At 68.8% G+C, this 228,293-nt stretch carries 220 protein-coding genes, 4 tRNA genes, 1 other RNA gene and 1 pseudogene (2 of these 226 running past the window's edge); 134 read left to right on the top strand and 92 right to left on the bottom strand.

Features of this window, described 5'->3' with window-relative positions:
- The 7 genes from yidD to FHR32_RS13885 all read left to right on the top strand — a co-directional run.
- A protein-coding gene (gene yidD / locus FHR32_RS13855) for a membrane protein insertion efficiency factor YidD (protein WP_246466147.1) crosses the window boundary here: on the top strand, positions 1-156 show its 3' portion. Its footprint begins 126 nt before the window's first position; only the last 156 of its 282 coding nucleotides appear in the window; its start codon lies beyond the left edge, outside the window; it ends in the stop codon at positions 154-156.
- Between the two features lie 4 nt (positions 157-160).
- The gene (yidC, locus tag FHR32_RS13860) at positions 161-1,111 is read left to right on the top strand and encodes a membrane protein insertase YidC (protein ID WP_184754673.1); all 951 of its coding nucleotides are present in this window, start codon (positions 161-163) and stop codon (positions 1,109-1,111) included.
- Between the two features lie 34 nt (positions 1,112-1,145).
- Complete coding sequence (locus FHR32_RS13865; RefSeq protein ID WP_184754674.1) at positions 1,146-1,649, top strand: Jag family protein; 504 nt, start codon at positions 1,146-1,148, stop codon at positions 1,647-1,649.
- Positions 1,650-1,797: 148 nt separating this feature from the next.
- Positions 1,798-2,508, top strand: a complete 711-nt coding sequence (gene rsmG / locus FHR32_RS13870; protein WP_184754675.1) for a 16S rRNA (guanine(527)-N(7))-methyltransferase RsmG — start codon at positions 1,798-1,800, stop codon at positions 2,506-2,508.
- Positions 2,509-2,638: 130 nt separating this feature from the next.
- Positions 2,639-2,995 (top strand): hypothetical protein, encoded by a 357-nt coding sequence (locus FHR32_RS13875; protein ID WP_184754676.1) that lies wholly within the window; start codon positions 2,639-2,641, stop codon positions 2,993-2,995.
- A 240-nt stretch (positions 2,996-3,235) separates the two neighbouring features.
- On the top strand, positions 3,236-4,162 hold the full coding sequence (locus tag FHR32_RS13880; protein ID WP_376773313.1) for a ParA family protein: 927 nt from the start codon (positions 3,236-3,238) through the stop codon (positions 4,160-4,162).
- Positions 4,163-4,235: 73 nt separating this feature from the next.
- Positions 4,236-5,216: a ParB/RepB/Spo0J family partition protein gene (locus FHR32_RS13885; protein ID WP_184754678.1), complete on the top strand. Its 981-nt coding sequence runs from the start codon at positions 4,236-4,238 to the stop codon at positions 5,214-5,216.
- A 501-nt stretch (positions 5,217-5,717) separates the two neighbouring features.
- On the opposite strand, the gene FHR32_RS13890 is transcribed toward FHR32_RS13885, so the two are convergent.
- From FHR32_RS13890 to FHR32_RS13900, 3 genes are all read right to left on the bottom strand, one after another.
- Complete coding sequence (locus tag FHR32_RS13890) at positions 5,718-6,776, bottom strand: threonine aldolase family protein (protein WP_184754679.1); 1,059 nt, start codon at positions 6,774-6,776, stop codon at positions 5,718-5,720.
- Positions 6,777-6,876: 100 nt separating this feature from the next.
- On the bottom strand, positions 6,877-7,833 hold the full coding sequence (locus FHR32_RS13895; RefSeq protein WP_184754680.1) for a D-alanine--D-alanine ligase family protein: 957 nt from the start codon (positions 7,831-7,833) through the stop codon (positions 6,877-6,879).
- A 204-nt stretch (positions 7,834-8,037) separates the two neighbouring features.
- Positions 8,038-9,270 carry an aminotransferase-like domain-containing protein gene (locus tag FHR32_RS13900; RefSeq protein ID WP_446696838.1) on the bottom strand — a complete coding sequence of 411 codons (1,233 nt, stop codon included), beginning with the start codon at positions 9,268-9,270 and terminating at the stop codon, positions 8,038-8,040.
- Between the two features lie 295 nt (positions 9,271-9,565).
- Between FHR32_RS13900 and FHR32_RS13905 the strand changes: the two genes are divergently transcribed.
- Positions 9,566-10,186 carry a GNAT family N-acetyltransferase gene (locus FHR32_RS13905; RefSeq protein ID WP_184754682.1) on the top strand — a complete coding sequence of 207 codons (621 nt, stop codon included), beginning with the start codon at positions 9,566-9,568 and terminating at the stop codon, positions 10,184-10,186.
- 250 nt (positions 10,187-10,436) lie between these two features.
- On the opposite strand, the gene trxA is transcribed toward FHR32_RS13905, so the two are convergent.
- The 8 genes from trxA to FHR32_RS13945 form a co-directional block, all read right to left on the bottom strand.
- Positions 10,437-10,760 carry a thioredoxin gene (gene trxA, locus FHR32_RS13910; RefSeq protein WP_184754683.1) on the bottom strand — a complete coding sequence of 108 codons (324 nt, stop codon included), beginning with the start codon at positions 10,758-10,760 and terminating at the stop codon, positions 10,437-10,439.
- Positions 10,761-10,796: 36 nt separating this feature from the next.
- The gene (gene trxB / locus FHR32_RS13915) at positions 10,797-11,732 is read right to left on the bottom strand and encodes a thioredoxin-disulfide reductase (RefSeq protein WP_184754684.1); all 936 of its coding nucleotides are present in this window, start codon (positions 11,730-11,732) and stop codon (positions 10,797-10,799) included.
- A gap of 134 nt (positions 11,733-11,866) precedes the next feature.
- Positions 11,867-12,742, bottom strand: coding sequence for an anti-sigma factor family protein (locus tag FHR32_RS13920; RefSeq protein ID WP_184754685.1), 876 nt, complete (start codon positions 12,740-12,742; stop codon positions 11,867-11,869).
- Complete coding sequence (gene sigM / locus FHR32_RS13925; RefSeq protein WP_184754686.1) at positions 12,732-13,337, bottom strand: RNA polymerase sigma factor SigM; 606 nt, start codon at positions 13,335-13,337, stop codon at positions 12,732-12,734. Before sigM ends, FHR32_RS13920 begins: the two co-directional genes overlap by 11 nt.
- 154 nt (positions 13,338-13,491) lie before the next feature.
- Positions 13,492-15,000, bottom strand: a complete 1,509-nt coding sequence (locus FHR32_RS13930; RefSeq protein WP_184754687.1) for a protein kinase family protein — start codon at positions 14,998-15,000, stop codon at positions 13,492-13,494.
- 195 nt (positions 15,001-15,195) lie between these two features.
- Positions 15,196-16,800 (bottom strand): murein biosynthesis integral membrane protein MurJ, encoded by a 1,605-nt coding sequence (gene murJ, locus FHR32_RS13935; RefSeq protein ID WP_184754688.1) that lies wholly within the window; start codon positions 16,798-16,800, stop codon positions 15,196-15,198.
- A 28-nt stretch (positions 16,801-16,828) separates the two neighbouring features.
- A complete protein-coding gene (locus FHR32_RS13940) occupies positions 16,829-18,979 on the bottom strand; it encodes a DUF6049 family protein (protein ID WP_184754689.1) in 2,151 nt (716 codons plus the stop codon).
- Positions 18,980-19,025: 46 nt separating this feature from the next.
- Entirely contained in the window at positions 19,026-19,547 is a 522-nt protein-coding gene (locus tag FHR32_RS13945; RefSeq protein WP_184754690.1) for an aminoacyl-tRNA deacylase, read from the bottom strand.
- A 160-nt stretch (positions 19,548-19,707) separates the two neighbouring features.
- On the opposite strand from FHR32_RS13945, the gene FHR32_RS13950 reads away from it, so the two are divergent.
- Complete coding sequence (locus tag FHR32_RS13950; RefSeq protein ID WP_184754691.1) at positions 19,708-21,108, top strand: CCA tRNA nucleotidyltransferase; 1,401 nt, start codon at positions 19,708-19,710, stop codon at positions 21,106-21,108.
- The gene (locus FHR32_RS13955; protein ID WP_184756516.1) at positions 21,101-22,330 is read left to right on the top strand and encodes an adenosylmethionine--8-amino-7-oxononanoate transaminase; all 1,230 of its coding nucleotides are present in this window, start codon (positions 21,101-21,103) and stop codon (positions 22,328-22,330) included. The genes FHR32_RS13950 and FHR32_RS13955 overlap by 8 nt, the downstream gene beginning before the upstream one ends.
- Here the strand turns inward: FHR32_RS13955 and FHR32_RS13960 are convergent.
- Positions 22,284-23,582 (bottom strand): MFS transporter, encoded by a 1,299-nt coding sequence (locus FHR32_RS13960; RefSeq protein WP_184754692.1) that lies wholly within the window; start codon positions 23,580-23,582, stop codon positions 22,284-22,286. The two genes, FHR32_RS13955 and FHR32_RS13960, sit on opposite strands and share 47 nt — an antisense overlap.
- A gap of 137 nt (positions 23,583-23,719) precedes the next feature.
- Here FHR32_RS13960 and idi point away from each other — a divergent pair, with 137 nt between their 5' ends.
- On the top strand, positions 23,720-24,301 hold the full coding sequence (gene idi, locus FHR32_RS13965) for an isopentenyl-diphosphate Delta-isomerase (RefSeq protein ID WP_184754693.1): 582 nt from the start codon (positions 23,720-23,722) through the stop codon (positions 24,299-24,301).
- Positions 24,302-24,382: 81 nt separating this feature from the next.
- On the opposite strand, the gene FHR32_RS13970 is transcribed toward idi, so the two are convergent.
- Both FHR32_RS13970 and FHR32_RS13975 read right to left on the bottom strand, forming a co-directional pair.
- Positions 24,383-25,462 carry an inositol-3-phosphate synthase gene (locus tag FHR32_RS13970; protein WP_184754694.1) on the bottom strand — a complete coding sequence of 360 codons (1,080 nt, stop codon included), beginning with the start codon at positions 25,460-25,462 and terminating at the stop codon, positions 24,383-24,385.
- Positions 25,463-25,487: 25 nt separating this feature from the next.
- Complete coding sequence (locus FHR32_RS13975) at positions 25,488-26,177, bottom strand: PadR family transcriptional regulator (RefSeq protein ID WP_184754695.1); 690 nt, start codon at positions 26,175-26,177, stop codon at positions 25,488-25,490.
- Positions 26,178-26,722: 545 nt separating this feature from the next.
- On the opposite strand from FHR32_RS13975, the gene FHR32_RS13980 reads away from it, so the two are divergent.
- The 3 genes from FHR32_RS13980 to FHR32_RS13990 all read left to right on the top strand — a co-directional run bounded on the left by FHR32_RS13980 (position 26,723) and on the right by FHR32_RS13990 (position 32,041).
- Positions 26,723-29,464: a transglycosylase domain-containing protein gene (locus FHR32_RS13980; RefSeq protein WP_184754696.1), complete on the top strand. Its 2,742-nt coding sequence runs from the start codon at positions 26,723-26,725 to the stop codon at positions 29,462-29,464.
- Positions 29,464-30,861 (top strand): glycosyltransferase family 87 protein, encoded by a 1,398-nt coding sequence (locus tag FHR32_RS13985; RefSeq protein ID WP_184754697.1) that lies wholly within the window; start codon positions 29,464-29,466, stop codon positions 30,859-30,861. Before FHR32_RS13980 ends, FHR32_RS13985 begins: the two co-directional genes overlap by 1 nt.
- Positions 30,862-30,922: 61 nt before the next feature.
- On the top strand, positions 30,923-32,041 hold the full coding sequence (locus FHR32_RS13990; protein WP_184754698.1) for a mannosyltransferase family protein: 1,119 nt from the start codon (positions 30,923-30,925) through the stop codon (positions 32,039-32,041).
- A 6-nt stretch (positions 32,042-32,047) separates the two neighbouring features.
- On the opposite strand, the gene FHR32_RS13995 is transcribed toward FHR32_RS13990, so the two are convergent.
- A complete protein-coding gene (locus FHR32_RS13995) occupies positions 32,048-32,857 on the bottom strand; it encodes a deoxyribonuclease IV (protein ID WP_246466148.1) in 810 nt (269 codons plus the stop codon).
- Between the two features lie 96 nt (positions 32,858-32,953).
- Here FHR32_RS13995 and FHR32_RS14000 point away from each other — a divergent pair, with 96 nt between their 5' ends.
- Positions 32,954-33,130, top strand: coding sequence for a hypothetical protein (locus tag FHR32_RS14000; protein WP_184754699.1), 177 nt, complete (start codon positions 32,954-32,956; stop codon positions 33,128-33,130).
- Between the two features lie 56 nt (positions 33,131-33,186).
- On the opposite strand, the gene FHR32_RS14005 is transcribed toward FHR32_RS14000, so the two are convergent.
- Positions 33,187-33,423: a hypothetical protein gene (locus FHR32_RS14005; RefSeq protein ID WP_312882327.1), complete on the bottom strand. Its 237-nt coding sequence runs from the start codon at positions 33,421-33,423 to the stop codon at positions 33,187-33,189.
- A 295-nt stretch (positions 33,424-33,718) separates the two neighbouring features.
- Between FHR32_RS14005 and rpsF the strand changes: the two genes are divergently transcribed.
- The 7 genes from rpsF (at position 33,719) to FHR32_RS14040 (ending at position 38,211) form a co-directional block, all read left to right on the top strand.
- Positions 33,719-34,009, top strand: a complete 291-nt coding sequence (gene rpsF, locus FHR32_RS14010) for a 30S ribosomal protein S6 (RefSeq protein ID WP_184754701.1) — start codon at positions 33,719-33,721, stop codon at positions 34,007-34,009.
- A 76-nt stretch (positions 34,010-34,085) separates the two neighbouring features.
- Positions 34,086-34,640, top strand: coding sequence for a single-stranded DNA-binding protein (locus tag FHR32_RS14015; RefSeq protein WP_184754702.1), 555 nt, complete (start codon positions 34,086-34,088; stop codon positions 34,638-34,640).
- A 133-nt stretch (positions 34,641-34,773) separates the two neighbouring features.
- Entirely contained in the window at positions 34,774-35,010 is a 237-nt protein-coding gene (gene rpsR / locus FHR32_RS14020) for a 30S ribosomal protein S18 (protein ID WP_012895699.1), read from the top strand.
- A gap of 13 nt (positions 35,011-35,023) precedes the next feature.
- Positions 35,024-35,470 carry a 50S ribosomal protein L9 gene (rplI, locus tag FHR32_RS14025; protein ID WP_184754703.1) on the top strand — a complete coding sequence of 149 codons (447 nt, stop codon included), beginning with the start codon at positions 35,024-35,026 and terminating at the stop codon, positions 35,468-35,470.
- A 133-nt stretch (positions 35,471-35,603) separates the two neighbouring features.
- Positions 35,604-36,464 carry an ABC transporter substrate-binding protein gene (locus tag FHR32_RS14030; RefSeq protein WP_184754704.1) on the top strand — a complete coding sequence of 287 codons (861 nt, stop codon included), beginning with the start codon at positions 35,604-35,606 and terminating at the stop codon, positions 36,462-36,464.
- 78 nt (positions 36,465-36,542) lie between these two features.
- The gene (locus tag FHR32_RS14035) at positions 36,543-37,391 is read left to right on the top strand and encodes an amino acid ABC transporter permease (RefSeq protein WP_184754705.1); all 849 of its coding nucleotides are present in this window, start codon (positions 36,543-36,545) and stop codon (positions 37,389-37,391) included.
- 76 nt (positions 37,392-37,467) lie between these two features.
- The gene (locus FHR32_RS14040) at positions 37,468-38,211 is read left to right on the top strand and encodes an amino acid ABC transporter ATP-binding protein (protein ID WP_184754706.1); all 744 of its coding nucleotides are present in this window, start codon (positions 37,468-37,470) and stop codon (positions 38,209-38,211) included.
- Positions 38,212-38,539: 328 nt separating this feature from the next.
- Here FHR32_RS14040 and FHR32_RS14045 read toward each other — a convergent pair whose 3' ends face one another.
- Positions 38,540-39,850, bottom strand: a complete 1,311-nt coding sequence (locus FHR32_RS14045) for an MATE family efflux transporter (RefSeq protein WP_184754707.1) — start codon at positions 39,848-39,850, stop codon at positions 38,540-38,542.
- Between the two features lie 338 nt (positions 39,851-40,188).
- Between FHR32_RS14045 and FHR32_RS44365 the strand changes: the two genes are divergently transcribed.
- From FHR32_RS44365 to FHR32_RS14065, 4 genes are all read left to right on the top strand, one after another.
- A complete protein-coding gene (locus tag FHR32_RS44365; RefSeq protein WP_184754708.1) occupies positions 40,189-42,822 on the top strand; it encodes a replicative DNA helicase in 2,634 nt (877 codons plus the stop codon).
- 360 nt (positions 42,823-43,182) lie between these two features.
- Entirely contained in the window at positions 43,183-43,761 is a 579-nt protein-coding gene (locus tag FHR32_RS14055) for a TetR/AcrR family transcriptional regulator (protein ID WP_184754709.1), read from the top strand.
- Between the two features lie 118 nt (positions 43,762-43,879).
- Entirely contained in the window at positions 43,880-45,223 is a 1,344-nt protein-coding gene (locus tag FHR32_RS14060; RefSeq protein WP_184754710.1) for an MFS transporter, read from the top strand.
- A 35-nt stretch (positions 45,224-45,258) separates the two neighbouring features.
- Positions 45,259-46,020, top strand: a complete 762-nt coding sequence (locus FHR32_RS14065) for an SDR family NAD(P)-dependent oxidoreductase (RefSeq protein WP_184754711.1) — start codon at positions 45,259-45,261, stop codon at positions 46,018-46,020.
- A 725-nt stretch (positions 46,021-46,745) separates the two neighbouring features.
- On the opposite strand, the gene FHR32_RS14070 is transcribed toward FHR32_RS14065, so the two are convergent.
- Entirely contained in the window at positions 46,746-47,924 is a 1,179-nt protein-coding gene (locus tag FHR32_RS14070; RefSeq protein WP_184754712.1) for an ROK family transcriptional regulator, read from the bottom strand.
- A 146-nt stretch (positions 47,925-48,070) separates the two neighbouring features.
- Between FHR32_RS14070 and FHR32_RS14075 the strand changes: the two genes are divergently transcribed.
- From FHR32_RS14075 to FHR32_RS14090, 4 genes are all read left to right on the top strand, one after another.
- On the top strand, positions 48,071-51,370 hold the full coding sequence (locus FHR32_RS14075; protein ID WP_184754713.1) for a glycoside hydrolase family 97 N-terminal domain-containing protein: 3,300 nt from the start codon (positions 48,071-48,073) through the stop codon (positions 51,368-51,370).
- Positions 51,371-51,645: 275 nt separating this feature from the next.
- Entirely contained in the window at positions 51,646-52,287 is a 642-nt protein-coding gene (locus FHR32_RS14080; protein WP_221465399.1) for an OB-fold nucleic acid binding domain-containing protein, read from the top strand.
- Positions 52,288-52,703: 416 nt separating this feature from the next.
- A complete protein-coding gene (locus tag FHR32_RS14085) occupies positions 52,704-53,090 on the top strand; it encodes a hypothetical protein (protein WP_184754714.1) in 387 nt (128 codons plus the stop codon).
- The gene (locus FHR32_RS14090) at positions 53,087-54,556 is read left to right on the top strand and encodes a multicopper oxidase family protein (RefSeq protein ID WP_184754715.1); all 1,470 of its coding nucleotides are present in this window, start codon (positions 53,087-53,089) and stop codon (positions 54,554-54,556) included. Before FHR32_RS14085 ends, FHR32_RS14090 begins: the two co-directional genes overlap by 4 nt.
- A 217-nt stretch (positions 54,557-54,773) precedes the next feature.
- Here FHR32_RS14090 and FHR32_RS14095 read toward each other — a convergent pair whose 3' ends face one another.
- A complete protein-coding gene (locus tag FHR32_RS14095; RefSeq protein ID WP_184754716.1) occupies positions 54,774-55,274 on the bottom strand; it encodes an anthrone oxygenase family protein in 501 nt (166 codons plus the stop codon).
- A gap of 75 nt (positions 55,275-55,349) precedes the next feature.
- Positions 55,350-56,186: an NmrA family NAD(P)-binding protein gene (locus FHR32_RS14100; RefSeq protein ID WP_221465400.1), complete on the bottom strand. Its 837-nt coding sequence runs from the start codon at positions 56,184-56,186 to the stop codon at positions 55,350-55,352.
- 81 nt (positions 56,187-56,267) lie between these two features.
- On the opposite strand from FHR32_RS14100, the gene FHR32_RS14105 reads away from it, so the two are divergent.
- Complete coding sequence (locus tag FHR32_RS14105) at positions 56,268-57,197, top strand: AraC family transcriptional regulator (protein ID WP_184754717.1); 930 nt, start codon at positions 56,268-56,270, stop codon at positions 57,195-57,197.
- A 33-nt stretch (positions 57,198-57,230) separates the two neighbouring features.
- Here the strand turns inward: FHR32_RS14105 and FHR32_RS14110 are convergent, their stop codons facing one another.
- A complete protein-coding gene (locus FHR32_RS14110; protein WP_184754718.1) occupies positions 57,231-57,968 on the bottom strand; it encodes a phosphodiesterase in 738 nt (245 codons plus the stop codon).
- On the opposite strand from FHR32_RS14110, the pseudogene FHR32_RS44370 reads away from it, so the two are divergent.
- Positions 57,967-58,137: pseudogene (locus FHR32_RS44370) on the top strand (winged helix-turn-helix transcriptional regulator); the annotation flags it as partial. The gene FHR32_RS14110 and the pseudogene FHR32_RS44370 overlap by 2 nt on opposite strands.
- 80 nt (positions 58,138-58,217) lie before the next feature.
- Here the strand turns inward: FHR32_RS44370 and FHR32_RS46675 are convergent.
- On the bottom strand, positions 58,218-58,694 hold the full coding sequence (locus FHR32_RS46675; protein ID WP_312882328.1) for an Lrp/AsnC family transcriptional regulator: 477 nt from the start codon (positions 58,692-58,694) through the stop codon (positions 58,218-58,220).
- A gap of 106 nt (positions 58,695-58,800) precedes the next feature.
- Here FHR32_RS46675 and FHR32_RS14125 point away from each other — a divergent pair, with 106 nt between their 5' ends.
- A complete protein-coding gene (locus FHR32_RS14125) occupies positions 58,801-59,700 on the top strand; it encodes an SMP-30/gluconolactonase/LRE family protein (protein ID WP_184754719.1) in 900 nt (299 codons plus the stop codon).
- Positions 59,701-59,795: 95 nt separating this feature from the next.
- On the opposite strand, the gene FHR32_RS14130 is transcribed toward FHR32_RS14125, so the two are convergent.
- The gene (locus tag FHR32_RS14130; protein ID WP_184754720.1) at positions 59,796-60,530 is read right to left on the bottom strand and encodes an ABC transporter permease; all 735 of its coding nucleotides are present in this window, start codon (positions 60,528-60,530) and stop codon (positions 59,796-59,798) included.
- 49 nt (positions 60,531-60,579) lie between these two features.
- Positions 60,580-61,479 carry an ABC transporter ATP-binding protein gene (locus FHR32_RS14135; RefSeq protein WP_184754721.1) on the bottom strand — a complete coding sequence of 300 codons (900 nt, stop codon included), beginning with the start codon at positions 61,477-61,479 and terminating at the stop codon, positions 60,580-60,582.
- 134 nt (positions 61,480-61,613) lie between these two features.
- Here FHR32_RS14135 and FHR32_RS14140 point away from each other — a divergent pair, with 134 nt between their 5' ends.
- Together FHR32_RS14140 and FHR32_RS14145 are read left to right on the top strand one after the other, a co-directional pair.
- Positions 61,614-63,143, top strand: coding sequence for a sensor histidine kinase (locus tag FHR32_RS14140; RefSeq protein ID WP_184754722.1), 1,530 nt, complete (start codon positions 61,614-61,616; stop codon positions 63,141-63,143).
- Positions 63,140-63,805: a response regulator gene (locus FHR32_RS14145; protein ID WP_184754723.1), complete on the top strand. Its 666-nt coding sequence runs from the start codon at positions 63,140-63,142 to the stop codon at positions 63,803-63,805. The genes FHR32_RS14140 and FHR32_RS14145 overlap by 4 nt, the downstream gene beginning before the upstream one ends.
- 102 nt (positions 63,806-63,907) lie before the next feature.
- Here FHR32_RS14145 and FHR32_RS14150 read toward each other — a convergent pair whose 3' ends face one another.
- Positions 63,908-64,390: a MarR family winged helix-turn-helix transcriptional regulator gene (locus FHR32_RS14150; protein ID WP_221465401.1), complete on the bottom strand. Its 483-nt coding sequence runs from the start codon at positions 64,388-64,390 to the stop codon at positions 63,908-63,910.
- Positions 64,391-64,488: 98 nt separating this feature from the next.
- Here FHR32_RS14150 and FHR32_RS14155 point away from each other — a divergent pair, with 98 nt between their 5' ends.
- From FHR32_RS14155 to dnaN, 3 genes are all read left to right on the top strand, one after another.
- Entirely contained in the window at positions 64,489-65,934 is a 1,446-nt protein-coding gene (locus tag FHR32_RS14155) for an MFS transporter (RefSeq protein WP_184754724.1), read from the top strand.
- A 98-nt stretch (positions 65,935-66,032) separates the two neighbouring features.
- Entirely contained in the window at positions 66,033-66,818 is a 786-nt protein-coding gene (locus FHR32_RS14160; protein WP_184754725.1) for an alpha/beta fold hydrolase, read from the top strand.
- Between the two features lie 254 nt (positions 66,819-67,072).
- The gene (gene dnaN / locus FHR32_RS14165) at positions 67,073-68,170 is read left to right on the top strand and encodes a DNA polymerase III subunit beta (protein ID WP_184754726.1); all 1,098 of its coding nucleotides are present in this window, start codon (positions 67,073-67,075) and stop codon (positions 68,168-68,170) included.
- 73 nt (positions 68,171-68,243) lie between these two features.
- On the opposite strand, the gene FHR32_RS14170 is transcribed toward dnaN, so the two are convergent.
- The 5 genes from FHR32_RS14170 to upp all read right to left on the bottom strand — a co-directional run bounded on the left by FHR32_RS14170 (position 68,244) and on the right by upp (position 72,356).
- Complete coding sequence (locus FHR32_RS14170) at positions 68,244-68,933, bottom strand: FadR/GntR family transcriptional regulator (RefSeq protein WP_184754727.1); 690 nt, start codon at positions 68,931-68,933, stop codon at positions 68,244-68,246.
- A gap of 108 nt (positions 68,934-69,041) precedes the next feature.
- A complete protein-coding gene (locus FHR32_RS14175; RefSeq protein ID WP_184754728.1) occupies positions 69,042-70,400 on the bottom strand; it encodes a helix-turn-helix domain-containing protein in 1,359 nt (452 codons plus the stop codon).
- Between the two features lie 131 nt (positions 70,401-70,531).
- Complete coding sequence (locus FHR32_RS14180; RefSeq protein WP_184754729.1) at positions 70,532-71,062, bottom strand: PH domain-containing protein; 531 nt, start codon at positions 71,060-71,062, stop codon at positions 70,532-70,534.
- 286 nt (positions 71,063-71,348) lie between these two features.
- Positions 71,349-71,579, bottom strand: a complete 231-nt coding sequence (locus tag FHR32_RS14185; protein ID WP_184754730.1) for a hypothetical protein — start codon at positions 71,577-71,579, stop codon at positions 71,349-71,351.
- Positions 71,580-71,717: 138 nt separating this feature from the next.
- Entirely contained in the window at positions 71,718-72,356 is a 639-nt protein-coding gene (gene upp, locus FHR32_RS14190) for a uracil phosphoribosyltransferase (RefSeq protein WP_184754731.1), read from the bottom strand.
- Positions 72,357-72,683: 327 nt separating this feature from the next.
- On the opposite strand from upp, the gene FHR32_RS14195 reads away from it, so the two are divergent.
- From FHR32_RS14195 to FHR32_RS14210, 4 genes are all read left to right on the top strand, one after another.
- Positions 72,684-73,193, top strand: coding sequence for a tRNA adenosine deaminase-associated protein (locus FHR32_RS14195; protein WP_376773315.1), 510 nt, complete (start codon positions 72,684-72,686; stop codon positions 73,191-73,193).
- A 16-nt stretch (positions 73,194-73,209) separates the two neighbouring features.
- Entirely contained in the window at positions 73,210-73,701 is a 492-nt protein-coding gene (locus FHR32_RS14200; RefSeq protein WP_184754733.1) for a tRNA adenosine deaminase-associated protein, read from the top strand.
- 17 nt (positions 73,702-73,718) lie between these two features.
- Positions 73,719-74,162 (top strand): tRNA adenosine(34) deaminase TadA, encoded by a 444-nt coding sequence (gene tadA / locus FHR32_RS14205; protein WP_184756520.1) that lies wholly within the window; start codon positions 73,719-73,721, stop codon positions 74,160-74,162.
- A gap of 24 nt (positions 74,163-74,186) precedes the next feature.
- A tRNA-Ser gene (locus FHR32_RS14210) sits at positions 74,187-74,276 on the top strand.
- A 402-nt stretch (positions 74,277-74,678) separates the two neighbouring features.
- On the opposite strand, the gene FHR32_RS14215 is transcribed toward FHR32_RS14210, so the two are convergent.
- Both FHR32_RS14215 and FHR32_RS14220 read right to left on the bottom strand, forming a co-directional pair.
- Positions 74,679-74,981 carry a type II toxin-antitoxin system VapB family antitoxin gene (locus FHR32_RS14215; protein WP_184754734.1) on the bottom strand — a complete coding sequence of 101 codons (303 nt, stop codon included), beginning with the start codon at positions 74,979-74,981 and terminating at the stop codon, positions 74,679-74,681.
- A gap of 70 nt (positions 74,982-75,051) precedes the next feature.
- Positions 75,052-75,222 (bottom strand): neutral zinc metallopeptidase, encoded by a 171-nt coding sequence (locus FHR32_RS14220; RefSeq protein ID WP_246466150.1) that lies wholly within the window; start codon positions 75,220-75,222, stop codon positions 75,052-75,054.
- Between the two features lie 688 nt (positions 75,223-75,910).
- On the opposite strand from FHR32_RS14220, the gene FHR32_RS14225 reads away from it, so the two are divergent.
- The gene (locus FHR32_RS14225) at positions 75,911-76,693 is read left to right on the top strand and encodes a hypothetical protein (RefSeq protein ID WP_184754735.1); all 783 of its coding nucleotides are present in this window, start codon (positions 75,911-75,913) and stop codon (positions 76,691-76,693) included.
- A gap of 44 nt (positions 76,694-76,737) precedes the next feature.
- On the opposite strand, the gene FHR32_RS14230 is transcribed toward FHR32_RS14225, so the two are convergent.
- Positions 76,738-77,796: an alanine racemase gene (locus FHR32_RS14230; protein WP_246466151.1), complete on the bottom strand. Its 1,059-nt coding sequence runs from the start codon at positions 77,794-77,796 to the stop codon at positions 76,738-76,740.
- 68 nt (positions 77,797-77,864) lie between these two features.
- Positions 77,865-78,725 carry a GntR family transcriptional regulator gene (locus tag FHR32_RS14235; RefSeq protein ID WP_312882335.1) on the bottom strand — a complete coding sequence of 287 codons (861 nt, stop codon included), beginning with the start codon at positions 78,723-78,725 and terminating at the stop codon, positions 77,865-77,867.
- A 271-nt stretch (positions 78,726-78,996) separates the two neighbouring features.
- Here FHR32_RS14235 and FHR32_RS14240 point away from each other — a divergent pair, with 271 nt between their 5' ends.
- From FHR32_RS14240 to FHR32_RS14295, 12 genes are all read left to right on the top strand, one after another.
- Positions 78,997-79,320, top strand: coding sequence for a WhiB family transcriptional regulator (locus FHR32_RS14240; RefSeq protein WP_184754737.1), 324 nt, complete (start codon positions 78,997-78,999; stop codon positions 79,318-79,320).
- Positions 79,320-79,490, top strand: coding sequence for a hypothetical protein (locus FHR32_RS14245; RefSeq protein WP_184754738.1), 171 nt, complete (start codon positions 79,320-79,322; stop codon positions 79,488-79,490). The genes FHR32_RS14240 and FHR32_RS14245 overlap by 1 nt, the downstream gene beginning before the upstream one ends.
- Before the next feature lie 14 nt (positions 79,491-79,504).
- Positions 79,505-80,245 (top strand): M48 family metalloprotease, encoded by a 741-nt coding sequence (locus FHR32_RS14250; protein ID WP_184754739.1) that lies wholly within the window; start codon positions 79,505-79,507, stop codon positions 80,243-80,245.
- Positions 80,242-80,628 (top strand): RRQRL motif-containing zinc-binding protein, encoded by a 387-nt coding sequence (locus FHR32_RS14255; RefSeq protein ID WP_184754740.1) that lies wholly within the window; start codon positions 80,242-80,244, stop codon positions 80,626-80,628. The genes FHR32_RS14250 and FHR32_RS14255 overlap by 4 nt, the downstream gene beginning before the upstream one ends.
- Positions 80,625-81,539 (top strand): hypothetical protein, encoded by a 915-nt coding sequence (locus tag FHR32_RS14260; protein ID WP_184754741.1) that lies wholly within the window; start codon positions 80,625-80,627, stop codon positions 81,537-81,539. The genes FHR32_RS14255 and FHR32_RS14260 overlap by 4 nt, the downstream gene beginning before the upstream one ends.
- On the top strand, positions 81,532-81,984 hold the full coding sequence (gene traA / locus FHR32_RS14265; protein WP_184754742.1) for a plasmid transfer protein TraA: 453 nt from the start codon (positions 81,532-81,534) through the stop codon (positions 81,982-81,984). The genes FHR32_RS14260 and traA overlap by 8 nt, the downstream gene beginning before the upstream one ends.
- Positions 81,985-82,002: 18 nt before the next feature.
- Positions 82,003-84,048 (top strand): plasmid transfer protein TraB, encoded by a 2,046-nt coding sequence (gene traB, locus FHR32_RS14270; protein WP_184754743.1) that lies wholly within the window; start codon positions 82,003-82,005, stop codon positions 84,046-84,048.
- 168 nt (positions 84,049-84,216) lie between these two features.
- Complete coding sequence (locus tag FHR32_RS14275) at positions 84,217-85,125, top strand: bifunctional DNA primase/polymerase (protein WP_312882336.1); 909 nt, start codon at positions 84,217-84,219, stop codon at positions 85,123-85,125.
- A gap of 32 nt (positions 85,126-85,157) precedes the next feature.
- On the top strand, positions 85,158-86,339 hold the full coding sequence (locus FHR32_RS14280) for a DUF3631 domain-containing protein (protein WP_221465403.1): 1,182 nt from the start codon (positions 85,158-85,160) through the stop codon (positions 86,337-86,339).
- A 151-nt stretch (positions 86,340-86,490) separates the two neighbouring features.
- Positions 86,491-86,772: a helix-turn-helix domain-containing protein gene (locus FHR32_RS14285; protein WP_312882337.1), complete on the top strand. Its 282-nt coding sequence runs from the start codon at positions 86,491-86,493 to the stop codon at positions 86,770-86,772.
- Positions 86,773-86,782: 10 nt separating this feature from the next.
- Positions 86,783-87,991, top strand: coding sequence for a tyrosine-type recombinase/integrase (locus FHR32_RS14290; RefSeq protein ID WP_184754746.1), 1,209 nt, complete (start codon positions 86,783-86,785; stop codon positions 87,989-87,991).
- 71 nt (positions 87,992-88,062) lie between these two features.
- Positions 88,063-88,449, top strand: coding sequence for a ricin-type beta-trefoil lectin domain protein (locus tag FHR32_RS14295; RefSeq protein ID WP_184754747.1), 387 nt, complete (start codon positions 88,063-88,065; stop codon positions 88,447-88,449).
- A gap of 173 nt (positions 88,450-88,622) precedes the next feature.
- On the opposite strand, the gene FHR32_RS14300 is transcribed toward FHR32_RS14295, so the two are convergent.
- A tRNA-Ser gene (locus FHR32_RS14300) sits at positions 88,623-88,711 on the bottom strand.
- 83 nt (positions 88,712-88,794) lie between these two features.
- On the opposite strand from FHR32_RS14300, the gene ffs reads away from it, so the two are divergent.
- The 7 genes from ffs to FHR32_RS14335 all read left to right on the top strand — a co-directional run bounded on the left by ffs (position 88,795) and on the right by FHR32_RS14335 (position 95,416).
- Positions 88,795-88,890, top strand: an RNA gene (gene ffs, locus FHR32_RS14305) — signal recognition particle sRNA small type.
- A 30-nt stretch (positions 88,891-88,920) separates the two neighbouring features.
- Positions 88,921-91,077 carry a DNA polymerase III subunit gamma and tau gene (locus FHR32_RS14310; RefSeq protein ID WP_184754748.1) on the top strand — a complete coding sequence of 719 codons (2,157 nt, stop codon included), beginning with the start codon at positions 88,921-88,923 and terminating at the stop codon, positions 91,075-91,077.
- A 430-nt stretch (positions 91,078-91,507) separates the two neighbouring features.
- A complete protein-coding gene (locus FHR32_RS14315) occupies positions 91,508-91,861 on the top strand; it encodes a YbaB/EbfC family nucleoid-associated protein (RefSeq protein WP_184754749.1) in 354 nt (117 codons plus the stop codon).
- A 3-nt stretch (positions 91,862-91,864) separates the two neighbouring features.
- Complete coding sequence (recR, locus tag FHR32_RS14320; RefSeq protein ID WP_184754750.1) at positions 91,865-92,464, top strand: recombination mediator RecR; 600 nt, start codon at positions 91,865-91,867, stop codon at positions 92,462-92,464.
- Positions 92,457-92,987, top strand: a complete 531-nt coding sequence (locus FHR32_RS14325; protein WP_184754751.1) for a DUF5063 domain-containing protein — start codon at positions 92,457-92,459, stop codon at positions 92,985-92,987. Before recR ends, FHR32_RS14325 begins: the two co-directional genes overlap by 8 nt.
- A gap of 90 nt (positions 92,988-93,077) precedes the next feature.
- Positions 93,078-94,352: an aspartate kinase gene (locus tag FHR32_RS14330; RefSeq protein WP_184754752.1), complete on the top strand. Its 1,275-nt coding sequence runs from the start codon at positions 93,078-93,080 to the stop codon at positions 94,350-94,352.
- On the top strand, positions 94,349-95,416 hold the full coding sequence (locus tag FHR32_RS14335; protein ID WP_184754753.1) for an aspartate-semialdehyde dehydrogenase: 1,068 nt from the start codon (positions 94,349-94,351) through the stop codon (positions 95,414-95,416). Before FHR32_RS14330 ends, FHR32_RS14335 begins: the two co-directional genes overlap by 4 nt.
- Before the next feature lie 141 nt (positions 95,417-95,557).
- Here the strand turns inward: FHR32_RS14335 and FHR32_RS42955 are convergent, their stop codons facing one another.
- A complete protein-coding gene (locus tag FHR32_RS42955; RefSeq protein ID WP_221465406.1) occupies positions 95,558-96,235 on the bottom strand; it encodes a hypothetical protein in 678 nt (225 codons plus the stop codon).
- A gap of 155 nt (positions 96,236-96,390) precedes the next feature.
- On the opposite strand from FHR32_RS42955, the gene FHR32_RS14345 reads away from it, so the two are divergent.
- Both FHR32_RS14345 and FHR32_RS14350 read left to right on the top strand, forming a co-directional pair.
- Complete coding sequence (locus FHR32_RS14345) at positions 96,391-97,068, top strand: TetR/AcrR family transcriptional regulator (protein ID WP_184754754.1); 678 nt, start codon at positions 96,391-96,393, stop codon at positions 97,066-97,068.
- Between the two features lie 81 nt (positions 97,069-97,149).
- Complete coding sequence (locus tag FHR32_RS14350) at positions 97,150-97,926, top strand: bestrophin-like domain (protein WP_184754755.1); 777 nt, start codon at positions 97,150-97,152, stop codon at positions 97,924-97,926.
- Between the two features lie 56 nt (positions 97,927-97,982).
- On the opposite strand, the gene FHR32_RS14355 is transcribed toward FHR32_RS14350, so the two are convergent.
- Positions 97,983-98,702 (bottom strand): hypothetical protein, encoded by a 720-nt coding sequence (locus FHR32_RS14355; RefSeq protein WP_184754756.1) that lies wholly within the window; start codon positions 98,700-98,702, stop codon positions 97,983-97,985.
- A 182-nt stretch (positions 98,703-98,884) separates the two neighbouring features.
- On the opposite strand from FHR32_RS14355, the gene FHR32_RS14360 reads away from it, so the two are divergent.
- Both FHR32_RS14360 and FHR32_RS14365 read left to right on the top strand, forming a co-directional pair.
- Positions 98,885-99,853 (top strand): LLM class F420-dependent oxidoreductase, encoded by a 969-nt coding sequence (locus FHR32_RS14360; RefSeq protein ID WP_184754757.1) that lies wholly within the window; start codon positions 98,885-98,887, stop codon positions 99,851-99,853.
- Positions 99,854-99,962: 109 nt separating this feature from the next.
- Positions 99,963-100,301: a YkvA family protein gene (locus tag FHR32_RS14365; RefSeq protein ID WP_184754758.1), complete on the top strand. Its 339-nt coding sequence runs from the start codon at positions 99,963-99,965 to the stop codon at positions 100,299-100,301.
- On the opposite strand, the gene FHR32_RS14370 is transcribed toward FHR32_RS14365, so the two are convergent.
- Positions 100,282-101,478 carry an amidohydrolase family protein gene (locus FHR32_RS14370; protein ID WP_184754759.1) on the bottom strand — a complete coding sequence of 399 codons (1,197 nt, stop codon included), beginning with the start codon at positions 101,476-101,478 and terminating at the stop codon, positions 100,282-100,284. The two genes, FHR32_RS14365 and FHR32_RS14370, sit on opposite strands and share 20 nt — an antisense overlap.
- A gap of 298 nt (positions 101,479-101,776) precedes the next feature.
- Between FHR32_RS14370 and FHR32_RS14375 the strand changes: the two genes are divergently transcribed.
- From FHR32_RS14375 to FHR32_RS14385, 3 genes are all read left to right on the top strand, one after another.
- Positions 101,777-102,466, top strand: a complete 690-nt coding sequence (locus tag FHR32_RS14375) for a hypothetical protein (RefSeq protein ID WP_184754760.1) — start codon at positions 101,777-101,779, stop codon at positions 102,464-102,466.
- A 27-nt stretch (positions 102,467-102,493) separates the two neighbouring features.
- Positions 102,494-103,195, top strand: a complete 702-nt coding sequence (locus FHR32_RS14380; RefSeq protein WP_184754761.1) for a hypothetical protein — start codon at positions 102,494-102,496, stop codon at positions 103,193-103,195.
- A 195-nt stretch (positions 103,196-103,390) separates the two neighbouring features.
- Positions 103,391-104,230, top strand: a complete 840-nt coding sequence (locus tag FHR32_RS14385; protein WP_184754762.1) for a putative protein N(5)-glutamine methyltransferase — start codon at positions 103,391-103,393, stop codon at positions 104,228-104,230.
- Positions 104,231-104,250: 20 nt separating this feature from the next.
- On the opposite strand, the gene FHR32_RS14390 is transcribed toward FHR32_RS14385, so the two are convergent.
- The gene (locus FHR32_RS14390; RefSeq protein ID WP_312882339.1) at positions 104,251-105,039 is read right to left on the bottom strand and encodes an SURF1 family cytochrome oxidase biogenesis protein; all 789 of its coding nucleotides are present in this window, start codon (positions 105,037-105,039) and stop codon (positions 104,251-104,253) included.
- A gap of 75 nt (positions 105,040-105,114) precedes the next feature.
- Entirely contained in the window at positions 105,115-105,624 is a 510-nt protein-coding gene (locus FHR32_RS14395; RefSeq protein WP_184754764.1) for a winged helix-turn-helix transcriptional regulator, read from the bottom strand.
- Positions 105,625-105,711: 87 nt separating this feature from the next.
- Here FHR32_RS14395 and FHR32_RS14400 point away from each other — a divergent pair, with 87 nt between their 5' ends.
- Both FHR32_RS14400 and FHR32_RS14405 read left to right on the top strand, forming a co-directional pair.
- On the top strand, positions 105,712-106,230 hold the full coding sequence (locus FHR32_RS14400) for a GNAT family N-acetyltransferase (RefSeq protein ID WP_184754765.1): 519 nt from the start codon (positions 105,712-105,714) through the stop codon (positions 106,228-106,230).
- 103 nt (positions 106,231-106,333) lie between these two features.
- Entirely contained in the window at positions 106,334-106,930 is a 597-nt protein-coding gene (locus FHR32_RS14405; RefSeq protein ID WP_184754766.1) for a TetR/AcrR family transcriptional regulator, read from the top strand.
- Positions 106,931-107,029: 99 nt separating this feature from the next.
- Here FHR32_RS14405 and FHR32_RS14410 read toward each other — a convergent pair whose 3' ends face one another.
- On the bottom strand, positions 107,030-107,341 hold the full coding sequence (locus FHR32_RS14410; RefSeq protein ID WP_184754767.1) for a hypothetical protein: 312 nt from the start codon (positions 107,339-107,341) through the stop codon (positions 107,030-107,032).
- Positions 107,342-107,490: 149 nt separating this feature from the next.
- Here FHR32_RS14410 and FHR32_RS14415 point away from each other — a divergent pair, with 149 nt between their 5' ends.
- Positions 107,491-108,933, top strand: a complete 1,443-nt coding sequence (locus tag FHR32_RS14415; RefSeq protein ID WP_184754768.1) for a DUF7059 domain-containing protein — start codon at positions 107,491-107,493, stop codon at positions 108,931-108,933.
- A 309-nt stretch (positions 108,934-109,242) separates the two neighbouring features.
- Here the strand turns inward: FHR32_RS14415 and FHR32_RS14420 are convergent, their stop codons facing one another.
- Positions 109,243-112,284, bottom strand: coding sequence for an AfsR/SARP family transcriptional regulator (locus FHR32_RS14420; protein WP_184754769.1), 3,042 nt, complete (start codon positions 112,282-112,284; stop codon positions 109,243-109,245).
- A gap of 305 nt (positions 112,285-112,589) precedes the next feature.
- On the opposite strand from FHR32_RS14420, the gene FHR32_RS14425 reads away from it, so the two are divergent.
- Entirely contained in the window at positions 112,590-113,078 is a 489-nt protein-coding gene (locus FHR32_RS14425; protein ID WP_184754770.1) for a hypothetical protein, read from the top strand.
- Between the two features lie 95 nt (positions 113,079-113,173).
- On the opposite strand, the gene FHR32_RS14430 is transcribed toward FHR32_RS14425, so the two are convergent.
- On the bottom strand, positions 113,174-113,818 hold the full coding sequence (locus FHR32_RS14430) for a GNAT family N-acetyltransferase (RefSeq protein ID WP_184754771.1): 645 nt from the start codon (positions 113,816-113,818) through the stop codon (positions 113,174-113,176).
- A gap of 186 nt (positions 113,819-114,004) precedes the next feature.
- Positions 114,005-115,285: a pyridoxal phosphate-dependent aminotransferase gene (locus FHR32_RS14435; RefSeq protein ID WP_184754772.1), complete on the bottom strand. Its 1,281-nt coding sequence runs from the start codon at positions 115,283-115,285 to the stop codon at positions 114,005-114,007.
- A gap of 99 nt (positions 115,286-115,384) precedes the next feature.
- Here FHR32_RS14435 and FHR32_RS14440 point away from each other — a divergent pair, with 99 nt between their 5' ends.
- The 3 genes from FHR32_RS14440 (at position 115,385) to FHR32_RS14450 (ending at position 118,162) form a co-directional block, all read left to right on the top strand.
- Complete coding sequence (locus FHR32_RS14440; protein ID WP_184754773.1) at positions 115,385-116,320, top strand: LysR family transcriptional regulator; 936 nt, start codon at positions 115,385-115,387, stop codon at positions 116,318-116,320.
- 93 nt (positions 116,321-116,413) lie between these two features.
- A complete protein-coding gene (gene rnhB / locus FHR32_RS14445; protein ID WP_184754774.1) occupies positions 116,414-117,082 on the top strand; it encodes a ribonuclease HII in 669 nt (222 codons plus the stop codon).
- Between the two features lie 93 nt (positions 117,083-117,175).
- Entirely contained in the window at positions 117,176-118,162 is a 987-nt protein-coding gene (locus tag FHR32_RS14450) for an LLM class flavin-dependent oxidoreductase (RefSeq protein WP_184754775.1), read from the top strand.
- Here the strand turns inward: FHR32_RS14450 and FHR32_RS14455 are convergent.
- Positions 118,159-118,545 (bottom strand): SCO5389 family protein, encoded by a 387-nt coding sequence (locus FHR32_RS14455; RefSeq protein WP_184754776.1) that lies wholly within the window; start codon positions 118,543-118,545, stop codon positions 118,159-118,161. The two genes, FHR32_RS14450 and FHR32_RS14455, sit on opposite strands and share 4 nt — an antisense overlap.
- A gap of 63 nt (positions 118,546-118,608) precedes the next feature.
- Positions 118,609-119,571 (bottom strand): ATP-binding protein, encoded by a 963-nt coding sequence (locus FHR32_RS14460; protein WP_184754777.1) that lies wholly within the window; start codon positions 119,569-119,571, stop codon positions 118,609-118,611.
- A 347-nt stretch (positions 119,572-119,918) separates the two neighbouring features.
- On the opposite strand from FHR32_RS14460, the gene FHR32_RS14465 reads away from it, so the two are divergent.
- Positions 119,919-120,932: a hypothetical protein gene (locus FHR32_RS14465; protein WP_184754778.1), complete on the top strand. Its 1,014-nt coding sequence runs from the start codon at positions 119,919-119,921 to the stop codon at positions 120,930-120,932.
- Positions 120,933-120,980: 48 nt separating this feature from the next.
- Here the strand turns inward: FHR32_RS14465 and FHR32_RS14470 are convergent, their stop codons facing one another.
- The 6 genes from FHR32_RS14470 to FHR32_RS47245 form a co-directional block, all read right to left on the bottom strand.
- On the bottom strand, positions 120,981-121,403 hold the full coding sequence (locus FHR32_RS14470; protein ID WP_184754779.1) for an RrF2 family transcriptional regulator: 423 nt from the start codon (positions 121,401-121,403) through the stop codon (positions 120,981-120,983).
- A 4-nt stretch (positions 121,404-121,407) separates the two neighbouring features.
- Positions 121,408-122,283, bottom strand: coding sequence for an ABC transporter permease (locus tag FHR32_RS14475; protein WP_184754780.1), 876 nt, complete (start codon positions 122,281-122,283; stop codon positions 121,408-121,410).
- Positions 122,273-123,064 (bottom strand): ABC transporter ATP-binding protein, encoded by a 792-nt coding sequence (locus FHR32_RS14480; RefSeq protein ID WP_184754781.1) that lies wholly within the window; start codon positions 123,062-123,064, stop codon positions 122,273-122,275. Before FHR32_RS14480 ends, FHR32_RS14475 begins: the two co-directional genes overlap by 11 nt.
- A gap of 30 nt (positions 123,065-123,094) precedes the next feature.
- Complete coding sequence (locus tag FHR32_RS14485) at positions 123,095-124,162, bottom strand: ABC transporter substrate-binding protein (RefSeq protein ID WP_184754782.1); 1,068 nt, start codon at positions 124,160-124,162, stop codon at positions 123,095-123,097.
- A gap of 409 nt (positions 124,163-124,571) precedes the next feature.
- On the bottom strand, positions 124,572-125,951 hold the full coding sequence (locus FHR32_RS14490; protein WP_184754783.1) for an LCP family protein: 1,380 nt from the start codon (positions 125,949-125,951) through the stop codon (positions 124,572-124,574).
- Positions 125,952-126,902: 951 nt separating this feature from the next.
- Entirely contained in the window at positions 126,903-127,142 is a 240-nt protein-coding gene (locus FHR32_RS47245) for a beta-ketoacyl-[acyl-carrier-protein] synthase family protein (protein WP_345003536.1), read from the bottom strand.
- 276 nt (positions 127,143-127,418) lie between these two features.
- On the opposite strand from FHR32_RS47245, the gene FHR32_RS14500 reads away from it, so the two are divergent.
- Together FHR32_RS14500 and FHR32_RS14505 are read left to right on the top strand one after the other, a co-directional pair.
- Entirely contained in the window at positions 127,419-128,858 is a 1,440-nt protein-coding gene (locus FHR32_RS14500) for an MFS transporter (protein ID WP_184754784.1), read from the top strand.
- Positions 128,859-129,006: 148 nt separating this feature from the next.
- Positions 129,007-129,375, top strand: a complete 369-nt coding sequence (locus tag FHR32_RS14505) for an ArsR/SmtB family transcription factor (RefSeq protein ID WP_184754785.1) — start codon at positions 129,007-129,009, stop codon at positions 129,373-129,375.
- 14 nt (positions 129,376-129,389) lie between these two features.
- On the opposite strand, the gene FHR32_RS14510 is transcribed toward FHR32_RS14505, so the two are convergent.
- A complete protein-coding gene (locus tag FHR32_RS14510) occupies positions 129,390-130,376 on the bottom strand; it encodes a GlxA family transcriptional regulator (RefSeq protein ID WP_184754786.1) in 987 nt (328 codons plus the stop codon).
- An 80-nt stretch (positions 130,377-130,456) separates the two neighbouring features.
- Between FHR32_RS14510 and FHR32_RS14515 the strand changes: the two genes are divergently transcribed.
- Positions 130,457-131,242: a L,D-transpeptidase family protein gene (locus tag FHR32_RS14515; RefSeq protein ID WP_184754787.1), complete on the top strand. Its 786-nt coding sequence runs from the start codon at positions 130,457-130,459 to the stop codon at positions 131,240-131,242.
- 29 nt (positions 131,243-131,271) lie between these two features.
- Here the strand turns inward: FHR32_RS14515 and FHR32_RS14520 are convergent, their stop codons facing one another.
- From FHR32_RS14520 to FHR32_RS14535, 4 genes are all read right to left on the bottom strand, one after another.
- Entirely contained in the window at positions 131,272-132,186 is a 915-nt protein-coding gene (locus tag FHR32_RS14520) for an IS982 family transposase (RefSeq protein WP_184752293.1), read from the bottom strand.
- A gap of 58 nt (positions 132,187-132,244) precedes the next feature.
- Positions 132,245-133,615, bottom strand: coding sequence for a sensor histidine kinase (locus tag FHR32_RS46680; RefSeq protein WP_184754788.1), 1,371 nt, complete (start codon positions 133,613-133,615; stop codon positions 132,245-132,247).
- Positions 133,616-133,702: 87 nt separating this feature from the next.
- Positions 133,703-136,348 carry a helix-turn-helix transcriptional regulator gene (locus tag FHR32_RS14530; RefSeq protein ID WP_184754789.1) on the bottom strand — a complete coding sequence of 882 codons (2,646 nt, stop codon included), beginning with the start codon at positions 136,346-136,348 and terminating at the stop codon, positions 133,703-133,705.
- Positions 136,349-136,373: 25 nt separating this feature from the next.
- Positions 136,374-137,786 (bottom strand): LCP family protein, encoded by a 1,413-nt coding sequence (locus tag FHR32_RS14535; protein WP_312882343.1) that lies wholly within the window; start codon positions 137,784-137,786, stop codon positions 136,374-136,376.
- Between the two features lie 214 nt (positions 137,787-138,000).
- Here FHR32_RS14535 and FHR32_RS14540 point away from each other — a divergent pair, with 214 nt between their 5' ends.
- Positions 138,001-138,513 carry a GNAT family N-acetyltransferase gene (locus FHR32_RS14540; RefSeq protein WP_184754791.1) on the top strand — a complete coding sequence of 171 codons (513 nt, stop codon included), beginning with the start codon at positions 138,001-138,003 and terminating at the stop codon, positions 138,511-138,513.
- A gap of 93 nt (positions 138,514-138,606) precedes the next feature.
- Here FHR32_RS14540 and FHR32_RS14545 read toward each other — a convergent pair whose 3' ends face one another.
- Genes FHR32_RS14545 through FHR32_RS14575 form a run of 7 tightly spaced genes read right to left on the bottom strand, consistent with a single transcriptional unit; the run spans position 138,607 to position 147,209 of the window.
- Entirely contained in the window at positions 138,607-139,461 is an 855-nt protein-coding gene (locus tag FHR32_RS14545) for a glycoside hydrolase family 16 protein (RefSeq protein ID WP_184754792.1), read from the bottom strand.
- Complete coding sequence (locus FHR32_RS14550) at positions 139,458-140,573, bottom strand: hypothetical protein (RefSeq protein ID WP_184754793.1); 1,116 nt, start codon at positions 140,571-140,573, stop codon at positions 139,458-139,460. The genes FHR32_RS14545 and FHR32_RS14550 overlap by 4 nt, the downstream gene beginning before the upstream one ends.
- Before the next feature lie 17 nt (positions 140,574-140,590).
- A complete protein-coding gene (locus tag FHR32_RS14555; protein ID WP_184754794.1) occupies positions 140,591-141,334 on the bottom strand; it encodes a hypothetical protein in 744 nt (247 codons plus the stop codon).
- Positions 141,335-141,342: 8 nt separating this feature from the next.
- Positions 141,343-142,335 carry a MinD/ParA family ATP-binding protein gene (locus FHR32_RS14560; protein WP_184754795.1) on the bottom strand — a complete coding sequence of 331 codons (993 nt, stop codon included), beginning with the start codon at positions 142,333-142,335 and terminating at the stop codon, positions 141,343-141,345.
- 51 nt (positions 142,336-142,386) lie between these two features.
- Positions 142,387-144,276: a hypothetical protein gene (locus FHR32_RS14565; protein ID WP_184754796.1), complete on the bottom strand. Its 1,890-nt coding sequence runs from the start codon at positions 144,274-144,276 to the stop codon at positions 142,387-142,389.
- Positions 144,273-146,021, bottom strand: coding sequence for a hypothetical protein (locus FHR32_RS14570; protein WP_184754797.1), 1,749 nt, complete (start codon positions 146,019-146,021; stop codon positions 144,273-144,275). The genes FHR32_RS14565 and FHR32_RS14570 overlap by 4 nt, the downstream gene beginning before the upstream one ends.
- A gap of 30 nt (positions 146,022-146,051) precedes the next feature.
- Positions 146,052-147,209, bottom strand: a complete 1,158-nt coding sequence (locus FHR32_RS14575) for a DUF8094 domain-containing protein (RefSeq protein WP_184754798.1) — start codon at positions 147,207-147,209, stop codon at positions 146,052-146,054.
- Positions 147,210-148,001: 792 nt separating this feature from the next.
- Between FHR32_RS14575 and FHR32_RS14580 the strand changes: the two genes are divergently transcribed.
- From FHR32_RS14580 to FHR32_RS14650, 15 genes are all read left to right on the top strand, one after another.
- Complete coding sequence (locus FHR32_RS14580; protein WP_184754799.1) at positions 148,002-148,256, top strand: hypothetical protein; 255 nt, start codon at positions 148,002-148,004, stop codon at positions 148,254-148,256.
- Between the two features lie 271 nt (positions 148,257-148,527).
- Positions 148,528-148,758, top strand: coding sequence for a hypothetical protein (locus FHR32_RS14585; protein ID WP_184754800.1), 231 nt, complete (start codon positions 148,528-148,530; stop codon positions 148,756-148,758).
- Between the two features lie 217 nt (positions 148,759-148,975).
- Complete coding sequence (locus FHR32_RS14590) at positions 148,976-149,467, top strand: hypothetical protein (protein WP_184754801.1); 492 nt, start codon at positions 148,976-148,978, stop codon at positions 149,465-149,467.
- 26 nt (positions 149,468-149,493) lie between these two features.
- Positions 149,494-149,715, top strand: coding sequence for a WHG domain-containing protein (locus FHR32_RS14595; protein WP_184754802.1), 222 nt, complete (start codon positions 149,494-149,496; stop codon positions 149,713-149,715).
- A gap of 409 nt (positions 149,716-150,124) precedes the next feature.
- A complete protein-coding gene (locus FHR32_RS14600; RefSeq protein ID WP_221465407.1) occupies positions 150,125-151,087 on the top strand; it encodes a DUF6772 family protein in 963 nt (320 codons plus the stop codon).
- Between the two features lie 8 nt (positions 151,088-151,095).
- Positions 151,096-151,431, top strand: coding sequence for a hypothetical protein (locus tag FHR32_RS14605; protein WP_184754803.1), 336 nt, complete (start codon positions 151,096-151,098; stop codon positions 151,429-151,431).
- A gap of 11 nt (positions 151,432-151,442) precedes the next feature.
- A complete protein-coding gene (locus FHR32_RS14610) occupies positions 151,443-152,990 on the top strand; it encodes an ABC transporter substrate-binding protein (protein WP_221465408.1) in 1,548 nt (515 codons plus the stop codon).
- Positions 152,991-153,023: 33 nt separating this feature from the next.
- Entirely contained in the window at positions 153,024-154,079 is a 1,056-nt protein-coding gene (locus FHR32_RS14615) for a LacI family DNA-binding transcriptional regulator (RefSeq protein ID WP_184754804.1), read from the top strand.
- A complete protein-coding gene (locus FHR32_RS14620) occupies positions 154,076-155,002 on the top strand; it encodes an ABC transporter permease (protein WP_184754805.1) in 927 nt (308 codons plus the stop codon). The genes FHR32_RS14615 and FHR32_RS14620 overlap by 4 nt, the downstream gene beginning before the upstream one ends.
- Positions 154,999-155,913: an ABC transporter permease gene (locus FHR32_RS14625; protein WP_184754806.1), complete on the top strand. Its 915-nt coding sequence runs from the start codon at positions 154,999-155,001 to the stop codon at positions 155,911-155,913. Before FHR32_RS14620 ends, FHR32_RS14625 begins: the two co-directional genes overlap by 4 nt.
- Positions 155,914-155,936: 23 nt before the next feature.
- Entirely contained in the window at positions 155,937-156,932 is a 996-nt protein-coding gene (locus FHR32_RS14630; protein ID WP_184754807.1) for an ABC transporter ATP-binding protein, read from the top strand.
- A complete protein-coding gene (locus FHR32_RS14635) occupies positions 156,910-157,986 on the top strand; it encodes an ABC transporter ATP-binding protein (protein WP_312882345.1) in 1,077 nt (358 codons plus the stop codon). Before FHR32_RS14630 ends, FHR32_RS14635 begins: the two co-directional genes overlap by 23 nt.
- A 3-nt stretch (positions 157,987-157,989) precedes the next feature.
- A complete protein-coding gene (locus FHR32_RS14640; RefSeq protein WP_184754808.1) occupies positions 157,990-159,177 on the top strand; it encodes a phospholipase D-like domain-containing protein in 1,188 nt (395 codons plus the stop codon).
- Positions 159,178-159,222: 45 nt separating this feature from the next.
- Positions 159,223-161,523: a polysaccharide lyase 8 family protein gene (locus FHR32_RS14645; RefSeq protein ID WP_184754809.1), complete on the top strand. Its 2,301-nt coding sequence runs from the start codon at positions 159,223-159,225 to the stop codon at positions 161,521-161,523.
- 101 nt (positions 161,524-161,624) lie between these two features.
- A complete protein-coding gene (locus FHR32_RS14650; RefSeq protein WP_184754810.1) occupies positions 161,625-162,485 on the top strand; it encodes a 3-methyladenine DNA glycosylase in 861 nt (286 codons plus the stop codon).
- A 115-nt stretch (positions 162,486-162,600) separates the two neighbouring features.
- On the opposite strand, the gene FHR32_RS14655 is transcribed toward FHR32_RS14650, so the two are convergent.
- Positions 162,601-162,686 (bottom strand) — tRNA-Leu (locus FHR32_RS14655).
- 164 nt (positions 162,687-162,850) lie between these two features.
- On the opposite strand from FHR32_RS14655, the gene FHR32_RS14660 reads away from it, so the two are divergent.
- The 3 genes from FHR32_RS14660 (at position 162,851) to FHR32_RS14670 (ending at position 166,777) form a co-directional block, all read left to right on the top strand.
- A complete protein-coding gene (locus tag FHR32_RS14660) occupies positions 162,851-164,158 on the top strand; it encodes a M20/M25/M40 family metallo-hydrolase (protein ID WP_184754811.1) in 1,308 nt (435 codons plus the stop codon).
- 112 nt (positions 164,159-164,270) lie between these two features.
- The gene (locus FHR32_RS14665) at positions 164,271-164,891 is read left to right on the top strand and encodes a hypothetical protein (RefSeq protein WP_184754812.1); all 621 of its coding nucleotides are present in this window, start codon (positions 164,271-164,273) and stop codon (positions 164,889-164,891) included.
- Positions 164,892-165,121: 230 nt separating this feature from the next.
- Positions 165,122-166,777 (top strand): chaplin family protein, encoded by a 1,656-nt coding sequence (locus FHR32_RS14670; protein WP_184754813.1) that lies wholly within the window; start codon positions 165,122-165,124, stop codon positions 166,775-166,777.
- 199 nt (positions 166,778-166,976) lie between these two features.
- Here the strand turns inward: FHR32_RS14670 and FHR32_RS47670 are convergent, their stop codons facing one another.
- A complete protein-coding gene (locus FHR32_RS47670) occupies positions 166,977-167,393 on the bottom strand; it encodes a DUF5703 family protein (RefSeq protein WP_425584229.1) in 417 nt (138 codons plus the stop codon).
- Between FHR32_RS47670 and topA the strand changes: the two genes are divergently transcribed.
- The 9 genes from topA (at position 167,320) to FHR32_RS14715 (ending at position 179,108) form a co-directional block, all read left to right on the top strand.
- Complete coding sequence (gene topA / locus FHR32_RS14675; protein ID WP_184754814.1) at positions 167,320-169,968, top strand: type I DNA topoisomerase; 2,649 nt, start codon at positions 167,320-167,322, stop codon at positions 169,966-169,968. The two genes, FHR32_RS47670 and topA, sit on opposite strands and share 74 nt — an antisense overlap.
- 347 nt (positions 169,969-170,315) lie before the next feature.
- Positions 170,316-172,382, top strand: coding sequence for a dTMP kinase (gene tmk, locus FHR32_RS14680; RefSeq protein WP_184754815.1), 2,067 nt, complete (start codon positions 170,316-170,318; stop codon positions 172,380-172,382).
- 21 nt (positions 172,383-172,403) lie between these two features.
- A complete protein-coding gene (locus tag FHR32_RS14685; RefSeq protein WP_184754816.1) occupies positions 172,404-173,585 on the top strand; it encodes a DNA polymerase III subunit delta' in 1,182 nt (393 codons plus the stop codon).
- Positions 173,586-173,966: 381 nt separating this feature from the next.
- The gene (locus FHR32_RS14690; RefSeq protein ID WP_184754817.1) at positions 173,967-174,677 is read left to right on the top strand and encodes a hypothetical protein; all 711 of its coding nucleotides are present in this window, start codon (positions 173,967-173,969) and stop codon (positions 174,675-174,677) included.
- On the top strand, positions 174,674-175,828 hold the full coding sequence (locus FHR32_RS14695) for a glycosyltransferase family 4 protein (protein ID WP_184754818.1): 1,155 nt from the start codon (positions 174,674-174,676) through the stop codon (positions 175,826-175,828). The genes FHR32_RS14690 and FHR32_RS14695 overlap by 4 nt, the downstream gene beginning before the upstream one ends.
- Before the next feature lie 129 nt (positions 175,829-175,957).
- The gene (locus FHR32_RS14700; RefSeq protein WP_246466153.1) at positions 175,958-176,473 is read left to right on the top strand and encodes a SigE family RNA polymerase sigma factor; all 516 of its coding nucleotides are present in this window, start codon (positions 175,958-175,960) and stop codon (positions 176,471-176,473) included.
- On the top strand, positions 176,470-177,153 hold the full coding sequence (locus FHR32_RS14705; RefSeq protein ID WP_184754820.1) for a permease-like cell division protein FtsX: 684 nt from the start codon (positions 176,470-176,472) through the stop codon (positions 177,151-177,153). Before FHR32_RS14700 ends, FHR32_RS14705 begins: the two co-directional genes overlap by 4 nt.
- Positions 177,154-177,274: 121 nt before the next feature.
- Positions 177,275-178,120 carry a PSP1 domain-containing protein gene (locus FHR32_RS14710; protein WP_376773367.1) on the top strand — a complete coding sequence of 282 codons (846 nt, stop codon included), beginning with the start codon at positions 177,275-177,277 and terminating at the stop codon, positions 178,118-178,120.
- A 136-nt stretch (positions 178,121-178,256) separates the two neighbouring features.
- On the top strand, positions 178,257-179,108 hold the full coding sequence (locus tag FHR32_RS14715; RefSeq protein ID WP_184754821.1) for an alpha/beta fold hydrolase: 852 nt from the start codon (positions 178,257-178,259) through the stop codon (positions 179,106-179,108).
- On the opposite strand, the gene FHR32_RS14720 is transcribed toward FHR32_RS14715, so the two are convergent.
- Entirely contained in the window at positions 179,071-180,423 is a 1,353-nt protein-coding gene (locus FHR32_RS14720; protein ID WP_184754822.1) for a DUF4407 domain-containing protein, read from the bottom strand. The genes FHR32_RS14715 and FHR32_RS14720 overlap by 38 nt on opposite strands.
- 473 nt (positions 180,424-180,896) lie before the next feature.
- Between FHR32_RS14720 and FHR32_RS14725 the strand changes: the two genes are divergently transcribed.
- The 3 genes from FHR32_RS14725 to FHR32_RS14735 all read left to right on the top strand — a co-directional run bounded on the left by FHR32_RS14725 (position 180,897) and on the right by FHR32_RS14735 (position 183,135).
- Positions 180,897-182,390: an alpha/beta hydrolase gene (locus tag FHR32_RS14725; protein ID WP_221465412.1), complete on the top strand. Its 1,494-nt coding sequence runs from the start codon at positions 180,897-180,899 to the stop codon at positions 182,388-182,390.
- 67 nt (positions 182,391-182,457) lie between these two features.
- Positions 182,458-182,534 (top strand) — tRNA-Thr (locus FHR32_RS14730).
- Positions 182,535-182,721: 187 nt separating this feature from the next.
- Entirely contained in the window at positions 182,722-183,135 is a 414-nt protein-coding gene (locus tag FHR32_RS14735; RefSeq protein ID WP_184754824.1) for a hypothetical protein, read from the top strand.
- A 63-nt stretch (positions 183,136-183,198) separates the two neighbouring features.
- Here FHR32_RS14735 and FHR32_RS14740 read toward each other — a convergent pair whose 3' ends face one another.
- From FHR32_RS14740 to FHR32_RS14770, 8 genes are all read right to left on the bottom strand, one after another.
- Complete coding sequence (locus FHR32_RS14740; RefSeq protein ID WP_221465413.1) at positions 183,199-184,428, bottom strand: tyrosine-type recombinase/integrase; 1,230 nt, start codon at positions 184,426-184,428, stop codon at positions 183,199-183,201.
- Positions 184,428-184,610 carry a helix-turn-helix transcriptional regulator gene (locus FHR32_RS14745; protein WP_184754825.1) on the bottom strand — a complete coding sequence of 61 codons (183 nt, stop codon included), beginning with the start codon at positions 184,608-184,610 and terminating at the stop codon, positions 184,428-184,430. Before FHR32_RS14745 ends, FHR32_RS14740 begins: the two co-directional genes overlap by 1 nt.
- Positions 184,600-185,973: a replication initiator gene (locus FHR32_RS14750; RefSeq protein ID WP_184754826.1), complete on the bottom strand. Its 1,374-nt coding sequence runs from the start codon at positions 185,971-185,973 to the stop codon at positions 184,600-184,602. Before FHR32_RS14750 ends, FHR32_RS14745 begins: the two co-directional genes overlap by 11 nt.
- Before the next feature lie 101 nt (positions 185,974-186,074).
- A complete protein-coding gene (locus tag FHR32_RS45955; RefSeq protein ID WP_281390872.1) occupies positions 186,075-186,206 on the bottom strand; it encodes a hypothetical protein in 132 nt (43 codons plus the stop codon).
- The gene (locus FHR32_RS14755; protein ID WP_184754827.1) at positions 186,203-186,379 is read right to left on the bottom strand and encodes a hypothetical protein; all 177 of its coding nucleotides are present in this window, start codon (positions 186,377-186,379) and stop codon (positions 186,203-186,205) included. Before FHR32_RS14755 ends, FHR32_RS45955 begins: the two co-directional genes overlap by 4 nt.
- Before the next feature lie 15 nt (positions 186,380-186,394).
- Positions 186,395-187,096, bottom strand: a complete 702-nt coding sequence (locus tag FHR32_RS14760) for a DUF2637 domain-containing protein (protein WP_184754828.1) — start codon at positions 187,094-187,096, stop codon at positions 186,395-186,397.
- A gap of 21 nt (positions 187,097-187,117) precedes the next feature.
- Positions 187,118-188,491 carry an FtsK/SpoIIIE domain-containing protein gene (locus FHR32_RS14765; protein ID WP_184754829.1) on the bottom strand — a complete coding sequence of 458 codons (1,374 nt, stop codon included), beginning with the start codon at positions 188,489-188,491 and terminating at the stop codon, positions 187,118-187,120.
- Positions 188,488-188,826, bottom strand: a complete 339-nt coding sequence (locus FHR32_RS14770) for an SCO3933 family regulatory protein (RefSeq protein WP_184754830.1) — start codon at positions 188,824-188,826, stop codon at positions 188,488-188,490. Before FHR32_RS14770 ends, FHR32_RS14765 begins: the two co-directional genes overlap by 4 nt.
- Before the next feature lie 185 nt (positions 188,827-189,011).
- Here FHR32_RS14770 and FHR32_RS14775 point away from each other — a divergent pair, with 185 nt between their 5' ends.
- The 3 genes from FHR32_RS14775 (at position 189,012) to FHR32_RS14785 (ending at position 191,288) form a co-directional block, all read left to right on the top strand.
- Complete coding sequence (locus FHR32_RS14775; protein WP_184754831.1) at positions 189,012-189,377, top strand: GntR family transcriptional regulator; 366 nt, start codon at positions 189,012-189,014, stop codon at positions 189,375-189,377.
- 274 nt (positions 189,378-189,651) lie between these two features.
- Complete coding sequence (locus tag FHR32_RS14780; RefSeq protein ID WP_184754832.1) at positions 189,652-190,695, top strand: P-loop nucleotide/nucleoside kinase family protein; 1,044 nt, start codon at positions 189,652-189,654, stop codon at positions 190,693-190,695.
- Positions 190,692-191,288 (top strand): guanylate kinase, encoded by a 597-nt coding sequence (locus tag FHR32_RS14785; protein ID WP_184754833.1) that lies wholly within the window; start codon positions 190,692-190,694, stop codon positions 191,286-191,288. Before FHR32_RS14780 ends, FHR32_RS14785 begins: the two co-directional genes overlap by 4 nt.
- Before the next feature lie 494 nt (positions 191,289-191,782).
- Here the strand turns inward: FHR32_RS14785 and FHR32_RS14790 are convergent, their stop codons facing one another.
- Together FHR32_RS14790 and FHR32_RS14795 are read right to left on the bottom strand one after the other, a co-directional pair.
- Positions 191,783-192,070 (bottom strand): hypothetical protein, encoded by a 288-nt coding sequence (locus FHR32_RS14790; protein WP_184754834.1) that lies wholly within the window; start codon positions 192,068-192,070, stop codon positions 191,783-191,785.
- Positions 192,067-192,381 (bottom strand): hypothetical protein, encoded by a 315-nt coding sequence (locus FHR32_RS14795; protein ID WP_184754835.1) that lies wholly within the window; start codon positions 192,379-192,381, stop codon positions 192,067-192,069. The genes FHR32_RS14790 and FHR32_RS14795 overlap by 4 nt, the downstream gene beginning before the upstream one ends.
- 227 nt (positions 192,382-192,608) lie before the next feature.
- Here FHR32_RS14795 and FHR32_RS14800 point away from each other — a divergent pair, with 227 nt between their 5' ends.
- The 6 genes from FHR32_RS14800 (at position 192,609) to FHR32_RS14825 (ending at position 198,558) form a co-directional block, all read left to right on the top strand.
- Positions 192,609-192,875, top strand: a complete 267-nt coding sequence (locus FHR32_RS14800; protein ID WP_221465414.1) for a GntR family transcriptional regulator — start codon at positions 192,609-192,611, stop codon at positions 192,873-192,875.
- A gap of 739 nt (positions 192,876-193,614) precedes the next feature.
- Complete coding sequence (locus FHR32_RS14805; protein WP_221465380.1) at positions 193,615-194,460, top strand: reverse transcriptase domain-containing protein; 846 nt, start codon at positions 193,615-193,617, stop codon at positions 194,458-194,460.
- Positions 194,461-195,024: 564 nt separating this feature from the next.
- The gene (gene ltrA, locus FHR32_RS14810) at positions 195,025-196,308 is read left to right on the top strand and encodes a group II intron reverse transcriptase/maturase (RefSeq protein WP_184753221.1); all 1,284 of its coding nucleotides are present in this window, start codon (positions 195,025-195,027) and stop codon (positions 196,306-196,308) included.
- Between the two features lie 267 nt (positions 196,309-196,575).
- Positions 196,576-197,046 carry a hypothetical protein gene (locus FHR32_RS14815; RefSeq protein ID WP_184754836.1) on the top strand — a complete coding sequence of 157 codons (471 nt, stop codon included), beginning with the start codon at positions 196,576-196,578 and terminating at the stop codon, positions 197,044-197,046.
- Complete coding sequence (locus tag FHR32_RS14820) at positions 197,043-198,083, top strand: IS3 family transposase (protein ID WP_281390987.1); 1,041 nt, start codon at positions 197,043-197,045, stop codon at positions 198,081-198,083. The genes FHR32_RS14815 and FHR32_RS14820 overlap by 4 nt, the downstream gene beginning before the upstream one ends.
- A gap of 31 nt (positions 198,084-198,114) precedes the next feature.
- Entirely contained in the window at positions 198,115-198,558 is a 444-nt protein-coding gene (locus tag FHR32_RS14825; protein WP_221465415.1) for a group II intron maturase-specific domain-containing protein, read from the top strand.
- Between the two features lie 222 nt (positions 198,559-198,780).
- Here FHR32_RS14825 and FHR32_RS14830 read toward each other — a convergent pair whose 3' ends face one another.
- A complete protein-coding gene (locus FHR32_RS14830; protein WP_184754839.1) occupies positions 198,781-199,176 on the bottom strand; it encodes a hypothetical protein in 396 nt (131 codons plus the stop codon).
- Between the two features lie 184 nt (positions 199,177-199,360).
- Complete coding sequence (locus FHR32_RS14835) at positions 199,361-199,783, bottom strand: MerR family transcriptional regulator (protein ID WP_184754840.1); 423 nt, start codon at positions 199,781-199,783, stop codon at positions 199,361-199,363.
- A gap of 618 nt (positions 199,784-200,401) precedes the next feature.
- On the opposite strand from FHR32_RS14835, the gene FHR32_RS14840 reads away from it, so the two are divergent.
- The gene (locus FHR32_RS14840; protein WP_184754841.1) at positions 200,402-201,394 is read left to right on the top strand and encodes an aldo/keto reductase; all 993 of its coding nucleotides are present in this window, start codon (positions 200,402-200,404) and stop codon (positions 201,392-201,394) included.
- Positions 201,395-202,348: 954 nt separating this feature from the next.
- Here the strand turns inward: FHR32_RS14840 and FHR32_RS14845 are convergent.
- On the bottom strand, positions 202,349-203,038 hold the full coding sequence (locus FHR32_RS14845) for a hypothetical protein (RefSeq protein ID WP_184754842.1): 690 nt from the start codon (positions 203,036-203,038) through the stop codon (positions 202,349-202,351).
- A 492-nt stretch (positions 203,039-203,530) separates the two neighbouring features.
- Between FHR32_RS14845 and FHR32_RS14850 the strand changes: the two genes are divergently transcribed.
- Positions 203,531-204,928 carry an IS1380 family transposase gene (locus tag FHR32_RS14850; protein ID WP_184751892.1) on the top strand — a complete coding sequence of 466 codons (1,398 nt, stop codon included), beginning with the start codon at positions 203,531-203,533 and terminating at the stop codon, positions 204,926-204,928.
- Positions 204,929-205,136: 208 nt separating this feature from the next.
- Here FHR32_RS14850 and FHR32_RS14855 read toward each other — a convergent pair whose 3' ends face one another.
- Entirely contained in the window at positions 205,137-206,153 is a 1,017-nt protein-coding gene (locus FHR32_RS14855; RefSeq protein ID WP_221465416.1) for a site-specific integrase, read from the bottom strand.
- On the opposite strand from FHR32_RS14855, the gene FHR32_RS14860 reads away from it, so the two are divergent.
- Positions 206,143-206,628 carry a guanylate kinase gene (locus FHR32_RS14860; RefSeq protein WP_184754844.1) on the top strand — a complete coding sequence of 162 codons (486 nt, stop codon included), beginning with the start codon at positions 206,143-206,145 and terminating at the stop codon, positions 206,626-206,628. The two genes, FHR32_RS14855 and FHR32_RS14860, sit on opposite strands and share 11 nt — an antisense overlap.
- A 442-nt stretch (positions 206,629-207,070) precedes the next feature.
- Here the strand turns inward: FHR32_RS14860 and FHR32_RS14865 are convergent, their stop codons facing one another.
- Complete coding sequence (locus tag FHR32_RS14865) at positions 207,071-207,319, bottom strand: hypothetical protein (protein ID WP_184754845.1); 249 nt, start codon at positions 207,317-207,319, stop codon at positions 207,071-207,073.
- Positions 207,320-207,345: 26 nt separating this feature from the next.
- On the bottom strand, positions 207,346-207,669 hold the full coding sequence (locus FHR32_RS14870; RefSeq protein ID WP_184754846.1) for a hypothetical protein: 324 nt from the start codon (positions 207,667-207,669) through the stop codon (positions 207,346-207,348).
- A 148-nt stretch (positions 207,670-207,817) separates the two neighbouring features.
- Between FHR32_RS14870 and FHR32_RS14875 the strand changes: the two genes are divergently transcribed.
- Positions 207,818-208,111: a winged helix-turn-helix domain-containing protein gene (locus FHR32_RS14875; protein ID WP_184754847.1), complete on the top strand. Its 294-nt coding sequence runs from the start codon at positions 207,818-207,820 to the stop codon at positions 208,109-208,111.
- Positions 208,112-208,196: 85 nt separating this feature from the next.
- Complete coding sequence (locus FHR32_RS44385) at positions 208,197-209,327, top strand: IS1634 family transposase (protein ID WP_312882352.1); 1,131 nt, start codon at positions 208,197-208,199, stop codon at positions 209,325-209,327.
- On the opposite strand, the gene FHR32_RS14885 is transcribed toward FHR32_RS44385, so the two are convergent.
- Positions 209,301-210,116, bottom strand: a complete 816-nt coding sequence (locus tag FHR32_RS14885; protein ID WP_184756530.1) for an HARBI1 family protein — start codon at positions 210,114-210,116, stop codon at positions 209,301-209,303. The genes FHR32_RS44385 and FHR32_RS14885 overlap by 27 nt on opposite strands.
- A 782-nt stretch (positions 210,117-210,898) precedes the next feature.
- Here FHR32_RS14885 and FHR32_RS14890 point away from each other — a divergent pair.
- Positions 210,899-211,726 (top strand): transposase family protein, encoded by an 828-nt coding sequence (locus tag FHR32_RS14890; protein WP_184754848.1) that lies wholly within the window; start codon positions 210,899-210,901, stop codon positions 211,724-211,726.
- A 594-nt stretch (positions 211,727-212,320) separates the two neighbouring features.
- On the opposite strand, the gene FHR32_RS14895 is transcribed toward FHR32_RS14890, so the two are convergent.
- From FHR32_RS14895 to FHR32_RS14905, 3 genes are all read right to left on the bottom strand, one after another.
- Entirely contained in the window at positions 212,321-214,213 is a 1,893-nt protein-coding gene (locus tag FHR32_RS14895) for an ATP-dependent nuclease (RefSeq protein ID WP_184754849.1), read from the bottom strand.
- A 416-nt stretch (positions 214,214-214,629) separates the two neighbouring features.
- Complete coding sequence (locus tag FHR32_RS14900) at positions 214,630-215,085, bottom strand: hypothetical protein (RefSeq protein WP_184754850.1); 456 nt, start codon at positions 215,083-215,085, stop codon at positions 214,630-214,632.
- Between the two features lie 441 nt (positions 215,086-215,526).
- Positions 215,527-216,516, bottom strand: a complete 990-nt coding sequence (locus tag FHR32_RS14905; protein WP_184754851.1) for a helix-turn-helix transcriptional regulator — start codon at positions 216,514-216,516, stop codon at positions 215,527-215,529.
- Between the two features lie 119 nt (positions 216,517-216,635).
- Between FHR32_RS14905 and FHR32_RS14910 the strand changes: the two genes are divergently transcribed.
- Positions 216,636-217,766, top strand: a complete 1,131-nt coding sequence (locus FHR32_RS14910; protein ID WP_184754852.1) for a dispase autolysis-inducing protein — start codon at positions 216,636-216,638, stop codon at positions 217,764-217,766.
- A gap of 308 nt (positions 217,767-218,074) precedes the next feature.
- Here FHR32_RS14910 and FHR32_RS14915 read toward each other — a convergent pair whose 3' ends face one another.
- Positions 218,075-219,229 carry a methyltransferase gene (locus tag FHR32_RS14915; protein ID WP_184754853.1) on the bottom strand — a complete coding sequence of 385 codons (1,155 nt, stop codon included), beginning with the start codon at positions 219,227-219,229 and terminating at the stop codon, positions 218,075-218,077.
- Between the two features lie 279 nt (positions 219,230-219,508).
- On the opposite strand from FHR32_RS14915, the gene FHR32_RS14920 reads away from it, so the two are divergent.
- Entirely contained in the window at positions 219,509-220,591 is a 1,083-nt protein-coding gene (locus FHR32_RS14920; RefSeq protein ID WP_184754854.1) for a DUF6745 domain-containing protein, read from the top strand.
- Positions 220,592-220,601: 10 nt separating this feature from the next.
- Positions 220,602-221,039 (top strand): DUF8820 family protein, encoded by a 438-nt coding sequence (locus FHR32_RS14925; protein ID WP_184754855.1) that lies wholly within the window; start codon positions 220,602-220,604, stop codon positions 221,037-221,039.
- A gap of 72 nt (positions 221,040-221,111) precedes the next feature.
- Here the strand turns inward: FHR32_RS14925 and FHR32_RS14930 are convergent, their stop codons facing one another.
- The 4 genes from FHR32_RS14930 to FHR32_RS14945 all read right to left on the bottom strand — a co-directional run bounded on the left by FHR32_RS14930 (position 221,112) and on the right by FHR32_RS14945 (position 224,093).
- Entirely contained in the window at positions 221,112-221,810 is a 699-nt protein-coding gene (locus FHR32_RS14930; protein WP_184754856.1) for a YceI family protein, read from the bottom strand.
- Positions 221,750-221,977: a hypothetical protein gene (locus tag FHR32_RS14935; RefSeq protein ID WP_184754857.1), complete on the bottom strand. Its 228-nt coding sequence runs from the start codon at positions 221,975-221,977 to the stop codon at positions 221,750-221,752. The genes FHR32_RS14930 and FHR32_RS14935 overlap by 61 nt, the downstream gene beginning before the upstream one ends.
- A 170-nt stretch (positions 221,978-222,147) precedes the next feature.
- Positions 222,148-223,440, bottom strand: a complete 1,293-nt coding sequence (locus FHR32_RS14940) for a sensor histidine kinase (protein ID WP_312882354.1) — start codon at positions 223,438-223,440, stop codon at positions 222,148-222,150.
- A complete protein-coding gene (locus FHR32_RS14945) occupies positions 223,437-224,093 on the bottom strand; it encodes a response regulator transcription factor (RefSeq protein WP_184754858.1) in 657 nt (218 codons plus the stop codon). The genes FHR32_RS14940 and FHR32_RS14945 overlap by 4 nt, the downstream gene beginning before the upstream one ends.
- Positions 224,094-224,307: 214 nt before the next feature.
- On the opposite strand from FHR32_RS14945, the gene FHR32_RS14950 reads away from it, so the two are divergent.
- The 5 genes from FHR32_RS14950 to FHR32_RS14970 form a co-directional block, all read left to right on the top strand.
- Positions 224,308-224,850: a hypothetical protein gene (locus FHR32_RS14950; protein ID WP_184754859.1), complete on the top strand. Its 543-nt coding sequence runs from the start codon at positions 224,308-224,310 to the stop codon at positions 224,848-224,850.
- A complete protein-coding gene (locus tag FHR32_RS14955) occupies positions 224,847-225,980 on the top strand; it encodes an efflux RND transporter periplasmic adaptor subunit (RefSeq protein ID WP_184754860.1) in 1,134 nt (377 codons plus the stop codon). Before FHR32_RS14950 ends, FHR32_RS14955 begins: the two co-directional genes overlap by 4 nt.
- Entirely contained in the window at positions 225,977-226,669 is a 693-nt protein-coding gene (locus FHR32_RS14960; RefSeq protein ID WP_184754861.1) for an ABC transporter ATP-binding protein, read from the top strand. The genes FHR32_RS14955 and FHR32_RS14960 overlap by 4 nt, the downstream gene beginning before the upstream one ends.
- Entirely contained in the window at positions 226,669-227,874 is a 1,206-nt protein-coding gene (locus FHR32_RS14965; RefSeq protein ID WP_184754862.1) for an ABC transporter permease, read from the top strand. The genes FHR32_RS14960 and FHR32_RS14965 overlap by 1 nt, the downstream gene beginning before the upstream one ends.
- Before the next feature lie 171 nt (positions 227,875-228,045).
- Positions 228,046-228,293 carry the 5' portion of a COG4315 family predicted lipoprotein gene (locus FHR32_RS14970; protein WP_221465417.1) on the top strand. The gene runs 286 nt beyond the window's last position, so 248 of the gene's 534 nt are visible here — the first part of the coding sequence; the start codon lies at positions 228,046-228,048; its stop codon lies beyond the right edge, outside the window.

Genomic DNA, 228,293 nt, shown 5'->3' on the forward strand with positions numbered 1-228,293 from the left:
AGTGCCTACGGCCTTGAGGCGATGACCGTCCACGGCGCGTTGCGCGGCACATGGTTGACGATCCGGAGAATCGGGCGTTGCCACCCATTCCATCCCGGAGGTTTTGACCCGGTGCCCCCGCGCCCGGGCCGGTCCGACGAAACGCAAGGGAGCTAGCTCGGTGGAGCTGTCCTGGCTGAATTGGCTCTATACGGCCGTCGCCCACGTCATCACCTGGATTCACCAGGGTTATAGCAGCTTCCTCGACCCCGACAGCGGGCTCACCTGGGCGCTGACCATCATCACCCTGACCGTGCTGATGCGGCTGCTCATCTTCCCCCTCTTCCTCAAGCAGATGCGCTCGTCGAAGAAGATGCAGGAGCTGGCCCCCAAGGTCCAGGAAATACGTAAGCGTTACGCAAAAGACAAGCAGCGCATGAACCAGGAGGTCATGGCGCTGTACCAGGGGCAGGGGGCCAACCCGCTCGGTGGCTGTCTGCCGGTCGTGGCCCAGTTCCCGATCTTCATCTCGATGTTCACCGTGCTGAACGCGATGGCCCACGGCCAGCTCAAGTTCGGCATGACGCAGCAGTTCGTCGACAGTGCCCGGGCCGCGCACATCTTCGGTGCCCCGCTGCCCGCGACCTTCTGGACCGACTCCGCGCAGATCGAGGCGTTCGGCGCCAACGCGATCCAGACGAAGATCGTCCTCGCGGTCTTCGTGGCGATCAGCTCGCTGACCACGTTCCTCACCGTCCGGCAGAGCGTGGGCCGCTCGATGGCCCAGATGCCGGACAACCCGATGGCGCAGCAGCAGAAGATCCTGATGTACATCTCGCCGTTGTTCGCGGTCTTCTCTCTGAACTTCCCCCTCGGCCTGATCCTCTACTGGGTCACCACCAACCTGTGGACGCTGAGCCAGCAGCACTGGTTCTACAGCCGCAACCCCTCTCCGGTGGCCGACGCCAAGGGCAACATGGTGACCCCCGAGCCCAAGCCGAGCCTGCTGAGCAAGGTCAGGAAGCCCGCTCCCGAGCCCGAGGCACCTCCTCAGACACCGGAGCCCAAGCCGGTCCGCCAGCAGCCGACCCGTCAGCCCCGCAGCAAGCGGACGGGTAGCAAGAAGTCCTGACGACATCCCCGACAGCACGAAGGAGTGGCTGGACGTGACCGAGGCCGAGGCCGAAAAGGAGACCGTGAAAGCGGCTCCGGATCTCGCTGCGCTGGAGCAGGAAGGCGAGATCGCGGCGGACTACGTCGAGGGCCTGCTCGACATCGCCGACATCGACGGTGACATCGACATGGACGTCGAGGGTGATCGCGCCGTGGTGTCGGTCGTGGACATCAAGGGCGGTGACCTCGTCGGCGCCAACGGTGAGGTGCTGGAGGCGATCCAGGAGCTGACCCGGCTCGCGGTCCACCGCCAGACGGGAGAGCGTTCACGGCTCATGCTCGACATCGGCGGATACCGCGAGCGTCGCCGTACGGAGCTGCGCGAACTCGGCACGAAGATCGCTGAGGACGTCAAGCGCAACGGCGAGCCCACCTCGTTGCAGCCGATGACCCCGTTCGAGCGCAAGATCGTGCACGACGCGGTCGCGGCGGTGGGGCTGCGGAGCGAGTCCGAGGGCGAGGAGCCCCGGCGTTTTGTGGTGGTCCTGCCCGCGTAACGGCACGACGGACGGACACTGGCCGCCGTCCCCGGTCTTCCGGGGGCGGCGGCCTTTTTCACGGCCTGCTCTTGCGCACCGTACGGAGGCGGGCCGTTAGCCTTAGAAAATCCTGATCCAGACAGTTCCGAGGAAGAGTGAGCGTCGAGTGAGCGAACAGATTCCCGAGCCGCCCGAGGTCGCGCGCGAGGTGTTCACCGGGGACACCTGGTTCCAGGCCGAGGCATTCGCGGAACTGCTGGCCGGTCCCGGCGTGGTACGCGGGCTGCTCGGCCCTCGGGAGGTGCCCCGCCTCTGGGACCGTCACCTGCTCAACTGCGCGGTGGTGGCCGAGGCCGTCCCCCCCGACGTGCGGTTGGTGGACATCGGCTCGGGAGCCGGCCTTCCGGGCCTGGTCCTGGCGATCGTACGGCCGGACATCACGGTCACGCTCCTGGAACCGCTCCTCCGCCGGACGGTGTTCCTCCAGGAGTGCGTGGAGGCGTTGAAGCTCGACAACGTCGAGGTGCTGCGGGGCCGTGCTGAGGAGTTCGTGGGCAAGCGCGAGTTCGATGTGGCTTCCGCACGCGCGGTGGCGCCGCTCGACCGGTTGCTGACGTGGTCGCTGCCGCTGCTACGCGAGGGAGGAGAGCTTCTCGCGATGAAGGGCGAGCGGGCAGCGGAGGAGCTGGCGGGCGCCGAGAAGCAACTACGCTCCAGCGGGGTACAGGTCGCCGAGCTTGTATCGGTCGGGCACGGTAAGGTCGAGCCGCCTGCAACTCTCATCCGGGTGGTCGCCGGTCGGGCCCCCGAAGGAGCACGGCAGGTCTCTCGCCGGAGGGATCGTGAACCGCGGCCAAAGCGGCCACGACGCCAATGACAGACCGAGCAAAGCGAGTACGAGGCCAGTCGACGACCCCCGACCCGGAGGTCGGGGCGTGGTGCCGTACCGCGCACCGTTACCCCCATGTTGACCAGCCCTAGCCATCATGATGTGGAGGTGCGACCAGATGGCTACGTTGAACACCGTTGCCGCCTGGCCGCGCACTGTGCTGGTCGTCAGAGCGACCGGGCGCGGGACGTACGCCCGCACCACCCCGGACCGGTACGGCTCCGCCCGTCTGGCCCGGCCACGGATCAAGCTCCATCGAGGTTTCCAGACGGGCGATCCGGTCTGCGCGAATGTCGCCAAGGGCAAACGTGCCGGGGTTCATGTCGGGCGGGTCATGGTCCGTTCCTCCGGTCCGTCCGACATCACCACCCGGCACGGCCGCATCGCCGGAATCAACCACAAGAGTGTCCGTCTGCTGCAGCGAGCCGACGGCTACGGCTACACGATCACGAAAGAGACTGATCGAAATGACTGACCGGTCAGGGCACCTTCCGGCCGTGCTCGCTCTCACGCCCCCCAGTTCTCCACGGCCCGAAGGCCAAGACATCCTCGGAAGGTCGTGGTGAATGACCATGGAAGCGCGATGGTCAGCGCAGCGGGCGGTCTCGGCTGGCCGGCGGACCCTGTCGCCTCACCCCATGGGCGGCCTTCCGGCCTAGGATGGCCGCCATCGGCTCCCGCCACCGTAGTCTGGCCGGTTGAAAGGACGACGATCGTGACCCAGACCCCCCTTAATCCCGGCGACTCGCCGCTGGTACGAGAGGCACTCAGCTCAGTGGTTTCACGTGAAACACCGGCCCAGACGACTACAGCCGCTCCCGGAGGTTCCGTGGGAACCCGGGAAGGGGGCTGGCCCCGCCCTCCGAAGACCCGTATTTTCACCGTCGCCAACCAGAAAGGCGGCGTGGGTAAGACCACGACATCGGTGAACCTGGCGGCCGCGCTGTCCATGCACGGCCAGCGGGTGCTCGTGGTCGACCTCGACCCCCAGGGCAACGCCTCGACGGCGCTCTCCATCGAGCACCGTGGTGACGTGCCGGACATGTACAAGGTTCTGGTGGAGGATCTCTCCCTTGACGAGGTCGTGAAGGATGTTCCGGAGATGCCCGGACTCTACTGCGCCCCCGCCACGATCGACCTCGCCGGCGCCGAGATCGAACTGGTCTCCATGGTCGCGCGTGAGGCCCGTCTGCAGCGCGCGCTGGCCGCGTACAAGGCGATCGAGTTCGACTACGTCTTCATCGACTGTCCTCCCTCGCTCGGACTGCTGACGGTCAACGCGCTGATGGCCGCGAACGAGCTGCTGGTCCCCATCCAGTGTGAGTACTACGCTCTGGAAGGTCTCGGCCAGCTGCTCCGGAACGTGGATCTCGTCCGTGCCCACCTGAATCCGTCACTTGATATGTCCACGATCCTGCTGACGATGTATGACGGACGGACCCGGCTGGCCTCACAGGTCGCCGAGGAGGTCCGGTCCCACTTCGGTGACACGGTGCTGACCACCCTGATCCCCCGTAGCGTCCGCGTCTCCGAGGCTCCGAGCTACGGCCAGTCGGTCATGACCTACGACCCCGGCTCCAGTGGTGCGATGGCCTACATGGACGCTGCCCGTGAGATGGCTTACCGTGGCGCGGCCGTGTGAACATCGAAGGATCCGTGGCCGTCATCGTCGTGAGCCATCACCGTGGGTGGAAACTTGAGCCACAGGAGGGGCAGTGAGTAAGCAGCCGAGAGGGATGGGCGGCAGGGGGCTGGCAGCGCTCATTCCGACAGGCCCGCCCCTGGTGCAGAGCGCAGCACCGTCGGCGACCGCGACAATGGCCGTGCCAGAGGTCGTGACGGAGCGGCACCAGCCTGCTCTGAAGCCGGTGGCGGGCGCGTATTTCCTTGAGATCCCGATCGAGAAGATCGAGCCCAATCCGCGTCAGCCCAGAGACATCTTCGACGATGACGCCCTGAAGGAACTCGCTACCTCGATCACCGAGGTCGGCCTGCTCCAGCCCATCGTCGTCCGTGCCGTGGGCAAGGACAGCTACGAGCTCATCATGGGGGAGCGCCGCTGGCGCGCCTCCAAGCTCGCCGGACTCTCGGAGATCCCCGCGATCGTCCGGAGCACCCAGGAGGACAAGCTCCTCCTGGACGCCCTCATCGAGAATCTCCAGCGCGAGCAGCTCAACGCCCTGGAGGAGGCCGCGGCCTATCGTCAGCTTCTCGACGACTTCGGCGCGACCCACGAGCAGCTCGCCGCCCGTGTCGGCCGCTCCCGCTCCCACGTGACGAACACCTTGCGCCTCCTCAACCTGCCGCCCAGAGTGCAGAGTCGCGTCTCGGCGGGAACGATCACTGCCGGCCACGCTCGGGCCCTGCTGACGCTGGACGATCCGGCGGCACAGGAACGTCTCGCCGCCCGGATCGTGGCCGAGCTGCTGTCGGTCCGTGCGGTTGAGGAGATCGTGGCGGTGGGGGATGTCAAGGCCGCTCCGGCGCCCACTCCGAAGGCTCCGAAAGCGAAGGCCGCGGAGGAGCCCACTCTGCGGCATCTGGCCGACCGTCTCTCCGACCGGTTCGAGACCCGGGTGAAGGTGGACTTCGGCCGGCGCAAGGGCCGCATCGTGGTGGAGTTCGCGACCATTGACGATCTGGAGCGGATCATCGGAACGATGGCCCCAGGGTCCATGCAGACGGCGGAGGAGTAGCCGCCCGTCCGAGTGAACCTTCCCCGCGGTCTCCCTGTTTCACGTGAAACAGGGAGACCGCTCTGGTTACACCCCTTGGCGGAGGCTCGAGGTCCGGCGCCGGATCGGCCACGCCGGGCCGGAACGCCTGAACGCTCGGGCACACTCAGGGCGTCGGAGAAGCTGTTTCACGTGAAACGTCATCTGCCCCAGACGGCCGGACTGATCCGTTTCACGTGAAACATGACTACCGCCAAGCCGGGCTCCTCCGTTTCGCGTGAGCCAGTCGGCCGGCGGAGAGGAGGGCCGTGCGCGTCCATCTGGCTCCGATGTCGTCTCATCTGTTTCACGTGAAACAGGTAGCCGGCAGCGCGAAGGGATCACGTGCGTCCGCCCGTTCCGACGGCTCGGCGTTCACCGTTCATCCGATCCGACAGCTCCGCCGCCCCGTATCCACCCCAGGCAGATCGGATCGATCGCGGCGGCCGGCCCGGATCTCCCTCCTGCTCTCGCCGTGCCGCCCTAGGAGTCGGATCTTCCGTGGACGGCAAGGCGGATATCGGCGATGAACGTGTCGACGTGCTCAGCGGTGGTGTCGAACGATGTCACCCATCGCACCACGTTCTCGTCCGCCTCCCAGACGTGGAAGAGGTAGCGCTGCTGGAGCTCCATGATCGCCTTCTCGGGAAGAGCGGGGAAGACGGCGTTGGACTGGACGGGATAGCGGAGCGAGACGCCAGGGAGGTCGGTGACACCATCCGCCAGCCGATGCGCCATCGCATTGGCGTGGGCGGCGTTCTCGCGCCAGAGATCTCCGGAGAGCAGGGCGGTCAACTGGGCGGAGACGAACCGCATCTTGGAGGCGAGCTGCATTCCCTGCTTGCGCAGGAACAGGGCTGGAGCGTCAAGCTCGGGATTGAGGATGACGAGCGCCTCCGCGCCCATGGCGCCGTTCTTGGTGCCGCCGAAACTGAACAGGTCCACCCCGGCGTCCGTGGTGAGGGCGCGCATCGAGCAGCCGAGCTCGGCTGCCGCGTTGGCCAGACGGGCACCGTCCATGTGGAGGAGGAGGCCGCGCGCGTGGGCGAAGTCCGCAAGTTCGGCGATCTCGTCAGCGGTGTAGCAGGTGCCGCACTCGGTCACCTGGGAGATGGAGATGACACGGGGCTGAGAGTGCTGCACGTTGCCCAGCGCGGAGAGCTCACCGCGGAGGTCGTCAATCCTGAGCTTGCCGTCGTCCGTGGGGAGCGGGATCAGCTTGGTGCCCAGCACGCGTTCTGCGGCACCGCATTCGCTGACGTTGATGTGGGCGGTGGCCGGGCAGAGTACGGCATCGTAGGGCCGCAGGGTGAGGCCCAGCCCCACGACATTGGCGCCGGTCCCGTTGAACATCGGATAGACGGTCGTCTGGGCGCCGAACTCGGCGCGGAAGGCGTCCTCCATTGCGAGGGTCCAGGCGTCTCCGCCGTAGGCGGGGGCGTCTCCGGCGTTGGCTTCGGCGATGGCTGCCAGCACCGCGGGGTGGACGCCCGCGTGGTTGTCGCTGGCGAAGCTCTTGGGGAAGGGAGTGGAAGTCAGCACAGGGCCAGCCTAGGCGAGCGGTCTCCGCAGCCGCCCGCATGCCAGGAGAGGGGCGCGCGGGGCCGTGCTCCCCCAGGAGCGCGCCGGAGCGGCCTGGAGGTCAGACAGTGCCACGGGCGGCGGCCTGCTCCAGGAGGACCCGGCAGAGGGTGCCGAGATCGTCGCCGGCCGCCTCGACGGCCATGGGGAAGAGCGAGGTCTCGGTCATGCCGGGGGCGACGTTCACTTCGAGGAAATGCGGGAGGCCGTCGGTGTCGACGATGAGGTCGGTGCGGGAGATGTCACGGAGGCCGAGAGCGGTGTGGGCGGTCACGGCCATCTCCGCGCAGGCGGCGGCCGTCTCGGGGGACAGGCGGGCCGGAGCGAAGAACTCGGTGTGGCCGGCGGTGTAACGGGCCGCGTAGTCGTAGACGCCCCTGTCGGGAACGATCTCCACGGGAGGCAGGGCCGTCGGCCCCCCGCCGACATCGATCACTGAGACGGCGATCTCGACGCCTTCGACGCAGCGCTCGATCAGTGCGGTGTCGCCGTAGGCGAAGCAACCGACCATGGCGGCGGAGAGGTCCTCGGCGGTACGGACGACCGATGCGCCGAGCGCGGAGCCCCCACGAGAGGGCTTCACGAAGAGGGGGAGGCCGAGCCGTTCCACGATACGGCTCAACACGGTCGCGGCGCCGAGATCATGGAAGGTCTCCTTCGGGAGCGTCACCGATTCGGGGGTGCGCAGGCCGACGGAGCGGACGACGGTCTTGGCGGTGGGCTTGTCGAAAGCCACCCGGCAGGCGTCGGGGCCGGCGCCGACGTAGGGGACCGACAGGAGTTCGAGGACCGAGCGGATGGCGCCGTCCTCGCCGGCCCCGCCGTGGAGGGTGACGAAGACCGCGTCCGGCGGGTCGGCGAGCACGGAGGGCACCAGCGAGGCGTCGGTGTCGCGGGTCTCCACCGAGATGCCGGCCGCGCGCAGCACCTCGCTCACCCGGCGGCCCGAGCGGAGAGACACCTCCCGCTCGTAGGACAGACCGCCTGCCAGGACGAGCACATAGCCCAGATCACTCACCCGAAATACCTCTCTTCGCGGCCCGCGCAGAGCCAGTGGAGCCGGCTCACACCATGACCGGGGTGATCGCCGTACAGCGGCGCCGGAAAACACCGTGGCGCCGGAAATCACCGTACGGCAACTCGCCGCGTCGGCGTGCACCCGAGGGGCCTCATGTCTGTGGGCGCCTCCCGGAATGCCGGGAGACGCCCACAGAGATCAAGGTCAGGCGAGATCGGGCCCGGGGGTGTCCACCCCGATGTGGTCGGGAGACGCGCCGGTGCCGAACGTGTCACGCAGCCGGAGCTCCTGCTCGATCACCCCGGCCAGGCGGCGGACGCCCTCACGGATGCGGTCGGGCTCCGGGTAGCAGTAGGACAGCCGCATGTGGCGCGCCCCGCCCCCGTCGGCGTAGAAGCCGGTGCCCGGGACGAAGGCCACCCGCTCGGAGACGGCGCGGGGCAGGAGAGCCTTGGAGTCGAGCCCTTCGGGGAGGGTGGCCCAGACGAAGAAGCCTCCGCTGGGACGGGTCCAGGTGAAGTCGGCGGGCATCAGTGCCTCAAGTGAACTGATCATGGCGTCCCGGCGCTCGCGGTAGAGCACCTGGAAGGACTTGATCTGCTCGCGCCACGGCTGGGTGGCGAGGTACTGCCCGACGGCGAGCTGGGTGAAGGAGGAGTGGGACAGGACCGCCGACTCCATCGCCAGCACCAGTTTGTCGCGGATGGCGTGCGGGGCGAGTGCCCAGCCGACCCGGAAGCCGGGGGCCAGGGTCTTGGAGAACGAGCCGAGATAGACGACACCATCGGGGTTGTCGGCGCGCAGCGCCCTCATGGGCTCGCCGTCGAAACCGAGCAGGCCGTACGGATTGTCCTCGACGATCAGCACGTCCGCGCGCTGGCAGATGTCCAGCACCTGCTGTCTGCGTGCCTCGTTGAGCGTCACCCCGGCGGGGTTCTGGAAGGTGGGAATGGTGTACAGGAACTTGATCGGGGCGCCTGCGGTCTTCAGGGCGTAGATGGTCTGCGCGAGCGACTCGGGGATGATCCCCTCGTCGTCCATGGCGATGTGGACCACCTTGGCCTGGTAGGCGGCGAAGGTGCCCAGCGCGCCCACATAGGAGGGCCCCTCGGCGAGGATGACGTCGCCGGGGTCGATGAAGATGCGGGTGATCAGATCGAGGGCCTGCTGTGAGCCGACGGTGACGACGACGTCGTTGGAGTTGGCCTCGATCCCCTCCATCCGCATGACATCGCAGATCTGCTCGCGCAGGTGCGGGTCACCCTGGCCGGAGCCGTACTGGAGGGCGACCGGGCCGCGCCGGGCCACCAGGTCGGCGACGAGCTCCCCCACGGTGTCGAGCGGGAGGGCGGTGACGTACGGCATGCCACCGGCCAGCGAGACCACCTCGGGCCTCGAGGCGACGGCGAAAAGAGCGCGAACCTCGGAGGCGACCATCCCGGTAGCTCGTGCGGCGTAGCGGTCGATGTAGGCGTCGATCCGCGAGCCCTGGGCCGCGACGGTCTGACCGTGATCTGACTCTTGGGGCACGGTCCACCTCCTAGTCATGTGGAGCACAGCGTGTGCTCATGCCAGAGAAACCAGATTACGTCAGTGGCCATTGTCGTCTGCGTGGGGGGACGGGACACCTGAAACCAGGACCCGCACTGAGCTACGATGCCAGCTGGAGACGCCGTTTTCGCGCGTTTTTCGCCATGGCTTGCACTCGTCTCGCCAGGATTGGGGCCAACAGGTGTCGCGTCGGCTGGCAAACGTCACACTCGACAATCTCGACGACCTGCCGCGCCGCTGCCGCCGGTGCGTCTTCTGGGAGCTCGATCCCATGAACGGGAACCGGGCGGTCGAGGCGGGAGACCCGGGGCTGGAGAAGGAGGCCTGGGTCTCCTCCACCCTGCTGGAGTGGGGGAGCTGCGGCAAGATCGTCTATGTGGACGGCGTGGCCGCGGGCTTCGTGCTCTACGCGCCGCCGCACTACGTGCCGCGTTCGGTGGCCTTCCCCACCTCGCCGGTCAGCGCCGACGCCGTGCTGCTGATGACCGCGCACATCATCCCCGAGTTCTCCGGTGGCGGCCTGGGACGGATGCTGGTCCAGGGGGTGGCCAAGGACCTGACGCGGCGCGGGGTGCGGGCGATCGAGGCGTTCGGCGACCTGAAGTGGGAACAGCCGGGGGCGTGTCTGATGCCCGCCGACTACCTGCTCTCGGTGGGGTTCAAGACAGTCCGGCCGCACCTGCGCTTCCCCCGGCTCCGCCTTGAGCTCAAGACCGCCGTGTCGTGGCGTGAGGACGTCGAGGTGGCGCTGGAGAGGCTGCTGGGCTCGATGAGTCCGGAGCGGGCACTACGGCCCGTCTGAGGGCGCTGTGACCCCGGCGGGGCCGTACGGTCCCCGTGCGTGAGGACCCGCGGCCGGCCGAGGAGCTCTGAGACCCGGTGAGCTTCCCCGGGCGGAGACATGCGAAAGCCCCCTGCCGTCGGGCGAGGGGGGCTTTCGCCGGTGGGTGTGCCGCTCGGAAGCGGGTGGTACGGCATGCGCCGTGGGGTGCGCCGGCCGCAGGGGGCCTGGGCCCTGTCCCGCAGACCTTGCCTACACCGCGGGATAGGACCTAGATGATGCCCTCGAGCTCGCGGAGCAGCATGGCCTTCGGCTTGGCGCCGATGATCTGCTTCACGACCTCTCCGTTCTTATAGACGTTCAGGGTCGGGATCTGGAGTACGCCGTAGTTGCCGGCGGTCGAGGGATTCTCGTCGACGTTCAGCTTGACGACGGTCAGCTTCTCGGCCTGCTCGTTGGCGATCTCCTCCAGGATCGGGGCAACCTGGCGGCAGGGTCCGCACCACTCGGCCCAGAAATCGACGATGACGGGCTTGTCGCTCTTGAGGACGTCCGCGTCGAAGCTGGCGTCGGTCACGTTCTTGATGGCGCCCAAGGTTTTGCTCTCCCTATCCGATGTTGTCCGGTTGTATCAGTTCTCGTCGCGGTCGCTCAGCCAGCGCTCGGCGTCCAGCGCGGCGGCGGTGCCGGTGCCGGCCGCGGTGATCGCCTGGCGGTAGGTGTGGTCGACGACGTCGCCGGCGGCGAATACACCGTCCAGGTTGGTGTGGGTGGAGGGGGAGGCGACCTTGATGTAGCCCTCGTCGTCGAGCTCCACCTGGCCCTTGACGAGCTCGGTGCGGGGGTCGTGGCCGATCGCGATGAACAGGCCGGTGGCCGGGAGCTCGCTCTCCTCACCGGTCTTGAGGTTGCGCAGGCGCACCCCGGAGACCTTCGCCTCCCCGAGGACGTCGACGACCTCGCTGTCCCACACGAAACGGATCTTCTCGTTCGCGAATGCGCGATCCCGCATGATCTTGCTGGCGCGCAGCTCGTCGCGGCGGTGCACCACGGTCACCGTGCTGGCGAACCGGGTGAGGAAGGTGGCCTCCTCCATGGCGGTGTCACCGCCGCCGACGACCACGATGTCCTGGCCGCGGAAGAAGAAGCCGTCACATGTGGCGCACCAGGAGACGCCGTGGCCGGACAGGCGCTTCTCGTTGGGCACGCCCAGCTCGCGGTAACCGGAGCCCATGGCCAGGACGACGGCCTTGGCGTGGTAGGTGTCGGTGGCGGTCTTGACGACCTTGGGGTCGGAGCTGAGGTCGACCTCGATCACGTCGTCGGCGATCAGCTCGGCGCCGAACCGCTCAGCCTGCTTGCGCAGGTTGTCCATGAGGTCGGGGCCCATGATGCCGTCGGGGAAGCCGGGGAAGTTCTCCACCTCTGTGGTGTTCATCAGCGCGCCGCCGGCGGTGACCGATCCTTCGAAGACCAGGGGCTTCAGGTCGGCACGCGCAGAGTACACAGCCGATGTGTAACCGGCGGGACCCGATCCGATGATGATCACATTCCGGACGTCCATCACTGCTGCGCCTCTCCTTTGTCATTGCCAGTGGCGTCAACAGATCCTAGGCGTCACTGATTCCCCGCCGAGACGAGAAGGCCCGGCACGGACGGATCCGTGCCGGGCCTTCTCCTGGATGGGGTGAATCCGACGAGTTATTTCCAGCTTGCGAGAGCAGGCTTGCGCAGGTCCTCACACCGCAGGCCCACCACGTGGACGCGCACCGAGTTCTTGGCCTTGTTCTGCCAGAAGACCATGATGTTGGCCTCCTGACCGTTGTACTGGCCCTGGTCCACGGTGAACGGAGACTTCCCGACCTTGCTGGAGACCTGCTGGACGCACTGCTGGAGCTTGGCGCCGCCGCTCATGTCCTTGGCGTCCACGATCTGCGCCGGGCCGATGTAGTCCAGCAGCGAGCCCTTGAGCTCCTGGTCGTTGTAGTTCCAGTTGCTGTCGGTCAGCTGGTAGCCCCCTCCCACGGAGGGCAGGGGCTGGGCGATCGGGGTGCCCGTGCCCGTGCTGGGCGCGGAGAGCACGTCGCTCGTCACCACGGCCCCGCCGATCACCGCCGCCACCATTCCCGCCGCCGCGACGGGCATGGCCCATCGGCGCTGCCGGGTGGTCTTGCGCCGCCTGACCGGGGTGACCGGGGTGATGGTGCCGTCGTCGCCGACGACTCCCAGCCGTGTCACCGGCTCCGGCTCCGGCTCGGGGAGAGGCGTCGTCTCCCACGGCGCGTCGCGCATTATGTCGTCCCAGGCCGGTGCTTCCACCAGGCCCACTCCACCTCCACGGAAGCTTTCGGCCTCTGCGGCCAGCGCGCGGTCAATCCTGAGTGCGACCCCCATCGGCATGGCCGGGGTGGGCGTCGCGGACAGCACCTCACGGACCGCTGCAAGGTCGGCGAGGCTCTCACCACAGGGGTCGCAGACCGCGAGATGTTCGCGTACCTGCAGGGCCGTGGCGGCGTCGAGAAGACCCTCGGCCAGTTCGGCCAGGATCTCCAGGTCGTAGTGCGTATCACCCGTCACGAAGTTCTGCTCCCTTCGCGGATGAGACGCGAGACAGATCGGATCGGTTCCGTAGATGGGAAAGAATGGGGGCGAGTTTCGCGCGCCCACGGGCGCATCTGCTCTTCACCGTGCCGCTCGGCACCTCCAGGACCTGGGCGGCGTCCTCGACGGAGTAGCCCATCATGTCCACGAGCACCAATGCGGCCCGCTGGTCCGCGGGCAGCAGCTTGAGCGCGGCCGAGACCTCCATGGAGACCTCGCGCTCGGCTGTCTGGTCCAGCACGGGGGCGTCGCGTTCGGCGGCCTCGACGAGCTCGTCGTCGGCGACCGGGCGGATGGACTTCCTGCGCATGCGGTCCAGGCAGGCGTTGACCACGATGCGGTGCAGCCACGTGGTGACGGCCGCCTCGCCGCGGAAACTGTCGGCCTTGCGATAGGCCGAGACGAAGGCGTCCTGTACGGCGTCGGCCGCCTCGTCGGGGTCGCCCAGCGTGCGCAGGGCGACCGCCCACATGCGGTCTCGATGTCGCTTGACTATTTCACTGAAAGCGTGCGGATCCCCGGCGATATGCCGGGTCAGCAGCTCGGCGTCGGGCACTGTGGCCCGCGCCATCTGCTGTTCCGCCGCTGGCGGGGTCTCGGGTGGGGAATTCACAAGGAGAGTCCTGCTGCCGGTCCGGGGAGAACACCACTACGTGATAGATGGTGCCATGAAATCTCCGATGATCGTCAACAAGACGGGTAAAACCGATCAAATCGCTCTGGCGTCACTTCGTGGCGAGGATCTTGACGTCGATCACGGTTCCACGATATTTGCCCTGGTAGGTGGGCATTTTGGTGAACCAGACCACGACGTATCTGCCCTTCTCCGGGGCCTCGGCGGTGAAGATCTTCTTGCCGGAGGCCTCGGCGGACTTGCCGATCACGGTCATGTCCTTCAGGTCCTGGGAGTCGCCGACCCTGACCTCCGCGGCGCCGCCGGAGCCGCTGCCGAAGTCGACCGACACCTGCTTCACCGGCATGCTCTGGTCCAGGGTGAGTATCAGTCCGACGCCGTCCTTCAACCGGCCGAAGTCCTCGGAATTGTAGGACTCGGAGTGCCAGTCGGTGGAGGGCTTGCCGTCCACCGCGTAGAGGGCGAGCTCGGGCCGCTCGGCACCGTCGGTGCCCAGCGGGTCGAAGCCGGAGGCGGAGACGGGCTTCACCTCACGGGTGGCGGTGGCGACGGTCGCGGTGGGTTTGGCGGTCTGCTCCGCGACCGGGGTCCCGGCGTTGCCGATGCTGCGGCCGAGCGTCCAGGCGCCCAGGCCGACGGCCACCATCACCAGGAGCACGACCATGGTCATGGCCACCTTGTTGACCATCCCGCCACCCGCCGGGCGCGGGTGGTGCTGCTGAGGGGGGAGGGGCGGGCTGGGGCGCTGGGGCGCCATGGTGTCCAGGCCCTCCGAGCGCGAGACCCCCACCGGGGACAGCGGCGCCGCCACGGGCATCGGCATCGGCATCGGGGTGGGCCGGGGCACCGAGGCCAGGGCCTCGGCGACCTCGTCCGGTGTCGTCAGCGGTTCGAGCCCGCGCCTGCTCTCCGGCAGAATCGCCCGGCAGGTGATGGTGTCGAGGTAACCGGGGACGCCCGCGGTGACCTGACGCGGCGTGCAGAAGTGACCGTCGTCCATGGGAGCGGCGGGCAGGCCGCCCTCCTGCTCGTCGCCCGGCCAGTGGCCGGTCAGCCCGGCGTACAGCAGCCGGCCGAGGCCCTCCGCGTCGGTCCGGGCCGGGTCGTCACTCGTCACGTCGGCCAGGACGGCGTCGACCCCCACGCCGAGCAGTTTGACCGTGCTGCCCGCCGTCCACACCAGGTGGTCGGGGGTCAGGCACAGATGGGCCTGGTCCGCCTCGTGCGCGTGGGCCAGCGCCTCGGCCGCCTCCGCGACCAGCGCGGCGGCCCGTTCGGGATCCAGCGGCCCAGAGGTGATCATGTCGGTGAGGGTCTCGCCGCTGACCCATTCGCTGACGACGTAGGAGCGGCCGTCGTCCTCGGTGGCGTCGAAGACCTGGGTCAGCCGCGGGTCGGTCAGCCTGCTGGCCGCACGGGCGGCCGTGACGACCTCGTTGAGGCGGGGGAAGTCGGGGTCGAAGGTGTGCACGGCGACGGGCCGGGCGAGCACCTCGTCGATGGCCTTCCAGAGTGTGGCCCCGCCGGACTCGTGGACGCGGTCCTCAAGCCGGAAACGCTCGGCCAGCTTCGTGCCGGGCTCGATGGCGGAGGAACTCATGAGCTCTCCGTAACTGAGAACACGGCATCGCCATTCCGGGTTGACACATCAGGACACATCACGCGATGCCGGGTGGATCCGCCCACGCCCTCCTGCTTCCATTAGCCGCATGTCGTCACACGCGTCGCACCATGGTAGTCCCGCGCCGGTTCCGCCCGTGTTCTGCTTGTCAGACGCTTGGGACAAGTCTTGGGGTTACCGGCCTACCCGGCCGGCGACCATTCCAACGATCGAACTCACTTCCGGGATGCGCATCCGGTGTGCGATGACCAGATAGAGAACCATACCGAGACCGCCGCCCGCGGCGAGCATGATGGCCGCGCTGAGCGCGTTCAGATCGGCCGTCTCCTGCGTGATCCACAACACACCGAGCGCGGCCAGCGCGGCGGGGAGGGCGGCCATGTACATCCGTGACAACCCGGTCACCACGACACGCCCCTGGAGGCCGCGCACGCGGCGGCTGGCGAGGGACCAGGCGACCGCCGTGCCTATCACGTAGGTGACCGTGAAGGCGAGGGCCAGGCCCATGACCACGTACTTCGCGGGAAGGGCGACGTAGGCGACGACGCTGAGCGCGATGCTCACCACGGTGTTGCCCGCACCGATGAAGACGGGCGTGCGGGTGTCGCCGAAGGAGTAGAAGACGCGCAGCAGGAGCTGGAAGATCGAGAACGGCACCAGCGCCAGGCCGAAGACCTGGAGCACGTTGCCGATGTAGACCGCCGAGTCGACGGTCATGTTGCCCCACGAGAAGATCAGCACGGTCACCGCGGGGCCGAGCACCATCAGCAGCAGTCCCGCCGGCACCATCAGGGCCGACACCAGCCGCACGCCCGAGGAGAACTCCCCCCGGACCGAGTCGAACTGCCCCTCGTGCACCGCCCGGCTCATCCGGGGCAGCATCGCGGTGATCACCGAGACCGCGATGATGCCGTAGGGGAGCTGGAAGAACTGGAACGCGAAGTTGTAGGCGGAGTTGCCCGCTCCGGGCGTCGTCTCGCCCGCACCGGAGGAGAGCTTGGTGGTGACCAGGAACCCGATCTGGTTGATGCCGACGTAGGCGAAGGTCCAGGCGGCGGTCCGGCCCATCTCGCCGAGCCCGGCGTTGCGCAGGTCGAACCTGGGCCTGAACCGGAAACCCACCCGGTGCAGCGAGACGACCAGCACCAGGCACTGGGCCACGATCCCGGCGGTGGTGCCCAGGCCGAGCACGGCGAGGTCGGTGTCGGTCACCTTGTCGAGGTCCGCGCCCGCGTCGCCGAGCATCAGGTAGTAGGCCACCAGAACACAGATCATCACGATGTTGTTCAGCACCGGCGCCCACATGGGGGCTCCGAACCTGTCGCGGGTGTTGAGGATCGCCCCGGCGATGGCCCCGACGCCGAAGAAGGCGATCTGGGGGAGGATGTACTGCGCCAGGGTGACCGCGACCTCGATCTTCCTGGCGTTCCAGCCGGCGCTGTAGAGGCCGATCAGCGGCCGGGCGAGCAGCACCGCCAGGATCGCCACCACCGTCAGCGAGACGGCTGCGAGCGTCATCAGCCGCTGCTCGTTGGCCCGGCCGCCGTCGGGGTCGCTCTTCTGCCGCTTGATGATCGCCGGGACGACGACGCTGCTCAGGATCCCGGTGATGAGGAAGTCGAGCAGGATGAACGGGATGGCGTAGGCGACGTTGTAGGCGTCACCCAGATAGGCGGTGCCGATCGCCGCGGCGAGCATCGCCGTACGGACGAAACCCGTGACGCGCGAGACCATCGTGCCCGCCGCCATGATCGCGCTCGCACGCAGGACCTTGCTCATCGCTCTCCTCCGCCGGGTCTTCCGGTGCTCAGGACTCGGTGCCGGCCGGCGCGCTCGCGCGCCTCGGCGGAACAGTGGCCGCCGAGGTGCGGCGGTTTCCCCTGCGGCGCAGGACGCGCATGACGACGGCCGCGAGCATCACCAGGAGGGCGGCCCCGACGATCACCAGTGCGATCCCGGTGTAGCCGGTGGTCCGCACGGTCAGCTCGACGGGCCTGCCGTACTTCCGGCCGTCCTCGGTGGTGAGCTGGACCGCCACGGTGGTCTGGCCACCCGACGTCGTCATCGCGGTCATCGGGACCCGGATGGTCCGGTTCTGGCCGCCCCTGATCGTGATCGACTCGTTCTGGGCCTCGTAGTTCTCGATCCTCAGCACGCCGGGCTGGTCGGAGGTCACCTTGAGCCGGACCGTGACCTCGTTGGCGTCGACGTCCTGGCCCAGCCCGTTGTGGACGGTGATCGGCACCTCGCCGTTCTTGCCGGCCAGCGTGCGGATCTGGGACTGCTCGGTGCCGGTGATGGAGATCTTCCCGGTCCGTTCGTCGACCGCGCTCGCGATCCGCTTGATGTACGGTCTCGCGGCGTCGTCCCTGTCCCGCCAGGCGGAGGAGGCGAGCCGGAGCAGCGCCAGGTCGAACACGTCGATGTCCTGGTCCGTGGTCACCGCGGCGGTCAGGTCGGCACGGGTGCCGACCCGCTTCACGCTCGTCATGTACGGCTTGCCGAGCTCCTTACGCCGGTCCTGGTCGGTGTAGGTGATGTCGGCCCGCGGGGCGGGGGCGCCCTTGCCCGGCTTGATGGCGCCGAGCGTGGCCGGGGCGAGCCACGGCAGGGACGCGGCGGTCTTCGCCAGGCCGGTCACGTAGGCGGGGTCCGGATCCCAGCGCCGGGGCGGGACGGCGATCACGGTCCGTGCGGTGGTGACGGGCTCGGAGCTGATCATCGCGGTCTCGGCGATGAACCGCTGGCGGCTGAGCAGGGCCACGCCGGGGAGCGAGGTCTCGGCGCCGACTATCTCGCTCAGCGCCGTGTCGGCGACCAGCGCGGTGACCGGGCCGTCCACGCTCTGCAGGGTCGCCGAGGCGTCCGGGGTGGTGATCGGCGAGGTCGCCGGCGGCAGGTTCGGCTCGCTCAGCAGCACGGAGCGGACGCCGCCGGTGGCCAGCAGGTCCAGCCCGTCGTAGTCGAGCAGCCCGTTCACCGGCCAGTTCACGTCGGTGAGGACGTCGCGGCCGAGGGTCTCCTTCGCGACGATCCTGGCCGCCGCGATGCCGGTGCCCACGATGCTGTCGACGCCGTTGTGGGCGAGGGCGGTCACGTCGGGGTCCCCGTAGGGGGTGGCCACGACCGGAGGCTTGGCGAGAGCCGTACGGAGGCCGTCGAGCCAGGCGTTGGCCGCGGCGTTGGCCGGGCGGTTCTCGCTCTTGCCCTTCGTCTCGATCGTGTGCGCCTGGCCCAGCGCCCGGACGTCGTCGAGCAGGGCCGGGTCGACCACCCAGGTGAGGCCCTTGGACGAGGTGGTGCTCTGGGCGATCTTCAGCAGGTTGCCGAGGCGTTTGCCGCCGGTCAGGGACGCGGACAGGCCGTCACTGAGGAAGGTGCGGTCGTCGGCGCGGCGGGGCTGGTCGACGATCGGCAGGACCATGGCGAGCCTGGTGCGCGGCACTGCGGCGTCCTTCGGCATGTAGGACACGAAGGTGCGCTGGATCGCGAGCTGCTGGCCCAGGGGGTCGAGCACCTCGATCGCGACCGGGTAGACGCCGAACCGGGAGATCCCGAGCTGCTGCGGGGTGAAGACGAACTTCCACGGCGCCTTCGCCGAGGGCGCGAGGCTCGGTGGCTGGAGGTAGCTCTGGTCACGCCATGCCGTCGGCTGGGGCACCTCGCCGTTCTGGTAGGCCTGCATGTCGGCACGGCGGGCGAACGGCTGGGACGAGTAACGCAACCGGATCCGCAGGTTGGTGAGGGCCTCGGTGCCGGTGTTGGTGAAGGAGCCGGAGACGTTGATCTCGGTGGTCGGCTCGCGGGGCACGTCCGGGCTGATCGCCTCCACCATGAGCTGGGGGGCCTGGCGGCTCACCGCGGCCGTCCGGGCGTCCGCCGTCGCCGGAAGGACCACGGCCGCGAGAAGGAGCAGCGTGGTGGTGAGCACGGCGAGCGGAGTGGCCTTGTTGATCACGTGCCGGCCATGGGTGGAGTACGGCGCACGCCCGTAATGCTATGGCCTATCCGGCGAGGGGAAAGGTCGCAGGCTCTCTCCGTGACCGGGAATGGACTAGGTCAATGGGCTTCCCTGAGACAAGTGTGAGCAGGTGATCGGCCCGTATCCGCAGTGCCGTGTGCCGTTCCCCGGTGGGGGTGTGAACAAGTTCGGAGGTTCCGGTGAGCCGCTCGTCGACCAGCACGGTCAGCCCGTCGGGCAGCAGCAGCGGGCAGATCAGCCCGGCGGCGTAGTCGGTGACGGAGTTCACCGTGAAGGCCGAGGCGAGGCGGACCCGGCGGGCGCCCAGGACGCCGCCGACCAGGCCGGGCTTGGGAGGAGAGCCGACGGAGCCGACGACGGCGACCGATTCCCGGCCGATCCGGGTCGTGACCTCGAAGACCGTCACCTCCACGCAGGCCGCCGGTCTCGCGCACAGCAACTCCGGCAAGTCGTCGACGCATGTCATCGCGCGCGGAAGGCGTACGATCTCATGGTGGACCTGGTGTGCGAGGAGCCAGCGGTGGATCGCGAGGGCGTCCTTCATGTATGTGCTCCTTGCCTCGACGCACGGCCCCCGACGGTCTTTTGACTGACCGTAACCTGGTGATCGCTTCAGGTGTATCCCCCCAGGGGAACATGTTCCGTAACCGAAGGACCTACCCGGCTTGTCCCTTTCAAATCTGTCTGAGAGTCAGCGGAACGGCATGAGCGAGCTGTTCCGGAAGATCGCGCCCGTGGCCGACGAGCTCGGCGAGCTGTTCGCCGCACGGGGCTACCAGATCGCCCTCGTGGGCGGTTCCGTCCGCGACGTCTTCCTCGGCAGGATCGGCAACGACCTCGACCTGACGACGGACGCCCGCCCGGAGACGGTCCTGGAGCTCATCCGTGACTGGGCCGACTCCATCTGGACGATCGGCATCGACTTCGGCACGGTCGGCGTGCGCAAGGACAACTGGCTGCTGGAGATCACCACCTACCGGAGCGAGTCCTACGACGCCTCCTCGCGCAAGCCCGACGTGGTCTACGGCGACACGCTGGAGGGCGACCTCGCCCGGCGTGACTTCGCGGTCAACGCGATGGCGCTGCGCCTGCCGTCCCGCGAGTTCGTCGACCCGCACGGTGGCCTGGACGACCTGCATGCCAAGGTGCTGCGCACTCCCGGTCCCGCCGAGCGGTCCTTTGACGACGACCCGTTGCGGATGCTCCGCGCCGCCAGGTTCGCCAGCCAGCTCGGTTTCACCGTGGACCCGGCGGCGCTCGCCGCGATGAGCGCGATGGCCGGGCGGATCGAGATCGTCTCCGCCGAGCGGATCCGCGAGGAGCTGAACAAGCTGATCTGCGGCGAGCACCCCCGCGAGGGGCTCAGGATCCTCGTCGAATCCGGTCTCGCCGCGCATGTCCTCCCCGAGCTGCCCAAGCTCCGTCTGGAGATCGACGAGCACCACCGGCACAAGGACGTCTACGAGCACACGCTGATCGTGCTGGAGCAGGCGATCGACCTGGAGGAGAACGGACCCGACCGCATCCTGCGCTGGGCCGCGCTCCTGCACGACGTGGGCAAGCCCAAGACCCGCCGCCACGAGCCCGGCGGACGCGTCTCCTTCCATCACCACGAGGTGGTCGGCGCCCAGCTCGCCAGAAAGCGCATGACGGAGCTGAAGTTCCCCAAGGACGTCGTGGCCGACGTGTCCCGCCTGGTGGAGCTGCACCTGCGCTTCCACGGGTACGGCACCGGGGAGTGGACCGACTCGGCCGTCCGCCGCTACGTCCGCGACGGCGGGCACCTGCTCGAACGCCTGCACAAGCTGACCCGCGCCGACTGCACCACCCGCAACAGGCGCAAGGCCCAGGTCCTGTCCCGGACCTACGACCAGCTTGAGGAGCGCATCGCGCGGCTGGCCGACGAGGAGGAGCTCGGCAAGATCCGCCCCGAGCTCGACGGCAACGAGATCCAGGAGCTTCTCGGCGTGCCCCCGGGCCCCGTCGTCGGCCGCGCCTACAAGTTCCTCCTGGACATGCGCCTCGACAAGGGCGTCCTCGGCAAGGAGACCGCCGCCGCCGCCCTGCGCGCGTGGGCCCGCGAGAACGGGCTGCTCCCTGAGTAGCGTCACGGACCTGGACCGCGAGCACGTCTGGCATCCGTACGCCCCGGTGCCGGCGCGGGGGCCGGCGCACGTGGTCTCCCGGGCGGAGGGCGTACGGCTGACACTCGCGGACGGGCGGGAGCTGGTCGACGGCATGTCGTCCTGGTGGGCGGCGATCCACGGTTACAACCACCCCCGGCTCAACCAGGCGCTCAGGGACCAGGTGGAGGACATGGCGCACGTCATGTTCGGGGGGCTCACCCACGAGCCCGCCGTACGGCTGGCGCACACGCTGGCCACCATGACCGGGCTGCCGAAGGTGTTCTTCGCCGACTCGGGTTCGGTGGCCGTCGAGGTCGCGATCAAGATGGCGTTCCAGTTCACCGGGAGGAGCCGCCTGCTGACGGTCAGGGGCGGCTACCACGGTGACACCTTCGGGGCGATGGCCGTCTGCGACCCGGTCAACGGCATGCACCACCTGTTCTCCGGCGCGCTGCCCGAGCACGTGTTCGCCGACCGGCCGCCGGCCGGGTTCGACGAGGACTACGCGGCCCGGCTGGAGGCGCTGGTCGCCGCGCACGCCCACGAGCTGGCCGCGATCATCGTGGAACCGGTCGTCCAGGGGGCGGGCGGCATGCACTTCTACCACCCGGCCTACCTGCGCAGGCTCCGCGAGCTGGCCGACGAGCACAACGTGCTGCTGATCGCCGACGAGATCGCCACCGGGTTCGGCCGGACCGGTGAGCTGTTCGGGTGCGACCACGCCGGAGTGCGGCCGGACATCATGTGCCTGGGCAAGGCGCTGACCGGCGGCTACCTGTCGCTGGCCGCGACGCTGTGCACCGAGCGGGTGGCCGCGGGCATCGGGGTGCTGATGCATGGGCCGACCTTCATGGCCAATCCGCTGGCCACCGCCGTCGCGGGCGCCTCCCTGGAGCTTCTGCGGGAGCGCCCGTGGCGCGAGGAGGTCGGGCGGATCGAGGCCGGGCTGGTGGCGGGGCTGGCCGAGGCCGCGGAGGCTCCCGGGGTGAGAGATGTGCGGGTGCTGGGCGCCATCGGGGTCATCGAGACCCATGACCCCGTTGATGTCCTGAAAATTCAGGACATCGTGATGGAACACGGGGTCTGGCTCCGCCCGTTCAACCGGCTCATCTACACGATGCCGCCCTACTCGATCGGTGACGACCTTCAGAGGGTCACGACGGCGATGACGGCAGCGGCTCGGGCGCTCGGGCCGGCGTGACCACCCGGTAGAGCACCGCGCCGCCCAGGTATCCGGCGGTGATGAGCCCCAGGACCACCATCGACTTGCCGTCCGCCGGGAGCAGCGCCGCGGCCAGGGCCGCGGCGAGCACGTAGGTGCCGTTGAAGAGCATGTCGTAGATCGAGAAGGCCCGGCCGAGGTAGGCGTCCCCGATGTCGCGCTGGACGCTCGTGTCCGCGCAGATCTTGATGCTCTGCCCGGTGATGCCGAGCACGAAGCCGGCGACCGCGAAGCCCCACTGCTGGAACGGCGCGCAGAGCGCGAACGTCAGCACTCCGGCGGTGGCGAGCATGGCGGGCACCCACCGCTCGATGCCGAAGCGCTCGGTGGCCCACGGCGTGACCAGGATGGCCAGGAAGTAACCGACCCCGGAGGTGGCGACCACGATGGTGGCCGCGTTCAGCGCGTCCTCGGCGCTGTCGGCGAAGTAGTAGCGCGAGAGCAGCACCAGCATCGCCGTGCACATGCCGTACATGAACCGGTGGGCGGCCATCGCCCCCATCGCTGCGGCGGCGCTCCGGTGCTGGACGAGGTGCCGGGCACCGCCGGCCAGGTCACCCAGCACCCGGCGCACGGCCTCGCGGGTCTGCGGCCGGTCGGGGTCGTGGGCCGGGCCGAGCAGCTGCCTGCCCATGGTCCTGGCGATGAGCGCGCTGAGCCCGAAGACGAGGCCGGAGGTGACCAGCAGCACCGCCGTACCCAGGTGGTCCGCCCCGAAGACCAGCCGGAGCAGGTAGCCGGCGCCCACGCCCAGGAAGGTGGCCACGGTTCCCGAGGTGGGGGTGACCGCGTTGGCCACCATCAGCCGGTCGGCGGGGACGACGTGCGGGAGCGAGGCCCCCAGCGCGGCCAGGAAGAAGCGGTTCACCCCGAGGACGGCGAGCGCGGTGGCGTAGAAGACCGCGTCGGGGGCGTCGGCGACGAGCGCGGCGGCCACCAGCAGCAGCAGGGCCCCGCGGACCAGCGGTGCGATCACCAGGATCTGCCGCCGGGACCAGCGGTCGATGAAGACGCCCACGAAGGGCCCCAGGATCGAGTACGGCAGGAGCAGCACGGCCAGCCCGGCCGCGATCTCGACGGCGCTGGTGCTCTCCTCCGGACTGAAGAAGGCGAATCCGGCTACGGCGAACTGGAAGATCCCGTCGGAGAACTGTGAGACCAGGCGGGTGCCGAACAGCCGCCGGAAATCCCGCCCCTCAAGGACCACGCGTAGATCGGATACGAAAGACACGGGCTCAGCCTATGTCGATGACCCCGGAGAGGACATCGGGAACAACCCTGGGATAGGCGGATGGACATTTGCCTACCTTTCATGATCTAACGCTGATCAGGCATGACAGGCCGACATGATCACGTACCCTCGGTCTGGTGACGTCTCATGAACACGTTGTGCTCGTCGATCCCGAGGGAAACCCGATCGGCACGGCTTCCAAAGCCGTCGTGCACGGTCCGGACACCCCCCTGCACCTCGCCTTCTCCAGCTACGTGTTCGACGACCAGGGACGGGTGCTCCTCACCCGCAGGGCGTCACACAAGATCACCTGGCCCGGCGTGTGGACCAACAGCTGCTGCGGCCACCCCCTGCCCGGCGAGCCCATGCCGGAGGCGGTGGCCCGGCGCCTCGCCCACGAGCTGGGGCTGAGGGTCGGCGCGGTCGACCTGCTGCTGCCGCGCTTCTCCTACCGGGCGGTCATGGACAGCGGGATCGTCGAGCACGAGCTCTGCCCGGTCTACCGGGTGGTCGCCGAATCCGGCGCCGTGCCCAACCCCGACGAGGTCGAGGACGTGCGCTGGATGCCGTGGAAGGAGTTCACCGAAGGGGTGCTCAGCGGCGGTCTGGCGATCTCCCCTTGGTGCCGCGAACAGGTCCCCCAGCTGGTCGAGCTCGGGGCCGACCCCCTCGGCTGGCCGGTCGCCGACCCCGCCGGACTCCCTGTCGCCGCCCGCTGAACGGACCGCCGGACGGGACCCGCCGGACGAGAGAAGAAGCCCCCGCCCATCCGGACGGGGGCTTCTCTCACGGGCGGCCGGTCAGCGCTCGACCTCGCCGCGGATGAACTTCTCCACATACTCGCGGGCCTCGTCGTCGGAGTACTGCTCCGGGGGGGACTTCATGAAGTAGGAGGAGGCCGACAGGATCGGTCCGGAGATGCCCCGGTCCAGAGCGATCTTCGCGGCGCGGACCGCGTCGATGATGATGCCGGCGGAGTTGGGGGAGTCCCAGACCTCCAGCTTGTACTCCAGGTTCAGCGGGGTGTCGCCGAAGGACCTGCCCTCCAGGCGGACGTAGGCCCACTTGCGGTCGTCGAGCCACGGCACGTGGTCCGACGGGCCGATGTGCACGTCGGCCTTGCCCATCTCGTGGGGGATCTGGGAGGTGACCGACTGGGTCTTGGAGATCTTCTTGGACTGCAGGCGCTTGCGCTCCAGCATGTTCATGAAGTCCATGTTGCCGCCGAAGTTGAGCTGGTAGGTGCGGAGCAGCTCGACGCCGCGGTCCTCGAACAGCTTGGCCATCACGCGGTGCGTGATGGTCGCGCCGACCTGGGACTTGATGTCGTCGCCGACGATCGGGACACCGGCGTCGGTGAACTTCTGGGCCCAATCCGGGTCGGAGGCGATGAACACCGGGAGCGCGTTGACGAAGGCGACCTTGGCGTCGATGGCGCACTGGGCGTAGAAGCGGTCGGCCTCCTCCGACCCGACGGGCAGGTAGGAGACGAGCACGTCGACCTGGGCGTCCTTGAGGATCTGGACGACGTCGACCGGGGCCTCGTCGGACTCCTCGATCATCTCGCTGTAGAACTCGCCGAGGCCGTCGAAGGTGTGGCCCCGCTGCACGGTCACGCCCAGCGGCGGCACGTCGCAGATCTTGATGGTGTTGTTCTCCGAGGCCACGATCGCCTCGGACAGGTCACGCCCGACCTTCTTGGCGTCGACGTCGAACGCCGCGACGAACTCGACGTCGCCGACGTGGTAGTCGCCGAACTTGACGTGCATCAGGCCCGGCACCCGGGTGCCGGGGTCGGCGTCCCTGTAGTAATGCACGCCCTGCACGAGCGACGAGGCACAGTTGCCTACACCGACAATGGCTACGCGCACCGAACCCATGGCACTCGCTCCCCTTGTTCTGAGATCAGTTGTTGTCTTCCGGAGCGGTATGCCGCTCCGTGTCATCTGCTCCGGGCGCGGATGCCCGGGTTATTCCTTCTTGCGTGGGACCTTCTGTGGAATGCCGCTCTTCGCCGGCTGAGGAGCCTCGCCGCTCGGTGGCGATCAGCTCATTCAACCAGCGCACTTCGCGTTCGACCGACTCCAGGCCGTGACGCTGCAGCTCGAGGGTGTAGCTGTCCAGCCGCTCCCTCGTGCGGGCGAGCGCCGTACGCACGCCGTCGAGACGCTCTTCCAGCCGGCTGCGGCGTCCTTCGAGGATGCGCAGGCGCACCTCGGCCTCGGTGTGTCTGAAGAAGGCGAAGTGGACCCCGAAGCTCTCGTCCTCCCAGGCGGACGGACCCGCCTGGGTGAGCAGCTCCTGGAGCCGCTCCTTGCCCTCCGCGGTCAGCTTGTAGACGATCTTTGACCGACGGCCGGTGAGCGTTATGGGGCTCTCGGCGAGGGCGGGAGCCGTGGTGGACGCGCTGTCCTCCACGATGAGCCCGTCGGTCAGCAGCTGGCGCAGGCACGGATAGAGGGAACCGTAGGAGAAGGCCCGGAACATGCCGAGGAGAGCGTTGAGCCGTTTGCGCAGCTCATAGCCGTGTAGCGGGGTCTCGTGCAGCGACCCGAGCACGGCGAGCTCCAGCACTCCGCCACGTCCACCGGCCACCGGAAACCACCACCTCTCGCGTCGATGTATCGAGCCGATACATCTTGAGGATACGTCGAACCAACATATCTCTGCAATTAACGACTTTCCCAAGTGGTTGGGAGCAAACGGTAAAAAGGCCGTAGTGTGACGCCTATGTGGTCACAGCGAACGGTGGTGGGTCATCGCCCCCGCACGGTCGGGACCGCCTTCCAATACGGGGAATCCCACGCTCGGGTGGGAGAGGTCTGCCAAGGTTGTTCTCGGAACCACCCGCCGGTCTCGTCCGTCCTCGGAAATGGAGATCCACCCGAAGAAGTCGGCTACCAGTCAGCCAAGGTGAAGAGATCTTCCACACCGTGGAGGTAATCTCACCCGCCAGCACGCCGTCGTAGACCCCGATGACCGAACGAGGACGCGTGAGTTACAGCCACAGCCATGACCCGGAGCCGGACGGACGCCGCCAGGCCCCTGACGCGTCGGCCCGCCAGGGGCGGCGCCGTCGCTCGGATTCAGGCGCTGCTTCCCGTGCAGTGCCCCCGTCCCAACCCTCCCAAACCGGTGACATGAGCGGCAGATCGCCCCAGGCGCAGCCGCAGGGGCGTTCGCAGGGAGTGGGGCCCGATCCCCGCGACTTCGGACGCGCGCCCCAGGGCGCCGGGCGTCCCCCGCAGGGCGGCGGGCGCGACCCCCGGGAGGCCGTACAGCCGCCGCAGGCTGGAGGACCCCCCCGTGACGGCGGGCGTTCCCCGCAGGGGGGCGGGCGTGATCCCAGGGAGAGCGGGATGCGCCGGCAGGACACCGACCCGGCCGGAGGCAGGCGCCCCGAGGCCGCCTTCGAGGACACCCAGGCCATGCTCGCCGCCCAGGCGAAGGCCGAGCGCTCCTCGGGTTCCGGTCCCGGGGGACGCAGGCGCGCCCGGCGCGGCGCGGACGGTCCCGGTCCCGAAGGGCGCGCGGGCGCGAGCGGGCCGGGAGGCCCCGGCGGGAGCGGGCCCGGCGACGGGGAGGACGACGAGCCGGACGACCGGGGGTGGAAGCGGTTCCTGCCCAGCTGGAAGATCGTGGTGGCGAGCTTCACGGTCCTCACGGCGGGTGTCTTCGGCATGATCGCGGTCGCCTACGCCAACACGCCCGTCCCCGAGAAGGTGCAAGACACCGCGAACGACCGGGGCAGTGTCATCTACTACGCCGACGGCAAGACGCCGATCGCGCGCCTGGGCACCAGGCGCACCCCGGTGACGATCCAGCAGATCCCCGACCACGTCGAGGACGCGGTGATCGCGCTGGAGAACAAGACCTTCCGCACCGACAGCGGCATCGACTTCGGGGGCATCGCGCGGTCGGTCTGGAGCACCGCGACCGGCGCGCAGCTCCAGGGCGCCTCGACCATCACCCAGCAGATGGCCCGTAACTACTACGACGGCCTCAGCAAGGATGTGTCGATCAAGCGGAAGGTCATGGAGATCTTCGTCTCCATCAAGATCAGCAAGACGCTGGAGAAGGACGAGATCCTCTCGCGCTACCTGAACACCATCTACTTCGGACGGGGCGCGTACGGCATCCAGGCGGCCGCGAAGGCGTTCTTCGGTAAAGACGTCTGGAAGCTCACCCCGCCCGAGGGCGCCTACCTCGCGGGCCGGATCCAGAACCCGAGCAACTTCGACACCCTTGAGCAGAAGGGCAACTTCGCCGCCACCAAGGAGCGCTACACCACTGCGCTGCGCAACATGGCGGAGATGAACCCCGGCAAGTACGCCAAGTACGCCAACGTCCCCTTCGAGAAGCTCAAGTTCGAGAAGGTCAAGATCACCGAGCTCAACAAGGGCCTCCGGGGCTACATGCTCAACATCGTGCGCAAGGAGCTCGCCAGGAACGGCTTCGACGAGGCCGCGCTGAACAGCGAGGGTCTGAAGGTCTACACGACCTTCGACAAGAAGAAGATGGAGGACGCCCAGAAGGTGGTGCAGGCCCGCACCGCCAGCCTGGACCCCACCATCCACGCCAGCATCGCCTCGGTGAACCCCAAGAACGGCCGGGTGGTCGCCTTCTACAGCGGCGACGACTTCCTGCACGGTTACAACAACCGCGCGTTCGAGGCGCCCAAGCAGGCCGCGTCCGCGTTCAAGCCCTACGTGCTCGCCGCCTGGCTGGAGGCGGGCTACTCGCTGAACAGCTATGTCGACGGCGTCTCGAAGATCAAGATGCCGGGCACCACCGAGATCGGGAACTCCCACGTCGCGCCGTACGGGCCGATCGACATGGTGAAGGCCATGGCCGACTCGGTGAACACCGTCTTCGCCCAGATGGGGGAGAAGGTCGGCCTGGAGAACGTGGCCAAGATCGCCAAGGACGCCGGTGTCGGCGAGGAGGCCAAGAAGAACCCCGCCTACCGCGGCCTGAACGCGGTGGACTACGCGGTCGGTGAACAGAAGTACCAGACCACCATCGGTGTCGCCTCGGTCACCCCGGTCGAGCAGGCCGCCGGTTACTCGATCTTCGCCAACGAGGGCAAGCACACCGACTGGCACACCGTCATCAAGGTGGTCCGCCCCGACGGAGTGGTCGCCTACCGGGAGCAGGCGGTCGAGCGGCAGGTCATCAGCCCCGAGTCGGCGGCCGACGCGATCGTCGCGCTCCAGGCCGTGGTCAAGTCCGGCACCGGCACCGCCGCCAACCTCGGCGTGCGCCCGGTGGCGGGCAAGACCGGCACCAACAACTCCTACAAGGACGCCTGGTTCGTCGGCTTCACCCCGCAGCTCGTCACCGCAGTCGGCATGTCGAAGGACGTGCCCTACAACAAGCCGCTCGGCGCGCCCGGAAGGCGCCCGCTCAAGGTCGACAAGTACGGCCAGCCGAGCGCGAAGGCCAAGTCGGTGGCCTGGGCCGAGGAGCCGATGCCCTCCTTCATCGGCGGTGGCGGCACCCCGACCCAGATCTGGCACGACTACATGGCCCTGGCGACAGCCAAGGACCCGGTCGAGCAGTTCCCGCCGAGGGCGAACGCCGGTCAGCAGGAGAACCTGGCCACGCCCAAACCCACTCCCAGCCCGACGCCGACGCCCGACCCGTTCGCCACCGACGACCCCGGTGACAACGGCTGGCCCAACGACAACAACGACCAGCCGACCACGCCCGACGACCAGAGCTGCCTGCCGGGGGACATCACCTGCGACACCTCGGGAGACGGCACCGGCCTGCCCCAGGACCTCGGCGGCGGAGGCGGCGACATCGGCAACACCGGCGGCGCTCCCGGCTCGGCGTTCGCGCCGGAACCCAGGCCCCGGCCGTCCGGGCGGCGCCCCTGATGAAGAGCCTCCAGCCGGCCCCGAACGCGTGGTCGGACCTCGGCGCCCGGGCGGTCCCGTACGTCCCCCTGGCCCTGTTCGCGGGGCTGGGGGCGGTGCTCGCCTACCTGTGGAAGTGGCCCTGCCGCTTCGGCGGGGCGTGGGGCAACGGGACCCTGCAGTTCACGAACTTCTGCTACACCGACATCTATCCGCTGTGGTGGGGCGAGAAGCTGAGTGACGGCAAGGTCCCCTACCTCGACTATCCGGTGGAGTATCCCGTCGGCATCGGCGGGATCATGGAGTTCTTCCGCCGCATCGTCACCCCCATGCAGGACCCCGCGACGGCGTTCTACGACCTGACGGTGATCCTCATGGCCGTCTGCCTGGTCGTCGGCGTCCTGCTGATGGCAGCTCTGGCCGGGCCCGCCCGGCGCTGGGACGCGCTCTGGTACGCCCTGGCCCCCGCACTGGTCCTCACCGCCTACATCAACTGGGACCTGGCGGCCAACGCCCTGGCGCTGGGCGCGCTGCTCGCCTGGTCCAAGCGGCGGCAGTGGCTGGCGGGCGTCCTGCTGGGCCTGGCGATCGCCACCAAGTTCTACCCGCTGATGTTCCTGGGCCCGCTGTTCCTGCTGACGCTGCGGACCGGCAGATGGAGGCCGTTCCTCAAGCTGGTCGGGGGCACGGCCGGGATCTGGCTCCTCGTCAACGTGCCGATCATGCTGGTCGCCTTCGACGGCTGGAAGCGGTTCTACGTCTTCAGCCAGGAGCGCCCCGCCGACTGGGGCTCGATCTGGTACTTCTTCGGTCAGAAGCAGTGGCCGATCCTCGGTGACGCCGACCGGCTCGACGTGCTGGGAATCGTGTCGCTGGTTGCGTTCTGCCTGGCGGTCGCCGTTCTCACGCTGACCGCGCCGACCCGGCCCCGGCTGGCGCAGCTCTGCTTCCTCACCTTGGCCGCGTTCATGCTGACCAACAAGGTGTGGTCGCCGCAGTACGTGCTCTGGCTGGTCCCCTTCGCGGTGCTGGCCCGGCCCAACTGGAAGGCGATCGCGCTCTGGCAGGTCGCCGAGTGCTGGTACTTCTTCGCGATCTGGCTCTACCTGGTCGGTCTCCAGCCCGGCAACGAGGCTCTGGGCATCACCGGTGACACCTACTTCACCGCCGTGTGGGGCCGCGCGATCACCATTCTGATCATGATGGGCCTCGTCGTGCGCGACATCCTCAGGCCGGACAGGGACGTGATCCGGCGGGACGGGAGCGACGACCGGGCCGGCGGCGTCTTCGACGGGGCTCCCGACCGGTTCCTCCTCACGCCCTCCGGGCTCCGGCTCTCGCTCGGCCGGTTCCGGTCCGGGAGCCCGGCCGACGACGGGCCGGCCACTGGTCTCGCGGAGACGGTGACCCACCGATAGCGGTCAATTCCGGTAGTCCCGACTGGCCAGAACCCGGGATAATCCGCCACAATCCCACCGTATGGCCACTCCCCTCACACCTCCACGCGCCACCGCGATGGAGGCACTGATGCTCTGGCTGAGCTCCCGGCTGGGAATCGTCGTCCTCGCCGTCGTGGGAGCGGGAGCCGCGTCCGGGGGAGCGGCCGCCGTACCGTTCCTGGAGCGCTGGAAGCACTGGGACGCCCAGCTTCTCATCACCATCGCCCAGCACGGCTACGGCGGGGACCCCGCCGCCGAGCCCGACAGGGGCCTGCCCGCGTTCTTCCCCGGGATGCCGCTGGCGCTGCGCGCCGTGCACCTCCTGGTGGAGGACTGGACGCTCGCCGGGCTGCTCATCTCCTTCATGGCGGGTGCCGTGGCGATGGCGGCGCTGGCCGGGCTCGCCGAGTTCGAGGGGCCGCCGGGAGCCGGTTGGCGCGCGGTGCTGGCGCTGCTGCTCTGGCCGATGTCGGTGTTCCTGTTCGCCGGGTACAGCGAGGCCCTGTTCCTGGCCTTCGCGATCCCCGCCTGGCTGGCGGCGCGCCAGGGGCGGTGGCCGCTGGCCGCCTGCCTCGCCGCGGGCGCCTCCTGCATGCGGATCACCGGCCTGTTCCTGGCCTTCGCGCTGATCGTGGAGTTCTTCACCAGGCGGCAGTCTGTACGGCAGGCCGGCTGGCTGGTGCTGCCGTTCGTGCCGCTGGTGCTCTACTCGGCCTACCACTACGGCATCAGCGGTGACTGGCTGGCGTGGAAGCACGCGCAGGAGGCCGGGTGGGGCCGGCACCTGGTGTGGCCGTGGGAGTCGCTGATCACGACATGGAACTCGGCCATGGCGGAGGGGCAGTTCGCCTGGGCGTTCCGGCTGGAGATCGCCGGGGCGATCGTCGGGGTCGGGCTCGTGCTGGTCCTGCTCTACCTGCGGCGGTGGAGTGAGTTCGTGTACGTGGGGCTCCAGGTAGGCGCCCTGATCTGCTCCGCCTACTACCTGTCCATCCCGCGTTCGGCGCTGCTGTGGTGGCCGCTCTTCCTGCTCATCGCACGGGCGAGCACCCCCGGCGCGCGCTGGAGACGGTGGGTGATCCTCGCCTACGCGCTGGTGGTCGGCCCGCTGATGGCACTCAACACGCTGACTTTCATGAACGGTGCCTGGGTGGGGTGACACTCCTTACCCACCCATGGCGTGGAGTAATCCAGAAAAGTTATCCACAGGCTGTGGATCAAAGACTCTTCCTGAGGAGGGCGATGTCCTGGGCCTGACCGTCGGACGGGGTCTCCACCACGATCGGCGCGTCCGCGCTCCGGCACACCGCGAGGATGAGCTCGGTGTCGATCCGTCCCGCGCCGAGGTTGGCGTGCCGGTCCGCCCCGAGCCCGCGGCGTCCCGTGAGTCGTTGCAGTGGACCAGGTCGATCCGGCCGGTGATGGCCATGATCCGCTCGACCAGGTCGGTCAGCTCCTCGCCGGCCGCGTGCGCGTGGCAGGTGTCCAGGCAGAAGCCCACGTCGAACCCGTCGAGGGCATCCCACAGCCGGGCGATCCGCTCCAGCCTGCGGGCCATGGCGTTGTCGCCGCCCGCGGTGTTCTCGATGAGCACGGGGACCGGGTGCTCCTCCAGGCGCTCGAACACCTTGCGCCAGTTGTCGAAGCCCTGCTGCGGGTCGTCACCGGCGTTCACGTGCCCGCCGTGGACGATGAGGCCCTTGGCGCCCAGCTCGGCCGCGGCCGCGAGATTCGAGCTCAGCAGCTTGCGGCTGGGGATGCGGATCCGGTTGTTGGCCGTGGCCACGTTGATCACGTAGGGCGCGTGGATGTAGACGTCCACGTCGGAATCTCTGATCTCCCGTGCCTTCTCCCCGATGACGGGGCCCTTCCAGCCCTGGGGATCACCGAGGAAGAACTGCGCGACCTCGGCGTCACGCGTCCTGGCGTGGGCCAGCGGGTCGTCCTGGTCGACATGGGCTCCGATACGCGGCATGTGTTCGAGCCTAGCCGTTTCAGACCGCTTTCCCCGGGCAGTCGGACGGCGCGCCCCCCATCCCGCCCCCCAAGCGGGCTGACGCAAGGAGTCGACATGTACCGAAGAGGGATCGGCCTGATCGGCCTGATCTACATCCTGGTCGGCCTCTACGTGGCCTGGGTATACGACTACATCACCCCCAAGCTCCTGAAGGACGTCGCCGAGGCACTGCCGGCGGTCTTCCTGTGGTTCCTCGTCCTGCTCGGCGTGGACCTGCGGCTGGGCGGTTAGCCGCCAGGGCGCGGCCTTCCGGGTCCATGACCCGCCGGTCCTGCGAGCCTGTGGGCTCAGGGGTAGAAACCGCCGTGGTAGATGCCGAGGGCCACGCCCACGAACGAGGCCACGATGCCCACGATGTTCAGTGAGCGCTCCGCCGTCGTGGCCGAGACGTACTGCGAGAAGAGACCTCCGACGAACCCCACCACCCCGAACCAGGCGGCGATCGCGTGCGCGCTCGGGATGAACGCGGTCACGAGGGCCACCAGCCCGCAGGCGAGCGTGACGACGCTCAGGATGTTCTGCACGGGATGCCTTCGCCCGTCGCTGTTCAGCCTCAAGCGGGACAGCCGGCCCCCGGTGGGACGAGACGCGCGCGACATGCCCCACCACCCCCCTTTTCCTTGCTATGAAGGTGCCCGGCGAGGTGACCGCCCAACCCTTGACAGCCTGGTAGGCTGGCACGGCTACGTTGCCTGGGCGTGTTAATGCCCGCCCTCCATCACGGTCGCCGAAATGGGCGTCCGCGGTGAAGACGTCAGCGTCCTCCTGTCACGGCACGGTGTCGTGACCGCAAGAGTCCAGAGGAGGTTGGAAGCCAGCATGCGTCGTTACGAAATGATGGTCATTCTCGACCCTTCGCTCGATGAGCGCACGGTGGCCCCTTCCCTCGACCAGTTCCTCACGGTGGTCCGCAATGACGGCGGCAGCGTGGAGAAGGTCGACGTGTGGGGCCGTCGCCGGCTGTCCTACGACATCGCCAAGAAGCCCGAGGGCATCTACGCCGTCATCGACCTGACCGCCGAGCCCGCCACGGTCAAGGAGCTCGACCGCCAGATGAACCTCAACGAGGGCATCCTGCGTACCAAGGTCCTCCGCCCGGACGTGCACTAACTCCCGGCTTTTGTCGGACGTCAGCCGTACTCTGAGCCGATAACCAGCTAAGGCCGCAGGAAGGGCAGCGCTAGCCATGGCAGCAGGCGACACCACGATCACCATCGTCGGCAACCTTGTCGACGACCCGGAGCTGCGGTTCACCCCCACGGGGCAAGCTGTGGCCCGGTTCCGCATCGCGTCCACTCCGAGGTTTCTCGACAAGACGACCAACGAGTGGAAGGACGGCGAAGGCCTGTTCCTGACCTGCAACGTATGGCGGCAGGCGGCGGAGAACGTCGCCGAGAGCCTCCAGCGCGGCATGCGGGTCATCGTCCAGGGACGGCTGCGTCAGCGGTCTTACGAGACCAAGGAAGGCGAGAAGCGCACGGTCTACGAGGTCGAGGTCGACGAGGTCGGCCCCTCCCTGAAGAGCGCGACCGCCAAGGTCAACAAGACCACCCGTCAGGGTGGCGGCGGTGGCGGCGGCTTCGGTGGCGGTCCCGCCAACGACCCGTGGGCCTCCGCGGCGCCCTCCGCCCCTCAGGGTGGCGGATACGGCGGCGGCGGCAACAACTTCGGGGGCGGCCAGCCGCAGGGTGGCGGCAACAACTTCGGTGGCGGCGACTTCAGCGACGAACCGCCCTTCTAGGCCTTCCGGGTCCTGTCAAGGCCCGGGTCCAGACGGCCGTCCTCCGGGACGGCCGGGGATCGCATCCCCACACCAGTCCATATCCGCAGCGACCATTCCCGCCTCGCGGCGGGGCTCTGAAAGGAGCACCACGATGGCCAAGCCGGCACTGCGCAAGCCTAAGAAGAAGGTTTGCCTGTTCTGCCACGACAAGATCTCCTACGTCGACTACAAGGACACGGCGCTGCTCCGGAAGTTCATTTCCGACCGCGGCAAGATCCGTGCTCGCCGGGTGACGGGCAACTGCACCCAGCACCAGCGTGACGTGGCGACCGCTATCAAGAACGCTCGTGAGATGGCGCTCCTGCCGTACATGAGCACCGCGCGCTAAGGAGGTCGGACAGATGAAGCTCATTCTCACCAGTGAGGTCACCGGCCTCGGCGCCCCCGGCGACATCGTCGAGGTCAAGAGCGGTTACGGCCGCAACTACCTGCTCCCCCGTGGCTTCGCGATCCTGTGGACGCGCGGCGGCGAGAAGCAGATCGCCTCGATCAAGAAGGCCCGTGACGCCCGCGAGATCCGCGACCTCGGCACCGCCAAGGAAGTCGCCGGCCAGCTCAAGTCCCTGAAGGTGATCCTGAAGACGAAGGCCGGCGAGTCCGGCCGTCTCTTCGGCTCCATCACCACGGGTGACGTCGCCGACGCCGTCAAGGCCGCCGGTGGCCCCCTGCTCGACCGCCGTCGCATCGAGATCGCTCCCGCGATCAAGAGCCTCGGTTCCCACCAGGTCAGCGTCAAGCTGCACCCGGAGGTCTCCGCCGCCCTCGATGTCGAGGTCGTCGCGGTCTGACCGCCCATGCGTGACACAGGGGCCCCTTCCCGCCTGCGGGAAGGGGCCCCTGTCCATATGGCGAGACCATGTCATTCCAGTTCGTTGCGGATGCGTAGAATTCATGAGTCTTTGCTCACTTAGGAGGTTTGTCATGGTTCGTCCTTCGATGCTGCTCGCGCTCGGCGCCATCGCGGTGGCCGCCGTAGCCTGTGCGCCGGCATCGGACACGACGGTCCAGGCCGGCCCCTCCGCACCGGCCACCTGTGCCAAGGACCAGCTCACGCTGAAGACCGCGGGCAAGCTGACCATCGGCACCGACAAGCCCGCGTACGAGCCGTGGTTCAAGGACGACGCGCCGGCCAACGGCAAGGGCTTCGAGAGCGCGGTGGCCTACGCCGTCGCCAAGCAGCTCGGCTTCGGAGACAGCGAGGTGGCCTGGGCCACCGTGAAGTTCGACTCCGCGTTCGCCCCGGGCGCCAAGCAGTTCGACTTCGACCTCAACCAGGTCTCCGTGACCCCGGACCGGGCCAAGGTCGTCGACTTCAGCCGGGGCTACTACACGGTCAAGCAGGCGGTGGTCGCGCTGGACGGCTCCAAGGTCGCCGCGGCGACGGACCTGGCCGCCCTCAAGGACGCCAAGATCGGCGTGCAGGTCGGCACCACTTCCCTGCAGGCGGTCAAGGACGTCATCAAGCCGGCAGCCGAGCCGAACGTCTACAACGAGCAGATCGACGCGGTGAACGCGCTGAAGAACAAGCAGGTCGACGCCGTCGTGGTGGACCTGCCCACCGCGTTCTACGTGACCGCCGCACAGGTCGAGAACTCCAAGATCGTCGGTCAGTTCGGCGCCGTCTCCGGCACGCCTGAGGTCTTCGGCGCGGTTTTCGAGAAGGGGAGCCCGCTGGTGGGCTGCGTGAACGAGGCAATCGACAAGCTGACCTCCTCCGGTGAGCTCGCCGCGATCGAGACCGAGTGGCTCGGCTCGGCGGCGGGTGCTCCGGAGCTGAAGTGACTCAGGCGCAGGCATCCCGCCGATACGGGGTCCGCTCCACGCGCCGGACACCGTCACCCGGCGGGGAACGGTGATCGTGTGACGGCCCCCGCCGGTTGGGTGAAGAGCGAACAGCAGGCGGAGCGGGAGCGACTCCGCAGGAACCACTCGATGCGGTCGAGTTCGGTCGCGACCGTCTCGACGATCCTGGTGATCGTCCTGCTCGTCTGGGGTTTCACCAACTCGCCCGGCTGGCCCCGGGTCCAGGAGACGTTCTTCAACTCCGAGCAGTTCGTCCGGGCGCTGCCGGACGTGTTGAGCGGGTTCCTGCTCAACATCAAGATCTTCCTGATCGCCGAGCCGCTGATCCTGATCGTGGGCCTGTTGGTCGCGCTGGCCCGCAACCTCAAGGCCCCCGTGTTCTTCCCGCTGCGCGCCCTCGCGGTGGCCTACACCGACATCTTCCGCGGCGTGCCCACGATTCTGGTCATCTACCTCGTCGGCTTCGGCCTGCCCGCGCTCGGACTGCAGGGCATGCCGACGGATCTGGCGACACTGGGCATCATCGCGCTCACCCTGTCCTACGGAGCGTACGTGGCGGAGGTGTTCCGGTCGGGCATCGATTCGGTGCACCCGAGCCAGTGGGCCGCGGCCCGATCCCTCGGGCTGAGCCACGGCAGGACCATGCGTCACGTAGTGGTGCCACAGGCCGTGCGCCGTGTCGTGCCGCCGCTGCTCAACGACTTCGTCTCGCTGCAGAAGGACACCGCGCTGGTCGCCACGATCGGCCCGCTGGAGGCCCTGCGCCAGGCGCAGATCCATGCCGCCAGCACCTTCAACTACACGCCCTACCTGGCGGCGGCGCTGCTGTTCATCCTGCTCACCATCCCCATGGCCCGCTTCACCGACTATCTGGCGGCCCGCTCGCAGCGGCGGCGAGGCCATTGAGTTCCCGCTGCGGGTGGGCCTGCGGGAGCGGAAGTGCCGGTCCATGGCCCGCCGGGCCGCCAGGTGAGGAGAACCCATGAGCCTGCTGACCGTTGAGGGCGTCTGGAAGAACTACCACGGCAACAGCGTGCTGCGTGGAGTCGATCTGTCGGTCGAGGCGCACGAGGTGGTATGTCTCATCGGGGCCTCCGGATCGGGCAAGTCCACGTTGCTGCGCTGCGTGAACCTGCTGGAGACCGTCGACGACGGTGCGATCTACCTGGACGGCGAGGAGATCACCGATGTCCGGGCCGACGCCGACGGGGTACGCAAGCGCATGGGCATCGTCTTCCAGGCGTTCAACCTCTTCCCGCACATGACCGTGCTGGACAACATCACGCTGGCACCGCGCAAGGTGCACGGGATCGGCCGGAGGCAGGCCGAGGAGCAGGCCCGTGAGCTGCTGGCCAGATTCGGCCTGGCGGACAAGGCGGACGCCTATCCCGACCGGCTCTCCGGCGGCCAGCAGCAGCGCGCCGCCATCATCCGGGCACTGGCCACCCGGCCCCGCCTGATGCTGCTGGACGAGGTCACCTCGGCACTGGACCCGGCGCTGGTCAAGGAGGTGCTCGGGATCATCCGGGAGCTCAAGGAGGGCGGGATGACCATGATCCTGACCACTCACGAGATGGGCTTCTGCCGGGAGATCGCGGACACCGTCTGCTTCCTGGACGGCGGCGTGCTTCTGGAGCGGGGCACTCCCGAGCAGATCTTCACCGATCCCCGGCAGCCCCGGACCCAGGAGTTCCTGCAGAGCGTGATCGACGCCCGGCGGTTGTAGAGGAGGCCGGTCAGCGGCGGTGCCGTCCACGGGTCTCGCTGATGGGCGCGGCGGGTGACCGGATCCCGGCGAGCACGCTGTTGCGCCTGCCGTACGCCAGGTAGACCAGCACGCCGAAGGCCATCCAGTCCCCGAAGTACAGCCGAACGCGCTCGTCTGGCCGAAAACGATGCCGAGCAGCGGTGAGTGCAGGGTGGCCGCGGCCGTACGAGCAGGCCGGTGATCCCAGCGATCATGAAGGAGAGGACCACGCCGGGGCCGGCCATGGTGGCCGCCCGGCGTCCGCGATGCTGAAGAGGTAGCCGGTCACGTGGTGGACACCGCCTGGTCACGCACCGATCACCAGCCACGTCCCGCCGTACGCGCGCAGTCCCAGAGTGATCAGCCGCGCCGCCATCCACACCCCGAGCGCCAGCCAGAGCGCCACCAGGCCGCTCCCGGTGACGGTCACCAGCAGCACGGCCGGTAGGTAGGCGACCGTGGTCCACAGCCCCGCCCAGGCGAGGTAACGCTGGTCGCCGGCGCCGATGAGCACCCCGTCCAGCACGAACACCACCCCCGCGATCGGCTGCAGGACCGCTATCACCCAGAGCAGGTCGAGCAGCCGCCCGGCCACCGCCGGTCCCGCGTCGAACAGGGCGGGAACGAACGGCCTGGCAGCGATCACCACGAGCCCGAACACCACCCCCGAGCCGATCCCCCACATGACCATCCGGAGGGTCGCCGCCCGGGTCCCCGCGACGTCACCGGCGCCCAGGGTGCGGCCGGTGATGGCCTGCCCGGCGATGGCGATCGCGTCCAGCGCGAAGGCCAGCAGGGTCCAGATCCGCAGGGCGACCGTGTGAGCCTCGATCTGGTCCTCTCCCATGCGCGTGGCCACGGTCGCGGCGATGGTCAGCACCACCTGCATGCACGCCGTACGGATGATCAGAGCGATCCCGGCCGAGCCCGCTGCCCGGATGCCCGCCAGATCGGGCCGGAGCCGCGCCCCGTGCCGTCCGAAGATCAGGACGAGGTAGACCGCGGCGCCGAGTGACTGGGCCAGCACCGTGCCCCAGGCCGAGCCCGCGATGCCCCAGCCCAGGCCCAGGACGAACGCGAGGTTGAGCAACGCGTTGAGCGCGAACGACCCGACGGACACCAGCAGCGGAGTCGCGGTGTCCTGCATGCCGCGCAGCACGCCGGTGCCGGCCAGGACGAGCAGCATGGCCGGGACGCCCAGCAGACTGATCCTCAGATAGGTCACCGCCTGCCGGGCGAGCTCACCTTCGGCGCCGATCAGATGGACGAGGAAGGGCGCGAGCGGCCATACCACCGCGATGATCGCGAGCCCGGCCCCGACCGCCAGCCAGAGGCCGTCCACCCCCTGCTGGACCGCCCGCCGGGTGTTCCCCGCACCGATCTGCCGGGCCACCGCCGCCGTCGTTCCGTACGCCAGGAACACGCACAGCCCCACCAGGACACTCAGCACGGTGCTCGCCACCCCCAGCGCGCCGAGCGCGGGTGCCGGCAGGTGGCTGACGATGACGGTGTCGGTCAGCAGGAACAGCGGCTCGGCGACCAGCGCTCCGAAGGCCGGTACGGCCAGCCGGAGGATCTGCCTGTCATGGGCGCGGCCCGCGCTGGGGGTAAGAGGCACGGATCTATTGTGCCTCTTACCCCCAGCACTGCCCCCAAAAGGATCAAAGGGACGTCACGTGCCATGTGAGGAGAGTCTCGGCGTGTCGCCCCAACTTTCTTTTCTCCACAGGCAGTGGATGAGGTTTCTGCTGCTCAGAGGGGCTTTCCGGTCTGTGGAAAAGAGTTGTCCACAGGGCTGTCCACAGGGTGTCCCCTCATCTGGGGAAGAACTCCCCACCTTATCCACACCCCTGTCTACAGGCCGCGTTGCCACATGGTCCGGAGAGCGGCGAAACTGTCAGACTGGTCGGCTACAAATGGGGATAGCGTAACTGTGTTCGAAAGAGGGGGTGGGCGGTGAGCATCGCGGAGCCACCGGTGTTTGAGCCGGGATTCGAGCGCACCCCACCGAACAACATCGAGGCCGAGCAGTCCGTCCTCGGCGGCATGCTGCTGTCCAAGGACGCCATCGCCGACGTCGTCGAGATCGTGCGGTCCGACGACTTCTACCGCCCGGCCCACCAGATCATCTACGACATCATCACCGACCTCTACGGACGCGGCGACCCCGCCGACGCCGTCACCATCTTCGACGAGCTGCAGAAGCGCGGTGAGGTCGCCCGGGTCGGTGGCGGCGCCTACCTCCACACGCTGACGGCCGTCGTGCCCACCGCGGCGAACGCCGGCTACTACGCCAGGATCGTCCGCGAGCAGGCCATCCTCCGGCGGCTGATCGAGGCCGGCACCCGCATCGTCTCCTTCGGGTACGGCGGGCAGGACGAGGAGGTCGACGAGCTCGTCGACCGCGCCCAGGCCGAGATCTACAAGGTCACCGAGCGCCGCACCTCCGAGGACTACATCCCCCTGGCCGACATCATGCCGGGAGCCCTCGACGAGCTGGAGGCCATCGGCGGCCGAGGCGGCCAGATGGTCGGCGTCCCCACCGGTTTCCAGGACCTAGACGCCCTCACCAACGGTCTCCATCCCGGCCAGATGATCGTCGTGGCCGCCCGCCCTGCCATCGGCAAATCGACTTTGGGGCTAGATTTCGCCAGATCTGCCGCTATCAAGCACGGTATGACGACTGTCGTGTTCTCGCTGGAAATGTCGCGTAACGAGATCACGATGCGCCTGCTGTCCGCCGAGGCGCGGGTGTCGCTGCAGAACATGCGGTCGGGCACGATGAGCGACGACGACTGGGCCAAGCTGGCCCGGAGGATGGGTGAGGTGGCCGAGGCGCCGCTGTTCATCGACGACTCGCCCAACATGTCGATGATGGAGATCCGGGCCAAGTGCCGCCGTCTCAAGCAGCGCAACGACCTGCGCTTCGTCATCATCGACTACCTGCAGCTGATGTCCTCGCCGAAGAAGACCGAGAGCCGCCAGAACGAGGTCTCCGAGATCTCCCGTGCCATCAAGCTGCTCGCCAAGGAGCTGGAGGTCCCGGTCATCGCGATCTCCCAGCTCAACCGTGGCCCCGAGCAGCGGACCGACAAGCGCCCCATGGTGAGCGACCTCCGTGAATCGGGGTGTCTCACGGCGGATACCCGTGTTCTCCGGGCTGACACCGGTGCGGAGGTGTCCCTGGGAGAATTGCTGGAGAGCGGGGAGCGTGACGTTCCCGTGTGGTCGCTTGACGAGCGGTTGCGTCTCATCCCGCGAACCATGACCCATGTGTTCCCAAGTGGGATCAAGGAAGTCTTCAGGCTCCGGTTGAGGTCTGGCAGGGAGATCAAGGCAACGGCGAATCATCCCTTCATGACCTACGACGGATGGCGTCCCCTGGGTGAACTCCGTCCGGGGGCACGGCTGGCGGTGCCTCGTCACGTGCCGCCCCCCGGGCAGCTCCAAGAATGGCCGGAAGACGAAGTCGTCCTGCTGGCGCACATGATCGGTGACGGGTCGTTCGTGAAGTCCCAGCCGATGCGCTACGCCAGCAAGGACGAGGCCTGCCTCGAAGCGATGACCGACGCGGCGAAACACTTCGGCATCACCGCTGTCCGGGATGAGTTCGAGGCTGCCGGGGTAACTACTCTGCGTCTTCCTGCGCCTTACCGCCTGACCCATGGCAAGAGAAACCCGATTGCCTCCGGGCTTGATTCACTTGGGCTCTTCGGGCTTGGAAGCCATGAGAAATATGTCCCTGAGGGGGTCTTCTCTCTGGCCAAGCCTCAGGTTGCTCTCTTCCTGCGCCACCTCTGGGCAACCGATGGCTGTGTCTGGTGGGACGAGAAGATCGGCCAGGCGCGGATTTACTACGCATCCACCAGTCGTCGCCTGGTCGACGACGTTGCCCGGCTTCTTCTGCGCTTCAATGTGATGACCAGGGTGAAGGAGGTCAAAAAAGGCGATTACCGGCCGGGATATCAGTTGCTCATTTATGGCGCAGAGAACCAACTTCGCTTCATCGATGACATCGGCGTTCACGGCGAACGGTCGGCGCAGGCAGAGCGGTGCGCTACCGCACTACGTGGAATAACGGCGAACACCAACCCGGACACCGTTCCTCGCGAGGTCTGGGACAAGGTGCGGAGCGTACTGACGGAGAAGGGCATGACCCACCGCGAGTTCTCGGCGCAGCCTGGCACCCAGTTCTGCGGGAGCGCCTTGCGGAAGGGTGCTCCAAGCCGTGAACGCCTGGGAAGGGTGGCGACCATTCTCGATGACGCCCAACTGGAGATGATCGCCACCAATGATGTCTTCTGGGATGAAGTCGTCTCCATCGAGAGTCAGGGAGAGGAGGCCGTCTTCGATGCCACCGTTCTGGGCACCCACAATTTCGTGGCTAATGGCATCGGTGTTCACAACTCGATTGAGCAGGACGCTGACATGGTCATCCTTCTCCACCGGGAAGACGCGTATGAGCGCGAATCACCCCGAGCGGGCGAGGCCGACCTGATCGTGGCCAAGCACCGTAACGGTCCCACGGCCACGGTCACCGTGGCCTTCCAGGGCCATTACAGCCGCTTCGTCGACATGGCCCCTCACTAGGAGGACTTTGTAGGTTCTCAAGCCGCGTGTCACTTTCTCACCGACGATGACACCTGGATCGCACAAATGACACGAGGTTGAGATTTCCTCGCCCACGAGCCACGCAGCCCGTCTGATCAAGTGAGTGAGAAGCCACCTGGACTGGCGCTGCCTGCCTGCTGCGCCACTTCGCCAACGACGACCAACAGCGTGACGCTCCACCGGCACCCGCCGACGATTCCTGATCAGTGTCGGCGCGTTCACTCACCGGATGCGACCTCCTGTCGCGCAACTCTGAGGCTGTTTCTCCCACTGCGGACAGGCGCATCCCCGCCACCTCTTATTTGACAGTTCATTCTAGAAAGCCATAGGTTCTGCCGTATGGCAAGGACCAAGGAGTTCGATCCTGACGCGGCACTGCAGGCGGCCCTGGAACTGTTCTGGCAACGGGGGTACGAGGCGACGTCGATGGCCGACCTCGTCGAGCACCTGGGAATCGGCAGAGCCAGCATCTACGCCACTTTCGGCAACAAGCGCGACTTCTACCTGAAGGCCTACGAGCGCTACCTGCAAAACGGGATCGACTACATCGGCCTGCTGTCACAACCGGGGCCGGCGCTGCCCGCCGTACGCGCGCTGGTCGAGCGTTTCGCCGAGGAGTCCGCGCACGACGAGAAGCGCCGCGGCTGCCTGGTGGTCAACACCGCCGTGGAGGTGGCACCGCACGACCCCGCGCTAGCCCGGCGTGTGGAGTCCAACTGGGATTTCATCGAGACCACGCTGACCTCGGCGCTGACCAGGGCCCGCGCCCAGGGCGAGCTCACCGAGGAGAAGGATCCTCGGGCGCTCGCCCGGTTCCTGCTGACCGTGATGCAGGGCATGCGGGTCATCGGCAAGGGCTCCAGCGACCCCGAGCGCCTCTACGACACCGCCGCACAGGCGCTGCGCGCTCTCGAATAGCCCCGTCCTCCTCTGGCGCGGAGCTTCCGCACCCTTGAAGCGGGGCTTCGACGCCCTCAAATGAAGCGAGACTTTCACGCCTTCAAACTAGAACGATCAGTCTAGAAAAGAGGAGTCTGTGACTATCCCACTGGCCGTCTCGCCCGCACCCACGCGGCCGACCGCCCCCGCCCCCGCCTTCGCTCTGCTCGGCACCGTCCAGATCGTGCTGATCTCAGGCATCACCGTCATCTCCGTCGCTCTGCCGGCGATCCAGGACGAGTTGCGGCTCAGCGGCGGCGACCTGGCACTGGTCAGCACGGCGTACGGGCTGGCGTTCAGCGGGTTACTGCTGCTCGGCGGCAGGCTGGCGGACCTGTACGGCAGGCGCCGGGTGTTCATGCTGGGCCTCGGTCTGTTCGGGGTTTCCTCGGCTGCGGCCGCCCTGGCCCCCGGGCTCGCCCTGCTGCTCACCGCGCGGTTCGCTCAGGGCATCGGCGCCGCCCTGGCGGCTCCCTCGGCCATGGCCCTGCTCGGCGTGCTTTTCCCCGACCCCCACAGGCGGGCCCGGGCCACCGCCGTCTGGGGTGGTCTGGCGGGCATCGGTGCGACCGGGGGCATGCTGCTGTCCGGCGTGTTCGCCGAGTGGGCGTCATGGCGGTGGGCATTCGGCGTGCCGGCGACCGCCGCGGCCCTCGCCATCGTGGCGGCACCCCGGCTGCTCCCCGCCGATCGGCCGGTACGGCGTGCTCGCATCGACATCCTCGGCGCCGCACTGGTGACGGCAGGGCTCTCGACACTGAGCTACGGGCTGGTGGAGAGCTCGTACGGCCCGCTCATCGGCGGAGTCGTTCTGCTACTCACCTTCATGGTCGTGGAATCCCGTACGGCCGCCCCTCTGGTGCCGCCGGCGTTCTTCGCCGCACCGCGAAGAGCCGTCGCGCTGGCGGCGATCGTACTTGGCTCAGCGGGCATGGCCACCAGTTTCTTCTTCCTCTCGCTCCATCTCCAGCAGGTTCGTGGCCTATCTCCGCTGCTGACCTCTGCCGCGTTCCTGCCGTACGGCGCGGTCCTGATCGGTACGGGCGCGGTCGCCGGGCGGCTACTGGGGCGCTTCGGCGTCCGGATCGTTCTCACGACCGGCCTGATCATGGCCGCCGCCGGACTGGCCCTGGTCAGCAGGTTCGACGGCGCCCTCGTCGCCGGGCTGCTGGTCCTGCCGTTCGGCATCGGCCTGACGTTCGCCGGCGCGACCGTGGCCGCGGTCGCCGATGTGCCCGACGAGCAGGCCGGGCTCGCCGGTGGCGTGGTCAACACCGCGATGGAGATCGGACCGACCCTCGGTCTCGCCGTACTGGTGTCACTGGCCGCGGTACATGCCGGTGACACAACCTCCGGCTACGGCTTCGCGCTCGGCATCGCCGCTGTCGCCTTCATCCTCATCGCCCCGATCGCAGCCCTACTACTGCGCACCCCTCAATAAGAACCCGACAAGAACTCGATAAGAAGGAGAACATCATGACCGCTCGATTCATCGGCAAGGTCGCCCTCGTCACCGGCGGCGGCTCCGGCATCGGCCGTGCGACCGCGCGGGCCTTCGCCCGTGAGGGCGCCACCGTCGTCGTCTCCGGGCGTGACGCGGAGAATCTCGACCAGACGGTCAAGCTGATCGAGGCCGAGAGCGGGCGCGCGAGCTTCGTCACCGCCGACGTCACCCGGCAGGAGGACGTCGCCCGGATGGTCGCGACGACCGTGGAGCATCACGGCGGCCTGCACATCGCGCACAACAATGCCGGTGTCTTCGGCCAGGCCGCTCCGCTCGCCGACCTCGACGTCGACGGCTGGCGTAACGTGCTGGACGTCAACCTGACCGGAGTGTTCCTGTCGATGAAATACGAGATCCAGCACATGCGCTCGAATGGCGGAGGCACGATCGTCAACACCGCCTCCAACATCGGTGCCCATCGCAGGCTTCCCGGGGCGAGCGCGTATGCCACTTCCAAGGCGGGCGTGAGCTTCCTGACCCGCGCCGCGGCACTCGACCACATCGATGACGGCATCCGCATCAACGCGGTCAGCCCCGGAGCCAGCGACGGCCCGATGTCATCGCTGCCCGGCGAGAGCCGCGAGGAACGCGACGCCCGTCTCGCCCCGTCGATTCCGCTCGGCAGGGTCGGCAAGCTCGAGGAGGTCGCCGCCACCGTGCTGTGGCTCGCCTCCCCCGAGTCCGGATTCGCCGTCGGCCACGACCTCGTCATCGACGGCGGCGCCACCGCCTGATCACAAAGCGACCCGGGGTATCCCCTGATCACAGGGAGAGGGTGCGCTGGCGCCATATCCGCTCCTGAACCGAATCGACCGAGTACGCGAGCAGCACGGGCTGACCCAAGAACGTTTGGGGAACTGGCTGATGTTGATCGTAAGACGATCAACCGGATCGAGAACGGCATGCACAGTCCATTACTGGACCAGGCACTTCAAGATCTCTGACGTTCTTGAAGTGCCTGCGCGGGAGCTGTTTCCCAATATGGACGGGCGCCACGGGAGAGATTCCGCACCGGGCTCGTAGCTGAATCTTCTGTTGAGGAGGGCGTGAGGAGCGGCACCTTCATGTCTGTGCTCGACCTGACTGAGGAAAACGACAAGATCGTGAGACAGGTCAGATGACAAGACCGTGAGATGGGATTAATTGACGCAGGTCACGAGCTCCCTAGATGACAAGTGAGACGAGAACCTACAGACTTCTGCAGGATCCGCGAATCCGTGAGCAATTCCGCGCGATCATGAGCACTCGCCGAGCAAATCCGTGATTCGGTGAGCAATCGCGGTGCCCTGCCTGTTTCGGAGGAGGTGGGCAGGGTCACGGTACCTGGATGGCGATTACGGCGATGCCGGCGCCAGCGGAAGAACATCGGAGGTCGGCACGGTGGTGTCGTTCCGGTGGGTCCGGAGGGCATCAAACCCGCAGAAGGGCGGGCCGTCACCGCCTGGGCATCACGCCGCCGTCAGTGCCGACGGGCCCGTCTTTCATGGGTGGGTGCCGTAGCGGCGAGGGTCAGGGCTCCTACAAGGGCGGCGCGAGGGCCCAGGGTGGAGGAGCGGATCTGGACGCGGTCGCTGATCGCGGGTTGGGCGAAGCGGCGCAGGGATTCGCGGATTCCTTCCAGGAGGGGGTCCCCTGCGGTCGCGAGTTCGCCGCCGATGATGAGCATCGCGGGGTCCAGAGCGTTGCACAGGTCGGACAGGACCCGTCCGAGCCGGCGTCCCGCGTCGGCGACGATCCGGGCCACCACCGGGTTGTCGACCAGGGCGTCCAGGAACAGGTCGTCGGGCCGTTCGGAGAGCGGCAGACCCGCCGCGATGAGCTGCCTCCACACCTCGCCGATCGACACCACCGATTCGAGGCAGCCGCGCTGCCCGCAACGGCACTGTGTCCCGCCCTCCTGGACCAGCGTGTGCCCGATCTCCCCTGATGCCCCGTACGCCCCGGTATACCGCCTGCCTGCGAGGATCAGCCCGGCTCCGATGCCGTGGGACGCCTTGACGTAGACCAGGTCGGACACGTTCTGCCCGGCCCCGTGCGTGTGCTCGGCCAGCGCGGCGAGCTCCGCGTCGTTCGCGATCACCACCTCCCCGCCGAGCCGGGCGACCAGCTCCTGCCGAGGCCGGACCCCGGCCCAGCCGGCGAGGATCGTGGCCGACTGGATCTTGCCGGTCACCTGGTTGATCGGCCCCGGGATCCCCGCCGCGGTCCGCCGCACCGAACCGGCCGGGACTCCCGCCCGGTCCAGCAGGTCGGCGACCAGGATCGCCGCCTGGTCGAGCGCGTTGCTCGCCGAGGCGTCCACGTCGAGGGACACCGTGCCCTCGGCGACGATCTCCTGCGCGGTCGAGGCGAGCGCCGCCGAGATGTGCTTGTGCCCGAAGTCGATCCCGACGAGATGCCCCGGAGGGCGGCGCGGCGACAGCCGTGACGACGGCCTGCCGAGTCCCGTGTGGTCGGTGGCCTCGTGCTCCTGCACCAGCCCTTTGGCCAGCAGGCCCCGGACGATCCCCGCCACCGTGCTCGGTGCGAGGCCGGTCCGGTGGCTCAGCTCCTGCCGGGTCGCGGGGAAGGACTGGTTCAGCGCGTCGAGGATCGCGCGCCTGCTGCGTTCGATCCGCTGGTTCGGTGTGGTGGACACCAGCCAAGCGTACCTAATTTGGATGCTTAATGCACTAATTAAATCACATTAAGGGTGTTGACCAGAGTATTTTCTGCCATCTACCGTCACGGGACATGTCGCGGAGTCTTCTCCGTCGCATCACCACCCCGTTAGAAGAGGCATGCATGGAACGTAAGAAGGCCGAGCGGAGAAGTAGACGGGCGGGACTGCTCTCGATGACGGCGGCCGTCGTGGTCTCCGGAGGGATCGCGGCGGCGCCGGCGCCGGCGCTGGCCCAGGAACCCACACCCGCCTCCACTGCCCTCACCGAGGTCACCGGGGAGAGCGCTCAGGTCGTTAAGTCGCCGGACGGTGATCTGCGGGTCGCGGTCACCACCGTCGGCGGGCGTCTCACCTACAGCGTGACGAAGCATGACAAGACACTCGTTGGTGCGTCCGGGCTCGGTATGGATCTCGCGGGACGACCCAGCCTCACGCAGGGCATGGCCATCGAGTCCGTCGAACGGCGCACGATCGACGAGACGTGGAAGCCGGTCTGGGGGACGTCGAGCAAGGTCAGGAACCACGCGAGGGAGCTCACCGTCCACGCGGTCCAGGCCGGCACAGGGTTCAAGCTCGACCTGGTGTTCCGGGTCTTCGACGACGGGGTCGGCTTCCGCTACCACTTCCCCGACCAGCCTGGCCTGGACGCCTACACCGTCACCGCCGAGCAGACCGAGTTCGCCCTCGACCCCGGCGCGCGGAGCTGGTCGATCGCCGCGGGCAAGACCTGGTCCGCCGACGAGCAGCACTACCGCGACCTGCCCCTGTCCGGCGTCTCCACCGCCCAGACCCCCATCACCGCCTCCTCCGCCGCTGACTCCTACGTGGTGGTGCACGAGGCCGACCTGACCGACTACCCCAGCATGACGCTGAAGTCGGTGCCAGGACGGCCCGGCCGGTTCTCCAGCGACCTGATCGCCCTCCCCGACGGCACCAAGGCCAAGCTGAACGGCGCGTTCTCCACGCCCTGGCGCACCCTGACCGTGGGCGAACGCCCCGGCGACCTGGGCGAATCCCATCTGATCGAGAACCTCAACGACCCGTGCGCGATCTGCGACGACACGTCCTGGATCAAGCCCGCGACGTATGTGGGCGTCTGGTGGGAGCTCCAGCGCAGGCAGACCACCTGGAATGCCGGGCCCAAGCACGGCGCGACCACCGCACGGGTCAAGCAGTACATCGACCTGGCCAAGGAGGCGGGCGCGAAGTTCGTGCTGGCCGAGGGCTGGAACACCAACTCCGGCGGCACCTGGGCGGGCCAGGACTTCCTGACCCCGCAGGCCGACTTCGACCTCCCCGAAATCCTCCGTTACGCCGCCGACAACGGCATCGGGTACATCGCGCACAACGAGACCCGGGGCGACATCGACTACTACGACCAGAACCTGGAGAAGATCTTCTCCAGGTACGAAGAACTCGGCATCCACGCGATCAAGACCGGCTACGCCACGAAGTTCCTGCTCGGCGGCGTCAACCGCAGCCACTACGACCAGGAGGCCGTCCGCCACTACCAGCGGGTGATCGACGCGGCGGCCCGGCACCGCCTCACGGTCAACGCCCATGAGGCGATCAAGCCTACCGGCCTGGCGCGCACCTACCCGAACATGATGACGGGCGAGGGCGTCGCGGGCATGGAGCAGCAGAACTACATGGGCGTCAACGGCAACCCGCCCGCGCAGGCCACGATCCTCCCCTTCACCCGGTTCATGGGAGGACCCGCCGACTACACGCCCGGCGTTCTGAACGTCACATGGGACCCGGCCCGGCTCGGCACCCGCGTCCAGACCACCTCGGCCGCACAACTCGCGCTGTACCCGACGTTCTTCAGCCCGCTGCAGATGCTCGCGGACACCCCCGAGAACTACACCGCCCACCCCGGATTCGCCTTCCTCAAGAACATGCCCGCCACCTGGGACGAGACCCGCGTCCTGGACAGCGTCATCGGCGACTACACCACGACCGCCCGGCGCAACGGCGACACCTGGTACCTCGGCGCGATCACCGACGAGAACGACCGGACCCTCCAGGTGCCGCTGTCGTTCCTCCCCAAAGGCACCTTCGTGGCGGAGACCTACGCCGACGCCCAGGAGACCACCTGGAAGAGCGGCCCGCTGCCCGTCGAGATCCGCAAGACCCTGGTCAGATCGTCCACCCGGCTGTCGATGTCGCTGGTCGCCGCCGGCGGCCAGGCGGTCAGGATCAGGCCCGCGACCGCCGAAGACCTCGGCGACCTCCCCTGGTACACCACGCCCCGCGCCGGTTACGGCACCCCCGAAGCCGTGCTGGACCCGGCCACCCAGCAGCTCACCGTGAAGGCCCAGCTCACCAACACCGGCAGCACCGTGGCAGAGTTCCAGACCCAGGTGTTCCTCGACGGCCGCGCCGCCGGCGATGCCCAGCGCGTCCGCGTCGCGGGCGGCGGAGCCCGGACCGTCGAATGGACACTGCCTGCCTCCGAGGTGCCCGACCAGGACTTCCGGGTCGAGGTCGGCGCACCCACCGGCGAGCGCGGTAAATCGGTCCGCACAGCACAGACGCGTTCGCTGCTCGGCCTCGTCCGGGAACTGCGGAAGTCCGGCGAGGTGACCTCGTCCGCGATGGCGCTCCTCCAGCCCACGATCACCAGGGCCGAGAGCCTGCTCCGCAAGGGCGACCCGACCGGCCGCCTCCTGGCCCTCCAGGAAGTACGCCTCGCCCTCTACGGTCTCCCCCTCACCGAGGTGACCGCGCAGGCCCGCACCGCCATCGACGACCAGCTCACCACCCGACTCGACACACCGGAAGCGCTCTTCTCCCTCGCCCTGAAGGTGCGGCTGGCAACAGACACAGGCACCCTCAGCCCGGCCCTGTCCGGCAGACTCGCCCTCGAGGTCAAAGCCGCGATCATCGCAGCAGTCGCCAACGACCCGGTGGGGATGCGGGAAGCCCTCAACCGGTTCACCGCCGTGGTCAACGCCGAGCCGATCGCCCCGGACGTCGCGGCGGACCTGCTGTCCGTCAGCGGACTTCTCGCCGCCGGCCCCCGCAAGATCGAAGCAGAGTCCGCACAGCTCATCAGCGGCGCGTGCCTGCGCACCGACCACACCGGCTACACCGGCACCGGCTTCGTGGCCTGTCTGAAGACCAAGGACAGCGGCGTCCGCTTCAACGCCTCGGCCACCGCCGACGGCCTGTACACCATCCACCTCCGCTACGCCAACGGCATGGGCGCCACCCAGACCATGACCCTCTCCAGCGGAACGCAGTCCCTCCAGCTCCCGCTACCCGCCCTGCAGAACTGGGACACCTGGTCCGAGCACCAGGTCAACCTCCGCCTCACCAAGACCACCCCGCTGACCTTCGTGTACGGCCCCAACGACAACGGCAACGTCAACCTCGACTCCATCAGCCTCGAACCCACCCCAGGTGTCATCCACCGATAACCCGCAACACCAAGATCTCCGGATTCTGCGTGGCCCCGCCAGCGGACACCGGGACCGGGACCGGCGAGTCCGTTGACGGTGCGGAGCGGCAAGCTCGGTCCCTTCAGGGTTGAGAAGCCGACGGGTTCTGTTGCGTATGCCGGGGAAGCCACACCCGATCGACGTCGGGCGGAAGAAAGCTCTGCTGTAGATGCGAGACAAGCCTCCGCAACCCGGGGTGCCGGCTCCCGGAGGTAGACGAACCCGGCGTCGATCTCTCCGCCGAGGGGAACGCCATGCGCTCGCTCATGCGGCTGATGAAGCCCGGCACCTTCGAGGACATCACCGCGGTTACCGCCCTGTACCGGCCGGGCCCGATGGGCATGAACTCGCACACGAACCACGCGCTCCGCAAGAACGGTCTGCAGGAGATCACCCCGGTCCATCCGGAGCTGGAGGAGCCGCTGAGGGAGGTCCTGGACCTCACCTACGGCCTGGTCGTCTACCAGGAGCAGGTGCAGAAGGCCGCCCAGGAGCGCGAGATGCTCGGCCTGTACGTCTCCGACCACCCCCTCTTCGGCATCGAGCACATCCTGTCCGACAAGGCCGACGCGGCGATCGCCCAGCTCACCGCCGGGGAGCACGCCGACGGTGCGATCGTCACCATCGGCGGCATCATCTCCGGCCTGCAACGCAAAATGACCGAACAGGGCAACGCCTGGGCCATCGCCACCGTGGAGGACCTGGCCGGCTCCATCGACTGCATGTTCTTCCCCGCCACCTACCAGCTCATCTCGACCCAGCTCGTCGAGGACACCGTGGTCTTCGTCAGGGGCCGGCTCGACAAGCGCGAGGACATGCCGCGCCTGGTCGCCACGGTCTGTCCCGAGTTCTGGGCGGATCTCAAGGCGGCGGTGGCCGTGACCCAGACCACGTGACACACCCGCACGCCGTTGAGACGGCGTGTCCGCCAGCGGTGTTTGCGCCGCCGGGGAGCGGCTGCGCGTCTCGCGTGAGGTGCGCGACATCGCCGCCCGCACTCTGGCCGTCGTCGGCGCCCACTTCGGCCACCGCGTCGGCGAGGGCAGTCGCCGAACGCGCCACCGACGCCCGGATTGTCCTTCTTCGCACCAGTTCGGCAATGCGCACTACTCCCCGTGCAGTAGCGGTCCCGCCGTGTCTGCGCTCCCTGACGTAGCCGGAGAAGTCTTCCCAGGTACGACGACCGCGGTGCCCGGAAAAGCGAGGATCTCAGTACGAGACCGCTCACGGAGGGAACCGAGATGACGCATCGCGCGCAGCCAGACGCCCCGCGGCCCGTAACGAGCCGATGAACCGCCAAGGAGACAGACCCATGCCCACTCCTCGCTTCTTCCCGATGCTGCGTGTCGCACTCGCCCTGCAGACGGCCGCGCTCCTGATCCAGGCGATCACCGCCGGGCTGCTGCTGTCCACGCCCGGAGGCCGGGCGATGCACAGCATCTCGTCGGCTGCGGTGGTCGCGACCGCGCTGCTGTATCTCGTCGCCGCGATCCTGGTGCGGCGGCCCGGAGGCGGCTTGCCGCGCATGATCGTTCCCGCGGTCGCCATGGTGGTCTTCGTCCTGGTCCAGGCGATGCTCGGCGTGGCGCACATGAAGGCCCTCCACGTGCCGCTGGGCGTGCTGATGTTCGGCGGGAGCGTCATGCAGCTGGTCCGGGTCTGGTCGCGTCCCCAGCCCGTCGTGGCCGTCACGACATGACGCTGACGAGACGACAGGCACTGCGCCTGTTCGGCGTGGGAGCCGCGGCCGCGATGGCCGGAACCTCCGGGTGCTCACTGCTCGGCAGGACCCCGCAGGCCCGGCTGCTGGCCAGCACCGCACCGCTGCCCAAGCCGTTCACGGTGCCGCTCCCGACGCCGATGGTGGCCAAGCCATCGCGGACCGACGGCCACAGCGACTACTACGACCTGACTCAGCGCGCGGCCGACCTGGAGATCCTGCCGGGCCTGCGCACCAGGATCTGGGGGTACGACGGGCAGTTTCCCGGGCCCACGATCGAGGCGCGCAGTGGCCGCCGGGCCGTCGTGCAGGTCTCCAACGGTCTCGACGCTCCGACGGTGACGCACCTGCACGGTGGCCGCACCCCGCCGGAGTCGGACGGTTACCCCACCGATCTGGTGCAGCCGAACACCCGGCGCGGCTACGAGTTCCCGCTCGACCAGCGGGCGGCCACGCTCTGGTATCACGACCACCGTATGGACTACACCGGCCCGCAGGTCTGGCGTGGTCTGGCCGGTTTCTTCCTGGTGAGAGACGCGGAGGAGGAGGCGCTCCCGCTGCCCACGGGCGAACGGGACATCCCGCTGATGATCTGCGATCGGTCGTTCGCCGAGGACGGCTCCATGCCGTATCCCGGATCTTCCGACCGGCCCGGTGCCCGTGAGGCTTTCATGGGCGGGGTGCTGGGTGACGTCATCCTGGTCAACGGGGCTCCCTGGCCGGAACTGCGGGTCGAGCGGGCACGCTACCGCTTCCGGCTGCTCAACGGCTCCAACGCCCGCGTCTACGAGCTTTCGCTGTCGCCGGGCGGGACGATCGTGCGGATCGGCAGCGACGGCGGGCTGCTCGAGGCACCCCGGGCAGCGCAGCGGATACGGCTCGCGCCGGCGGAACGGGCGGACGTGATCATCGACTTCTCGGCCTACCGGATCGGGGACCGAGTCGAGCTGGGCAACCTCGCAGACGAGGGGCCGCAGGGCAAGGTGATGCGGTTCGCCGTCGACCGCGACGCACGCGATGACTCGTCGATCCCGAAGGTGCTGTCGCAGATCGAGCGGCTGGACCCGGCCAAGGCGAAGGTGACGCGGGACTTCGAGTTCGCCGGGGGGAGCATGCACGGCGGCACGGGATGGCTGATCAACGGCAAGCCGTTCGACCCTCGGCGGATGGACGCCAGGCCGCGGCTGGGCGACACCGAGATCTGGCGCTTCACGAGTGATGTCACCCATCCCGTGCATCTGCACCTGGCCCACTTCCAGGTGCTGTCGGTCAACGGTGAGCGCCCGGCCGGGCCGCCGGAATGGAAGGACACGGTCGAGCTGCGCGACGCGCAGCTCGTCGAGGTCATCACCCGGTTCACCGGCTATCGCGGCCGCTACGTCATGCACTGTCACAACCTCGAACATGAGGACATGGCCATGATGGCCAACTTCGAAGTCGTGTGACGGTCTCCTGCGCCTCTGCCGGAGCGGGTGCTCACGCGGGCCCTGCCGGGCTCCGGCATCTCCCATCGTTCTCGTACCGAGGAGCGACATGCCCGCCCGTCCGCCCGTCCGGGCGGACTGAGCGAGAACCCGCGCCACGCCCGTACGGCCGCGCCTGCGGTCACCGTCCGTAGCGCGCAGCCGTACGACCACCCGCCGCGCCGGGCCGCCGGTGCCGTCAGCCGGTTCCCCCATGCAGCACCAGGGCCCAGACAAGGCAGCCGAACGCGGCCGTGGACGTCACCGCACGGGCGAGGTTCCAGCGGTTCCACGTCGCCTCGAAAGCCTCGCGCACCGCCGCGAGGTCGGTGATGCCGTCGGGCGCTCCGGCCGCGGCGAGCTGGTTGTTGAGCGGCACGTTGACGGCGAAGGTGATGGCCAGCGTCATGCCGTACAGCACGAGGGCGGCCACGATCCACGGCAGCGCGGACCGCCCGTCCCCGCGCAGATGAAGTGCGCCGGCCAGGGCGATCAGGACCAGCGCGCCCATGAAGGGGACGAGGAACCAGCCGTTGAGGATCTTCACGTTGATCCACTGCATCGCGCCGACGAAGGTCCGGTCGTCCGTACGGCCCAGGCCGAGCATGACCGAGCAGGCGAACGCGTAGAACAGGCCCGCCATCAGCCCGGTGGTCAGGGTGGACGCGACCAGTGCGGCGCTTCTGAACATTTCGAACATTCCATTCTCCAAGATAGAGGGACGGACCCGGGCACGCTCCCGAAAGTGTGCCCGGTGTCCGTGCCATCTGGCTTTTCAGTCGCTCCAGACGCCGGTTGCCGCGGCGTCGCGCGCGTAGTCGGTGAAGTCCCGGGGTTCCCTGCCCAGAGCGCGCCGGACGCCGTCGGTCAGGTGGGCGTTGCGGCCGTCCAGGACCTTGGTGAACAGTGCGGTCAGCAGCGTCGCCTCCTCAGCCGGAACGCCGTACTCCACGAGGGTGTTCTCGTAGTCCTCGGCGGAGACCGGTACGTACCGCACCTCCCTGCCGGACGCCTTGGCGATCTCCTCGGCCGCGTCGGCGAAGGTCAGCAGCCGGGGGCCGGACAGCTCGTACAGCCGGCCCGCGTGGCCGTCCTCCGTCAGCGCCGCGACCGCGACGTCCGCGATGTCGTCGGCGTCGACGAACGGCTCCGCCATGTTCCCGGCCGGCAGCGCGATCACGCCGCTGAGCACCGGCTCCAGCAGGTAGTACTCGCTGAAGTTCTGGGAGAACCAGCTCGCCCGCAGGATCGTCCATTCGGCCCCGGACTTCCGCACCGCCTCCTCGCTGACCTGGGCCTCTTCCTCGCCCCGGCCGGACAGCAGGACCAGCCGTCGGACCCCGTTCGCCACCGCGAGCTCGGCGAAGGCGCCGACCGCGTCGGCGGCGCCGGGAAAGGCCAGGTCGGGGTAGTACGTCACGTACACCGATTCCACGTCCCGCAGCACGGGCGCCCACATGGTCTGGTCCTCCCAGTCGAACGGGGGCTCGCCGGATCGGGACCCGGCCCGCACCGGCAGGCCGCGCGCGGTGAGCCGCTCCACCACCCGGCGGCCGGTCTTGCCCGTGCCACCCAGGATCAAGGTCGTTCGCTGATGCGTGTTCTCTGTCATGCCACCAGTGAAGCCGCTTACGGCGAGACGGAACATGGTCGAGAAGCGCAAATCCATGTTTATGCGTCTAAGATCGAGCGTATGGATGCACTCGCCGGACTTCTGGACGGGCCCAGGGCCCGAGGAGCCTTCCTGCTGCGGTCGATTCTGAACCCGCCCTGGTCCCTGAGGATCCAGGATCAGGCACCGCTCACCCTGGTGGCCATGATGCGGGGCCGGGCATGGGTGGTCCCCGACAGCGGTGAGGCGGTGCGGCTCCACCCCGGGGACGTCGCGATCATGCGCGGTCCCGATCCTTACACGGTGGCCGACGATCCGGCCACCCCACCCCAGGTGGTGATCCAGCCCGGACAGCACTGCACCACCCCGCAGGGCGAGTCCCTGGCCCAGGCGATGGATCTGGGTGTCCGCACCTGGGGCAACAGCCCGGACGGCTCGACGATGATGATCACCGGCACCTACCAGATGCACGGCGAGATCAGCCGGCGGCTGCTCGCGGCACTCCCCGCCCTGCTGGTCCTGCCCGAAGACGCCTGGGACTGTCCTCTCATCCCGCTGCTCGGCGACGAGATCGTCAAGGACGAGCCGGGGCAGGAGGCCGTTCTCGACCGGCTGCTCGACCTGCTGCTCATCGCCGTGCTGCGGACCTGGTTCTCCCGCCCGGAGGCGGAGGCGCCGGCCTGGTACCGCGCTCAGAGTGATCCCGTGGTGGGCCGGGCGCTGCGGATGCTCCACAACAACCCGGCCCATCCCTGGACCGTGGCCGGGCTGGCAGCCGGGAGCGGCGTCTCCCGGGCCTCGCTGGCACGTCGCTTCACAGAGCTGGTCGGCGAACCGCCCATGACGTTCCTCACCGAGTGGCGGCTGGCCATGGCCGCCGATCTGCTGCGCGAGACCGACGTCACCATCGGCGCGGTGGCCCGGCAGGTCGGCTACGGCAGCGCCTTCGCACTGAGCGCTGCCTTCAAGCGCGTGTTCGGCGTCAGCCCGCAGGAGCACCGCGCCGCCTGAGCCGCCGGCCCGAGGCCGCTTGGCCGTACGGATTCAGAGCACCGGGCGCATGTGGGTGGTGAGGCGGCCGTCCTCGAAGTGGTGCACGGCGATCTGGGGCGGGAGCTCGAAGTCACGCGGATCCGGCGAGGCGAACTCCTGGGGGAGCAACGCGGTGGAGATGACTCCCGGGGCGACGACGAGAGGCAGGCCGGCGAAGGTGGTGCTCGCCGGGGTGTGGGCGTGGCCGGCGAGCACGGCCACCACCTGGGGATGCCGCCGCAGCACCTCCTCCAGCCGTTCGGGGGAGCGCAGTCCGATCGTGTCCACGTAGGGGATGCCCAGGGCCACCGCGGGGTGGTGCATGCCCACGATGACCGGGGTGCCGGCGGACTCGGCGAGCACGGTCTCCAGCCAGGCGATCGTCTCGTCCTCCAGGATGCCCTCCGGCCGCCCGGGGATGCTGGAGTCGCACAGGGCCACGGTCAGGCCGTCGAGCCGTAGGACCTGGTTGACGGGGCCGTCGCCGTCCTGGTCGAGAAGGACCTTGCGGAAGGCCGGGCGGGCGTCGTGGTTGCCCGGGCACACCACCGTCGGATAACGGGAGGCCAGCAGCTCGCGCGCGGTCTCGTACTCCTCGACCGAACCGTGGTCGGCGATGTCCCCGGTCACGATGACGGCGTCCAGCGGGCCGGGCAGGCTCTCCAGGTGCCGCATGACGGCCCGTGTCCGCTCGATGCTGCGGGGGGAGCCGTCGATGTGGATGTCACTTACATGCGCCAGTGTCAGCATGCTCCAAGGGTGGCACGCGCCGTTCCTCCCTCCGCAAGGGTTCATCGCCGGCGTCAGCCAGAAGACGCTCACGCAGACCCTGCGCGGCCTGGAACGCGACGGCCTGGTCGCCCGTACGGTCACCCCCTCGGTGCCGGTCCGTGTCGGCTACGCCCTCACCGAGCTCGGCCGTGATCTTCAGCCGGTCATGCTGACCATCAAGGCATGGGCTGAGAGCCATATCGAGCAGGTCCGCGACGCCCGCGAGGCCTATGACGGCCGTTCCTGGTCGCGAGGGCTGTCTCCCCGGGGGTCGAGGGGGCGTTCGAAGAACGTCTCCAGCACGACCACGGTCTGGGTGCTGGTGACCCCGGGGACCTCGTGCAGGCGTCTGAGCACCGCCTGCAGGTCCTCGGGGCTGGAGGTGCGCACCTTGACCATCAGGGAGGCCGCCCCGGCGACGATGTGGGCCTCCTCGATCCAGGGCAGCGCGGCGAGCGCGGCGGCGGTCTCCTCGCCGCCCATCCACGCGCTGGCATCGAGCATCACGAAAGCCGCCACGCCCTTGCCGACCGCGGCCGGGTCGACGTCCACCGACGTCCGCCTGATCACGCCGCGCCGGCGGAGCTTGCGCACGCGCTCGTGGGTCGCTCCGCTGGACAGGCCCACGGCCTCGCCGAGCGCGGCGTAGGACTGGGTGGCGTCGGCTTGGAGCAGGGCGAGGAGCTCACGGTCGATGTTGTCCACGATGGTTCATCGTAATGCTGAATTCTAGTCGGTCAATTTCCGGCTTGACCGAATACCATCCTGTGCTCTTAAGTAATGGCAGAACGAAATTCCAAGGATGGGGACGATGGAGACGATCGAGGCGCGCTTCGAGACGCTGGACGACCGGTTCAAGGCCTGCCGGGGGGACGACCGCCTCGAGCGGCTTCACACGGGCTGCCGCTGGGCCGAGGGCCCGGTCTACTTCCCTGCGGGCCGGTTCCTGGCCTGGAGTGACATCCCCAACGACCGGATGCTCCGCTGGGACGAGATGACCGGCACCGTCGGCCCGTTCCGGCAGCCCGCCGGCTACACCAACGGCCACACCGTCGACCGCGAGGGCCGGCTGGTCTCCTGCGAACAGGGCAACCGCCGGGTCACCCGGACCGAGCACGACGGCTCCATCACGGTGATCGCCGACCGATGGGAGGGCAGGCGGCTCAACAGCCCCAACGACGTGGCGGTGAGGTCGGACGGGTCCATCTGGTTCACCGACCCGTCCTACGGCATCGACACCGACTACGAGGGCCACCGCGCGCAGAGCGAGATCGGGGCCTGCCACGTCTACCGCGTGGACCCGGTGACCGGAGAGGTGCGGATCGTGGCCGACGGCTTCGTCCGGCCCAACGGCCTGGCCTTCTCTCCCGACGAGTCCACGCTCTACATCGTCGACACCAGGGTCAACCACATCAGGGCGTTCGGAGTGAACGAGGACGGCACGCTGTCGGGTGGCGAGGTGCTCGCCACGTGCACGTCCGGCGCCTTCGACGGCATCCGGCTGGACACCGACGGACGGATCTGGGCCGCGGCCGGGGACGGCGTGCACTGTTTCGACCCCGACGGCACGCTGATCGGCAAAATCCATGTTCCCGAGACCGTGTCCAACATCTGCTTCGGCGGTCTCAAGCGCAACCAGCTGTTCATCACGGCCACGACCTCGGTCTACACCATCATGCTCACCGTGAACGGCGCCACCCGGCCCGCGTAGACCGGCGGGGCCGCCTCCGCGACCGGCGGGGGAGCCACCGTCCACCACGGAGGTACGGCCCGCACCCTCGGGCGCGGGCCGTACCGGACCGAGGCCTACTCCCACCGGAACAGCCGTGCGGCCAGCGCCCCGGCGACGAGCACGGTCACCGCCATGACCACCAGGTGCAGCGGCTGGGGCGCGTGGCCCGCCCACGTGTCGCGGAGCGCCTGGGCGAAGGGCGCCATCGGCAGGAAGTCGCCGATCTGCCGTGCCAGGTCCGGCAGGAGCTCCCGGGGGATCCACATGCCCGCCAGGAAGAGCAGCGGGAACATCAGGAGCGAGCCGATGCCGGGCGCGGCCTTGGCGTTGGGCGCCACGGCGGCGATCAGCAGGCCGAGGCCGAACATCGAGGCGCTGCCGAGCACGAACACGCCCGCGAACGCCAGGGGGTTCCCGGGCAGCGCGATGCCGAGGACGAGGTTGCCCAGGCCGACCAGCAGGGCGGTCGCGACGACCGCCACCGCGACGTTGTTCACGACCTGGGCGACCAGCAGCCGGACCGGGCCGACCGGAGTGGTGGACATCCGGCGCAGCACGCCGCTCTCCCGGTAGCCCACCAGGACGGCCGGTAGCCCGGTCAGCGCCATGGTGACCACGGACAGGATCACCATCATGCCGGGGAGCTGGGTGTCGATCACCCGCTGCCCGCCCAGCCCGGGATCCGCCTCCTGGAAGCCGGGGATGCTGCCCAGCCCCAGCAGGAGTGCCAGGGGGAGCAGGATCGCGAAGATCGGGCCGCCCGGCTCCCGCAGGAAGAGCTTCGCCTCGGTCAGGATCATCTTGTTCATCTCAGTCCTTCCATCGTGGAGGCCCCGGGCTTTGGCGCTGGGGAGGAGGTCAAGCGGAGATCTTCTTTCCGGTGAGGGCGAGGAAGGCGTCGTCGAGGGTGGCCTGCTCCACCCGGAGGTCGCCGGGGACAACCCCGGCCTCGGCCAGCGCGGTGGTGACCGCGAGCAGCAGGTTCCCGGTGCCGGTGACCTCGATCCGGCCGCCGTCGCGGCTCACCCCTTCCACCTCGGGTAGGGCGCTGAGCACGGCGTCGTCGAACGCGGCCGACGGCCGGAACCTGACGCGCTGCCGGCGGTCCACCTGGGAGATCAGACCGGACGGGCTGTCGACGGCCACCACCCGGCCGGAGTCGATCACCGCGAGCCGGTCGCAGAGCCGCTCGGCCTCCTCCATGAAGTGGGTGACCAGCACGACCGTGACCCCGTCCGCGCGGACCTGTTCGATGAGCTCCCAGGTGTCGCGACGGGCCTGCGGGTCCAGGCCGGTGGTCAGCTCGTCCAGGATCGCCACCCGGGGGTTGCCGATCAGCGCCAGCGCGATGGACAGCCGCTGCTGCTGGCCGCCGGAGAGCTTGCCGTAGGGGGCGTCCCGCTTGCCGGCGAGTCCGACCCGTTCCAGCAGCGCTCCCCAGTCGGCGGGTGCCCGGTAGAAGGAGGCGTACAGGTCCAGCGCCTCCCAGACCTTGATCTTCGCGGGCATCGCGGAGCTCTGCAGCTGGACGCCGAGCTGCTCCTTGAGCTGGATGCCGCTCAGGCCGCCGAGCACCTTCACGGTGCCGGAGTCGGGAGTGCGCAGGCCGGCGACGCACTCGACGGTGGTCGTCTTGCCCGCGCCGTTGGGGCCGAGAACGCCGAAGATCTCGCCCTCCTCGACGGTGAACGACACGTCGTCCACCACGAGCTGGTCGCGGTACCGCTTGCGGAGGTTGCTGACCTCGATCACCTTCATACCGACGACGCTAGAAATCTCGCGGGCCGTCCGTAATCCGCCTGGGCGCCCGGCAGGGGTGTGGCTACCTCCACCCCCGGACGGCGTCCAGCGCCACTGGGCGGAACGGAGGCCTATCGCCGACACTGGTGGACATGAGGCGACACGTGGTGACGATCGGCCGGGCCCTGGCCCTCGGGGGGCTGGCCCTGACGGATGTCTTCCTGATCGGGCTGATCCTGGTCACCGCCGTCCTGACCGGACTGGGGATGGTCTTCTTCTTCACCCCCGTGGTCAGACTGGTCAGGCTCCGCACGACGGTCGTCAGGAGGGTGAACGGCCGATGGCTGGGTGTCGAGACGGCGCCGTCCTATCTGCCGCCGCCGCCCCCGCCCCACCGTCAGCCGGACGGCTGGTACCGCCATGACCGCCAGCTCTACAAGACGCCGTGGTGGCCCGCCTGGAACAACCGCTGGAAGTGGATGTTCACCGACCCGGCCACCTGGCGGGACGTCCTCTGGTTGTCGCTGAACCCGATCGTCGGCGGAAGCCTCCTGCTGCTGCCCCTGGCCGGAGTCGGGTACGGCCTGGCCATGCCGTGGTACTGGGCTCCGCAGACCGCTCCCCTGGGTGTGGCCGTCGCCGTGGCGGGGGTCGCCGCGACGCCGTGGCTGCTGCGGTTCTACGGCTGGTGGAACCACCTGTGGCTCTCCCCCACCGCCAAATCCATACTGGCCGGCCGGATTCAGCGGCTCGATCAGGTCAGGCTGGAGGCGGTCGACTCCCAGGCGTCCGAGCTGCGGCGGATCGAGCGCGACCTGCACGACGGCGCCCAGGCCAGGCTCGTCGCCATGGGCATGACGCTCGGCGCGGTCGAGGAGTTGATGGACTCCGACCCGGCCGCTGCCAAGGCCCTGCTGGCCAAGGTACGCGAGGCCTCGTCCATGGCGCTCACCGAGCTGCGCGACCTGGTCAGGGGTATCCATCCGCCGGTCCTGGCCGAACGTGGCCTGGGCGACGCCGTACGCGCCCTGGCGCTGGACAGCCCGCTGAAGGTCACGGTCACCGTCGACCTGAAGGACCGCCCGGAGTCGCCCGTCGAGTCGGCGGCTTACTTCTCGATCAGTGAGCTGCTCACCAACGCGGTCCGCCACGGAGGCGCGGACCGCGTGTGGATCGACATCAGCACCCAGGGCAGGGCGCTGCGCGTCACCGTCACCGACGACGGCTCGGGCGGCGCCGATCCCGCACGGGGCAGCGGCCTGCGCGGCATCGAGCGGCGGCTGGCGGCCTTCGACGGGGTGCTCGCGCTCAGCAGCCCGCCGGCCGGTCCCACCACCGCCACGATCGACCTGCCGCACATGTCGGGCTGGGGCGCCGCCCTCCCGGAGCAGCCCCCGCTGTCCGGATGGCGGCTCGTCGTCGTCGGGCTCGGCTGGGGGCTGGGCTGGCTCCCCCTGTTCCCGCAGGGACTGGTCGCGATGGTCCTCAAGATCGTCGGATTCGAAGACAAGAGCTGGTTCCTCGCCCTCCACCTGCCCGAGCCGTGGCAGTGGCCGGTGATCATCTTCAACATCGTCCTGGGCCTCGCCATGTATGGCACGGCCCTGGCGATCCCCGCCGCACGTTCACGCAGGCAGCTGATGGCGGGAGCCGGGCCGTCCTGTCTAGGATTGGGCCGATGAGTCAACGAGTCGTCATCGCCGAGGACCTCTACCTCCTGCGGGACGGCCTGGTCCATCTGCTCCAGGCGCACGGTTTCGAGGTCGCCGCCGCCGTCGAGTCCGGGCCCGAGCTGCTGAGGGCGCTGATGGACGAGCGACCCGACGTCGCCGTGGTGGACGTACGGCTCCCGCCCACGTTCACCGACGAGGGGCTCCAGGCGGCGCTGGCCGCCCGCAGAGCCGTCCCCGGCCTGCCGGTGCTCGTGCTCTCCCAGCATGTCGAGCAGCTCTACGCCCGCGAGCTGCTGGCAGACGGCTCCGGGGCGATCGGATATCTCCTCAAGGACCGGGTGTTCAACGCCGAGCAGTTCATCGACGCGGTCCGTCGTGTCGCCGCCGGGGGCACCGCGATGGATCCCGAGGTGATCGCCAAGCTCCTGGCCAGCACCGCCCGGCACGAGCCGCTCGGCGCGCTGACCCCGCGCGAGCGCGAGGTGCTGGAGCTGATGGCCGAGGGCCGTTCCAATGCTGCGATCTCCCAGCGCCTGTTCCTCAGCGAGAGCGCGGTCGGCAAGCACACGGCCAGCATCTTCGGCAAGCTTGACCTCGCCCCGTCCGACGACGACAACCGTCGCGTTCTGGCCGTCCTGACCTACCTCAACGCCGCCCGCTCCCAGCCGTAACCGCCCACTCCGCCGGTCGGCCACGCCTCGAACGGCGGTGCCCGGGTGAGCCGCGGCCCGGCCGCGCCCCGGTGAGCCGCGGCCCGGTCGGCGGCGCCTCGGTCACTCGCGTCCGAACGGCGCCATGGCCTTGCAGCCGCCGGGGAAGTCGCGTGCCTGGGCGTGCAGATTGTCGGAGAACCGGCCGAGCAACGAGACCAGTTGGGCGCGCTCCTCGGTGGTGAACGTCTCGGAGAGCATGCGCTCGACCGCCGACGCGGAGGCGTCGGCCTCCTCCAGCACGATCCGTCCTTTCTCCGTCAGCCGGGTCTCCAGCACGTTGCGGTGCCATGGGTGCGCGGTCCGCTCGACGAGCCCCTTGTTCTCCAAATTGCCCAGGATCGTGGCCATCGTCTGCGGGGTCACCAGGCACGCACGGGCCAGCGCGGCGGCCGACATGCCCGGACTTCCGCCCAGGAAGTAGAGGGCCTGGTACTGCGGCACGGTCAGGCCGGATGGTTTGAGCACCACGTGCTTGAGCGCCATCAGCTCCTGCTCCGCCCGTTTGACGTGGCTTCCCAGTCGCTCCTCCGGAGGCATTCCCATGCACAGGATCCTACTCAATAACAGGGTTTGACTAGTTAACAGAGTTCTGTCTATTGTCAGCTCTCGTCTTTAAAGCTGAGTTCTGAGATGAGATGGCCATGACGCTCTCCCAACAGGTCGGGCACCGGCCGGGCATCACCCTGGCCGCCGTGGCGGTCGCGGGCACGATGCTGCCGATCTCCGTGATGGCCCCGGCGCTCGCCCTGTCCGCGCTCGGACGGGAGCTTTCGGCCGGGCTGGTCGGCCAGCAGTGGGTCCTGCACGGCTACAACGTCGCGTTCGCCGCGTGCATGCTTCCCGCAGGGGCGCTGGCCGACCGGTTCGGCCGCAGGCGGGTCTTCACGCTCGGCACCCTGCTGTTCGCCCTCGCCTCGCTGGTCTGCGCCGCGGCGCAGACGATCCTGGTGATGGATCTGGCCAGGGTCGTGCAGGGCGCCGCCGCGACCGGCGTGCTGACCGCGGGCAGCGCGGTCCTGGCGGCCACCTTCGAGGGGAAGTCCCGCGCCCGGGCGTTCGGTGTCCTCGGCACCGCCTTCGGCGCGGGTATCGCGTTCGGGCCGATCGTCGGCGGAGGACTGCTCGCGCTGGGCGGATGGCGTGCGGTGTTCCTGTCCAACGTCGTGGTCGGAGTGGCCGTGGTGGCCCTCGGCGTGCCGCATCTGAGGGAGTCCCGCGATCCCGGCGCCACGCGCTTCGACCGGGCCGGAGCGCTCACCTTCACCGGTGCGCTCGCCCTGTTCACCCTCGCCACCGTCGAAGGGCCGCAGCTCGGCTGGATGGACGGTGGCGTCCTCGCGATGTTCGCGGGCGCGGCCGGACTCCTGCTGATCTTCGTCAGGATCGAACTGCGGAACATCCGCCCGATGCTCGACCTGAACCTGCTGCGCGACCGCCGTTTCCTCGCGGTCATCTGGATGGTCTTCGCGATGGGCTTCGGGTTCGTCGCCCCCGGCACCTACCTGCCGCTCTATCTCCGCTCGGTCGGCGGAGCCGGCCCTCTGGAGGCCGGTCTCAGCATCGCCCCGCTGGGCCTGCCGGTGCTGCTGGCGCCGGCGGCGGCGGGAATCCTCATCCGGAGGTTCTCGCTGCGCGCGCTGCTGACCGTCAGCCTGATCCTGATCGCCACCGGGGATCTGTGGCTGGTGACGCTGACCCCGGCGGGAGGCTGGGTCCAACTCGCGGGCCCGCTGTCCGTGCTGGGCCTCGGCGTCGGACTGGCCTTCGGCCTGATCGACAACGCGGCGGTCAGCGCCGCGCCGCCCGAGCAGGCCGGGATGGCCTCCGGGGTGTTCAACACCATGCGCCTGGCCGGTGAGGCGGTGGCGGTCAGCGTCACCGGAGCCCTGCTGATCAGCCTGACCCAGTCAGGCCTGGACGGCGACCGCGACCTCGCCAACCACCTGGCCGCCGGAGACCTGGCCGGAGCCCCATCGCAGGCCGTCGGCGTCTACACCGACTCCCTGCATCTGACCCTCCTCGTGATCTCCCTGTTCACGGCCGTCTCCGCGGCCGTCTTCCTCCTTCTCCACCGCCGGTCCCGCTGACCCCGTCCGCAGGGCCGTATCGGCCCCCGGCCCCGGCCGCCTGACCGCCGGAACCTCTCGACCCCCGCAGTTTCCGATCCCCGTAAAAGGAGAAACCCATGCCTTCCGTAACAGTGGGCACCACGTCCGTCGACTACCGGGTCAGCGGCTCGGGACCCGGCCTGGTGCTCGTCCACGGCACCGGCGCCGACGCCGACGGCAACTGGGCGCCGCTCGTCGAGGCGGTCGGGCACCGCTTCACCGTGGTGGCCGTCAACCTGCCCGGTGCCGGTGAGACCGCCGACCGGGGAGAGCCGCTGACCGTCGAGAACCTCGCCGACCAGGTGGCCGCGGCGGCGGCGGACGCCGGGCTGGCGGAGTACCACGTCGTCGGCCACTCCCTCGGCGCGGTCGTCGCCACGGCCGTGGCCGCACGCCATACCCCCGCGGTCCTGTCGCTGTTCGCCCACGCGGGATGGGTCACCAGCGGCCCTCGCGAGGTCTTCCAGTTCGACTACTGGGCGCGGCTGCTCCGTACCGACTCCGAGCTGCTCGCGCGGCTGCTCCAGCTCACCGCGATGGGCCCGGCCACCGCCGCGGCGCGCGGCGTCGACGACTTCGAGGACGCCACCGCCGGGTTCGCGGCGCTGCTCGACGAGCGGATCCTGCGGCAGATCGAGCTGGACGCCCGGGTGGACATCTCCCGGATGCTCCAGGAGATCACGGCCCCGACCATGGTCCTCGCCGGCACCCACGACCTGATCGTGCCCCCGCACCACCAGCGGGAGCTGGCCGACCGCGTTGCCGGCGCGGTCTACCGCGAGGTCGACGCCGGCCACGCCCTGCCCTTCGAGAACCCGGACCTGTTCGTGGCGGCCATCACGGAATGGCTGGGCACGTTCTGACGCGGAACGCGGGCATCAGGTCGGCGCGGCGACGCCTCCGGCGGCCAGGCCGGTGCCCGCGGACGGCGACGGCCATATCGGTCAACACATTCCTAACAACCTGATAGGCCGTTACCGCATTGAAGGCGGCTCTGTCCGGATGAAGTCAATACGAGGGGCACGCTGTCACTGTTCTGTCGGTCATACCGGCTACCGTTCTGATGACGTACGGCTCCCGCACATGGTGATGCCGTTCAGGACGGAGGGATGATCAGGTGAAGTTCCAGGTTAACCGTGATGTCCTGGCCGACGCGGTGGCCTGGGTCGCCCGGGTGCTGCCGAACCGTCCGGCCATTCCCGTGCTCTCCGGCCTGCTTCTGGAGGCCGGAGACGACCTCGTGCTGTCGGCCTTCGACTACGACGTCTCCGCTCGGGCCTCGGTCGAGGCGGAGGTGGCGGAGCCTGGCCGGGTGCTGATTCCGGGCCGGATCCTCGCGGAGATCACCCGGAGCCTGCCCACCCAGCCGGTGGAGATCGCTATCAGCGGCTCGGAGGCGGTGCTGACCTGTGGCAGCGCGGAGTTCGGCCTGTTCACCATGCCCGTGGAAGACTTTCCGACCCTGCCGGTAATGCCCCCGAAGATCGGCGCGGTCGGCGGCGGGATCTTCGCGAGCGCGGTCGGCCAGGTGGCGGCCGCGGCCAGCCGCGACGAGACGCTCCCCATGCTGACCGGCGTCCGGGTCGACGTCTCCGGCGAGTCCGTGACCATGGCCGCCACCGACCGTTACCGGATCGCGGCCAGGGAGTTCGACTGGCGTCCCGAGCAGCCCGAGGTCACGGCCGCGGCCATGGTGCCCGCCCGCGTGCTCGTGGAGGTGGCCAAGTCGTTGCGCGGCGGCGAGGTGTCGATGGCGCTGGGCGACGGTGTCGCGGGCTTCGAGAGCGTCGGCCGGAGCACCACGGTCCGCCTGCTCGACGAGCAGTTCATCGACTACCGCTCACGGCTGACCGACGACTGGCCGATCCGGGCAGACCTGCGGGTGGCCCCGTTCATCGAAGCGATCAACCGCGTCAAGCTGGTCGCCGAGCGCAACACCGCGATCCGGCTGTCGTTCAGCCAGGGCCAGGTGCTCATCCAGGCGGGCGGCGGCGACATCGGGCGCGGTGCCGAATCCCTGGAAGCCGAGCTGTCCGGTGACAGCATCCAGATCGCCTTCCAGTCCCAGTTCCTGCTGGACGGCCTGACCGGGATCGACACCGAATACGTCCGGCTCAACATGCAGTCTCCGAGCCGTCCGGCTCTCATCACCGAGGTTCCCGGCGACGCCGACCCCGCCTTCCGTTATCTGGTGATGTCTTTGCGCCTCAGTTGAGAGATCGCATGAGAGAAGGGCTCCACCCCGCCGGCAGGGGTGGAGCCCTTCTCTCATGCGGAAGAGAGCGGAGTCAGGAGGAGAGTTCCTGGACCTCGGTCAGGGCGATCAGGATGTGCTCCATGCACGCGTGGCCGGCGCGTTCGGCGGCGGACACGTCGCCGGCGGCGATGGCGCGAGCGATGGCTTCGTGGGGGATGTAGGTGCTGTTGAGCGAGGTGCCCGCAGCGGTGATGCTGGCCCGCAGGGCGGCCGAGAAGTCCTCGTAGAGGTCGATCAGCACCAGATTGTGGGTGGCCTGGACAACCGCGACGTGGAAGGCGAGGTCGGCCTCGACGAACGCATTGGGTTCGCCGATCTCCCAGGCCCGCTCCCGTTCGGCCAGGGCGGCCTCGATCCGGGCGATGTCGGCATCACTCCGCCTCGTCGCGGCCAGGCGGGCAGCCTCCACCTCCAGCGCGCGCCGTACTTCCAGGATCTCCAACTGCTCGGCGGCGCGCAGCCGCCGCAGCATGGCTCCCGACAGCTCGCTCGTGGCGCGGACGTAGGTGCCATCGCCCTGGCGGCATTCCAGCAGGCCGGCGTGGGTGAGGGCCCTCACCGCCTCACGTACGGTGTTGCGTCCGACTCCGAGCTGTTCGGCCAGCACGGTCTCAGTGGGAATCTTCGCGTGCATCTGCCAGGAGTTCGAAGTGATCTGCTCTTTGAGCTGATCGATCACCTGGTCGACGAGGGATGCTCGCTGCGCCGTACGCAGACTCACAGTCCGCCTCCTCCGGGGAAACCAATCATCCTATGAGTCAATGACTGGTCGACCCTAATTATTCCGGAGGCAGAAAAACAAATCAGAAGCCCCGGAAGAGCGGAAACTTTACCGAACCAACGCCGAATCGACCGTCATGCCTACCATCGCACTCCGCACTCCAGCCGCTTCAAGCGCCTTACGGTATGCGCTCACCTGATCTTCGCTCACGCCGGCCTGGCCGTAGAGATCGCCGAGCCGGCGCCAGACCCGCGCGGCCTCCCGGTCGGGGCCGGAGACCCCGGGCCTCGTGCTGTCGAGCAGCTCGCGGGCGCTGTGCAGGATCGTCACGACGTCGCCCCCGCCCGTGCTGAGAGCGACCTGGGCAAGGACCAGCCGCGCGGTGGCAGCTGTGATGCCGAGCCGGTCGTCCAGCGTCGTAAGGGCGGAATCGGCCAGCTCGGCCGCGCCCTTCGGATCGCCGTCTCTGAGCTGGATGGAGGCGAGCACAACCAGGCTCCTGGCGTGGTCGTCCACTCTGTCAGGGAACGTGCCAAAGACCTCGCGCGCGGCGGTCGCGAACTCGCGGGCCTCGTCGAGCGGCTCCGTGCCGGAAGAGGCGGTGAGCCGGGACCAGTTCATCGCTATACGGGCGAGTTGGAAGGCGAGCCGGGCCGGCCGGCCTGCCGCGATCGCATCATCGGCCAAGCGGACGGCCAGCGCCGAATCCTCGCCTTCGGCGGCGGTGACGCTCGCCTCCCAGAGGGAACGGATCTCGTCGACGCGGTTGACCACCGCCGGGACGCCGTGGGCCGACAGGACATGCCGGACGTAGGTCAGGCCGGGAGAGCGCGGACCCCGGGTGGGCTCGGTCTCCATCAGGGAGGCGGCCAGATCCACGGCGATCTCGCCGTCGTTCAGAGCCAGCCGGTTCACCTGACTGAGGGCGGCATTCGCCAGGTCACGGGCACGCAGGGTGTCTCCGGCGTGCTGGTAACAGCGGCTCAGGGCCACGGCCAGGGGCAGATCGGCAAGCCGCTCGGGATGGCTGGCCGCCTCACGGCGGAGCCGCTCGAACGCCTCCACCGCCGGGCCGATCTTGCCCTGGGCCTCCAGCGCGCGAGCCCGGCCGAACCGCGCGTGCGCGGCGAGCATGGCGTTTTCCTCGCCGGCGACTTTGACGATCTCACCGAACCGCTCGGCGGCGGCACACGGGTCGCCGTGCTGCAGCTCAAGCTCCGCGTGGCGCAGACCCAGCTCGGTGTCGATGCGCTGGCGGGGCTCGATCCCGTGCAGCAGGAACTCGGTGGTGCACCCCAGCCGTTCGGCGAGAAGGCGCGCGACCACGGGAGTCGGCGTGCGTTTACCCGACTCGATGAGGGAGACGTAACTGTCGGAAAGGTCAGGCCCAGCCAGCTGGGCCTGAGACATGCGCCTACTCAGCCGCAGTCCACGGACGCGGTCACCGATGGTTCCCTGACTCGGCATCTGATCTCTCAGGGCGGGGGATGGTCAATGTTCCCGCCATGATTGCATGAAGCAGTCGAATCGGGTAACCCCACGTGAAAAATCCGTAGCGGACTCTTCCCTACCGCTCCGAAATAAAGGACGCGAGGGAACTAATCATCCGAGTCGTTTCCTCCGGGGAACAGCATCTGGCAGACCTCGAGGTAAAGGGTCTCCGGATAGGGGATGTAGTTGACCCTTGACAGGGCCTGGTCCTGACCAGCTGATTCCAGGACGAATTCGCCATATCCCAGCATGCGACCGAGCAATGAGCGCTGGAAGCTCATGTCGGTCACCTTGCCGAGGGGCATCATGTCGACCTTGCGGGTGACCAGCCCCGTGGTGAGCAACATCCGCTTCGAGGTGACGACGAAGTAGTCGACCGACCACTCCGCCACCTTCCACACGAAGCGGATCAGCAGGAGAAGCCATGCCCACCAGACGACGACGAGCGCACCGCCGCCGCCTTGGTCACCGAACCACTTGCTCAGCAGCCCGGCGAGGATCAGGCCGCCCAGCACTTCGGCGACCGGACGGAGCAGCACGGCTGGGTGACGCCGCACCATGATGACCTGGTGTTCGTGGGGGAGTAGGTAGCGGTTGACCGACGAGGGAGCTGAGTCCCCGTGGGTCACCAGCCTCATGACAGATGGGAAACGAATGAGGCCAGGGAATTGGCCGCTGTGTACACCGTGTCCATGGCGCCCTTCACTGCGTTCGCGGCGTCACCTGGTCGTGTGAACAGGAAAAACGCTACGAAGGCGGCACCGCCATACGTGAGAACTTTCTTGACTTGCACTGCGGCCTCCTACTACCACTGACCCACTGCACCCGCCGTATACATTACCCACGCCATGGGCGAGGTAAAGCGCATCAGCCGATTACAGTCTCGAGCGTCCCGAGGGCCTGCTCCGGCCGATGTGACTTCCATCACCCGCGCTCACCCGCGACCAGCGCGAGGACCTCAAGGTGTTTGCGGGCGATCCGCTCGACCAGCCCGGGATGGGCGTGGCCGGTGACCTCCAGCGCGCCGTAGTGCGCCGCCTCTATGCAGCGGGTCACCGTGGTCGCCGGATGGACGTCGGAGAACTCATCTCGCAACGCGGCGCTGACGTCCTTGTAGCGGTCGGGCTCCGTGGCCGGGATGATTCGCTCGCTCATGTTTCTCCCTGGTGTGCGCCCGCGGTCTCCGTGGGCCGGGGACACAGAAGAGATGTCTTCGTTACTATCAGTACCCAGACAAGCACAGTCTGTAACAAAGAAACAGCGAAACGCCTCTACCTTTGGGAGGAAGATTCCTCAGACGACGCCGTAAAGGCGGTCTCCGGCGTCGCCGAGCCCTGGAACGATGTAACCCTGCTCGTTCAGCCGCTCATCCAGAGCCGCCGTCACCAGGCGGATCGGCTTCGAGGTGCCGGCGAAGACCTCGTCCATGTGGGCGATGCCCTCGGGGGCGGCCAGCAGGCACAGCGCGGTCACGTCGTCGGCGCCCCGATCGAAGAGGAACTCGATCGCCGCGGCAAGGGTGCCGCCGGTGGCCAGCATCGGGTCGACCACATAGACCTGCCGGCCCGACAGGTCGTCCGGAAGCCTGGTGGCGTAGGTCTCCGCCTTCAGCGTGGACTCGTTGCGGATCATTCCCAGGAAACCGACCTCGGCCGTCGGCAGCAGCCGGGTCATGCCGTCCAGCATGCCCAGGCCCGCGCGGAGGATGGGCACCACCAACGGGTACGGCTGAGCCAGCCGTACGCCTTGTGCGGCGGCGACGGGAGTCTGCACCGTCACCTCGGTCGTGCGGACCTGACGGGTCGCCTCGTAGGCGAGCAGCGTCACCAACTCGTCGGCGAGGCGGCGAAAGGTGGGTGAATCGGTGTTCACATCCCGCAGCACGGTCAGTTTATGGGCCACCAGGGGGTGGTCGACGACCAGGGTTTCCATGGACGCCAACGCTATCTTGGATGACTGCTCAGGCGATAACAGACCGTACGCACGTGACATGGCCCGCTCACGCGATTTGATCACAATCATACGTACGTCCTGCGGGAAGCCGTGGCAGTATAGGCGTCGTTGATAAGTGTCAAGGCGGCAGGGCTTGTCGTCTCAGGGCGTGGAGGCCTCCAGCCGTTGGCGGGTCGGTGAAGCGTCAACCACCTCGTACAGCTGTGCGCGGCCCGTGAGGGTGACGCGACGGCGGCACGGGGAATCCCGGTCCCCAAGGAGCGGGAGGAGGTCAAATCCGTAGAGAACACATCGGTGGGGATGACCATGGCAGACCAAGACCCGCTGGACTTCGCCATCGTGGTCTACCGTGAGGACGACGCCTGGGAAGCGGAGACGCTTCCGGTGGCGCTCACCTCGGATCTCGACGGCCTGATTCACGCTCTGCGCCAGCAGCCGAGCATGAGCGGCACGATTGGCCTGGTCGCCGTGGGGGATGAGTTCTTCGTGGCGTTACGGGTGTTCGGTGAGCGGGTGGAGGTCTTCCTCTCCGACATCGCCGCGTCCTGGGACTTCCCGCTCGCGCAGCAGGCGCTGGAATACCTCGACGTGCCGGTCCCCGATGAGGACGAACTGGAGGCGATCCTCCAGGACGAGGACACGGTGCTCCCGGCCGGGGATCTGTCGATCTTCGCTGATCTGGGACTCGACGAGATGGAGCTGGGCATCCTCTCCGGCGACATCGATCTGCTCCCCGAGGACGTGCTGTCCAGCATCGCCGCGCGGCTGGGATTCTCCGAGCCGTTCGAACGCGCCATCGACTCGGTGTTCGGCTGACCTTGGGAGATCGGCCATGTCCTCCAGACCATCCGGCAACAGCGTGTTCTCGGCAGCCTTCGTCCGCGTCGCGGGCGGTTGGAACGGCGCGGAGGTCGATCTCGGCGCCGCCGAGATAGCCGACGACCTCGGAGACGCCGTCCAGGAGCGTCTCGCGCTCAACGGCGATGAGCTGGCTCTGCTCTGCGTGGAGGTGGAGGACGAATGGTTCGCGATCGTCCGCTACCAGGGCGACCAAGAGCCCCGCACGTTCCTGTCCGACGCCCAGGCCGGGATCTCCGACGAGCTCGGAAAGCTCTTCGGAGAGCTGGCGGGGGTCGCGCCGGACAGGGAGACACCCGATCTGGGCGTACGGCCCGCGGGTGATTTCGAGCTTCTGAGCGACCTCGGGGTGAGTTCCGACGAACTCATCGAGCTCAGCATGGAGGAGGGCGTGCTTCCGGCGGACACTCTCTCGGTGATCGCCGAGCGGCTGGCCTTCGCGGACGAGCTCGATCGGCTGCGGTGACGGGCTACGCCCCGGCGATGCGGCTCGCCCTGACGGAGGCCGTGCGTGCCGGCGCCCGCGGAGAGGTGCCGGTCGGCGCGGTCGTCCTCGACGCGGACGGCTCGGTGCTGGCGCAGGCCGGGAACGACCGGGAGTCCCTGGCCGATCCCACCGCGCACGCCGAAATCCTCGCCCTGCGGGAAGCGGCCCGTGTCCGTGGGGAATGGCGGCTGACCGGCTGCACCCTGGTGGTCACGCTGGAGCCCTGCACGATGTGCGCGGGGGCCTCGGTGCTGGCTCGGGTCGACCGCATCGTCTACGGTGCCGCGGACGCCAAGGGCGGAGCCGCCGGCTCGCTGTGGGACGTGGTGCGCGACCGCCGTCTCAACCACCGCCCCGAGGTCCTCAGGGACGTGCTGGCCGACGAGTGCGCCGCCGTTCTCACCGAGTTCTTCGCCGTTCGGCGGATGCGCGAGCAATAGTGGTTATCCGGTAAGCTGCTCCGCGGTGGAGTCGCCTAGTGGCCGAGGGCGCACGCCTCGAAAGCGTGTGATGGGGCAACCTATCCGTGGGTTCAAATCCCACCTCCACCGCCACCATAAGAGCCTCTGACCTGCTAGAGCGGGTTGGAGGCTCTTCGCATGTCACGACCATGGGGAAACGGCCCCAAATCCGGTCTTGAGCTGCGGTCCCCGGCGGCGGCTCACCTTCCGCGCGGAAGGCAGCACCCGGCATCGATCGAGAAGAGAGCCGGTGCGAACGGACGCGTGACCTGCCGCGTCTGCCGGGTCGTCGGCTCCCTCGGCAAGTACGCCCGCCGGCATGGGATATACCGGTGGCGAAGAGTTGTCGATCCCGCGCACTGTGACGGATCAGGCCGACCGGATCCCGGCCGTGGTCAGGCGGACCTCGGCCGGTCAGCGCGCCGAAAAGCCGGCGGGCCCGGAACCCGCTCCGGAGCGACTGCGAACCTTAGGCATCGGGTGTGCGGGCGTTCCTCAGTCGCCCGAGGGGATCTCCAGGACGCGCGCGTGCAGGACCGAACGCTGGTGCAGGGCCGACCGCAGCGCCCGGTGCAGGCCGTCCTCGAGGTAGAGGTCACCGCGCCACTGCACCACGTGGGGGAACAGATCGCCGTAGAACGTGGAGTCCTTCGCAAGCAGGGAGTGCAGGTCGAGCATCGCTTTCGTGGTGATCAGCGTGTCGAGCCGGACCTGTCGCGGAGGTATCTGCGCCCACTCGCGATGCGAGAGACCGTGCTCGGGGTAGGGCCGTTCATCACCGACCAGCTTGAAGATCACACTATGTAGTTTAGGAGAGATTCAGGCTCTTTGCCTGCAGTGCTGCTCTCGCCGCATGTCAGCGGCGCTTTCAGATGCTGCCGGCGAAGGTGTCGCACATGTTGGGGTCGCCGCTCCGATAGCCGGTGGTGAACCACTTGACGCGCTGCGCCGACGTCCCGTGGGTGAAGCCGTCGGGGTCGACCCGGCCGCCGCTTTCGACCTGTGAGCTGTCCAGCTGGGCATCGTCCTTGAAGTCCATCGCCGACGTCCCTTCGATCCGTTTGAGACCCTTCGACTGCCCTCAGGAGGGCGGGACACGCCGGTGGGATCGGATGCAACACCCCGGGGAGACGTCGTGGCACCTGGTGGAAACGGCGAGCTTGACGAGGTTGCCGGAGACCGCCTTCACGCCTCTGCGGTCGATCTCGTAGCCGTCACCGTGTTCGTTTCCGAGGCCCGGCCAGCATGTGGGTGGCTTGGGATCGGTGTCCCACTGGGACCACTGATCAGCGGAAGTGGGGTTCGGATCACGCATGTCGGCCTCCGATGATCACGCTACGGATATGCCTGATGTGCGGCAATCGTCGGGTAAAGCTGGAACGCCAGAAGGGTCGTGCCGCAGATCACGGCACGACCCTCTGAGTTGGCGGAGGATAGGAGATTCGAACTCCTGAGGGGTTGCCCCCAACACGCTTTCCAAGACTGTGGATCTCTGTTCAGCTCTGATCAGAGCGGTCCCGACCAGGCGAGGAGGGGGCGGACGGGACCCTGATGAACGACCCCGGACGGGCATGAACTGAGACCCAAACTGAGCCCTTTCGGCTGGCGCCCGAGAGCGAGTCTGGGAGATCCGCGGCGTATCCCCAGGGCAACTGATGATCTCGACACTAGCCATGCTCGACTGGATCGATACTCCGGCGACTTCCCGGATAGAGGATCATGGCCCTATGACCGCGAAGTACCAGCATGAGGACACTGCGCTTCAGGCGTTCCGCGATGAGTTGGTTGCCCGAGGCAGGCGAGCCGAGATCACCGCGTATCCTGACCGCGATCCCGCACATCCGCTTACCGTCGATGCCTTGATCAGCATCGACGGCGTGGAATGGGCGGTGGATCACTGCCTGGTGTCTCGTCCCCAACTACTTCCGGCTGCATTGAAGGCAGCTGAAGCGGTGTTACGCCCCCGCATCGAAGCTATCGCCCAGACGTACGGTTGTGTCATCCAGGTCAGCTACTTGCCTCAGACCGGCGCCAAGGGGGTCAGCTGGGGTGCTGACTACTACGACCGGATCGTTCAACTGGCCGAAAAAGCCGTGACCGTACAGGGATTGATCGATGGCGAAGACTCTTTCGCCACCGCCCAAGCCTTCCCAAGCAAGACCCCCGACGTACACCTGATCCCATTCACTGATACGACAGGAAACCCCTCTGTCAGCACTCAGGTCGACGCTGGCTTGCGCGATCCGCTTCTTAAGAAGCTGGCCGGTCAGCTCAAACGAGCCAAAGAGGCAGGTCTGCCTACGGCTTTGCTGCTCGACCAGATCCCGCGATCGGACGTCAACAGCCACGCCGTCTGGCTCGCCGCGCCGGTCACCATTGCCGCCACCGTGGCCGCCATCTTGCATGATCATGATGCGGTGAACCCAAAGGTTCTGGATCAAGTTTGGTTGAGGCCGACGGTACACGCCGCCATCCAGCCAGGTTTTCCCTCTATCCATCAGCTGATTTGACGAGAGACCCGGAGGTCCTCCTCTGGGTCTCTCGGGCAATCAGCTCAGCTTCCTAGATAGTGGAAGGCCGGTTTCGGGTGCATTAGGAAGTCGTGGTGGGAGATGTTCCATGCATAGGCGCCGGCCATCAGGAACTCAACCACGTCCCCCGGCTTCAAGCTCACCGGGACGTGCCGTGCCATGGTGTCCTTGGGAGTGCAGAGCTGGCCGACGATGGTGGTGGGTTCGCCTGACTCTTCGATGACCATGGGCTGGCTGTGCCCCTTGGTCGCGGGCGTCCGGATGTGGTGGGTGCCGCCCGCCACCACCGCGAACAGCTCACCGTGAACGCGCTTGACGTCGATGACTCGGGTGACATACCGCCCGCAGTAGACCGACAGCGAACGGCCCGGCTCGATCCGTAGAACCTCGCCAGGGCGTCGAAGCGAGGCCAGGCCCTTGCCGTACGTCTTCCAGTCGAATCGGGAGTCTGGATCGGCATAGGACACGGCCATGCCCCCACCGATATTGATCTCAGTGACGCCGAGGCCGCGCGCGTAGTCGAGAATCGCGGTGGCCAGCTCCAACATGCGAGGCGCGTCAAGACCGCTGGCGAGGTGGGCATGGATGCCGCGGAACCGTACCGCATCCTGACCGGCCAGCATCTCGATGCATTCGGAGATGCCCGCAGGGTCCATGCCGAACGGAGTCGCGCCGCCGCCCATGGCCAGGGACGCGCCGCTGATTGGGATGTCGAGATTGACCCTGAGCAGGACGTCAGCGGACCGGCCCGCCGTGAACAGGCGCCGGATCTCGCTGGGGCTTTCGATGTGCAGTCGGTACACGTCGGCGAAGAGTTCGGCATCGGTCTTGCCGGGGCCGCCCAACGCGATCGGCGACTCGGGGAAGAACTTGCGCACGTGGGCAAGTTCTCCCCCTGAAGCCACCTCGAAGCCATCGACGTAAGGCGCGATCACCCGCAGCAGCTGCGGATCGGGATTGGCCTTGACGGCGTAGTGCACCTCGATGTCTCCGAGGGCGGCCCGTACGGTGGCCATGTGGGCGTCAAGGTCGGCAAGGTCGTACACGTACGCGGGCAGCTCGCCAGCGTCGGCCAGTTCCAAGGCCCGTGCGTGCATTGGCAGTGTGGCTGTCATCGCATCGTCTCCGATCGGGTCGTGTCCAGGCCGTGTCAGCTAAGCGGGAAGGTGTTCTCGATCACCAGGTAGTGAGCGGGCGTGACCGTGGTGGTCACCTCTACAGCCTGCCCGCCTTCGGTCCTGCCGACATGGAAGATGTCGAGAACGGTCCGCTCGGGGCTGATCTCCAGCGCGTCGGCTTCGGCATCCGTGGGAGGCCGGACGATGATGCGCTCGGTCGCTTCGGTCTGCGTGTAGCCCAGTTCTGCCAGCGCCGACTTGACGCCGCCGTGGATAACGGGTCCTTCCTCTTCCAGGACGGTCCCCTCAGCGATGGACAGCGGGAACCACGATGCGTTCAGACGGACCGGGATACCCGACGCGAGGAGCCGCCTACGGCGAACGAGGGCGTTCTCCTCACCCCGCGCCAACCCGAGGGCGTCGGCGACATCGTCCGGCGGGACAGCCCGCTCGGTCGTGATCTCGTGCTGCGGTTCGAGCCCGGCCGCGCGTACCTCCGCGTCGAACGCGCCGCGTGCCTGTCCGCCCTCGCGCGCCTCGCGTGAGTAGCGCGCCGGCGAGTGCAGCATCGGCGGAATGTAGGTGACCATGGTTCCCCTCCCTTGACGAGGGCGAATCATGCCCTCGGCCGCGAGTACCTGCATTGCCCTGTTGACCAGGCTCCGTGATGCGCCGTACCGCTCGGCAAGCACCGGCTCAGCTGGGAAGACCGTGGCAGGCGGGTAGACGCCGTTCACGATCTCCTCTCGGATTCGGGCCGCGATCTGACGGAAGCCCAACTTGCTTGAGTAGGTCATTTCTCCCTCTTTGACCGAGTCGCTCTTTCGGCCTAAACAACAAACGTTTGATGTTTGTTGACAGCGAGGTCCCGGCGGGTCCATTATCAGAGCCATCGACAAACGTTTGGCGTTTCAATTCGGCAGCATACCTGCCACGTCGGATCGAGTCGAATAGCCAGCTGATCAGCCGGGATGCGGCCAGTCGCCAAAACAGATCCGCACCCCGGCACCCCAAGAGAGGCGCTACCAGCATGCCCATTCCATCCAGCGTGGCCAAGTCCAACGGATGCACGTCGGACTGCCGCAACGGTCAGATCTGGAACCCCGGTTCCGGCCCCTACCCCTGCCCCTTCTGCCGCCCGACCGCCGCGAGCAAGGCGGCCCGATGAACAGCCTCCGCCGCGCCTACCTCAAGCGGCGTGAGCAGCTGCGTAAGGCGATGTTCGCCGCCGGACCGGCCTGCACTGGCGCCGACGCCGATCTGTTCACCGCCCCCGACGTCTTCGAGCCCGAGCCGGACTCGGTCCGCCAGGACCGTGAGGCCGCGGCCAAGCGGATCTGCTCCACCTGCCCGGCCCGCTCGCAGTGCCTGGCCTACGCCCTGGACATCCGCCCCAGCGAGGGCGTGTGGGCGGGTCTGTCGGTCGGGGAAATCCGCGCCCTGTCCCTGTGGCCGGTGGCCGACCACGTGGAACAGGAGGTGGCGTGATGAGCCGCTTTCAGTGCCTGGACTGCGAGCACGAGCACGGCATGGCCGTGTCCTGCCCGCGCTGCCGCACGCCGCGCGCCCAGGTGGAGGTCTGCCGCTCCCACGGCGCCCGCCCCGTCCACAGGTGCGGCACCTGTCGTACCCTCACCCGCTCCCAGTCCGGCCTTTAACAAGGAGGTGAACCATGACCATCGCCCCCACCCCCATCCCCACCGCCCCCAACGACACGCCTGACAACCTGCCGGGCTTGGCTGAGCTGGTGTGCGCGCTGCGCCACTGTGCCCAGTTGCCCGGCCTGTTGATCCGCATCACCCTCGACCTCGACGGCAACGCCGAAGCCTCCGCCAGTCGCTGCGACCGCACCCCGCGCGTCGGGCTGGGCGCCGACCTGATGCAGGACCCGGACTCGTTGCCGCTGTACGGGGTGCTGGCCCACGAGATCGCCCACCACGCCCTCGACCACGACCGCCCCCGGGCGTTCTGGTGTAACCCGGTGTGGCTGGCCAAGGTCGCGCTGCTGGGCGGCTTGGTCTTGCGCCTGCCCCTGTCGGCCCTGGCCGTCCTGGTCTGTGTCGTGCTGGCCGCGGCGCTGGCCGACGCGCGGCGGGAGCGGCTACAGGAGTACGACGCCGACACTCACGCCGTGCGGCTGCTGGACGGCGCCGGGCTGCCCGGCCGTCGCTTGGTCGCCGCGGCGCTGGCCGATCTGATCGACGCACCCCCCGGCTACCGGCTGATCGGCTGGGCCTTCGACGGCCACCCCAGTGCACGCGCCCGGCGTCGCACCCTGGCCACCGGCCGCCCTGCCCGCCGCCTGCGCTGGGCACTGATGTGGCAGCGCACCCCCACCCTGACCACCGCGCCCGGCTTCTCCTGCACCGCGTGCGGGCTGGGCAGCACGGACGGTACGGAGGTAAGCGCGTGAGCCGCATCCGTGCCCGCTTCTGGGACCCCACCGGCGCCAAGTACGCCATCCCCACCTACCCGTGGCGCATGTCCCCGCCGCACCTGCTCACGCTGCGCCAGCTGACCGCCGCTGGGCTTCGGCCCGGCGGGCAGGGCGTACAGGCACAGATCCTGTGGGCCTCGCGTCGCCACGGCGCCCCCGGGGTGCGCGTGGCCTACCTGTACGACGTGCGGTTCGCGCTGCCTAAGCGGACCGCTACCCCCCGGCAGCTGGAGGCGTTGGCCAAGGCCAACGCCGCCCGCCGCACCTGCCCCGTCTGTCGGCGCGATGCCGGGTATGTGCTGCCGCGCCATCTGGGCACCTGCCTGGACTGCGCCGACGCGGGCGAGGTGGCCGCATGAGTGCCGCTGTGATGACCCGCGCCGAAGTCCTCGCCGAGCTGGAGGGGTTGCAGCGCACGAGCCGCAACGTCAACCGCGCGGTGTGGGGGGTTGCGGTCGGGGTGATGGTCTACGGCGCGGGCAACGTGACCGGCCTGCTGATCGCCCACGGCGTGCACCCGGCTATCGCGTGGATGCTGTCGCCGATGGTGGACCTGGGCCTGATTGTCGCTCTGATGGGCGGTCGGGCGCTGGACCGCTACGGAGTGCGCGCCGGATGGCTGACCATGCTGCGCTGGACCGCCGGTCTGATGACCTGGTCGCTGAACATCGCCGGTCCGGCCCTGGCGCCCGGCGGGGTGGACACGGTCGGGGTGCTGATCCACTCCTGCGGTCCGGTGCTTCTGCTGGTCGTGGCCGAGGCCGCCGCGTCCGTGCAGCGCGGCATCGCCGCCACCACCGACCGGTTGACCCGGCAGCTGACCGATGCCGCACAACCGGCCCCGGCCCCAATCCCGACCGCTTCCGGACCGTCCGCGCTTCCGCCGACCCCGGCGCCGGACCGCACCCCCAAAGCGGTCGGTTCGGCCAAGCCCCGTACGAGCAAGAGCAGCCCGGCCTCGCGGACCCGGCGGACGGCTGCCCCGGCGGATGTGGACGAGTTGATGCCGCTGGGATGGCGCATCGCCGCCGACCACGAATCGCGCGGTATCACGCTGACCCGTGACCGGCTCAAGGACGCGGTCCGCCAGAGCGGACAGTCGATCTCCACCGACCGTGCCGGACGACTCCTTACCCGGCTGCGGACCGACCCCCCGGCCGACCCCGCCCCGACCACCGCCGACCCGGCGGACCAGCAAAGCGGCTCGACCGCCACCACCTCGACCGCCCCGACCGTCCTGACCGCTGACCTTGGAGACATCCATGCCTGACCGCAAAGACCCCTTCGCCGGGGCCGACCGTCCCGGCACCGGCCAGCACACCGCAGGCGGCAAGGCCGGTAGCCACCCCTACGCCGGCACCTCCTACTCCCCGCTGGCCGACCCGGAGTTCTTCACCAACGCCGACATCCGCAACTACTGCGAGCGCGCCCGCGGTGAGTTCCTGCGACTGTCGTTCGAGGTGGCCATGGCCTCCGAAGTCCTGCGGGCCGTCCTCAAGGAAGTGCCTGACCCCGAGGCGCGGCTGTTCGGCTCCGCGGCGCGCGCTCGCCGGGTGGCCCGCCACCTGAAGAAGACCGCCGACGACGCCCGCGACGCGGCCAAGAACGCCGCCCGCACCTACGCCGCCTTCCAGCGCGAGTACGACCCCGAACTGTCCTCAACTCGCCGTACCCGCCCGGCCCCCGCGCGGCGCCGCTTCGACTTCGGCCTTTGAGCCCGGAAAGGAGTCTTCGTGTCTGCTTCCAAGCGTGACCTGCCGATGCTGCCCTACGAGTACGGCCGCCACCGCAGCGGCAGTGGTGTGGTGGGTGGCTACCTTTTGCAGCGCGCCACCCCCTACCTGCCGCCCTGGCTGCTGACCGTCGGAACCGGCATCCTGTCGCTGCCCGCCCACCACCTGTGGGCTGATTCGGCCGCCGCCTCTGCTGGGCTGACCCTCGCTTCGGCCGCGCTGACCGCCACCACGTGGTGGGCGGGCAAGGCCACCACCGCACAACGGCGCCTGCACTCCACCGTCACCGTTGGGCTTGCCACCTCGTGGTTGACCGCCGCGGCGCTGGCCGGACCGGCCACCGGCCCGTTGCAGGGCTTGTACCTGATCGGTGGCCCGACGCTGGCCGCGTCCTGGAACATCCGCCACCTGCTGCGCACCAACACCGACCCTCAAAACGACGGCCAGGGCTCTGGTGGGCTGCTGGAAAAGGTCGGCCTGGCCAAGACCATGGTCATCGGCTCGACCGTGGCGCCGAACAAGGCCACCTTCCAGCTGCAACTCCCGCCGGGGGAGTTGACCGCCGATGACGTGTCCAAGGCCGCCCCCCGCCTGGCCTCAGCCCTGGACGTCTCACCCACCGCGGTACGGGTGCACCCCGACCCCGACTCCCACGCCCGTGCACAAGTCACCATCGTTCCCCGCGACCTGCTCAAGAACACCACGCCCTGGCCCGGCCCGTCGGCCCCCGGCGGATCGATCGCTGAACCGGTGGTGGTCGGGGTGTATGAGGACGGCACGGAGGCCGTGCTGTACTTCCCCGGCGACCCCGCCAAGGCGCGTAACGCCATGCACCTGCTGATCATGGGCATGACCGGCTCCGGCAAGTCCGAGGGCGCGCTGGCCGCGCTGGGCGAAATCGCCTCCCGGCGCGATGTGGTGGTGTGGGCCTCCGACCCGGCCAAGGCCGACCAGACGTTGGGGCCGCTGCTGCCCGCCCTGGACTGGGCCGCCCTCGACATGCCCTCGACCACCGCGATGATCGAGGCCATCACCGCAGCGATCCCAGCGCGCACCAAGTGGCTGGCCAAGTACGGCTACAAGCAGTGGGAACCGGCCTGCGCCGAAACCCAGGCCGACGGCTCACCCGGCATGCCCTACCTCGTGTGCTGGTTTGAGGAAGCGGCCAAGACCATCCGCGAGATCGACGAAGACGTCTTCACCGGCATCGGCCAAGAGGCGCGTTCGGCGGGGATCTCCCTGGTGGTCTCCCTACAGCGCGCCTCCGGTACGCAGATCAGCACCGACACCCGCGCCTCGCTGGGATCTTCATGGTGCTTCGGGGTGCGCGGTGAGGTCGATGCCGGGTTCGCCCTGCCCGATGAGGCGCTGGACGCCGGGGCCGCTCCGCATGCCTGGCGCGATAAGAAGCCCGGCTATAACTACCTGGCCGCCAACGGTGTGCCTGAGCAGCTGTGGGCCACCCCGGCCCGCTCCTACCTCACCAGCCGCGACCAGCTCACCCAGGTCGCCACCGCGTTCGCCAGCGTGCGCGCCGGCGTGGACGCGGTCACCGGGCAGGCCGCCCGCCAGGCCGCCGGGGCCGCGTTCACCGACCGCACCCGCTCCCCCCTCACCCCCAGCTCACCCCGTACCGCTACGGCCCGGCTCACTGAGGAGAGCCACCCCGTGCACGACATCGACGACGACCACGACGACGTCGAGGCTGAGGAGTTCGACGGCATCGACCCTGAACAGCCCCTGGCACCGGTGCGGACCGTGCTGCACTTCGCCACCCCTGCCCCCGGCCGGCCCCCGCGCCGCGAGATCACCACCGATGAAGCCCGCCAGGCGATGACCGACCTGCTGGACGAGTTCGAGGCCGCCGGGATGGTCGAGGTCGGGCCGAAGGACTTCATGGACCACTGCGACCGCCACGGCCGGACCCGCGGATGGGTCTCCGGACAGGTCTCCGCCATGGTCCTCACCGGCCGACTCCGCGAGACCGACAAGGCCGGCCGCTACCGCATCATCCCGCAGAATCAGCCGGTCCTCGCCGGTGTCTGACGTCAGACACCGTCTGACGCCACCGCCCCCTTTTCCCAGGTAACGCGCACCCGCGAGGGGTGTCAGACACCGCCTGACACCCCCACTGACACCCCTCCTGACGCCCGCGCTGACACCCCCGCTCCACCACCCGCCCGCACCGCGAAAGCGAGCTTTGCCATGCCCGCCGTGCCCGCGAACCACCCGCCTACGACACTGCGCTACGCCCTGGCCGCCGCCGCCCGCGGCTGGCACGTCTTCCCCGTCTCCATCGGCGACAAGCCCCCGCTGAAGGGCTTCACCGACTGGGAGGCCAACGCCACCACCGACCCCGAGACCATCCGGCGCTGCTGGTCGAGCAAGCCGTACAACATCGGCATTGCCACCGGCCCCTCGCATCTCGTGGTGGTGGACCTGGACACCCGAAAGGACGGGCTTCGCCCGCCGCCTTCCTGGGACCTGCCGGGGGTCAACGAGGGCGCCGACGTGCTGGCCGTACTGTGCGAGCGCGCCGGGCAACCCCTGCCGTTCGAAACCTTCACCGTCCGCACCCGCCGCGGTGGACTGCACCTGTATTTCGCCGCGCCGGACGGTTCGGCCCTGCGTAACACCGAAGGTGCTTGGGGCGGGCTGGGATGGCTGATCGACACCCGCGCCAACGGTGGCTACGTGCTGGGTCCCGGCAGCTACGTGGATCTCCCGGACGGCACCGGAACCTACGAGGTAGTTCACAACACGACCCCGGCCCCGCTGCCCCCCTGGTTGTTTCAGCAGCTCTCACCCCCGCCCCGGCCCGTGCCGCAACCGGTGCACCTGGCCCTGCCCGACACCCGGCACGGCGCCTACCTTCACGCCGCCATCACCCGCGAGCTGGACCGTGTCGCCACCGCCCCGCACGGCCAGCGCAACGGCTCCCTCTACCTCGCCGCCATCGCCCTGGGCCAACTCGTCGCCGGTGGCGCGCTCGCCGAGAGCGAGGTGACAACCCTGCTGGAACAACAGGGGGTCGATGCCGGGCTGAGCCGCGCCGAAACCATCCACACCATCGCATCCGGCCTAAAAGCCGGTGCCAAGCGCCCCCGAACGGTCGCCGCATGACCACCTCAACCACTCAGACCGGAGCCGAACCCATGTCCGAACCCATCAGCCACGGCGCGACGTTGCTTGACGCCCTGCTGGCCGCTCTCACTCGCTACGTGATCCTGCCGACCCCGCAGGCCGCCGACGCGGTGGTGTTGTGGATCGCTGCCAGTCACGCCCAACCCGCGTGGGCACACGCCCCCCGGCTGGTGATCCGCGCCCCCGAAAAGCGATGCGGCAAGTCCCGGCTGCTGGACGTGGTCGAGGCGTGCTGTCATGACCCGTTCATCACCGTCAACTCCAGCAGTGCCGCGGTCTACCGCTCGATCAGCGAGGACCCGCCCACGATGCTCGTGGACGAAGCCGACACCATCTTTGGCCCGAAGGCTGATGGGAACGAGGACTTGCGCGGGCTGCTGAATGCCGGACATCAGCGCAACCGCCCGGCCAAGCGCTACGACGCCAACACCGGCCGCGTGGAATCCATCCCGACCTTCGCCATGGCCGCCCTCGCCGGAATCGGCGCGATGCCCGACACGATCGAAGACCGCGCCGTCGTGGTCCGGATGCGTCGGCGCGGCCCCGGTGAGAGCGTCGCCCCCTACCGGCACCGCCGAGACCGGCCCCTGCTGCGCCAGCTGGCCGAAGACTTGTCCGCGTGGCTGCGCGCCGACCTGGCCACCCTGGAGCAGGCCGAACCCGCGATGCCCGTGGAAGACCGCGCCGCCGACACCTGGGAGCCTCTGGTTGCGGTGGCCGACCACGCCGGGGGCCGCTGGCCCGACCGCGCTCGCGCCGCTGTGCTCGCGCTCACCGCCGAGGCCGACGACAACGGCGAGACCTCGACCCGGGTTCGGCTGCTGGCCGACTGCCGCACCGCGTTCGGCACCGACCCCGCCTTGCCCACCGCGACCCTGCTGGAGCGGCTCAAGGCCGACCCCGAAGCCCCGTGGGCTGATTACGGGCAGGGAGCCGCCGGGCTGACCGCGATGAAGCTTGGCGTGATCCTGCGGGAGTACGACATCCGGTCCACCACGATCCGTTTCCCCAGCGGGCAGGCCAAGGGCTACCAGCGCGCCGACTTCACCGACGCCTGGAACCGCTACTGCCCCACCTCGCAGAGCTCCGAAAACGGTGAGGTGGTGCCGTTCGGCAGGGGAAGCCGTACCAGCCGTACCAGCCTCAACATCGCAGGTCAGGCCGATGAGGCTTGCATCCCCGGTACGGCTTGAGCCGTACCACTCCCCGATCTTGGTACGGCTCAAGCCGTACCAGCAGAGAAGCCGTACCAGCTCTGACCAGCCAAAACGAGGCTGGTACGGCTGGTACGGCTTCCCCCCTCAAACGCGACCCAATCCCGCAGTGGAATCGCAAGGAGACCCCGTGCCCAGGGCCGAAAAGCTCACCATGACCACGCCGCCGGACAGTGTCCGGCCTGACCTGACCTCCGTCACGGACCCGGCGGACATGCCCCTGTTGCTCACGGTCGAAGAGGCCGCCGAGCGGCTCCGGATCGGCCGAACCCGGATGTGGCACCTCGTGACGACCGGCACCGTGCGGTCTATCTTCATCGGCCGACTTCGCCGCGTGCCGATCGAGTGCCTGCACGAGTACGTGACCAACCTGCTGGCCAACGGTGGCCAGCGACAGAAGACCGCGGCCTGAGGGGGACTGAATGGGACGTAAGCCGAACGGTGCCTCATCGATCTACCTGGGCAAAGACGGCAAGTGGCACGGGCGGGTGACCATGGGCGTCAAGGACGACGGCACCCCGGACCGTCGGCACGTGAAGCGCAAGAACGAATCCGAGGTCATCAAGGCGGTTCGCGAGCTGGAGCGAGAGCGCGACAGCGGAGCTGTCCGCAAGACCGGCCGGTGGACCGTTGCGAAGTGGCTCACCCACTGGATAGAGACCATCGCCGTTCCGCCGGCCATTCGCGAGACGTCGCATTCGGGCTACCGGGTGGACGTGCACACTCACCTGATCCCCGGCATCGGAGCACACCGGCTCGACAAGCTGACCCCTGAGCACCTCGAAAAGCTCTACGCCAATATGCAGCGCGCGGGGAAGTCCGCAGGGACTGCCCATCACGTCCACAGAACGGTCCGTACGGCTCTCAACGTGGCCGTACGGCGCGGGTACCTCATCCGGAACCCCGCCACGCTCGCCAAGGCTCCGACGCTCAGTGAGGAAGAGGTGGAGCCGTACGACATCGCCGAGATTCAGCGGCTGCTCAAGGCCGCCAGCACGCTGCCCCGCAACAGCGCGCGGTGGGCCGTCGCGCTCGCGCTCGGACTGAGGCAGGGCGAGGTTCTGGGCATGAGGTGGGTGGATGTGGACCTTGACCGGGGGACCCTGCGTGTCCGGCGGGGGCGCCAGCGTCCGAAGTACGCCCACGGGTGCGGGGAGATCTGTGGAAGGAAGGCGGGGTACTGCCCGGAGCGTAAGCAGACCAACCCCGACACGGCCGACACCAAGTCACGGGCTGGCCGACGCACGATCGGGCTTCCCGGCCAGCTCGTCACGCTGCTTCGCAAGCACCGGGAGGAACAGGCCAGGGACCGCGCGGACGCCCGGCAGCTCTGGGAAGACGGGGGATGGGTGTTCGCCACCCCGACCGGCCAGGCGCTCAACCCGAACACGGACTACCACCAGTGGAAAGATCTCCTCAAGGCCGCGGGACTCCGAGACGCCCGGCTGCACGACGCCCGGCACACCGCCGCGACGGTCCTCCTGATCCTGGGAGTGCCCATGCCCACAGTCATGTCGATCATGGGGTGGGCGAGCGCCGACATGGCCAAGCGCTACCAGCACGTCACTGACCCCATCCGGCAGGTCGTGGCAAAGCAGGTCGACGGGTTGCTCTGGCATGTCGATGACTGAATGTAATTGATCACTCACTCTTCGCTGTGGGATTGTGTTCGGGTTCTGATCGATCTTCCCCGGGAGACACCATGCTGCTTGCTCGCCCTCTACTGGCCAGTGCCGTCGCCGTCGTCGCAGTGAGCGCGGTCACCGCCCTGCCCGCCGCGGCCTCCATGCCCGCTACCAACACCGCCCTTGCCGCGACCCCCATGTGCATCGACGCCACCAACGCCCGCACCAACGGAACCCAGATCCACCTGTGGCAATGCGCGGACCACACCAACCAGAGGTTCGTGATCGACAACGGCCAGATCAAGGTCAAGGACACCATCGGCACCAGCCGGGAGGTATGCCTGGACGCCACCAACGACCGCGTCAACGGCACTCGGGTGCACCTGTGGCAATGCGCGGACCACACCAACCAGAGGTTCGTGATCGACGAGGGCCACATCAAGGTCAAGGACACCCTGGCCTGACCACGCGGGGCATTGCACGCCACGCTGAAGCTGCCCCGGCCGCACCCCACGAAGAGACATCGGAGGGGGTGAAAAGCCCTCCGAACAGGTCGACTGAGACCCAAACTGAGACCTTGACGCACGAAAGCCCGCTCCGAGATGGAGCGGGCTTTCGTGTTACGGCTGGTGAACCATGGCGGAGGATAGGAGATTCGAACTCCTGAGGGGTTGCCCCCAACACGCTTTCCAAGCGTGCGCCCTAGGCCAACTAGGCGAATCCTCCGTGGAGAAGCTTACCGAACTTTCAGCAGTGCGTGGACCGTGTATTCGGCACCCCGAGCACTCCGTTCAGAGGCTAGACTGTCGAAGGACCCCTCGCGCGGCGTCATCCTGTGAACCTCCCCAGGGCCGGAAGGCAGCAAGGATAAGCAGGCTCTGGCGGGTGTGCGAGGGGTCTCTTCGTTTCAGGCCCCTCGCAGGTGGGAGCGTCGCATGAGTCTTGCGCTCTACCGCAAGTACCGGCCCGGGACCTTTGCCGAGGTCAAGGGGCAGGAGCACGTCACCGAGCCGCTGCGACAGGCGTTGCGGAGCGGCCGCATCAACCACGCCTACCTGTTCAGCGGGCCACGCGGATGCGGCAAGACCTCCAGCGCCCGGATCCTGGCCCGCTCACTGAACTGCGAGAAAGGCCCGACCCCCGACCCGTGCGGGGAGTGCGAGTCCTGCGTGGCCCTGGCCCCCACCGGTCCCGGCCACCTCGACGTCATCGAGATCGACGCCGCCTCGCACGGTGGCGTGGACGACGCCCGTGACCTGCGTGAGCGGGCCTTCTTCGCGCCGGTGTCGTCGCGCTTCAAGATCTACATCATCGACGAGGCGCACATGGTGACCCGCGAGGGTTTCAACGCGCTGCTCAAGCTCGTCGAGGAGCCCCCTCCGCACCTGAAGTTCGTCTTCGCGACCACCGAGCCCGAGAAGGTCATCGGGACGATCAAGTCCCGGACCCACCACTATCCGTTCCGGCTGATCCCGCCCGCGGCCCTGCGCACGCTGATGGAGGAGATCCTCACCTCCGAGAAGGTCCCGTTCGAGCCCGCCGCGCTTCCGCTGGTGGTCCGGGCGGGTGCCGGGTCGGCACGTGACTCGCTGTCGATCCTCGACCAGCTGTTCGCCGGATCCGACGAGGCGGGCATCACCTACGCCCGCGCGGTCTCCCTGCTGGGCTACACCGACGGCGACCTGCTCGACGACGTGGTCGCCGCCTTCGCCGCCCGCGATGGCGCACGGGTGTTCCAGGCTGTGAACCGGGTGATCGAAGGAGGGCACGACCCCCGCCGGTTCGCCATGGACCTGCTGGAGCGCTTCCGTGACCTGGTGATCCTGGCCAACGTCCCGGAGGCGGCCACCAGCGGGCTGCTCGACAGGCCCGCCGACGAGCTGGAACGGCTCCAGGCGCAGGCCGTCTCGATGGGCCCGGCCGAGCTGACCCGGGCCGCCGAGATCTTCAACGCGGGCCTGACCGAGATGCGCGGCGCGGCCTCGCCCCGGTTGCTGCTTGAGCTGATGTGCGCCAGGACGCTGCTTCCCGGGGTCGCGCAGGGCGAGGCCGCGCTGCTGGCCAGGCTGGAGCGGCTGGAGAAGGGCGGTGTCGCGGCGGCCCCCGCCGCACCCGCTCCGGTGATCTACGCGGCGCCGGTCCCCCAGTCGCCACCCCCCGTGCCGGCGGTCGCCACCGCCGCTCCCGCCGCTCCCGCCGCTCCCGCCGCTCCCGCGGCTCCCGCCGATCAGTCCCGTGCCCAGGGCAACGGGGACTGGCCTGCCGCAGCCAGGCCCGGCGCCTCCATTCCGCAGCCGCAGCCGCAGCAGCCGCAGGCACAAGCCCAGCCCCAACAGGCCGCCGGAGCGGTCTCCGGGGCGGGGGCCGGGGCCGTCCAGCAGGCGTGGCCGCAGGTGCTCGGCGCTCTCAAGCAGCGCAGCATCGTCGTCTGGGCGAACGTGAACACCAACGCCCAGGTCGTCGGGGTCGAGGGCAAGGTCCTCACCCTCGGGTTCACCCAGGTCGGCGCGGCGAGAAACTTCACCGGCGGCGGCAAGGACGTGGTGGTCGCGGCGGCGCTGCAGGACGTGCTGGGAGGCGCCTGGAAGGTCGAGGCCGTCGTGGTCGGCGGCGGTGGCCCCGCCCCGTCCGGTGGCGCCCGTCCTCCTGCGCGGCCACCGCAGAGCCCGCCCCCACCGCGTCAGGACGCTCCCTCCCGTCCGGACCCCACGCCGGCTCCGGCGGCTCCGGCGGCTCCGGCCGTTCAGGAGACCCCGGCCGCTCCGGCCCGGCAGGCTCCGCCCGCCACCGACGAGTCCTGGCCGGACGCGCCGCTCCCCGACGACCCCGGTTCGCCGCCCACTCCTGCTCCCGGTCCGGGCCTGGCCGCCGCACGCTCGGCGGCCAGGGCCGCCGCCCAGTCGGGCCCCAGAGCGGCCGGTGGCACCAAGGCAGCCTGGCCGGACGCGGTGCCGTCCCGTAAGCCCGCTGTCGAGACCGATGACGTCGACCCGCTGAACGACGCGGACGCCGACGTCGACGCGCTCACCGGCATGGCCCTCATCCAGCGCGAGCTGGGCGGTCAGATCATCGGCGAGATCGACCACACCTGACACTCGGCCGGTCAGGTCCGCGGCCCTCCGGCGGCCCCGCCTGGCAGCCGGTACGGCATGTGTGCCCTCCTGGCGTTCCGCGCCCTGGCTCTCCGTGCCCCTTGCGCGCCGAGGAGACGGCCGACGGCGCGGCGGCCGTGTCGGGCGCTTCCACCCCGACCGCCGGCTCTCAGAGGGGGAGTGCGTAGGGTGATTGAACAAACACGCCATGTGTGCGGCCTGCGTTCGGCTAAGTTCAGGAACGCACGCCGCCGTGTGCGGCCGCTTCGGTGCGTGTCAGGTCGGGTCCCGGACGTCTGGAGGGGGGCCGGGACCCGATCGGTGGTTTAACACCCCTCCCTGGGGAACACGTGCGACGCCCAGTACAACACCTGGCCCGAACCCCGTAGGCTCGTGGCGACCGATGTCACGGACGAGGAGCACAACGACGGTGAACCCAGGGGATGTCAACCTGCAGCAACTGCTGGAGCAGGCACAGCTCATGCAGCAGCAGCTTGTGAGCGCCCAGCAGGAGCTGAACGACGCGGAGGTCGAAGGCTCGGCGGGCGGCGGACTCGTCGTGGCCACGGTCAACGGCGGCGGCGAACTGCTGGAGCTGAAGATCAGCCCGGAGGCCGTTGATCCGGGTGATCCTCAGGAGACGGCCGACACCATCGCCGACCTGGTCATCGCGGCGATCCGGGATGCCGTGCGCGAGGCCGCCGACCTCCAGCAGGAGAAGCTCGGACCACTCGCACAGGGGCTGGGCGGCGGGAGCGGGCTCGGCCAGCTGCCCGGATTCTGAGTCATGTACGAAGGGGTTGTCCAGAGCCTGATCGACGAGTTGGGCATGCTGCCCGGCGTCGGTCCCAAGAGCGCGCAGCGGATCGCGTTCCACCTGCTGGCCGCGGAGCCGGCCGATGTCAAGCGGCTCGCCCACGCCCTGCTTGAGGTCAAGGAGAAGGTCCGTTTCTGCCGGGTCTGCGGAAACGTCGCAGCCGAGGAGGAGTGCCGGATCTGCCGTGACGTCCGGCGCGATCCCCAGGTGATCTGTGTCGTCGAGGAGTCCAAGGACGTCGTGGCGATCGAGAAGACCCGCGAATTCCGTGGCCGCTACCACGTGCTCGGCGGGGCGATCAGCCCGATCGACGGGATCGGCCCCGAAGACCTCCGCATCCGCGACCTGATGACACGCCTGGCCGACGGCCAGGTGACCGAGCTGATCCTCGCCACCGATCCCAACCTCGAGGGTGAGGCAACGGCGACCTATCTCGCCCGTCTGGTCAAGCCGATGGGTCTGAAAGTCACACGACTGGCCAGTGGCCTGCCGGTAGGCGGTGACCTCGAGTATGCCGACGAAGTCACCCTGGGCCGCGCGTTCGAAGGAAGGAGGTTGCTGGATGTCTGACGCATGGAGTGCTCTCGCCGAACGGATCGCCGAGCACGCGGAGAACTACATCGACGGCCTGACCAGGCTGGCCGGCGGCGAGGGCGGAGACGCCATCCTGCCGTTGCTGCTGGTGGAGGTGGCCCAGGTCAGTTCGGCGGGCGCGCAGCTCGGTGCCAGCCAGGACGTGATCCTGTCCGGCAACTGGGAACCGCACCTGAGCGAGGACCCGGACGTCGACGCCGTCCGTACGGCCCTCGCCGAGCGGTTGGGTCCGGTGGACGACTACGCCGAGGTCTTCGACCCCTACAAGGACACCGTGGTCACGCCGTACCGGCTGTCGGACGACCTGACCGCCGTGGCCGCCGATCTCCTCCACGGCCTCCGGCACTACCAGGCCGGTCGCCCGCTGGAGGCCCTGTGGTGGTGGCAGTACTCCTACTTCAACACCTGGGGAAACCACGCCGGAGCGGCGATGCGCGCACTCCAGGCGCTTGTCGCGCACACCCGGCTCGACGTGGCGGAGGAGCGCACAACGGTGTGATCGTCCACATACTGGCCGGACCCGGGGTGATCTACCGGAGCGCCAGTAGAATGTGAGCTCCACAGCCCTAGATTGCTTCGGAGACATCTCGTGGCGCTCGTTGTTCAGAAGTACGGTGGTTCGTCCGTCGCCGACGCGTCCTGCATCAAGCGGGTCGCCCAGCGGATCGTCGCGACGAAAAAAGCCGGCAACGACGTCGTGGTGGCCGTCTCGGCGATGGGCGACACCACCGACGACCTGCTGGACCTCGCCCAGCAGGTCTCGCCGCTGCCACCGGGCCGCGAGCTCGACATGCTGCTCACCTCCGGCGAGCGCATCTCGATGGCGCTGCTGGCGATGGCGATCGCCAACCTGGGTTACGAAGCCCGGTCGTTCACCGGCTCCCAGGCCGGGGTGATCACCACGTCCTCCCATGGCCGCGCCCGCATCATCGACGTGACGCCCGGCCGGATCCAGGGCGCGCTCGACAACGGCCAGATCGCGATCGTGGCCGGGTTCCAGGGCGTCTCCCAGGACACCAAGGACATCACCACGCTTGGCCGGGGCGGTACGGACACGACCGCCGTCGCGCTGGCCGCCGCCCTGAACGCCGACGTGTGTGAGATCTACACCGACGTGGACGGCGTCTTCACGGCCGATCCCCGCATCGTCCCCGTCGCCCGTAAGATCCCCAAGATCTCCTATGAGGAGATGATGGAGATGGCGGCCTGCGGTGCGAAGATCCTGCATCTGCGCTGCGTGGAGTACGCTCGCCGTTTCAACGTGCCGATCCACGTCAGAAGCTCGTTCAGCAACAAGGAAGGCACGTGGGTCGTCTCCGACCCCGACAGTGAAGGAACAGAGATGGAGCAGCCCATCATCTCCGGCGTCGCGCACGACCGGAGCGAGGCCAAGATCACCGTTGTCGGGGTGCCCGACAAGGTCGGCGAGGCTGCCACGATCTTCAAAACGCTCGCGGACGCCGAGGTCAACATCGACATGATCGTGCAGAACGTGTCGGCGGCGGCGACCGGCCGGACGGACATCTCCTTCACGCTGCCCACGACCGACGGTTCCACGGCGCTCACCGCACTGAAGAAGATCCAGGAGCGCATCGGCTTCGAGTCGCTGCTCTTCGACGACCAGATCGGGAAGGTGTCGCTGATCGGGGCGGGCATGCGCTCGCATCCCGGCGTGACCGCGACGTTCTTCGCCGCCATCGCCGACGCGGGCGTGAACATCGAGATGATCTCCACCTCGGAGATCCGCATCTCGGTGATCGTCGGGCAGGACGAGGTGGACTCGGCGGTCACCGCCGCCCATCACGCGTTCAATCTCGACGCCGACCAGGTCGAAGCTGTGATCTACGGAGGTACCGGCCGATGAGCCGCAAGCCCACCCTCGCCCTGATCGGTGCGACCGGTGCCGTCGGCACCGTCATGCGCGACATCATCTCCAACCGGCCGGACGTCTACGGCGAGATCAGGCTCGTCGCGTCCGCCCGGTCGGCCGGCAAGGTCCTCCAGGTCCGCGGGGAGGACGTGGTCGTCCAGGAGATGACCCCCGAGGTCTTCGACGGCGTCGACATCGCCATCTTCGACGTCCCGGACGAGGTCTCCGAGACCTGGGTGCCGATCGCCGCCGAGCGCGGCGCGGTCGTCGTCGACAAGTCGGGCACCTTCCGGATGAACCCCGAGGTCCCGCTGGTCGTGCCGGAGGTCAACCCGGAGGCCGCGCGCAACCGGCCGCTGGGCATCATCTCCACCCCCAACTGCACCACGCTGTCGATGATGGCCGCGATGAGCGCGCTCCACGAGCAGTACGGCCTGCGCGCGCTGGTGGTCGCCTCCTACCAGGCGGTCTCCGGCGCGGGCGTGGCCGGTTCGGCCCGTCTCTACGACGAGGTCGAGGCCCTCGCGGGCGACCGGACGATCGGGCAGACCGCAGGCGACGTGCGCAAGGTGCTGCAGAACAAGCTGGGCGAGGCCGAGTCGCCGTTCCCCGCGCCGGTGGCGTTCAACGTCGTGCCATGGGCGGGGTCGTTGAAGGACGGCGGCTGGGCCTCCGAGGAGATCAAGCTCCGCAACGAGTCCCGGAAGATCCTGGGGATCGACGACCTGAAGGTCTCGGCGACCTGTGTCCGCGTCCCGGTGATCACGACCCACTCGCTGGCCGTGCACGCGACCTTCGAGCGCGAGATCACCGTCGCCGACGCGCACCGGATCCTGGAGGCCGCCCCGACCGTGGTCGTCATGGACGACCCGGCCAACGGGGTCTTCCCGACCCCGGCCGACGTCGTCGGCACCGACCCCACCTATGTGGGCCGTATCCGCCAGGCGCTCGACTTCCCGAACACCCTGGACCTGTTCGTCTGCGGGGACAACCTCCGCAAGGGGGCGGCCCTGAACGCCGCGGAGATCGCCGAGCTGGTCGCGGCCGAGTTCGCGTAGCCGCGTCCCTTCCCGCCGTGAGGCGGGAGCGTCTCTCTCGCCGTACGGCGGCGCCGAACCGAACGTCGCCGTACGGCTCCGCACGACATACCGGAGCCCGTACGGCTCCGCGGGAGCCGTACCGTGCGGAAGCCGCTGACATCAGCGGAAGAGGATGTCCCAGTGGTCGGGCTCGCGGGCGTAGACGGTTCCCCCGTCGCGGTAGAGGGGAGCCCCGTCGCCGCGGACGGCGTCGGGGCGCTGTCCGTCCGTGATGTAGTCGCTGATGCAGCGGTTGGGTCGGATGTCCAGCTTGTAGCCCCGGTGATGGCTGTAGCGGCCGGGAGAGTGGCCGACCTCGGTGCCGCCGGTGACGACGACCGGGCACTTGCTGTCGCGCTTCAGGTCGATCACGTCGGCCACGGTGGCGGCCCGTACCGCCTGCAACGAGGTACAGTGTCCCAGCCTGCGGTCGGTGCATCCTCCGGACGACTTCCAGCGCAGGCCGGCGGCCTTGAGGCGATGGAAGGCCTGGGCCTGGCCGAGCCGTATCGGCTGGTCGGGTTTCGTCTCCGTCGTCTTCCGGACCGTTGCCACCTGCTGGTGGGGGCTCTTGGAGGAGCGCTGGGCGTCGGCGGTGGGGGTCTGGGCGACCGCGCCCCGGGCGTCGGCGGGATGGTTCACGGTGGAGGGGGACACGGCCACGACGGCGGTCGACGGGGGCGAGGTGTCCGCCGAGGCGGTGCCGTACGAGGCCACCGTTATGAGCGATGTCTGCAGGGCCAGGAGCACGATGATCGCCGACCGCGCAGCCTTCTGTTTACAGGGAGGTGTCCCCATCGTTTTATCCCTTGTGACAGGAGCCCTCCCACCAGAAGAATCAATCCCACATTGCAACCGGTATGACCCCTCTGTGCGGGGGGATTTTGTCCTGTGATGGTGATCATCGTGCGGCGCGATGACCTAACGAGGCCCCGGGTCGTACAGTGACGAATGTGGCCGAGCCGACCCAGCAGAGAAGCCGTGGATCAGACAAGACCCGCGAAGTCATCGTGGAGACGGCCCTGAGGCTGTTCCGCGAGCGCGGATACGAAGCCACCACGATGCGGGCCATCGCCGCCGAGGCGGGAGTCTCGGTGGGCAACGCCTACTACTACTTCGCCTCCAAGGAAGCCCTGGTCCAGGCGTACTACGACAGAGCGCAGACCGAGCACGAGGCCGCGTGCGAGGAGTTGCTGGCCACCGAGCGGTCCTTCGCCCTGCGGCTGGACGGTGTGCTCCGGGAGTGGGTGCGTGTCTCCGAGCCGTATCACGAGTTCGCGGTGAAGTTCTTCAAGCACGCGGCCGAGCCGAGCAACCCCCTCAGCCCGTTCAGTGCGGAGTCGTCGCCCGCCAGGAATTCGGCGATCGAGATCTACCGCAGGGTGGTGGAGGGATCGGCGGACCGGATGGACACCGAGCTCCGTGCCGAGCTGCCCGAGCTGCTCTGGCTGCTGTCGATGGGGGTCGTGATGTTCTGGGTGCACGACACCTCGGAGGGGTGCCGGCGGACCTATCGGTTCATCGAGCTCAGCGTGCCGATGGTGGACAGGCTGGTCGGGCTCTCCCATCTGCCGGGTCTGCGCGGCGTCGCCCGTGACTTCATCGCGGGGGTTCACGAACTTCGGGCGTGACGTCTGGGCGAACCACAAGAATTCCAGTAACGGAGACATTACCCTCGGTGGTTACTTTGGTGACGAGTTCGAGGGAGTCTCATGGGCTGGGTAACCGTACTGGTCGTGGCGGCTGTTGCGATCCTGCTGATCGCGCTTCTCGTGCTCAGGCGGAGGGGGAAGACGGACGACGGCAGCGGCGCCGCGTCGGTGGACTTCGCCGCCAACCTCGCGCTCGCCGTCTACCTGCTGGTGCTGGCCTACGCCGCGGTGCTCTGCCGCGACGCGCTCGCGACCTCGCAGACCGACGTCCAGGCCGAGGCGGAGACGCTGACCGAGATGTACTGGTCGGTGGCGCCGATCCCCGAGGCGGCCCCCATCCGGACGCAGATCCGGCAATACTCCGCCCAGAGCGCCGAGCTCGACTGGCCGCTGATGGCCAAGGGGGAGATGTCGCCGATCCCCACCAAGATGCTCAAGGACCTGCGTGCCGCGACGATCCAGCTCCGGCCGGTCGGCGAGCAGGGCAAGAGTCTCCAGCAGGACGCGCTCACCCATGTCTCCGAGGTCGCCCACGCGCGTTCTCTCCGCGCGGACGACGCCGGGTCGGGGCTGGAGGCCATCTTCGTGATCTCCATGCTCATCTCCGGCCTGCTGGTGATCGCGCTGCCCTGGACACTCGGGGCGAGGCCGACACTGCCGTCGATCATCGGTGACGTCGTCAGGGTCGCCGTGGTCGTCATCGGTATCGGCTTCATCATGCTGATCAGCCATCCGTTCAGCGGGCTGAGCGCGGTCGGGCCGGATGCCTTCACTACGGCGCAGCAGCAGTACGACCAGATCGACTACCGCTTCCCGGTGCCGCCCACGGCGGAGTAGCGGCACACGGAAGAGCCCGCCGGCGGATGTTCACCGGCGGGCTCTTCCGTGTGTCGCTACCGGCGTGCCCTGCCGTTGAGTGCGGCGACCGCGGTGACCGAGATGACGCCGGTGAAGACCACCAGGATGACCAGTCTGCGATCGGTGCCCTGGCGCCGGTCGGCGAAGCGGTTCAGCACCATCTGCCGCTCCAGGAGGCGGGGTGAGACGGACGGCCTGATCGGCCGGGGGGTGGGGGGTGGGGTCGGAGTCGGTGGGGGGAGGAGCGGTGGGAGGGCGGCCCGGCGCGGCGGCGAGGGCGGCTCCGCGGGTGGGGTGACGGACGGCCGGGGCGTGGGAGGGGCCGGGAGCACGGGCGGCGGCGGAGGCGGGGAGGGCGGGGACGGCGGAGGAGGCGTGGGCGGCGGGGGCGCGCTCGGAGGCGTGGGCGGCGGGGGCGCGCTCGGCGGCGGAGGCTCGGGTGCGGGTTGTTCCGGGATGGGATTCGCCGGCTCCGCCGGTGCGGGCTCCTCCGGATGCCCGGGCTCGGGACGCTCCGGTTCCGCCGGTCTCGACCCGTTGCCGAGGGTCACCCGCAGCAGGAAGGGGGGCCCGCATGCCGGAACGGAGATGCGGAGCAGCCATTCGCCGCGCTCCGTCTCCTGGCACGGGGCCGGGGGATCGTCTCGGTCATGGGCGAACGCCGCGGTTCCGGCGGATCCGGCCAGCGCGGGTGCGGCCACACAGGTCGTCAGGACCGCCGCGCCCAGCAGACCCCGCCATCGTCTCATCGTCACCCAAAGGTTCTAACATCTTACGCAAAGTTATGGAGGGATAAGCGGATGTACGGTAAAGATCGTTCCCTCTCTACGTACCGTCCGGTTGGTATGGTCGATCTCTTGACGACTCCTCATGGGAGTTGGGCAAGCTACATCAGAATGTCGTTCTAGAGATGTTCCAGGAGCATGGAGGCGACACGATGGCTACGGGCGCACGCTGGGGGATGACGATCCCCTTCTCTGACCGCACGCTCGCCGAGTCCAGGGAGCTGGTCGCCGAGCTGCCCGGACTCGGCTATACCGACGTCTGGTCCGCCGAGGTCAACGGCGTCGACGGCTTCGTGCCGCTGGCGCTGGCCGCCGAATGGGCCCCCGGCGTACGGCTCGGCACCGCGATCGTCCCGGTCTACACCCGGGGGCCGGGCCTGCTGGCCATGTCGGCCGCCACGCTCGCCGACCTCGCCCCGGAACGGTCCGTCCTCGGCATCGGGGCCTCCTCTCCGGTCATCGTCGAGCGGTGGAACGCCGGCGAGTTCGTCAAGCCGTTCGCCAGGACCCGAGACACCCTGCGCTTCCTCAAGAAGGCTCTCGCGGGGGAGAAGGTCACCGAGAAGTACGAGACGTTCGAGGTCAAGGGCTTCAGGCTGGAGCGCGCCCCCAAGGTCCCGCCGAAGATCGTGCTCGCCGCCCTGCGGCCCCGCATGCTCCGTCTGGCCGCCGCCGAGGCCGACGGCGCGATCACCAACTGGCTCTCGCCGCAGGACGTGCGGAAGGTCAGGGCCGAGATCGGGCCGGAGACCGAGTTGATCGCCCGGCTGTTCGTATGCGTCAGCGAGGATGCCGGCAAGGTGCGTGAGCTCGGCCGGCGGATGCTCGCCGGCTACCTGACCGTCCCGGCCTATGCGGCCTTCCACGACTGGCTGGGGCGCGGTGAGGTGCTGCGGCCCATGCGCGAGGCGTGGGCCGCCGGCGACCGGCAGGCGGCGCTACGGGCCATCCCGGACGAGGTCGTGGACGCGCTCGTCGTGCACGGTGACGCGGCGACGTGCCGGGCCAGGGTTCAGCAGTACGTGGACAGCGGGCTGGACACCCCGGTGCTCGCCCCGATCCCCGGCGGGGAGATCCCGATCGCGCAGGCCGTACGGGATCTGGCGCCCGGACGGAGGTGACAGTGATGTGGCCCACTGCGGGGAACGCCGTCCGGAGATCACGCGTTATATCGTGAGGCGGCCGGGTAGGAGGCCGCCAGACGAACGTGCTTCCAAGGAGGTTCCCCCCATGGCTAAGGCGGCGCGTGCGGCACAGGCCTGGCGGACGTACAAGACCGTGACGGAGCCGGGGTCCCCCGGCCTCGGCACCCGGCTGAGAGCCATCCCGAAGATGGTCGGCGCGGTGATGCGCGGGCAGTATCCCGGCATGGGCAAGAGCAAGCTGGCCATGATGGGCCTGGGCGTGCTCTACATCCTCTCGCCGATCGACATCGTCCCGGACTTCCTGGTGCTCATCGGGGTGGCCGACGACTTCGGCGTCTTCCTGTGGCTGATGGGCTCGCTGCTCGGCGAGAGCGGCCGTTACGTCGACTGGGAGCGCAAGCAGGTCAGAGCTTTTCCATCCTGAGCCAGGCGCGGGAGGGGAGCGGGTGGCCGAACAGGCGGGCGGCGTTGCCGTAGGCCACCCGGGCGATGTCGGCGGCCGGCAGGCTGCCCAGGTTCGTCGTCACCGCCTGCTGCGTGTCGGGCCAGGTGGAGTCGGAGTGCGGGTAGCCACTCTCCAGCAGGACGTGCTCCAGCCCCACGGCCAGGCGCACCCCTGACAGAGCGTGGTCGTTGAGCGTGCCGAAGAAGAAGTTGCGGCGCAGGACCTCGCTGGGCTTCAACCCGCCGTCCCAGGCCGCCTCGCCCGCGACCGGGTGGTCGAGGGCGTAGTCGGCCCGTTCGGCCAGCATCGGCAGCCAGCCCACGCCGCCCTCCAGGATCAGGATCCGCAGCGCGGGAAAGCGCAGCGGCACGCCCGACCAGAGCCAGTCGGCGCAGGCGAACATGGCGCTCGTCGGCATCAGCGTCGTGATCGCCTCGATGGGGGTGTCCGGAGAGGGCACCGGAGCCCAGGAGCCCGCTCCGGTGTGCAGGCAGACAACGGTGCCCGTCTCCTCGCAGGCCTGGAAGAACGGGTCCCAGTGGTCGCTGTGGATGGACGGCAGGCGCAACCGGGTGGGGAACTCGGGGAACAGGACGGCCTTGAAACCGCGGGCCGCGTTGTCCCGGATCTCCTTGGCCGCCGTCTCGGGATCGGTCAGCCAGGGAAGCTGCAGGGCGATGATCCGCTCCGGGTAGGTGCCCGCCCAGACGTCGACGTGCCAGTCGTTCCACGCCCGCAGGACCGACAGGCCCAGTTCCTGGTCGCGGGTCTTGGCGAAGACCATCCCGGCCTGCCCGGCCAGCATGCCGGGGAAGCACAGCGCCGCCCAGACGCCGGCGCGGTCCATGTCCTCGATCCGGGCCTCGATGTCGTGGCAGCCGGGCCGCATCTGCTCGAACCGCACCGGGTCGAGCGTCCACTGCTCGCGTGGCAGACCGGCGCCCACGTCGAGCCCGGCGCACGGGTAGCTGGCCCCGCCGTACCGCCAGACCTGGTGACCCGCGTCGGTCTCCACCACCTTGGGTGCGAGGTCCGCGTATTTTTCGGGGAGTCGTCCCTCGAACATGTCGGGCGGCTCGATCAAATGATCATCGGCTGAAATGATCACATAGTCCCGCCGCCTTGGCTCGGGGTCGGGCAGCAGCGGCGTAGTCACGCGGTAAACCGTACGTTGCTGGCATAACACTCATCAAGCCGGAGGGTCACGGTTTGGGCCGTGACGTCCGATACCGCATGCCGCGGTGTCGACCTTGCGGTTTTACTCGTCAAGCCGCGGGGCCTCCGCTTGGTATCTCTGTCGTCCGTCATCTACCCAGAGATCGTCCAAATATCGGGATTTTTCAGAAGATGATGCCGATGAACGCCGGCGACCTCCCCACCGCGCCTCGCGCAGTCCCTAACCTGTCCAGCGGCGGATGCCTGACGACGGGGGGAACATGCGGAGGACGGTCCCGGTGCGGGGGGACATCCCGTACGGCGTGCGTATGGTGCTGCTGGCCGTCCTGGCGCTGTCCAGCGTCGTCGTCCTGGTGAACCAGGATCCACCCCACCGCGACGCGGAGGAGCTCATCTCCGACCTGCGCGCGGGAAACGTGACCAAGGTCGTCTACGACCGCGACTGGCCCGCCTACGGCACCCTGACCTGGTCCGGCGGTCCGCTCTCCTGGAGCCAGGCCCGCTTCGACGAGCCCGGCGACGTCTGGGACCACCGGACCGCCGAGCTGGTCCCCGCGGCCCTGGAGCGCCGTCAGGGCGCCTTCCTGGCCCGGGTCCGGGCCGTCGCGGCGCCTTCGGTGGAGATCGTGCTCTCGGAGGGTTCCGGCTGGTCCGGTCCCGGAGGGCTCGTGGGCTCACCCGCCTACGCGCGCTGGTGGGGGCCGTTCGCACCGGTCGCGACGGCGGCCGAGGTCCTGGCGTGGCTGCTGATGCTCACCCGCCGGGATCACCGCTACGCCGGCCGCTGGGCGTGGTTCTGGATGTTCCTGGCCGGGGGGTCGCTGGCCTACGTCCTGCTGGAGCCCCGCCCGCTGTGGCGGGGGCCGTACGGGACGCCGGCCGAGCGGACCAGGCTGGACGGGACACGGGGGTTCGTGCTCGCGCTGACCGTGATGTTCGGCATGGGCATGGTGAACGCCCTCTCATGAAGGAAGGTAAAGAGGTAGTAAAGAAGGGTGGTCTCCAACCCGGTTGAGGTGCGTGACGGCTGGCGGATCCTCGGCCTTGTCGTCCGTGTCGTGCTGCTGCTGGCCCTGCTCTGGGGTGCCCTGGTCGCCGTGCTCAGCTCCAGCCCCTCCCCGCGGACGCCGGGCGAGTTCCGTGCCGCCGTGGCCGCCGGCCGGATCTCCAGCATCGGCTACCGGACGGTGGGCGAGGAGCTCTATCGACTGCGATGGGCAGAGGGCCCGCTGATCTGGCATGAGACCAGCACGGTGCCGATCGGTGACGGTCCGCAGATCTACTCCATGGCGGAGTTCCAGAAGGACGTCGCCGGGATCCCGGAGAGGGTGAGCCGGCTGGACGGCACGGACGACAGCAGGGGGATCCTTCCCGGCTGGCCGTTCAGGGCGCCCACGCTCGGCGGCATCCAGTGGATCGGCGCGGCCTGGTTTCTCAGCTTTCTCATCATGCTCGGCTCGGTGCCCAGGCTGGGCAACCGGTGGGCGTGGTTCTGGCTGTTCACCGTCGGGCAGATCGGCGCGATCGTGTTCCTGCTGCTCGAACCCCGCCCACTCTGGTACGGGGCCGGGAGGCGGCCCGCGCCCCGGGGAAGGTTGACCGGCGGCCAGGGCTGCCTGGCCTCGATCGGTCTGGGGTTTCTCTCCGCGGCGGCCGCGGCGGGCGTCGGCTGGCTCGCGGGACTGGTCCTGGGCTGACCCGTCCTCCGCCGTAACGCGTTTGCGCGTCGCGATCCAGCTCAGATAGTGTCACCGTCTCCAGAAGTGGACGCATGAAGAGGGAGGTGAGACCCATTACCGCTGTAGCAGGCCGGGTGCTCTCCTCTCACGGCCGTACGGTCCACCCGGCATAGGTGACCGAGAGAGCGCCCTTCGGCATTCCGAAAGGCTCTCATGTCGCTTTCCCCGTCGCCTCTCCCCGAATCCGTCATCGCCACCAGGCTCCGGACCGCCGGCTGTGTCTTCGCCGAGGACGAGGCGCGGTTGCTCGTCTCCACGGCACGGACGCCCGACGACCTCGCCGCCATGGTGGAACAGCGGGTCGCCGGCCTGCCCCTTGAACACGTCCTGGGCTGGGCGGAGTTCTGCGGCCTGCGGATAGCCGTGGCCCCCGGAGTCTTCGTCCCCCGCCCCCGCACCGAGTTCCTCATCCGGCAGGCCGTCGCCCTCGCCCGACAGGCCGCCGGTCAGGTGCCCGCCGGGCCACGACCTGTCGTCGTCGATCTGTGCTGCGGCTCGGGTGCGATGGGCGCCGCGCTGGCCGCGGCCCTGGGGGAGGTCGAGTTGCACGCCGCCGACATCGACCCCGCAGCGGTGGACTGCGCCCGCCGCAACCTCGCCGCCGCCGGTGGCCGGGTGTACGGGGGGGACCTCTACCAGCCGCTGCCCGCGACGCTGCGGGGCCGTGTCGACATCCTGATCACCAGCCCGCCCTACGTCCCCACCGAGGCGATAGGGCTGCTGCCCCCGGAGGCCCGCGTGCACGAGCCGCAGGTGGCGCTCGACGGCGGTGCGGACGGGCTTGACGTCGTGCGGCGGGTGATCGCCGAGGTGCCACCGTGGCTGGCGCCGGGCGGCCACCTGCTGGTCGAGACGGGCGAGCGCCAGGCGGCGCAGACCGTCGAAGCCGTCGCCCGTGCCGGGCTGGTCGCGCGGATGGTCAATTCCGAGGAGCTGGACGCCACGGTCGTCATCGGAACCAGGCCCGCCCTCCGGAGGGGGGACGGGGCCTGAGCCGTCCGGTTCCCGCCGGATCAGACGTCGGCCGGCTGGGCTTCCTTCCTCCGGCCCTCCTCGGTTCTGAGGTCGGCGACTTCCCTGCGGATCAGCAGGGCCCAGCCGCCGACAGCGATCCCGATGAACAACCACCACTGCACGCCGTACGCCAGGTTGAGCCCGCCGCCCTCGCCGACGTCCGGTTCGGGGATCGGCGCGGGTGCGGCGGCGGCCTTGGGCGCCTGAGCGGTCAGCTCCACGTAGCCGCCGAGAAGTCTGTACGGCAGGCCCCGCCCGATCGCCTCGGTGTTGATCAGCAGGACCTGGCCCGGGGGGAGGCCGGGGCGGTTCTGGATGCCCGAGGACTCCTCGGTCTCGCTGGGACGTATCCGGCCGGTGACGGTCACCTCACCCGTGCTCGGCGCGGGGACCTCGGGAAGGGTGTCGGCCGTGGCTCCGGCCTTGACCCAGCCCCGGTTCACCAACACCCCCTGGCCGTCGCCGGTGTTCAGCGGGGTGAGCACGTAGAAGCCGAGCACGCCGTCCTGGGGGCGGCGGCGGACCAGGAGCTGGTGGGCCGGGTCGAACGTCCCCGTCGCTGTCACGGAGCGGTATTTGTCCTGTGCGCGGACGCTGCCGCCGGGTGTGGTGAGCCTCCCCACGGGCACCGCCGCGGCTGCCAGGTTGGCGGTCGTCTGATGGCTGCTGGCGGACCGCTCGTCATAACGCCCGAACTGCCATCGGCCAAGGAACACGAAGGCGGGGATGACCAGCAGCACCACCACGTGGAGCGCCATCCATCGGGGAGTCAGAAGAAACCGGTACACGCCCCCAAGGGTAGGCACCGTGAACACCGCCCTCTCCCCCGACCATGCCTTTCGCCGGAGCCGGGGGCTCCGCGCTCAGCCCCCGGCACCATCCGCACGCACCGCGACGCCGGGGCGGACGCCCGGCCCGGGGCGCGGGGTGACCTCGCGGGGACCGGCGACCTCGTGGCCTTCGGCGCAACGGAAGTGCTGTTCGACGGGGGCTCCGCAGCCGCGGTGGGTGAGGAGCACCGGGGGGCCCTCCTGGTCGGCGAGATACCGGTCACCCCAGTGCATCAGCGCGATCAGGGCCGGATAGAGGTCCAGCCCCATCGGCGTCAGCCGGTATTCGTCCCGTTGTCGCTGGCCGGGCTCGCGGTAGGGGACCTTGCGGAGCAGCCCCTCCTCCACCAGCCGGGTCAGCCGGGCGCTGAGCACCTGCCTCGGGGCCCCCGTGGTGGCCTGCATGTCGGCGAAGCGCCGCACCCCCATGAACGCCTCCCTGAGCACGAGGAACGTCCACTTCTCGCCGACGATGGCCAGGGCGCGCTCGATGGAGCAGTTTTCCACCCGGGAGGGCACGGTGCCGAGGGCCGCCTCACTCATGTCCGCATCGTAAGTCGTCACGGCGTCACCTCCAACGGCCTCTAAGTCTAGTTGACATACTCAGCTATCCGGCGAGAGTCTAGGTCCATGTTGCGAACTCAGCTGGCGCGGGTGCTCCGCGATCCGGAGCGGAAGCCGCCCGGCGACGGCGTCGAGATCCGGCCCGCGAGGATGAACGACGAGGAGCGGCTCCGCCGTTTTCTCGCGGGACTGTCGCTGCGGACCCAGACGCTACGGTTCTTCACCGGGGTGAGCCGTCCGAGCGCGAGCATGGTCAGGGCGATGATCGCGGTGGACGGACGGCGGGACGTGCTGCTGGCCGTCCACGAGGACGTCGTCGTCGGTCATGCGATGAGCTTCGCGGGGAGCGGGTCCGACGTCGAGATCGCCCTGGTGGTGGCCGACGAGTGGCAGGGACGCGGGATCGGCTCCCGGCTCGCCCGCAGGCTGCTCCGGCGGGCCGGGGCCTCCGGGGCGCGGACGCTGGGGATGGACGTGCTCTGCGAGAACCGCACGGTGCTGTCGATGGTCCGCCGGGCATGGCCGGAGGCGACCATGAAGGCGACCTCCGGCACCGTCGAGGTGACCGTGGCGATGGACCCGTGACCTGACCCGCGGCCGGGTGGGAGCGGGAGTGCTATGGTCAACCTGCCGTGGAGTGCCGCCACGCTATTTGCGGAACAAGGTTCTGTTGCTTCACCATTGGCCTGTGAAGAGTGCCAAGAACGGACGTGACGGCCGCACCCGGATCATCGAGGGTGCCCTGCGCCGATTCAGTCAGGACGGTGTCTCGGCCACCACGCTCGCCAGCCTCCGCGAGGAGAGCGGTGTCAGCGTCGGGAGCTTCTACCACCACTTCGCCAGCAAGGAGCACGTCTTCGGCGTGCTCTATGCCGACACCCTCCAGATGTACCAGGAGGCCTTCCTCGCCGAACTCCGGCGCCACGAGGGGGCGAGGGAGGGCATCGAGGCCATCGTCGCGATGCACATGGCCTGGAGCGGCGAGAACCGTGAGCGGGCGCACCTGCTGATCAGTGAGCGTCCCCCCAAGCGCGACGAACCGGGCGGCACCGAGGTGTCGGACTCGCGCAGGGCGTTCTTCAAGCAGGTCTCCGAGTGGTGGCGGCCCCACATGAAGAACGGCCTGCTCCAGCCCGTCCACCCGACCATGTGTTACGTGCTCTGGCTGGGCCCGGCCACCGAGATGTGTCGACTGTGGTTCGCCGGGGCCCATCAGCCCACCGATGAGGAGGTGGCGGGCCTCTGTGAGGCCGCCTGGCAGAGCCTGCGCCAGCAGCCGGCCTGACCTCCGGCCCCTGTGGAGTCATGGCGCCGGGAGATCCGGAGACTCATCCCCTGAGTGCTCCGGCCCGGATCACGGGGGCTCTTCCGGGCCGGAGCGGTCTCAGTGCGCACCCGCCAGCTGGCGCAGCCGGCTGGAGACCCGCCAGGCCTCCTCGTCCAGAGAGATGTCCAGCCGCAGGTCCTGGCGGCGGCGCCGCAGGCCGGGTATCCGCACCCGGTCGCAGATGTCCAGCCTGCCCTCACGGGAGTAGCCAAACCCCAGCTCTCCGGGGAAGACCCGTAGCTCGTCCTGGTTGCCGCACCGAGGACAGGTCCAGGCGACCAGATCCGTTCCCCGGTTGTAGTCATGACAGGCGCGAAAATACTCATCGGGGCGGAAACGGGACTCACAGCCGAAGCAGGGGATCAACATCGCAGATCCTTTGGAGCGGATGGGTCAGCTCTATATGATTACCGCTCCCCGCTTGAGGTCCGCTTGCAGAACGCTTGCGCCGTTCGGTGATGGGTCTGTCACGTTGTGTACCGGAGGGGTCGCGGGTGCTCTGGTGCGAGGATGGCCGGGTGAACGATCTGCCTGACCGGCTCGGAGAGTTGTTGCTCGACGCCGGCTACACCATCGACGGTGTCCGCGAGCGCCTCGGCGAGGTCGCCGCCACCGCGCTCTCGCGCGAGGAGACGGTGCCCGCCCTGCGCGCCACCCGTGACGGAGACCTCCTCGGCGCGCTCATCCGGCTCTGGTGGCTCGGGGTCCCGGTGGAGGCGCCCGCCGGACTCCCGGTGGCCGATCTGGCCGCCGCGGGCCTGGTGGCCGCGGAGGGCGGCCAGATCATCTCCACGGTCCACCTGCAGCCCTGGGAGACCGGCGGCTACGTCGTCTCCGACCGCAAGGTCAGGCCCGGCGACCCGGCTCTCCGTGAGGATCACGTCGTCGGGGCCGGAGGGGCCTCGGCGAACCTGGCCCAATTGGTCTCCCGCCGCCCGGTGGAGCGAGCCCTCGATCTCGGCACCGGGTGCGGGGTCCAGGTGCTCCATCTGGCCGATCGGGCCCGCGAGATCGTCGCCACCGACGTCAACCCCCGGGCGCTGGAGCTGGCCCGGCTGAGCTGGGCGCTGTCCGGCGTCCAGGGGGTGGACGCCCGGCAGGGCTCCCTGTTCGACCCTGTCGACGGCGACCGTTTCGACCTGATCGTCTCCAATCCGCCGTTCGTGATCTCTCCCGGCGGCCGGTTCACCTATCGGGAGTCGGGGTTCGAGGCCGACGGCTTCTGCCGCGACCTCGTACGGCTGGCCCCCCGTTTCCTCGCTCCTGGCGGCACCTGCCAGCTCCTGGCCAACTGGCTGCATGTCGGCGGCGAGGACTGGCAGGACAGGGTGGGCGGATGGCTGACCGGGACCGGCTGCGACGGCTGGGTGGTCCAGCGGGACGTGCAGGACCCGGCCGAGTACGTGGAGCTGTGGCTGAGGGACGCCGCGGAACAGGGCACCCCCCGGTATCGCGAGCTCTATGACGACTGGCTCGGCTGGTTCGCGTCCATGAACATCACCGGGGTGGGCTTCGGCTGGATCACCATGCACGACTCGGGCAGTCTCGACCCCGTCGTCCGGGTGGAGGAGTTCGGCCAGCGGGTGGAGCTCCCGGTCGGCGGATATGTGGACGAGGTGCTCGGCTCCATCGCCGAGGCGCACCGGCTGACCGACGCGGAGCTGCTGGGCGCCCGGCTGGCGCTCGCGGGCGGCGTGCTGGAGGAGCGTGTCGGGCCGCCCGGGGCCGAGGACCCGTCGAGGATCACGCTCAGGCAGACCGGGGGACTGCGCCGCAGCGCGCGGGTGGGGACCGTGGAAGCGGCTCTCGCCGGGGTCTGCGACGGCGACTATCCACTGGACCCGCTGCTCGCCGCGATCGCGGAGCTCACCGGAGAGGACCCCGATGACCTGCGGGCGAAGGCACCCGAAGGGCTCCGTCCGTTGATCGCCGAAGGGTTTTTCCACATATCCACAGGGTGATTCTCCACAGGCTGTGGATATCTTCGCCGATCGGATGTTGATCGGATGTTGAGCGCTGCGGGGCAGGCTCTGGCTGTGGGCACGGGACCCGGGGGGAGGGGACCGTGTCGAGTCCGGCCGGTCGTCAAAGTGAGGCGGCCGGCCGTCGGGTGACGCACCGGATAACCGGGCCCCCTACGCGTCACCCGACGGTCCGACGGCCGGCCGGGCACCCCACGTCCGACGTCCAGATGCAGAGCGAGAGGAATTCCGGTGATCAACCACTTCTGGATGACGCGCCTCGACGACGACCTGTACGAGGGGCTCGGGTCAGTTGCCGACGGAGTCACGGTCGAGCAGGGCGCGCAGGTCCGCGGCCTCGGGGGCGCCGAGCCTGACGAAGATGTCATGGGCGCGCTCGAAACAGTCGTGCCCGCGGTCCGTGCTGCCGAGGCCGGCGAGCGCTCTGCCTAGCACCCACAGGGACAGTGCCTCGCCGTACGGATGGCCGATCTCCCGGCTGACCGCCAGGGCCTGCTCCGCATGGCGCGTCGCGTCGGAGAACCGGCCGGCGGTGATGAACGTCTCGGCCAACCGGGAACAGACCCGCTGCTCCCAGACCCGCTGCTTGCTGGCCCGGAAGAAGGCCAGGCACTCCGCGTGGTGGTGGACCGCCTCGTTGAGCCGCCCGACCCGCGACAGGATCATGCCCAGGTGATAGCGGGCACGGGCGGTGCCCGCGCTGGAGCCCATCTCGATGAAGAGGGCCAGCCCCTGCTCGGCGGCGGAGATCGCCTCCTCCTGCTGCCCCAGGAACAGGTGGTCACGGGCGGAGTAGCTGAGCGTCAGCGCCTCGCCGCCCCGCGCACCGACCTCCCTGAACGCCTTGCGCGCCGAGTCGAACCAGGCCAGCGCCTCAACGTGGCGGCGCCGGCGCCCGGCCACGACGGCCAGCGCGTTCATCGCCTCCCCGGTGACGATCCGGTCGCCCCCGGCGGCCAGCTCCAGCGACGCCCGGAACTCCTCTTCCGCCTCGGCCAGCAGGTTGGCGCCGAACAGCACCCGGCCGAGCACGTAGCGGCTGCGCAGTTCGCTGGAGGGGTCGCCGACCCGGCGGGCCGCGGCCAGCACCTCCCGGCTCCGCTGGTCGAACTCGCGGGCGTGGCTCCCCGATTCCAGCAGCGGCTCCATGGCGAGCAGCAGGTTGGCTCCGGGCAGCAGGCTCTCGGCGTCCTCGGCGCCGCCCGCCTGGACGATCGACGCGAACATCGACTCGGCCTCGACCGACAGCCAGGTCACGGCCTCGTCGGCGGAGGTGAACGCGTGGCCGGGCACGGTCACCGTGAGCTGGTCGGCGACCGTGCTGCCTTCGTAGGCGAGCCGGTGCGCCGACCTCGCGGAGGCCAGATAGAAGTCGAGCAGCCGGCGCAGCGCGGATGCGCCCTCCCCGCCCGCACCTGCGGACCCGGCCTGCCGCGCGTCCTGTTCGGACCGTTCCGCGGTACGGCGGGCGAAGAGCTTGAGCAGGTCGTGGAAGCGGTAGCGGCCGGGGGCGGGGGCCTCCAGCAGGCTGGCGTCCACGAGGGACTCCAGAACGTCCTCGGTGTCCATCGGGTCCAGCGCGAGCAGCGCGGCGGCGGCCCCGATCGAGATGTTCGGGCCGCCGGGCAGGGAGAGCAGCCGGAACGCCCGGGCCTGTGCGGGGCCGAGCTGGCCGTAGCCGAGGGCGAAGGTCGCCTCCACCGCGAGGTTGCCCACGCGCATCTCGTCCAGGCGGCGGCGCTCGTCGGCCAGCCGGGTCACCAGCGAGGCGACAGTCCAGGAAGGCCGGGCGGCCAGCCGGGCGGCCACGATCCGCACCGCGAGCGGCAGGAAACCGCAGGCGGCCACGGCGTCCATGGCGGCGGCACGCTCCGCCGTCACCCGGTCGGCGCCGGCGACCGTGCCGAACAGGGTCAGCGCCTCGTCCGGCTCCATGACGTCCAGGTCGACCAGCCGGGCCGCGGCCAGGTCGGAGAGCTTGCCGCGGCTGGTCACGATCGCCGCGCAGCCGGTCGAGCCGGGCAGCAGGTGGCCGACCTGCTCGGCGTCCCGGGCGTTGTCGAGCAGCACGAGCATCCGCCGGTCGGCCAGGAGCGAGCGGAACAGCGCCGACCGCTCGGCCAGACCGTCCGGGATGACGTCCGCGGGCAGGCCGAGAGCGCGGAGGAACGCGCCCAGCACCGACTCGGGCGCGGTCGGATCCTCGCCGTATCCACGCAGGTCGGCATAGAGCTGGCCGTCGGGGAACAGGTCGTCCAGGGTGTGGGCGACGTGCACCGCGAGCGTCGTCTTGCCGACTCCGCCGATGCCGGAGATGGCGGCCACCGGCACGCCGTCGCCGCCGCCCTCGGCGGCCAGCAGGGTGCACAGCCGGGCGACGATCTGGCGGCGCCCGGTGAAGTCGTTCACGGCGGCGGGGAGCTGCGCCGGGCGCGGCAGTTCGGGAATCGCGGGCTCGGTGATCTCCGCTTCACGGGCCGGTCCGGGGGCCTCGGCGGGTGCGAGCCGTACCGGATCGGCGCGGGGAACGGGAACGGGGGCGGGCGTGAGGCTCGGGTCGCCGGTGAGGATGCGCTGGTGCAGGGCGGCCAGATCAGGGCCCGGCTCGATGCCGAGCTCGTCGATCAGCGCGGCGCGGGTGTCGGCGAAGGCCGCCAGCGCGTCCGCCTGCCGTCCGCACCGGTAGTAGGCCAGCATCAGCTGGGCGCGGAGCCGCTCGCGGAGCGGGTGGTCGGCGGTCAGCACGATCAGCTCGGAGACGACGTCGGCGTGCCGGCCGATCTCCAGGTCCAGGTCCATCAGGGTTTCGAGCACGCTCAACCGGCGCTCGACGAGCCGGTCACGCTGGTGCTCGGCATAGGGGCCGACGGCGCCGGCCAGCGGCTCGCCCGTGCACAGCGCCAGGCTCGCGCGCAGGCTCTCGGCGGCCCCGGCGAGGTCCCCGGCACGGCGGGCGGTCTCGGCTTCCTGGACGCCCCGGTCGAAGAAGGCCAGGTCGAGGGCTGCGCCGTTCAGGTGCAGCGCGTAACCGCGGCCCACCGAGGTGAGCAGCTCGGGACGGGTGCGAGGCGACCTGCCGGGCTCCAGTACGGCCCGCAGCCGGGAGACGTAGGTGCGCAGCGCACCGAGCGCACGGGGCGGGGCATCCTCTCCCCAGACGGCGTCGATCATCTCGTCTGGAGTCACCGCCCGGCTCTCGCGCAGGAGCAGCATCGCCAGGACGGAGCGTTGTAACGGGGTGCCCAGATCGAGCTCGGTACCGTCACGCCAGGCCTGGACAGGGCCGAGCACGGCGAAGCGCAATCCGTCTTCGCTGCCCTGAACAGCCATTTCCCTGATCTCCGTCTTAATGGAAAGTTTTATGACCAAATAATAGATCCTTCATTGCTCGCTCCATAGGTGGCCGCCGACTCGTTGGTTGAAGTGTTGATCGGTCGTCAATCAGGTGTTGAGTCGGAGACGGGATGCTTGTGGGTGTCGGGCATGGCGCCATACGGGGGCTGCCATGCCCGACATGTCAGCAGATTGCAGGAACTAATAAAGGCGCTGTAAGTGCGGTGCAGGTGGCTCGCCCTATCAATGAGCCATGGCTCCCCGGCAGGAAGCGGGAGCCGCCCCCCTCAAGGAGAACCCGCATGCGCCGCACGACCAGCACCCTCCTGGGCCTCGCCGCCGCCACCGCCGTCATCGCGGCGGGCGCCCCGGTCCTGGCCACCTCCGCCTCGGCCGCCACGGTCACCGCGAGCACGACCGCGAGTGACTACGACGACTACTGGGGCTACGACTACTCCAAGTACTACGACGACTCCCGCGCCAAGGCCAAGGGGCGCGTCTGGAGCGACGACTCCGACAGGATCCACGTCCAGGGCACGCTCTACGACAAGTACTCCCCGAGCTGGCTCTGCGGCTACGCCCAGGTCAAGTTCGAGAACGCCGACGGCGACGAGTCCTACTACTGGGCCAAGCAGTGCGGCTCCAATGGCTACCGGTCCTTCCACTTCCTCCAGGACGACGTCGACAACGTCCAGGTCCGGGTCTGCTACTGGGACAACCACCAGGCGAAGAGGAAGCTGTGCGGCAAGTGGGACTACATCTACGAGGCCGACAGCGGTGACGACGAGTAGTTCCGGTGAGACGGTCGCCGGATGAACGTCAGGCCCGCCCGGAGTCCCGGGCGGGCCTGTTGTTCCATGAAGTCATCGAAGTGACGGGGACGCCTCTACGCAGCCTCGACCAGACCGAGCCGCGCGTGGATCCGTTCTCGGACCAGCGGCCATTCGGAACTCAGGATCGAGTAGTAGGCGGTATCTCGGACCGTGTCGTCGGCGCCTCGGGTCTCGGCCCGGCGCACACCGTCGAGGTGTGCGCCGAGGGACTCGATGGCGGCCCGGGAGCGTACGTTCCGTACGTCAGCCTTGAGCGTGATGCGGTGGACCTGCCAGGTCTCGAAGGCGTGGGAGAGCATCAGATACTTGCTCTCCCGGTTGACACCTGTGCCCTGGGCCGAAGCGGCCAGCCAGGTGTAACCGATGTCCGCCACGGACGGGACCTCGCCCACCGCACTGCGTGCACCCGGCGGCCAGGGCATGGGGCCCTGCCAGTACTCCAGGTTCATGAGACGGGTGGCACCGACGACGCGGTCGGTGTGCAGCCACCGGATGGCGAAGGGCATCGTGCGGCCCTCCGCCTGCTCAGCCAGAGTGGCCTCCACGTAGGAGACCATCTCGCCCCGGCCTTGGGGAACGCGAGTGAAGGCGTAAGTAGAACGGTCTTCACTCGCCGCGGCGACGAGGTCGTCGACGGCCGCGAGGCTGAGCGGTTCCAGGCGCACGGAGCGCCCGGACAGGGTGACAAAAGCGGGCATGAGCACATGATGAGGGCTCACCGAGATGCCCGGTGCCAAATGACACGGGACATCTTGGTGAGCATCCGGCAAAATGCCTGTCTTCCCGATCTGTAACGCGTAAAAGCCCAGGTCAGAAAGGTGGGAGCCGTCTCCGGTGCGGTCACTCCGCAGGTAAATTTTCCACCAAGTGGTACCCGTCCGAGATCACCTTCCGGCCGGGGCCGGGACCAGGGGGGCGCGCCTGAGCCGGGCGGGCACCCGCCGTGCCGCTTCGAGGCCGGTCAGAGCCTCGCTCAGGTGATCCAGAGAGGCCGCGATCCAGGGCAGCCCGAGGGGGTCGGAAGCGCTCAGCGCGGCCAGTCGCCGCTCGGCCGTCTCGCCGTACAGAAGGCTGGTCGCCACCCGTACCCGGAGGGCCCGGGGATCGTCGCCGAAGGCATGGCCGGGGAGCACGCCGACACCGTGCCCGTCGAGCAGGTCCGCGGTCAGCTCGGCGGAGGTCGCGAAGGCCAGCCCGGTGAAGTCGGGGTAGAGGTAGAAGCCGCCCTGCGGCGCGTCCACCCGCACCCCCGCCTGGACGAACCTCTCGTGCACGGCCCGCGCCACCGTGCCGTGCAGCCGCCGGCTCTCGTCGATCCGCTCGACGAGTTCGGCGGGCTCGGTGTAGGCGTAGGCCGCCGCCTGCTGGACGGGCGCCGCCGGACTGGACCAGATCTCGCTGGCCACGGCGAGCAGCCGGTCGCGCAGCTCCACCGAAGGGAGCCGGGCGACGCCGATCCGCCAGCCGCCGAGCGCGAGGCTCTTGCTGAGCCCGCTGGTGATCACGGTGCGCTCCGGGGCCAGGTCGGCCGGGCTGAGGAAGTCCGCGGTGGTGTCGTGGACGAGATCGCGGTAGATCTCGTCGGAGATGATCGTGAGATCCAGCTCGCGGGCGACCTCGACGATCCGCCTGATCGTGTCCGCCGCGGCCAGCGTGCCCGTGGGGTTGTCGGGCAGCGTGACCAGCAGGGAGCGCACCTCGCGGCCCTGGGATCGCGCGTACAGGACCGCGGAGACGACCCGCTCGGGATCCGGCACCCCTCCCTCGCCGGGGGGTGCTGGGACGAGCAGGGGGCGCGCTCCGACCAGGTCGGCCTGGGCGGCGTAGCTGACCCAGCTCGGCATCGGCAGCACGATGTCGCCGCCGATCGCGAGCAGCAGGCCGTAGAGCAGGGGCTTGCTTCCGGGACCGCAGACCACCAGCTCGGGGTCGGTGGGCAGGCCCCGGCGGTGCCAGTATCCGGCCGCCGCCTCACGCAGCGCCGCCGCTCCGGCGACCGGACCGTATCCGTTGTGCCCGGACGCGGCGACCAGTCGTTCGCGTAGCGCCGGATGAACGGGCAGACCGGCTTCCCCGAAGGCCAGGTGCAGCACGCGCTCACCGGCGCGCCGTCTTCGCTCGATCTCCTCGTTGGCCGCCAGTGTGGCGGAGAGCATCACGTTCATGAGGAAGTCCTCTCGCTCGTTGCGGAACGTTCCCAAGCGTGGTGTGCTGCAGGCATCAGGACAAGCTTCGGTTGTTGTGGGTAGGCATAAGGAAGTCTGATGCTCGATTTAAGGCGTTTGGTGTTGATCTGCGAGTTTGCTCGCCGGGGGAGCATCGCGGCGACCGCCCTCTCCCTCGGCTACAGTCCCTCGGCGGTCTCCCAGCAGCTGGCGGCACTGGAACGGGAGGCCGGAGCCGTGCTGCTCGACCGGACCGCCCGCAGCGCCGAGCTGACCGACGCCGGTCGTCGTCTGGTCGAGCACGCCGAGCGGATCCTGTCCATGGTCGAGACCGCCGAGTCCGATCTCTCCGCCCAGGCGGCGACCCCCTCCGGCCGGGTCACCGTCACCGCCTTCCCGACCGCCGCGGTGGCCTTCGCGCCCGCGCTGGCCCGGACGCTGCGCCGCCACACCGGGCTGACTCTGCGGATGGGGCAGGGGCGCTCCGGGCGGGGGATGCGCGAGGTCCAGTCGGGCGAGGTGGACATCGCCCTGGTGGACGACTGGTACGGCCGGGTGCGCCCGTCCGACACGATGCGGGTCTTCCCGCTGTTGCACGACCCGCTGGTGCTCGTGGTGCCGCGCAAGCACCGGCTCGCCTCCCCGGACGAGCCCGTGGACCTGCGGGAGCTCCGCGACGAGCCGTGGATGGCCACCCCGGACGGCGAGCCCTCCCGGCTGGCCGTGGACCGCCTGCTGGCCGACGTCGGCGGCGCCCAGCCGGTGCCGTGGGAGTTCGAGGGCCTGGGCACCATCCTCGGCCTGGTCGCCAAGGGCATCGGCATCGCGGCCGTCCCCGCCCTGGCCCTGGCCTCCGGGGTCCGCGGCATCGTCGTCCGCGAGTTTCCCGGTGTCCCGGTCGGCCGCGACGTTCACGCGGTCGCCCGTGCCTCCAGCGTCCACCGCCCCGCCGTGTCCGTCACCCTGCGCGCCGTGCACGTCGCCGCCCGCCTCCTCGCCGCCGACCTGGCGGCGATCCAGCTCGCCGCCCGGTGACGTGCACGACCCGTCAGGCATCCGTACTCGCCGGTCGGCGATGTCCGCGGCCGCCTGGCACCCGCCGGGTCCGCCGCCCGGTAACGTCGGGGCGTGCCTCCCTCCTACGCGCTTGAGCGACTGCTGTCGGCCGGCGGGACGAAACTGGTGGCCGGTGTCGACGAGGTCGGCCGGGGCGCCTGGGCCGGGCCGGTGGCGGTCTGCGCGGTCGTCACGGACCTGTCGGAGCCGCCCGCCGGGCTGACCGACTCCAAGATGCTCAGCCCCGCCCGCCGTACCGGCATGGTGGCCCAGATCACCGGCTGGGCGGCCGGGATCGGATACGGCGAGGCGTCGCACGAGGAGATCGACGCGCTCGGCATGACCGAGGCCCTGCGCCGGGCGGCCCGCCGGGCACTCGCGGAGCTCCCGGCGGAGCCCGACGCGGTCATCCTCGACGGCAAGCACGACTACCTGGGCGCCCCGTGGCCGGTCCGGTGCGAGATCAAGGGCGATCTGTCCTGTGTCTCCGTGGCCGCCGCCTCAGTGATCGCCAAGGTCCGCCGGGACGCCTACATGGCCTCCCTCGGCTTCGAGGAGTACGGCTTCGCCGACAACGCGGGCTACCCCTCCCCGGTCCACCAGGCGGCACTGGCTTCCCTCGGACCGACCGAGCACCACCGCCTGTCCTGGTCCTACCTGGACGACCTGCCCCGCTGGCGCCACCTCAAGAGACACCGCAACCCGCTCGCGGGCGAAGGCCAGCTCGGACTGTTCGGGTGAGGGCCGTCGCCCGGAGCCCGTCTCTCCGCGGGATCCGGACGGAACGGCGATCCGGCCTAGCCGTCTCACGCGTGCCGTTCCAAAGTACTCACTATGCGTATCGGCGTCTTTCTGGTTGCGGCGAAGTTCCCGGAACGGAGCGCGGGGGAGGTGCTGCGGGACACGGTGGAGGCGGTCGTGGCCGCCGAGGAGGCGGGGTTCGACGACGTCTGGATCGCCGAGCACCACTTCATGTCGTACGGCGTGTGCCCGTCGGCGGCCACGTTGGCCGGGGTGGCGCTGGGCCGTACCTCCAGGATCGGGGTGGGCACCGCGGTGAGCGTGCTGTCCACCCGGCATCCGGTCGACCTGGCGGAGCAGGCGGCGGTCCTCGACCAGGTCTCCGGGGGGCGGTTCACGCTCGGGGTGGGCAGGGGCGGGCCGTGGGTGGACCTGGAGGTGTTCGGGACGGGGCTGGCGAGGTTCGAGCGCGGCTTCCCTGAGTCACTCGATCTGCTGTGCGCCGCGCTCGCCGGGGACACGGTCGCAGCCGACGGGGAGTTCTTCCGGTTCAGGGAGGTGCCGATGGTCCCGGCCACCAGGCTCCGCCCGGTCGTGGCGTGCACCTCACCGCAGACCGTCGCCCTCGCCGCCGAGCGGGGGCTGCCGATGCTGCTGGGCATGCACATCGGGGACGAGGAGAAGGCCGCCATGCTGCGGGACTACCGGAGGGCGGCGGCCGGGGAGGAGCCCGGCGGGCATGTGGCGGCGGTCGTGGGGCACGTGGCCGACTCGACGGCTCAGGCCGTGCGGGAGCTCCGGGAGACCCTGCCGAGGTGGCTGGCGCCGGGGCTCGCGGGCTATGTGCCGGTGGACGGCCGGGCACGACCACGGCGCGATATTTCCGAATATGTGGACTTTCTCTGTGCCACGCACCCGGTCGGCTCACCCGGCCACTGCGTCGAGAGGATCAGACGGACCGTCGAGGTCACCGGCCTGAGGCACCTGATCCTCATGGTCGAGGGTGCGGGCGACCAGGCCCGCACCCTCGGCAACATCAGGCGGTTCGGGGCGGAGGTGCTGCCCCGGGTCCGCGGTTAGCAGTCGACGAGCTCGGGTGTCTGGTTGAGGATCTGGGACCGGGCGGTGACGAACTCGGCGTGAGCCTTGGTGGCGGAGGGGTCGAAGACCGCGACCCGGTGGCAGTTCTGGAAGGCGAGCCTCATTCCGAAGTGACGCTCCAGGGCGCCGCGCATGGAGTCGCTGGCGAGACAGCGCAGGAGTTGGCCCCGGGCGGCCTCATCCGGCGGGGGGACGGTGTTGTCGGCGAACTCCGCGCCGGTGTCGTCGCGCTGCCGGACCAACTCGGTGATCACCGACCAGGCGTACGGCAGGGAGTCGCGGACGCAGGCGACGAATGCCGCGTCGTCCACCTCGCCGGCTTTCGCCTGGTCGAGCAGATCCTTCGAAACGGTCAGCGACATGCTGCGTTCTCCTCTCAGAAGGGGATCATTGAGAAACTAGGTCGGATGCGGTGGCCGCTTCATCTAGCCGGGGAGCGACACTCGGGTGGGCCCGAAGACGAACTCGGGGTCGATCTGGGCGGAGAGATCCTCGCCGGTGGCCCTGTTCGCCCAGGCCCCGGCGTTCTTGAGGTGGAACTGCACGGCCTGTCGGCCGAACCGCGGCCAGTCCTTCTCCTGGGCGTCCAGGTGCTTCAGGAGCACGCCCAGAGCCGCGGCGTTGTCCGGCTCCAGCTCCTCCAGGCCGGACCGGCGCCCCTGCTCCATCGCCCGGATCGCCGCCGAGTGCCGCAGGCACACCAGCAGGTCGTCGCCGACGTGCTCGCGCAGGAACTCCACATCCTCCGGACCGTGCACCTTGTTGCCGACGACCGCCACCGGCACGTCGTAGTCGGCGGCGTAGTCGCGATATTGCCGGTAGACCCCGACCCCCTGCCGGGTCGGCTCGGCCACCAGGAAGGTCAGGTCGAACCGGGTGAACAGCCCCGAGGCGAAGGAGTCGGCTCCGGCGGTCATGTCGACCACCACGTACTCCCCCGCATGGTCGACCAGATGATTGAGGTAGAGCTCCACCGCGCCGACCTTGGAGTGGTAACAGGCCACCCCCAGGTCGTCCTCGCTGAAGGGGCCGGTGACCATCAGCTTCGGCCCGTCCGGTGTGGCCGCGGCGAACCCGGCGTGGATGGCGTCGGGCTCCTCCAGACGCAGCAGGCGAGAGCCGCGGCCCGGCGGGGTGGTCTTGACCATCGCCGCAGCCGAGGAGATGCGCGGGTTGTCGCCCCGCAGATATTCCTTGATCTCGGTCAGGTGCGCGCCCATCGGCCGGGGCAGCGCGTCCTCCTCCACTCCCAGGGCCATGCCCAGGTGCTGGTTGATGTCGGCGTCGATCGCGACGACCGGCCCGCCCTGCCGGGCGGTGTATCTCGCGAACAGTGCCGACAGGGTCGTCTTGCCGCTGCCGCCCTTACCGACGAATGCCACCCTCACGACGACGATCCAATCTGATTATGAAAACCATTGCAACATCTGAGAGTCATTATCTTGCCACGATCCGTGACTCCGTGTGACGGGTATGCCGGGGAAGGGCGGGGAGGCAGACGATGGCATGGCTGATATTGGTGGTATCGGGGGCGATGGAGACGGTTTGGGCCGTCGGGATGATCCGGCTCGGCGAGTCCTCGTCATCGGCCCGGATCGCGTGCCGGCGATTGATGGCTCCATGTCTGGATCATGATGACGTCATGCCGGACAGGTGATCATGTCTCTGGTCGGTGACGTCGCAGGCCAGCAGGGTGGAGAGGCAACCGAGCGCGTGACAGAGGGAGCCTTCCACCGTGGCCGTCCAGACCAGCCTTCCCGCCAGCCGTACCCATGGAGAGAACAAGCCGCCGGTGGATACCTTCCACCTGGGCGCGATCGTGCGCGCGCACCGGCCGCTGGCGTTCTGCGCGGCCGCCATGGTCGTGCTCGCCGTGCTCAGCGGGGTGGGGCTGGTGGTCGACCAACGGCTCGTGCAAGGGGAGCCTGTCTGGCTCAAGCCGTTCAAGTTCGCGATGTCCTTCGCGCTGTACGCGATCACCCTGGCCTGGATGGTGAGCAGGGTCCAGCGATGGAGACGCACGCTCTGGTGGCTGGGGACGGTGACCGTCGCAGGGTTCGTGCTTCCCGAGATATCCGCCATCACCTTCCAGGCCGTACGCGGGGTGCGCAGTCACTTCAACTTCTCCACCCAACTGGACTCGACCATCTTCGCCGTCATGGGCGGCGCGGCCTACCTGGGCTGGCTGATGACGTTCGCGCTCGGGGTGTTCCTGGTCCTCCAGCGCAGGGTCGACCGGTCCATGGCCTGGGCCGTCCCGCTGGGGATCGCGGTGTCGCTCGCCGGCATGTCCATCGGCTACCTGATGACCGCCCCCACCCCCGATCAGGCGCAGGCCATGCACACCGCGATCAAGCTCGCCACCATCGGAGCGCACAGTGTCGGCGGGATCGACGGCGGCGCGGGCATGCCGGTCACCGGGTGGGCCACCGAGACGGGCGATCTGCGCGTCGCGCACTTCTTCGGGCTGCACGCGCTCCAGGCGCTGCCTCTGTTCGCCGTCGTCCTGCAGTCGCTCGCCCGGCGCTTCGAGACCCTGCGCGACGTCACCACGCGGGCCGGCCTGGTGATCGTGGCCGCGCTCGGCTACGCCGGGCTGACCGGGCTGCTGCTGTGGCAGGCTCAGCGCGGCCAGTCGCCGGCGCACCCGGACGCGCTGACGCTCACCGTCGGCGCCGCTCTAGCGGCCGCCGTGGCGATTCTCGCGGCCGGCGTGGTGGTCGCGACCTCGCGAGCGATCCGTCGCTGACCGACGTGGACCGGTGTCGCGACCGTGAGCAGCGACTCGGTCACAGCACTAGCCGTCCTGGGCGGGGCCGATCCGGGTGTCGGGGAGCGCGTCCTTGGTGATGTGGGCGAGGGTGATCTCGGTGAGTAGCGTCTCCTCGTGCTCGCGCAGCAGGCTCCACACGTCGGCCAGGGGGCCCGCGACCCCCGGGTAGCCGCCGTGCCGGGAGTGCTCGGGACTGCCCTCGACCACCATGATCACGTCGGCCAGGGTGATCTCCTCGGCGGGCCGGGCCAGCCAGTATCCCCCGTCGGGGCCCCGCTGGCTGTGGATGAGCCCGGCCCGCCGCAACTGCAGCAGGATGTTGTCCAGGAACCTCCGGGGGATGTTCTGCGCCACCGCGATCTTCTCGGCGGGCACGGGGCCGGGCGGCGCGGCGGCCAGTTCGGTGGCGGCACGCAGCGCGTACTGGGTTCTGGCGGAGATCCGCATGTCGTCAGTTGCGCACCTGCGCAAGGCCCCAGCGCCGGCGCAGCGAGGTGTCCGCCGTCTCGAACAGCAGGTCCACCCCGATGCCGATGACGAGAATCACGATCATGGTGGAGAGCAGGCCGGCCGAGTCCGCGAGCTCCCGGTCGAAGAACAGCCGCTCGCCCAGTGAGGACTGGTGGGCGATGATGACCACCAGCTCACCCGCCATCAGCGAGCGCCAGGCGAAGGCCCACCCCTGCTTGAGTCCGGCGAGAAAAGACGGCAGGGACGCCGGCAGGATCACGTGGCGGTAGAGCTGGAGGCGGCGGAAGCCGAGCACATGCCCGGCGCGCAGCAGGATCGGCGGCGTGTAGTCCACCCCGGCGATCAGGCCGTTGGCGATGGACGGCGCGGCACCGAGGATGACCACGAAGGTGATCGCGCTCTCGGTCAGCCCGAACAGCAGGATGGCCAGCGGGAACCAGGCGATCGACGGCATGGTCTGCAGGCCCGTGATCAGCGAGCCGAAGGCCGCCCGCAGCACCCGGATCCGCGACACCACGGCACCGAGGACCAGCCCGATCAGCACCGAGACGGCGAAACCGGTGATCGCGCGGCGCATCGTCACGCCGATGGCCTCCCAGTACTCGCCGCTGGTCAGTCGTTCGGCGAGGACCGGCAGGACGTCGGCGGGCCCGGCGAAGACGTAGTCCGGCCAGAAGCCGGCCCAGACCACGCCCTGCCAGATCGCCAGCACCATGCCGATCGCCAGGGCCATCGGCCAGACGCGGCCCCAGATCCGGGGGACGATCCCGCTATGGGTAGTGCCGCCCAGCTCCAGCGCGTCGAGCCCGGCGAGCTGCCGGGCGTGGCTGTCGGTGGGCGCCTGGTCAACTGCCATGGCGCATGACCTCCTCACGCAGGCGGGCGGTTATGGTGCCGGCGAGCTCGGCGACCTCCGCCGAGTCGGTACGGCGGGGCCGGTCGAGGGTGACCGTGAAGTCCTCCACCACCCGGCCGGGACGGCTGCTGAGCAGGACCACCCGGTCGCCCAGCCGTACGGCCTCGCGGACGTTGTGGGTGACGAACAGCACGCTGAGCCCGCGCTCGCGCCAGATCCGTTCCAGCTCGTCGTGGAGCAGGTCGCGGGTCATCGCGTCCAGCGCGCCGAACGGCTCGTCCATCAGCAGCACGTCGGCGTCCTGGGCGAGCGCACGGGCCAGGGAGACCCGCTGGCGCATGCCGCCGGACAGCTCGTGCGGGCGCTTGTCGCCGAAACCGCCCAGGTGGACGATGTCCAGGAACTCCTTGGCCCGGGTCTGACGCTCGCGCTTGGCCACGCCCTGGACCCGCAGCGCCATCTCGACGTTGGCCGAGACGGTGAGCCAGGGGAACAGCGCGGGCTCCTGGAACATCATGGCTATCTTGCGACCCTCGGTGCCGATCCGGCCGGCCGTGGGGGTGTCGAGCCCGGCGACCAGGGAGAGCAGCGTGCTCTTGCCGCAGCCGGAGGCGCCGAGCAGGCAGACGAACTCACCCTGCCCGACGGAGAGGGAGACGCTGTCGAGGGCCAGGAGGCCGTTTCTGCCCTGGCCGTAGATCTTGGAGACGCCGTCCAGCCGGACCGCGGGCTCGCCACCCTCGGTCCGGCTGTCCGTCCGCTCCCGGAGCGGAGCTGTCACTTGCCCTCCTACTGAATACGGATCAGGCGGTTACTTGTCGGCGACCGCGCTCTCGCCCTTGGCCTTGAGGATCTCGTTGAGGGGGGCGAGGTCGTAGATGCCGTTCAGATCGACGGGCTGCAGCAGGCCGATCTTGATCGCGTGGTCCGCGCTGCCGACCAGCGAGGAGGCGATCGGGTCGTTGGTGAAGGTGATGTTCTTGAAGACGCTGTCCAGGACCTCCTGCTTGAGAGGCTTGCCGGTCAGCTTCTCCAGCGCGCTGTTGACGGTCTTGGCGGCGTCGGCGGGGTCGCTGTTGATCGCCGCGTTGGCCTCGACATGTCCTTCGAGGAGCTGCTTGACCGTCTCGGGGTGCTGGGCGGCGAACTCCTGGCGGACGATCAGGTGAGTGATCACGAACTGCTTGTTCGACCAGAGGTCGCGCTCGTCGACGAGGATCTTTCCCTTGCTCTCCTGGACCAGGCGGCTGGCGAACGGCTCGGGCACCCAGGCGCCGTCGATGTCGCCGGTGGCGAAGGTCTGCAGGGTCTGGGAGTTCTCCTGCGGGACGATGTTGACGTCGCCGCCCCCCTTGGTGTCGGTCTTCAGGCCCTTCTCCTGCAGCCAGTAGCGCAGGGCCACGTCCTGGGTGTTGCCGAGCTGAGGCGTGGCGATCTTCTTGCCCTTGAGGTCCTCGGGGCCGTTGATCCCGGGCTTGACGACCAGGTAGACGCCCCCGGAGGCCGAGCCTGCGATGATCTTGATCGCCTTGCCCTTGGACTTGGCCCAGGCGTTGATGGCCGGGTTGGGGCCGATGTAGGTGGCGTCGATCGCGCCGGAGAAGACCGCCTCGATCGCGGCGGGGCCGGCGTTGAAGGAGCTGGTCGTGAGCTTGGTGCTGCCGAGGTGCTTGGCGAAGAAGCCCTTCTCGATGCCGACCAGCGCCGTGGAGTGCGTGATGTTGGGGAAGTATCCGAGCCGGACCTCCGCGAGCTTGTCCCCGCCGCCGCCGGACGCCGCGCTCCCTGTCGTCTCCGTGCCCCCGCAGGCGGTCGCCAAGGTCGTGAGCGCCAGTGCGGCCAGTACGGCCACCACCCCGCGAACCCTGCGAGCGTTCATAACCACTCCCCTATTCCTACTTAATGAGTCGGTTATGTGTATATAAGAGCCTGCTATGCCTATCGGTCAAGTAGGAATTCTGGGGAAGGGCTCATCGTTACCGCCCCGTGCCCTTGCCCCGGTGCCCGTCCGGCGGCGTCGTCCCGGCGGGGACCGTGCCGAGCCTGCCCCGCGGTTTCGCCGGGCGTCAACCGGTCACGCCGGTGGTGGAGACGCTACGCGCGCTGCTTCTCGGTCAACCCATGGGCAACGCCGGCTGGCCCGCCCCACCTGGCTCGCCGCCGGCGTGGCGATCGGCATCCCGATCGCAGCGGTGCCGCTCCGGCGCCGGACCGCGGGATGGCGTCACCGAGCGGCCACGCAGCGGCCGTGCCCCGAAGAGGGCGTTGCCGGCCATGCTTTTCCGGTGTCAGTTGCAGGTGCTGTCGAGGGTGGCGACACCCTGCCTCAGGTGCGTATGGGCATCCTTGGCGAGGCTGAGACCGGTCGGTGCGGCGGCCTCGGAATTCTCCGCCGCCAGGATGGCGCTGATCTTGTGCTTGATCAGCGGGTAGTCGGGGTAGGCGGTGTTGATCAGCGGAGGGACGAACTGGAAGCTCTTGATCTTGGCCTGCTTCACCTTCTCGGACAGGTCGATCAGGTTGGGCAGCAGCGCCTGCGGGATGTCGGTGGAGACGGCGTGCATCGTGGCGTCGGCCAGCTTCTCGAAGCTCCTGAGCACCGTCACCGGGTCGGCCTGCTTGGCGACGGCGTTCATCAGGCACTTCTGCCGGCCCATGCGGACGTAGTCGTCGCTGTAGGTGCGGGCCCTGCCGAACCAGAGCGCCTCCTCGCCGGACAGCTTGCGGGTGCCCGGCCGGATCAGCCCCTCGTTCTGCCTGCCGTACACGATGGGCTGCTTGACGGTGACCTTCACCCCGCCCATCGCGTTGATGATGTCGGCGAAGCCGCTCATGTCGACCATCGCGTAGTTGGTGATGTCGAGTCCGGTGATATCGCTGATCGTCTTCTTGAGAAGGATCGGGCCGCGGTGGCCCCGGGGGACGCCCGGGACCATGCCGGGGTAGTCCTCCGCGTACTGGAAGACCTCGTTGAGAAGGCCCGGCGTGTACGGCGGCTCGCCTCCGAAGCCGTAGGGGAAGTGGTCGCGGGCCGGGCCGGCGGGCATCGGGACGCGCTCCAGGTTCCTGGGCAGGCCGAACAGGACGGTGTCGCCCGTCCTGGTGTCGACGCTGGCGACGGTCATGCTGTCGGTGCGCACGCCGGGCCTGCGGGGCGCCGCGTCGGCGCCGATCAGCAGGAGGTTCACCCGGTCGCGACCCCGCCACGGGTCCACCGGGATCGGAGCGGTGTCCGCGGCGAACACCGAGGTGACCACATGCTGGGAGACGAGGGCCAGGCGGGCCACGTAGGCCATCGGGGCGATCACCATCGCGCACAGCAGGCCGACTGAGAGGGCGGAGAGGTAGCGGACGGGGCCGGTCATGGAGTCGGGGCGGACCAGCTGGTAGGAGCGGATGACCACGGTGACGGTGGCGGCGGCGAACAGCAGCGCGCACAGCGCGAAGGTCCACAGCCAGCTTGGCTGGACGGCAAGGGAGAGCAGTTCCGGCTGGGCCTTGAACAGGGCGGTGACGATGGTGGCGATGAGGGCCGTGTAGATGCCCATCAGGAGGGCGCCCGTCAGGCGGCGGCCTACCCACAGGTGTGCCAGGCCCCACAGCGCGGCCGAACCCAGCGTCAGCACCAGGCTCGCTGTGACGCTCTGACCAGCCCGTTTACCTGCCATCTTCCTAACATCTCCTGTCTATCGCCCTCGCGTGTCACAGGTTAGTAACGGTTGTCGGATGAATGGGCTATGTGGTCGCGCGACGCGCTGAGAAGTCCGGGTCAAGCTTCGGTGTGCGAAGCCCGTCGTTTCGGGTGATCATCACTCTTCAAATCGTGGACAAAAAGAACATCAAGTGGATTTCCGCAGGTGAGGCGGGGGATTGTGAGGTAAGAGGGGGGAGGTGGCCCATGCGGGTAGTGATATCTGTGATCTTGATCGTGCTCGGCTGTGCCTTCGCCCCGCTCGCTCTCGCCGGGTCCTGGGTGGCCGACGAGATCTCCGACACCGACAGCTACGTCGAGAACATGGCTCCCCTCGCCGCCGACCCGGATATCCGGGACGCCGTCGTCGACTGCATCACCGCAAAGATCACGAAGCCGTTGCGGAGACAGGCGCTCTCGCCCACCGAGAACCTCATCAACACGCTGGTGAGAAGGGTCGTCGCGTCCGACGACTTCCCCGCCATCTGGAACGACGTCAACCGGACGGTGCACCGGCGGCTCCTGCCGATCCTGTCCGGCGAGGGCGATCTTGACCGGTCCGCGCAGGCGGCGGATCTCGGCCTTGACCTCACGCCGGTGTACGACCGGACCAGGGATTCGGTGGACGACCTGGTCAGGCAGGAGCTGGGCGGAAACCTTCCCGTCCTGCGGCCGACGATCGACCTGTTCTCCTCGGCCGATCTGGTCAGGGCGCGGACCGTCTACACCTGGATGGTCAGGACGCAGTGGGTGCCGCCCATCCTGTCCCTGACCTTCCTCGGGACCGGGGTGTACCTGGCGCGTGACCGTAAGAAGGCGCTGACCGGCGCGGGTCTCGGCCTGGCCGCGAGCATGCTGGCGCTGGCCGTTGCCCTGGCCGTGGTCCGCAACGTCTACCTGCCCGACTACGTGGGGGGCGCGATGGCGGTCAAGGCCGCGACCACCGTCTTCGACGCGCTGACCGGGTCTCTGCGGGCCGGGCTACGGCTCCTCTTCGTGACCGGCCTGCTCGTGGCCGGTGTGGCCTACCTGACGTCGGACTGGGAACGGGTCCTCTCCGGTCACCAACCGGCGGCGCCCGCGAAGGGACCTCGCCGGAGCAGACCAGCACCTTGCGATGCGCACCCGACAGGATCGGCGCCTCGGCGACCTGGATGCCGTTGAGCATGCTGTTGCAGGCGTTCTTGACGTCGAACACCGGGCACGACAGGCCGAGCTCGGCGGCGTCTGTTCCGGCAGGTATGTCGCGACGCCCGCGATCCGGGCTCTCATCGCTCCCCCTCTATGGCGTAAAGCCTCCCCTCGCCCGCGCAATGTATCGAAAAGAATGGCAATTGTTCTGGTCATCACGGTCACATCGGGGTCTCCGGCGCGACGGGAACTCCGCACCGTCGCGCCGGGCGGTGTGGCATGAGTCGCTCGGTGGTGGGTAGCCGCTGCCATCATGAGCGATGTTCAGACGGGGACGGTGACCACGAAGGTCCCCGCGCGGTTGGACCGGCTGCCATGGTCACGGTGGCACTGGATGATCATCATTGGGCTTGGGACCGTCTGGATCCTCGACGGTCTCGAAGTGACCATCGTCGGCAACCTCTCCGCCCAGCTGGCCAAGGAAGGCAGTGGTCTGGCGATCACCCAGGCCCAGGTGGCCGGTACGGCGGCGGCCCTCTACGTGGCCGGGGCGTGCTTCGGGGCGTTGTTCTTCGGCTGGCTCACCGACAGGTTCGGCCGCAAGAAGCTCTTCATCATCACGATGGTCGTCTACCTGATCGCCACCGCGGCCACCGCACTGTCGTTCTCCGCGTGGTGGTTCTTCCTGTTCCGGTTCCTGACCGGTTTCGGCATCGGCGGGGAGTACGCCGCGATCAACTCCGCCATCGACGAGCTGATCCCGAGTCGCCACCGCGGCCGCATCGACATCGTCATCAACGGCAGCTACTGGCTCGGCGCCGCCGGTGGCGCGCTGCTGACCGTCCCGCTGCTGAACAACTTCGCGGTGAACGTGGGCTGGCGTATCGCCTTCGGCCTGGGCGTGGTCCTCGGCCTGAGCATCCTGATCGTCCGGCGGCACGTGCCGGAGAGCCCGCGCTGGCTGTTCATCCACGGCCGGGACCGGGAGGCGGAGGGGCTGGTCGACGACATCGAGGAGCGCATCGAGTATGAGAAGGGCGTCCGGCTGGAGAAGCCCGCACAGTCCATGACCATCCACCAGCGCAGGTCCATCGGCTTCGGCCGGATCGCGCACACCCTGGTCGCCCGCTATCCCAAGCGCACCGTTCTCGGCTTCTCGCTCTTCATCGGGCAGGCGTTCCTCTACAACGCCATCACCTTCGGATACGCCCAGATCCTGTCGACCTTCTTCAAGATTGACACCAACACGGGCTACTTCTTCGCCGTCATCGCCGTCGGCAACTTCTTCGGCCCGCTGCTGCTCGGCCCGCTGTTCGACAGCGTCGGCCGGATACCCATGATCTCCGGCACCTACATCCTGTCCGGTCTGCTGCTGCTCGGCACGGCCTGGCTGTTCAATCAGGGCGTGCTGACCGCGGTCACGCTGACCGCCTGCTGGTGCGTCGTGCTCTTCTTCGCCTCGGCCGGGGCGAGCGCGGCCTACCTGACCGTCAGCGAGATCTTCCCGATGGAGACCCGGGCCATGGCCATCGCGTTCTTCTACGCGATCGGCACCTTCGTCGGCGGCATCGCCGGTCCGCTGATCTTCGCCAACCTGGTCGAGAGCGGCAGGCCGGGCGACACCGCGCTGGCCTTCTCCATCGGCGCCATCCTCATGATCGCTGCCGGGCTGGTCGAGGTGTTCCTCGGGGTCAAGGCCGAACGCAGGAGCCTGGAGGACATCGCCGAGCCGCTGAGCGTCGCGGCGACCTGACGGAGCATGGAATGTCGCCCGGGGGCGCACCGCGGACCGTGGTGCGTCCCCGGGCGGTCGTGGCGTACGGCCTGCGGGTCTGCGATCCCGGCGGGGGGCTTGATACGATAGTCATTATCATTTGAGCATCTGTTCAGGAGTTTGCCCCATGAATGTCCTCACCGGTCTGGACGCCTGCACCAGCGTGGAGCCGGATGAGGACAGAGTGGCGGCGACGCGGGACCGGCTCGTCACCGCGGAGGAGGCGACCCGGCTCGCCGACCTGTTCCGGCTGCTGGGCGATCCGACCCGGGCCCGGCTGCTGTACGCGTTGCTCGAAGCCGGCGAGCTCTGCGTCTGCGATCTCACCGAGACGGTGGAGGTCAGTGACACCGCCGTGTCGCACGCGCTCAGGCTGCTACGGACCGCGGGCATCGTGACCAGCCGACGGGCCGGACGGATGATCTACTACCGTCTCGCCGACGTCCATGTCCGGCTGCTCCTCGATCTCAGCCGTGAGCACCTCCGGCACGGCTGACCCGTGCCGCCGGTTCAGACCCCGGCCGGCTCCAGCTCGGGTCCCATCGGCCGGAACGTGCGGCGGTAGGCCATCGGCGAGACGCCGATGGCCGCATGCAGGTGCTGCCTGAGTGAGGCGGCGGTGCCGAACCCCGCCCGCAGGGCGACGCCGTCCACCGGTAGGTCGCTGGCCTCCAGCAGGCGGCGGGCCAGCTCCAGCCGTTGCAGGATGAGCCACTGGCCCGGGCTGACCCCCATCTCGTCGCGGAAGCGCCGTGTGAAGGTGCGCCGGCTCATCCGGGAGTGGGCGGCCAGCTCGGCAAGGGGGAGCGGCAGGTGCAGGCGCTCCAGCGCCCAGGCCCTGGTGGCGGCGGTGGTGGCCGTGGACTCCTCGGGGATCGGGCGCTCGATGAACTGGGCCTGGCCGCCGTCGCGCCACGGCGGGACGACGCACCGGCGGGCCACGCTGTTGGCCGTCTCGCTGCCGTGGTCACGGCGGACGATGTGCAGGCAGAGATCGACCCCGGCGGCCACCCCGGCCGAGGTCAGCACATCGCCGTCGTCCACGAACAGGACGTTGGGGTTGACCTTGACCTGGGGGAACAACATCTGGAAGGGCTCGGCGTGGCTCCAGTGCGTGGTCGCCGGGCGGCTGTCGAGCAGCCCTGCCGCCGCGAGCACGTAGGCGGCGGTGCAGATCGAGACCAGCCGGGTGCCCGGCCGGATACGGGCGATCGCCTCGGCCAGCGGCTCTGGAAGCCGGCCCTCCCGGGAGATCGGGCCGAGGCGGTGGGTGGCCGGGATGACCACGGTGTCCGCGCCTGCCAGCGCCTCGGCTCCGTGCTCCACCGCGATCGAGAAATCGGCGTCGGTGCGGATCGGGCCGCCGTCGACGGTGCAGGTGATCACCTCGTAGAGCGACTCGCCGTCCGGTCCCTTGGCCGCACCGAAGATCCGGGCCGGGATGCCCAGCTCGAAGGGGATGACACCGTCCAGAGCGAACACCACGATTCTGTGCATGGCCTGATTCTTACACATGGTGAATTCAGGCCAATTTTGCCCGAGGGTGATGTCGGGATTGATTCTTTGCGATGGCGACCATGGCTTCCGTGATCCACCGGGGTATTCATCGCCATGTGATCAAATATCTGGCGGGAACGGTGGTGGTGACTCTCGGCGTGCTGGGATTCCCCGCGCCGGTGTCGGCCAGGCCGCGGTCCCTGCATCCCGGCGACTACGCGAAGCTCGTGGAGCGGCTGCAGGAACGGTTGCGGGAGCTGAAGTTCTCCCCGGGCCTGGTGAACGGCTACTACGGCGCGGAGACCCAGGCCGCGGTCTGGGCCTTCCAGAAGTCGCAGGGACTGGTGGCGCAGGACAAGGTCGGGGCGGAGACCTGGCGGGCGCTGGCCGACCCACGGCAGGTGACGCCGCTCGTCCCCGAGGGCCGGCCCCAGCGGGTCGAGATCGACCTGAGCCGCCAGCTCCTCACCGTCTACCGCCGTGACCGCCCGCTGCTCATCTCCCACGTCTCCACGGGCAGCGGGCCCTATTTCTGTCAGTACGGCTACAGCTCCAGCACGCTCACCCCGGCGGGGGACTTCCGCGTCGCCAAGCGTGCCCGGCACTCGACGGTCGACCCGATGGTGACGATGGACGAGGCGCTCTCCTTCGAAAGGGACCCCGCCATCGACTTCACGAGCGGCCTCAGGGGCGGGCTCATGGGCGTCGGAACGGACCTGGCGGGAAGGCGGCCGGGGGAGCCGCTGATTCCGGCCCCGTCGCAGCGCCCGACCTCGGGATGCGTCCGGATCCCGGCACACGTCGCCGAGTGGCTCTTCCGCATGGTCGTCGTGGGCGAACCGGTCTACGTCCGTTCCGGGCCCTAGATGATTGAGTCCAAGGGCTTCGGTCACAGTTAGTGGTCGTAGGCGATCAGGGATCGCTTGATCGGTTGTCCAGTCTTGTCGTTGTGCCAGATTGCGGCGGTCAGTGCCAGGATCCGTGTCAGTACGCGGATGATGACGCCAGCAGGAGTACGGGCACCGTGTCGTTCCAGGTCGAGCTGGCCCTTGAAGGTCTGGTTGATCGACTCGATGGTCTGCCGCAACGGCTTGAACAAGCGTGCTCCGGCCCGCTCGGGCTCACCCTTGCGGGCTGGGCGCAGCAGCCTCAGGTCACGCTCGGTGAGGGCCTGCTCGAAGGCGCGGCCGTAGTAGTTCTTGTCCGCGATGATCGTCTGACCGGGACGGGCGGCCACCATCTCGGGTGCCGAATCCAGCATCCCGAGCAGGGTCTCGCGCTCGTCGGCCTTGGCGCCGGTGAGCGCGAACGCCATCGGCAGCCCGCCCAGGGTGCACAACAGGTGCAGCCGCAATCCCCAGAAGTACCGCGAGTGGGACGCGCAGTAGCCGTACTGCGCCCACCCGGCCAGATCGCTGCGCTTGGCCGTCTCCCGGGATCGGCCGCACTCCACCGGCGTGGAGTCGACCAGCCACACGTCGTCGCTCCACAGCGAGGTGTCGGCGGCCAGCATCCTGATCATGTGCAGGACCAGGCCGGACGCTTTGCGTAGCCGCTTTCCGTACCCGGACTGCCCGGGCAGGTAAGGAAACATGTCCCTCAGTTCGGTGTGGGCATAGCGCACCCAGCGCCGCTCGGAGGTGAAGCCCAGCAGAGCCGACATCACCGCCAGTGTCACGAGTTCGGCGTCGCTGAGGGCGGGTGCGATCCCCGTTTTCGGCCGCCATGGCAGCAGGTCCGGCGATGCCTTCACCGCGTCGTCGATCTTGACATAGAGTGCGGTTGCGAGGGTGTTCAGTTCTGTCGTCACAAACGGATCTTGAACGCCCTCGCCCTATTTTCGCAGGCGATCCCTTGGACTCAATCGTCTAGACGGGCGCGTCGGACAGCGGCAGGCGCAGGATCAACCGGGCGCCGCGGCCGTCCGTGCTGTCGGCGGCGTAGAGCCTGCCCTGGTGCGACACGGCGATGTCCCTGGCGATGGGCAGACCCAGCCCCGTCCCTCCGGCGTCGCGGCTGCGCGCGGTGTCCAGGCGGGTGAACCTCTGGAAGATCCGGTCTCGCTGGTCGGCCGGGATGCCGGCGCCGTCGTCGGTGACCTCCAGCACGGCCTCGCCGTCTTCGCTGCCGAGGTGGACCGCGACCGCGTCGGCCGCGTGCCGGTCGGCGTTGGCGAGCAGGTTGGCCAGTAACCGCGACAGCTGGAGCCTGTTGCCCTGGACCACCACGTCGGGCTTGAGACGGAGCTGGATCTTGTGCCGGTACGGCTGCCGCTTCACCTCGTCGGTGACGAACCGGGCGAGGTCGATCCGCTCGGGCGAGTCACGCGCCCCGGCGTCGAGGCGGGCGAGCAGGAGCAGGTCCTCCACGATGGTCTGGAGCCGCTCGGCGTCGGCCAGTGCGGACCGCATCGTCTGCGCCGGGTCTTCGGCCTCGGGGTCGGCGAGCGCCAGTTCGAGCTTGGTGCGCAGCCCGGTCAGCGGGGTGCGCAGCTCGTGCGAGGCGTCGGAGGCGAACCGGCGCTGGATCTCCACGGCCCGCTCCAGCCGGTCGATGGTCGTGTTGATGGTCTGGGTGAGTCCCCGCATCTCGTCCTCCCGTTTGCCCACGGTCATCCGCCGCCGCAGATCGGAGGTATCGGTTATCTCGGCCATCTCACTACGGATCCGTTGCACCGGCGCCAGGGCCCGGCCGACCGTCCGCCAGACGCCCCAGGTGAGCAGGGTGAGCAGCGCGAGGGAGAGGCCGGCCATCGCGACCTCCAGGATGGGGCGGGTGATCAGGGGCGGCTGAGGCCTCGCCGCGTAGATCATGACGTCGCCGTAAGGGGAGTGGAGGTACCGGTAGCCCACGGTGACGAAGCACGCCCGCGGGCCTCCGGGAGTGCTCGTGCAGGATGCCTCGTCCACCCGGCTCTCACCGTCGACGGGCCATGTCCTGCTGATCGCGGGCTGACCTTTCATCATCGGGCTGGACGCGAGGACCCGGCCGTCGCGGGCGACGACCTGGAGACGGCCGACCTGGTCCGTAGGGAGCGTATCGACCGGCGGCCCCTTGCTGACGGCCTTGTACGCCGTCTGTGCCGCCGCCGCCACGCTGTCGGTGGTCTCCTGCAGCTCCCTGGCACGCACGGCCAGCGACGTCGTGAGCGACCCGATCCCCAGCATCACCGCGAAGACCAGGAAGGCGGTCAGCGTCGCTCGGCCCTGGATCGAGCGCGGCCATCGCGGTGAAACCACATTTCCCTCCGGAAATCTACTCTTCACCTACTTATAGGTGGAGAGTGTTCATCCAGGAGTAAAGGCGTTCTATGGTCTTATGCCCGTTTAGTCGGAAAGATCGGTGGTGGTGAGCTCACCGCGGGAGGCGACGCCGAGCTTCGGATAGGCCTTGTAGAGGTGGTAGCCGACCGTACGGGGGCTCAGGAAGAGCTGAGCTGCGATGTCCCGGTTGGACAGGCCCTGCGCCGCCAGCCGGACGATCTGCAGCTCCTGCGGTGTCAGCCGGGCCAGCAGGCCGGGCGCGGGCGCGGCGGGCGCGACGGACCCGGTGGCGCTCAGCTCCGCACGCGCCCGGCCGGCCCACGGCCTGGCCGTCAGGCGTTCGAAGGTCTCCAGCGCGCTGCGCAGATGGGCGCGGGCCTCGGCCTTTCTCCGGGTACGGCGGAGCCACTCGCCGTAGAGCAGTTCGGTCCTGGCCCGCTCGAAGGGCCGGCCGTCGAGCTTCAACGCCGCGGTGAAGTGCTCCTCGGCGTCTTCGAGGAGAGCCCGGCAGCGCAGTACCAGGGCCTCGGCCCACGGCTGGCGCGTGCGGCCGGCCCACTCCCGGTAGCGCGCGAAGGCGTCGGCCGCGCGTTCCGGGGTGCCGAGCCGTACGGCGGCCTCCACCAGGTCGGGCACGCACCGCGTCGCGGACACGTGGTGCCCGCCGGCCATGGGGCCGAGCCGGGAGAGCGCGGCCTCCACCCGGCCGTGGCCGAGGTCGAGCATGCCCAGCGCCCAGACCGTCCACTGGGTCCCCGCGGAGCCGTCCGCCAGGGCCTCGCCCACCAGCAGGTGGCAGCGCTCGTCGTCGCCCTCGATCGCGGCGAGGTAGGCCAGGAGGCTGTTCATCTGGCTGGCCCACTGCCGCTGCCCGGTGTCACGCGCGATGCGCAGGCTCTCGGTGGCGGTGGTCAGCGCGTCCCGGTGCCGTCCCTGGAAGAGCTCGGTCTCGGCGAGGAAGAAGAGCAGCGTCGGCAGCACCCCGATGGTGCCCATGGTCCGGGCCTCGGCGACCAGCGACGCGGCGGTCTCGTGGACCTCTCCGTCCTGCCCGGCGGCGAGCCCGACCCCGCAGGCCTGAACCAGGTCGTTCGGTCCGTGCGCGCCCGCCCGCCGGGTCTCGGCGACCACCTCGGTCAGCGACGGCGGGGCGTCCCGCCGGGACAGGACCGCCGTGACGAACCCGACGACCGGCGTGATCGGGTCGTCGTCCGGGAGGTTCAGGGCGTCGAGCCTGGCCACGGTGCGGTCGAGCTCCGGCCCGCCGAGGTACCACGCGGCGTGCACCGCCTGCGTCAGCATCCGCGCCGCCCGGGCGCCGTCGGCCGTCGCGGCACCCTCCAGCAGCGCCTCGTGCGCGGTGCGCGGCGACCCGCGCAGGAAGTCGGCGGTCGCCCGGACGTGCGTGAGCCGTGCCCACAGCGCCGGATCGCCGGACTCCTCGGCGGTCAACGTGCCGAGCTGCTGGGCGCCCTGCTCGGCGAGCGTGCCGGCCCGGTCCAGCTCGCCGGCCCAGACCGCCCGCTCCGCGGCCAGCGCCAGCCGCCGCGTCCGGGTGCCGGGATGCGCGCTCAGCCGTGCCGCCCGCTCGTAGGCGGTGGCCGCGGCGGCGTAACCGCTCCGGCCGCTCGCCCGCGCGGCGGTCCGTTCCAGCTCGGCGGCCACCTCCTCGTCCGGGCCGGTCGCGGCCATGGCCAGGTGCCAGGCACGCCGGTCGGCGTCGTCCGGCCCGCTGAGCGAGGCGGCCAGCGCCTTGTGCACGGCCAGCCGCAGGCTGGGCGGTATCCCCTGGTAGACGGCGGCCCGGACCAGGGGGTGCCGGAAGGTCATGGTGCCCTCGCTGACCCTGACCAGCCCGGCGCTCTCCGCCGGATGGAGGTCCTCGAGGAAGTCGCCGAACCCGGCCGCCGCCCGCAGCACGACGTCCAGATCACCGGTGTCCTCGGCCGCGGCCACCGCCAGCAGTCCCTGCGTCGCCTCCGGAAGCCGCCGGACCTGGCCGAGAAAGGCGTCCTGGACCCGGCTGGTGAGCGGCAGCGCCGTACCGTCGGCGGGGGCCGCGGCGGGCAGCTCGATCAGCGCGAGCGGGTTGCCCCGCGCCTCGGCCAGCACGCGGTAGCGGACGACCGGGCTGATGCCGGGGCCCAGCAACGCCGCGGCGGCCGGGGCGTCCAGCCCCTTCACCTCCAGCTCCGCCATTCCCGGCGCGGTGAAGGGCTCCCGTGCGGCGATGACCAGCGCGACCCCTTCGGCGTCCAGCCGCCGTGCGGCGAACAGCAGGGCGTCGGTCGAGGCCCGGTCCAGCCACTGGGCGTCGTCCACCAGCACCAGCAGCGGGCCGTCCTCGGCCAGCTCCGACAGCAGGGAGAGCACGGCCAGACCGACCAGCAACCGGTCCCCTGCCTCCACGGAGGCCAGCCCGAACGCGGCCCGCAGCGCCCGCTCCTGCTGCTCGGGCAGCGCCCCGACCCGGTCGAACACCGGCCGGAGCAGCAGGTGCAGCCCGGCGAACGGCAGTTCGGCCTCCGACTCCACCCCGGTCCCGCGGATCACCCGCAGGCCCTCGGCGACGCCGGCCGCGTAGTCCAGCAGCGCCGTCTTGCCGATCCCCGGCTCACCCCGGACGAGCAGGGCGCCGCTCCGGCCCTCCCGGGAGTCCGCCAGCAACCGGTCGATGACGGCCTGCTCGGCGCCCCTCCCATGCAACATGCCTTAAACCCTACTTAAAGGACGATCAGGCGCCCGCGCAGGAGTCGTGGGTGGCGTCGAAGCCCTTGAGGCTGTCGGTGTCGTCCTGCCGGAGGGGCTTGATCCCCTTCCAGTCGTCGCCGATCGTCAGGATGAGCCGCGCCGTGGTGGCCCGGGGCACGGACAGGCCGGTGGACGCGAGCAGGTCACGGGTGAGGGTCGGCGCTCCGGGAGCGCCGTTCGGCGAGTAGGCGATCGTGGTCTTCCGGTACGGCTTGCGCGGCGCATCGCCGATCTTGGCGATGTGGTAGCCCCGCTCCTCCAGCTGGACGGCCACCAGCGAGGCCAGGCCGGAGCGGCTGGTCCCGTTGCGCACCTCGACCTGGATCTTCGACCGGGACACCTTGGACTGGCCGCCCTTGACCCCGGAACCGGCGACCGTCTTGTCCCGGGCGACGATCTGGAAGAGCTTCTTGCTCTGCGGCTCGACCCACTCCACCCGGCCGGGGTAGGTGACCGAGTAGCGCCAGGGGGTGGTGATGAAGTGGATCTGCCCGGCGGCCAGGCCCTGGGCGCTGGTCGCCAGGTCCTTCATGACGAGGGGGGTGAGCCCGGGGTCGGTGGTGACGGACTTGGTGGCCGCGTCGAGGAAGCCGAAGAGCCTCGTGGGGTCGGTGAGCGTCTCGCCGCTCATCACCTTCTTGACCATGGACGCGATGAACATCTGCTGGCGCTGGATGCGTCCGATGTCGGAGCCGTCGCCCAGGCTGTAGCGGGCCCGGACGTAACCCAGAGCCTGCTCGCCCTTGAGCGTCTGCCGGCCCGCGGGCAGGGTGAGCAGGGCCTTCTTGTCGTGGATCGGCTCGGGCACGCAGACCTCGACCCCGCCGACCGCGTCGACCATGCCCTTGAAACCGGTGAAGTCGACCTTCACGAAGTGGTCGATGTGGATGCCGGTGAGCGACTCGATCGTCTTCCAGGTGCAGGTGATGCCGCCGGAGTTGAACGATTCGTTGATCATTCCCAGATGTGCCCGCTGACCGGGGAGCCCCGGCTTGGCCCGGCACTCCGGGAGCTGGACCATCGAGTCCCGGGGGAAGCTGACGACCATAGCGTTGTCCCGTTTCGGCGAGATGTGCGCGAGCATGATCGTGTCGGTCCGCTCGCCCGGGAACTTGCCGTACTTGGCGTTCTTGCCGCCACGCTGGTCCGACCCGACGACCAGGACGTTCAGCGCCTTGGTCGCCGTCTTGACCGGGCGGGTGCCCAGGTCCTCCTTCGGGACGTCGATGTGTTTGACGTTCCCGGCCAGCTTGGCGTAGACCCCGCCCACCGTCGCCGCCACCGCCACCGCGATGACGGTGACCACCGCCACCACCCACCACAGCCACCTGCGGCGGCGCGGGCGTGGGCTCCGCTTCGCGGGCCCGGTGGGTGCGTCGATCAACCCGCTGCTCACGTGACTCCTGATGGGATGGGCCATGGCATGCGCCCATGGCTGAGGAGCCGGATTCCGGCCGTCGCCGAGTGTACTAATCCTCTATAAGAGGCAGATAAGAACCCGCAATTATCCCTTCTGTGACAGATCATCCAGTAAGGGGGAATCGGCGAAATCCGCCCCCGCAGCGGGCTGTCCGGCTGACCGTTTCGCGGGTCTCTGTTACGATCCGCCGATGATTATCCGAGATGGCGGGCCTGATGATGTCCCGGCGGTCCTGCAGATGTTCGACAGCGCGGTGGCATGGCTGACCGCGCAGGGCCGTACCGGCCAGTGGGGCAGCGTGCCGTTCTCCACCGACCCGGTCCGTGTCGAGCGGGTCACCTCCTGGGCGGCCGACGGCGGGATGCGCATCGCCGAGATCGACGGCGAGCCGGCCGGATGCCTGGTCGTCGGACCCGCGATGACGTACGTCTCCCCGGCCCCCGAGCCGGAGCTGTACGTCCAGGTCCTGGTCATCGACCAGCGGTTCCACGGCCATGGCGTCGGCTCCGTCCTGCTGGAGCGCGCCGTCGCCGAGGCGGTGGGGCAGGGGGTCTCGCTGGTCAGGGTCGACTGCTACGCCGGCGACGACGGCCGGCTGGTGAAGTACTACGAGAGCCAGGGCTTCACCAGGGCCGAGACCTTCATGGTCGGCGAGTGGCCCGGTCAGGTCCTCCAGATGCGCCTCCCCGCCGGAACCGCCTGACCTCGGGGACATGCCGGAGTTCGCCGGGCGGTCCAGAGCGGGGCGCCCGTCTCTCCGGCGGGCAGAAGCAGCGGCCGGCCATCGCCCGTGACCTCATCCCGCGTCGCCTGAGCCCAGCGGGTAGATGCGGAGCCAGTCGACCTCCATCCAGGCCTCTCCCGGGCTGCCGTGACCGGGGAACCAGTCCAGTTGCAGGCAGGGCGACATCGTGTTCCGGACCGACCTGGACGAGCGGAACCATTCCTGCCCGTCGAGGTAGCCGACCACCCCGCTGGGGCTGTTCTCCACCGCGTAGGTGTGCCAGTCGGTCATGTCCACCTCGGAGTAGGACTGCTCCTCCCCCTCGGGGGTCTGCAGGTAGAAGTTCGCCCGCCACTTGCCCGGCCGGTCCATGACTCCGAGGAAGTCGATCTCCTCACCGGTGGTGCTCTGCACGCCCCCGCCGCCACTGTCCGGCCACAGCAGGGCGATGGGATGGTAGGAATCCGCTCCCTCGTACATGCGGACACGGGTCTCCCAGCGTCCGTACGTCCGGCTGTGGCGGGCGCCCAGCCCGGCCGTGGTGCCGTCGGCGCGGCCGTACAGGTAGAGCGACCCCTTCCCGATGAAAAGCTGGTCGGGAGAGCGCCGGCCCTTGTTGTCGTGCCCGGGCGAGTCGTAGACCACCCAGTCGGCCGGGTCGAGGTAGTCGTCGAACTCCGCACACCAGACCGGCGTTCCCCAGCCGTGGGTGCCGGCGGCGCTGGGCTCACCGGACGGTCCGCTCGGCTCGGCCGGGTCGGGTGAGCCGGTGGAGTCGACGGAGCCCGTGAGATCGGCGGAGGGAGAGCAGGGAGCCGCTCCGGCGGTGCCGGAGGTCACCTCACCCTGCGCGGCGCTGAGGGTGCCCACCGTCAGCGTGACCACCATGCTCAGTACGGCCAGCCGTACGTGCGATCGAGAGATCATGATTTCTTCTCCCAGGATCTGGCGCAGAGCGACGACGGACTGAAGCTCCAGCAGCCGGCCCTGACCGGTGCCGGAGCCCACGGGACGGACGCGCTCGGCAGAAGGACGGGACGGGCCGGGGGCGGCGCGAAGGCCCACTGAGGCACCGTCCGCTGTTTGGCGTTCAACGGGTCCGCGGCGAACAAGGTGCGGCTGCGCCATGGCGCGAGACTCCAGCACGAGGCGTCCTGAGACAGGCACAGGTCCGTGGAGGAGACGTGTGCCAGCGGTGGCAGCGGAAGGACGGCCCGGACCGCTGGGGACGGCAGCGCGTTGAGAGGCTGGGGAGTCTCCGGTTCCGCCGCCGGCTTCTCGACGCGGGCGTCAGGAACGGGGGTGGTGGTCGGGCCCGCCGTGGGCCGTGCCGTCTGTGCCGGCGGAACCGGTTTCAGAGGTGCGGACTGCGGAACCGTGCGGGGGGTGTCGCCGGTCGGGCTCGGCGCGGCCCTGGCCGGCTCCTTCGTCGCCGCCGGCTTGGACGTGGGGCGCGGAGTGGCGGGCCGGGGCGCCGTGCGCCTGGCGCTGGGGGCCGGATCCGGCGCGGGTCCCGACGTCTCCTTCGGGGAGGCCGGTGCGGTGGTCACACCCCGCTGGGCCGTGTGCGCGGGCGCGGGATCGTCGTTTGAGGCCGGACCCGGGGTGGCGGAGGGCGGGGCCGTGGTGGGAGCGGTGGGCTTGTCGCTCTTGTCGGGCGCTGGAGGGTCGCTTCTGGCCGGTACCGGGTCCGGTGTCCCGTCGGCTCCGGAGATTTTCGCCCGCGCCGAGGTGCTCTTGACCGGTGATCGCATCTGCTCCGTCGTCGGCGTTTCCTGGGCCCGCGCGACCTCCGGCGGTCTCTCCTCGGCGTCGGCGGACTCGTCGTCCGGTGGGACCTCCACGCGTGAGAGCGAGGGCTGCTCGGCCATGACGGGAGGGTCGGCCGCCGGTGCGGTCGTCGCCGAGGTGCCGGACCAGCCGGGATCCGCCATGGCGGACCAGGGCTGGGCGATGATCGCGCCGGTCGTCGCGGACACCCCTGCCAGGAGGAGACCGGAGACCAGGGTGACGCGCCGGGGTGAGTTGCGTGGGGGCATGAACGGTCTTCCTCGGACTAGGGGGTGGGCTCGGGGCCGGAGAGGGGCTTCCATCCCGCCGCGGTGAACTCGGGAGTGCCGGGCATGGCGACCTCGGGCGCCGCGGTGGCGGCGGGGTCGGGGATGTTGACCCAGTCGCCCACGCCGCGCATGCCGGGTTCCCAGGTCATGAGCAGGCTCATGGCGTACGGGCTGGAGTAGGTCGGGTCGGTGTCCTGGGTGCCCTTGGTCGCCGTCACCTGGACCAGAAGGGAGACCTGGACCTGGTCCTTGGCGCGGGTCTGCCACTGGACCCCGATCGTCTTCGTCTGCATGGCGGCCCCGTCGGGGAGCTTCCCGGCCTTGGGCAGCCCGAGGGTCTCGCGCCACCCGGCGACGGCGGCCCGCGCCCCGGCCCGGGCCGCGTCCTGCTGCTCCGGCGGAGCGTACAGAACCGCTGCCTGCTCGGCCTGGACGGCGTCCAGCGTCCACGCCGCCTCCAGCGCGGCCGCCGCCGCCGAGACCGCCCCCAGGTCGGTGTGGGGGAACCCGACGGGATAGCCGCCGTCGCCCTTGTAGCCGGAGGGCGGAGCGAGCGCGACGGTGCCGGAGGTGGCGTCCACGGTCCGGGCCGTCGTGGGGACGGGTGCCGGCCGGAGGAGCTGCCACCCGCCGACCGCCAGGAGGATCGCCCCCACGATCGAGACGACCACGATGATCATCCGCCGGGAGCCACGCCCAGGAGGGCCCAGATCCCAGTCGAGCACGGGGTCCTCGGACATTGGCGACACTAGTGGCTCCGGTCGGGGCGCACGCCGAACGACTGGCCCGCGGCGGCCGCCAGACGCAGGTACGCGCCCCGGGTGGTGGACTGGAGACGGACCAGGTCGACCTCCGCGCCCTCCTTGAGGTGAGGGTCGTAGGGAACGCGGATCACGGCGCGGCAGCGGGAGTTGAAATGGCGTTCCAGCAGCTCCACATCCACGTCCGACTTGGCTTCCACGGCGTTCAGCACGACGATGGCGTTCTTGACCAGGTCCGCGTAGCCGTGGGCGGTGAGCCAGTCGAGTGTCGCGGCGGCCGAACTCGCTCCGTCCACCGCGACCAGGCTGACCAGCACGATCTGGTCGGCAAGCTCCAGCGTCGCCCCCATGGCCCCGTGCAGCAACCCGGTCCCGCAGTCGGTGATGCAGATCGAGTAGTAGCGCTCGATGAGCCCGGCGACCGTACGGTAGTCCTCGGCGTTGAACGCCTCGCTGACGGCGGGGTCGGTGTCGGACGCGAGGACCTCCAGCCGGGCGGGTGACTGGGAGGTGAAGGCCCGCGCGTCCGCGTAGCGGACGATGTGGGGGGCCTCGGCGAGCAGGGTGCGGATCGTCGCGGCCGTCTCGGATTTGACCTTGATACCGAGGGTTCCCCGGTCGGGGTTGGCGTCGATCGCGATGACCCGGTCACCCCGCAGAGAGGCCAGCGTGTTGCCCAGGGCCACGGTGGTCGTCGTCTTGCCGACCCCGCCCTTGAGACTCATGACCGCGATCCGGTGGTGCCCGCTCGCCACGGGGGCCTGGGCCTGGGCCATGAGCGTGCGGCGTTCGACCTCTGTGGCCGACTCCCCGGGGATGATCCTCCCACCGGAGAGCTGCCAGACAAGGCGCCGCCACCCGCCGGTGGGCTCGTGACGCCGGTTGATGAGCAGATGTTCGGCGGTGAGCGGAACCGTCTCCTGGAACTGCTCCGCCGTGGCCGGCGGCGAGGACTGGGTCTGCGGGGACGTGTCCGTCATGGCCAAGGGTCCTTTCGAAAGAACGTGCACAGAGCAGATGGGACGGAGCCGTCAGCAGGTGAGCCAGCGCACCGTCGTAGTGATCGAGTCGGTGGGGCCGTGGAAGGTCAGCGGAGCGGTGACAGTGGCGGGGACGCCGCACCAGCGGCGGATCCGGAGGGCGCGCAGGTTGATCACGTCCGTGCGCCCCTGCTTCAGGGTGCCGCTGGACGGGGTCACGGACAGCCCCGGTGCCGTTATCCGCCATTCCAGGGTCTTCTCGGAGACGGTGAGGAGCAGGCTGCCCTGACCGAACTCGTCCAGCGTCACCACGGGTGGGATCTGCACGCGTTCGGCGAGCCCGTTCTGGACGGCGGGGGCGGGGACGGCGTCACCGGTCGTGACGGTCTGGGTGGTGGAGGACTGCATGGCGCTCGGCGATCCCTGACCTCCGATGACGGGTCCCAGAAGGTTCATTCCCGTCACGGTGCCCGTCGCGCCCGCGACCACGATGATGGTGATCTTTATGGTCGTGCTCCGGACCCGTTCCCCCGCCCACGCGAGGGCCTCCGCGAACCGGACGCCGGGGCCGAACCGCACCCCTTCCGGCTCGCCGATCGATCCGGCGTACGCCTTGACCGCGGGCACCCGCGCGTCACCGGACCTGCCGGGGACGGCGGGGATGGCGGGGTTGGTGGCGGTCACGTCGTCCGTACGGGAAAGCACCTCACGCGCCCGCGCCTGGGAGAGCAGCGCGTCGTAGAGGGGGGTGTCATGTCCGGGTGCCGAAGGTGCCGAAGGTTCCGAAGGCGCCGGGGATATCGGGGATGTCGGGGGCGCGGACGGCGGGCGGGTCCGGCGGGCCGGCAGGGACGGGAGCGTGGAGCGGTCCGGCAGCACGGGACGGTACGGAAGCGTGGAGCGGTCCGAACGGTCGGCGCGGCGCGGCCGGTCCGAGGGAGCAGGCCGGGCGGGGTGGTGGGGTGTGGAGCGGTCCGGCTGGACGGGAAGGTAGGGAAGCGTGGAGCGGTCCGAGCGGGCGGGTCTCACCGCCCTGCCGGGCTGGGTCTCCTCCTGCGGCCTCTCGGGGGCGCCGGGATCCGGTTTCGGGGCCGGTGTGGTGCCGACCCTGGGCAGGGGCAGCTTCACGGGGGGCGGGAGGGAGCCGAGGAGCCGTTTCCTCATCTTGGCGGTGAGGGGGGAGATCCTCGGGTTGGAGATCATCTGCGGGACCGTGTAGCGGATGTTGATCGGCCGTATGCACGCGGAGCACGTGATCATGTGAGACAGCAGGTCCGTGCGGGCGCTCTCGAACTCGGCGGGCGAGAGCGTCCGCAGCTCCTCGGCCTCCTCGGATCTCTCGGGCTCCTCGGGCTCCTCGGGCTCGCCGAACTCCCCGGGCTCTGCGGGCTCCCCGAGTCCCCCGGGGAACAGGACGTCGGCCAGCGGGGAGAGCTCAGGACAGGTATGGCGGTCGTGAACGATGGCGTCCAGCCCGCTCACCAGGGTCTCGATCAGATCCTGGGTGCGCGTCGCGAGCCTGGCGACCTCCTCCGCGGGCATCGCCAGGACGTGCGAGAGATCAACGGCTGTCAGTTCGTGGCGGTACATCAGCCTGAGCGTCTCGGTGCCCAACGGGTCGACGATCGTCCAGACGCGCGTTATCAGCCGGACGTCCGGCATACCCGGCCCGGACTCCGGCACGTACTGCTCCCGGTATCCGGGGGCGGCGCGGCAGTCCTGCCGCAGCGCGGCCAGCAGCCGCCCCCGTGCCGTGATACCCCTGGGTGCCGGCTGGGCCTGGCAGGCGGCCAGCACGGAGGCGACCGCCGCCGGTGCCCGGTCCGGCGCCAGGTGGTAGACGGCATAGTCCATCAGGTGCGCGCCGTGCTCGCCCACCCAGGCCGCCGCCCCCTGGCCGGGACCGGGCACGGCGCGCCCAGCTCCAGGGGAGGTGCTCATGGGCCGGTGTACTCCGCCTGATCCGGGTCGATCTGGCCGGTGCCGGGCTGTACGGCCTGGCCCTGCTGGATCTGGCGGGTGTCAGGCTGTACGGCCTGGCCCTGCTGGATCTGGCGGGTGTCAGGCTGTACGGCCTGGCCCTGCTGGATCTGGCGGGTGTCAGGCTGTACGGCCTGGCCCTGCTGGATCTGGCGGGTGTCAGGCTGTACGGCCTGGCCCTGCCGGACCTGGCCGGTGTCAGGCTGCCCCGCCGGCTCCAACCGGGTCTGCCCGGTGTCGGGCTGTGTGCCCTGGCCCGGCTCGACCTGACCGTTGCCGGACGGCGCGGGCGGCAGGGTGGAGGGGTTCGTCACCACGAGTTCCAGGTTCCGCTCGGGCAGCCCGGTCAACTTGGTCCAGTTGCTGACCTGGCCGGCGGGCGGGTCGGCGTAGAGCCAGCGGATGAAGGCGGGCCACTGGCACGAGTCGCGAGGTATGGCAGGGCTGCCGCCCTGTGACCGGTCGAGTGCCTGAAGTTCGGCGGCTGAGTAGTCCCGGCACGGGGGGGTGCCGGGCGGGGCGATGTTGAGGTCCCACACGCCGTTCTCATCGGTGTAGCGCATGTTCTTGTCCAGCCCCAGGGCCTCTTGGGCCCGCCGGAGGAGCTCCGGGTCCTGGAAGATCGGCAGGGAGTCGCCGCCCCCGGTGACCTCGCCGTTCGGAGCCTGCGGCGTGGTGGGCTGCGCGTTTCCGTTGGGAGCCTGGGAGGGGTTCTGGGGGTCGGGGGTGGGGAGCTGCGCGTTCCCGTCGGGGTTCTGGGGGTCGGGGGTGGGGAGCTGCGCGTCCTGGGACGGACCCGTCGACGGGGAGGTCTCCGGTGCCGGCTGGGAGGGCTTGGCCGTGGTGGACGGCCGGGTCGGCCGGGTGGTGGATGAGGGATCCGGACGGTGGTGCCCGCGGGTGTGCGAGGGCCTCGGAGTCGCGGGGGACCGGGGTGGCTCCGCGGTGGCGGACGGCGTGTCCGGCTTCGCCGTGCCCGTCGGTGTCGTGGGCTGGGTGGTGTCCGTCGGGCCGCGCCTGCCCGACGGCCGTGCCGGGCTGGGCGTCGGCTGCTTCTCCGGAGCCTGGACCTGGACCTGCTTCGCGGGCTGCTCGATCTTGCTGCCGCTCTGCGCGATGTCGCCGCCGACCTTCTTGGTCGGCGCGGGGGCGGGCTCGCGGACCGACTTCGCCACGGGAGCCTGGACTTGCGGGGCGGGGTCCGGAGCGTTCTGCACCGGCGCCGCGCGACGTTCGGGGGCGGGCTGTCCCGCGGTCGAACGCTTGGGCTCCGGAGCCGAGGACGCCTCTTTGGGCGAGGTCGTCGCCACCTTATCGGGACTCCCAGGACGTTGGAGGGGGGCGACGGCACCGGCCAGCACGGCGAAGGAGACGCAGCCTCCCCCGCTGCCGCTGACCGCGTGCCCGTCGACGGTGGCGGTCAGGCAGACCCGCGGATCCTTGGAGCCGGTGTCCTTGATCGTGCTGCCCTCGCCGGCTCCGGAGATCGAGGCCGCCTGGCCCCCGCCGACCGGCCCGCGGGAGGTCCACGCCTGCGCGCTGTCGTCGAGGTGGTACGTACCCGCGGCCAGGCGCATCGTGCTCCCCTCGACGGGCTGCGCGCGGGCGGCGATGACGGCTCCCAGCCCGGCACCGGCCCCGAACACGCCGATGGCGATACTCGCGGTGATCACCGTCGCCCGTGAGGGTTGACGTGAGGGTGTCATTATGGATGTTCCTCTTCTTCCAGGGGGGTGTCAGTCGCCGTGGCTCTCCAGGACATCGCTCCACTCGCCCAGCACGCGGACGGGCTCGGTGGAGCCGGCGGGAGGGACATGGGCTACGTACATGCGTCCGTAGGTCGCGCTGACGGAATGGGTGAAGGCCTTGTTCGCGGTGCGGATGGCGGCCGACCCCTTGAGGCTGACCTTCGCGCCCACCCGCTGAGCCCTGCGGGCGTCGACGGAGCGGGCCGCGTACCAGATCAAGGCGCCGCCGTCGCTGGTCCTCAGCGCGCGCACCGGGCCCTCCTGCCGGTAGGAGAGCCGGAGGGTCCAGCCCGCCTCCTCCAACTGGGCGCGCTCCTGCTGCCAGAACTGCACGACGTCGCTGGTCCAGGGCCCGTCGGCGAACATCGGGTCCGGCTCGGCGCCGGCCATGCTGGCCAGGTGGGCGGCGGCGACCTGGCGCGGGGTCGCGAGCAGTCCGGGGGCGTTCTCCGGCAGGCTCGTGGCGTAGCCGTCGGCGTCGGTCGCGATCTTGGGGAGCCGGGCGGGAGTGGCCTGCGTGTCGGCCGCGGACGCCACCAGCCGCCAGCCGGCGGGGGTGGAGCTCATCAGGTCGAAGACCCGGGCGATCCCCGGTCTGTAACAGATCGCCACGAACCAGTCGGGGGTGCCGTCGACATGCCGGGGAGCCCACACCTTCGGGTTGGGCCACACCCCCCACGCCACCCCGGTGCCCTCCAGCCGCGCGGTCTTGAAGCTCGCCCGGGACATCTCCAGCGCGAGCCCGTGCTCCAGTCTCCCCATCGCGACCTGGTTCAGCGCGATCTGCGCCTTTGACAGCCCCCGCTGGTAGCGGCCGTGGATGCCGTACATCTGCTTGAAGGAGAGCTGGGGGGACCCGGCCCCGGCCGAGGACTCGACGGACGGGGGGACCGTGACCCTGGCCCTCGCCTCTTCGGTGGCGACCGTCCTCGGGTTGAGGGGCGGTGGCGGCGTGCTCTTGCCGTCCGGTGCCGGGGCGGAGGGCTTTGGTGTGCCGGTGGCGCCCGGAGGGGAGGGGGCCGGTGTGCCCTTGGCCGCCGGCGCGGATCCGGAGGGGTCCGGTGTCGCCGAGGGAGGAGCCGCTGTCCCGGACGGCTGAGGGGTCGGATTGGCGACCAGGGCCCGTGATTCGGAGGGACTCCTCATGACGAGCCAGACCCCCGACGCGACGAAGATCAATAAAATTGCCCCGAACAGAATGACCTTCCGCCAATCGAATGCGTCGAGCCGTTCGGGGTGCCAGTCGGGTGCGTGACCCCATTCATGATCGGCGGAAGCGTCACCACGGCCAGAGGGCCCAGCCTGCCTGTCTGGGAAATCTGATGCGCGCCATGACATAGGTCCAAATATTAGACTGACCGTGATCTATTGGGAAGGTAAAGGGGTCGAGTAATCGGCACTTATGGCTATTGGTTTATAAATAATACATAAGCCATAATAGGGTCCGTCCGAAATTAGGGCCACGGTGACCTGTGATTTCGTAACAAACAGGTCATATCGTTACCTCTCCCTGGGTTTGCGTCTCCCCGTTGTTTTTGATCACCGCCTGTCGCCTCCCCGTTGATCTGCTATTTCCCCGGCGATGGCCGGCGTTCATCTCGCGTTGATTTTCCGGCTGACCGGACAAGTCGTAAGAGCAGGGCTGTGGAATCGTTTTCACATACGGATTGCCGCCGGGCTCTCGCCGTGCCGGTTATGAATGGCCTTCACATATTCGCGGGGACGTCCCGGCGGTGAAATGAGGTTTCGGTCGTGCCGGGGCTCCGTGCCGCCGGCCCTGGCGCCCGGTGGCGATGACCGGCTGACGGGCGCACCGGCCGGTCGGCCTCCGATCCCGTGCGTACGGCCCACCGGTCCCTGTGCCCGGAGGGGCGCGGAGTAGGCTGAAAGCGACGCCGGGCACCTACGCGGCGCCTCCTTCACGTGGACGGCAGATCGATGGCGAACAGTGAGCCGACATGCGAGCTCCATCTCCGGATGGCCGGACAGTCGCGCGATCTGATGCTCCGCCTGCACGGTGCCGAACCCACCGAAGACGAGGTGGCAGGGTGGATGCAGGATGGTTCGGTGATCCGTCTTGAGGTCTCCGAGGCGGGGAGCCACCAGGTGCCGCACAGCATGCTGGTGAACTTCGGCAGCGTCGCCTTCGCCTGGCTCGTCCCCTTCAGTGCGGGCAGAAATGTGATGTTCTGACCTCGAACGTTCCGTCGGCCGCCGCTCTCGCCCGTGCCACGTCGGCCGAGGTGGCCGACCGGCCTCCGGACACGGCGGTAGATCGGCCTGTAGCTCGGCTGACAGACGAGTGCCCCTGAAAAGAGGGCTGACACGTAACAGATCGGTTGCGACGCGGACCGGCCGGTGAGGCCCTGTGAGGAACGCCGCGCGGGCGGAACCGGTGCCGGGCCGAGCGGAATCCGTGTGACCGGGTATGACCTCTTTGAGGACAACCAGCACGGGGGCTGCCATGACCGTCTACACGCTGTCGATCGTCGAAGGCGACGTCGACCACATCCCGTCGGGGAAGGACATCTTCTCGCCCGGCTCCCCGATCACCTTCGAGGACCTGGACCCCTCCACCCTGGTGTGGCTGACGGAGCACGGCTACGAGGAACCGGGCAGGAAGGTCGTGGTCACCCCGGTGGACGGGAGCCTGAACGGGTTACGTGTGATCGCCTCCCGGGAGGTGGACCTCTGAATGCCGGCTACCGCCCGGGTGCCGGCAGCCTCGGCCGCCGCGCCTCGCGGGTGATCGGCCGGGGCCGTGCCCGTCCGCAGGGTGGTCGTGCCGTCGGCTGTGCCGTACCCCGCCGGGAGTGCCGCCGTCTCGCAGCCGCTGCCTCACTCGCTCATACGTACTTCCGCACACGGTGGTCCGCTATCGGAAGGTCAGCCATGGAGAGCGGAGTCACAGCATGAACGGCGAGACGGTGGCCCTGCTCTTCGACGTGGTCAGGATGCTGGAGGAGAGCATCGCGGCTCGCGACTGCCCGGCCATGGTGGTCATGGACGGTGAGCGCCGGCTGGTGCTCAGCGACGACGGCTATCTCCTCGACGAGCCGGCCGCAGCCGCCTTCGAAAGCAGGGCCGCCGCCAAGGCCCGGGAGGTCGGCGCCACGCGATGGGTGCTGGCCGTCCCCCAGGTCTGGATCTTCAAGCCGCCCAACACGGTCGCCATGCGGCCGGTCTCCAACCACCCCCTGCGCGAGGACGAGCAGGAAGCGATCACCTGGATGAGCTGTGACCGCGACGAGGGCGTGGACTACGGGCGCGTCACCTACGCCCGGCCCGGTGGCGAGCCGGTCTTCGACGATCCCGAGGTGTTCACCGTGGGAGTCCAGCCGCATCGGAGCATGCCGGGTTTCAAGATGCTCCAGGCCTACCTCGCGGACCAGCCGGACAGCTGACCGGGCGTCCGCGACTACGGCGGCAGATGGCCGCCTACCGTGGCGCGACCGGACTGGACATGCCGCTCGGTGCGCTCGTCGTCTTCCTCTCCGCCTGGCGGTCGATCTACGGCGCGGTGGCACTGGAGGTCTTCGACCATTTCGCCCCGTTGATCACCGACCAGGAACCCATGTTCGAGCTGCTGATGGGGGACCTGCTCACCCGGTTGGGACTGGCGGCCGAGTATCGCGCTCCCACACCGGCCTGACCGGCTCCCACCGGCACGATCGTCTTGGGTTCCGAGCTCATCGAGCCGCTGCGCCCGATGCCTCCACGTTCGCCAGGCCGAGTGGGCCAAGACCACGCCCCTGGCCACGGACTCGGTCCGTGAGGAGCTGAGCTGAGCCTCTCCGGCTGCCGATTCGGACTCGGTCCGTGAGGAGCTGAGCCTCTCCGGCTGCCGGCTCGGCTGACGCGACCGCTGGGCCGTCCCCTCCATCCCCTCGCCTGGGCTGTGGCCGTCTGGTCGACAGACGACCTGTGTGTCCCAACTTGTCGTAGATGATCCCTTGACATCCACGGAGACGACGAGTTAGCGTCCTCGAAACCTGAAATTAACGTTCACGTTAACGTTAATGCCAGGCCCGGGAATTGCCTACGGGAAGGACGCCTTGAGCGTGGAGACGACCCATGTCCCGGCTGACGAACTGCGCCGTGCACTGATCGCGGCAGATCCGAAGCTTTCCAAGTTCAACCCGCTGCCGCGCATACTCGCATTCGACGAGTTCAACACCGGAACGCATGGCTGGTGCGAACTCATCGGCAACCACGACGGCCACGGAAATCTCGACACGGTCGATGTGCACATGCGCGACTTCCGACCGCCGCAGATCAGTTCGTGCGATTTCTTCGACATCGGAACCCACGGCGCGATGAGCGGTAACTACGCCCTGAAGGTCGCCACCCGGCCGGTGACCGGCCACACCGCCGTCGCGATCCGCCGCCTGACCATGGCGCAGCGCGGAGTCGTGCAGTTCGAGACGTACTTCACCTACAAGAGCGAGGCGGTGACCGAGGAGTCGTCGCTCGGCAACAGCTTCGGCGACGTTGTCTGGGACGGGAACCTGCACCCGTCCGAGGCCCAGTTCGGTGCGTTCACCGTGGCCACCGACCTCTGTGACGGCGATGGCATCCGCTACCACTGCGTCGCGCGCTACCAGAACACCGACCTGGAGAACAGGTTCACCCGGCGCTGGGTCTACCCCGTGGTGCCCGAGCCGACGCCCCGGGAGAACCTGTACAACCAGGAGAACCTGACCCCCACCGAGGACTTCACCGCCCCCAACCCCGAGGACTGGCACGCGCTCGACGAGGAGCCGCAGTTCCTCTGCTACAACGAGGTCCCCACCAAGGTCAATTGGCATTATCTGCGCTGGCAGTTCGACACCCGAACCCGGACGAATATCGAGCTTCAGGTCAACGACCGAATCATGGACATGCGCGATGTTCCGGTCCCGCAGTATCCGGACAAGTATGACGGCCTGGAGAACCTGCTGAATTTCTACGTGAGCGTGCGCACCCATTCTCCGGTGCGTAACTTCCTTTTCCTTGATTCCGCACTGATTTCCGTGGATTGGTGAACACCGGCATGAAGCATGCTCTTACCGCCGTTCTGGAGCGCAACACCACTTTCACCGCCGACTTCACGACCGAGCCGTACGAAGCGGGGTGGGCGACGGAAGCGCGCTGGTTCGTGCGGACCCTGGCACTGGAGGGCGACGCGCCCACTCTGCACCTGGCCACCCAGGTCTCCCCCGACGGGCTGCACTGGTGCGACGACGAGACCGCCGAACAGGTGACGACGGAGCCGGGCCTGGTGTCCTGGCGGGTGCGGGAGTTCGGCCACTGGCTGCGGCTGCGGGCCTCGCTGCGCGGCGGCGATCCGCAGGCGAAAGTCCTGATCTACCTGGCGCTCAAGAGCTGAGAGGAACCGTCATGGCAGCAATGGAGGGAATGGGCAGGCGACAGTTCCTGACCCTCCTCGGGGCTGGGGTCGCCGGCGTCTCCCTCCCCGCCCTGGTCTCGGGGTGCGCCCCCGGAGGTCCGGGAACGGGGTCGGCGTCGGGCGGGAACCGGCCGCTCAGCGCCGCGTTCTACCAGGCGATCAACGACCTGGACCCGCATGGCGCGAGCGCGGTGGACGAGGCGTCGCTGCTGGCCAACCGGCAGATCTACGACACGCTGGTCACCAGGGACGGCGACAAGCTGGTCCCCGGCCTGGCCACGTCCTGGCGGCAGCCCGACGAGAAGACCTGGGAGTTCACCCTCCGCGACGACGTCACCTTCCACGACGGCACAGAGCTGACCTCGGCCGACGTGAAGGCTTCGCTGGAGCGGCTGGCCACGTCGGTGGGGCCGCAGAAGCCGCTGTGGTCCGCGCTCGATGCCATCGAGGCGCCCGACCGGCACACCGTCAGGCTCACCACCAAGGATCCCCTCGGCACGCTGCTGGTGAACCTGACGCTGGCCTTCGTCCTCCCGGCGGCCCACCTGGGCGGAGCCGGCTTCTTCCGCAGACCGATCGGGAGCGGCCCGTTCGCCGTCGAGTCGTTCACCCCGTCCTCACAGCTCCTGCTCAAGCCCGCCGCGAACTACTGGGGCGGTGCGTCCAAGCTGCCCGGGCTGCGCCTGCCGTACATCCCCGAGGCGTCGACTCGGATGACCTCCCTGCAGAACGGGGAGGTGGACGTCACCTGGATCATCCCGCCGGACGAGCTGAAGCGGCTGAACGGCGTGAACGGCGTGCGGGTCGAGAGCAAGCCGGGCGTGAACTACTTCCTCGCCTGGTTCAACTGCGGCCGCAAGCCGTTCTCGGACGTGCGCGTCCGCCGCGCGCTCTCCCACGCGCTGGACGTCAAGAGCATCGTCTCCAACCTGTACGGTGACGCGGCGACGGTCATGGACGCCCCGATCCCGTCGGCGGTCTTCGGCCACGCGAGCCAGCAGCCGTACGAGTACGACCCCGAACTCGCCAGACGGGAACTGGCCGAGGCCGGTTACTCCTCGGGGATCCGCACCTCGATGATGTGGTTCAAGGACACCGGGCCGCTGGCGACCGAACTGGCGCAGTCGATCATCTCGGCCTGGGCCAAGGTGGGCGTCACCGTGGAGCCGCAGCAGATCGAGAAGGCGGCCTGGATCAAGAGGCTGACGGCTCTGGACTGGGACATCGAGCTCCAGGTGAACACCGTGACCACCGGAGACGCCGACTACACCCTGGGCAGGCTCTACACCAGCGACGCCAACCGCATGGGCTACTCCAACAAGAAGCTCGACGGCATCCTCGCCGAGGCCCGTTCGACCTCCGACCAGGACAGACGCGGGTCACTGTACGGCCAGGCGTGCGAGATCATCTGGCGTGATGCGGTCGGCGTCTTCCCCGCGGCGCTCTCCAGCACGTACGGGCTCCGTTCCACGGTGCAGGGGTTCGTTCCCGCGGCCAACAGCCAGCCCGAGTTCCGCGCGGTGTCGACCGCCAGGTGATGCATGTGCAACTCGAACCAGTCTGGGGACCCTATGCGTGAGGCCCGCCGCGCCACCCTGAAGGACATCGCCGAGAGCCTCGGCGTGTCGGTCAACACCGTCTCGCGTGCGCTCGCGGACAAGGACAACGTCGGCGTGGAGACCAGGACCCGCGTCAAGGAGGAGGCCGAACGGCTCGGCTACGTGCCGAACTCCACGGCGCGGTCACTGGTGCTGGGGTCGGCGACCACCCTGGGCATGGTGATCACCAACCCGTCCAACCCGTTCTACGCGCAGCTCATCAGCGCCATGGAGCAGCACTGCCGCAAGCACGGCTATTCGTTGCTGCTCATGGCGACGGAGGAGAGCCTGGCCAACGAGCGGCGTGCGGCCGAGGAGCTGCTGCGCCGCGGAGTCGACGGAGTTCTCGTGGTGGCGGTGCAGGAAGGCGCCGAACACTGGCGCCGTTTCCGTACCGCCGGGGTTCCCCTCGTCCTGATCAGCCGCGACGTGCCCGAGTTGAACACCGATCTCGTGGGCGTCGACCATGTCCAGGGCGGTTACGAGGCCGCCAGGCACGCGATCGCCCGGGGCGCCAGGAGGATCTACTTCCTGGAGGAGGACCTGAGGGTCTCCTCGGTCGCCGACCGCGTCGAGGGTTATCGGCGGGCCATGGCCGAGGGCGGGCTGCCCATGGGGCCGGACAGCGTGATCAAGGTGCCGACCCGGCGGCTCGAGCAGAGCGCCCTCCCGTGGGATCCGAGCGAGGCGTATCGGCTGGCCCGGGATGTCCTGCGGACGGAGCAGCGGCCCCTGGCCTTCGTCGCCGGCAACGACTACTTCGCACTCGGCGTGTACCGCGTCGCCGAGGAGGCAGGTCTGAGGATTCCAGAGGACGTGCTGGTCGTGGGCTACGGCGGTCATCCGTTCGCCCCTTATGTAATCCCCACCCTGACGACCGTGGACCTGCCCGCGACGGAGATCGGCGTGTCCGCCGTGGACCACATGCTCCGGCGACTGAAACGGCCGGCGGCCGGGGGCGCACCGGAGAAGATCCTCTTCCCGCCCCGGCTGGTCGCGCGGGCGTCAAGCGGCGGGAGCGGCACATGACCGCCTTCCTCGGCCGCCGGCTGGCGCAGGCCCTGCTCCAGATCTGGGGCGCCGTCACCATCGTCTTCGTCGCCCTGCGCGTGCTGCCGGGCGACCCCGCCGAGCTGATCCTGGGCAGCCAGGCGACGCCGGATCAACTGGAGGCGTTGCGCACGGAGCTGGGCCTCGGAGAACCGTTGCCGGCGCAGTATCTGGGCCACCTCCAGGACATCGTCCGTCTCGACTTCGGTCAGTCGTGGCGGCAGGGCGTGGGCGCTCTCGACGCCTGCCTGGAGCGGCTGGGGCCCACCCTGACCCTGTCCGCCTGGGCCATGGTGTTCACGGTGATCCTGGGATTCCTCGCGGGCTCCTACGCGGCCCGGCACGCGAACACGGTGGTCGACCATCTGATCTCGGTGTCCTCGCTGGTCGGCCAGGCCCTGCCGCCCTTCTGGATCGGCATCATGCTCTCGCTGATCTTCGCACGGTGGCTGCAGATCCTGCCCAGCACGGCGGACGGGACGATGGCGAGCCTCCTGCTGCCCGCCCTCACCCTGGCGCTGCCGTTCGTGGGCTGGCTCGGCCGCCTCGTGCGGACCGGGATCCTGGAGGAGATGAACCAGGACTATGTCCGCACGGCCCGCGCCAAGGGGCTGAGCAGCAGGGTGATCTTCTCCATCCACGTCCTGCGCAACACCCTGGTCCCGGTGGTGACCATGCTCGGCCTGCTCATGGGCAACTTCATCGCCAACGGCGTCATCGTCGAGGTGATCTTCGCCTGGCCCGGGATCGGCTCGCTGCTGGTGGACTCCATCACCTTCCGTGACTATGCCGTGGTCGAGGCCATCCTCACCGTGATCACGGTCTGCTACATCATGCTCAACTTGCTGGTCGACGTGCTCTACGCGTACCTCGATCCCAGGATTCAGTTGGAGAACGCATGAGGCCGGTGAAACTACCCGACCGGAGCGACGACCCGGCGCTGGAGGTGGGGCGGCCGCCGGCCGCGGCGGCACTCCGGCGGCTGGCCGGGCTGCCGCTGCGCGCCCATCTCGCCCTCGGAACGGTGCTGCTGTTCGTGGCGGCCGGGTTGCTCGGTCCGATCTTCCTGCCCTTCGACGCTGCCCGGACCAGCCCTCCGGACCGGCTGCTGCCACCCGGGACCCGGCTGTCCGACGGCGTCGTCGCATGGCTGGGCACCGACCAGGTGGGCCAGGACATCCTGGCCGAGGTGCTGGCGGGGATGCGCACCTCGCTGACCGTGGCCCTGGTCACCGTGCTCGTCGGCGGGTCGGTCGGCCTGCTGCTCGGCCTGCTGGCGGGATACTTCGGCGGCTGGGCCGACGGGATCATCTCCCGGGTCGGCGACATCCAGCTCGCCTTCCCCAGCCTGCTGCTCGCCATCCTGCTGGCCGGGGTGCTCGGCCCCAGCATGGTGAACGTGATCATCGCGCTCGCGGTGACCCGCTGGGTGATCTTCGCCCGGGTGGTGCGAGGTTCGGCGATCGCGGTCCGCGACCGGGAGTTCGTGGACTCGGCCCGGGTGATGGGCGCGTCGCACGGGCGGATCCTGTTCCACTACATCCTGCCGACCTGCCTGCCGCCGCTGCTGGTGGCGGCGACCGTGCAGGTCGGCCTGACCATGGTCGCCGAAGCCTCGCTGAGCTTCCTCGGCCTCGGCGTGCCGTCCTCCCAGGCGTCCTGGGGATCGACGATCGCCGAAGGCCGTGACTACCTCGCCTCGGCCTGGTGGATCGCCGCGGCGCCCGGCGCCGCCCTGGCACTGGTGGTGGTGAGCATCGGGATCCTCGGCGACCTGCTCCGCGACGCCTCCGACCCGATGACGGAGCTTTGACGATGGTGGGAGGAGCCGAGCCGATGACCCCGCTGCTGGAGGTCGACGACCTGGCCGTGGAGTTCGATACGCCCAAGGGCCCGCTGCGGGCGGTCCGGGGCGTGTCCTTCCAGGTCAACGAATGTGAGACGCTGGCGATCGTCGGTGAGTCCGGCAGCGGCAAGAGCGTGACCGCGCAGACGCTGCTGGGGCTGGTGCCGCTGCGGGCGCGCATCGCCGCGGGCCGTGTCGCGATCGAGGGCCGCGACGTCACGGGGCTCTCGGACCGGGAGTGGCAGCGACTGCGCGGCGAGCGGATCGCAATGATCTTCCAGGATCCGTTGAGCGCGCTGAACCCGTCGCTGACCGTGGGATACCAGATCGCCGAGATGTTCCGCAGGCACCGGGGCCTCGGCCGGAGGGAGTCCCGCCGCCGGGCGGCGGAGCTCATGACCCAGGTGGGCATCCCGGACGCGGAACGGCGTCTGGACGACCACCCGCACCGCTTCTCAGGCGGCATGCGTCAGCGAGTGATGATCGCGATGGCACTCGCCCTCGACCCCCGGTTGCTCATCGCCGACGAACCCACCACCGCGCTGGACGTCACCGTGCAGGCACAGATCCTGAGGCTGCTCCGGCAGCGCCAGCGGGCCGAGCGGCTAGGAATGATCATCATCAGCCACGATCTCGGGGTGGTCGCACGCGCGGCCGACCGGGTGGCGGTGATGTACGCGGGCCGGATCGTCGAGACGGGCACCGTGGCGGAGGTGTACGAACGTCCCGCCCACCCGTACACCCTGGGCCTGATGCGGGCGGTGCCCACCCTGCGTGACGACGGCGCCCCGCTGGAGGCGATCGACGGCCACCCACCCGATCTCACCGCGCCACCCGCCGGCTGCTCCTTCCATCCCCGCTGCCCGTTCGCCCGGGACAGGTGCCGGGAGGTGGAGCCCGAACCACGCGAGCTGGGCCCGCAGCGGGCCAGCGCCTGTCACTTCGCAGAGGAGGTGATCGCTGGTGTCCACACCGGCGCTCGCTGAGTCAGAGACCCGGGCCGGCGACGGCACCCCCTTGCTGGAGCTGACCGATCTGGTCACCGGCTACCGTCTGCGTCGCGGGATCGGCCGCTCCGGCGGCGAGATCCGCGCCGTTGCCGGGGTGAGTCTCACCGTACGGGCCGGAGAGACCGTTGGCCTGGTCGGCGAATCCGGCTGCGGCAAGTCCACGATCGCGCGGACCATCGTCGGCCTGGTGCGCCCATCCGGCGGCCGGGTGCTGTTCGAGGGCCGCGACCTGAGGACGCTGCCGGCCAGGGAGATGCGCCGGCTCCGCCAGGACATCCAGCTGATCTTCCAGGACCCCTACGCCTCGCTCAACCCGCGGATGACCGTCGCCGCGCTGCTCAAGGAGGCATGGCGGATCCATCCCGGGCTCGTGCCGCGGGAACAGTGGGACGACGAGGTGCGGAGCCTGCTGAGCCGAGTCGGCCTCCGCCCTGAGCACGCCGGGCGGTACCCGCACCAGTTCTCCGGCGGCCAGCGGCAGCGCATCAGCATCGCCCGTGCGCTCGCCGTACGGCCGCGGCTGATCATCTGTGACGAGGCCGTGTCCGCCCTCGACGTCTCGGTCCGGGCGCAGATCCTGAATCTGCTCAGGGACCTGCAACGCGATCTGGGAGTCGCGTACCTGTTCATCTCCCATGACCTCGGTGTGGTCCGCCACATCTGCGACCGGGTCGCGGTGATGTATCTGGGCAAGGTCGTCGAGCTCGGTTCGAAGGAGAGCGTCTACCGGCATCCGTCCCATCCCTACACCCAGGCACTGATGTCGGCGGCGCCGAGTCTCGATGACTGGCGGGACGAGGAACGGCACGAGATCGTCCTGCAGGGAGATGTTCCCTCACCGTTGGCCCCGCCTTCAGGCTGCCGTTTTCGGACACGCTGCTGGCGGGCCCAAGATCGGTGTCGGGACGAGGAGCCGGCGCTGCTCGACCGCGGCACAGGCCACCCGGTGGCCTGCCATTTCCCCGAGGCCGCCCCGTCCCCGACGACCGCGGCGGACGACACGGATCCAAGCCGCCCCAAGAAGGAGTGATCCATGTCCAGTAAGTTCCTGTCCGTGCTGGTGGCCGCCGCCGTCGTGACCGGGTCCACACTCGCCGGAAGCGGCACGGCCGCGGCGAGCGACACCACCTGCGCGGACGCGCCGGACGCGCCGGTCACCACCGGTGCGGTCTTCAGCGAGCCGGCAGGCGGCGACCCGGCCGCCATCGTGCGGGCCCTGTGCAGCCTGATCCACCAGACCCCCTCGGGAGCCCGGATCCAGGTGGCCCACTTCGTCATGTCCGGCACGGCCGGCACGGACTTCGCCGGCGAGCTCATCAAGGCGCACCGGCGGGACGTCAAGGTGCAGGTCATCCTGGACGGCGACTCGCGTGGCGCCGCCGTGGCCTCGCAGCTGGCGGCCGAACTCGGCACCGACACCTCGGCCGGTTCCTGGCTGCACGTCTGCTCCGGCCCGCCGTCGGGCGGCACGGCGGCCTGCATCGGCGACAAGGGCCAGCACAACAAGTTCTACCTGTTCTCTCGGTCCGGCGGAGCCTCCGACGTGGTGGTGCAGTCGTCGGCCAACCTCACCGACCTGAACTCCTCGACATACTGGAACAACGCGGTGGTCCTGCCGGGGAACCGGCGGCTGTACAAGGCGTACGACGGCTACTTCAAGGATCTGGCGGCCGAGCGGAAGAACCCCGACTACTACCGCGTCATCACGACCGGGGCGGCCGGCGGCTCGGTACGGGCCCACTTCTTCCCGAGGGCGGGGACGGACGCCTCCACGGACACCGTCGTCGAGAGCCTCGACAAGGTCTCCTGCCGAGGCGGCACCACCCTCCGCGTCGGGATGTCGGAGTGGGACACCTACCGCATCGCCATCCCCGAAAGGCTCCGCGACCTGGCCGCTCAGGGCTGCTCGGTCCAGATCGTCTACGGCATCATGGACGACGAGGTGAAGCGGGTCCTGCTGGCGGAGCCGCGCATCGAGCTGCGCACCCTGGGCGACGGCAGCGCGCTGCCCGGCCGGATCCACTCCAAATACCTGCTCGTCGAGGGCTCCTACGACGGGGACCGAAACGCCCACTGGGTCTTCACCGGCAGCCACAACTACATCAAGACCTCACTGCGCCGGAACGACGAAGCCCTGCTGCGGCTCAACGACAAGGCCGTCTACCGGCAGTACGTCGCGAACTTCGACAGGATGCGGGCCGTGGCCGTGCCGGTCTCCTGAGCCGCCGCTGACCGGGCAGGGGCGATTTCCCCTGACAATTTAGGGGTGAACGGATATTCCAGGCGATTGTTTCTCCAGTTCAGCGGCATCGCCGCAGCTGGAGCACTGATCGTGGCGGATGCCGGGCGCACGGCGGCCGGAGCGCCGGTCCCGGCCCGTGCCGCGCACACAGCGGGCGATCCCTTCGCCCCGCTGCGCCGCCGCTGGCGGGAGGTGACGGCCGGGTCGGGGTTCGACGCGGCGGCCGAGCCGTACCGGACCCGGCTGGCGGAGCTGGGGGCGGCGGCGGCCCGATACCGCTCCACCATGGTGCCGGCCGACGCGTCGCTCTGGCCCGATCTGGCGTTCCCCTCCTTTATCGACACCCCGGCGCGGCTGCGGACCATGGCCCGTGCGTACGCCCTGCCGAGGACCGGCCTGACCGGCGACGCGGACCTGGCCGCGGCCGTCGCGGGAGGCGTCGACCACTACCGGCGGCAGGTGTACGCCGCAGGCGCGGACCCGGTCGGCAACTGGTGGAACTGGCAGATCGGCGTCCCCAAGAAGCTCCTCGACGCGGCCGTGCTGATCGGTCCGCACCTGACGGGACGGCAGAGCAGGGGGCTGCGGGACGCGGTGGACCACTTCCTCCCCGAGTGCCGCCTGAACGACTACAGCGGCACCAGCACCGGGGCCAACCGGGTGGATCTGTGCACGGTGACATTGCTGCGCGCCATCCTCGGATCCGACCGGGGGAAGGCCGCGCTGGCCGCCTCGGCGCTCTCCCCGGTCTTCCCCTATGTCTACGAGGGCGACGGAATCTACCGGGACGGCTCGTTCGTCCAGCACACGTCCGTCCCCTACCAGGGCGGGTACGGAGCGGTGATGCTGTCCGGTCTCGCGACGCTGTTCGCGGTGCTGCGCGGCTCGCCGTGGGAGATCACCGACCCGGCCCGGCAGGTCGTCTTCGACATGGTCGAGAGGTCGTTCGCACCGGTCGTCCACGACGGCTTCTGCATGGACCTCGTCAGCGGCCGCGGGATCAGCCGGGAACCATACGGTGACCACCGGAGGGGACGCGGGATCGCCGCCGCGATCCTGCTGCTGGGGGACACGGCCTCCGCCGCCGAGCGGGCCCGCTGGCAGGGCATGGTCAAGGGGTGGGCGCTGCGGGACACCTGCACGCCCATGCTCAAGGCGGCCGAGCGCGACGATCTGGGTTTTCACGCCCGCCTCGCCGCGGTCCTGGGCGACGACGCGATCCCCGCAGCCGACGAGCCCGCCGGGCACCGGCTGCTGGCGATGAGCGCCCGCGCCGTCCACCGCAGGCCCACCTGGTGCGCGGGGCTCAGCATGGCCTCCTACCGGATCGGCCACTACGAGCACGGCAACGGCGAGAACCTGCGTGGCTGGCACACCGGCTCGGGAGTCCTCTACTGGTGGGGCGAGGGCCACGGCGATCAGTATTCCGACTCCTTCTGGTACACCGTCGACCCCTACCGCCTGCCGGGCACGACCGTCTCCACCCGGCGGCTGGCCGACGGCGCCGGTGCGGGGTGGGGCGACACCTGCCCGCCGGGCCGCTGGGTGGGCGGCGCCACCGACGGCATGTACGCGGCGGTCGGCCAGCACCTGAACGGCTTCGAGAGCACGATGGAGGCCTTCAAGTCGTGGTTCTTCCTCGACGACGCGGTCGTCTGCCTGGGTGCCGCGATCACCGGTAAGGACGGCGTGCCGGTCGAGACCATCGTGGACAACCGCAGAACCGACGCGCTCCTCACCGTGGACGACAAGGCGGGCTGGGCGCACCTTCCGGGACACGGCGGCTACGTCCTGCCCTGTGCCCGCCTGCGCACACTGCGCGAGGAACGCACCGGCGGCCCGGATCCGGTGACCCGGAGCTATGTGACCCTCTGGCTCGACCACGGTGTCGACCCCGGCTCGGCCGATTACGTCTACCTGCTCCTGCCGGGTGCGAGCCTGGCCGCGACCCGGGCCCGCGCCGCCGATCCCGGTTGGGCGCGCGTGCTCGCCAACACCGCACGGCAGCAGGGCGTCCAGGTCCCGTCACTCGGCATCACCGCCGTCAACTTCTGGAACGGCGGAGCCGTCGGCGGCCTGGCCGCCTCCGCTCCCTGCGCGATCCTCGTCAGGGAGGGCGGCGACGGTACGGCCACGCTGACCGTGTCGGACCCCCGGCGCGACCTGGGCGGGCTGATCGTGACCTGGGACCGGCCGGTGGCCGAGGTGCTCCACGGGCACCCGCTCCTGCTCCGCGCCGCGACCGGCGCGGAGCTCACGCTCGCCTTCGGGCGGCTGTCCGACCGGGGCGGCAGCTCGACGACGGTCACCGTGCGGCTCGGCTAGCGAGGCGGCCGGCGGCGTAGCCGGATCCCCCATCGCGCCGCGAGCCGGGTCGGACCGTGGCCGCCCACCGGGCACCACCGGCCCGCGCATACCATTCAGCGATGGAGGTTCTGGAGCCGGAGGAGTGGCAGGCCCGGGCGGAGGCCCACCGGCGACGGGTTGAGGCATGGGCGGCGCCGCACCTGGCGCGCAGGGCGCGGGGCGAGGCCCATCCCATCGAGGACTTCCTGTTCACCTACTACGGGCACCGGCCGGCGCGGCTGCGGCAGTGGCATCCGGGCGCCGGGGTGGTCCTGAAGGGGGCGCGCGGCTTCGGCCGCGACTACCTCGACACCTCCGAGGGGGCCACGCTCGACACCGCGGCGCTGATGGACAGGCGCGGGCCCGCCGTCGAGTGGATCGCGCGGCTGCTGGCCGCCACCGCGGCACGGACGGCGTATCTGGGCTGCTTCGGCCTGCATGAGTGGGCGATGGTCTACAAGACCGTGGAGGTACGGCACGACACCTGGCCGCTGCGGCTCAGCGGGGAGGAGATCGCGGAGGTCGTGGAGCAGCGGGGCGTGCGGTGCGGACATTTCGACGCGTTCCGCTTCTTCACCCCTGAGGCGCGCCCGCTCAACGCGCTGCAGCCGACGCGGCAGCAGCAGCGGGAACTGGAGCAGCCGGGCTGCCTGCACGCCAACATGGACCTGTACAAGTGGGCGTACAAGCTGTCACCGCTGGTGAGCGGTGAGCTGGTCGCCGACTGCTTCATGCTGGCCCGTGACATCCGCGTCGTGGACATGCGGGCCAGCCCGTACGACCTGAGCTCGCTCGGCCATCGGGCGATCCGGATCGAGACGCCCGAGGGGCGGGCTGAGTACGCCGCCGAGCAGCGGGGGTTCGCCGAGCGGGCGCGGCCGCAGCGGCAACGCCTGCTTGACGCCTGCGAACGGCTGCTCGCCGGCACCCGCCGCCCCTGATCCGCGGCCCCCGGGGGCCGCGGATCAGGCTGCGGGCTGCGCCTGACCTACCGGCCCCGGAAACAGCTGGTGGAGGCCCGGCTGTCGCCCGACCTCCACGTGTGCAGAAGATTTGTGTCCGAGGGGGGACTTGAACCCCCATGCCCCGCAAAGGGCACTAGCACCTCAAGCTAGCGCGTCTGCCTATTCCGCCACCCGGACGTGGTGCCTGCACGCGGGACCGTCATCCCGCGTCGGCGCACTTAGATTAGCAAACTCTTGAGCGTGCGTCATATCGGTAAGCGACCCGGCCCCGGGGGATGCCGGCCGGCCTGCGGCGACGGCAGGATGAGAGGTGCAAGCCGTACCGAACCGAAGGAGTCGACATGACCGCACTCAATGGTGAGGACGAGGTCGCCGGGCTGTGCAGCGACCTGATCCGGATCGACTCGACCAACGCGGGTGACAACTCCGGCCCCGGCGAGCGGGCCGCCGCAGAGTATGTCGCGGGGAAGCTGGCCGAGGTCGGGCTGGAGCCGCAGATCCTGGAATCGGACAGCAACCGGGCGAACGTGATCGCCCGGATCGCGGGGGAGGACTCCTCCCGCGACGCGCTGCTCCTGCACGGGCACCTCGACGTCGTCCCTTTCAACGCCGACGACTGGACCCACCACCCGCTCAGCGGGGAGATCGCCGACGGCTGCGTCTGGGGACGTGGCGCGGTCGACATGAAGAACATGGACGCGATGATCCTCGCGGTCGTGCGGCAGCGGCTCAGTGAGGGCCGCCGGCCGCCGCGGGACGTGGTGCTGGCCTTCACCGCCGACGAGGAGGCAGGCGGCACCTACGGCGCGCAGTGGCTGGCCGACGGACACAAGGACCTGTTCGACGGGTGCACCGAGGCGATCGGTGAGGTCGGGGGGTTCAGCGTCTCTCTTGACGACGCCCGCAGGCTCTATCTCATCGAGGCGGCCGAGAAGGGCATCGCCTGGATGCGGCTGACCGCCCGTGGCCGGGCAGGGCACGGCTCCATGCTCAACAGCGAGAACGCCGTCACCGAGCTGGCCGAGGCGGTCGGTCGCATCGGACGTTACGAGTGGCCGGTACGGCTCACGCAGACGGTCCGGACCTTCCTCACCGAGACCTCCAAGGCACTGGAGCTCGAACTCGACCTGGACGACGCCGAGGCGACCGTGGCCAAGCTCGGGCCGCTGGCCCGGATGATCGGCGCCACGCTGCGCAACACCGCCAACCCCACCATGCTGGCGGGCGGCTACAAGGCGAACGTGATCCCGCAGACCGCCACCGCGCACGTGGACGGCCGCTTCCTGCCGGGATACGAGGACGAGTTCTTCGCGACGGTCGACGAGCTGCTGGGCCCCAACGTGACCAGGGAGTTCGTCTACCACGACATCGCCGTCGAGACCGGGTTCGACGGGCCGCTGGTGCGGGCGATGGCCGACGCGCTCCTCGCCGAGGACCCGGGTGCGCTCGCCGTGCCGTACACCCTGTCGGGCGGTACGGACCTGAAGGCGTTCAGCCGGCTGGGCATGCGCGGATTCGGGTTCGCACCGCTGAAGCTCCCCGCGGACCTGGACTTCTCTGGAATGTTCCATGGGGTGGACGAGCGGGTGCCGGTGGATTCCCTCAGGTTCGGGGTCCGGGTGCTTGACCGTTTCCTGGACGCTTGCTGAGACGTTCCTTGGAAACACATTGCACTAGCTGTTTGTAGTGCTAGCGTAACTCTCCGTTGAGGGGTTGGGTCGTGCGAGAAGCAGGCCCACCCCGGAGCGATGGGGAGGTCACGTGGCACGTGCGCCGCAGGAGCAGTGGAGGGCGTCATCGCCCGCTGCTCGGCGCGTGCCCGCGGCTGTCTCCGACGGCGGCGCGATCTCCGACCCGGTGCACCGGATGGCGCGGTTCGCGGCCGGCACCGGGCAGATCGTCAGGCGGGCCCTCGCGATCGGCGGCCTGCTGGCCGCCGGGTGGCTGCTCGTCGTCGTCTTCGGGCTCTTCAGCGCCGCTCCGGCGGCCGCGGACACCACCGCGGCGACAGGAACGGCCCGCTCCGACGCCCCCGACTCAGCCGCTTCCGGATCGGCCGTCCAGGCCGATGTCTTCCCCACGGACAGCGGCGGGCTGTCGGCGACAGGAAACGCCGAGGCCATGGCCGGGAAGGGCGTTGACGGGCTCACCAGCCAGTCGAAACCCACATCCCCGGCTCCCGCCACCGTTGACCACAGTTCTGGCGCGGATGGACTCGTGCCTCAGAGCAGCGGTGGGTCCGGTCTCTCCGGATCATGTGTGGGGGACGTCGTGCGGTCTGTCCACGACCCGCGGCTGACGGCACAGAGCGCCCCGTCGGCGTTCGTGCTGCCCCCCGTCGTCCGCACAGCGGCGGACGACCCTTCCTTCTCTCCTGACTGACGCCACCCCGTAGACCGGGCTCGTTTCTCCAGTCGAGCATGCCGGTCGCGGAGCGTGCCTTGCCCCCGGGTCCCCAGGGGAGCCGCTCCCTTCGTGACGGTGAGTAATTTCCATCCCTTGTGACGGCCGCCGGGGCTTCCGCTGTGCGGGTTCCCGTCAGGACTTCGCGCGGCTCCGTGCGCCGAACACGAGATGTCAGGTATCCCCCAAGAACCGCAAGGAGATCAATTATGCGTACGTGGGTTAAGGGCACGGCCCCCGCGGCTCTGCTCGCGCTGGGCGTCATGGCCCTCGGCAGCGGTACGGCTCTCGCGGACACCTCAGGCGACGGCTCGATCGGCGGCGGCAACCAGCTCAACCTTCCGATCACCCTGCCGATCGACATCAGCGGCAACGCCGTCGCCGTCGCCGGTGAGTCGGCCGCGTCCTCGCAGGGCGGCGCCTCCGTCGAGAACCTCGGCGGCGGAGGCATCCCCGGCGAGACCTCCGGCAGGGGCAGCATCCTGGGCGGCAACCAGGTCACCGCGCCGATCACCGCGCCGGTCAACGCCTGTGGCAACGCGCTGTCGGTGTTCGGCCGCTCCCAGGCGGGTTGCAAGGGTGGCGCGTCCGTCAGGAACGGCGGACGGGGCGGGGCGGGCGGCAACCGGACGGACGGCGACCACAGCATTCTGGGCGGCAACCAGATCGTCGCGCCGATCACCGCGCCGGTCAACGCCTGCGGCAACGCGGTCGCGGTCTTCGGTGACGCCGTCGCGGGATGCGAGGGTGGCGCGTCCGTCAGGAACGGCGGACGGGGCGGGGCGGGTGGCAACACCACCTCCGGCCGGGGCAGCATCCTGGGCGGCAACCAGATCGTCGCGCCGATCACCGCGCCGATCAACGTCTGCGGCAACTCGGTCGCGGTCCTCGGCGGAGCCTTCTCCGGATGCAAGGGCGGCGCCGAGGTGACCGATGGCGGCGGGCCGGGCTGGCCGGGTGGCCCCGGCTGTCCTGGTCATCCCGGCCGCCCCTGCGGGCCTGGCGGTCCCGGCGGACACGGAGGGAAGGGCTACTTGGGTGGTCAGGGTGGTCAGGGCGGGCCTGGCTGGAACGGCGGGGGCGGCTGGAACGGCGGGCCTGGCCGGAAGGGTTCGACCGGCAATGACACCGATGGCCGTTTCGGCGCCGGCAGCGGCAACCAGATCGTCGCGCCGATCACCGCGCCGGTCAACGTCTGCGGCAACGCCGTCGCCGTTCTCGGCGGGGCCTTCGCCGGGTGCAAGGGCGGCGCCTCGGTCAAGAACGGCGGACGGGGCGGGGTGGGTGGCAACACCACCTCCGGCCGGGGCAGCATCCTGGGCGGCAACCAGATCGTCGCGCCGATCACCGCGCCGGTCAACGTCTGCGGCAACGCCGTCGCCGTTCTGGGTGACGCCGCCGCCGGCTGCCTGGGAGGCTCCTACGTCGGCGAACCGGGGGGCGGGCACCGCGGCCACTGGGCCCGGATGGCCACCCACAAGAACAGCGGCCTCGTCCCGGCGCTCCCCGCGATGCCGGCGCTCGGCGGTGCCATGCCGGGTACGGCGGCGCAGGATTCGGGCCTCCCCGTCGCCGGGGCGATGCGGGACATGGCCGGTCTGCCCGAGCTTCCGGTCACGCCCGGCACCCAGGCGGGCGCCCAGCAGGCCGGTTCGCCGATGGCTCCCGTGACCGGCCTGGTCTCCTCCACCCCACTCGGTGGCGCCCTCCCCGTGAGTGGCCTCGGCCTGATGAGCGCCGCTCAGCCCGTCGGGGTGACCGGAATGAACTCCGGTTCGCTGGCCGCCCTGCTGCTCGGTGCCCTGGCCGCCGCCTCTGCCACGCTCTTCGTGGCCACCCGCCGTCTCCGTTTCGGCAAGAAGTAAGGCAGTAGTAACCATCCAGCCATGTCTTCCCGGCTTCACCGGGGATGACGTACAGACGCCTCGTCGGCGGCCGGGGGGTGGCTACGGCTCTGAGCCGTGATGCCCCTCGCCCCGCGAGGCCAAGTAGCTTTGCCCGTTCCGGGGGCGCGGCCCGGGGCGGGCAAAGCCATGCCCGGGGTCACGGAGGCGGTGCCCGCAGTCACATTGTCCTGGTCACACGTATGATCTTGCGACGCAGTCGGACGTCCCGGCGACCGTCGGGATACAGTCGCAGGCGGTCGAGTTCCCAGTCGCCGTATTCTGCGTGTTCGGTCAGAATCTGCCGAGCAGCGTCCCTGGTGGTGCCACGCGGAAGATGGAGAACCAAGTAGGAGTAGTCGAGCACAGCGATTAGTCTCCGAGGGTGGGCTGGGGGACGTCGGCACTCATAGGGCTTTATTGTGCGTCCTTGCGACTTCTCTTGGAGTGTGCCCGATCCAGATCGGGTAACCCGAGAGGGAAGAAAACGGGGAACCAATGCGAACAGCGAGGTAGGAAGCAGCGTGCCAGCTAAGAACGGCAACGCCGGCGGAACCCGCCTGGTGATCGTCGAGTCGCCTTCCAAGGCGAAGACCATCGCTGGGTACCTCGGCCGCGGCTACGTCGTGGAGTCCAGCATCGGGCATATTCGCGACCTCCCCGAGAGGGCCGACGACATCCCGGAGAAGTACAAGGGGGAGTCGTGGGCGCGCCTCGGCGTCAACGTGGACAGCGAGTTCGAGCCGCTCTATGTCGTCAACCACGACAAGAAGGCCCAGGTCAGCAAGCTCAAGCAGCTGCTCAAGGATGCCGACGAACTCTACCTCGCCACTGACGAGGACCGGGAGGGCGAGGCGATCGCCTGGCATCTTCGCGAGGTGCTCAACCCCAAGGTGCCGGTTCACCGCATGGTGTTCCACGAGATCACCCCGCGGGCGATCCAGGAGGCGGTGGACAACCCGCGTGCCCTGAACCTGCGGCTGGTCGACGCCCAGGAGACCCGGCGCATCCTCGACCGCCTCTACGGCTACGAGGTCAGTCCGGTCCTGTGGAAGAAGGTCAAGCCCCGCCTGTCCGCCGGTCGCGTGCAGTCCGTGGCGACCCGGTTGGTCGTGGAGCGCGAGCGCGAGCGCCTGGCGTTCACCAGCGCGAGCTACTGGGACCTGCAGGCGCTGTTCGACACCGGCCGCGACGAGATCCCGCACGAGTTCACCGCCACGCTGACCGGTGTGAACGGCAGGCGTGTCGCCCAGGGGCGTGACTTCGCGAGCAACGGCACCCTCAAGGGCGCCGACGTGGTCCACCTGGACGAGCAGGCCGCGCGGGAACTCGCCGGGCGGTTGAGCGGCAGCGCCTACAAGGTCAACTCGGTCGAGCGCAAGCCGTACACCCGCAAGCCGTACGCGCCGTTCCGGACGACCACATTGCAGCAGGAGGCCAGCCGGAAGCTGGGCTTCTCCGCGAAGTCGACCATGCAGGTCGCCCAGCGCCTGTACGAGAACGGCTTCATCACCTACATGCGGACCGACAGCATCACGCTGTCGGAGACCGCCGTGGCCGCCGCGCGCAGCCAGGCCATCAAGCTGTACGGCGCGGCGTACGTGCCCGACAAGCCGCGTGCCTACGCCAGCAAGGTGAAGAACGCGCAGGAGGCGCACGAGGCGATCCGTCCCTCGGGCGAGGAGTTCCGCACGCCGGGCGAGACCGGGCTGAGCGGTGACATGTTCCGGCTGTACGAGCTGATCTGGCAGCGGACCGTCGCCTCGCAGATGAAGGACGCGGTCGGCGAGTCGGTCACCGTCAAGGCGGGAGGCACCTCCAGCTCCGGTGAGCAGGTCGAGTTCGGCGCCACCGGCCGGACCATCACCTTCCACGGCTTCCTCAAGGCCTACGTCGAGGGTGCGGACGACCCCGCCACCGACCGCGACGACTCCGAGAAGCGCCTGCCCAACCTGGACGAGGGCGATCGTCTCACCGCGGCCGAGCTCAACGTGTTGTCGCACGCCACCAAGCCGCCCGCGCGCTACACCGAGGCCTCGCTGATCAAGGAGCTGGAAGACCGGGAGATCGGCCGTCCCTCGACCTACGCGTCGATCATCGGGACGATCCTGGACCGCGGTTACGTGTTCAAGAAGGGCACGGCCCTGGTGCCGTCCTTCCTGGCGTTCGCGGTGGTCAATCTGCTGGAGCAGCACTTTGGCCACCTCGTCGACTACGACTTCACCGCCGACATGGAGAAGGTCCTCGACGACATCGCCAACGACCGGGCGGAGCGGGTGCCCGAGCTGCGCCGCTTCTACTTCGGCGAGGAGGGTGACGAAGGTCTCAAGGAGATGGTGACCGATCTCGGCGAGATCGACGCCAAGGAGATCAGCTCCTTCCCGATCCGGGGCACCGACATCATGATCCGGGTGGGACGCTACGGCCCGTACCTGGATCGTGATGGCGCGCGGGTGAACGTGCCCGAGGACCTGGCCCCCGACGAGCTCACCGCCGAAAGGGCCGAGGAGCTGTTCTCGCGCCCGACGGGCGACCGCGAGCTGGGCAGGGACCCGGTCACCGGTCACGTGATCGTGGCCAAGGACGGGCGCTACGGCCCGTATGTGACCGAGATCCTTCCCGAGGAGGCGCCTCCGGCGGAGGGGGCGAAGAAGAGGACCAAGAAGGCCGACGTCCCCAAGCCCCGCACCGGGTCGCTGCTCAAGGCGATGTCCCTGGACACCGTCACCCTTGACGACGCCCTGCTGCTGCTCTCGCTGCCCCGTGTGCTCGGGGAGATCGAGGGCCAGGAGGTCACGGCCCAGAACGGCAAGTTCGGGCCCTACATCAAGAGGGGCACCGACTCCCGTTCCCTGGCGTCGGAGGAAGCGCTGTTCACGGTCACGCTGGAGCAGGCCAAGGAGCTGTTCGCCCAGCCCAAGGCCCGGGGCCGGCGCGCCGCCGTCGCGCCTCCGCTGCGCGAACTCGGCGAGGACCCCGTGTCCAAGAAGCCGATCGTGGTGAAGGAGGGCCGCTTCGGCCCGTACGTGACCGATGGCGAGACCAACGCCTCCCTGCGCAAGGGCGATGAGGTCGAGCAGATCACCACCGAACGTGCCGCCGAGCTCCTCGCCGACCGCCGGGCCCGCGGACCGGCGCCCAAGCGGCCCACCCGCGCCAAGGCCAAGGCCTGAGTCCGGCTCTGGTTTCCCGCGCCTGAGGTCTCCGACCGGAGGCCTCAGGCGCGGAAGTCTCGGGTCTGAGGTCTCGGACGCGGTGAGGTGGACGGCATGCGGGCGTATGCCACCCGAGGTGTGGGTTTCCGGGGGCCGTCCGTCCGTGCCGGCGCTCCGCCCGGGACCACCCTCCTGGAGTCTCAGGGCCGGAAACCCGGGGGGCACGGGGCATCGAGGCATTCTTTTCGTGAGTGCCTCCTGCGGGGGACAGGCCGGACGTATTACCCTCATGCGACGGGCCGCCAGGCATATCCGTCTGGCTCGTGCTTTCCCCAGCCTAGTGAGCATCTGGATACGCTGACATCATGACCACCCCTGGCCGGCCCACCGCGCGCCGCAAGCCCCCCCACGTGCTGGCCAATGCCCCGTTCCGCAAGTTGTGGACGGCCATGTCGGTCTGCAGCCTCGGAGACTGGCTGAACATCATCGCGCTGACCGCGCTCGCCGGAAACCTCACCAGCGGTGACGGCTACAAGATCCAGAGCCTGGCCATCGGTGGTGTCTTCGTCGCGAAGATGCTTCCGTCCATCCTGCTGGGCCCGCTCGCGGGCGCGTTCGCCGACCGGTTCGACCGCAGGCTGACGATGTTCTTCTCCGACCTGCTCCGGTTCGCGCTGGTCCTGTCGATCCCGCTGATCGGCAACTACCAGTGGGTGCTCATCGCCACGTTCCTGGTCGAGTGCGTCAACCTCTTCTGGGTCCCCGCCAAGGACGCCACGGTGCCGAATCTGGTGCCCAAGGAGCGGCTGGAGGAGGCCAACCAGCTCAACCTCCTGGTCACGTACGGCACCGCCCCGGTCGCCGCGCTTCTCTTCGCGGTGCTGTCGATCGCCGATGACGCCCTGGGCAGGTTCGTCCCCTACTTCTCCGACCGTGACACCTACCTGGCGCTGTTCATCAACGCCATCGCCTACCTGGTGTCGGCCTGCATCATCTTCACGCTGAAGGACATCCCGACGGCCAACAGGTCGGCCGTCACGGTCTCCACCCCGTCGGTGCTGCGGCAGATCATCGACGGCTGGCGTTTCGTCGGCGCCAACCGGCTGATCCGCGGCCTGGTCATCGGCATGCTCGGCGCGTTCGCCGCCGGCGGTGCGGTGGTCGGCGTGGCCAAGATCTATGTGGGGGCGCTGGGCGGCGGCGACGCGGCCTACGGCGTGGTGTTCGGCGCGGTCTTCGTCGGCATGGCCTCGGGCATGTTCTTCGGGCCCAGGTTGCTGCGCGAGCTGTCCCGGAGGCGGCTGTTCGGACTGTCGATCATCGTGGCCGGGGTGGCGCTCGCCGCGATCGCGATCGTCCACAACCTGGTGATCGTCGTCATGCTCACCGTGGTGCTGGGGGCGTGCGCCGGGATCGCGTGGATCATCGGCTACACCATGATCGGACTGGAGGTGGAGGACAGCTTGCGCGGCCGTACGTTCTCCTTCCTGCAGTCCCTCGCCCGGGTCACCCTGCTGCTGGTGGTCGCGGTCGCCCCCACGCTGGCGGGTCTGTTCGGCAGACACGAGGTCGTCATCGGCCGGGAGAAGATCTACGAATTCGACGGCTCCAACCTGGTGCTGCTGATCGGCGCACTGCTCGCGATCATCGTCGGGTTCCTCGCCCTGCGGCACATGGACGACCGTAAGGGCGTGCCGATCGCCTCCGACCTGTTCGCGGCGGTGCGCGGCGAGCGGTTCACGCCCGAGACCGCCGAGCAGCCACGCGGGATGTTCATCGCGTTCGAAGGCGGTGAGGGGTCGGGTAAGACCACCCAGTCCAGACTGCTCGCGATCTGGCTCCGGGACCAGGGCTTCGACGTGGTGCAGACCCGGGAGCCCGGCTCGACCAAGGTGGGCATGCGGCTGCGCGCGATCCTCCTGGACGCCGTGCATCAGGGGCTGTCGGCACGGTCGGAGGCGCTGCTGTACGCGGCCGACCGCGCCGAGCACGTGGAGAAGGTCATCCGCCCGGCGCTCTACCGGGGCTCCATGGTGATCTCCGACCGTTACGTGGACTCCTCCCTGGCCTACCAGGGCGCCGGCCGGTCTCTGGACCCGGCCGACATGGCCAGGATCAACACCTGGGCCACCGGCGGCCTCGTCCCCGACCTGACCGTGCTCATCGACACCCCGCCGTCCGTCGGCCTGACCCGGTTGGGCGGGGCCGCCGACCGGATCGAGTCCGAGCCGCTGGAGTTCCACGAGCGGGTCCGCCGGGAGTTCCGCTCGCTGGCCGCCGCCAGCCCGGACCGCTATCTGGTCATCGACGGGACCCTCGCCCAGGACCAGATCTCCCTGCTCATCCATGACCGGGTCCGCGAGGTGCTGCCCGACCCGGTGCCGCAGGAGTCGGAGGACGCCACCGGCACCATCCCCGTCATCCGCGACTGACACCGGCGGTAGGTTGGGCGCGTGGGAGTCTTCGATGACCTTGTGGGGCAGGAGCGGGCGGCGGTAACGCTCCGACGCGCCGCCGACGGGGCCGCCGAGATGCTGGCCGGAGGTCCCGGTGGGGGGATGACCCACGCGTGGCTGTTCACCGGTCCGCCCGGATCCGGGAGGGAGGAGGCGGCGCGCGCCTTCGCCGCCGCACTGTTCTGCCCCGACCGGGGGTGCGGCCACTGCGACATGTGCCATCAGGTGGCCATCGGTTCCCACCCTGATCTGGAGGTCGTCCGCACCGAGGGCCTTTCCTACGGCATCAAGGAGACCCGCCAGCTCATTCTCCGGGCGGCCGGAGCCCCGACGCTGGGGCGATGGAGGGTCGTCCTCTTCGAAGGGGCCGACCGGATGCCGGAGCGCGCCTCCAACGCTCTGCTCAAGGCGATCGAGGAGCCGCCGCCGAAGACGGTCTGGCTGCTCTGCACCCCGTCGCCCGCCGACCTCGTCATCACCATCCGGTCGCGCTGCAGGGTGGTCACGCTGGTCACCCCGCCCACGGCGGCGGTCGCCCATGCGCTGGTGACCCGTGACAACATTCCGCCGGACATGGCGGAGTCCGTCGCGAGGGCCACCCAGGGCCACCTGGAGCGGGCCCGGCGGCTGGCCCTGGATCCGGAGATGCGCGCGCGCCGCGAGGCTGTGCTCTCCATCCCGCGCTCGCTCACCGGGCTGGGGGAATGCGTCACCGCGGCGGAGCGGCTGGTGGACACCGCCAAGAAAGAGGCCGAGGCGGTCTCCTCGGCGCTGGACGAGGGGGAGATCACCGAGATCCGCAAGATCTACGGTGAGGGTTCCTCGGGGAAGGGGCTGAACAAGGGCCTGATCCGGGGCGGGGCCGGAGCGCTCAAGGACCTGGAGAAACTGCAGAAGTCCCGGGCCACCCGGACCCAGCGTGATGTCATCGACGCGGCGCTGCTCGACCTGGTGGCCTTCTACCGCGACGTGCTGGCCGTCCAGTTCGGCGCACCCGTGGAGCTGGCCAACGAGGACCGCCGGGCCGATCTGGACGGTCTGGCCCGCTCCTCCGCCCCCGAGGAAACCCTGCGCAGAGTCGACGCGATCATGCACTGCCGGGAGCGGCTGGCGGCCAACGTCAACCCGCAGATGGCCGTCGAGGCGATGATGATCTCGCTGCGGCAGCCCCGGCTCTGATCTGACGCCGGAGGTTCAGGGCAGCCCGGAGGCTGTCGTGGCCGCTCCCAGAGCCTCTCACCGCCCTGCGACGGCTGACCGCGGGGCGGGCGCCTTGCGACGCTCAGCGTCCGGCGACCCGTCGGATCCGTAGGCCGGTCGGCGCGGGAGCACGGGTCCGTCGTCACCGCGGTGCCCTTCACGGTTTTTTTGCGTCGAGCGGAACCGTTCCTGGCTAACCGCACTCAAACCATGGGTGTGGGTCGTTAAGATTCACAGCGAATTTCCATATATTCGTTACAAATCGGCCAGAAAGTGTCCTGCTCTAACGGGGATGAGCAGGAAGACGGGGGACTCTTGGAGAGCATCGGAGCACGCCCAAACGTAATGGCACCAGGGGGTATGCGGGCCGTTACCAGCCGTGTGGACGACGACGACATGCTGAGGATCGAGTGGCCGGAGCCGGTGGACGGGACGATCGTCCTGAGACACGTGGAGACCGGGGAGGAGCGAGGAGACACCGATCTTGTCGGGCTGCGCCCGGGCATCTGGATGGCCTCCCACCGGGGTGAGCCTCTCGCCACCGATGACCCAGGGTTCTCCCTGGATGGGCTGCTTGTTTACGCCGGGACGGCCCGCGACCGGGAGATCCGGGCATTCCGCACGACGATCGGCACCCTCGCCCTCACCGTCCGCGAGGTCGAACCGTATGTCGAGGTGACCGCGGTCGTCTCCGACGGCGGCGTGATCGAGGTCGAGGGCATGATCGCTTATGGCGAGCCGATCGAGGGACCGGCCAGGCTCGTGGCCGTGGCGAGAAAGGGTCCGCAGCCGGTCAGCGGATCCGCGATCTTCCGGGGACGGCGCTTCCAGGGGAGTTTCCCCATCGCGCCGATGGCCGAGGCGCAGACGAGGCGACGGGTCTTCTGGGACCTCCACGCGGAGGCCGACGGACTACGGCTGCCGCTGGCGGCGCGTCTCGACGACATCGCCGACAAGAAGACCAGGGTGCGCTTCCCCGCCCAGTACGTGGGACAGATCAGGGTGCGGCCCTACTACACCGACACCGACAGCCTCGCCGTCGCCCTCACGGTCGAGGAGAAAGCCTCGTGAAGATCTCTTTTCTGATCCTCAACGCCTACGGCATGGGCGGAACGATCCGGTCCACCTTCGACCTCGCCACCGAGCTGTCCAAGCGCCACGACGTCGAAGTGATCAGTGTTTTCCAGCACACCGACCTCCCCTTCCTGCCGCTGGGTGCCAAGGTACGGCTGCGCTCGCTGGTGGACCTGCGCGAGGGGGCCAGGGTCCGCTGGCCGTACACGAAGAAGGCGGAGCGGCTGAGCACGCAGGAGAGCGAGCTGGTCCATCCGGAGGAACGCGCCTACGCCTCCTTCAGCGCGTGGAGCGACGACGTGCTCAGGCGGGAGCTGCGGAAGCTCCGCACCGACGTGCTGGTCACCACCCGGGCCGGGCTGAACATCCTGGCCGCCAGGTTCGCCCGCAGACGGATCGTCACGATCGCCCAGGAGCATCTGCACTTCGAGGCCCACCAGCCCGGCATCTTCCAGGAGATCCAGCGGTGGTACCCGGGGCTGGACGCGGTCGTCACCCTCACCGAGGCCGACGAGCAGGACTATCGCGCCATGCTCGACCAGGCGCCGACGCGGGTCTACACCATCGGCAACGGGCTTGCCGGTGGGCCGCGGCCCCTCTCCCGGCAGGAGAACCGGATCGTGCTGGCCGCCGGGCGGCTGGTGCCGGTCAAGGGCTACGACCGGCTGCTGAAGGCGTTCGCCAAGGTCGTCGAGGAACGCCCGGACTGGAAGCTGCGGATCTACGGCGAGGGCCGGGTCGGCGACAAGCTCGTCAAACTGGCCGTCAAGCTGCGCCTGCACAACAACGTGACGTTCATGGGGCCGACCGGCGACATCGAGGGCGAGCTGGCCAAGGCCTCGATCCACGCGGTCAGCTCCCGGTTCGAGGGTTTCGGCATGACCATCATCGAGGCGTTCGCGTGCGGGGTCCCGGTGGTCAGCTTCGACTGCCCCCGGGGACCTCGCGAGATCATCACCTCCGGCCACGACGGGCTGCTGGTCCCGCCCGAGGACATCGACGCCCTGGCAGGCGGGCTGCTCAAGATGATCGACGACGAGGAGGGCCGTCGCCAGATGGCCCGCAACGCCCTGGAGACGGCCAGGAACTACGACATCTCCATGATCGCGGAGCGGTGGGAGAGGTCCTTCGCCGATCTCGTGCGCTGAGCGTGGCCCGTTGGAACCTGCGGGCCGACTGAAGGTTTCGGGCCGGGCGGAGCAGCAGACCGCCCGGCCCGGCGTCTCTGTGATGTGACGATGTCATTGTCGGGGGCGACCCCAGATCCCAAAATCGAAATGCTCTCCCACGGAGAGCCCCTGGCCAGGGACCGCATCGACGTCGCAGCGCTGTTCGCCGACCACCACCTCGGGCTGGTACGGCTGGCGCTGCTGATGGTGGGTGACCAGGCCACGGCCGAGGACGTCGTGCAGGAGGCGTTCACCCGCACGCACGCGGGACGGCACCGCCTGCGCGATCCCGGGCGCGCGCTGACCTACATCCGCTCGGCGGTGCTCAACGGCTCCCGTTCGGTGCTGCGGCGCCGGGCGGTGGCGTTCCGGCGGGCCGTGCCGTACGAGCCGCCCGTCTGGTCCGCCGAACACGCGGCGCTGCTCGGCGAGGAGCGCCGCGAGGTGCTGGTGGCCCTGCGCACGCTGCCGGGGCGGCAACGCGAGGCGCTGACGCTCCGCTACTACCTCGACCTGTCCGACCTGGAGATCGCCGAGACCATGGGGATCGGTGCGGGCACGGCCCGGTCCACCATCGCGCGCGGGCTGGCCGCCCTCGCCCGCAAGCTTGGGGAGGAATCATGAACGCCACCGAGAACCGCCTGCGTGAGGCCCTGTCGGCCGCCGCCGCGACCGCCGCCGACGTCCGCCCGCTGACCGCCCCCGCCCGCCGCCGGTCCCGGGCCCCTCTCCGGATTGGTGCCGTCGTCCTTGCCGTCGCCGTGACGGCCTTCGGAGCCGTACGGCTCACCGTGCCCTCCCCGGTACTGCGGGGGGAGACCATCGTCGCCATGTCCATGAGCGGCGTGGAGCCGTCCGGGATGGCCGGGGTCTCGGTATTCCTCTGCAAGAAGTCCGACCCCTTTCCACACTGCAAGGACAGGGAGATCTCCACGGAGGACAGGGAGAACCTCCTGCGGATGCTGGAGGGCCGGCCCGAGGCGGAGGCCGTCACCTTCGAAAGCCGGCAGCAGGCCTGGGAGAAATTCCAGAGGGAGTATCAGGACAACCCCGAATTGCTGAAGGCGATAACCCCCAGGGACATGCCCGAATCTTTCCGCGTCCGGATCAGGCCGGATGCCGACTCCATGGCCGTGGCCCAGGCCGCGGGAGAGCTGCCCGGGGTGTCCAACGCCATCGACACGGCCTGCCTGTACGAGCAGCGCGCCTCCCTCATGTCGATCATCATGAGCAAGCTCCCGTGGGCGGAGGACAGGAAGCAGTGTTCGTACCCGGAGCATCCGGAGTTGACGGGTTCCGGATGAGGCGGTGAGCCGGGGGTACGGCTTGCGCCCGCGGTTGTGATCACCGCGTATCCACGGGTATGGAGCGTAGGGTGAGCGCAAGCCGTACCCCCAGCAGCTTTGGAGCCACATGGGCATGATCATGGCGGTGAGTTTCACCCGTTACGGCCGGCTGTACTACCTGGATCCCGGCGAGCACAGTCCCAAGGTCGGTGACAAGGTGCTGGTGCCCACCGACGCCGGGCCGGAGGTGGCCGAGTGCGTCTGGGCGCCGCAGTGGACGAGCGAGGAGGTCGGCGGCCTCCCGGTCTGCGAGGGCATCGCGGGCGAGGAGCACCTCGCGCGCGACGAGGGCAACAGGCGGCGGCGCGCGGAGGTCCGGAGCGTCGCCAAACGCCTGATCAGGCGGCACGAGCTGCCCATGAAGGTCGTCGGCGTCGACTACCTCGACGCCGAGAACGTCTACACCGTCTACTTCTCGGCCCCGCACCGCGTCGACTTCCGTGCCCTCGTCCGCGACCTGGCCCGCAACCTGCGCGCCCGGGTGGAACTGCGCCAGATCGGTCCCCGCGACGAGGCCCGCCTGCAGGGCGGCATCGGTCCCTGCGGCCGTGACCTGTGCTGCGCGACCTTCCTCAAGGACTTCGAACCGGTCTCGGTGCGGATGGCCAAGGACCAGGACCTGCCGGTCAACCCGCTGCGCATCGCGGGGGCGTGCGGGCGGCTGATGTGCTGCCTCAAGTACGAGCACCCCCTCTACCTCGACGCGAACTCCAGGATGCCCCGCGTCGGCCTGAAGGTGGACACCCCGGAGGGCTCGGGGACCGTGGTGGGCCGCAACGTCCCCTCCGACTCGGTGACCGTCCGGCTGGACGAGGGCGGGCGGCGCTGCGCCTGCCCCTCCGCCTCGGTCTGCTCCCCCCGCAGGCAGCACGACACGATGTACGGCGGGGCGGTGACGGTCGCCGAGAGCGGCCCGGAGGAGTAGGCGGTCCAACGGGTGTTCGCGGTCGGCATGACCGGAAGAGGGTGATTTCGGCAATCCGCGATCTCGGCCGTGAAACGCTTCCGTAAGAGGGCGGGAGACGTTCCCGCGACGGGACCGAAGGGGCCGAGGTGCGAGCATGGCGATGATCCGGCTGGGTGACACGGAGTTCGGCTACGACGAGGCCGGCAGCGGGCCGGTGGTCGTGCTCCTGCACGCCGGCTGTGCGGATCGGCGGATGTGGGAGCACCCGTTCCGGAAGCTGGCCGGGCGCTACCGGGTGATCCGCTACGACTGGCGCGGTTACGGTGAGTCCGGTGACGCGACCGGAGAGTTCGCCCACCACGAGGACCTGCTGGCGCTGCTGGACGCGTTCGGGGTGGACCGGGCCGTGCTGGTGGGAAGCTCGGACGGCGGCAAGATCGCGCTGGACGCCACGCTCACCGCGCCCGAGCGGGTCACCGCGCTCGCTCTGGTCGCCCCCGGGCTCTCCGGTCACGAATGGCCGCCGTCGATGCCCGCCAGATACCGGGAGCGGGTGCACGACGTGATCGGGATCGACCGGCTCCGGAGCTACCGCAGGGGCGAGGTGGAGACCGTCGACGTGGCGGAGCTGGAGGCGTACTCCGCGGCCGAGACGGAGTTCCTGGTGGCCGGGCCGGCCCGCACCCGCGACGACCTCGACCCTCAGGTGTGGGAGCTGGCGCTGGCGATGGACCGCCTGCTGAACGAGCGATCGTGGACCGGACCGCACGGCACCGCGCACGACCTGCGGCCGCCGGCGAAGGGGCGGCTCGCCGAAGTCGAGGTGCCGACCCTGGTGGTGGCCGGGCTGGCCGACGTGCCGGAGATCCTGGAGGTGTCCGACCTGCTGAGCCGGGAGATCAGGAAGGCCCGCCGGGTCGACATTCCCGACACCGGTCACCTGCCGCCGCTGGAGCGCCCCGAGGAGTTCACCGCCGCCCTGACGGAGTTTCTGACGACCCTCTAAGGATCTCCCGGCGGTTCTCCGGGAAGGCGATGCGTGTCCACGGCGTCCTGGACGGTTCCACGGTCTGCGCCTCGGTGGCTCTGCCCGCGATGTCCATCAGCCGCCGCTGCCTGCGGCGGTCCTCCACGTCACGGTGGGCCTGGAGTTCGAGTTCGCCGATCCGTGCCTCGGTGCGGAGCTGGAGCCGCCTGTCGTGGATCTCCTCGTCCCTGCGGTTCGCATGGTCCGCCATGCGGTCGTAGGCGGTCGTCCCTCCCATGAGTTTGACGAGGACGGGGAGGCAGTCGACAAGGATCAGGAAGAGCCGGAACAGCCAGGTCGCCCCGGACAGGTAGGCGTTCACCGCGGTGACCTCCTGGAGTGCCCGCATCCGCTCCAGGAGCCCGACCGGGGCGGCTGGGCGGGGCAGTGCGGACAGCCGTTCTCCGATGCCGGCCTCGATCTTCTCCGCGAAGTCGGCCTGTCTGCCGGCGAGGGGCCCGCGCATCGCGGTGATCCGGCCTTCCAAGGTCCGGAGCGCCTTCTCATTCCTGTTCAGGTGGCTCTGGACGAGGAAATCTCTCGCCGCGGCGTCCAGGCGCCTGCAGAGTGGGCCATTGCCTCTCTTGCCGCTCATCCCCTCCCGGCTGTCGCCTGCGCACTCACCGGTCGCCTTGTCGAACAGCCTGTCGTGCCGCTCCCGGTCGGTGCCGACCCGCGCCCGCAGCTTCTCGGCGTCGCTCTCCAGGTCTCTCAGTTCGGCCACGCCGGCCTCGGTGGTCGAGGCCAGCAGTCTGGCGCCCGCGCAGTCCCGGCGGGCCGGCGTTTCGGTGGGCACGCGCGGGTTGCACGCCAGCAGCCGGTCCCGCTCCGCGTTCAGTACGGCCTGCCGCCCGTCTATGACGTGCTGGACGATGGCGGTCTCGAACACCCTCAGGACCAGGGGCTCGGCGATGATGAAGCCCAGCACCACGGAGACGAGCAGACGCGGGATCAGCATCAGGAGTCTGCGATGCCAGGTGCCGGTGACCGTCGAGACGAGCCAACGGTCGAAGTTGAGCACGATGAGCATCCAGATCACCGTGGGGACGAGCATCGCGACATGGGCACCGCCCAGCACCTGACTCAGCGCGAACCACATCGAGATCCCGGCGACGACCGCCGTGCCCAGCACCACGCCGCCGAGGCCGACATAGCGGGTCCGTTCCAGCGGCACCTGGTCCAGGACGCCCTCGTCGGCCCCCGCCAGGGCCCGCAGCATTCTCCCCAGGTCCGGTCGCCTGAAGGGGCCGGGAGATGACGTCCTGGAGTGCCTGCCGAAATCACCATTTTTCATGGATTTCCCGATCCTTGTGCTTTATCGCTAAATGCTGCTTGTTGTCATCACTGTGGAGCGGCCCTCGTGATCACATCTCTCGCTGACCTGGCAGGAGACCCTGCCGAATATGGCGGATAAATACCAGAGGTAATTAATTCATGCCGTGCCGTAATATGCGATCTCCGCTGAGCCGGTCGCGAAGGGTGAGGGAGAAACTTTGCGTTGTGCCGGACGGGGGAATCACGAGACGACGGAAGGGAATCCCAACGTCAGGCCGGTGGAGTGGCCACAGAGGACCGGCAGGCTCAGGCGATCCGTTCGACGAGGCGACGCGTCGGTCACCGTGCCCCTCAGCCCTCGGCCGGCTCGCGGGCGGCGGGACGGCCGCGATCGACGCCTGCTTCCTCCTTGTCTGACCTTTGGGCGATACAGGCCAATGGATTCATCCACCGTGAGGTCTTTGGGAACGCGGCGTAGGATTCCCCCGGAATATGATCTGTCGCCGCCCCCTAGAAAGGCACAGTGTGAGATTCCGCCGTACGGCCGCCGCTCTCGCGGCGCTGGCCCTCTCCGCGACGGCCTGCGCCGGCGTGAGCCGGCCGGATACCGCGCTCGACTGGACGGACTGCGGTGACGGCTTCGAGTGCGCGAAGCTCGGGGTCCCCCTCGACCACGGCAAGCCCGACGGCGAGCGGATCCAGATCAGCGTGGTCCGGCTCCCCGCCTCGGGCGAGCGGATCGGTTCGATCCTCGTCAACCCGGGCGGCCCCGGCGGCTCGGGGGTCGAATACGCGCGCAGCGCGCGCTCGGTGCTGAGCGAGGCCGTACGCGCCCGTTTCGACGTGGTGGGATTCGACCCGCGCGGGGTCGGCGGCTCCTCGCCCGTCCGATGCCTGTCGTCGAGTGAGCTGGACGCCTACATCGGTCTCGACGGCTCCCCCGACTCGCCGGCCGAGGTCACCGCGCTGGAGGAGGGCTCGCGGCGGTTCGCCGACGGATGCCGGGCCCAATCGGGCAAGCTCCTGCCGCACGTCGGCACGGCCGACGCGGCACGGGACATGGACCTGCTCCGTGCGGCCCTCGGAGACAAGGGCCTCACCTATCTCGGCAAGTCGTACGGCACGCAGCTCGGCGCCGTCTACGCCGACCTCTTCCCCGGCCGCGTCCGCGCCCTCGTCCTCGACGGCGCAGTGGACCCCTCACTCTCTCCGCTGGAGCTGAACGCCGCCCAGGCCCACGGTTTCGAGATCGCCCTCGACGCGTTCCTCGAGGACTGCTTCACCGCCCAGGACTGTCCTTTCCCCGGCGGTTCGGTGAAGTCGGCCCGCGAGAAGATAGCGGGACTGCTCCGCGAGGCGGACCGCAGGCCCCTGACCAACGGGACCGGAGACGGCCGTCAGGTCGGTGAGGCCTGGACCACCCTCGGCCTGGTCACCCCCCTCTACGACCACCAGTCATGGCCGGTCCTGCGTCAGGCGCTCGGCGAGGCGTTGAGGGGGGACGGGACCACGCTCCTGCGGATGGCCGACCTGCTGGTCGATCGCCGCGAGGGCGGCACCTACTCCAACCAGACTGAGGCCAACATGGCCGTCAACTGCATCGACGGCCACTTCCCTCGCACCTCTACCGCGCTTGCCCAGGCCGCCCGCGACTCCGCGGTCGACGCCCCGCTGTTCGGCCCGTCGGTCATGTGGTCGTCGCTGCCCTGCACCTACTGGCCTGTCAAGGGGACGCCCCAGCAGAAGATCGACGCCCCCGGAGCCGCCCCCATCATGGTCGTCGGCACCGAACGCGACCCGGCCACACCGTACGAATGGTCCAAGGCCCTGGCCAAGCAGCTCTCCTCCGGCGTGCTCGTCGGGTTCGACGGCGACGGCCACACCGCGTACCTGACCGGTTCGGCATGCGTGGACCGCCTGGTCGACGACTACCTGATCAAACTGGCCGTCCCCAAGGACGGGACTCGCTGCCCCAAGATCGGTTGATTCGGGGGCGCGGGAAGCCCGTGGGAGCCTGTAGACTGCCGTAGGCCGTGCGAAACATGCGCGCCACGCCGCCTTAGCTCAGTCGGCCAGAGCACTTCACTCGTAATGAAGGGGTCTGGGGTTCGATTCCCCAAGGCGGCTCCAGCTCAGAGGCCCTCTCGGATTATCCGGGAGGGCCTCTGTCGTACCAGTACAGCAGCGAAATACAGCAACGGGGTCAGCTGAGAGCAACCTCGGTGAGCAGAGCCGATCGTTCTCATCCGGTTGGAACTTCGCCGGGTTTCCTGTAGTTGGTGAAGATGAGCTCTGATCAACATTTCCGAGGGGTCCCATGGTCACGGTAGACAAGATCGGCCGTATGTCGCGTGCGGCAAAGAGCGCACAGGTCGCCATGATGATCCAGGCGATGCTCGGGCTTGTGGGAATCGTGTTGCTTTCCGGCTTTTTCTTCGGCGGGACTGTCGAGCCGGAGAGCGCTGCGGGATTTCTCGTCCTGACGTACGTCCTCGGGCTTGTGAGCACCGGACTGATCGGCTGGCTGGCGTTCAACTGGGACTCGCGCAAGCGGAGCATATGGGGCGCAGCACTTGCTGTTGAAAGCCTGCTGGCGCTCTTCTCCGTGGCCGGTCTTGTGCTCGGTCCGGAATCCAGAGCCGCTGACTTGATCGACTTCAACCTTGTAGTGCCAGCCGCCGTGGTCATTCTGCTGCTTCTTCCGTCAGTGAGGACATGGTTCGACCGTTGACCGGCGTCATGGACATGGCGAAGGCCCTCCCAAGTCTCTGAGAGGGCCTTTCGGTTCCATGGCTCAGCCGTCAAGGTGCTGGTTGAGCCGGTCGAGCGCCTTGCGAGTCTCCGGGGAGGGGACCTGCGTGTAGACGTTCATGGTCACCGAGATTTGCGAGTGCCGGAGGATGCGCATCGCGACCCGAGGGTGAACGTCGAGCGCGGCCAGGAGTGAGGCGCAGGTGTGCCGGGTGTCGTGGACGCGGATCCGGGGGACACCGGCCCTCTCGCAATAGCGCTCAAAGGAGCGGTAGAAGTTGCGCGGCTCGATCGGGGTCCCGTTCTTCGTGGTGAACACGAGGTCGGACCCCTTCCACTTCTCCCTGGCATCCTGACGGGCCTTCTCCTGAATCCGCTGACGATCCCGGAGCGCGGCTATGCACAGCCCGAACAGAGGCAGAGAGGCTGTCGAGTCCTCAGTCTTGGTCGTCTCCCGGTGGAGGAGCTCACCGCGGACTCGGTTGAGCTGGCGGGAGATCCAGAGCTGTTCCCTGTCGAGGTCGACACAGTCCCAGGCGAGCCCGAGCACCTCGCCCCGCCGCAGGCCGAGAATCAGGATCAGCACGTACGCGGCGTAGAGCGGTTCGTCCACCGAGCGCAGGTGCTCAAGGAACCTCCGCGCCTCGTCGACGTTCCACACACTGTGGTTCTTGGCCTTCTTGGTCTTGCTCGCGTTGGGCAGGACGGTCAGCGCGGCGACGTTCTTGGAGATCAGTTCCTCGCGGATGGCGTTGCTGAGAGCCGAGCGCAGGATGCGGCGGATGCTCGCGATCGTGCTCCGGGATGGATACCCCTTGCAGCACTCTCCCTTGGAGCAACACCGCTGCTTGGCTTCCGGCCGCTGGTGATCCTTCTTCTGGTCGCAGCAGGTGCAGAGCGTGACCAGCGTGTTCAGCCACGTCTGAACCTCGCGAACCGTGAGCTTGTCGAGCCGCTTCTTGCCGAGACCGGGGATCATGTAGAGCCTTACCAGCACCTCGTAACCGGCGTAGGTGGTCGGCTCTCGGTTGGGTTCGATCACCTCGGCGAGCCAGCGCGTCAGGTACGCGGCGAGGGTGGGGTGCTTGGTCGGCACCGGCCCCTTGCTCGCCAGCTCGTGGAGCTTGAGCCACTTCTCGTGGGTCTCCTCACGGGTCTTGCCGTAGGCCCATTTCCGGGTCTTCTTGCCCTCTGGGGTGACGACCCAGACGTAGCCGGCCCAACCGTCCTTGTACGGGAAGACCGAGCCCTCACCGTTCGAGCGCTTCCCCATCAGGCGGCCTTTCCACAGAGTCGGCTCACGTATTCGTTCAGGGCGGATTCGGGGATACGGCGGCAGCGCACGCCGACCACGATCGAATCGAGTTCGCCGGAGCGGATGAGGGCGTAGAGCGTCCACCGACTGACCTGGAGAAGCGCCATCGCCTGTGGGACGGTGAGCAATTTAGAACTCATGGCGGCCTCCCGGATCAAGGAGGCGATTTCCGGTAAGGGTGCTTACCAGAAGCGCATCACCAACTGAGAAGCCTTGTCCGGCGTACTCCCAGTGGGAGGTCACGAGGATGGTGTCTTCATCGAAGAGGGGCAGGCGACCAGTAGTGATCGCTTCCCCGCGCATGTGATCGGCACGGGCGGCGCGGAGCTTGCCGAGGGTGGTGGAGTAGCGACGGCTCTTGGTGGAGAAGTGGCCGCGAAACCCAAGCATGTGCGCCCACCGGACAAGCCGGAGGTCAGCCAGTTCGTCGAGGGCCCCGAGACGCAGGCACTCGGCGATGAGCTGCCGGGCATGGTCGCGGAGGGGAAGCGCCGCCAGGTCGTCGAGGGGGTTGATGCGCCGGTCGAGAGTGCCAACGCACTCAGCGGCCTTGGTGGCGTACTTCGCGATGTAGGCGGCTACGGCTTGCTCAGTGAGGTCACCGGCCATGGTGATCTCGCGGATGTCGAGCTGAGCGCCCCAGCGCAGGAGATGCGCCGGGTCGTCGCCCGCAGCCGGGACGGTAACTGCCACGGCCGAGGCGGCATGCCGTACGGCGTCAGCCAGGGCGTCAGCCGTCGCCCAGGCCGGAGGAGGTGAGGCCGGTCCGTTCGGGCCATCGAGGCGAATGACCGCGTGGAAGTGAACGACGCCGCGCCGCTGGTATTCGGCGACCTTGGCGAAGGAGATCGTGACCTGCTCGCGGAGCTCCTGGAGCGTCAGGCCCCCAAGTTTGGCGACGCGTCGGCGAAGTGCTTCGGTGAAGCGCCGCCACAGCTCCGGGGACATCGCGTTGAACAGCACCGAGCCCGCGTAGTCGTAGCAGTCAGGGCAGAGCGGCTCACCAAGGCATTCCTCGTCGACCCCATGCCGGTTGGTGCAGGACATGACGCGCCCGTGTGGGCAGGTGGCCGCATCGCGTCGGGCGTGACAGGGCAGGATGGTGCCGTTCTTCTCCCGCCGGGTGTGGACGGTCCCGAAGGACGGGGCGGTGAGGGTGACGAACAGGCACGGGTGGGTGGTGACGGAGTTCGGGACGCCTTTGCCCCCGACGAGGCCGGCGCGGATGAGTTGGTAGGTGTCGGATCGGTAGGTCTCGGCGCAGGAGGGGCAGCGGGTTGCGCGGCGGGTCTTGCAGGGGACGCGCAGGATGCCGTCCGGTTCGGTGGCGGTGGTGTAGCTGTGGAGGCGTCCGCCGGTGGCGGGGTCGATGTGGTGGACGTGGCCGCGTAGGTGGATGGGCTGTCGGCAGCCGCCGGTTCGGCGGATCTGGGAGGCCCAGCGGGCGTATTGGGGGTCGTGGAGCCGGGTGATGAGTCCGGCTACCGCGTAGGTGCTTGGCATGATGGGTGGGTCCCTTCCGGGCTTTCGAGGTTCGGCGTGGGATGGCCCCCGACGTGGCGGACGTCTTGGCGGATGTGTGGTCACGCCGGGGGCGCCGAGGCTCAGCAGAAGCCGAGTCCCTCGCAGTGCTGGCAGGTCTGGCCGTGGCTGTCGACGCCGGTCCCGCCGCAGTGGCAGCACCGCCAGCGCTTGGGCGCGATGTCGACGAGCGGGGTGTCCTGGTCGTCGGTCATGTGATCCATCTCCCGGTGTCGCGCTTGGGGGCGGTGTTGATGAACACGCGCCAGGTATGGGGTCGTTCGTGGAGCGGCATGATCGGCGATATCTGGCCGACGGGGAGGATCGTGCGGATCTTGTTGGCGGCGTGGGCGAGTTCGGCGTAGGTGCCGTCGATGCGGATGCGCATGGGGGTTCTCCTTGTTCAGGCGGGTTCGGGGCTGTCGCGCAGGGTGCGCAGCAGGTCGGAGGCGAGTTGGCTGGACACGCCCAGGCGGGTGCGTAGCAGGTCGCGGGTGATCGGTTTGCCGTGCCGGGCGTGGTGTTCGTCGGCGACGCGGCGGGCGTAGTCCAGGAGCGGGTCAGCAGTACCGGCGTCGTTCTGGCCGTTCTCAGCGCTGTTCTGGCCGGGTACGGCGAGGCCGGGCAACGGAACGGCTGTAGCGGGTTCGGGGATAGTCGCCGGTACGGCGTCCGGAACCGGGACGAGCTCCGGGGCGGGTTCGGGACGGGGTTCGGTCGCGCGACGTTCGAGCATGGAGACCGCGATCAGGAAGGCGCCGGCCGGGGTGGCGGCGGTGACCCAGCCCCAGGCGGAGGGTTCGGCCTGGGCGAGGTTGGCCGCCAGGGACAGGGTGATTCCGCCGACCAGGACGAGGGTGGGCCAGGAGATCCAGCCGTCTCGCTGGCGTCCGTTCTTCTTGTCGCGTTGCCGTTCCCGGGCGGCCATGACGCAGGTGAGGTCGACGCAGATGGCCACGGCCCAGGCCATCCAGCCGGACTGTCCGTGTTCGGTGGCGGTGTCGCGGATGTGGGTGAAGCTGCCCGCCCCGGCGATGAGCGCGAGGATGAGGACCGGTGCGGAGTCGGCCAGCCGTACGGCCAGGCGGGGCGCGGTCGTGGTCATGGTCGGGTCTCCTTCCGACTCTCAGGCGGCGAGTTCGGGGGTGTCGGCGCCCGGTAGCTCGTGGCCGAGGCCGGAGGCGGCGACCTGGTTCCAGGAGGGGGTGACGTCGGCGTAGGTGCCGGCGGCCTGTTCGGCGGCGGTGGTGGAGACGTAGCCGGACCGGGCGCGATACCACCGGCCATCGCTTCCGGTGATCACGGCCACGCCGGGCAGTTCCGGCGCGATGGACCGGGCGGCGACCAGGGCGTCGGGGTCGAGGTCACCCAGCGTCATCACCGCGGTTTCGGGGTCGTTGACCCGGTGGCAGACCCGCCCGCCGATCTGAGCCCGTAGCGCGGTGACGCCGGGGCCGAGGTCGGAGCCGATCCGCTGGCCGGACAGCACCAGATGAATCCCGAAGGCGCGGCCGAGCTGGGCGATCCGCAGCAGGGCGGTAGCCGTACGGGTGACCTGGTCCTTTTCGGCCTTGTCGGCGGTCAGGAACAGTTCGGCCAGCTCGTCGACCAGGACCACGACCGGGATGGGCCGGGCCGCGTCGGGGAGTTGCCAGATGTCGCGCACTCCGTAGCGGCGGCAGGCGAGCATCCGGGCGCCCATGACGGCGATCAGGTCGGACAGCAGGTCGAGGCATTCGGCGCGGGTGGTGGCCAGCGTGGTCAGCCGGGCGGCGTAGGCCGACAGTTCCACCCCGCCCTTGAGGTCGAAGCCGACCAGGGCGACCGGTTGCGGGGCCAGGCCGACGATGAGGGCGTTGATCAGGTTGGACTTGCCGGACTGGGTGGCGCCAGCGTTCATCCAGTGCGGGATGAGCCGCAGGTCCATCCGCCAGGCCGCGCCGGTCTCCAGCACCCCGACGACCGGCCGGAGCAGATCGTCGGCCCGCCAGCCGTCCCGGGGTTCAGCCGGGGGTACGGCGGGCGCGACGTGGGCCAACGGGTCGCGGGTGATTCCCTGGAGGGTGACGCGGCCGGGCCGGGAGCCGACCACGCGGACCGCTTCGATCCGCCAGGCGTGCGCGAGGCGTTCGCAGACCTTGGCGTAGTCGTCGGGCACCTGTCCGTCGAGCAGGTGGAAGGTGATGCGGAAGCCGTGCCGGACCGGCCTGGGCAGGCCCATCCAGGGCTTGGTGTCGACGGCGACCCGTTGGAAGCGCCGTTTGACCTGCACGACGCCGGTGGAAGCGACGAGGCCGGGGACGGTGGTGAACCACCAGCGGTGGCGCTTCTTGGTCAGTCCGCAGCCGGAGGCCACGTGCCGCCAGGTCCAGCGCAGCCACAGGGCTTTGCGCGGGAAGACGATCAGGGCCCAGTAGGAGGCCGGGGCCCAGCGCCGCCACAGGATCAGCGTGATCAGGATGGCGAGGACCTTGAGTAAGGGGTGGCCGAGGTCGATCACAGGTCCGCCCCCGTTCCGGCGGAACCGGCGGGGACGAAGGACTGCGCCCGGTAGGAGATGCCCCAGCGGCCGCCCTGCTCCCAGACGTAGCCGACCAGGCCGACCGGGACGACCTCCTCACCGGCGATGACCCGCGGCTCGGGGGTAGTGCTGACCTTGACCAGTTCCATGCGGTTGAACTCGTCCTCGAACAGCAGGGTGAGTTCGTACATGGTGTTGCCATCCTTGTCGCGCTTGATCTCGCCGGTCTCCTTGTTGACCAGGCGGGGCTTGGCGGCCTTGACGCAGGTGACCTGGAGCTTGGTGACGTCGACGGGGATGGGGATGGTGCGCATGATCGTTTCCTTTGCTCGGGTGCATGGTGGATCTCTTGGAGTACATAGAACGCTTAGAATTCTAAGTTGTCAATGAGTACCTCGAAGGCTTGGTTGGTTTCTTTACCGAGGTGTGCTCAACTGGAGACGGAGCAAGGTGGAGCAAGACGAAGCATCGTGAAGCATGACGAAGCGAGACGAAGCAGATGGTGGAGAAGACCGGCCGGCCGGCCTACTTGCAGATCGTCGACGAGCTGCGCGCCCAGATCCGCGCCGGCTCACTCGCGCCCGGTACGGCCCTGCCGTCCATCGCCCAACTGGGCGAGCGCTTCGACGTCTCCGCCAGCGTGGTCAAGGCCGCGATCAGCGTGCTCCGCACCGAGGGAGTGGTCATCGGCCAGCAGGGCAAGGGCGTGTTCGTCCGCCAGGCCCCCGCCGAGACCTCCGAGCCACAGGCATCCGATGCGACTGCCGAGATCCTCGACCAGCTTGGCCAGATGCGCCAGTCCCTCAAGGAGCTGGGGGATCGGATTGCCGCTGTGGAGGCGGCAGTCTTCGAAGAGCAGAAGTGATCTCACCGATCCGGCATGCCAGCTCGTCCAGCTCCGCCCGGATCGCGGCCAATTCCCAGATGATCCGCTGCGGGTCCGCGTTCATTGGTTTCTCCCTTGCTCTGCGGTGCGTTTCGCCTTTCCCGATGGCCTAAGTTCACCGTGAGCTGGGGGTTTCCGGTATCACGCCGATCTAGTTAAGCTTCTTCAGTTCTACTCAACGAGCATTTACACATGCGTTTTCACATGCACGACCGCACACCGCGCACCGTCCCCGAAGCGTGAAGGCGAAGGTATGCAACTGAAGACGACCCAGCGCCCCGGCTGGACCCCCTCCCGCCTGCGGGAACACCGCGAAGCCCACGGCCTCACCCTGGAGGCCGCAGGCGAACGGCTCCGCCAGGCCGCCGGACGTCACGGCCTGAGCGTCCCGGCCGCCAACTTCCAAACGCTCTGGGGACATGAGCAGGGGACGGTGTTCCCCGGCCCGCATTACCGGCGTGCTTATTGTCTGCTCTATGAGGCCACCGAGCCCGAACTAGGCTTTCGTCCCCCTTTGCCCGGTGAATCACAGAAAGCGGAAATCGTGATTTCCGATTTGCCTGCGCCCGCTGATCCCGCAGCCGACAACGCCGCCGCCCAGGTCATCGAGGAGGCGTTCACGAAGGTCTCCGTCGGCGGCATCGAGTCCGGCGACTCCCCGCAGGCGTTGTTGCGTAGCCGGGTGGTTGACGCCTGGCGCCGACGCCACGGTGGAGGCAGTCCCAAGCCCATCCTCGTCCTGGTCGGCGGATACGCCGGATCGGGCAAGACCGAGTTCTCCCGCTTCCTGTCCGACATCACCGGCTGGGCGTTCCTGGACAAGGACTCCCTGACCCGGTGCATCGTCGAGCGGCTACTCGTCTCCCTCGGAGGGGACCCCAACGACCGGCACACCGACCTGTATCTCAAGGAGGTCCGCCCGCTGGAGTACCGGTGCCTTATGGAAGCGGCGTGGGACAACCTCAACGTCGGGACCTCCGCCATCCTGTCGGCGCCGTTCATCGCGGAACTGAAGGACGAGGCGTGGTTCACCCGCCTGGAAAACCGGTGCGCCGCCAAGGGCATTGACGTAGCAGCGATCTGGGTCCGCTGCGACCCCGAGTCGATGCGCGAGTACATCGAGTTCCGCGGCGCCGCCCGCGACGCCTGGAAGCTGGGTAACTGGGAGCAGTACGCCGAGGGTCTGCAGGTCGAGGCCAGCCCGCCCACCGCGCACGTCACAGTGGACAACCGGCTCGGCTCGGCGATCAGCCTCGCCGACCAGACCCGCGAGGCACTCAAGCGGATCCTGACGTGAGCGGTCCGCAGGGAATCGTCCTGTATGGCCCGCCGGCCAGCGGCAAGGACACCGTCACCGCCGCGCTTCACCGGCTGGATCCGCGGTTCGTGCTGCTGCCCAAGCTCAAGGCCGGCACCGGCCGGGCAGCCGGGTACGAGTTCGTCACGGCCGAGCATCTGGCCAAGCTCAGAGACGCGGGCCGCCTGGTGGCCGAGACTCACCGGTACGGCAACGTCTACGCGATCGACCGGCAGGCGATCGAGGACCGGCAGGCCGCCGGCTACGTGCCCGTCACGCACATGGGCAACATTCGTGACCTGCGCCAGCTCATCGGCGAGGTTCCGGACGGGTGGCTTCGCGTGTTGCTGTGGGTCCCGCGCGAGGTCACCGAGCAGCGATCCCAAGGCCGCGGGGACGCCGACACCGGCAAGCGCCTGACCGCGTGGGACGAGACGCTTGCCGACCTGGAGGCCAACACCGACGCGGGGTTCTTTCACCTGCGCCTCCATACCGACCGGCTCAGCGTCGACGCCGCAGCCGAGGAGATCATGAGTGCCTACGACCGGCTACGGACGACTGTGCTTCCTCGCGAGGAGGCATGCCCCCCGTGAGCCGAGCCGCGACGTCCGGCGGAATCAGATCCAGCCGCCACCAGGTCCCGCAGCTGGCGCACTCGGCTCCCGTCCACATTCCCTGTGGGCTCGACGTCCAGCGCACCGAGCCGTGGGAACAACCGTCACGGAGGAGCTGGTAGTCCGCTGGCAGGACCGTCACTGCTTCCGCTTCCTCTCGGTTCTCTGCGCCGATGCTGACCATCGCGTTGTCCGTGCTTCCCCCGCCCCTGACAGTTGTCCGTGCTTCCCCCGCCCCTGACAGCAGTGGAGGCCGTGTCTTCCCGAGGCCAACTCCGTCTGTGGGGGTTGGGTGGGATGAACGGTGTCCGTCAGGGGGTGGACAGACACCGCCAACGGAGCCGGCCTCTTGATCGGGTCACGACACGGGGCCGCTGTCTGGGGCGGGGGAAGAGTGGGCCAGGAGTCACCCGGTTGACTCCTGGCAGGCGGGGCGGTGCGCGTCCCTCCAGATCCCGCACCGCCCCGCCCGTTTAACGGGCGCTTCCGGACAGCAGCGCCGTCCAGGTCGCCCGGGCTTCAGTGATGGGCATGGGAGAGGTCTCGTGGATGTCGGGCCCGCTGTCGAGTTGGACCGTCCGCCGCAGGAACGCACGGCCTCCGCCCACGCACAGCTCGTACACCGTGGCCCGGCACCAGCAGGTCCAGGCCACCGGCCGCGCCCGCTCCAGCGACGGATACGGACGCTGCCACACCAGCCGCACATGCACGCGTTGGAGCATCGCCACATGCGGACTCACGCACTCATCCAGGACGATCACGGCGGGTTCTCCCTGGAGCGCTTGTGCTTCCTGCGGAGATCGCTGTAGCGGAAGGCGAGCCGGCGAGCGGCCCGAGCGGGGTCTATCGCCGGATGCCAGGCGTAGGTGAACCGCTGCCGTTGATCGTCCCAGCCGGTTCGCCACCAGAAACGCTCTCCGTCGCACCAGACGACAAGGCCGATCCAGACCGACACCAGCGCCAAGCCATGCCCGGCGTAGACATCGGCCGCGATCTCATGCCTGTCCAGGGCCTTACGGAGCTCCTCGGCCGCATCCACCGGCTCCACGTCACCAAGGAAGGTCGCGGTCATGCCTCACCCCCTGCCGTGTCTGTCATCCGTTTTATGCCATTTCAGCCTCTAAGGTCGGAACTGTCCGAGGAGAGCGGCAAGTTCGGAAGCCTCCGCCTATCCCTCGGACGTGGTCCCTCGTCGTCAGCCATGTCCGCATCATAATCACACCATGCTGTAGTACACCATAGAACACCGCAGTATGTGTTGGTGGAGGGGCCTGCACTGTGGGCTTCTAGCGTGTTCTCATGACGGAGCTGCGCGACGATCTGCCCAGGTGGCGACAGGTGCGAGACATCATCGTCCAGCGCATCGAGACGGGCCAGTACAAGTCCGGCCAGCGAATCCCCTCGGTCGTCGATTTGACCCAAGAGTTCGGGATTGCCACCCAGACCGCGCAGAAGGTTATGAACGCTCTTCGCAAGGATCGATGGATTCGGACCGAGCGTGGCATGGGCAGTTTCGTCACCACCGTCGAGGAGCGCACAGCCGAGGCCGGCGACACTTCCAAGTAGCCACTATGGCTTCAAGATCATCATAGCTCGCTCGCTCCGGATGAGAACTTTCTCTACGTCTTTAAAGGGTGCGCCGTGCGGCGCACCGGTTCGCGAGGAGGTGAAAGACCCTCTCCTTCGTCCTGTCGTAGCAGGGTGGGGTAGCTGAGGGCAGTCTGACCCGGGTGGTGCCGGGGAGGGCGGGAGCAGCCCTGACAAAGCCGGGACGTGCCAGTACTGCCAGATGGTGCGGGTCCGGCGAGCGAGGTGGAAAGGAGTACGCGAGGAACCGGCGTCTTTACGTCCTTCAACACGTAGTACCGGCTCAAATCTGGTGGATATGGGCCGGGCGCGGTGCGTCCCGTCGTCTGCTTGAGCGGCGGGAACTTCCGGGAAGGGATCCTTAACCAGTCCCGGGAGGTCATGGGGAAGGACTGCGGCGTACCCATGACGAGGCCGCTGGGACAGAGTCGGGCTCCTCCTCCACCCAACGAATCGGTGTGAACACGGGAACCGCCTGGTCGCGACTCCCGAAGGGCAGACAGCCAGTCCGCCTATCGGGATAGATGCACCGACCGTCGAACGGGCCGGGCGGGGCGGAGCCGTCGTAGTAGTCCGAGGCCGGGAGAGCCGGTCACATGGCGAAGGACGGCAGCGGTTTTGTGAAGGGATGGAGGCTGTAATGCCGAAAGACGCACCGCCGAATGGTGGTGCCTGGCCGGATGAGGTCCCCAAGGGGCCCCGACGGCAGGTATCGGAGATGCAGGCCAAGCTTCACCGTTGGGCAACGGCCGATTCTGGCCGCCGTTTCGACGATCTGTTCAACCTCGTGCACGACCCGGCGACGCTGCTGATGGCGTTCGAGCGGGTCGCGGGCAACATGGGAGCCCGCACTCCCGGCGTGGATGGCCTGACGGTCGCCCAGGTCGAGGAGTACATCGGAGTTTCCGGGTTCCTGGATGACCTGCGTGCTCAACTCAAGACGGGCACGTTCCGTCCGCTACCGGTACGGGAACGTCTGATCCCCAAGCCCGGTGGAGCTGGAAAACTCCGCCGTCTGGGGATTCCCACGGTGGCCGACCGGGTCGTCCAGGCCGCGCTGAAGTTGGTGCTGGAACCCATCTTCGAGGCCGGCTTCTTGCCGGTCTCCTACGGGTTTCGGCCCCGGCGACGCGCGCAGGACGCGATCGCTGAGATCCACTACTTCGGCACCCGCGGCTACCGCTGGGTGCTGGACGCGGACATCGAGGCGGCCTTCGACAACGTCGCGCATCCACCGGTGATGGACCGGATACGCGCCCGCGTGAAGGACAAACGCGTACTGGCGCTGGTCAAGGCGTTCCTCAAAGCCGGGATTTTGACCGAACTCGGCGAACACAGGGACACCCCGACCGGCACCCCGCAAGGGGGCATCCTCTCACCGCTGATCTTCAACATCGCCATGTCGGCGCTCGATGAGCACCTGCACGGTCCTTGGAAAGACGGCGGGACGATGAGCACCCTTGGCCGACGGGCCTACCGTCGTCGCCATGCCATGCCGAACTGGCGTCTCGTCCGCTACGCGGACGACTGTGCGCCACGAACGCTGATGGAGGTTGTGATGTAGAAGATCGCGAGCTTCGGATGCGGTGCTGTGCTGGTGATGGAGGTAGGTCCTCCGGGATCGCTCACGCAGGGGGAGGTCCCAAACCACCGCGAGTTGCTGCGGCTCAATGGCCGTGGTGGTGAGCGTCGCGGAAAAGGCGCACGAGATGCGTCAGGTGTGAGCCGAGAAGGCGAACGAGAGTGAACCACTGATGAAACGTCGAAAGCGTAGCGGCGTCATCGAAACCGGGGTCCAGTTGTTGCCCCGGGATGAGCCTGGCGGGTGCCTGCTTGCTGGCCAGGTGGTGACCGGCGTCAAGGTGGCGCGAGTTCGGCTTGGGCGCCAGTACGGAACGTGGGAACCTGCCGTCTCAGCGGTGTCGGGCGCGTGTTGGAGCGTCCGGCCGAAGGGAGTACCCCAAGCAGCGGACACTGCAAGGGGCCGAGTACCGGGGCGAGGCGGAGGGACGGACCGGCTCGTAGTAGTGCAGAAGCGCCGTAATGGGCGTGGAGCGAAGGGGCCGGGTCGCCCGGAGTCGCTTGGTGGTCAACCGGCTGGTCATCCGATCGGGCCGGGAGGAGCCAGGTGAGCGAACTCAGGCAGCAGGACAAGCCGTTTCAGATCGACAAGTGGAAGGTCTGGGAAGCGTTTCAGAGAGTCAAGGCCAACAAGGGGGCGGCGGGGGTCGATGAGGAGTCGATCGCGCAGTTCGAGGCCGATCGGGACCGGAATCTGTATCGGATCTGGAACCGGTTGTCCTCAGGCTCGTACTTCCCGCCGCCGGTGAAAGCGGTGGAGATCCCCAAGCCGCAAGGGCGAGGGGTGCGGGTGCTGGGCGTGCCGACCGTGGCCGACCGGGTGGCCCAGACGGTGGTGCGGATGTATCTGGAGCCGAAGGTCGAACCGATCTTCCATCCGGATTCCTACGGCTATCGGCCGGGCAAGTCGGCGCTGGATGCGGTTGGGGCGTGCCGGGTGCGGTGCTGGCGGAAGGATTGGGTGATCGACATGGACATCCGGGCCTTCTTCGACACCGTGCCGCATGACCTGGTGCTCAAGGCCGTCGCCAAGCACCTTTCACCGGATCAGCGGTGGATCCTGTTGTATGTCCAGCGGTGGTTGACCGCTCCGATGCAACGGCAGGATGGCACCCTGGTCGCCCGAGATCGCGGGACCCCGCAGGGGTCGGCGATTTCACCTTTGCTGGCTAACCTGTTCATGCATTACGCGTTCGACGCCTGGCTGGCCCGGGAATTTCCGGCGCTTGGTTTCGAGCGTTACTGCGATGACGCGGTGGTGCACTGCGGCAGCCGCCGGCAGGCCGAATACGTGCGAGACGCGATTGCAATGCGTCTGGCGCAGGTCGGCCTGGAGTTGCATCCGGACAAGACATGCATCATCTACTGCAAGGACGCCGACCGGACGGGCTCGCACGAGCACACCCGGTTCACGTTCTTGGGCTATGAGTTCCGGCCCCGGCTGGCCAAGAACAAGCACGGCAAGCACTTCGTGTCGTTCTTGCCCGCGGTCAGCACGCAGGCGATGAAGGCGATGGGAGCGGTGATCCGCTCCTGGCATCTGTCCCGGCGCAGTGACAAGTCTCTGGACGACCTTGCCCGCATGTTCAACAGCATCGTGCAGGGGTGGATCAACTATTACGGGCGCTTCTACCGGTCCCGGTTGCTCTCCTTCCTCCGGCATCTCAACAAGCTCCTGGTGGGCTGGGCGTGCCGGAAATACAAACGGCTCAAACGCCGGGAACGGCGCGCGATGGCCTGGCTGGCCGAGATCGCCCGGCGATCTCCCCGCCTGTTCGCGCACTGGCGTCTCGGCGCTCGTCCTGACGGCTGGGCGATGGGAGCCGGATAAGCCGAGAGGTTTAAGTCCGGTTCTGCGAGAGGCCGGGGGTGCGATTCCCCCGGCCTACTCTCCTCGTCGTACTCGTTTCGGCGCCCGCGAGGACGTCCAGGCCCTACACGAGGAAATCACCCACGTGCTCGCCTTCCTGGGACTACGGCTCTCACCAGCCAAAACCAGGATCGTGCACATGAGCGAGGCGTTCGACTCCCTCTCTGTCAGACTCTTGTGAGACATGGGATGAATGAGTCTTCATGATGTGAAACAGGGCGAGACAGGATGATCGAGACAGTGACGATGACCCTCGCAGACCAGGCCGCCATGAGGGGGCAGGATGGTCTGGTGACCGACGATCGGGTGCGCCGGCCGGTGCGCCGGACCTTCACCGCCGCCTACAAGGCGCGGATCTTGGCGGCCTATGACGCCCTGCCCGAGGGCAGCCCCGAGCGTGGCGCGCTGATGCGCACCGAGAAGCTGTATCACTCCCACATCGAGCACTGGCGAAAGCAGCAGGAGAACGGCACACTGGCCGCTTCGACGGGTAAGCCGAAAAAAAGCACGGAGTCGGAGGAGCTGGCCCGGTTGCGGGCCGAGAACAGAAAGCTCAAGGCCGACGCGGCGAAACTGGAGGCCAAAAACGAGAAGCTCAGCGGCGAACTCGGGAAGACCAGGACCGCGCTTGATATCGCGGGAAAAGCATTCGCGCTGCTTCGGGACATCTCAAGCAGCGCGGACTCCGACACGAACTGACTCGGGTCATCGACGAGCATTTCCCGGAAATGGAGGAGTTGCTCGGCACGGCCAGGGCATGTGCGATCTTGGGAAGGTCGCGGGCCACGTTGCACCGGCGCCGTAATCCCACCCCGCCCCGGCTGGGTCCACGCCGCCCATTTCATCACCCGGCCCAATTGTCGGAACACGAGCGCGAGCAGGTGCTGGCCGTGCTGGACTCGCCCCGGTTCGCCGACAAGTCACCGGGCCAGGCGTGGGCGACCCTGCTGGACGAGGGCGTCTACCTGTGCTCGCAGGCCACGATGTACCGGCTGCTGCGCCAGCGCGGCCAGTCCGGTGAGCGGCGCGTCCAGGCCGTCCATCCGGCGAAGAAGAAACCCGAACTGGAAGCCGACGGGCCGAATCAGGTGTGGTCGTGGGATATCACGAAACTAAAAGGACCGGTGCGCGGCGTCTATTACCTGCTGTATGTCATCATCGATATCTTCTCGCGGAAAGTGATCTGGTGGGAGATCTGGCCGACGGAGACGGGAACCCTTGCCAGGGAGTTCATCGAGCACGCGATCGAGGCCAACGGCGGGATCGCCCCCGGCGCGATCCACGCCGACCGTGGCACCTCGATGACCTCGAACACCGTTTCCGGGCTGCTCGCGCTGCTGGGAATCGACCAGTCCCATTCACGGCCGCGTGTGTCCAACGACAATCCGTACTCAGAAGCGCAGTTCAAAACACTCAAGTACTGTCCCGCGTTTCCTGGCACGTTCGGGTCCATCGAAGATGCCAACGTCTTTTGCGACCAGTTCTTCCGGTACTACAACAATGAGCATCGCCATTCCGGCATCGGAATGCACACCCCGGCATCGGTGCACGACGGCTCCGCGGCCGAGATCCACGCCAGGCGGGCCGCCACGCTGAACGCGGCGTTCCTGGCCCACCCCGAGCGGTTCCACGGCCGGCGGCCCTGTCCGCCGCCGCTGCCCTCACGAGTGTGGATCAACAAACCACCCACGACCCAAGAGGTCGATCCTTCACCACAAACCACACAAGTAGCCTGATGTCTCAACCGGTTTGACAGATTCCGACTTCTTGGGATTCCGCCTCCAGTGGCGTCGCAAGCAAGGCACCAACAAGTGGTACGTCTACACCTTCGTCTCCCACCAGGCCATCCGGACGGTCAGAGCGAAGATCCGTGCCCTCACGCCCAGAACGTCGCAGCAGGACCTGCAATCAGTGTTGAGGAGACTCAACGCGATCACCCACGGGTGGGCCTCCTACTTCAAGCACGCCGTCGCCCAACGCACCTTCGACAGTCTGGACCACTTCACCTGGTGCAGAGTGATCAGGATGCTCTGGAAACGACACCGCTGGACGTGGAGCGACATCCGCCGTCGATACACCACACCCATTGGGCAGTGGCTACCCATCACGGCGGGCGGGACCGAATTGAAACGAGTCGCGGCAATACCGATCACCCGGTACCGCTACCGAGGCAACAAGATCCCCAACCCCTGGACTCCTGCCCACACCTAACGGCAAAGACCGTGGAGAGCCCGGTGCGATGAAAGTCGCACGCCGGGTTCGGCGAGCGGCCTGGGGAAACGGACCGAAGGCAACTTCGACACCGCGCCCCAGGCCGACTCAACCGGCCCGCTCTGCGGTCCGCCGGGCGCGCCGGTCGGTCTGCGTGCCCGGCTGCGGCTCTCCGGCCGGTCCGGGCACGCACCGCCCCGTGCGCCCGAGAGGCCGCCAAAGTCACCAATTAAGGCCGTGACGATCGCTCACTTCGGTTCTCACCACACCTGGTTCGGCGATCGGCTGCCGCGCGGCTTCCGGTGCTCGGGCCTGGCGGCCCTGCGCTCCGGGTCCGCTTGCCACCGAATGACAGAACTGGTCCTTGGCACAAAGCATGCTGCACGATGTGGCATTTGAGCAGATGACTCGCCTATCGCTGCCAGCTGACGTTCTGGGGGCACCACAACCGAAACCCAACATATGCCAGGTATTGCTCAGGAGGGAGAGGGCGGCGCTGCCAACACGGACGTTCAGAAGATCCATGGACTTGGACACACCGAGATCTGCGGGTGTCAGCCCATGGCGTTCACAGCCGGCCCCGAAGCCGGCAAGGCTGGCCATGGCGGCGATCACCATGGAGAGGGATGGGACGACTGACCAACCCTGCTGCCCAGATGCGGGGCATGGGTACCACCCCACGAGGAGGAGAGGGGCGGGGCGCCTGCCCTAGACACTGCCTACCGCAGCGGCCCACCATCGACAAACGCGTTGATGTCCTGATGCCACTGCTGCCGCTCCTGCCATGCTGTGACTATGTCCATCAGCTGCTCTGCGGAGCGGTGCACGTAATCGGGCCTGTGGCGCCTTCGGCCAGTTGCTCGGTGTACGCGCTGACCTTGTGGGTGACCATGCCGAGAGACTCGGTGAGCTGTTCGATCTGCGCGGTGACCTGGTCACGATGTTGCCGCAGGAGGGTCAGCAGGTGCTCTTCGTTGCCCGCACCCCGCCTCACGAGGTCCGCGTACTGGCGGATGGCGGGCAGCGGCATGCCGGAGGCGCGCAGGTTGACGCAGAGGTGAAGCCACTCCACGTCCCTGTCACTGTAGACGCGCCGGCCACTGGGGCCCCGCCGTACGGGGGCGACCAGGATGCCCTCGCGCTCGTAGAAGCGCAACGCGTGGACGCTCAGGCCAGTGTGTTCGGAGACCTGCCCGATGCTCAGGCCTGGGTTCGTTTCCGGCATGAGGTCAAGGTTAGGGCTTGATCTAGAGTCGGCTCTAGCTCGTAGGCTCCGACGCACGCCCATCCCGCCCAATGCGCTGCGGGGTTGTCTCCGGCGTTTTCGCGGTATTTCGAGGAGCTGATGATGCGTTACCGCGTTCTCGGCGGCACCGGCATCGAAGTGAGCGTCCACTGCCTGGGCGCCATGATGTTCGGCGCGGTCGGCGATCCCCGGCAGCCGTACGGGTCCCCAGGTGCCGGCGCCCGGCGTTGCCCGCCCACATCCCGAGCAAGGAAGCTCTTCACCCGTTCGGGCCGCCAGAGGCTCCACTTCCGTCCAGAATCCCTCGTCCGCCGGCGGGTAAGGGGCCACGTCGTCGAGGTCCGGGGTGTAAGGCGAGGTGTGGTCCAGGTCCACCAACAGCCCCGGTTTCGTGCACCTGATCTATGGCCTGCACGCATGGCCGGTGGCTGTGGATGTAGGGGCGGTAGTCCCAGCCGATTGTGACCTCGAACCGGCCACCCTCCTCAAGTCGGCACCTCAGTCCCTCCCCGCGCGACATTGCTCGTACCAGTTCCAGCCCGGCCGTGAGTGGCACCTTAAGCACGCCCGACATGGATAGCCAGGAGATGATTCAACATGAAGTACCGCACGATTGGCAGTGATCCGATGACTCGCCGTGATGTCAGCGTGCTGAGCCTTGGCGCGATGCTGTTCGGTACCGCCACCGACGAGGCGACGTCGTTCGCCATCCTTGACCGCTTCGTCGAGGCCGGCGGGAATTTCATCGACACCGCCAATAACTACGCCTACTGGGTCAATGGCACTCAGGGGGGTGAAAGCGAAACCCTGCTCGGCCGCTGGCGACGCAGCCGCAACGTCACCGATGAGATCGTCATCGCCACCAAGCTCGGAGGGCGGCCCAACGCTCCGGCGACCGGCCTCAGCCACGACCTTGAGGGCTTGTCCGCCCAAGTGATCCGGGAATCCTCGGAGCGGAGCAGGGAACGGCTCGGCGTGGACAAGCTGGACCTCCTGTACGCACACGCATACCTCGAAGGTTCCAAGGTGCCGCCGGAGGAGACCGTCGAGGCATTCGCAGGTTTGGTCCAGGAAGGCACCGTGGGTCTCCTCGGGGCGAGCAACCACTGGGCCTGGCGACTCGAGCGGGCCCGGAACCTGGCGGCCACGGCGGGGCTGCCCGGCTATGAAGTCCTGCAGTACCACCACTCCTACCTGCGTCCGCGCACCGATCTGCCGACGCTGCGCTCCAAGGACGGAAACCTCGGTGTGGTCGGCGGGAACCTGCTCAGCTATCTGAGAGCCGAGCCCGCACTCACGCTGGTCGCCTACTCGCCCTTGCTGGGCGGCGGCTACGTACGTGAAGACAAGCCGCTCGATGCCGCGTTCGACCACCCAGGCACACCCCAGCGTCTCGCGGCACTGCAGGAAGTGGCGAAGGAGACAGGAGCGACCGTCAACCAGGTGGTGCTCGCCTGGCTCATCGGCGGCGATATTCCGATGATCCCGCTGGTCGGAGCCTCCTCAGTCGAGCAGCTGGAGGAGAGCCTGGCTGCAGTGGACCTGGAGTTGACGGCGGAACAGCAGGCGAAGCTCGACGCCGCGTACTGACACTCCACCACATTCGGCATTCTTCGCACCGCGTGATGGAGGTGCCCATGCGTCGCTATGTACATGGAGACGAGGAGAGCCGCACATGCCTGGACACGCGTGAGCCGGGATGCTCCTCGAGCCAGTGCCGACGCGGATCGGAGACGCCCCGACTCCCGTTCCCGTGAGTTTCCCATGCGCGGATCTTGCTAACGCAGGTGCTAACAGCAGCCCTGGACGCCGATGGACAGCGGTAGAAGACGATCAGGACGATGTGGGCCCTGATCAGGAATTCAAGAGCACCAGTGGACGTCGTAAGACGATCCCGAACTGGCTACGGATCAGAAGGTGGTTATGACGGCTTGGAACGGCCCCACTCGGACGGCTTGAGCTGGACCCACCCGACCTCGTTGTTGATCTCGGAAACTCGATGTCGGCCTGAACTGGCCCCACCCCGAGATGCGACGTCCAGAGGCTCCCCAAGGCCCCAACGCCGTAGTTCGGCGCGAGGGTGTCGCCCGCCCTGCACGACGCCAGCCCCCGCGCCCGCTGAGCGGGCGATGCCCTCGCCTGGCAGGGGTTCGGGGACGGCAGTCCCCGGGTCCACAGACTGTACTGTCGTCGGCGCTTCCGGCTGACCAGGGGTGGGGCCAAATCAAGCCGTCACTCCGATTTTCCGATGATCGCCAAGTGGTCCCAGGTCAAGCCGTCCAAAGGGGCCAAATGGAACCGTCCTAGCCAAGAAGGTTGGGGTTTCGAGTACCTCCGGCCGCACAGCAGGTCAAAGGCCCTCCGGGATGATCCCGGGGGGCCTTTTTCGTGCCCGTGCAGCAGCGTTGTACAGCAACGCGGGCTCACACAGGCGATCTGCTACGGACAGCACGCGTCAAGGCCGGGGCGGCGTAGTCGGAGCGAGAAGGACGAACATCAAGGGCCAGCGCCCAAGCCCCGGCCCTCCGAAGGCGACAACCTTGCTCAGGCACCGCCGAGGTCACCCCGGAGACGGCGAACCCACTCCGCGGGGAAGACCTGCTCAAGCCGCTCTCTGCTGGTCTCCAACATCCCCTCCTTCGCCAGGGGAAGGAGTGCGCCGTTCTGGACCGCCGTGTGATTTTCGGGAGCCGGGCAGATGAGGACGGCGAGGATCCGACACGTCCGTTGCACCTCCTCGACCCCGGTGGCATGGACCATGCTCTTGATGGGGCCCCACGCCGTCTGTACGGCAAGAGCCACCAGCGCTTCGAGGAGAGGGCTGCGACGCTCATCATTCCGAGACTTGATGATAGCCGCCGTCACGTATTCGGGTATTCGGTCCATGGCTTTCGAGAACTCCTCAATACCCTCGGCCAGGGCCACGAGGAGATCGCACCAGAAGTGATTAGTGAGGATTCTTCTGGTTTCTCGTGGCCTGCCGCCGCCGAATCTCTTGTCCAGTTCGCTGATCACGGAGCCGGTAAGGAGGTCGCCGACTTCCTGGATGTGTTCGATGGTGCTTGGATTTTCGGACAGCCAGTCGATGAGATCGACTGTTGCACTGTCGGTGGCGGCTGCCTGTCTGGGCTTGGATGGCTCTCGTTGTCCCCTGGGGGTTTGGGTCTTAGCCCAGTCGGAGTCGCTGCGGTCTCTTGCCTCCTGGCGACTGACCGGAGAGGGATCGCGGGCCAAGGTGATGCCTTGGGGCCAACGGTGCTTCGTCCCGCCACAGGCGGAACATCGGCACTGATGCAGCTTGGCGTTCTCACAACGTGCAGGGTGCGTCATTCGCCCTCCATCACGTTCGGTGTGAAGGCGAACTGAGCAGCTCGCCGGAAATCTTATTCTTTTAAATCACAAAAAACGAATGGCGAGATCGTCGCGATAGTTAGTTCGATATGTCTTTTCGGCTACGAGTAAAACTCTTGCATGCGAAAAATGCCCTTGGGGCGATCCCAAAGGGCATTTTGTGGCAACGGATGATGAGCTACATCTCGCTTGAACCGTCGAGGCTCTGATTGAGCCGGTCGAGCGCCTTTCGCGTTTCCGGGGAGGGAATCTGAGCCTGAATCCACCGAGCGTTATCAGGTGAGGGCTGGACCGTAGACATGACGATGCCCTCTGACCTGGCAGGATGGGAGTTCTCTACGCTTCCAGCCGCCGAATCAAGAGGGCACGTCGTAAGTGCGATTGTCTCACGCTCCCGCCCACACCCATGCGATCTTCGATGACCAGCACACGGTCGCCTACGCCGGCCTGCTGCCGGTGATGCGCCTGGCCGAGCGCTGTGACCTGGCCGGTCTGGCTCAGGAGCACGTGACCATCGCCGACCGACTCGGGGTGAATGCCCCGCTGAAAATCGGCTCGATCGTGGCCGGGATGATCGCCGGGGCCGACAGCATCGATGATCTGGACGTGCTGCGCCACGGCGGGATGGATAAGTTGTTTGCCGGGATCCGCGCCCCCTCCACGCTCGGGTCGTTTCTGCGCTGTCTGACGTGGGGCAACGTGCGGCAGATCGGGAAGGTCGGCCGCCGCCTGCTGGCCCGTCTGGCCGCGCACACACCGCTGCTGCCCGGCGTGGACGTGCTGGCGTTCCTCGATCTGGACTCGATGCAAAAACGGATTTACGGGCCGACCAAACAGGGCGCCGGGTTCGGGCACACCAAGATTCAAGGCAAGAGCCTGCGGGTCCGCGGTCTCAACGTGCTCGCCTCGGCCCTGTCCACCCCACTGGCCGCCCCGGTCATCACCGCCAGTCGGTTGCGCGGCGGCACCGCCAACTCCGCCCGCGGCGCAGACACCTTCGTGACCGAGTCGATCAATACGGCCCGGGAGGCCGGAGCCACCGGCATCCTGCTCTGCCGAGGCGATGCGGCCTACTACAGCGCCAAGGTCATCGGCGCCTGCCGGCGAGCCGATGTCCGGTTCTCCTTCACCGCGAAGATGGACCCCAAAATCAAGGCGGCGATCGCCGCGATCCCCCAGGGCGCCTGGACCCCGATCAGCTACCCCAACGCCATCTTGGACGAGGAATCCGGGCAGTGGATCTCCGATGCCGAGGTCGCCGAGACCCGCTACACCGCGTTCACCTCCAAGAAGGGGCAGGCCGTAACCGCCCGCCTGATCGTGCGCCGGGTCAAACGACTGGGTGAGCAGACCGACCCCGGCCACCACCCGTGCTATCGCTACCACGCCGTGTTCACCGACACTCCGTATGAGCTGATCCAGGCCGAAGGACAGCATCGTGATCACGCGATCATCGAGCAGATCTTCGCCGATCTGATCTCCGGGCCGCTGGCTCACCTGCCCTCCGGTAATTTCGCGGCCAACGCCGCCTGGCTGGCACTGGCCACGATCAGCCACAACCTGCTCCGCGCCGCCGGTTGCCTGTCCGGAGCCCGCTGCGCACGAGCACGTGGAGCCACTCTGCGCCGCCACCTCATCGCCGTACCCGCCCGCCTCGCCCGGCACGGGCGCGGCCATATCACCCTCCACCTGCCCGGCCACTGGCCCTGGCAGCCCGCCTGGATGAACCTCTTCGACGCGCTTCGCTCGCCACCGCTCGCCCGAGCCGCTTGATATCCCATCTCACAGGCACCACCCCGCCAGCACCTTGACGGCCTACCCAGCCACCGGCGACACCGCCACCGACCGCCCCGAACCGCATGACCCGGACAAGCCGCAGAACCCGCCAGCGGCGGCCCCATCACGCCCGAAAACAGGACTCCACCTGCCGAACACCGAGAGAAACGGCCCTCATGGAGGAATCGAACTTAGAAACGATCATTCAAAGACGCTCGGTGGATTCAGGCTGAGTGTAGACATCCATGGTCATCGAGATCTGCGAATGGCGCAGGATGCGCATCGCCACCCGAGGGTGGACGTCGAGGGCGGCCAGAAGCGAGGCGCAGGTGTGCCGGGTGTCGTGGACTCGGATGCGGGAGACACCCGCCTTGCGGCATTGAACCTCGAAGGATCGGTTGAAGTTACGCGGCTCGATCGGCGTGCCGTTCCTCGTGGTGAAGACGAGATCGGAGTCCTTCCACTTCGCCCCAGCGGCCTTGCGGGCCTCCTCCTGAATTCGCTGGCGGTGTCTGAGCGCAGTGATGCACAGGCCGAGCAGCGGAAGCGATGCGGTGGAGTCGTCGGTCTTGGTCGTCTCGCGGTGGAGGAGCTCTCCCCTGATGCGGTTGAGCTCTCGAGAGATCCACACTTGTTCTCCACCGAGGTCGATGCAGTCCCAGGCGAGCCCGAGCACCTCGCCCCGCCGCAGGCCCAGAACGAGGATCAACACGTAGGCCGCGTAGAGCGGGTCATCCTCCGCTCGCAGGTGTTCGAGGAACTTCCGCGCCTCGTCGACGCCCCATGCCACGTGCTGGCGCTTCTTCTTGGTCTTGCTCGGGCTGGGCAGGGTGGTCAACGCCGCGACGTTCTTGGAGATCAGCTCTTCCCGGATGGCGTTGCTGAGCGCGGAACGCAGGACGCGGCGGATGCCCGCGATCGTGCTCCGGGACGGATATCCCTTGCAGCATTTTCCGGTGGCGCAGCATCGCCGTTTGGCCTCCGCTCGCCGGTGATCCTTCTTCTGGTCACAGCAGGTGCAGAGGGTGACCAGCGTGTTCAGCCACGTCTGAACCTCGCGGACCGTGAGCTTGTCGAGCCGCTTCTTGCCCAGGCCAGGGACGATGTAGAGCCGCACCAGCGGCTCATAGGCCACGTAGGTCGTCGGCTCCAGGTTGGGTTCGATCACATCGGCGAGCCAGCGCGTCAGGTACGCGGCAAGGGTGGGGTGCTTGGTCGGCACCGGCCGGACACACGGGTATGAGTTCGTCAGCGCCGAGCACCTGGACAAACTGCGCGACGCGGGGCGTCTGCTGGTCGAGACCCGCCGCTACGGCAACGTCTACGCTATCGACCGCCAGGCCATCGAAGACCGCCACGCCGCCGGCTACGTCCCCGTCACGCACATGGGCAACATCCGCGATCTGCGCCGACTCATCGGCACGGTTCCCGACTCCTGGCTTCGCGTACTGCTGTGGGTGCCGCGCGAGGTCACCGAACAGCGCTCCCAGGCCCGCGGGGACGCCGACACCAGTAAGCGCCTGACCGCGTGGGACGAGACCCTCGCCGACCTGGAGGCCAACACCGACGCCGGGTTCTTTCATCTCCGTATCCATACCGACCAGCTCAGCCCCGAGGGCGCAGCGAAGGAGATCACGAGCGCCTACGATCAGTTGCGAACGGCCGGGCGTCTTCGCGAGGAGGCATGCCCCCCGTGAGCCGCGCCGCCACCTCCGACGGGATCAGATCCAACCGCCACCAGGTCCCGCAGTCGAAGCACCTCGCCCCCGTCCACACTCCGTCCAGGTCCGACGTCCATGACACCGACCCGTGCGAGCATCCAGCGAAGGAGAGCCGCCCCGTCACCCTTCCACCTCCTGCGGCAACCACGTGATCGTTGGGGTTCCCATGTCTCCCCCGCCCCTGTCGGACCGCAGTACGGCCGGTGTCTCCGCTCTCGGAAGCCGGTCTCATCTACGGGGGCGCGCAGAGCGGTGTCCAACGGGGTGATTGAACACCGCTCCCAGAGGCCAGACCCGAGATCGGGTCACCACCGGTGGCAGTCGTCGAGGAGCGGGGGAGCAGAAGCCGGGAACCGCTTAGGATGATCCCCAGCAGGCGGGGCGACGAGATCCCTCTAATCTGTCGCCCCGCCCGACTTCAGCAGGCGTGCCCGGACAGCACCGCCGTCCAGGTTGCCTGAGCTTCGTTGATCGACATGAGCGCAGTTTCTTGGATCTGCGGCGCGCGGTCGAGCTGCACTGTCCGACGCAGGAACGCCCGTCCACCGCCGACGCACAGCTCATAGACCGTCGCCCGGCACGAGCAGGTCCAGGCCATTGGCCGCACCCGCGCCAGCGACCGGTACGGCCCCTGCCACACCAACCGCACATGATCACGCTGTCGCATCGCCACATGCGGACTCAAGCACTCGCTCACTGCGGCCATGCGCCGCCCTCTTCCGGCGCCGTGTGCTCCCGGCGAAGGTCGGCGTAGCGCAGGGCGACCCGGCGCGCGGCCTGGACGGGCTCCAATGCTGGATGCCAGGCATAGATCGGTCGTCGTTGACGAGCGTTCCACTCGGTCCGCCACCAGAACCGCTGTCCGTCGCACCAGACAAGGAGTCCCGCCCACACCGCGACCACTGCCAGACCGTACCCGTCGTGAACATCGGCAGTGATCTCATGTTGGGCTAAAGCATCACGAAGCTCCTCAGCCGCATCTACCGCTCCCGTTTCGTCGAGTGAGGTTGTGACCACGACTTACCTCCTGTCGGCGTCGCGCCCAGCATAAGCAATCTTTACTACCCCTGCCTACCCTTCACCATTTTTTCCTACTCATGACGACCGGTACGCCTCGTAACGTCTGTTGACCTGGGGCTACCGGTCGCTTCCTATCGTTTGTGCTGTGATCCACTTCCGGCCTGATCAGCCCAAGTCAGAGCAGGTTCTCGCCGAGATGCGTCGACGCATTCAGACCGGCGACTACAAGCCCGGGTATCCCGTCCCGGGAGAGCCCCGCATGGCCGAAGAATTCGGAATCGCCCGACGAACTGCCCGTAAGGTGATCAACGCCCTCATTGCCGATGGACTGGTCTACACCGTCCGCAATATTGGGACGTTCGTCGCCGACTCCAAGACCGGCGGACCACCCGAGCACATCGGGCCCGGAGACGACGACCAGGATCAGCCCGAAGGCTAGTCCTGTTTTCCGCACGTGGAGGTGACTGAGATCTCGGGCGTTGATGTTGATCGCAGGCCGGTCGTGGCGGTATGACCTGAAGCTTGTGAGACAACGTGCGCAGTGGGGTGCCCAGAGTGTGGAGAAGATGCTCGGGGCGTTGCCGGTGGTGGCCGATTTCTGCACCAGGTTGCGGATCCGGGAGATCGTGGATGAGGCCTGCCCGGTGCGTGACCTGGCCGAACTCACTCATGGTCAGGTGATCGAGGTGTTGATCGCCAACCGGTTGACCTCGCCGTCTCCACTGGTCCATGTGCAGGACTGGGCGCGGGCGTGGGCGGTGGCCGAAGCCTTCGGCGTCGAGGCGGACCTGCTCAACGACGACCGGATCGGCCGGGCATTGGACGCGATCGCCCCCCACCTCGACCACATCGCGGGATCGGTCGGCCTGGCCGCGATCGAGGCGTTCGGCATCGATGTCACCCGGATGCACTGGGACATGACCTCGATCTCGCTGCACGGCGACTACGAACAGGCCGAACAGGGATTCGCGGCACCGAGGTTCGGCCACCCCAAAGATCGCCGCACGGATCTGAAGCAGATCCAGGCCGGCATCGCGGTCTCCGGCGACGGCGCGATCCCGGTGTTTCACCGGGCCTTCGACGGCGGCGCGGGCGAGGTCGGGCAGGTCGTCGGCGCGATGAAGCGGTTGCAGCGACTGGCCTCCCGCCGTGACCTGCTGATGATCGGCGATTCCAAGCTGATCTCGTACGCGAACCTGGTGGCGATGCATCAGCAGCGGGTGAGCTTCATCGCCCCGGCGTCCAAGGCCTACGTGCCGGCCACGCAGTTGGCCGGGCTGAGCGTGGAGGTGGCCACCGCCGTCGACTACGTCGCTCAGCGTGATCAGGCCAAACCCGTCGATCAGCGTGGATCATGGCATGTGCTGGAGGACACGCTGGAGCTGGCCGGCCCCCGGAAGAAGGACCCGCTCCTCACCCTGCGGCGGATCTTCGGGCATTCCTCCGCCCGGGCGCAGGCCGCGGCCGGAGCTCGGGCTCTGAAGCTGTCGCGGGCCCGTGAGGATCTCAACCGGCTGCAACGCGGGCTGGGATCGCGGCATTACCCGACCGCGGAGAAGGTCGCCGCCAAAATCGCCGTCATCAGCACGCAGCGGCGGGTCGGCGCCTATCTGATCACTGAGTCATTGTCAGCAACCGGCGTTCACGCTGGGTGACAGCTGCTTGTGAGCTTGCTCCCGGTGGAAGAGGACGAGCGCCGCGGCGACGATACCGCCGATCTTCCAAGGGCACTTGCTGACGTTCCGCAGTGCCTTGAACCGCATCTTGAGCTGGGCGTTCGCTCGTTCGGCGAGGGCTCGGAGCGCACCGTGGACCTTGTTGTACTGGATCTGATCGTCGGTGAGTGTGCCACCCCGAGACCTCTTGTACGGCAGGCGAAACCCCATACCCGCATCGACGTAGCCGAGGTCGGCCAACGTGATCAGCCCGTCCTCGGCGGCCTTGGCCAGCGGGTCGAGGAGGCCGTGCAGGCGGGCACAGGTGAGATCGTGTTCACGGCCGGGCCGTACCTCAGAAGTCCACAGCGGGTCGCCGCCGGGGCTGGACAGGACCTGAATGTTGCCGCCGTGCTGCTTGTGTTTTCCACTCCACCACAGGTCGGCGCCGTTCGGGCCCAGGGCGCGGCAGCGGTCGGTTTCGATCAGCGTGCCATCCAGATGCAGGCGGGTGTAGCCGGCGGCCTTCGCCGCCGTGAGCGCCTCCTGTAGCGTCGGCGCCTGGGCCTTCAATACGGTGACCCCTTCTTCGACGTACCGATCACAGGTCGCGTGCGAGATGGCGTTATCGGCGGCCGGCCGGGCGATCCGAGCGCCGTCCACCAGCCAGCGGATGATCAGAACGGCCTGCTTGAACTCGCCCAGCGCCCGAGTGCCCGCGCGGGTGCGGCGCCGTACCCGCTCGGCGCGCAACAGCCCGGCCAGAAACAGCACAACCTCGCGCGGCATGTCCAACTCGGCTGTATAGGTGATACTGGAGGTCACGTGAAGCCCTTGTGTGCGGTGCGGTGGATCCTTCGACAAGACCCACCCCTACCAGGGGCTTCACGCTTTTCTCTACTTGATCACTCCCACGCCCGCCGTGATCGGCTACACACGGTCATCGACCGTTGCTGACAACGTCTCACTGAGGTCGGGACCGATCCGGCCACCGGTAAGCCCACGTTGACCTGGGAGCTCAGCCAAGAGGCGATCGACGCCGAAGCCGCAGCCGACGGCTGGTACGCCTTGTTGTCCAACCTTGATCCCGGCCAGGCCGATGCCGCGCAGGTCCTGCTGCTGTACAAAAAGCAGGAATCGGTCGAGCGCCGCTACGCGGCGTTCAAGGGGCCGCTCGCCGTGAGCACCCTCTACCTGAAAGGAACGACGCCTGCTATATCTGGACCCTCCGTATTACGTCAAGGGCGAAGGGCTTTACGACAATTTCTATCAACATGCGGACCATGTAATGGTCGCCGAGGCAATTCATCGCACAGGCGGCCCTTGGATTGTCTCATACGATGCCGCGCCCGAGATTTTAGATCTATATAAGGGATGCGAATCACTACGTTACTCGCTGGGCTACAGTGAGGTGATCTCAGCAAGATCAATAAGGGCGGTTGTGATTCGATGTCTTCAAAGCGACGCCGACAGACATGAATCGGGATGGATCGCGATCCCCCTGAAATAGGCGTGGAGCTTTCGGTAGAAGAGGTCTCACCACAAGTCTTCTTCAGCCCAGAAAGCCCCACGTGATCACCTATCGTGCCACGCTCGACGTCCCTCGGGAACTGGTTTGCCATCTCTCCCTGCTGCTGGCGGCCGAACGCCGCCGACTGGGCACCCGTTCGGGTTCCAGGGCTCTGACCTGTTTTGAGCAGGCGGTGATGGGATTGCGCTGGTTCCGCGACCGCACCGACCGGGCCGCCCTCGGCCGCGACCACGGCATCTCCCGCGCCACCGCCTACCGCTACATCGACGAGGTCATCGACGTCCTGGCCGACCAGGCACCCGACCTGCACCACGCCTTGCAACGCGCTGTCGACGAGGGCCTCACCCACCTGATCCTGGACGGCACCGTCATCGCCACCGACCGCTGCCGGGAGAAGACCATCAGCGTCAAAGGCGAACCCATCGACCTGTGGTACTCCGGAAAGGCCCACCACCACGGCGGCAACATCCAGGCCCTGTCCGCGCCCTGCGGCCTGCCGCTGTGGGTGTCCGAGGTCGAACCCGGATCGGTTCACGACCTGACCGCCGCCCGCGCACACGTCCTGGGAGCGTTGTACAAGGCCGCCGCCGACGGGCTGCCCACCTTGGCCGACTCCGGCTACGACGGCGCCGGCATCGGCATTCTCACCCCGGTCAAACAACCCTCCGACGGCCGGCCCCTCGACCTCGACACCCGCACCCGCAACGCACTCCTGCGCGCCCTGCGCTGCCTGGGAGAACGAGGCTTCGCCCTGCTCACACAACGCTGGCGCACCCTCCAGCGCATCACCGCCAGCCCCAGCAGAATCGGCGACATCGTCAAAGCCGCGCTCGTTCTCACCCATTTCGAACACGGCTACTTGAAATGAAAGTCGCTGAGATCACCTCAGTGCGGCCAAAGCCAGCTTGGGAACTGAAGTGATGTTTTTTTCTCCAGATCTTGTTCAGCCCGATGTACTCTCTGTTTCCGGCATTTCAAACCAGACGGTTTTGGATGCCAGGGATTCGTTGCAGCCTGAACTCTGGTAGGTCACCGTTTCATTGGCCGGTACTCCTAGTTGAGGGAAGCCGAGGGCGATCAGCATATTAATTCTGCCGCGCCGCTTCCGGTGCTCGGGCCTGGCGGCCCTGTGCTCCGGGTCGGGTGTCTTGCCACCGGATGACGGGGGTCTCTCTGTACACGCTAGGGAATCGGTAGACACCCGTACGTAGCGTGCACGGTAATCACCGTGAAAGGCGTGGCGTGAATATCTCTCTCTGATGCGAGAAGTACGCGGGATGGCCAGATTAACAGCACCAGACGAGTTGGGCTCGCATCCAGGTCGGACCTAGTAAGCCAAAGGCGCGGTCACCGATCTCCTAATTCAGACGCCATTCATCGTGACCGAACTTCACTGGTTGCGTGAGTTGAGTTCGTGGTGATCGCTGACTTCGCTACCGCCGCGCAAGACTGAATGATCGCTTTATCCTTCTGCGCAAAGCGTCATGGCTCGAGTAATGACATCGCTGATCCAAGCCGGCGGATCGGTGTTAGCGTTCTGGGAGGCATGCCGGTAGGTCATCGGGTGCTTGCCGTCCATGCCGTTGTCGTTGGCGATGAGATCTTGGTGAGCTTCTCCCCAATCCGGCCACTCGGCTTCGAGGTAGGTCTCCAAGGTATCGTGAAAAACCGCATAGTCGTCGTACACCTTGGTCTGCGGGAAGTCCTCGACGTGTCCTTTCAAATACCCGAGCAGCATACGATTTGCCTGCATGCGCTGCCGTACTCCGTCGGCAATTTTATCTGGAGCCTTATTCTTGCTGCGGTCACGATGCTCTCCACCAGCATCACCGTCGAATATGACGAAACAGGGCACCCCGAGTTCAGCGAGAACCGCATGCGCGAGCGGCAGAATCCTCTTGCTCCCAGCGTCAACGACCACGATTCCGTTCCTGTTGAGAGGATCGTGCCGTAGGCCACACCCCTCGAAGAATCCCTGATCAGTGCCGCCCTCAACAAGTAGCGCGGCACGGGCAAACAGCGCTTCTGGAAGTGACTGCAAACAAACCCGAGTGAGCTGCCGATAAACCTCATCGGTTTTGAAAGCGCTGTTGAGACGTTGAGCGATGGCTTCTTTGGACGTCGATTGGATCTGCACCGAAGCGCCGACGCTATCCGAGAGAGTCCTAGTCATCCGACGGATCTCCGTGAAGCCCTCGGGCTCCAAGAAGTACGGACTATGGGTCGCATAAGAGACTTGTACGCCGTGTCCGTCCTTACGCGCGATCTTGCGCAGTACGGTAGCGAATGCCCGGGCCTGGATAGGATGCTGGAACAGTTCCGGTTCCTCGATCGCCAGGAAGATGGTTCGATCATGTTCGGTAGCCTTGCTCTCGGCCAGTAGCCGTAGAGCGGAGATAAGTAGCGCGCGCTGAAAGCCGTGTCCCTGCTGATCCACCCGGGTTGTTGCCCTGCCATCCAGGACAGAGACCTTGAATTGGACCTGTGGCATCTTGAACTCAGGGACAACGGGGGACACGTTAATGCTCCGGCCACTGGTGAGCTCACCAACCGCTGTAGTCAGGTCATCCGACAAGGTTTCGAGCTGCTCGCTGAAATGCTTGGTGTGGATGGTTTCCCGATTTGCATTGAAGATTATACCGAGTTCCGTAAGTTCTTTGTCCGCCTCGGTTCGATCCACGGCTTGCTCAAGAATTCGTCCGATGATCGAGCTCTTGATATCACGGCTCTCATCGCCGGCCCGCAGGTCGGCACTGACGAAAACGTAGTCGAAGAGTCCAGTCATCTTCGCCTGGCCAGCGAAGCCGAAGAAGTGGGTATCCGCCTCGATCTCGGTGCCCTGGAGTTCGTGGGGATGGGCGGTCTCCCAAGCGATGAGCGCAGTGTCTACCTCTGCCGCACTCCGGACAGCCGGCAGACCAAGGTCAGGTCGCTCTGTTCGCAACTCGTTGTAGCAGTCACGCCGAGCCTTCGCGCCTTGCACATCCCTGACCTTGATGAACGCCGGATAGGCCAAGGCCCGACCGGAAAGCTTGTCGTACCCTCTTTCCCAGCGCCGCCACAGCCGTACGGTCTCCACGCCACCAGCGGCGTATTTGCCGAGCGCTACTCGGTCGACGTCGGTGAGGTCGCAGAACTCCACCTCGACTGTGATCCGCTCCGGATCTGCGCCGGTGGAGACATCGTCGCTCGTGATCGGTGAATTCCGGTCTCCATTGAAGAACCAGTCGAGCGCGCGCAGCACAGACGACTTCCCGACCCCATTCGGTCCGATGAAGGTCGTGATGTCATCGAACCGGATGTCCACGTCCCGCAGACACCGATACCCCTGAATCCTCACCCGTTGAATCCGCACCCGTGAATCCCATAGCTTTCAACGTGATCACGCAACCGGAATTCAGAAAGGAGCGTGAAATGTAGCGACTAATCCTAAATGGGATGATTTATCATCTTATGGAGCTAAGAAGTTACGAGATAGGGGGAGCCCCAGCCGCATCGTGTAGGAACGACAGCTTGGCGCTCGCTCCATAGGATGGCTGGATACTTTCGTAAGCTTCTGGCTCAGCCTGAGCCGAAGACGGAGTTGATGTCAGGCCGCAGGCATCTTCATGCTGATAACCCTGCCGCTGCGGGTTGCTGTTGCTCTGCCATACAGCAGCGCCGTACAGCAACATCACCTGACATGCTCACACCCCGCCAACCCACATCTACCGTCCGAGCAGGATGGTAGGCCATCGACGAGGGGCATGCCCTTGCCTACGGATCAGGTGGTCAGGTGTCGTACAAGCCGTCCCAGGGTTCGTAGAAGCCGAGGTCGTCCGGGTAGAGCTCAGCGTGTTCGGTGCCTTCGAAGGTCTCGATGACGAGGCCGAACAGCACGCCGTCGACGTCGCGGCGGAAGGGCCGGATGGCGATGTCGCCGAAGCGGAGGCCGGGGAGGGCATTGAGCCATTGCTTCAACCGCTCCTGCGCTGCGTCGACGGCGGCCCGGTAGTTGTCGTCGGTTCCGGTGCGCTCGATGCGGGAGTCGAGGTGGTGGCCGGCGGCGTCGAAGGTGTGCAAGACGGCGTACCAGCGTTTGTGTGCCTGCCAGTCGTCGGTGTGTGTGTAACCCTCCGGGAAGGCGGCGACGACGGAGCCGAGGAACTGTCCGCTCTCCCAATGGCCGATGGTGTCGGTGTGGTAGTCGGGTTCGTAGCTGATGGGGATGATCTCGGGGACTGCCATGTGCGGGAGAGTAGTGATCGGGTCCGACATAGCCTTTGCGCTGCGCGTGATCTTGCTAACGGAAGTGCTAACACCGTCCCTGGACGCGAGTGGACATCCACAGAGGACGATCAAGTGTGAGATGTCTCTGAGCTGGTTTTTCTGACACCTGTGGACGTCGGTGGACGTTCTCGAACTGGCTACGGATCAGAAGGTTGGGGTTTCGAGTACCTCCGGCCGCACAGCAGGTCAAAGGCCCTCCGGGATGATCCCGGGGGGCCTTTTTCGTGCCCGTGCAGCAGCGTTGTACAGCAACGCGGGCTCACACAGGCGATCTGTTACGGACAGAACGCGTCAAGGCCGGGGCGGCGCAGTCGGAGCGAGAAGGACAAACATCAAGGACCAGCGCCCAAGCCCTCTCTGTCAGACTGCACGCCGGGCGGCCCGGTCACGCCACGGCGGTCAGGAATCCGCGTCCCACCAGCCGCGGCGCGCCGCGAGCAGGCCGGCCTGGAAGCGGGTGCGGGCGCCGAGCCGGTCCATCAGCTCGCTGACCCTCCGGTGCACGGTGCGCAGGCTCACCCCCAGCTGGCGCGCGACCGCCTCGTCCTTGAGCCCGGCCGCGAGCAGCGCGAACAGCTCGGGATCCGGCATGTCCGCCGGGCGGGAGCGCGCGTCGAAGATCGGCAGCGGCAGCGCCGACCGCCACAGGACCTCGAACAGGGTGACCAGCGCGTCGAGCAACGACGAAGAGTGCACGATGACCGCGCTGTCCGAGTGGGCGGACGCGTCGGCGCTCAGCGGCAGGATGGCGGTCCTCCGGTCGGCGATGGCCAGCTTCATGGGCACCTCGGGGCTGACCCTGGCCCGCTCTCCGGCCGCTGCCGACTCCTGGGCGAGGCGCAGCTTGCCGGGGATCTCCAGGGCCGAGGCGTCGTAGATGCCGCGCACCAGGAGGCCGTGCGCGAGACGCTCCATCTCGGGGGCGTTCTGCTGGGAGGGGTCCTGTGCGTACGGTGGCCGGTCGAGCACTAGGAGCTCCTCGGTCGCGGTCTGCTGCAACTGCGTGAACCGCTGCACCACGGCCGCCTGCCCCTGCACGACCTCGACCAGTTCCTCGGGGGCCAGGTTCTCCGTTCGCGGCGTCTCGGCCAGCAGCGCGAGCGCGGCCAGCCTGGCCTGGGCCAGCCCCTCCTCGCGGCGGGAGATGAGGGCGGACACCGCCACGTCGGGCCTGGTCGGCACGTACCGGACCGGGCGCCCCGCCATGCGGCTGACCAGGCCGAGCGACTCGAGCCGCGAGCACGCCCGGCGCAGGGCCACCGTGGTGTGGCCGGTGTGCGCGGCCAGCTCGAGCAGCGTGGCGCGCGGCCGGCGCAGCAGGTCGCGGTAGATCTGCTCGTCCTCTGCATCCACCCCGACCGCCGCGAGCGCGTTGTCGTCCGTGTTCATGATCGATCAGTGTGTCAGATGCCTGCAATGGCGTAAATCTGCCGCCATAAGACCTAGCCTGAGCATCGAACTCACCGATAGAAACGGACTTGTAAGACATACCTGTCGGGGAGGCAGTGTTGAAGAAGGCGTTCACCATCGGACTCGCGACCGCGCTGACGGTCCTGTCGGCCGCCACGCCCGCCGTAGCGAGGGACCAACCCTCCGGCGACGGCTTCGACGGCTTCGGTTGGAGTCGGCCGACCTGCCAGACGGTCGGCAGTGATGGTTCTGTGACGTACGCGTGGAACGACGGCAAGAAGATCGCGCCCACCAGCAAGCCGGCGCGGCCGATCGTCTACACCACGGGTCTCGTCGCGCTCGACAGTCCGAACCAGTTGCTGGCCATGTCCAACAAGCAGTTGTTGGCCTCGAACGACGCGGGCTGCACCTGGAGGGTGACCGGCGAGGTGAGCGGCTGGTACATCGAGCTGGTTGCGGCTCGGGGCGGCCGGGCCTACGCCTGGGACCGCGACGGCAACCTCGCGCTCGCCACGCCCGAGGGCGTCACGCCGCTCACCGCACCGGCCGGCGACCTGATCGGGCTCGGCGTGGACTGGAGTAACGGCGACCGCCTACGGGCGTCCGACCTCGAAGGCCAGCTGTACGAGTCGCAGGACGGCGGGCGCACGTGGCAGCCCGTCGGGGTGCCGGCCTGGTCACCGAGCGACACCCGCATGTCCTACACCGCGGTGTTCGACCCGCACGACCTGGACCACGTGGTGCTGGGCGCCTCGGACACCGGTGCCCGCGTCACCTTCGACGGCGGCCGCACCTGGACCTCGGCCGCGGGGCTGACCGAGACCGGTGACAGGGTCAACGTGTTCAGCGCCGCGATCTCCCCGGCCGTCGGGAACGTCGTCTGGGCGATGGGGCTCAACCTGGCGGAGCTGGATGCCGGCGTGCCGTCCGGCGGCCGGCACATCTACCGCTCGGACGACGGAGGCAGGAACTTCACCCCCGTCGTGGACCAGGACCGGGCGGTCACGATTCCCAACGGGCCGCTGCTCGCCCCGCACCCGAAGGACGCGGACGTCCTCTACTTCGACTTCGGGACCGGATGGTCGTCGATCGGCACCGACATCTACAAGTACGAATCCCGTAAGAACCTCGTCACCATCAATCACAACTCCTACGACCGGGTCACCTCCATCGCCTTCAACCCCGCGCAGCCGAATGTGATGTACCTGGGGGTGGCCGAAGAGGTGTAGCGCCCAGCCGCCGCCACGACTGCTCGGCGGCGGCCGGGTCGGCCCGGCCCTCGGCCAGATCTCCTTCCAGTTCGGCGCACATGTGCACGATCAGCAGGCGGATCACGGCCGCGGACCGGGTCGACAGTTCGCGGTCGAGGTCCTGCCCGCGAGAGGGCCGGAGCTTCTCCAGGCGGCGGAACGAGGGCGTCCTCAGATGCGCCTGCACGGAGTACTCGCGCAGGGAGGGCTCGACGACGGTCTGGGCGAGGAAGCGCCCGTACCAGGACGGCGTGCCGAGCCCTTCCCGTACGGCGTTGCCGAGGCGGTCAGCGTTTGACGGCTCGCAGGACGACGAACCTCGGGTCGCTCGCGGCGACCTCGCAGTTGCCGAAGAGCCGGCGCAGTTTCACGTGGTAGCCGAGGTGCCGGTTGCCGATCACCCACAGTTCGCCGCCGCGGCGTAGCGCCGCGCGTGACCCGTTGAACATGCGCCAGGCCGTCGCGTCGGTCGTCGCGCGGTGCGTGTGGAACGGCGGGTTGTTCAGCACCAGGTCCACCGTCCCCGCCGGCACACCCGACATGCCGTCGGCCGCCATGAACTCCGCCTTGGTACCCGCGTCCACGTTCGCCCGGAACGTGGCCTCCGCCGAAGCCAGTGCCTGGTAGGACTCGTCGATGAACGTCACCTTGGCTCCGCTGTCGGTCAGTGCCGCGGCGAGCCCGACCACTCCGTTGCCGCAGCCCAGGTCCACGACATGCTCGCGGCCACGGCGCGGCGGCAGGTTCTGCAGGAAGAAGCGGGTGCCGACGTCGAGGCGGTCGGCGCAGAAGATGCCCGCGTGGTTGGTGACGGTCAGGCCCGAGACCGCTCCGATGCCGGTGGGCAGCGCGTAACTTCGCGGCCACGGGTTGGCGCTCCGGGAGAGCCGGGGATCCGGTGAGCAGAAGATGAGCCGTGCCTTCTTCGCCGCCAGCGACGTCCTGGTCGGCCCGAGGATCCGTTCGAACAGCTTCGACGTCGAGGTGTGGATCTCGGTGACCATCCCCGCGCCGACGACCACGGTGCCCGCGTGCACATGGGGTGCGAGGCGGTGCAGCTGGTCCTCAAGGAGCGCGAGGCTCTTGGGCACCCGGATCAGCAGCACGTCGATCCGGTCCGGTGGCGCGTCCCCGGTCGTACGGAGACGCACCGTGTCCGCGGCGACCCCGTTGCGCTTCAGGTTCGCCCGGGTCCCCTCCTGGCCGAGGAAGGAGTCGGTGATCTGCACGGGACGGTGATCGGCGATCGCGGTGACCAGAGCACCCCACCGGTCGCCCAGCACGACCACGGTGCCCGACAGATCCGTCGGTTCGCCGTCGACCCCGTCGAGATGCCGCAGCAGGTATTCGTCGGCGGCGTCCCAGGCGCGGAGCGGGTCGCGGGGATCCTCGGGGAAGCGGGTGAGGTCGAACTCACCTCTTGACGTCGTCAAACGGTTCATCGCGCCTCAGACTAGCGAGTCGCGCGAGGCGCCTGCCAAATCACCTCGGAGACCGCAGTGGCCGTCACGCTGGCGCCGCCGAGCTGTAGCCGCCCCGCTCTCCATCGGTAAGCTCGGTGCCCGGTGAACGGTCTCGGAGTAAGGGTGGCCGTCCGGTAGCCGATGGTATCCGGCCCCGTGCGCATCGACGGCGGCATGCGTCTGCGGTAGACAGACGCCGCGTCGATCTGCCACCATTCCGTACATGATCGATGGAAAGGACAACGCCACCTTCATCCGGTGAGCGTTCTCGTGCAGCGGGAAGCTGCAGAAATCCGCGAAGAATGGCTGGGCCGGGCGTTGTCGACGCTGCCCGCCGACCGTCCGGCCGCAGAGGCCGCCATCTCCGGGCTGTACCGCCTGATCGGGCTTGCTCCACCGCGTTTCCACTGGGTCGCGTCACCGGCCGCGGCCCTGGCCACCGTCCCGCGGGGTGTGCGTCTACGGCCTTCCGAGGCCGTCGAGCGCATGTCCGAATGGCCCCTGCCGCCTCGGTTCGCCGCCCTGATGAGAGAGCTGTGCCGCGGACTCGACGCCCAGGTCAGATGGGTCCATCAGCCGATGGACCGGCTGATCCGCCGGGAGGTGCGCAGCTCGCTTTCGCAATCCACCGCCAGTTCGATCCTCGTGCCGCTCCGGGTGGCGCACGGCTCGCAGTATCGTCCGGGGGGCGTCTGGTACGGGGTGCAGTGTGTCTCCTGGGTCGCCCACTACGACGCCCTCCGCAGGGCGGCCGGAGTGGTCTTCACCCCCGAGCAGATCCAGCAGTTCGATCTGTGGGCGACGGTGGCCCGGTCATGCGGCTGGTGGTGGCCTCGTGAAGGCGTGTGCGTCATCTCCGAGCGGCCCGTCACCGTGCACACCGAGGTGTGGGGCGATGACGGCGAAGCGCGGCTGCACTGCGCGGACGGCCCCGCGGTGCGTTACGCGGACGGGTGGGACGTGTACGCCTGGCACGGGACGCAGGTGCCCTCCTGGGTGATCAAGGATCCGAGCGTCGGGCGGATCGCACAGGAGGCCAACGTCGAGGTCAGGCGGTGCGCGATCGAGCACATCGGCTGGGCGTCCTATATCGACCAGGCCGGGCTGCGGCTGGTCTCCTCCGCGCCGGACCCCGGCAACCCCGGCTCGGAGCTGCGGCTCTACGACATGCGGAAGGAGACCCGGGTGCTCCTCGCCGTCAACGGGTCCGTCGAACGCGACGGGCGCCGCCGCCGGTACGGGCTGACCGTGCCGGGCTTCTTCGACGACCCGATCGACGCCGCCGGCTGGACCTACGGGCTGTCCGCCGAGCAGTACTCCCTTCTCGTCCGCCGAACCTGAGGTGCCTTCCATGACTGTGACTCTCGCTTCGCTCTCCCAGCAGACCGGACTCGCCGTGCTCGACCACCTCGAGCAGTCGGTGAGCATCCCCGTCGTCGACGGGCTCCAGGCCCAGGGCGACCTCATCGTCATCCCGCTCTCCGTCGTCGCGCCGTCCGTGAGGCCCTGGCCCGATGCCGGCTGGACGGACGTGCCTCCCGAGGGGGTCGAACTGCTCCGTGGCGCAGCCGGGGGCAACCCGCACACGCTCGTCGCCGACCCGGACATCTGCCGGTGGACGACCGACGTGTCGGACCCCGACGGGCTGGCGATCGGCATCTTCGAGACCTCGGCCGTCGCCTACCTGCTGCATCCCGAGCACGGGGCCACCGGCTGCACGCCGGGTGCCTACGTCATCCGGCGGCAGCGCGAGCACGAAGGGCACAGGGCACGCCTCGTCGCGGACTGATTTCCGGTGCGACGGTGGATCAGTGTCGGCCGTCGGCCGTCGGCCGCCGGCCGCCGCAGTGACCGGGCCGGGTCAGGCGTCGCTCGGGTAGCCCGGCGTGTCGTTGCCCGTGTTGATCGATGCCGCGGCGATCTCCACCGCGACGCCGGACGCCTCGGCGGTCGCGCCGACGTCGATCCGGCCGGAGAACTCGGTGAACCGTCCCTGCACGCTGGACAGCCCGAGGTGCTGCGCGGTGGCGGCCACCTTCGAATGGGCGGAGTCGATGGTCCACACGCCGGGCGGCGGCAGCTCCACGCCGCCCTGCCTCGCGAGCACGAGAAGCGCCAGGGGCGAGCCGTACAGGAACACGTCCCCGACGCCGTGGCCGAACGCGGTCTCGACGACCGCGCGGATCGGAGCGGGCAGTGAGGAGAGCTTCGGAATCGAGCCGTCGTCCGCGGCGTTGTGCACCCCCAGCTCGGCCAGGCCGTCCGCGGTGTACTGGGCGACCCGGTTGCTCAGGACGGCGCCGAGCGCCGCGACGCCGGCCGTACCGCCGAGCGTGCGGAAGAACACGACGACCGAGCTGGCCGTGCCCAGCTCCTGCATGGTCATGCCGATGCCCACGCCGGTGAGGAACATGTAGATCGAGGCGAGCCAGTAGTCGGTGTCGGCACGCAGCAGGCCCATGAGGACGGACCCGGCGGTGAGGAAGACACCACCGATGATCAGGAAGATCTTCCAGCGGCCGGTACGGCCGCGCCGCCGACCATCGCGCCGGTCTGCCACGACAGCCAGTCGTAATCGGTGCCGGCGAAGGAGATCCAGAGCAGGAGCAGCGAGGCCGCGGCGGAGATCAGTACGGCTCCGCCCCAGTCGACCTTGACCTTGCGCGTGGCCACCGGAAGGTGGAGGGTCTTCTGCAGGACGATCAGCGCTATGACGGCGAAGGGCACGCCGACGTAGAGGCACCACCGCCAGCCGAGTCACGAGGTGTCCACGATGACACCGCCGATCAGCGGGCCGCTGACGGTGGCGAGGGCGAAGACCGCGCCGAGATAGCCGGAGTAGCGGCCGCGCTCACGCGGCGAGATCATCGCCGCCATGATGACCTGGACCAGGGCGCTTACGGCCGGCGGTGCCGCGGCGCAGACGGAGGCAAGAAGACGGTCACCCGTCCTCGCCGGAGCCGGCCGGCAGGGTGACGGTCACCGCCAGGCCGCCGCCCTCCCGTGCCCACGGCGGCGACCTCGCCGCCGTGGGCACGGGCGACGGCGCGCACGATGGACAGGCCGAGCCCGGCCCCCTTGGCGGTGACCAGGCGGTCGGCGCCCAGGCGGCGGAACGGCTCGAAGAGCGCCGGGATCTCGTACGGCGGTACCGCGGGCCCGGTGTTGTCCACCTTTACCTCGACCCGGCCGTCGTGCCGGGTACGGCTGGCGACGCGCACCCAGCCGCCGTCGCCGGTGTTGTGCCGGATGCCGTTCTCCACCAGGTTGTGCACCAGCCGCTCCAGCAGAAGCGCGTCGCCCGTGGTGGGCGCCTCGTCTGCCCGCTCGTGCACGGTGATACCGGTCTGTCCGGCTTCCGGGGCGGTCTGCGCGACCACGTGGCCGACCACGTCGGCCAGGTCGACCGGGAGCCGCTCGGTGATCTCGTTCTCCGAACCGGCCAGCAGCAGCAGTCCGGTGATCAGCCGCTCGTGCCGGAAGCTGATCTCCAGCAGGCTCTCGCCCAGCTGTTTGACGTCCTCGGAGGCCGACTTGCGGTGCATGGCCAGCTCGACCAGCGCGCGGCCCAGGGCCAGCGGGGTGCGCAGCTCGTGCGAGGCGTTGGCGACGAAGCGGCGTTGCCCGTCGAAGGACCCGTCGAGCCGCTCGACCATGATGTCGAAGGTGTCGGCGAGATCCTTGACCTCGTCGTCCGGGCCGCGCAGCGCGATGCGCTCGTGCAGTCCCCGGCCGGCCGCCGGGGCCGCGGCGATCCGCCGGGCGGTGTCGGTGACCTGGTGCAGCGGGGCCAGCACCCGGCCTGCGACCAGCCAGCCGAAACCGGCCGCGGCCCCGCCGACGACGGCCAGCGCGATCCCGCCCAGGGCGAGCAGCGAGTCGGTCGCGGCCTCGTGCAGTGTGGTCTGCTGTTCCCTCATCCAGTTCTCGGCGTCGGCCCCGGTGATCGCTTCGTCGTTCTTGCTCAGGAACAGTATCTTCCGCCTCGGCGCCTCGCCGTCCGCGGCGGCGGACGGGCCGGGCTTGTCAAGGGTGAGGACCTTCGGCGCGGAGCGCGCGAGCTGCTGGTTGAACAGCACGTACGTGGTGCCGAGCAGCACCATCCCGGCGATGAGGAACAGGCCGCCGTAGAGCAGGGTCAGCCGGGCCCGCAGGGTGATGCGGCGCGGCAACAGCTTCGGTGTGTTCACGGGATCCGGTACCCCGCCCCCGTGACCGTCTCGACGACCGGCGGGTCGCCGAGCTTGCGGCGCAGCTTGAGGACGGCGAGCCGGACGGCTCCGGTGAACGGGTCGGCGTGCTCGTCCCACGCCTTCTCCAGCAGGTGCTCGGCGGAGACCACGGCCCCGTCGGCACGGAGCAGCTCGGCGAGGACGGCGAACTCCTTCTTCGACAACGGCACGTAGCGGCTGTCGCGGAACACCTCGCGGCGCGCCGGATCCAGGGTGATGCCCGCGCGCCGCAGCACCGGTGGCGCGGCCGGCCGGGAGCGGCGCCCGAGCGCCTGGACGCGGGCGGCGAGTTCGGGGAAGGCGAAGGGCTTGATGAGGTAGTCGTCGGCACCGAGGGAGAGGCCGGTCACGCGGTCGGTGACCTCGGCGGCGGCGGTGAGCATCAGCACCCGCGCCGCCGTGCCGGCCTCGACCAGCTCACGGCAGACCTTGTCCCCGTGTACGGCGGGCAGATCCCGGTCCAGGACGACCACGTCGTAGTCGTTGACGCTCGCACGCTCCAGCGCCGCCGCGCCGTCGTACGCGACGTCGACCGCGTGTGCCTCGTCACGCAGCCACTCCGCGATCGCGTCGGCGAGCAACGGCTCGTCCTCCACCACCAGCACCCGCATCCTTCGTCTTCCCTTCCCTGGGCTCCTTGGGCGGAGGCCGCTCCGCGTACCGGCGCGACGGTTCCCTGAGCAATGGTCGCCGATCACCGCGTTTCCTCACCGTTAGTGATCGTTTTTCCGGCGGCCGCGGAAACGCCGGGGAAACGCGCCGTCGCGTTACATCACCTTCCGACAGGCCGGAAACGGTCCGGCCTCGACGGAAAGCGACGGAACGATGCGACTGCGGACCCGCAACGCGCTGGCGGCACTGCCGCTGGCGCTGACCCTGGCCCTTACGGGATGCGGCTCGGACGACGCCGGCGGTGGAACGGTGGCCTCGGCGGGCGGCGAGAAGAAGGGCGACAGCGGAAGCAGCCCCGCCAAGAGTATGAACCCGGACGAGATGGGAGTGAAGTTCGCGCAGTGCATGCGCGAGAACGGTGTCGACATGGAGGACCCGGAGCCGGGCAAGGGCAGCAGGCTCACCCTGAAGAAGGGCGCGGAGTCGGAGAAGGCCCTGGAGGCATGCAGGGAGTACAACCCGCAGGAGAACGGCTCCGCGAAGGCCGACCCCAAGGCCGAGGAGAACGGCCGCAAGTTCGCACAGTGCATGCGCGAGAACGGTCTGGAGGAATTCCCCGACCCGCAGCCGGGCCAGCGCGGGATCAGGGTCGACCGCAAGATCGGTGAGGACCCGGACTTCGCCAAGGCCCAGAAGAACTGCCAGGGCATCTTCTCGGGCGGCCCGGGCGGCCCTGGCGGCGGAGCGGACCAGTGACGGACGGAACCGCCGTGCGGGACGGTGAGCCGGTCGAGGGTCTGCGGCCACGCCGGCGGAAGCGCCGCGGCGGGCGGATCGCCGTCGCGGCCGTCGTGGTGGCCGCGGGCGGCGCGGTCGCCGCCGCGTCGCTGGGTCTCGGCGGCGGCAGCCCGGCGGACGGCACGGTGGAGAGCAGACTGCCGCCGAAGACCGCCGAGGTGACCCGGAAGACGCTCACCGAAGCCCAGAGCGCCGACGGGGAGCTCGGCTACGGCCCGGCCACCGCCGTGGCCGGGCGGCTGCCCGGCACGCTCACCCGCCTGCCCGGCACCGGTGACCGGATCACCCGGGGCAGGGCGCTGTACGAGGTGGACGACAGGCCGGTGACGCTGATGTACGGCTCGATGCCCGCCTACCGCGCGCTGGAGCAGGGCATCGAGGGCCCGGACGTCAAGCAGTTGGAGAGGAACCTGAAGGCGCTCGGCTACAGCGGGTTCACGGTGGACGAGGACTACACCTACGCCACGGCGGAGGCGGTCATGCGGTGGCAGGAGGACCGGGGCCTGGAGGAGACCGGCGTCGTCGAGCTCGGGCGCGTCGTCTTCGTCCCCCACGCCGTCCGCGTGGACGCACTCCAGGCGGAGAAGGGCGACCCGACGGCACCGGGCCGCAAGATCCTCTCGTACACCGGCACCACCAGGGCCGTCACCACGGAACTCGACACCGCCGATCAGGGGCTGGTAAAGAAGGGCGCCAAGGTCACCGTCACGTTGCCCGACGACACGACGATCAACGGCCGCATCGACGAGGTCTCCACGGTGATCAAGCCGGGCAGCGGGCCGAACGACGACCCGGCGACCAAGGTCGAGGTGGTCGTCGAACTCACGGGCAAGAAGGCGCAGCAGGCCGCCGGCGCCTACACCCTGGCCTCGGTGGACGTCTCCTTCACCGCCGGCACACGCAAGAACGTGCTCACCGTCCCGGTCGCCGCGCTGCTGGCGCTGCAGGAGGGCGGCTTCGGGGTGGAGGTCGTCACGGGCTCCACGTCGGCGTACGTCCCCGTGAAGACGGGTCTTTTCACCGGTGGCCAGGTGGAGGTATCGGGGGACGGGATCGCCGAAGGCGCGATCGTGGGGATGCCGGGATGATCTCTCTGACGGATGTGACGAAGGTCTATCCCGGTGGTGTCACCGCGCTCGCCGGCGTCTCGCTGCACATCGGCCGCGGCGAGCTCGTCGCCATCGTGGGCGCGTCCGGCTCCGGCAAGTCGACCATGCTCAACGTGCTCGGCACCCTTGACCGGCCCACCTCGGGCAGCGTGCGCATCGACGGGCACGACATCGGACGGCTCTCCGACGCCGAGCTGTCCGCGCTGCGGGCGAGCCGCATCGGCTTCGTCTTCCAGCAGTTCCATCTCGCCGCGGGCACCGCGGCACTGGACAACGTGGCCGACGGGCTCCTGTACTCCGGGCTGCGGCACGGCGAGCGGCGCCGTCGGGCGGCGGCGGCGCTGGAGCGGGTCGGTCTCGGCCACCGTATGGACCACGAGCCGCACGAGCTGTCGGGCGGCGAACGCCAGCGCGTCGCCATCGCGCGGGCCGTGGCCGGCGACCCTCCATTGCTGCTCGCCGACGAGCCCACCGGAGCCCTCGACTCCACCTCCGGGGCCGGGGTGATGCAGCTCATGCGTGATCTGCACGCCGCCGGCACCACCGTTGTGATCATCACGCACGACCTGGAGATCGCCGCATCCCTGCCCCGCCAGGTACGGATGCGTGACGGCCGGATGGTGGCCGACTCCGCGCGGCGCGACGTCACCGTGTCAGGGGTGAGCTGATGGCCGCCGACGTGCTGCAGCCGGCCCGGATGTGGCCGCGCGACGTGCTCAGGGTCGGCGCGGTGGGCCTGCGTACCCGCCCGATGCGGGCCTTCCTCTCCGCTCTGGGCATCGCCATCGGCATCGCCGCGATGGTCGCCGTCGTCGGCATCACCTCCTCCTCCCGCGCCGAGCTCGATCGCACGATCGCCTCGCTGGGCACCAACGTGCTCACCGTCTCGCCGGGGACGACCCTGACCGGCGAGACGGCCCAACTGCCCGTCGAGGCCGAGGCGATGGTGGGCCGGATCGGGCCGGTGGAGTCGGTGTCGGCCATCGGCCGCGTCGACGGCGCGAAGGTCTATCGCACCGACAAGATCCCCGTGACGGAGACCAACGGGATCGCGACCTACGCCGCCCGCACCGGCCTGCGCTCGATCACCGGGGCACGGGTCCGCAGCGGCACCTGGCTCAACGACGCCACGGGCGCCTATCCCGCGACGGTGCTCGGCGCGACCGCCGCGGCCCGGCTGGGGATCGGCCATGCCGGCCCCGACACGCAGGTGCTGATCGGCGGTGAGTGGTTCACCGTGCTCGGCATTCTCGCCCCGGCCCCTCTCGCCCCCGAACTGGACACCGCGGCGCTGGTCGGCTGGCCGGTGGCGGAGTCCGAGCTGGGGTTCGACGGGCATCCGACCACCGTCTACACCCGTTCCGCGGACTCCCAGGTGGAGTCGGCCCGCTCGGTGCTCGGCGCCACCGCCAACCCGGAGGCGCCCAACGAGGTCGAGGTCTCCCGCCCCTCGGACGCGCTCGCGGCCAAGCAGGCCGCGGGTGAGGCGTTCACCGGGCTGCTGCTCGGCCTGGGCGCGGTGGCCCTGCTCGTCGGCGGGGTCGGGGTGGCCAACACCATGGTCATCTCGGTGCTGGAACGGCGGGCCGAGATCGGCCTGCGCCGCTCGCTGGGCGCGACCCGGGGGCAGATCCGCACCCAGTTCCTCGCCGAGTCTCTCCTGCTCTCCGCCCTCGGCGGGGCCGGTGGCGCGTTGCTGGGCACCGCCGTCACCTCCGGCTACGCCGTCTACAAGGGCTGGCCGGCCGTCATCCCCCCCTGGGCGGTGCTCGGTGGAGTCACCGCCACCCTGGCCATCGGCGCCCTGGCCGGCCTCTACCCGGCGATCCGCGCCTCCCGGCTCTCTCCCACGGAGGCGCTCGCCACGCCGTAGGCCCGCCGGGCGACGCCGGTGGCGAGGGCCGTGGGAAGTCCTGCACCGCTCCGGAGCGGCGGTGGCAGAGCCGGGCAAAGGCATGTCCAAGCGTCCGTGTCGCGAGCGCGGATCCGCGCGGTCCCCTATCTCCTTGGCAGGAGTGTTGGTGACACTCCCATGGAGGGCGAGATGAGGAAGTTGCTCCACGCAGGCGTGCTCGCGCTTGGCCTGCTCGCGGCTGGATGCGGCGGTACCGGTGAGAAGGGTACGGCCGGACCGATCGCCGCGGACCAGGTCAACGCGTCGCTCAGCCCGTATGAATCTCCTGGCATGTCCGAGGAGCCGACGGCCGGGGCCATGGTCGAGCTGGGGGATACGAAGATCGGAAAGGTGCTGGTCGGCGAGGAGGGCCGCACGCTCTACCTCTTCAAGAAGGA

Source organism: Streptosporangium album, from assembly GCF_014203795.1.
GTDB lineage: Bacteria > Actinomycetota > Actinomycetes > Streptosporangiales > Streptosporangiaceae > Streptosporangium > Streptosporangium album.

Coding starts and splice junctions, on each gene's coding strand:
- FHR32_RS14625 (WP_184754806.1), top strand. CDS start 154,999: ATGAGGCCGGTGAAACTACCCGACCGGAGCGACGACCCGGCGCTGGAG.
- FHR32_RS13995 (WP_246466148.1), bottom strand. CDS start 32,857: ATGCCGCGTATCGGAGCCCATGTCGACCAGGACGACCCGCTGGCCCAC.
- FHR32_RS14180 (WP_184754729.1), bottom strand. CDS start 71,062: ATGAGGCTGGTGACCCACGGGGACTCAGCTCCCTCGTCGGTCAACCGC.
- FHR32_RS14960 (WP_184754861.1), top strand. CDS start 225,977: ATGATCTCTCTGACGGATGTGACGAAGGTCTATCCCGGTGGTGTCACC.
- FHR32_RS14515 (WP_184754787.1), top strand. CDS start 130,457: ATGGCTTCCGTGATCCACCGGGGTATTCATCGCCATGTGATCAAATAT.
- FHR32_RS14885 (WP_184756530.1), bottom strand. CDS start 210,116: ATGCCGCGCGAGGTTGTGCTGTTTCTGGCCGGGCTGTTGCGCGCCGAG.
- FHR32_RS14705 (WP_184754820.1), top strand. CDS start 176,470: ATGAACGCCACCGAGAACCGCCTGCGTGAGGCCCTGTCGGCCGCCGCC.
- FHR32_RS14055 (WP_184754709.1), top strand. CDS start 43,183: ATGGCAAGGACCAAGGAGTTCGATCCTGACGCGGCACTGCAGGCGGCC.
- FHR32_RS14000 (WP_184754699.1), top strand. CDS start 32,954: ATGTACCGAAGAGGGATCGGCCTGATCGGCCTGATCTACATCCTGGTC.
- FHR32_RS14660 (WP_184754811.1), top strand. CDS start 162,851: ATGACCGCACTCAATGGTGAGGACGAGGTCGCCGGGCTGTGCAGCGAC.
- FHR32_RS14780 (WP_184754832.1), top strand. CDS start 189,652: ATGCAACTGAAGACGACCCAGCGCCCCGGCTGGACCCCCTCCCGCCTG.
- FHR32_RS14835 (WP_184754840.1), bottom strand. CDS start 199,783: ATGCCGGAAACGAACCCAGGCCTGAGCATCGGGCAGGTCTCCGAACAC.
- FHR32_RS14200 (WP_184754733.1), top strand. CDS start 73,210: ATGTCCTCCAGACCATCCGGCAACAGCGTGTTCTCGGCAGCCTTCGTC.
- traA (WP_184754742.1), top strand. CDS start 81,532: ATGCCTGACCGCAAAGACCCCTTCGCCGGGGCCGACCGTCCCGGCACC.
- FHR32_RS45955 (WP_281390872.1), bottom strand. CDS start 186,206: ATGACCGACGACCAGGACACCCCGCTCGTCGACATCGCGCCCAAGCGC.
- FHR32_RS14410 (WP_184754767.1), bottom strand. CDS start 107,341: ATGTTGATCCCCTGCTTCGGCTGTGAGTCCCGTTTCCGCCCCGATGAG.
- FHR32_RS14455 (WP_184754776.1), bottom strand. CDS start 118,545: ATGTCGCTGACCGTTTCGAAGGATCTGCTCGACCAGGCGAAAGCCGGC.
- FHR32_RS14865 (WP_184754845.1), bottom strand. CDS start 207,319: ATGCGACAGCGTGATCATGTGCGGTTGGTGTGGCAGGGGCCGTACCGG.
- FHR32_RS14435 (WP_184754772.1), bottom strand. CDS start 115,285: ATGAACGTGATGCTCTCCGCCACACTGGCGGCCAACGAGGAGATCGAG.
- FHR32_RS14580 (WP_184754799.1), top strand. CDS start 148,002: ATGGCGAACAGTGAGCCGACATGCGAGCTCCATCTCCGGATGGCCGGA.
- FHR32_RS14475 (WP_184754780.1), bottom strand. CDS start 122,283: ATGGCAGTTGACCAGGCGCCCACCGACAGCCACGCCCGGCAGCTCGCC.
- FHR32_RS14585 (WP_184754800.1), top strand. CDS start 148,528: ATGACCGTCTACACGCTGTCGATCGTCGAAGGCGACGTCGACCACATC.
- FHR32_RS14640 (WP_184754808.1), top strand. CDS start 157,990: ATGTCCAGTAAGTTCCTGTCCGTGCTGGTGGCCGCCGCCGTCGTGACC.
- FHR32_RS14225 (WP_184754735.1), top strand. CDS start 75,911: ATGACCGCGAAGTACCAGCATGAGGACACTGCGCTTCAGGCGTTCCGC.
- FHR32_RS14095 (WP_184754716.1), bottom strand. CDS start 55,274: ATGTTCGAAATGTTCAGAAGCGCCGCACTGGTCGCGTCCACCCTGACC.
- FHR32_RS14575 (WP_184754798.1), bottom strand. CDS start 147,209: ATGAGGAGTCCCTCCGAATCACGGGCCCTGGTCGCCAATCCGACCCCT.
- FHR32_RS14710 (WP_376773367.1), top strand. CDS start 177,275: ATGGCGGTGAGTTTCACCCGTTACGGCCGGCTGTACTACCTGGATCCC.
- FHR32_RS14720 (WP_184754822.1), bottom strand. CDS start 180,423: ATGAAAAATGGTGATTTCGGCAGGCACTCCAGGACGTCATCTCCCGGC.
- FHR32_RS14085 (WP_184754714.1), top strand. CDS start 52,704: ATGCCCACTCCTCGCTTCTTCCCGATGCTGCGTGTCGCACTCGCCCTG.
- FHR32_RS14240 (WP_184754737.1), top strand. CDS start 78,997: ATGAACAGCCTCCGCCGCGCCTACCTCAAGCGGCGTGAGCAGCTGCGT.
- FHR32_RS13875 (WP_184754676.1), top strand. CDS start 2,639: ATGGCTACGTTGAACACCGTTGCCGCCTGGCCGCGCACTGTGCTGGTC.
- FHR32_RS14830 (WP_184754839.1), bottom strand. CDS start 199,176: ATGGTGATCGCCGCCATGGCCAGCCTTGCCGGCTTCGGGGCCGGCTGT.
- FHR32_RS14915 (WP_184754853.1), bottom strand. CDS start 219,229: ATGAACCGTTTGACGACGTCAAGAGGTGAGTTCGACCTCACCCGCTTC.
- FHR32_RS14360 (WP_184754757.1), top strand. CDS start 98,885: ATGGCTACGGGCGCACGCTGGGGGATGACGATCCCCTTCTCTGACCGC.
- FHR32_RS14905 (WP_184754851.1), bottom strand. CDS start 216,516: ATGAACACGGACGACAACGCGCTCGCGGCGGTCGGGGTGGATGCAGAG.
- FHR32_RS14755 (WP_184754827.1), bottom strand. CDS start 186,379: ATGCGCATCCGCATCGACGGCACCTACGCCGAACTCGCCCACGCCGCC.
- FHR32_RS14325 (WP_184754751.1), top strand. CDS start 92,457: ATGTCTGACGCATGGAGTGCTCTCGCCGAACGGATCGCCGAGCACGCG.
- tadA (WP_184756520.1), top strand. CDS start 73,719: ATGCGGCTCGCCCTGACGGAGGCCGTGCGTGCCGGCGCCCGCGGAGAG.
- FHR32_RS14690 (WP_184754817.1), top strand. CDS start 173,967: ATGCGGGCCGTTACCAGCCGTGTGGACGACGACGACATGCTGAGGATC.
- FHR32_RS14565 (WP_184754796.1), bottom strand. CDS start 144,276: ATGAGCACCTCCCCTGGAGCTGGGCGCGCCGTGCCCGGTCCCGGCCAG.
- FHR32_RS14280 (WP_221465403.1), top strand. CDS start 85,158: ATGTCCGAACCCATCAGCCACGGCGCGACGTTGCTTGACGCCCTGCTG.
- FHR32_RS14245 (WP_184754738.1), top strand. CDS start 79,320: ATGAGCCGCTTTCAGTGCCTGGACTGCGAGCACGAGCACGGCATGGCC.
- murJ (WP_184754688.1), bottom strand. CDS start 16,800: ATGAGCAAGGTCCTGCGTGCGAGCGCGATCATGGCGGCGGGCACGATG.
- FHR32_RS14500 (WP_184754784.1), top strand. CDS start 127,419: ATGAGCGATGTTCAGACGGGGACGGTGACCACGAAGGTCCCCGCGCGG.
- FHR32_RS14950 (WP_184754859.1), top strand. CDS start 224,308: ATGCGACTGCGGACCCGCAACGCGCTGGCGGCACTGCCGCTGGCGCTG.
- FHR32_RS14750 (WP_184754826.1), bottom strand. CDS start 185,973: ATGCCAAGCACCTACGCGGTAGCCGGACTCATCACCCGGCTCCACGAC.
- FHR32_RS14485 (WP_184754782.1), bottom strand. CDS start 124,162: ATGAACGCTCGCAGGGTTCGCGGGGTGGTGGCCGTACTGGCCGCACTG.
- FHR32_RS14040 (WP_184754706.1), top strand. CDS start 37,468: ATGAGCCTGCTGACCGTTGAGGGCGTCTGGAAGAACTACCACGGCAAC.
- FHR32_RS14770 (WP_184754830.1), bottom strand. CDS start 188,826: ATGCGCACCATCCCCATCCCCGTCGACGTCACCAAGCTCCAGGTCACC.
- FHR32_RS14610 (WP_221465408.1), top strand. CDS start 151,443: ATGGCAGCAATGGAGGGAATGGGCAGGCGACAGTTCCTGACCCTCCTC.
- FHR32_RS14815 (WP_184754836.1), top strand. CDS start 196,576: ATGATCGAGACAGTGACGATGACCCTCGCAGACCAGGCCGCCATGAGG.
- FHR32_RS14105 (WP_184754717.1), top strand. CDS start 56,268: ATGGATGCACTCGCCGGACTTCTGGACGGGCCCAGGGCCCGAGGAGCC.
- FHR32_RS14080 (WP_221465399.1), top strand. CDS start 51,646: ATGCGCTCGCTCATGCGGCTGATGAAGCCCGGCACCTTCGAGGACATC.
- FHR32_RS14595 (WP_184754802.1), top strand. CDS start 149,494: ATGGCCGCCTACCGTGGCGCGACCGGACTGGACATGCCGCTCGGTGCG.
- FHR32_RS14395 (WP_184754764.1), bottom strand. CDS start 105,624: ATGAGTGAGGCGGCCCTCGGCACCGTGCCCTCCCGGGTGGAAAACTGC.
- FHR32_RS14605 (WP_184754803.1), top strand. CDS start 151,096: ATGAAGCATGCTCTTACCGCCGTTCTGGAGCGCAACACCACTTTCACC.
- FHR32_RS14760 (WP_184754828.1), bottom strand. CDS start 187,096: ATGACCACGACCGCGCCCCGCCTGGCCGTACGGCTGGCCGACTCCGCA.
- FHR32_RS13980 (WP_184754696.1), top strand. CDS start 26,723: ATGAGCGGCAGATCGCCCCAGGCGCAGCCGCAGGGGCGTTCGCAGGGA.
- FHR32_RS14620 (WP_184754805.1), top strand. CDS start 154,076: ATGACCGCCTTCCTCGGCCGCCGGCTGGCGCAGGCCCTGCTCCAGATC.
- FHR32_RS14195 (WP_376773315.1), top strand. CDS start 72,684: ATGGCAGACCAAGACCCGCTGGACTTCGCCATCGTGGTCTACCGTGAG.
- recR (WP_184754750.1), top strand. CDS start 91,865: ATGTACGAAGGGGTTGTCCAGAGCCTGATCGACGAGTTGGGCATGCTG.
- FHR32_RS13930 (WP_184754687.1), bottom strand. CDS start 15,000: ATGAGTTCCTCCGCCATCGAGCCCGGCACGAAGCTGGCCGAGCGTTTC.
- FHR32_RS14700 (WP_246466153.1), top strand. CDS start 175,958: ATGCTCTCCCACGGAGAGCCCCTGGCCAGGGACCGCATCGACGTCGCA.
- FHR32_RS14505 (WP_184754785.1), top strand. CDS start 129,007: ATGAATGTCCTCACCGGTCTGGACGCCTGCACCAGCGTGGAGCCGGAT.
- FHR32_RS47670 (WP_425584229.1), bottom strand. CDS start 167,393: ATGGTCTTCGCCTTGGAAGGCGACTCGACGATCACCAGGCGGGTTCCG.
- FHR32_RS13945 (WP_184754690.1), bottom strand. CDS start 19,547: ATGAAGGACGCCCTCGCGATCCACCGCTGGCTCCTCGCACACCAGGTC.
- FHR32_RS14530 (WP_184754789.1), bottom strand. CDS start 136,348: ATGTTGCATGGGAGGGGCGCCGAGCAGGCCGTCATCGACCGGTTGCTG.
- FHR32_RS14420 (WP_184754769.1), bottom strand. CDS start 112,284: ATGGCTGTTCAGGGCAGCGAAGACGGATTGCGCTTCGCCGTGCTCGGC.
- FHR32_RS14470 (WP_184754779.1), bottom strand. CDS start 121,403: ATGCGGATCTCCGCCAGAACCCAGTACGCGCTGCGTGCCGCCACCGAA.
- FHR32_RS14385 (WP_184754762.1), top strand. CDS start 103,391: ATGTCGCTTTCCCCGTCGCCTCTCCCCGAATCCGTCATCGCCACCAGG.
- FHR32_RS14510 (WP_184754786.1), bottom strand. CDS start 130,376: ATGCACAGAATCGTGGTGTTCGCTCTGGACGGTGTCATCCCCTTCGAG.
- FHR32_RS14965 (WP_184754862.1), top strand. CDS start 226,669: ATGGCCGCCGACGTGCTGCAGCCGGCCCGGATGTGGCCGCGCGACGTG.
- FHR32_RS14145 (WP_184754723.1), top strand. CDS start 63,140: ATGAGTCAACGAGTCGTCATCGCCGAGGACCTCTACCTCCTGCGGGAC.
- FHR32_RS14900 (WP_184754850.1), bottom strand. CDS start 215,085: ATGGCAGTCCCCGAGATCATCCCCATCAGCTACGAACCCGACTACCAC.
- FHR32_RS14125 (WP_184754719.1), top strand. CDS start 58,801: ATGGAGACGATCGAGGCGCGCTTCGAGACGCTGGACGACCGGTTCAAG.
- FHR32_RS14745 (WP_184754825.1), bottom strand. CDS start 184,610: ATGAGTTCTAAATTGCTCACCGTCCCACAGGCGATGGCGCTTCTCCAG.
- FHR32_RS14350 (WP_184754755.1), top strand. CDS start 97,150: ATGGGCTGGGTAACCGTACTGGTCGTGGCGGCTGTTGCGATCCTGCTG.
- FHR32_RS14540 (WP_184754791.1), top strand. CDS start 138,001: ATGATTATCCGAGATGGCGGGCCTGATGATGTCCCGGCGGTCCTGCAG.
- FHR32_RS14630 (WP_184754807.1), top strand. CDS start 155,937: ATGACCCCGCTGCTGGAGGTCGACGACCTGGCCGTGGAGTTCGATACG.
- FHR32_RS14795 (WP_184754835.1), bottom strand. CDS start 192,381: ATGACCGCGACCTTCCTTGGTGACGTGGAGCCGGTGGATGCGGCCGAG.
- FHR32_RS14155 (WP_184754724.1), top strand. CDS start 64,489: ATGACGCTCTCCCAACAGGTCGGGCACCGGCCGGGCATCACCCTGGCC.
- FHR32_RS14550 (WP_184754793.1), bottom strand. CDS start 140,573: ATGCCCCCACGCAACTCACCCCGGCGCGTCACCCTGGTCTCCGGTCTC.
- FHR32_RS14670 (WP_184754813.1), top strand. CDS start 165,122: ATGCGTACGTGGGTTAAGGGCACGGCCCCCGCGGCTCTGCTCGCGCTG.
- FHR32_RS14450 (WP_184754775.1), top strand. CDS start 117,176: ATGCGTATCGGCGTCTTTCTGGTTGCGGCGAAGTTCCCGGAACGGAGC.
- FHR32_RS13950 (WP_184754691.1), top strand. CDS start 19,708: ATGAGCGAGCTGTTCCGGAAGATCGCGCCCGTGGCCGACGAGCTCGGC.
- FHR32_RS14295 (WP_184754747.1), top strand. CDS start 88,063: ATGCTGCTTGCTCGCCCTCTACTGGCCAGTGCCGTCGCCGTCGTCGCA.
- FHR32_RS14560 (WP_184754795.1), bottom strand. CDS start 142,335: ATGACGGACACGTCCCCGCAGACCCAGTCCTCGCCGCCGGCCACGGCG.
- FHR32_RS14735 (WP_184754824.1), top strand. CDS start 182,722: ATGGTCACGGTAGACAAGATCGGCCGTATGTCGCGTGCGGCAAAGAGC.
- FHR32_RS14335 (WP_184754753.1), top strand. CDS start 94,349: ATGAGCCGCAAGCCCACCCTCGCCCTGATCGGTGCGACCGGTGCCGTC.
- FHR32_RS14425 (WP_184754770.1), top strand. CDS start 112,590: ATGCGCCGCACGACCAGCACCCTCCTGGGCCTCGCCGCCGCCACCGCC.
- FHR32_RS14065 (WP_184754711.1), top strand. CDS start 45,259: ATGACCGCTCGATTCATCGGCAAGGTCGCCCTCGTCACCGGCGGCGGC.
- FHR32_RS14725 (WP_221465412.1), top strand. CDS start 180,897: ATGATCTGTCGCCGCCCCCTAGAAAGGCACAGTGTGAGATTCCGCCGT.
- sigM (WP_184754686.1), bottom strand. CDS start 13,337: ATGGCGCGGGCCACAGTGCCCGACGCCGAGCTGCTGACCCGGCATATC.
- FHR32_RS14440 (WP_184754773.1), top strand. CDS start 115,385: ATGCTCGATTTAAGGCGTTTGGTGTTGATCTGCGAGTTTGCTCGCCGG.
- FHR32_RS14430 (WP_184754771.1), bottom strand. CDS start 113,818: ATGCCCGCTTTTGTCACCCTGTCCGGGCGCTCCGTGCGCCTGGAACCG.
- FHR32_RS14555 (WP_184754794.1), bottom strand. CDS start 141,334: ATGTCCGAGGACCCCGTGCTCGACTGGGATCTGGGCCCTCCTGGGCGT.
- FHR32_RS14800 (WP_221465414.1), top strand. CDS start 192,609: ATGACGGAGCTGCGCGACGATCTGCCCAGGTGGCGACAGGTGCGAGAC.
- FHR32_RS14235 (WP_312882335.1), bottom strand. CDS start 78,725: ATGGCTCTGATAATGGACCCGCCGGGACCTCGCTGTCAACAAACATCA.
- FHR32_RS14140 (WP_184754722.1), top strand. CDS start 61,614: ATGAGGCGACACGTGGTGACGATCGGCCGGGCCCTGGCCCTCGGGGGG.
- FHR32_RS14545 (WP_184754792.1), bottom strand. CDS start 139,461: ATGATCTCTCGATCGCACGTACGGCTGGCCGTACTGAGCATGGTGGTC.
- rplI (WP_184754703.1), top strand. CDS start 35,024: ATGAAGCTCATTCTCACCAGTGAGGTCACCGGCCTCGGCGCCCCCGGC.
- FHR32_RS14400 (WP_184754765.1), top strand. CDS start 105,712: ATGTTGCGAACTCAGCTGGCGCGGGTGCTCCGCGATCCGGAGCGGAAG.
- FHR32_RS14715 (WP_184754821.1), top strand. CDS start 178,257: ATGGCGATGATCCGGCTGGGTGACACGGAGTTCGGCTACGACGAGGCC.
- FHR32_RS13990 (WP_184754698.1), top strand. CDS start 30,923: ATGGCCACTCCCCTCACACCTCCACGCGCCACCGCGATGGAGGCACTG.
- upp (WP_184754731.1), bottom strand. CDS start 72,356: ATGGAAACCCTGGTCGTCGACCACCCCCTGGTGGCCCATAAACTGACC.
- FHR32_RS14185 (WP_184754730.1), bottom strand. CDS start 71,579: ATGAGCGAGCGAATCATCCCGGCCACGGAGCCCGACCGCTACAAGGAC.
- FHR32_RS14075 (WP_184754713.1), top strand. CDS start 48,071: ATGGAACGTAAGAAGGCCGAGCGGAGAAGTAGACGGGCGGGACTGCTC.
- FHR32_RS42955 (WP_221465406.1), bottom strand. CDS start 96,235: ATGGGGACACCTCCCTGTAAACAGAAGGCTGCGCGGTCGGCGATCATC.
- FHR32_RS13985 (WP_184754697.1), top strand. CDS start 29,464: ATGAAGAGCCTCCAGCCGGCCCCGAACGCGTGGTCGGACCTCGGCGCC.
- FHR32_RS14945 (WP_184754858.1), bottom strand. CDS start 224,093: ATGCGGGTGCTGGTGGTGGAGGACGAGCCGTTGCTCGCCGACGCGATC.
- tmk (WP_184754815.1), top strand. CDS start 170,316: ATGACCACCCCTGGCCGGCCCACCGCGCGCCGCAAGCCCCCCCACGTG.
- FHR32_RS14015 (WP_184754702.1), top strand. CDS start 34,086: ATGGCAGCAGGCGACACCACGATCACCATCGTCGGCAACCTTGTCGAC.
- FHR32_RS14150 (WP_221465401.1), bottom strand. CDS start 64,390: ATGGGAATGCCTCCGGAGGAGCGACTGGGAAGCCACGTCAAACGGGCG.
- FHR32_RS14925 (WP_184754855.1), top strand. CDS start 220,602: ATGACTGTGACTCTCGCTTCGCTCTCCCAGCAGACCGGACTCGCCGTG.
- FHR32_RS13970 (WP_184754694.1), bottom strand. CDS start 25,462: ATGGGTTCGGTGCGCGTAGCCATTGTCGGTGTAGGCAACTGTGCCTCG.
- FHR32_RS13900 (WP_446696838.1), bottom strand. CDS start 9,270: ATGGTCGCCTCCGAGGTTCGCGCTCTTTTCGCCGTCGCCTCGAGGCCC.
- FHR32_RS14615 (WP_184754804.1), top strand. CDS start 153,024: ATGCGTGAGGCCCGCCGCGCCACCCTGAAGGACATCGCCGAGAGCCTC.
- FHR32_RS14220 (WP_246466150.1), bottom strand. CDS start 75,222: ATGGACTTCAAGGACGATGCCCAGCTGGACAGCTCACAGGTCGAAAGC.
- FHR32_RS14740 (WP_221465413.1), bottom strand. CDS start 184,428: ATGGGGAAGCGCTCGAACGGTGAGGGCTCGGTCTTCCCGTACAAGGAC.
- FHR32_RS14160 (WP_184754725.1), top strand. CDS start 66,033: ATGCCTTCCGTAACAGTGGGCACCACGTCCGTCGACTACCGGGTCAGC.
- FHR32_RS14310 (WP_184754748.1), top strand. CDS start 88,921: ATGAGTCTTGCGCTCTACCGCAAGTACCGGCCCGGGACCTTTGCCGAG.
- FHR32_RS14100 (WP_221465400.1), bottom strand. CDS start 56,186: ATGACAGAGAACACGCATCAGCGAACGACCTTGATCCTGGGTGGCACG.
- FHR32_RS14130 (WP_184754720.1), bottom strand. CDS start 60,530: ATGAACAAGATGATCCTGACCGAGGCGAAGCTCTTCCTGCGGGAGCCG.
- FHR32_RS47245 (WP_345003536.1), bottom strand. CDS start 127,142: ATGCTCAACGGCATCCAGGTCGCCGAGGCGCCGATCCTGTCGGGTGCG.
- FHR32_RS14590 (WP_184754801.1), top strand. CDS start 148,976: ATGAACGGCGAGACGGTGGCCCTGCTCTTCGACGTGGTCAGGATGCTG.
- FHR32_RS14840 (WP_184754841.1), top strand. CDS start 200,402: ATGAAGTACCGCACGATTGGCAGTGATCCGATGACTCGCCGTGATGTC.
- FHR32_RS14030 (WP_184754704.1), top strand. CDS start 35,604: ATGGTTCGTCCTTCGATGCTGCTCGCGCTCGGCGCCATCGCGGTGGCC.
- FHR32_RS14260 (WP_184754741.1), top strand. CDS start 80,625: ATGAGTGCCGCTGTGATGACCCGCGCCGAAGTCCTCGCCGAGCTGGAG.
- FHR32_RS14135 (WP_184754721.1), bottom strand. CDS start 61,479: ATGAAGGTGATCGAGGTCAGCAACCTCCGCAAGCGGTACCGCGACCAG.
- FHR32_RS14090 (WP_184754715.1), top strand. CDS start 53,087: ATGACGCTGACGAGACGACAGGCACTGCGCCTGTTCGGCGTGGGAGCC.
- FHR32_RS14650 (WP_184754810.1), top strand. CDS start 161,625: ATGGAGGTTCTGGAGCCGGAGGAGTGGCAGGCCCGGGCGGAGGCCCAC.
- FHR32_RS14290 (WP_184754746.1), top strand. CDS start 86,783: ATGGGACGTAAGCCGAACGGTGCCTCATCGATCTACCTGGGCAAAGAC.
- rpsR (WP_012895699.1), top strand. CDS start 34,774: ATGGCCAAGCCGGCACTGCGCAAGCCTAAGAAGAAGGTTTGCCTGTTC.
- FHR32_RS14365 (WP_184754758.1), top strand. CDS start 99,963: ATGGCTAAGGCGGCGCGTGCGGCACAGGCCTGGCGGACGTACAAGACC.
- FHR32_RS14805 (WP_221465380.1), top strand. CDS start 193,615: ATGCAGGCCAAGCTTCACCGTTGGGCAACGGCCGATTCTGGCCGCCGT.
- FHR32_RS14570 (WP_184754797.1), bottom strand. CDS start 146,021: ATGACACCCTCACGTCAACCCTCACGGGCGACGGTGATCACCGCGAGT.
- FHR32_RS14250 (WP_184754739.1), top strand. CDS start 79,505: ATGACCATCGCCCCCACCCCCATCCCCACCGCCCCCAACGACACGCCT.
- FHR32_RS14110 (WP_184754718.1), bottom strand. CDS start 57,968: ATGCTGACACTGGCGCATGTAAGTGACATCCACATCGACGGCTCCCCC.
- FHR32_RS14175 (WP_184754728.1), bottom strand. CDS start 70,400: ATGCCGAGTCAGGGAACCATCGGTGACCGCGTCCGTGGACTGCGGCTG.
- rpsF (WP_184754701.1), top strand. CDS start 33,719: ATGCGTCGTTACGAAATGATGGTCATTCTCGACCCTTCGCTCGATGAG.
- FHR32_RS14490 (WP_184754783.1), bottom strand. CDS start 125,951: ATGGCAGGTAAACGGGCTGGTCAGAGCGTCACAGCGAGCCTGGTGCTG.
- FHR32_RS14775 (WP_184754831.1), top strand. CDS start 189,012: ATGGTGGAGAAGACCGGCCGGCCGGCCTACTTGCAGATCGTCGACGAG.